Origin of the sequence: Umezawaea tangerina (genome assembly GCF_003002815.1) — a bacterium.
GTDB lineage: Bacteria > Actinomycetota > Actinomycetes > Mycobacteriales > Pseudonocardiaceae > Umezawaea > Umezawaea tangerina.
In genome coordinates, this window is sequence record NZ_PVTF01000003.1 from 165,529 (window position 1) to 391,441 (window position 225,913).

The following is a 225,913-nucleotide window of genomic DNA, read 5'->3' on the forward strand; positions in this document are numbered from 1 at the left end:
AGCCAGCGGGCGTAGGCGGCGCGGACGTCCCAGAGGGGGTCGGTGCCGTGCTTGCGGGCCAGCACGAGGCCTTCGAGGGTGAACAGCGTCATCTGGGTGTCGTCGGTGATGGCGCCGACCTTGCCGTAGGCGTGGGCGAAGTCGGTGAGGCCGTCCGGGCCGAAGCGGGCGCGGATGGCGTCCATGTGCTCGAACTCGATGGCGCCACCCAGGGCGTCGCCGATCGCGCCCGCCAGTAGTGACCCGCGAAACTTGTCCACGGCAGAACAGTGTCCTCGAAGTTATCGTGCGCCGTGACCATTTCCCTTGACCGATGTTGCGGCCGCACCAGGGACTGGGTCCGTGAGGCGGTCAGGATCATCGAGGCCGACGCGAACCGCAGTGCCGACACCCACCTCCTGCACTTCCCGCTCCCCCTGGAGTGGGGGATCGACCTGTACCTGAAGGACGAGTCCACCCACCCGACCGGGTCGCTCAAGCACCGCCTCGCGCGGTCGCTGTTCCTCTACGCCATCTGCAACGGGTGGGTCGTCGGCGGCACGCCGGTCATCGAGGCCTCGTCGGGCTCCACGGCCGTGTCCGAGGCGTACTTCGCCCGCCTGCTCGGCCTGCCGTTCATCGCGGTCATGCCCCGCTCCACCAGCCCCGAGAAGATCGCGCTGATCGAGCGCCAGGACGGCCGCTGCCACTTCGTGGACGAGCCGGGCGCCATCTACGACGAGTCGCGCCGCCTCGCCGCCGAGCTGGACGGCCACTACATGGACCAGTTCACGCACGCCGAGCGCGCCACGGACTGGCGGGGCAACAACAACATCGCCGAGTCGATCTTCCAGCAGATGGAGCTGGAGGCGACGCCGGAACCGGACTGGGTCGTGGTCGGCGCGGGCACCGGCGGCACCAGCGCCACGATCGGCCGGTACATCCACTACCGCAGGCTGAGGACCCGCCTGGCCGTGGTGGACCCGGAGCACTCGGTGTTCTTCGACGCGTGGCGCGACAGCGACCCGACGATGACCGGCACCCGCGGGTCCCGCATCGAGGGCATCGGGCGGCCGCGCGTGGAGCCGTCGTTCGTCGGGCAGGTCATCGACCGGATGTTCAAGGTGCCCGACGCCGCGTCGATCGCCGTCATCCGCCACGTCGAGGGCGTCCTCGGCCGCCGCGTCGGCGGGTCGACCGGCACGAACCTGTGGGGCGCGTTCCAGATCATCGCCGAGATGCGGGCGTCGCGGGTGCGCGGCAGCGTCGTGACGCTGCTCTGCGACGGCGGCGAGCGGTACGCGAACACCTACTACGACGACGACTGGGTGCGGGCCCAGGACATGGACCTCGTGCCGCACCTGGAACGGCTGACGAGGTTCCGCACCACCGGCTCCTGGTCGTAGGGAACGGGACGGACACCTGCTGCGTCGCAGCAGGTGTCCAGGCGGAGGGAGTGGCTCGGTGAGTTCGTGGCGGACCGCGGAGGTGCTGGCGGCTGAGGACGTCCTGGCCAGGTCGATCGCGGACGCCGAGAAGTCCATGCGGGCCGCCGAGAAGCTGCGCGGGGGTGGTCGCGAGCCGTCCGCCGACGACATCCGCCGGGTCATCGCGTTCGCCAAGTCACCGGCGGCGTCGATGGCGCTGCAGGCGTTGCAGCGGCGGATCGCCGGAGGTCACCTCAGCTGGCGGCAGGTCCTCGGCGGCGAGGCCGGGCACGACCCCGGCGTGCGGGCCGCGCTCGACGCCGACCGCGAGAACCTGGCCGCGCTGTGCCGGGGCGAGGCCCCCGCGCCGCCGAAGCCCGTGCGCCGCCGTGACGACGACGAGGACAACCAGGTCGCCATCACCGAGGACGCCTGGTAGGTCAGCTCAGCATCAGGGTGCCGCCGACGGCGACCGCCCACAGCAGCATCGCCAGGCCGGTGTCGCGCAGCACCGGGATCAGCTGCAACCCCGTCTTGCCCTGCACGACCCGCCGCGCGCCCAGCGCCGCCAGCGGCAGCGCGAGCAGACCCAGCAGCGCCAGCGGCACCCGGACGCCGATCACCAGCGTGATCAGGAACGGCGCCACCACCAGCGCCAGGTACAGCCTGCGGGTGTCCTTGTCGCCGAGCAGCACCGCGAGCGTCCGCTTGCCCGCCTGCGTGTCCGTGGGGATGTCCCGCAGGTTGTTCGCCACCAGCACCGCCGTCGAGAAGCACCCGACCGCCACCGCCGCCCCGATGCCGATGCCGGTCACCTCGCCGGTCTGCACGAACAGCGTCCCCAGCACCCCCATGGGCCCGAAGAACAGGAACACGGCGACCTCGCCGAACCCCGAGTACCCGTACGGCTTCGACCCACCGGTGTAGAACCACGCGCCCGCGATGCACAGCACCCCGAACGCCAGCAGCCACCAGTACCCCGACATCGCGATCAGCACCAGCCCGGCCACCGCCGCCACGCCGAACGCCGCGAACGCCGCGTTCCGCACCGCCGTCGGATCAGCCGCCCCCGACCCCACCAGCCGGAACGGCCCGACCCGGTTGTCGTCCGTCCCCCGGATCCCGTCGGAGTAGTCGTTCGCGAAGTTCACCCCCACCTGCAACGCGACCGACACCAGCAGCGCGAGCAACGCCATCGGCAGCGAGAACCCGTCGATGTTCTGCGCCGCGCCCGCGCCCACCAGCACGGGGGCGATCGAGTTGGGCAGCGTACGAGGACGCGTGCCCTCGACCCACTGGGTGACTGTGGCCATGCCGCCCATCTTCGGGCATCACCCCCTGACCACCGCAGACGGGCCCTGGTATGCGGACTTGTGCAGATGCACGGGCTGGAACTGGGCGAGGCCGCCGGACTGGCCAGTGATCGTCGGCATGTCCCCGTTCGTGCCTGCCGAGGTCCTCGTCGCGTTGTGAAGCCCGTTCCTCTGACGTGGCTCAGCAGTACCCCACCTCCGGTGCGCCCGCGACGTGGGCGGCGGCGAGGTACTTGCCGGTGGAGAGGCGGTACCAGGTGGTGGAGGTGCCTTCGGTGCCGGTGGTCTGCTCGCCGTCGGTCCGGCACGCGATGGGGACGCGGGCGTGCGGGGCGGCGAGGCCGACTTCGGCGGCGGTGGTGCGGGGGCCGTTGTGGACGGTGGAGAGGGCGGCGACGGTGCCGGTGGGGGCGGTGCCGGTCCACACGAACAGCACGGTGACCCACGAGTTGTCGTCGAGGTGCAGGCCGTCCCAGAAGGTGCCGTCGGCGAGGTCGACGGCGGCCGGGTTGCCGACGTGGCGGCCGAACTGGTCGGTGCCGCCGTTGTAGCCGTTCTCGTAGGCGGCCTGCGCCTGCGGGGTGCCGGTGGGCAGGTCGCCCCACATCTCGCGGTCGTCGTTCCAGTAGTCGTCCTTGGTGTTCCACGGCCCGACGTCCCACACCGGCGCCCATTCGCAGCGGCCGTTGGTGGCGCACACGCGGACGGTGAGGTCGCCGTTGTCGCGGCCGGACAGGCCGCGGCGGGAGGGGAGGGCGGCGAAGTGGTCGCGGTCGCGGATGACGTGCCCGTTGGCGGTGGTGCCGCCGACGAGCCCTTCCCTGGTGGCGTAGACGCGGAACTGGCGGGCGGTCGGGTCGGCCCGCGCCGGAACGACGACCTGGATCAGGGTGAGCGCCGCCACCACGGCGGTCACCAGCACGCGTCTCGTCATTCGGCAGAGCCAAGCGGGCGGCGGCGGAGCGCGCCGCCGGTGTCACCCGAACGAGCGCGCCACGGCCGTGCGGTCGACCTTGCCGGGCCCGCGGGTCGGCAGCTCCGGCACGAAGACCACCCGCTTGGGCACGGCGGCCCGTCCGACGCCGGTCCGCACCGCCGACCGCACGTCCTCCGCGGACGGCGGTGGCCCCGCGGGCACGACGGCCGCCGCGACGACCTGCCCCCACTCGGCGTCCGGCAGCCCCACGACGCACACCTCGCGCACGCCCGGCAGCGCCGAGATGACCCGCTCGACCAGCGCCGGCGGCACGTTCTCGCCGCCGGTGATGATCACGTCGTCCGCCCGCCCGAGCACCTCCAGCACCCCGTCGTCGCCCAGCCGCCCCAGGTCACCGGTGCGGAACCAGCCGTCGGCGAAGCGCTGCCCCCGGTAGCCGAGCGCGAGCGTCGGCCCGGCCAGCTCGATCCGGCCCGCCGGGAGTCCGCCTTGGGAAAGCCGCACGCGCACGCCGTCCAGCGGCACGCCGTCGTAGACGCACCCGCCCGCGGTCTCGCTCATCCCGTACGTCGTCACCACCCGCACGCCCGCGTCCCGCGCCGCGGCCAGCAGCGTCGGCGGGGTGGCCGCGCCGCCGAGCAGCACGCCGTCGAACCCGCGCAGCACCTCGACGTCCTCGGCCAGCAGCCGGGCCAGCTGGGTCGGCACCAGCGCCGTGTAGTGCCGTCCCGGCGACGCCAGCAGCGGCCCGGCGGCGTCGGCGAACGCGTCCGCCCGGAACCCCGGCGCCAGGTCGAGCACGGCGGGCTCGTGGCCCGCTACCAGCGACCGGACCAGCACCTGCACGCCCGCGATGTGAGTGGCGGGCAGCGCCAGCAGCCACCGGCCGGGCCCGCCGAGCCGGTCGTGCGTCGCCGTGGCGGACGCGCGGAGCGCCGGGGCCGACAGCAGCACGGACTTGGGCTCGCCGGTCGACCCGGAGGTGGTGATCACCAGCGCCGCGCCGCGCTCCCAGCCCTCCAGCGGGAACGGGGCCGCGACCTGCCCGAACGGCACCGGCAACACCGCGGGCCCGGTGCCGTCGAGAGCGGCCCGCAGCGGTTCGAGCAGCTCCAGCGCGCCCAACGAGACCGGGACCGCCTCGACGACGTCGGCCATCAGAAGTAGTACGGGAAGTCGGACCAGTCCGGCGTGCGCTTCTCCAGGAACGCGTCGCGCCCCTCGACGGCCTCGTCGGTCATGTACGCCAGCCGGGTCGTCTCGCCCGCGAAGATCTGCTGCCCGACCAGCCCGTCGTCGATCAGGTTGAACGAGTACTTCAGCATCCGCTGCGCCGTCGGCGACTTGCCGTTGATCTCCCGCGCCCACTGCAGCGCCGTGGTCTCCAGCTCGGCGTGCGGCACGACCTCGTTCACCGCGCCCATCCGCTGCATGTCGGCCGCGCTGTACGCGCGCCCGAGGAAGAAGATCTCCCGCGCGAACTTCTGCCCGACCTGCCGCGCCAGGTACGCCGACCCGTACCCGCCGTCGAAGCTGCCGACGTCGGCGTCGGTCTGCTTGAACCTCGCGTGCTCGGCGCTCGCGATCGTGAGGTCGCACACCACGTGCAGGCTGTGCCCGCCACCCGCGGCCCAGCCGGGCACGACCGCGATGACGACCTTCGGCATGAACCGGATCAGCCGCTGGCACTCCAGGATGTGCAGCCGCCCCGCGCGCGCCGGGTCAACAGAATCGGAGGTCTCCCCGGCTCTGCCCGTTCCTGCCTCCGGCAGGGTGTACTGGTACCCCGAACGCCCCCGGATCCGCTGGTCGCCACCCGAGCAGAAGGCCCACCCGCCGTCGCGCGCGGACGGCCCGTTGCCGGTCAGCAGCACGCAGCCCACGTCCGACGACATCCGCGCGTGGTCCAGCGCCCGGTGCAGCTCGTCCACCGTGTGCGGGCGGAAGGCGTTGCGCACCTCGGGCCGGTTGAACGCGATCCGCACGGTCCCCTGGTCCACCGCGCGGTGGTAGGTGATGTCGGTCAGGTCCTCGAAGCCGGGGATCGGCTTCCACCGCGACGCGTCGAACAGCTCGGAGATTTCGTGATCAGCCACGCAGGCGACAATAAGGGGCCGCTCCGCGGGTCGCGGGGCACAGGTCGGCAATCGGGCCGAACACCGCGCGAAGGGGAATCCGGCCCGCGGGGGCGTAGGGGGAGAATGGCCGGGTGAACCCGTCCACCGCGCAGGCCAGGGTGCTCGTCGACGAGCTCGTCCGCAACGACGTGCGGCACGTCGTGCTGAGCCCTGGATCGCGCAACGCGCCGCTGTCGTTCGCCCTGCACGACGCCGCGGTGGCGGGGCGGCTGGTGCTGCACGTGCGGATCGACGAGCGCAGCGCCGGGTTCCTGGCCTTGGGGCTGGCCAAGGCCGGTGGGGTGACCGCGGTGGTCTGCACGTCGGGCACGGCGGTCGCGAACCTGCACCCGGCCGTGCTGGAGGCCCGGCACTCGGGCACCCCGCTGCTGGTCGTGACCGCGGACCGCCCGGTCGAGCTGTACCGGACCGGCGCGAGCCAGACCGTCGACCAGCACGGGATCTTCGCGGCGGCCACCGACACGCTGCACTTCCCGGTGGCCGAGCGGCGGCCGGGGCAGAACGCGGTGTGGCGGTCGCTGGTGTGCCGGGCGGTGGCGACCGCGCGGTCGGGCAGGCCGCTGCACGTCAACGTGCCGCTGCGCGACCCGCTCGTGCCCGACGTCGACGAGGACTGGCCGGAGCCGCTGGACGGCCGGGACTTCGACGTGCCGTGGACCAGGGCGCTCACCCGCGCCACCGCGGCCACGTCGACCACCGAGCACCTCGGGCCGCGCACGCTGGTGGTCGTGGGCGACGCGACGACGGGGGAGACGGCCGAGCTGGCGTGGCACGCCGGGTGGCCGGTCGTGGCCGAGCCGACCGCCGGGGCGGACGGGCCGGTGCTGCGGCACGGCACGCTGCTGCTGAACTCCGGCGAGCTGCCCAAGGAGCTGTGCCCGGACGCCGTGCTGGTCGTGGGCCGGGCGACGCTGTCGCGCGGGGTGCTGAAGCTGATCGGGCGGACCCCCGTGGTGCACGTCCTGTCGGCCGACCCGGAGTGGCCCGACCCGGCGTTCGCGGCGACGCACACCTCCACCGACCTCGCGGTCGGCGAGGTCGAGGTGGACGCGAGCTGGATGGCCGCGTGGCAGGACGCGGACGCCGCGGCCGCGGCGGTCGTGGACGAGGTGCTGGCGGACGAGCCGTGGCCGACCGGGATGCACGTGGCGCGGGACCTGGTCGCCGCGCTGCCGCCGGGCTCGCTGCTGTTCCTCGGGTCGTCCAACCCGGTGCGCGACGTCGACCTCGTGGCGACCCCGCGCCCGGACCTCGTCGTGCACGCCAACCGCGGTGGCGCGGGCATCGACGGCAGCCTGTCGACCGCGGTGGGCCTCGCGCTCGTCGAGGGGCCTGGGTTCGCGCTCGTCGGCGACCTGACGTTCCTGCACGACCTCAACGGGCTGCTGATCGGACCGGGCGAGCGGCGGCCGGACCTGACGATCGTGGTGCTCAACGACGACGGGGGCGGCATCTTCTCGCTGCTGGAGCAGGGCGCGCCGGAGCACGCGGCGTCGTTCGAGCGGGTTTTCGGCACGCCGCACGGAATGGACCTGGCCGCGCTGTGCGCCGGTTACCGGGTGCCGCACGAACTGGTGGAATCGGCCGCGGAATTCCACGCCGCACTCACAACGCCAAAGGGAACGAAAGTCGTGGAGATTCGGGCGGATCGGTCCGGATTGCGCGATTTGCACGCCAGGTTGAAGGCCGCCGTCTCAACCCGTTCCACTTCGTAGGAGCCTACGTACGGGGGTATTCGGGGCATGGTGGGGTGGCTAGCTTGCCTCCATGTCCATGAGAAGGAAGATCACGGTCGGGGCGGCGACGGCGTGCACCCTCGCGCTGCTCGCGGGCCCGGCCGGCGCCGCCGCGGCACCAGGTGCACCCGGAATCGGTGATCCGTACTACCCCAATTCGGGCAACGGGGGTTACGACGCCCTCCATTACGACATCCGCCTCAACTACCAGCCGTCGAACGACAACCTGTCCGGCACCACGACGATCCTGGCGAAAGCGACCCAGGACCTCTCGCGGTTCAACCTCGACTTCCTGCTGAACGTCCAGTCCGTGCGGGTGAACAACAAGGTCGCCTCCTTCACCCAGCAGGGCGGTGAACTGGTCGTCGACCCGAAGGCGACCCTCGCGAAGGGCAGCGACCTCACCGTCGTCGTCACCTACTCCGACTCCCCGTCGACGAAGTCGGTCGACGGCTACACGGCGTGGAAGAAGACGCCGACCGGTGCGCTGGCGATCGACGAGCCGGACATCGCGCCGTGGTGGTACCCGAGCAACAACCACCCGACGGACAAGGCCACGTTCGACGTGTCGGTGGCGGTGCCGGACGGCGTGGAGGTCATCTCCAACGGCCGGTTGACCGGCACGACCAAGCAGATCAACGGCTGGACGCGCTGGAACTGGCGCAGCACCAAGCCGCAGAACACCTACTCGACGTTCGTGTCGATCGGCCAGTTCGAGATCCGCCAGTCGACCTCGCCCAGCGGTCTCCCGGTGGTCAACGCCTACGCGGAGGGCCTCGGCGAGTTCGAGGGCGCGGCCAAGGCGAGCGTCGAGCGCACGCCGGAGATCCTGGAGTTCGAGTCGGGCTTCTTCGGCCCGTACCCGTTCGAGGCGCAGGGCGGTGTGGTCACCGGCGGCATCGGCTTCGCGCTGGAGAACCAGACCCGCCCCAACTACGACACCGCGTTCTGGCGTCGTGGCGGCAACACCTACGTGGTCGCGCACGAGCTTGCGCACCAGTGGTTCGGCGACTCGGTGTCCGTGCACGGCTGGAAGGACATCTGGCTGAACGAGGGCTTCGCGAGCTACGCGGAGTGGCTGTGGTCCGAGCACGTCGGTGAGGGCACGGCGCAGGAGAACTCCGACTACGTGTACTCGCTCTACCCCGCCGACGACCCGTTCTGGGACGTCCTGCCCGGCGACCCCGGCGCGGCCAACCAGTTCGACGGCGCGGTGTACGACCGCGGCGCCCTGACCCTGCACGCGCTGCGCTCGGCCGTGGGTGACGAGGCGTTCTTCACCACGCTCCAGACGTGGGTGGCGCAGCACCAGTACAGCGACGCGTCCATCGACCAGTTCATCGCGCTCGCCGAGCAGGTGTCCGGCCAGCAGCTGGACGACCTGTTCACGACCTGGCTGTTCACCAAGGGCAAGCCCGCCCAGGCTCCCGGCACGTTCTCGGTGTCCGCCGACTCGGCGTCGGCGAAGACCGCGGTGGCCGAGCCCAAGTCGCGGCAGAAGATCGCGGAGACGCACGAGCTGCTCGCCAAGAGCGAGCGCTGACGAAGAAGGGCGGGTGCCCGTCGCGAGACGGGCACCCGCTCGGTCAGCGCACGAACTCCACGTCCGGGTGCGCGGGGGACTCGTGCCGCAGCAGCGGTTGCGGCGCGCACTTGAGCGACTGGTCGAAGAACGCCCCGAGGTAGGCCCGCTGCGCCGCCACGCTGCGCACCGGGTCCACGGTCCCGATGCGCAGCGCGCGGACCGCCGGGTCGACGTCCAGCCGCTCGTCGAGCTCCGGCAGGAACGCCTGCACGTCGGTGTAGCTGTAGTGCATCGCCCCGGCCATCAGCAGGTCGCGCTTGAAGCCCCGGCCGTTGTCCCAGAACCGCCCCCACGAGGGTGAGGTCAGGTGCGTGCGCGGGGTCCCGTCGCGCGTGCTGCCCGCCGACCCCATCAGCAGGAACGGCCGCGCGGTGCCCTCCGTCGCGGCCCGCGTCGGCCGCGTCCCGTCGACGTCGTAGGCGAGCCACCCGTCGAGGTCCGCCGCCGCGTCCACCCGCTGGTCGGTGACCACCACCTCGGCCGCGGTGTCCCCGCCGAACGAGTGGCCGAACATCCCGACCCGCGAGAGGTCCACCGCCCCGCCGAGCCCGTCCAGCGAGGCCGCGCTGTCGAGCACGAACCGCATGTCCCGCACCCGCGTCTCCAACCCGGCGGGCAGCACGTCGCCGGTCTTGGGCTGCGCGAGCCGCACGTGCCCGTCCGGGAACACCACGTACGGCGCCTCGTCCGTGTGGTCCACCGCCACCACCACGTACCCCCGGCTGGCCAGGTCCTCGGCCGCCGCGGTCGCCAACGTCCGCAGCGACCCCCAGCCGGGCGAGTACAGCACCACCGGCCACCGCCCCTCCGCCCGCGCGCCCACCCGCGAGTGCGTGCTCACCCCGGCCCAGTCGACCTGGCCCGGCGCCATGCCCATGGCGGGCGAGCCCTGGTCGAAGTAGGGCGCCTCGGCGGCCGAGACGTACGGCGCGAACGGCTCGCCGCCCGCCCGTGCCGGGTACCAGACGGTGATCATCAGCTCCCGGTCGCGGGAGGGGTCGACCAGCCGGACCTGGCGGGTGCCGACGTCGTGCGGGCCGGTGGGAGCGGGCAGCTCGAAGGTCACCTTCGGAGCGGCGTGGGCGACGGCGGGCACCGCCAGCAACGCCGTGACGAGCACTGCGGTCAAGGTCTTCTGCATGACACGACAGTGGCGTCGATGACCACCGGTCCACTGCTGCCGTCCGGGAGGTCTTCGACCCGACCTTCGTCAGGTCACCCGTCGAGGCGGCCCGCCCCGGCCCGCGCCAGGAAGGCGGTGAGGCGCCCCTTGGGGAAGACCAGCGCGGGACCGGTGGCGTTCTTCGAGTCCCGGACGCCGTCCGCGTCGGCGCACAACGCGATCTCCACGCACTCGCCACCGCTCTGGCCGCTTCGGCTTGCCTTGCGCCAACTCGCTCCGTGCAGACGAGGGTCCATCGTCGCGCTCCTCCGGTTACGTCACAGTTCCGCTGCGACCTTAGTCAGCAGTTCCAGCGTGACCTCAGGGGAGAGAGCGAGATCGAGCATCTCGGCGAAGGCGGTTTCGTACTGTTCGACCCGCGTCTCGTCGTCGACGAACACGCCGTCGGTGAGGTTCTCCAGGTAGACCACCGCGGACCGCTGCTCAGCGGCGCGGGTCAGGATGGTGAAGCAGTAGCCGCCGCAGGAGTACATCCCCGCGCCGATCGGCACGACCCGCAGGTCGATCACCTCGCGGCTCACGAGGTCGGTCAGGTGCGCCAGTTGACCGCGCATCACATCACCGCCACCGAGCCGCGAGCGCAGTACGGCTTCCGGGACGACTTCGGTCAACCGGGTCGGTCGTCCGTTCTTCAGCCATGCCTGGCGGGCCATCCGGGCTTCGACGAGTCGTTCGACCTCCGCGGGGCGCAACGCCCGGTTGTGCCCGATCACGGCTCGCGCGTAGTCCTCGGTCTGGACAAGGCCGTGCAGCAGGAACGTGTGGTGGTGCCTGATTTCCCGCGCCGTCTCCTCCACGTGGAAGTACTGCTTCAGCCGAGGCGGCACGGTGGAGCCCCATGGGGTGGGCGGACGTCGTTTCCGGGCGTTCAGCGCCAGTGCCTCGATCTCGGCGCGCTGCGGCGCCGGGACGTCGTAGAGCGCGAGCAGGCCGCGCAGCTCCAGCAGGGAGATCGCCGACCTGCCGCGCTCGATGGTGCCGATCTTCGCCTCGGAACAGCCCAGCGCCTCCGCGGCTTCCACGCGGGTCTTGTCCGCGTCCTTGCGTCGAGTGGTCAGCTCCTCCCCGAGTAGCAGCTTGTAGTCGCTCGGGCTCTGCTCCTGCTGGCTCATCCACATCCCTCTTGATCACACCCCTCTTGATCACGCGAAGTCTGCCGGACGGGGCGGGTGGCAGCGGGTCACCCGATCAGGTAGCTAGGCAAGTGTCACGTGACACCTTATCGTCAAGTTCGTTGATCAAACACGACTTAGTGGGATGTGGTGGTGCCGGTGACCAGCGAGAGCAGGCGGACGACGACGGCGCAGAGCCGGGAGCTCGGGGCCGAGCTGAGGGCGATCCGGGTGAGCGCCGGGCTGGGCGCCGCCGAGATGGCGGCGGAGCTGGGCTGGTCCCCCGGCAAGGTCAGCAAGCTGGAGCAGGGGTGGCGCGGGGCGAGCGCGTGGGACATCGGGGCGCTGCTCGGCCGGTGCGGTGCGGACCGCCCGACGCGCGACCGCGTGATGGTCCTGGCGGGCGAGCAGCACGCGGGGTGGTTCGTCCGGCCGCACAGCAGCGTCGTCCTGCACGAGCGGTCCGCGCTGACCATCTCCTGCTACGAGCCGATGGCCGTTCCCGTGCTGCTCCAGACCGAGGACTACGCGCGGGCGTCGTCGACGGGGGTGGACCGCCTGGCCGAGCGGCAGGCCGTGCTGCACGGCGACCGCGCGCCCGACTCGGTGTTCTACGTGCGCGAGGAGGCGTTGCGCCGCCAGGTCGGCGGCCCGTCGACCATGCGGGACCAGCTGATGGGCCTGGTGTTCCTGAGCTGGTGGCCGCACGTGACCGTCCGGCTGGTGCCCTCGTCCGCGGGCACCCCGGCCGAGCTGGACCACGGGTCCACCGTGCTCACCTACGGCCAGGGCGCCGGTCCGCTGGTCCACACGTCCACCGACCTGGTCACGGTCTTCCTGGACGACGAGCGGGTGGTCCGGGCGCACGAGGCCAAGCACGCGGTGCTGGCGCGACTGGCGTGGGACGAGGACCGCTCGCGCGAGGCCTTCGCGCGGCTGGCCGACGCGTTCGACCTGTGACCGGGACTAGCGCCCTTCCAGCGCGTCCCGCATCGGCCGCATCTTCGCGTGCGCCTCGCAGACCTCGCTGTCCGGATCCGACTCCGCCACCAGCCCGCAGCCCGCGAACAGCCGCGCCGCGCGCCCGTCCAGCTGCGCGCACCGCAGCGCGATCCCCAGCTCCCCGTCCCCGTTCCCGTCGATCCACCCGACCGGCCCGGCGTAGCGCCCGCGGTCCATGCCCTCCAGCTCGTCGATGACCGCGATGGCCTCGGCGCGGGGCGTCCCCCCGACCGCGGCCGTCGGGTGCAGCGCCTCGCCGAGCCGCAGCAGCGACGGCGACCCCCGCAGCGTCCCGATCACGTCGCTCGACAGGTGCGACACGTTGGGCAGCCGCAGCACCGACGGACCGTCCACGGACATCGTGGTGCAGAACGGCTTCAACGTGTCGGCCAGCGACCGGATCGCGTAGTCGTGCTCCTCGAGGTTCTTCGGCGACGACAGCAGCGCCGCCTCCAGCTCCTCGTCCGACATCCCGTCGTGCGGCCACGTCGTCCCCGCGAGCACCCGCGAGTCCACGACCTGGCCGGTCCGCCGCAGCAGCAGCTCCGGGGTGGCGCCGAGCAGCCCGTCGACCGCGTACACCCAGCAGTCCGGGTACCGCCTGGCCAGCCCCTCCAGCACGAACCGCTGGTCGATCGGCACGTCGGCGACCGCCAGCAGGTCGTGGGCGAGCACCACCTTGTCCAGCTTCCCCTCGCGCATCCGCGCCACGGCCGCCGCCACCGCGCCGCGGAAGTCCGTCACCGACAGCTGCCCGTCGGCGTAGCGGACCGTGGACGGGCGGCGGATCGGGGTGATCTCGGCCTCCTCGCCCGCGCCGCCGACCGTGGTGACCCAGCTCTGCCCACCGCGCCTGCCGAGCACGACCTCGGGCACCACCAGCACGGAGTGGCCGGGCTCGTCGGAGAACGCCATGCTCACGAACGCGACCGGGCCGGTGCCGGGGGCGTCGACGTCGTCCTGGACGTCGAGCGAGGCGGTGAACTCCTCCCACCACCGCTCGGTGTCGGCGAAGCGGTTCGGACCGGACGCCTCGAACCGCGCTGCCTCACCCCAGCCGACCAGGCCCGATCCGTCCCGGACCCAGGCGAGCGCGCTGTCCGGGCTCGGCAGTCGGCCGAGCAGGTCCTCGTTCCGCGCACGCCCGGTGTGGACGCGCAGACGTTGTCGGGTCCGCGACGCAGGTGCAGAGGTCACCCTTCGAGGGTATGGACTCACCGCTGAGATTCCTCCTCCGACCAGCCCTAGACTCCTCAGCTGTGGTGGACGACGCAGTGCAGACCAGTCCGCGGTCACCGGTCGGTGTCCGCGTCCGGCGGGGCGTCGCCCGTGCGTTGCTGGTGGTCGGGGCGGTGGTGACGCTCGTGGGGGTGCTGCTGCTGGCCGCCGCCTGGCGCGACGACCGGGCCATCGAGTCCCGGCTGGGCAACGCGACCGCCGAGGTGGTGTCGGTCGCGTTCAACCGGACGGTGATCAGGTTCGGCACGCCCGACGGCAAGGTCTACAGCCCGTCGCAGGGCGTGCTCTACCCCGAGGGGCTGGAGGCCGGGCTGCTGGTGCGGGTCGAGTACGACACCGCGAACCCCGAACTGGCCAGGATCGCGGGTCGCACCGCCTCGCTCGGCCTGCTGCCGGTGTCGACGTTCCTGCTGGTCGTGTGGGCCGTGCTGATCCCGCTGATCCTGTTCGTGCGCAGGCGTCCGGGTGGCGGCTCCAGCCGTTTGTGACAGTTTCTCCCGAAATCGTCGTTCAGGTGTAACATCCACTGCATGGTGGATGACCTGGCGGCGCGCTTCGAGCACACGGTGGCCTCCGAGGCGCGGATCGAACCCCGCGACTGGATGCCGGACGGCTACCGCAGGACGCTGATCCGGCAGATCGCCCAGCACGCGCACTCCGAGATCATCGGGATGCAGCCGGAGGGCAACTGGATCAGCCGCGCGCCCTCGTTGCGGCGCAAGGCGATCCTGCTGGCGAAGGTGCAGGACGAGGCGGGCCACGGGCTCTACCTCTACGCCGCGACCGAGACGCTGGGCGCGGACCGGGGCGAGCTGACCGAGAAGCTGGTCGACGGCAAGCAGAAGTACTCCTCGATCTTCAACTACCCGACCCTGACGTTCGCGGACATGGGTGTGATCGGCTGGCTGGTCGACGGCGCCGCGATCTGCAACCAGGTGCCGCTGTGCCGCACCTCGTACGGCCCGTACGCGCGGGCCATGATCCGCATCTGCAAGGAGGAGTCCTTCCACCAGCGGCAGGGCTACGAACTGCTCATGACCATGATGCGCGGAACCCTGGCGCAGCGCGACATGGTGCAGGACGCCGTGAACCGGTGGTGGTGGCCGTCGCTGATGATGTTCGGGCCGCCGGACTCCGAGAGCTCCAACACCGAGCAGTCGATGGCGTGGCGGATCAAGCGCAACACCAACGACGAGCTGCGGCAGAAGTACGTGGACATGTCGGTGCCGCAGGCCGCGAAGCTCGGCGTCACGTTCCCGGACCCGCTGCTCAAGTGGAACGCCGAGCGCGGCCACCACGACTTCGGCCAGCCGGACTGGGACGAGTTCTGGCAGGTCGTCGGCGGGCACGGGCCGTGCAACAGCCAGCGCGTCGCCCACCGCCGCAAGGCCCACGAGGACGGCGCCTGGGTGCGGGAAGCCGCCGAGGCGCACGCCGCCAAGGCCTCCGCGCGCCAGGACGGTGCGGCATGAGCGCGTCGTGGCCGCTGTGGGAGGTCTTCGTGCGCGGCAAGCGCGGGCTCAACCACGTGCACGTCGGGTCGCTGCACGCGCCGGACGCCGAGATGGCGCTCCGCAACGCGCGGGACGTCTACACCCGCCGCAACGAGGGCGTGTCGATCTGGGTGGTGCCCGCCGAGGCGATCACCGCGTCCTCGCCGGACGAGAAGGACCCGTTCTTCGAGCCCAGCGGCGACAAGGTGTACCGGCACCCGACGTTCTACGCCATCCCCGACGACGTGCCGCACCTGTGACCACCGACCTGCCGCGGGGGCTGTGATGAGCTTCGACAACGCCTACGAGGGGCTGATCGACCAGGAGGACTCGCACTGGGCGTTCGGCACCGGTTTCCACTCCGCGCTGGAGGGCGTCGACCGCGAGGTCCCGCCCGGCGTGGACCCGGCCGACCTGGCCGCCTACTGCCTGATGCTCGGCGACGACGCGCTGGTCCTGTCCCAGCGGCTCGCGGAGTGGTGCTCCCGCGCGCCGGAGCTGGAGGAGGACATCGCGCTGGCCAACATCGCGCTGGACCTGCTCGGCCAGGCCCGGCTGCTGCTCACCCGCGCGGGCGAGGTCGAGGGCGCGGGCCGCGACGAGGACGCGTTGGCGTACCTGCGCGACGAGCGGGAGTTCCGCAACGTCCGGCTGTCCGAGATCGACTGCGGGCCCGGCCCCGGCGGCGACTTCGCCACGACGATCGTGCGGCTGCTGGTGTTCTCGTCGTGGAAGGTCGCCCAGTTCTCCCGGCTGCGCGGCAGCGCGGACCCGGTGGTCGCGGCCATCGCGGCCAAGGGGCTCAAGGAGCTGGCCTACCACCGCGACCACGCGGCGCAGTGGGCCGTGCGGCTGGGCGACGGCACCGAGGAGTCGCACCGCCGGATGACCGCCGCCGTCGACCGGGTGTGGCCGTTCGTGGACGAGCTGTTCCGCACCCACCCCGTGGAGGCGCGGCTGGGCGGGGTCGCGGTCGACCCCGCCGAGCTGCGGTCCGAAGTGGACGGTGTGCTGGACGCGGTGTTCACCGCCGCCACCCTCACCAGGCCCGAGCCGGTCCCGACGGCGTTCGTCGCCGGGCAGGCGGGCCGCGACGGCGTGCACACCGAGGCCATGGGCTTCCTGGTCGCCGAGATGCAGCACCTGCACCGGTCGCTGCCCGGAGCGGTGTGGTGACCACGGCGAGGCGGATCGCCGAGCAGGTCCGCGACCCGGAGCTGCCGGTGCTCACGCTGGCCGACCTCGGTGTGCTGCGGGACGTGTCCGAGTCCGGCGGGCGGGTGCTGGTCACGATCACGCCCACCTACTCGGGCTGCCCCGCGATCGACGAGATGGGCGCGGACCTGCGCCGCGCGCTGACGTCCGCCGGGTACGCCGAGGTCGAGGTCCGCACGTCGCTGCACCCGGCGTGGACGACCGACTGGATCAGCGAGGACGGCCGCCGCAAGCTCACCGAGCACGGCATCGCGCCGCCGAGCCGGATCGGGCCGCGGGCGGCGGGTCCGGTCCCGCTCAACCTCACGCCGCCGTCCCAGCGGGTGCCGTGCCCGCGCTGCGGGTCGCCGCGCACCACCGAGCTGTCCCGCTTCGGCTCCACCGCCTGCAAGGCGCTGCGGCGCTGCGAGGACTGCGCGGAGCCCTTCGAGCACCTCAAGGAGATCTAGTGACGGCCCCCGCGACCACCCGCCGCCGCACGACGTTCCACGCGCTCACCGTGGCCGACGTGGACCGGCTGTGCGACGACGCCGTCGCCGTCACCTTCGCCGTGCCGCCGGAGCTGGCCGAGGAGTTCGCGTTCAGCGCGGGGCAGTACCTGACGATCAGGCGCGGCGACGAGCGCCGGTCGTACTCGATCTGCGCCGCCGCGGGCACCGCTCCGCGCATCGGCGTGCGCCGCGTCGAGGGCGGGCTGTTCTCCAGCCACCTCGTCGACGAGCTGCGCGCGGGCGACGTGCTGGAAGTCCTTCCGCCGCAAGGGACCTTCACCCCGGACGGCGGCGCGCACCACGCGTTCGTCGTCGCCGGGTCGGGCATCACGCCCGCGCTGTCGATCGCCGCGACCGTGCTCGCCGAAGGTGCCAGGGTCACGCTGCTCTACGGCAACCGCCGCACGGACACGGTGATGTTCGCCGAGGAGCTCGCCGACCTGAAGGACCGCTACCGGTCGCGGCTCCAGCTCGTCCACGTGCTGTCGCGCGAGCCGCGGGACGTGGAGCTGTTCACCGGCAGGCTCGACGCGGACAAGCTGCGCGCCCTGTTCACCACCGTCGTGCCCGCCGCCGACGTGGACCAGTGGTGGCTGTGCGGCCCGTACGCGATGGTGCAGGACGCGCGCGCGGTGCTGGCCGAACGCGGTGTCGACGCCGACCAGGTGCACCACGAGCTGTTCTACGTCGACGAGCCCCCGCCCGCCCCGCGCCGCGCGGAGGACACCGCCGTCCTGGAGTCCGCCGCCGAGGTGACCGTGGTCCTGGACGGCCGCGAGACCACCCTGCCCGTGCCCGCCGACACGCCGATCCTCGACGCCGCCCAGCGCGTCCGCTCCGACCTGCCGTTCGCCTGCAAGGGCGGCGTGTGCGGCACCTGCCGGGCGCTGGTCGTGCACGGCGAGGTCGAGATGCGCCGCAACTACGCGCTGGAGCCCAAGGAGGTGCTCGCCGGGTTCGTGCTCACCTGCCAGGCGACACCCGTTACAACGGCCGTCACCGTCGATTTCGACGCCTGACCCCCGTCTCACGTGGCAGTATCGGGTGATGGGAGTCATGGGGAGGTCGGTGCTGGGCGGGCTCGTGATCGGTATCGCGCTCGCGTTCACCTTGTTCACGGTCATGCTCCTCACCGACGTGTCGGCGCCCGGCGGCAACGTGGCGGCCTCGCTGTTCGCCTCGCTCATCGTCGCGGTCCCGGTCGGCGGCGTCCCCGGCACCTTCATCGGCCTGGTCGTGGGCGGTATCCGCAAGTCGAACCAGCGCACCCTCCCGCCGCCGATGCCCGCACCGCGCCCGCTCTACGTGCCGACCACCCCCGCTGACCAGTGGTCCGCCGTGGTCGCCCGCTGCGAGGAGTCCGTCCGGCGCGTCGCCGCCGTGGTCGACAGCGTCCCCGCGTCCCCCGCGAAGGAGTGGATGACCCGGATCGCCGCGCAGTTCGAGGGCGAGCTGGAGGACGTCCGCGGCATCGCCAAGCTGGCCAGGGCCATGGGCGCCGTCGACGAGAACCACCCCGCCTCCCAACGCCTCTTCGCCGCCGCCCGCGACTTCTCCGCGTTCGAGGCCGAGGTGGGCCGCGTGGCGCTCAAGATGTTCGACAAGCCCGAACTGGACCGCGCCCGCACCGACCTGGAGTTCCTGGAGCAGCAGCTCCCCAGCCTCGGTGCCTGATTCCACCACCACCGGATCCCTTGTTGTGCCAGGGTTCCCGAATGGGGAAGCGCGGCGGGTGGGTGGCGTCCGGTTCGGTCGTCGGGTGGATCCTGGTGACGACGCTGGGCGTCGCGGACACCTTCGATCCGGCCGCCGCGCTGCCCACGGCGATGGTCGCGGGGGTCTTCCTCGGCGGCCTCGGCGGCGCGTTCCTCGGCTTCATGAGCTGCCTGATCCACGAGTCCCTGACCACCCCGCCGGCCCCGCCACCCCCGCCGAGACCCGCCATCCCGCCCTGGCCGGTGCACGCGGTCACCGGGACCGTCGACCTGTGGGGCGGACTGGTCCTGCGGTGCGAGGCCTCGGCCGGCCGGGTCGCCGCTGCCGTGCAGACCGTGCCCGACTCCCCGGCCAAGGCGTGGATGGCCCGCATCGCCTTCCAGCTCCAGCAGGAGCTCGTGCACGTCCACAACATCGCCAGACTCGCCCGCGCCCTCGGCACCACCGACCGCGACCACCCCGCCCTCCAACGCCTGCTCGCCGCGACCCACGACTTCGCCGCGTTCGAGTCGGAGGTGGGGTTGGTGGCGCTGAAGCTCCTCGACAACCCGGAGCTGGCCAGGTCCCGGACCGATCTGGAATTCCTGGAGAAACAACTTCCGCACCTAAAGGGTTAATCTCAGGTCAAATTGGCCAATGGTCCTAGTGGATCATTGAGACCGTGTATTCCCATGCCTTCCTCGACGAATCCCGACGCGGGGCCACCTATCTGGTGGCAGTGGTGATCGTGCCCCCGAGAGAACTCGACTCGGCGCGATCCGCGATGAGGCGCCTGCCCAAGCCGGGGCAGAAGCGCGTGCACTTCAACGACGAGAGCGACCGGCGCCGCAAGGAGGTGCTGGCGCGGATCGGTGAGCTCGGGCTGCGTGCTCGGGTGTGGTTCTGCAGGCACCACGACGATGCCGCTGCCAGGCAGGTCTGCCTGATGGGAGTGGTCGCGAGGCTGGTGGAGCTCTCGGTCTCGCGGCTGGTGCTGGAGAGCTGCCAGCACCAGGACGTCCGGGACCGGAAGGTGCTGGCGGAGGCGCTGCGGAAGACCCCTGGTCCGTTGGCCTACGAGCACTTCAGGCCGCGGGAGGACCCACTGCTGTGGGCCAGCGATGCGATCGCCTGGTGCTACGGGGCTGGTGGTGACTGGCGCCGACGTGTCGAGCCACTGCTCGACGAGGCCACGGACCTTGATCGGCCCTAGAAAAGCGCGAAACCCGGCAACCGGTCGTCCGGCCGGTGAACCGGGTCCACTTCCGCCGCCTATTGGCAGCGACAAGCAGAACTCTACATTCACACCCGTCCATCCGCAATTCGGTATTCCAAAGCCGACTGCCACCACCGCAGCACCTCGTCGGCCACCGCCGGATCCGCCACCAGCAACCCGTCGACCGGAAGTGGGTCGTCGTCGCCGCGGCGGTCCAGAACAGCGGCGCCGGATTCCACGGCCAATGCGACCGCCCCGGCGACGTCCCATTCGTGGTAGCCGTGCAGGACCGCCGCGGTCGCGTGGCCGAGTGCCACCTGTGCGACGGCGAGCGCCTTGGAGCCGAGCACGCGGACGCCGGTGCCCGCGGCGGCGGCGCGGGTGATGAACTCGCCCATCCCCGGCCACGGGCCGGAGCGGGTCATCTCGGTGCAGACGATGGGGGCGGCGGACTGCTCGCCGAGCCGGACCGGGGCGCCGTTGGCGCGCATGCCGCGACCGCGGGCGGCCGCGTAGATCTGCGCGCGGTACGGGTCGGCGACGACGCCGACGACCGGGCCCCAGCGGTCGACCAGCGCGAGCGAGTAGGCGCACCAGGGGACGCCCGCGACGTAGTTGGCGGTGCCGTCGATGGGGTCGACGACCCAGCGGTACTCGGCGTCGAAGGGCACGTCGACGTTCTCGCAGAACACCGGGATGCCGGGGAACTCGCCGGTCAGGACGCGGCGGGTGTGCCGTTCCAGGGTCTGGTCGGTGTCGGTGACCCAGTCGAACGGCGAGTCGTCGCCGTCGGGTCGGGCGCCGCGCCCGGCGGTGGCCATGATGACGTCGGAGGCGTCGTTGGCCAGGCGCCCGGCGACCTCCAGGGCGATCGACACCAGCGCGGGGTCGACGGGGCGGGCGGGCCGGGACGGCAAGACGGTCATGCCGAGCTAGTGTCGGCCTCCCCGGTGGCCGTCACGCGTCCAGCAGGTGACGCGGCGAGGATGACCTGGTCAACGCTGTCCGCGTAGGCAGACGTTCGGCGGGCGTTCCACGGCGTGTCACGCCGCCGTGGTGTTGACCCGCCACGGTGTGCCCGTGCGCGTCGCGATCGTGACCGAGAGCTTCCTGCCCAGGGTGAACGGGGTCACCAACTCCGTCCTCCGCGTCCTCGAGAACCTGCCCGGCCCGGCGTTGGTGATCGCGCCGGGGGCGGGCGACGACAGCTACCGGGGCACCCCGGTCGTGCGGGTGCCCGCGGTGGACCTGCCGAGGGTCAGCTCGCTGCCGGTGGGCGTGCCGACCAGGAAGGTGCTGACCGCGCTGGCCGACTTCCGCCCCGACGTGGTGCACCTGGCGTCGCCGTTCGTGCTGGGCGCCAGGGGGCTCCAGGCGGCGCGGCGGCTCGGGCTGCCGACGGTCGCGGTCTACCAGACCGACGTGGCCGGGTTCGCGGGCAGCTACGGCCTCGGCCTGACCGCGCGGGCGGCGTGGCGGTGGACGAAGCGGCTGCACTCGATGGCGGACCGCACGCTGGCGCCGTCGACCTGGGCGGTGCGGGCGCTGGAGGAGCACGGGGTGCCGCGGGTGCACCGCTGGGGGCGCGGGGTGGACGTGGACCTGTTCCGCCCGGACCGCCGCGACCACGCGCTGCGCCGGGAGCTCGCGCCGGGCGGCGAGCTGCTGGTCGGGTACGTGGGCAGGCTGTCGCCGGAGAAGCAGGTGGCCAGGCTCGCGGCGCTCAACGGCGTGCCGGGCGTGCGGGTGGTCGTCGTGGGCGGCGGACCCGACGAGCCCCTGCTGCGCAAGGAGCTGCCGGACGCGGTGTTCCTCGGCTTCCGCACCGGGGTCGAGCTGGCCGCGGCGTACGCGAGCCTGGACGTGTTCGTCCACACCGGACCGCACGAGACGTTCTGCCAGGCCGTGCAGGAGGCGCTGGCCAGCGGGCTCCCCGTGCTGGCGCCGGACGCGGGCGGCCCGCGCGACCTGGTCGAGCCGGGCCGCACCGGGTACCTGCTCTCCGACGACCCCGCCGAGCTGCGCGCGGGCGTTGAGGCGCTGCGGGACCCGTTGCGGCGCAAGCAGTTCGGCGAGAACGCCAGGGCGGCCGTCCGGCACCGCACGTGGCCGCGGCTGTGCGCCGAGCTGGTCGACCACTACGCCGCCGTCCAGCACCTCGACCAGCGCCGGGCGGCCTGATGCGGATCGTCCAGCTGGCCAACTTCTACGGCCCGCGCTCCGGCGGCCTGCGCACGGCCCTGCACCACCTCGGCGGCGGCTACGCGGCGCGCGGCCACGAGGTCGTGCTGGTCGTCCCCGGCCCGCGCGCCGCCGACGAGCGCCTGGCAGGCGGGGTCCGCCGCGTCACGCTGCCCGCCCCGCGCATCCCCGGCACCGGCGGGTACCGCGCGGTCGACCCGTGGCGCGTCCGGGCCCTGCTCGACGTCCTGCGCCCGGACCGGCTGGAGGTCTCCGACCGCCTCACCCTGCGCGGCATGGGGCACTGGGCCCGGCGCCGCGGGGTGCCCAGCGTGGTGATCCCGCACGAGCGCCTCGACCGGCTGCTGGAGCAGTTCCTGCTGCCCACCGGTCTGGCCGAGCGCGCGGCGGACTGGGCCAACGCCCGGATGGCGGCCGCCTACGACACCGTCGTGTGCACCACGGAGTTCGCCAGGCTGGAGTTCGACCGGATCGGCGCCCGCAACGTCGCCAGGGTCCCGCTGGGCGTCGACCTGCGCACGTTCACCCCGGCCCGGCACGACCGGTCGCTGCGCCGGGACCTCGCCGACGGCGCCGACGCGCTGCTGGTGCACTGCGGCCGACTGTCGCCGGAGAAGCACGTCGAGCGCAGCATCGACACCGCCGCCGAGCTGCACGCCTCCGGCACCAGGACGCGGCTGGTCATCGCCGGTGACGGCCCCCGGCGGGAGGCGCTGGAACGCCGGGCGCGCGGGCTCCCGGTCACGTTCCTGGGCCACGTGGCCCGCCGCGCCGACGTCGCCGACCTGCTCGCCAGCGCCGACGTCTCGCTGGCGCCCGGCCCGCACGAGACGTTCGGCCTCGCCGCCCTGGAAGCGCTCGCCTCCGGCACCCCGGTCGTCGTCTCGGCCAGGTCCGCGCTGCGCGAGATCGTCCGGCCGGGCTGCGGCGCCGCCGTGCCCGACCGGGCCCCGGCGTTCGCCCGTGCGGTCCACGAGCTGCTCGACACCGCCGAACCCACACGTCGGGGCGCCGCCCGCACCCGTGCGGAGGAGTACCCGTGGCGCAGCGCGGTGGACGGGATGATGGCCGCCCTGCGCGTCACATAGTCTTCGGTCATGTCGCGAGCTGGACTGGACAAGAACCCGCGCGAAGTGGCCGAGATGTTCGACGGCGTGGCCAAGGGCTACGACCGCACCAACTCCGTGATGACACTCGGGTTCGACCGCCGCTGGCGGGAGTGGAGCAGGCGGGTGCTGGACGCCCAGCCGGGCGAGAAGGTCCTCGACCTCGCCGCGGGCACCGCCGTGTCGACCGTGGAGTACGCCTCCTCCGGCGCCTGGTGCGTAGCGGCCGACTTCTCCCTCGGCATGCTCCAGGGCGGCGCGCACCGCGACGTGCCGAAGGTCGCGGCTGACGCGCTGCACCTGCCGTTCGCCGACGGGGCGTTCGACGCCGCCACGGTCTCCTTCGGGCTGCGCAACTTCAACGACACGGTCGCCGCGCTGCGCGAGATGGCGCGCGTCGTGCGCCCCGGCGGCAGGCTCGTGATCTGCGAGGTGTCGACGCCCACGTTCAGGCCGTTCCGGTTCGTCTACATGCGGTACCTGGTGCGCCTGCTGCCGCTCATCGGCCGGGTCGTGTCGTCGAACCCGGCGGCCTACCAGTACCTGGCCGAGTCCATGCGGGCGTGGCCCGACCAGCGCACCCTCGGCGAGCTGATCTCGCAGGCGGGCTGGGAGGACGTGGCCTGGCTCAACCTCACCGGCGGCATGGTCGCCCTGCACAGGGCCACCAAGCCGGAGTGATCGCCGGGCACCTCCCGGCAGGTCGCGGCTAGACTCACAGGAGTTTGTGAACTTATGCACAAGGAGCGCGGATGACTACTCCCAGCCGCCGTCAGGCAGGCGAGGACGCCGAGGTGATCGTGGTGGGCGCGGGGCCGGCGGGCTCCACGGCCGCCACCTACTTGGCACGCGCGGGCCTGGACGTGCTGCTGCTGGAGAAGAGCAGCTTCCCGCGCGAGAAGGTGTGCGGTGACGGCCTCACGCCCCGCGGCGTGAAGCAGCTGATCGACCTCGGGGTCGACACCCGCGAAGAGGCGGGCTGGCTGCACAACAAGGGCCTGCGCGTCGTCGGCGGCGGCATCACGATGGAGCTGGACTGGCCGGACCTGGCCTCGTTCCCGCCCTACGGCGTGGTGCGGCCCCGGCAGGACTTCGACGAGATGCTGGCGAACACGGCCAAGGCCGCGGGCGCCCGGCTCCACGAGCTGACCACGGTCACCGGCGCCGTCACCGACGAGCGCACCGGCCGGATCGTCGGCGTCAAGGCGAAGGTCGGCCCGGAGAAGACCGAGGTCACCTACCGCGCGCCGCTCGTGCTGGCGTGCGACGGCGTGAGCGCGCGGCTGGCGCTGAGCATGGGCATCGACAAGCGCCCCGACCGCCCGATGGGCGTGGCCGTGCGGCGCTACTACGCGAGCCCGCGCACCAAGGACGACTACCTCGAGAGCCACCTGGAGCTGTGGGACCGGTCCGACCCGGCCAACCCGCAGCTGCTGCCCGGCTACGGCTGGATCTTCGGCATGGGCGACGGCAGCGTCAACGTCGGCCTGGGCATCCTGAGCACGTCCAAGGCCTACGGCACGACCGACTACCGGGCGCTGCTGCGCAGCTGGCTGGACGGCACGCCGGAGGAGTGGGGCTTCCGCGAGGAGAACGCCACCAGCAAGATCGGCGGCGCCGCCCTGCCCATGGGCTTCAACCGCAAACCGCACTACAGCAACGGGTTGCTGCTGGTCGGCGACGCGGGCGGCATGGTCAACCCGTTCAACGGCGAGGGCATCGGCTACGCCATGGAGTCGGCCAGGATCGCGGCCGAGACCGTCGTGCAGGCGCTGGCCAGGCCCGCCGGGCTGAGCCGCGAGCACGCGCTGGCGGGCTACCCGGCGCGCATCGAGCAGTCGCTGGGCAGCTACTACCGGCTGGGCAACATCTTCAGCAAGCTGATCGGGAACCCGACGATCATGCGCACGGCGACCAAGTACGGGATGCCGCGCAAGACGCTGATGAAGCTCGTCCTCAAGCTGCTCGCCGGCCTGTACGACCCGAAGGACGGCGACTCGTTCGACCGGATCATCACGGCGGCCACGAAGTTGGCGCCGAGCGCGTAAAAGCGCAGGTAATACCCCCGAATAGCGCGGAGTTAGGTAGACCTAACCCTCAGGTTAGTGCGGCCTAACCAACGAAATGGCGTCGGTCCTGTACCGGCGCCATTTCCCGTGCGTTGCGGCGCTGTTCGCGCACGGGTCTCCGGGAGGTGTTCTGCTGCAGGTCAGCGGGCTGCGAGGGGGTGCGTGTAACACCGCTGTGTGACGTTCTACACTGGCCGACGGCCTTGTGAATCACTTCACAAGACTGCGGGAGAGCTTGTGAACTGTTTCACAAGCTGACCTCGCAATGTTAGGCATGCCTTACCGGTAAGAGGGGCAAGAACACCCCTTAGGGTGCGGATCGGTCAGCGGCTCGCTTGCGCCGCGACAGCGAGGAAAGGACGACGGAGAGTGCTTCAGCCCTACCTCCCCCTCGTATTCATGTTCCTGCTCGCCGGAGCGTTCGCGCTGTTCTCGGTGACGGCCGCGCCGTACATCGGGCCGCGGCGCTACAACCGGGCGAAGCTCGACGCCTACGAGTGCGGCATCGAGCCCTCACCCGCGCCGATCGTGGGCGGTGGCCGCATGCCGGTCGCCTACTACCTGACGGCCATGCTCTTCATCCTGTTCGACATCGAAATGGTGTTCCTCTACCCGTTCGCGGTCTCCGCGGACAAGCTCGGCCTCTTCGGGCTGGTGGAGATCGCCCTGTTCGTCGCGACAGTCGGCTTCGCGTACGCCTACGTGTGGCGTCGCGGCGGCCTCGACTGGAACTAAGCACCGGGGAAGGCGACAGTCATGGGCCTCGAGGAGAAACTCCCGAACGGCATCCTGCTGACCAGCGTGGAGAAGCTGGTCAACTGGACCCGCAAATCCTCGCTGTGGCCTGCCACCTTCGGGCTGGCCTGCTGCGCGATCGAGATGATGACGACGGGCGGGCCGCGCTACGACCTCGCCCGCTTCGGCATGGAGGTCTTCCGCGCCTCGCCGCGCCAGGCCGACCTGATGATCGTGGCGGGTCGCGTCACGAACAAGATGGCGCCCGTGCTGCGGCAGATCTACGACCAGATGCCGGAGCCCCGCTGGGTGCTCGCGATGGGCGTCTGCGCGTCGACCGGCGGCATGTTCAACAACTACGCCGTCGTGCAGGGCGTGGACCACGTGGTCCCGGTCGACATGTACCTGCCGGGCTGCCCGCCGCGGCCGGAGATGCTGATCGACGCGATCCTCAAGATCCACGCCAAGATCATGGACGAGCCGCTCGGCGCGGCCCGTGCCGCCGCGCTCCTGGAGAGCGGCGCCAGCACGGACCTCATGCCGTCGTCCGAGCGTTTCGCGAAGAAGAAGTGAGCAGGCGATGAGGGAGCCAGGGCAAGAGAACTCCAGCGCGCAGCGCCCCGCGGAGGACGGCCTCGAAGCCCGTCCGTCCAACGGCCAGGAGCCCGCGGAGCGCAAGGGGCCGCTGGAGACCGGCAAGGCGCGCAAGGGCATGTTCGGCGTCACGGGGTCCGGCGACACGTCGGGCTTCGGCGGGCTCCGCCTGCCCGCCTACATCGCGGCCCCGGCCGAGCGCCCCTACGGCGGCTGGTTCGACGAGTTCGTCGACGAGCTGCTGGGCGCGCTGCGGGAGAAGGACATCCCGACCGACGTGATCCAGCAGGTCACGATCGACCGCGGCGAGATCACCCTCTACATCCGGCGCGAGGAGCTGGTGGACGTCTGCCGCGTGCTGCGCGACGACCCCGCCCTGCGCTTCGAGCTGTGCAGCTCGGTGTCCGGTGTGGACTACGGCGCGGACGTCGCCGGCCGCCTGCACTCCGTCTACCACCTGACCTCGATGACCTACCGGCGGCGCATCCGCCTGGAGGTCTCCGTCGACGTGGACGACGCGCACGTCCCCAGCGTGGTCGCGGTGTACCCGACCGCGGACTGGCAGGAGCGCGAGGCCTGGGACATGTTCGGGATCGTCTACGACGGCCACCCCGGCCTCACGCGGATCCTCATGCCGGACGACTGGGACGGCCACCCCCAGCGCAAGGACTACCCGCTCGGCGGGATCCCGGTGGAGTACAAGGGCGCGGAGATTCCCCCGCCAGACCAGAGGCGGTCCTACTCGTGAGCAACGAAAACGTGTCGACGGAGTCGGCCGCGGGCGCGGACAAGGCCCGCGAGCAGTCGGTCGGCTCGACCACCGCGACCGGCCCGAACCCGGCGGCCGACCAGTCGATCGCCGACGTGACGACGGGGACCGACACCACCGCCGGGGGCAGCGACAGCCGCGACGCCGACGCCCAGGCCGGTGAGGCCCAGGCCGCCGAGGCCGCGACGATCGCCGCCGGGCCGTCGGTCGACGTCGCCGACTCCCGCCAGACCACCGAGGGCACCGTCTACACGGTGACCGGCGGCGACTGGGACGAGGTGCTCGCGGACGCCGCGGGCGACGAGCGCATCGTCATGAACCTCGGCCCGCAGCACCCGTCGACGCACGGCGTGCTCCGCCTCGTGCTGGAGCTCGAGGGCGAGACGGTCACCCAGGCCCGTTCGGTGATCGGCTACCTGCACACCGGCATCGAGAAGAACCTCGAGTACCGCAACTGGACCCAGGGCGTCACGTTCGTGACGCGCATGGACTACCTGGCGCCGCTGCACAACGAGGCCGCGTACTGCCTCGCCGTGGAGAAGCTGCTCGGCGTCGAGGCGCCGCGGCGGGCCCAGGTCATCCGGGTCCTGCTCATGGAGCTCAACCGGATCAGCTCGCACCTGGTGGCGCTGGCCACCGGCGGCATGGAGCTGGGCGCGCTCACCGGCATGACCGCGGGCTTCCGCGAGCGCGAGGAGGTCCTGCACCTGCTGGAGCACCTCACCGGTCTGCGGATGAACCACGCGTTCATCCGGCCCGGCGGTGTCGCCCAGGACCTGCCCGCCGACGGCGTCGAGAAGATCCGCGCGTTCATCAAGGTCATGGACTCGCGGCTGCCCGACTACGACAAGCTGCTCACCGGCCAGCCGATCTGGCGCAACCGCCTCGCGGGCGTCGGGTACCTGCCGGTCGACGCGTGCCTCGCGCTGGGCATCACCGGCCCGATCCTGCGCTCCGCGGGCCTGCCGTGGGACCTCCGCAAGATCGAGCCGTACTCGGGCTACGAGGGCTACGACTTCGACGTCCCCACGTCGAACGCGGCGGACAGCTACGCGCGCTACCTGATGCGGGTCGAGGAGATCCACCAGTCGCTGCGGATCGTCCGCCAGGCGGTCGACAAGCTCGAGCCCGGCCCGGTCATGGTGGAGGACGCCAAGATCGCCTGGCCCGCGCAGCTCACGATCGGCGCCGACGGCATGGGCAACTCGCTCGAGCACGTCCGCAAGATCATGGGCCAGTCGATGGAGTCCCTGATCCACCACTTCAAGCTGGTGACCGAGGGCTTCCACGTCCCGGCGGGCCAGGTCTACGTGCCGATCGAGTCGCCGCGCGGCGAGCTCGGCTACCACGTGGTCTCCGACGGCGGCACGCGCCCGTTCCGCGTGCACGTGCGCGAACCAAGTTTCGTGAACCTCCAGTCGATGCCCGCGATGTGCGAGGGCGGCATGGTCGCCGACGTCATCGCCTCGGTGGCCTCTATCGACCCGGTGATGGGTGGTTGTGACCGATGACCCAGACTTCTGAACCGTCCACCGTGGACTTGAGCGTCTTCGACGAGGACACGGTCGCGCGGGCGCGGCAGCTCATCTCGCGCTACCCGCTCTCGCGGTCGGCGCTGCTGCCGATGCTGCACCTCGTGCAGTCGGTCGAGGGCTACGTCAGCCAGGCGGGCATCGCGTTCTGCGCGGGCCAGCTCGACCTGAGCAACGCCGAGGTCAGCGCGGTCGCGACCTTCTACACCATGTACAAGCGCAAGCCGTGCGGCGAGCACCTGGTCAGCGTGTGCACGAACACCCTGTGCGCGGCGCTGGGCGGCGACGCCATCTTCGCGAAGCTGCGCGAGCACCTGGGCAGCGAGGGCAAGCCGCTGGGCCAGGAGGAGACCTCCGGCGAGCCGGGTACGCCGGGCTCGATCACGCTGGAGCACGCCGAGTGCCTCGCGGCCTGCGACCTCGGCCCGGTCCTCCAGGTGAACTACGAGTTCTACGACAACCAGACGCCGGACAAGGCGCTGGAGCTCGTGACCGCGTTGCAGGCGGGGGAGAAGCCCGCCCCGACGCGCGGTGCACCGCTCACCGACTTCCGCCAGGCCGAGCTGCAACTGGCCGGGTTCTTCGAGGGTCGCGAGTCCGACCTGGACGGCCCGTCGGCCGCCGCCGAGACCGTGCGGGGCGCCCGCGTCGCCGCGGACAACGGGTGGACCGCACCGTCCATGTCGGACGACGTCGCGTTCCCGCCTGTCCCGGAAAAGAAGTAGGGGGAGTCATGGTCGACAGCCTCACTCCGGTGCTCACGAAGCGCTGGCTCTCGCCGCGCTCGTGGACGATCAAGACCTACGAGCAGCTGGAGGGGTACACCGCGCTGCGCAAGGCGCTCGGCGCGCACCCGGACCAGATCATCCAGCAGTGCAAGGACTCCGGCCTGCGCGGCCGGGGCGGCGCCGGCTTCCCCACGGGCATGAAGTGGGGCTTCATCCCGCAGGGCGACGGCAAGCCGCACTACCTCGTCATCAACGCCGACGAGGGCGAGCCGGGCACCTGCAAGGACATCCCGCTGATGATGGCGGACCCGCACTCCCTCATCGAGGGCATCATCATCACCTCGTACGCGATCCGCGCGAACTTCGCTGCGATCTACGTGCGCGGTGAGGCCCTGCACTGCATCCGCAGGCTCGACGGTGCCGTCAAGGAGGCCTACGCCGCCGGGTACCTGGGCAAGGACATCCTGGGCAGCGGCTTCGACCTCGACGTCGTCGTGCACGCCGGGGCGGGCGCCTACATCTGCGGCGAGGAGACGGCGCTGCTCGACTCGCTGGAGGGCAAGCGCGGCCAGCCGAGGCTGAAGCCGCCGTTCCCCGCGACCGCCGGGCTCTACGCGTCGCCGACCGTGGTGAACAACGTCGAGACCATCGCCAGCGTGCCGTTCATCGTCAACGGCGGCAGCGACTGGTTCCGCACCATGGGGCGCGAGCGCTCGCCCGGCCCGAAGATCTACTCGCTGTCCGGCCACGTCACGCGGCCCGGCCAGTACGAGGCCCCGATGGGCACCACGCTGCGCGAGCTGCTGGAGCTGGCCGGTGGCATGAAGGACGGCATCCCGCTGAAGTTCTGGACGCCCGGTGGCTCGTCCACCCCGCTGTTCACCGCGGACCACCTCGACGTGCCGCTGGACTTCGAGGGCGCGGCCGAGGCCGGTTCCATGCTCGGCACCACGGCGCTGCAGATCTTCAACGAGACCGTGTCGGTCCCGTGGGCGGTCATGAAGTGGACCGAGTTCTACAAGCACGAGTCCTGCGGCAAGTGCACCCCCTGCCGCGAGGGCACGTACTGGCTGGTCCAGATCCTCCAGCGCATGGTGGCGGGCAACGGCACGGCGAGCGACATCGACACGTTGCTCGACGTCTGCGACAACATCCTCGGCCGCTCGTTCTGCGCGCTGGGCGACGGCGCCGTCAGCCCGATCACCAGTGGCATCAAGTACTTCAAGGACGAGTTCCTCGCCTTGTGCGACAAGAACTCCGCTGTGTTGGCAGGAGCCCACTGATGACTCTGGCACCTGAGAAGAGCGAGGTCGAGGTCCCCGAGGGCCACGTCAAGCTCGTGATCGACGGCTTCGAGGTCGTCGCGCCCAAGGGTGAGCTGCTGATCCGCACGGCCGAACGCCTCGGCATCGTCGTGCCCCGGTTCTGCGACCACCCGCTGCTGGAGCCCGCGGGCGCCTGCCGCCAGTGCCTCGTCGAGGTCGAGATGGGCGGTCGGCCGATGCCGAAGCCCCAGGCCTCCTGCACGATGACGGTCGCCGACGGCATGGTCGTGAAGACCCAGCTGACCTCGCCGGTCGCCGACAAGGCGCAGCAGGGCGTGATGGAGCTGCTGCTCATCAACCACCCGCTGGACTGCCCGATCTGCGACAAGGGCGGCGAGTGCCCGTTGCAGAACCAGGCGCTCAAGCACGGCCGTTCGGACTCGCGCTTCCACGAGCACAAGCGGACGTTCCCCAAGCCCCTGCCGATCTCGACGCAGGTGCTGCTGGACCGCGAGCGCTGCGTGCTCTGCCAGCGCTGCACGCGGTTCTCCGCGCAGATCGCGGGCGACCCGTTCATCGAGCTGCTGGAGCGCGGTTCGCAGCAGCAGATCGGCGTGGCCGAGGGCAAGCCGTTCCAGTCGTACTTCTCGGGCAACACGATCCAGATCTGCCCGGTCGGCGCTCTCACGTCGGCGGCCTACCGCTTCCGGGCCCGCCCGTTCGACCTCATCTCCACCCCGAGCGTCTGCGAGCACTGCTCGTCGGGCTGCGCCGAGCGCACCGACTGGCGGCGCGGCAAGGTGCAGCGCAAGCTCGCGGGCGACGACCCCGAGGTCAACGAGGAGTGGATCTGCGACAAGGGCCGCTTCGCGTTCCGCTACGCCACCGCCGGTGACCGCTTCACCCGTCCGCTCGTGCGCGACGCGGAGTCCGGCGAGCTGCGCGAGACGTCGTGGACCGAGGCCCTCCAGGTCGCGGCGACCGGTCTCGCGGCGGCCCGCGACGCCAAGGGCGTCGGCGTGCTCACCGGCGGTCGGCTGACCGTCGAGGACGCCTACGCCTACGCGAAGTTCGCCCGCGTGGCGCTCAAGACCAACGACGTCGACTTCCGGGCCCGTGCGCACTCGGCCGAGGAGCTGGAGTTCCTGACCAGCACGGTCCTCGGCACGACGCCGGACAACGGCGGCGTGACGTTCACGGCGATCGAGGCCGCGCCCGCCGTGCTGTGCGTGGCCTTCGAGCCGGAGGAGGAAGCGCCGATCGTCTTCCTGCGGCTGCGCAAGGCAGCCCGCAAGAAGACCAAGGTGTTCCACCTGGGCCAGTACACCTCGCCCGCGGTGGAGAAGACCTTCGGCACGCTGCTGGCGTGCGTCCCCGGCGGCGAGCCCGCCGCGCTGAACGCGCTGGAGGAGCACGCGGCCGACGTGACGGAAGCGTTGCGCGGCAGCGGTTCCGTCATCCTCGTCGGCGAGCGCGCCGCCGAGGTGCCCGGCCTGTTCTCCGCGGTGGCCAGGCTGGCGGCCTCCACCGGCGCCAAGGTCGCCTGGATCCCGCGCCGCGCCGGTGAGCGCGGTGCGCTGGAGGTCGGCGCGGTGCCGAACCTGCTGCCCGGCGGCAGGCTCGTCAGCGACGCCGCCGCGCGCTCCGAGGTCGAGAACGCCTGGGGCCTGGTGGCGGGCACGCTGCCGACCCGCGCGGGCCGCGACACCAACGGCATCCTGGTCGCCGCCGCGAGCGGTGCCCTGGACGCGCTGGTCGTCGCGGGCGTCGACCCGTTCGACCTGCCCGACCCCGGCCTCGCCCAGCGGGCGCTGGAGTTCGCGGGCTTCGTGGTCTCCCTGGAGCTGCGCCCGAGCGCGGCGACCGCGCACGCGGACGTCGTCCTCCCGATCGCCCCGGCGGTCGAGAAGTCGGGCAGCTACCTGAACTGGGAAGGCCGCCGCCGCGACTTCGGCACCACGCTCGAGGGCACCGGCGCGCTGCCCGACTGCCGGGTGCTCGACACCCTGGCCGTCGAGATGGACGCCGACCTGTTCACCCAGACCCCGGCCGCCGCGGCCGCGGACCTCGACCGGCTCGGCTCGAACGTGGCGGAGGCGTCGGCACCCACGGTGTCCGCCCCGCTGCTCGTGCAGCCGACCGCCGGTCAGGCCGTCCTCGCGACCTGGCGCCGGATGCTGGACAACGGCTCGCTGCAGGACGAGGAGCCGAACCTGGCGGGCACCGCCCGTCCCGTGGTCGCGAAGGTCTCCGCGGCCACCGCGGTCCACCTCGGCCTCGACCTCGGCGCCGACATCACGGTGTCGACCGAGCGCGGGTCGGTGACGTTGCCCGTCGAGGTGGCGGACCTGCCCGACGGCGTGGTCTGGCTGCCCGGCAACTCGGGCCCGGTCACCGTGCGCCGCAACCTGGTCGCGGGCCACGGCTCGCTGGTTGCAGTAGCTGTGTCGGATGGGCCCTCCGCTGAGAAAAGCGCGTCGGACCGTGGAGGCAATGCATGACAACCGCCGAACTTCTCGCGGACGACCCGATCTGGCTGATCCTGATCAAGGTCGTCGGGATCTTCGCGTTCCTCGTGGTCATGACGCTGTTCATGATCAACTGGGAGCGCAAGGTCGTCGCGCGGATGCAGCAGCGCCCCGGCCCCAACCGGGTCGGCCCCAACGGCTGGCTCCAGTCGCTGGCGGACGGCCTGAAGCTGGCGTTCAAGGAGGACATCCGCCCGGTCCTCGCGGACAAGTGGGTGTTCTTCCTCGCGCCGGTGATCTCCTGCATCCCCGCGTTCGTCGCCTTCTCGGTGATCCCGATCGGCGGTGAGGTCAGCATCTTCGGCGAGCGCACCGCGCTCCAGCTGGTCGACCTCCCGGTCGGCGTGCTCGTGGTGCTGGCCTGCTCCTCGGTCGGCGTCTACGGCATCGTGCTCTCCGGTTGGGCCTCCGGCTCGCCGTACCCGCTGCTGGGCGCGCTGCGCTCGGCGGCGCAGGTGATCTCCTACGAGATCGCGATGGGCCTGTCGATCGTCGGCGTCGTGATGTTCTCGCACTCGATGTCCACTTCGGACATCGTGAAGGCGCAGGGGAACCTCTGGTTCGTGGTGCTGCTCTTCCCGAGCTTCGCGATCTACGTGATCTCGATGGTCGGCGAGACCAACCGCGCGCCCTTCGACCTCCCCGAGGCCGAGTCCGAGCTGGTCGGCGGTTTCCACACCGAGTACAGCTCGCTGAAGTTCGCGCTGTTCTTCCTCGCCGAGTACGTGAACATGGTGACGGTGTCGGCGCTGGCCTCGACGCTCTTCCTCGGCGGGTACCAGACGCCGTTCGGGCTCGGGAGCCTGTGGTCCGGCTTCGACAACGGGTGGTTCGGCCTCGTCTGGTTCGTCGCCAAGACGCTGTTCTTCCTGTTCGTCTTCATCTGGCTGCGCGGCACGCTGCCCCGCATGCGCTACGACCAGTTCATGCGGCTGGGCTGGAAGGTCCTCGTCCCGATCAGCCTCGTGTGGATCGTGGCCGTCGCACTGGTGCGCGCGCTGAACAACTCCGGCGAGTTCAGCCAGCAGCAGTTCCTGATCATCCTGGGCGTCGTGCTCGGCGTGCTGGTGCTGCTCTCGCTGCTGCTCCCGGACCGCAAGGTCGAGGAGGACCCGAACGCGGTCCCGATCACCGGTGGCGGGTTCCCGGTGCCGCCGCTCGACCTGGAAGTGCCCAAGGCGCCCACCCGCCGCACCCCAGTTGTCGCGAATCTTCCGAAGGAACCTGTCGCGGTAACCGCATCGAAGGAGGCCAGCGATGGGGATGTTTGATCCCATCAAGGGCTTCGGCGTCACCTTCTCGACGATGTTCAAGAAGGTCGTCACCGAGGAGTACCCCGAGGTCAAGAAGGTCACCGCGCCGAGGTTCCACGGCCGCCACCAGCTCAACCGGCACCCGGACGGGCTGGAGAAGTGCGTCGGCTGCGAGCTGTGCGCGTGGGCCTGCCCGGCGGACGCGATCTTCGTCGAAGGTGGCGACAACACCGACGACGCGCGCTACTCGCCCGGTGAGCGGTTCGGCGCCGACTACCAGATCAACTACCTGCGCTGCATCGGCTGCGGCCTCTGCATCGAGGCGTGCCCGACCCGTTCGCTCACCATGACGAACGAGTACGAGCTGGCCGACGACGACCGCCAGAAGCTGATCTTCACGAAGGAAGACCTGCTCGCCCCGCTGCTGCCCGGCATGGAGCAGCCGCCGCACCCCATGCGGTTGGGCGACAACGAGCAGGACTACTACGTGAACGGGCCGGCGCTTGCCCGAGACCTGCTTGCAGGGTCGAGCCAGGGGCAGAGCAACGCGGAGTCTGCGGTCAAGGGAGCAGGCAAGTGAGCGTTCTCAACCTGGCGCAGGACTTCCTGGTCGCCGCGCAGCCCGCCACCCAGCCCGCGGCGCCGGTCGCCGACACCATCTCCACCGGTGAGGCCGTCGCGTTCTGGATCCTCGGACCGCTGTCGCTCCTGGGCGCGCTCGGCATGCTCTTCGCCCGCAACGCGGTGCACTCCGCGCTGTGGCTGGTGCTGACGATGCTCAGCCTCGGTGTCATCTACATGGTCCAGCAGGCGCCGTTCCTCGGCTTCGTGCAGATCATCGTGTACACCGGCGCGATCATGATGCTGTTCCTCTTCGTGCTGATGCTCGTCGGCAGGGACAGCTCGGACTCGATCGTCGAGGTGCTGCGCGGGCAGCGGCTCGCCGCCGCCGTGCTCGGCGTCGGCTTCGCCGGGCTGGTCGTCGGCTCGCTCGCCCAGGCGTTCACCCGCGTCGACTCCGTCGGCCTGACCGCGGTGAACTCCTCGGGCGGCGGCAACGTGGCCAACATCGGCGCGGCGCTGTTCACCAAGTACCTGTTCGTCTTCGAGCTCACGTCGGCGCTGCTGATCACCGCCGCCGTCGGCGCGATGGTCCTGGCCTACTCCGACCGGCACGGCAAGGGCCTGAAGAAGACCCAGCGCGAGCTGGTCGAGGAGCGCTTCAAGGGCGACCGCCCCGGCTCCCTGCCCGGCCCCGGTGTCTTCGCCACGGCGAACTCGGTGGCCACCCCCGCACTGCTGCCCGACGGCTCGGTCGCCCAGGAGTCGCTGTCCGCGCTCATCGAGGCGACCACCAAGGAACACCTCGCCGACGACGTCGCCGACGTGTCCGGCACCGGCCACCGGGCCGACGCGCGGGCTCTCACCGGTTCCGCGCCGAAGGAGGGGACGGAATGACCCCGACGTACTACCTGCTGCTGTCCGCGCTGCTGTTCAGCCTCGGCGCGGTCGGCGTTCTGGTGCGGCGCAACGCCATCGTCGTGTTCATGTGCGTCGAGCTGATGCTCAACGCGGTGAACCTCACCCTCGTCACGTTCTCCCGCATGCACGGGGAGCTCGACGGCCAGGTGATGGGCTTCTTCGTGATGGTCGTCGCCGCCGCCGAGGTCGTGGTGGGCCTGACGATCATCATGTCGATCTTCCGCACGCGTCGCTCGGCCTCGGTCGACGATTCCAACCTGCTGAAGTACTAGGGGCCACTGGTGACCGAATCTATGCTCGCCCCCGCAAGCGGGGCCACGGATGCAGTTGCCGCCAGCGGGCTCGCGAGTCTCGCCTGGCTGTTGCTCGCCCTGCCGGCGTTCGGCGCGGCCGTGCTGCTGCTGGCGGGCAAGCGGGCCGACAAGTGGGGCCACCTGCTGGGCTGCGCCACGATCATCGCGGCGTTCGCCTACGGGCTCGCGCTGTTCTTCACGACCCTCGGCCAGGGCGCCGAGGAGCGGACCAGCGAGCTCCACCTGTTCGACTGGATCCCGGTCGGCGCGCTGGACGTCGAGTTCGGCCTGCGGCTGGACCCGCTGTCGCTGACGTTCGTGCTGCTGATCACCGGTGTCGGATCCCTGATCCACATCTACTCGATCGGCTACATGGCGCACGAGGAAGGCAGGCGCAAGTTCTTCGCCTACCTGAACCTCTTCGTGTCGGCGATGCTGCTCCTGGTCCTGGGCAACGGCTTCGTGACGCTGTACTTCGGCTGGGAGGGCGTGGGCCTCGCGTCCTACCTGCTCATCGGCTGGTACCAGTACAAGCCGGAAGCGGCCTCCGCGGCCAAGAAGGCGTTCCTGATGAACCGGGTCGGCGACCTGGGTCTCGCGATCGCCATCTTCATCATGTTCAAGGAGCTCGGCACCACCACCTACACCGACGTGTTCGCGCGGGTGGACGAGCTGTCGTCCGGTTCGATCCTGGCGATCACGCTGCTGCTCCTGCTCGGCGCCTGCGGCAAGTCCGGCCAGTTCCCGCTCCAGGCCTGGCTCCCGGACGCCATGGCGGGTCCGACGCCGGTCTCGGCGCTGATCCACGCGGCGACGATGGTGACCGCGGGCGTGTACCTCATCGCCCGCTCGAACCCCATCTACAACCTCAGCGCGGACGGCAGGCTGGTCGTCATGATCATCGGTGGCGTCACGCTGCTGATCGGCTGCATCATCGGCTGCGCCTACGACGACTTCAAGAAGGTCCTGGCGTACTCGACGGTCAGCCAGATCGGCTACATGATCCTCGCCGTCGGCCTCGGCCCGGTGGGCTACGCGCTGGGCATCATGCACCTGCTCACGCACGGCTTCTTCAAGGCCGGGCTGTTCCTCGGTGCCGGGTCGGTCATGCACGGCATGAACGACGAGGGCAACATCCGCCGGATGGGCGGGCTCGCGAAGTACATGCCCGTCACGTTCGCGACCTGGGCCCTGGGCTACCTGGCGCTGATCGGCATCCCGCCGTTCTCCGGCTTCTTCTCCAAGGACGCCATCATCGCGGCCGCCTTCGGCGAGCCGGGCTGGCGCGGGTACGTGTTCGGCGGTGTCGCCCTGCTGGGCGCCGCGCTGACCGCGTTCTACATGACCCGCCTGCTGATCCTGGTCTTCCTGGGCAAGCCGCGCTGGAAGGAGCTCAAGACCTCCGAGGACGGTCGCGAGTACCACCCGCACGAGTCGCCGTGGTCGATGAAGATCCCGATGATCGTCCTGGCCGTCGGCTCGGTCGGCGCGGGCTTCTTCCTGGAGAACGGCGAGCGCCTCGCGGGCTGGCTGGAGCCGACCCTCGGGCCGCTCCAGGAGACGCACGGCGCGCTCGACCACACGATGGTCGCGATCCTGAGCGTCGCGCTCTCGCTGGTCGGCGTCGCGCTCGCGTTCCTGCTCTTCGGCCGCAAGCCGCAGCCGACCACGCGCCCGCTGCGCGTGTCGTTCCCGGTCCGCGCCGCGCGCGCCGACCTGTACGGCAACGCGCTCAACGAGGCGCTCTTCGCGCGGCCGGGCACCTGGCTCTCCCGCGCGCTGGTGTTCGTGGACAACAAGGGCGTCGACGGTCTCGTCAACGGGACCGCCGCGCTGCTCGGCGGTAGCTCCGGCCGGTTGCGCCGTCTCCAGACCGGTTTCGTGCGCTCGTACGCGCTCTCCATGCTCCTGGGCGCGATCTGCGTGCTGGGCGCGCTTCTGATGGTGAGGTTCTCGTGAGCTGGACGCTGATCGCGCTGCTCCTGCTGCCGCTGGTCGGCAGCCTGGTGGTGGCCTTCCTGAAGGGGAACGACCGGACCGCGAAGCTCGTCGCGCTCGGGTTCTCCCTCGTGGAGCTCGCGCTGGCGGTCGTCGCGTGGGTCGCCTACGACCCGTCGTCGGGCGCCCGGCTCCAGCTGACCAGCTCGGTCGACTGGATCCCGACGTTCGGCGTGCACCTGTCGTTCGGCGTCGACGGCATCGCGCTCGTCATGATCGCGCTGATCGCCTTCCTGATGCCCGTCGTCATCGGCGGCGCATGGTCGGACAAGCTGCCGGAGGGCCGCAGCGCGAGCGGGTTCTTCTCGCTCCTGCTGGCCATGCAGACCGGCATGGTCGGCGTGTTCGCCGCGACCGACGTGTTCCTGTTCTACGTGTTCTTCGAGGCCGTCCTCGTCCCGATGTACTTCCTGATCGGCCGCTTCGGCGGCCCGAACCGGCAGTACGCGGCGATGAAGTTCTTCCTCTACTCGCTGCTCGGCGGCCTGATCATGCTCGCCTCGGTGATCGGCCTCTACGTCACCAGCGCGGACAAGCTGGGCCAGGGCACGCTCGACTGGGCCACGCTCGTCACGGTCATGAAGGACGCGCCGACGTCGACCCAGATCTGGCTGTTCCTCGGGTTCTTCATCGCCTTCGCGATCAAGGCCCCGCTGGTCCCGCTGCACACCTGGCTGCCCGACGCCGGTGCCGAGGCCCCGGTCGGCGCCGGCGTGCTGCTCGTCGGCGTCCTGGACAAGATCGGCACGTTCGGCTTCCTGCGCTACTGCCTGCCGCTGTTCCCGGCGGCCAGCAAGCAGCTCGCGCCGCTCGTGCTCGTGCTCGCGGTCGTCGGCATCATCTACGGCTCGCTGCTCGCGGTCGGCCAGACGGACATGAAGCGGTTCGTCGCCTACACCTCGATCGCGCACTTCGGCTTCATCGCGCTCGGCATCTTCGCGTTCAGCAGCCAGGCCGGTGCGGGCTCGGTGCTGTACATGGTCAACCACGGCATCTCGACCGGCATGCTGTTCCTGGTCGTGGGCATGGTGATGTCGCGCGGCGGCTCCCGCCTGATCCAGGACTACGGCGGCATGGCGAAGCTGACCCCGGTGCTGGGCGGCCTGTTCTTCGTGGCGGGCCTGTCGTCGCTGGCGCTGCCGGGCACCAACTCGTTCGTGAGCGAGTTCCTGGTCCTCATCGGCTCGTACCCCAACCAGCCGGTGTTCACCATCATCTCCACGGTCGGCATGGTGCTCGCCGCCCTGTACGTGCTGTGGGTCTACCAGCGGGTCTTCCAGGGCCCCGTGCGCGGAACCGCGCTGCTGAACGTGGCGGCGGGCCCCGGTACCGCGACCGACCCCGAGCGCTCCGGGATCAAGGACCTGAACCGGCGGGAGATCGCCGTGCTGGCGCCGCTGGTGGCGCTGGTCCTCGTGCTCGGGTTCTACCCCAAGCCGGTGTTGGACGTGATCTCCCCGTCGATCGGGGCGACGTTGAGCGAGGTCGGCGTGACCGACCCGGTCGCGCAGGAAGGCAAGTGACGTGACGTTCCTCGCCCAGGTTGAGCTGATCAAGCCGCCGGAGATCGAGTACAGCGCGATCGCGCCAGTGCTGATCGTGCTCGGCGCCGCGTGCGTCAGCGTGTTGTTCGAGGCTTTCCTGCCGAAGCACCAGCGGTGGGCGGCGCAGGTCGTGCTGACCATGCTGACCTTCATCGGCGCCGGTACCGCCCTCGGTCTGTACGCCGGGGCCGAGACCACCACCGCTCAGGGCATCACCACGCTCTCCGGCGCGGTCGCCGTCGACCGCCCGGTGATCTTCCTGTGGGTCACGCTGCTGCTGCTCGGCTTCGGCTCGATCCTGCTGATCGCCGACCGGTCGGTCGAGCCGGGCGGGGCGTTCGTCGCCGACGCCGCGGTCCGCCCCGGCACGGTCCAGGACCGCGCCCAGGCCACCCGCACCGGCATGCAGACCGAGGTCTTCCCGCTGACGCTCTTCGCGCTCGCCGGGATGATGGTGTTCGTCGCGGCGAACGACCTGCTGACGATGTTCATCGCCCTCGAGGTGCTGTCGCTGCCGCTGTACCTGATGTGCGGCCTCGCCCGCCGTCGCCGCCTGCTCTCGCAGGAGGCGGCCGTCAAGTACTTCCTGCTCGGCGCGTTCGCGTCGGCGTTCTTCCTCTACGGCCTCGCGCTGCTCTACGGCTACGCGGGCTCGGTGAAGCTCGCCGACATCGCGACCGCCACGGCGGGCAGCGACAAGTCCGACACGCTGCTGTTCGCGGGCTTCGGCCTGCTGGTGGTGGGCCTGCTGTTCAAGGCCTCCGTCGGCCCGTTCCACGCCTGGACCCCGGACGTCTACCAGGGCGCCCCGACGCCGATCACGGCGTTCATGGCGGCCTGCACGAAGGTCGCTGCCTTCGGCGGCATCCTGCGCGTGCTGACCGTCGCGTTCGAGCGGACCAACTGGGAGTGGCGGGGTGTCCTGTGGGGCGTCGCCGTGGCCTCGATGGTCATCGGCGCGGTCCTCGGCCTCACCCAGACCGACGTGAAGCGCATGGTCGCCTACTCCTCGGTGGCGCACGCGGGCTTCCTGCTGATCGGCTCGATCTCGCTGACCGAGCAGGGCCTGTCCGGCACGCTGTTCTACCTGCTGGCCTACGGCTTCACCACGATCGCCGTGTTCGGCGTGATCAGCCTAGTCCGCAACGCCGACGGCGAGGCGACGCACCTGTCCCAGTGGGCCGGGCTCGCCAAGCGGTCGCCGGTGCTCGCGGGCGTGTTCACGTTCCTGCTGCTGGCACTCGCGGGCATCCCCCTGACGAGTGGTTTCGTCGGCAAGTTCGTGGTGTTCGCGGCGGCCATCCAGGACGGTCTCGCACCGCTCGTGGTGGTCGCGCTGGTGGCCAGCGCGGTGGCGGCGTTCTTCTACCTGAGGGTCATCGTCCTGATGTACTTCAGCGAACCCGCACCTGACGGCCCCACGGTCACCGTGCCCGGCGCGTTCACGACGATCGCGATCACCGTCGGTGCCGCGGTCACCCTCGTCCTGGGTGTCTGGCCGTCCTTCGCCCTCGATTGGGCGGGGGCAGGCGGCTTCATCTTCTAGTGGTACGTAGGCTTCAAGGGTGACCAGTAGCGAGCAGGTGGGGACAGGGTTCCAGTTCGTCGACCCTGTGCTGGCGGAGGTGGTGCAGGCAGGCCTCGCCGAGGTGGAGGAAGTTCTGCGGAAGGTCGTGCAGAGCGACTTCCACCCGGTGATGGAGACGTCGCTGCACCTGGTGGACGCGGGCGGCAAGCGGATTCGCCCGCTGTTCACGCTGCTCGCGGCCCAGTTCACCGGGACCTGGGACCGGGAGAACGTCATCAAGGCGGCCGCGGTCGTCGAGCTGACGCACCTCGCGACCCTGTACCACGACGACGTGATGGACGAGGCGACCATGCGGCGGGGCGCGGTCAGCGCCAACGCCAAGTGGGACAACAGCATCGCCATCCTGACCGGCGACTACCTGTTCGCGCACGCGTCGGCGCTGACCGCCGACCTGGGCGTGGCGGCGGCGCGGATCATCGCCGAGACGTTCAGCGAGCTGGTGACCGGCCAGATGCGCGAGACGATGGGTCCCCGCGAGGGCGAGGACCCCGTCGAGCACTACCTCAAGACGATCAAGGAGAAGACCGGGTCGCTCATCGCGACCGCGGCGCGCTTCGGCGCGATGTTCTCCGACATGTCCGACGAGCAGACCGACGCGCTGCGCGCCTACGGCGACGTGATCGGGGCGGCGTTCCAGATCTCCGACGACGTCATCGACATCGCGTCGCCGACGGAGGAGTCGGGCAAGACGCCCGGCACGGACCTGCGCGAGGGCGTGAAGACGCTCCCGATGCTGTACGCGCTCGCCGAGCCCGGTGCCGAGAGCACCCGGCTGGGCAAGCTGCTGTCCGGGCCGATCTCCGACGACGCCGAGGTCGCCGAGGCCCTCGACCTGCTGCGGTCGTCGTCCGGCCTGGTCAAGGCCCGGCGGACGCTCGACGAGTACGCCGACGAGGCCCGAGCGGCACTGGGCAAGCTGCCCGCGTGCCCGGCGCGGGACGCGATGGAGTCGCTCAGCGAGTACGTGGTGGCCCGCTCGAACTGACGCCGTGGTCGCCGCTGGGGAACGCCCTCAGCGGCACTCGGGCGCGAGCTCGGCGGCGGCCTCCCGGCGGGCCTTGTGGCCGGTGCGGGCGGCGTCGGCGGTGAAGACCGCGAGCGCCACCCAGACCAGGCCGAAGCCGAGCCAGCGCACCGGGGTCATCGCCTCGTGCTTCACGAACACGCCCCAGGCGAACTGCAGGATCGGCGCCAGGTACTGGAGCATCCCCAGCGTGACGAGGGTGACCTTGCGGGCCGCGGCGCCGAACAGCATCAGCGGGACGGCGGTCACCGCGCCCGCCGACGCGAGCAGCAGGGCGTGGCCGACGCCGTGGGTGGTGAACGTGCCCGCGCCGGAGAGCTCCAACCAGACCAGGTAGCCGATGGCGATCGGCGCCAGCACGATGCCCTCGCCGGTCAGGCTCGTGGTCGAGTCCAGCGGCACGGTCTTCTTGATCAGCCCGTACACGCCGAACGAGCAGGCCAGCGTCAGCGAGATCAGCGGCAGCGCGCCGTAGTCGAACGCGAGCACGGCCACCGCCAGCACCGCGATGCCCAGCGCCACGACCTGCGGCAGGTGGATGCGCTCGCGCAGCACCACGACCCCGAGCAGGACGCTGACCAGCGGGTTGATGAAGTAGCCGAGCGAGGCCTCGACGACGTGCGAGCTGTTCACGGCGTAGATGTAGACGCCCCAGTTGACCGCGATCAGCACCGAGGCGCAGGCGACCATCAGCCAGCCCTTGGCCGGCAGGCGGCGCAGCGCGCCCCACTGGCCGAGCGCGAGCGTGATCCCGGCCATCACCACCAGCGACCACGCGATCCGGTGGGCCAGCGTCTCCACGGAGGACGCGGGGAGCAGGAGCGGCCAGTACGCGGGGACCACACCCCACAGCACGTAGGCGCCCACCCCGTAGGCGATTCCCCGATTGGGGCGGTGAACTTCCACCACGGTGTCCGTGGGGTTGGTAAACGGCGGCACCCACCGCACTCTACGCCGCGACGCCGGTCCGTTTGACCTGGTCAGTTGGGCCCGATGACCTACTATCGACAGATCCGTTCGCCAGTGGGCGGCCAACCGCGCCCGACCTCGGGGTCAGGGTAGTTTGGCACCGCTTCCACTACCGGGTGAACGCCCCGCCGTGTGGAGCGCGTCGGGTGTGACAGGACTTGCCAGTTGGAGGAACTTCCAGTGGTGTCGCTCTTCGGGCAGGTCTGGCTGTGGAGCCTGCTGTCCTTCGTGGCCGGTGTGCTGGTCACCTGGCTCGTGCAGGTTCGACCGGCCAGGACGCAGATCGCCGAGCTGGAGGACAGGCTCGGTGGTGCGGCCGGGCAGCCGCGGCCGCAGCAGCCCCCGGCCAGGCCGGGACCGTCGCCGATGGGCGACGACGAGTTCGACAACTGGCACGTCGGTGCGCGCGCGCAGACCGACGACCCGCTGGGCGCCGAGCCGCCGCACGCCCCCGAGCAGCACTGGCCGTCGGGGCCCGCGCCGGAGGCGCCGCGTCCCTACGAGCCGCCGCGCTCCTACGAGCAGCCGCGTCCCGCTGAGCCGCCGCGTCCGGCCGAGCAGGTTCGCCCGGCCGAGCAGGCGCGACCGGCCGAGCCGCCGCGTCCGCTGGAGGCGCCCGCCGCCCGCGCGCCGCAGCAGCGTCCCGCCGAGCCGCCGAGGCCGAACAACGACGTCCCGCCGTTCGTGCCGGTCGGCGCGTTCGCCCAGGCGCCCGAGCCGGACCCGGAGCCCGAGCCCGACCACGACTACGACGAGCTGCCCCCGGCGCTCACCAGGCTCCCCGAGACCGACGAGCCCTTCCGCCTCTCCGAGCCCGTCGAGGTGCCCGAGGAGGAGAAGCCGCGCAGCCTGTTCCAGCGGCTGGAGACCGAGGTCCAGGCCGAGCCGGTGCCGCTGCGCCCGGCCGAGGAGACCACCGTCTTCCGCCGCGAGGACCTCGACCAGCTGCCCGACCTGCCCGAGGTCCCCTCCGGTCGCGCGCGGCAGCCCGCGCCCGCCGAGGTCGCGCCGCCGCGCCCGGAGCCCACCGCGCCTCCCGAGGTGGAGGAGTGGCACCCGCGCGAGGTGTGGCGCGAGGAGGAAGAGGAAGCGGCCGTCGAGGCGGCCCCGGCGCCGGTCGACGAGCGCGAGGAGGACTTCGCCGCCGACGACTGGGTGCAGACCGCCGACGGGGAGAAGGCCCCGGAGCAGGCGTCCGAGGACGAGGCCCCGAAGGCCGCCGACAAGCCCGCCGAGCCGGTCGAGGCCGCCGAAGCTGGTGACACCGTCGAGGCCGTCGAAGCCGCCGAGGTCGTCGAGTCGCAGGACGAGGCCGTCGCGCGGTCCGAGGACGAGCCCCTCGACGCCGAGATCGTCGAGGACGAGCCGGTCGAGGAGCCCGCGGCCGAGAAGCCCGCCGTGGAGAAGCCCGCCGCCGAGAAGCCCGCGGCGGAGGCGGCCCCCGTTCCCCCGGAGGACGCCGCCGAGGAGACCTCGGTCATCCCCGCCGCCGAGATGCGGCAGGCCATCGCCGAGGCCGACGCCCGCAAGGCCGAGAGCGCCCGCCCCGAGGTGCGCGGGCCCGACGTCCAGCAGCCCGAAGTCCGCAGGCCCGAGCCGAGGCAGCCCGAGCCGAGGCAGCCCGAGCCCAGGCAGCCCGAGCCCCGTCAGCCCGAGGTCAAGCAGCCCGAGCCCAGGCAGTCGGAGCCACGTCAGCCGGAGCCCAGGCAGCCCGAGGCCCGTCCCGCCGCCGCGCAGCCCGAGGTCCGCCGTCCCGGCGTGGGCCAGCCGGAGGCCCGTCCGGCGGAGTCCCGTCCGGCCGAGGTGCGTCGCCCGGAGCCCGCACCGCGGGCGAGCACGGGTGACGACGCCCGCCAGCCGTGGCCCGAGCACAGCCTCACCGGCCAGTTCCCGATCATCACCCCGGACGACATCGCGTCCAGCAAGGGCCAGCTCGGCCTCGAGGCGAACGACCCCGACGACGTGCGGGACGACCCGGACGAGCCGGTCGTCGAGCCCGCCGCCGAGGAGGTCGTGGAGCCGCCGGTCGAGGAACCGGCCGCCCCCGCGCCCGCCGCGGTGAAGCCCCCGGCTCCGCCCGCCGCCCCGGCGGCCGCCAAGCCCAGGTCGCTGTTCGAGCCCATCCAGGGCGAGTCGGACGACGACCCGGAGCCCGCCGAGACCGTGCGCCAGCTGCCGCCGTCGGACGACCAGCCGTTCGTGCCGACCCTCGCGCCGAGCCTGTTGGCGCGCGGGTCCAACGGGCTGCCGCAGCGCCCGCAGCGCCCCGCGGGCGGTCCGCCGCCCATGTCGTCCCCGCCGCTGCTGGCGCCCCAGCAGCCCGTTGCCCCTCCGCCGCCCCCGGCGAAGCCGCTGCGGCCCCGTCCGGTCGGTTTCAGCCCCTCCACGGGGGGTCGTCCGGAGACCCCGCCGCCCGCCGCGCCGCGCTACCAGCAGCCCGAGGGCTTCAACCCGCGCTCGCCGTTCGGGCCGGGGTCGGTGCTGCCCAAGTCCGACGGCCACGCGCCCGCACCGGACTTCGCGGTCAAGGCCACCCTGACCGGCCGCCGCTACTACACGCCCGACGCCTCCACCTTCGAGGGCACCAGGGCCGACGTCTGGTTCCGCACCGAGGCCGACGCCCAAAAAGCCGGCTTCCGCCCCGCCCAATAACCCCACACCACGACAAGAGGCCCCCTCCGCACACCGGAGGGGGCCTCTCGTCACTCTTACGCTCTACCACTCTCACGCCGCCGCAGCCGCTCCTACGCTCTCGCGCTCTGCTGCCGCTCCTGCGCTCTCGCGCCGCCGCCGCTCTCGCGCTCTGACCGCTCTCCCGCCGCCGCGACCACCCCGCGCTGCCGCGTCGGTAGGTCGGCCCCCGTTTTTTCCGAAGCCGGCGACGCAGTCCCCGGCTTCGGAAAAAATCGGGGCCGACCTGCCGACTCCCGGCGGCAGCGCCCTGATCTGCGAAGCAGTCAGAAAAGACTCAATCGCTCAGCACGGTCCAGGTGTCCTTGCCGCGCAGCAGTGCCGCGAGGTCCGCGGGCTTCGCCGCCTTGGCCTTCTCGACCTGGTCGCGGGCCGCGTCGTCGTAGGTGGTGCGCTTGACGTTGCGGAACACGCCCGTGACGGTGTGCGAGAGGTCCTGGGCGGACAGCCGGGACAGCGCGAACGCGTAGGACGGGTCTTCCAGCGTGGCGTCGTGCACGACCACGCTCTCCATGCCGACCTCGGAGATCTTCGCGACCTCCAGGCCCGCGAACCCGGACCGGACCACGCCGTACTCGCCGTCGACGCCGAAGGTGATCGGCTTGCCGTGCTCCAGGTTGATGATCCGGCGCTTGGCGTCGTCGGCGTCCTTGAGCACGTCGAACGCGCCGTCGTTGAAGATCGGGCAGTTCTGGTAGATCTCCACCAGCGCCGACCCGCGGTGCTCGGCGGCCTGCCGCAGCACCTCGGTCAGGCCCTTCTTGTCCGAGTCCAGCGCCCGGCCGACGAAGCTGGCTTCCGCGCCCAGTGCCAGCGACACCGGGTTGAACGGGTGGTCCAGCGAGCCCGCGGGCGTCGACTTGGTGATCTTGCCGGTTTCCGACGTGGGGGAGTACTGCCCCTTGGTCAGGCCGTAGATCCGGTTGTTGAACAGCAGGATCTTGAGGTTCACGTTGCGCCGCAACGTGTGGATCAGGTGGTTGCCGCCGATGGACAGCGCGTCGCCGTCACCGGTCACGACCCACACCGACAGGTCCGGCCGCGACACGGCGAGACCGGTCGCGATGGCGGGCGCGCGGCCGTGGATCGAGTGCATCCCGTAGGTGTTCATGTAGTACGGGAAGCGGCTGGAGCAGCCGATGCCCGACACGAACACGATGTTCTCGCGCTTGAGCCCCAGCGAGGGCAGGAACGACTGGACGGCGTTGAGCACGATGTAGTCGCCGCAGCCGGGACACCAGCGGACCTCCTGGTCCGACTTGTAGTCCTTGGCCTTCTGCGGCTCGTCGGTGGTGGGGACCCCGGCGAGCCCGCCCAGCTCGGGCAGCCCCAGGTCGATCGTCGTCACGCTCCAACCCCCTTGATCACATCGGCCAGCACGTCCTGCAGCTCCTCCGCCTTGAACGGCAGGCCCTGGACCTTCGTGTAGCTCATGACGTCCACGAGGTACTTCGCCCTCAGGAGCAACGCGAGCTGCCCCAGGTTCATTTCCGGCGCGATCACCTTGTCGTAGCGCGAGAGCACGTCACCCAGGTTCTTCGGGAACGGGTTGAGGTGCCTCAGGTGCACGTGCGCCACCGGCAGGCCCAGCTTGCGCACGCGGCGGGCCGCGGCACCGATCGGGCCGTAGGAGGAACCCCAGCCGACCACGAGCACCTTGGCGTCACCGGTCGGGTCGTCCACGATCGCGTCCGGCACCTCGATGCCGTCGACCTTGGCCTGGCGCAGCCGCACCATCCGGTCGTGGTTGTCCGGCTCGTAGGAGATGTTGCCGGTGTTGTCGGCCTTCTCCAGCCCGCCGATGCGGTGCTGCAGACCGGGTGTGCCGGGGATCGCCCACGGGCGGGCCAGCGTCTCCGGGTCGCGCACGTACGGCCAGAACTCGCCGGACCCGTCGGTGGCGTTCGGCTCGGTGGCGAACTCCACGGACAGGTCGGGCAGGTCGTCGACGTCCGGGATCAGCCACGGCTCGGAGCCGTTCGCGATCGCGCCGTCGGACAGCAGCAGCACCGGCGTGCGGTAGGTGAGCGCGATCCGGACCGCGTCCATGGCGGCGTCGAAGCAGTCCGAGGGGGACCGCGGCGACACGATCGGCACCGGCGACTCGCCGTTGCGGCCGAACATGGCCTGGAGCAGGTCGGACTGCTCGGTCTTGGTCGGCAGACCCGTGGACGGGCCGCCGCGCTGCACGTCGATGATGAGCAGCGGCAGCTCGGTCATCACCGCGAGGCCGATGGTCTCCGACTTCAGCGCGATACCGGGGCCCGACGTCGACGTCACGCCGAGCGCGCCGCCGTAGGAGGCGCCCAGCGCCGCGCCGATGCCCGCGATCTCGTCCTCGGCCTGCAGCGTCGTGATGCCGAAGTTCTTGTGCTTGCTCAGCTCGTGCAGGATGTCCGACGCCGGCGTGATCGGGTAGGTGCCCAGCACGATCGGCAGCCCGGACTGCTGGCCCGCGGCGACCAGGCCGTACGCCAGCGCCGTGTTGCCGGTGATCTGGCGGTAGGTGCCGGTGTTCAGCTTCGCCGGGGCGACCTCGTAGGTCACCGCGAACGACTCGGTCGTCTCGCCGTAGTAGTAGCCCGCGCGGAACGCCAGCACGTTGGCCTCGGCGATGTCCGGCTTCTTCGAGAACTTCTCGCGCAGGAACCGCTCGGTGCCCTCGGTCGGCCGGTGGTACATCCACGACAGCAGGCCCAGCGCGAACATGTTCTTCGCGCGCTCGGCGTCCTTCTTGCCGAGCCCGGTCTCCTCCAGCGCGCCGATCGTGATGGTCGCCATGGCGACCTCGTGGACCTGGAAGTCGGCGAGCGAGTCGTCCTCGAGCGGGTTGGTCGCGTAGCCGACCTTCACGAGGTTGCGCTTGTTGAACTCGTCGGTGTTGACGATCAGGATCCCGCCCTTGGGCAGGTCCTTGATGTTCGCCTTCAGCGCCGCCGGGTTCATCGCCACGAGCACGTCGGGGCGGTCGCCGGGGGTGAGGATGTCGTAGTCCGCGAAGTGCAGCTGGAACGACGACACACCGGGCAGGGTGCCTTGAGGTGCCCGGATCTCGGCGGGGAAGTTCGGCTGTGTGGCGAGGTCGTTGCCGAAGGCGGCGGCCTCGGAGGTGAATCGGTCACCGGTGAGCTGCATGCCGTCACCGGAGTCCCCGGCGAACCGGATCACCACTCGATCCAGCTTGCGTGTTTCGGGGGCTCCTGGCAGTGAGCCGTTACCCAGGTCGGTAGTCATCTCCTACGCCGATCCCTCTCTTCGTGGACAGGCCGAGCTGTTGTCCCGCATGACTTGTGCAGTTGCGAGGGTAGTCGTTTGTGCTAAAGCAACGGTGTCCCGCGTGCCACCAGGCGGGAACCCCTGTCTCACCGGCCGCGCGGGGCCCTCTCCCGACGGTAGGCACCTCGGTACCCGGCTTCCGGCAAAGGCGGTGCAGGTCACAGCGGGTACGCCCGGTTGGCGTACCAAAAGTAGCCGTTACTTCCGGTAACAGGAAGATTTAGGGGCGCGTGCTGATCCTGGCCTTGAGCGCCGCCAGCTTCGCCGCGAACTCCGGCGAGCCGATCGACGCGACCTGCGGACCGAGCTCGGTGGTCACCGCCTCGGCGTGGTCGGCCAGGTCAGCGGTGGTGCGCATGGTCGCCTTGATCGCGCGCACGAGGTCGCGTGGGCCGTCCGCCGCGGCCCTCACGAGCTCCCGCGCGGCACCGACGACATCATCACCCGTCCGTGTGTGGGCGAGCCCGGTGCGCACGGCCTCGTCGGCGTCCACGACCTGCCCGAACAGCGTCATCGCGGTGGCCGTCTGCGGCCCGACCAGCCGTTGCAGCATCCACGTCATGCCGCCGCCGGGGTGGATGCCGAGCTGCAGGAACCGCGCGTCGAACCGCGCCTTCGGCCCGGCCAGGCGCACGTCGCAGGCCAGGGCCAGGTTCAGCCCGGCGCCCACGGCGGCCCCGTTGACGGCCGCGACCGTCGGCAGCGAGCAGCCCGCGACGGCCAGGAAGCCGGCGTAGATTCGCCGCAGCCCGTCTTCCTCGGCCTCGCCGAGAGCGGTCAGGTCGGCCCCCGCGCAGAACGCGGGTGCCGCGCCGGTCACCACCACCGCGTGGACTTCGGGATCCCGCTCGCACGTCGCGACGGCGTCGACCAGCTGGTCGGACAGCTCCACCGTCAGCGCGTTGCGGCGTTCGGGATCCCGAACCGTGACGACCGCGATGCGGTCCGAACGCTCCAGCGACACCTCGGCCATGCCCCGGACTCTACGGAGCGGGCGGCCGGTCCAGGAGCCGGGACAGCACGACGGTCGACACGGTCCGGTCGATGATCTCCACGGCCCGCAGCCGCTCCAGCGCGGTCTCCAGGTGGTGGATGCTCGCCGCCCGCAGGTGCACGATCGCGTCGGCGGCCCCGGACACCGTGTACGCGGCCATCACCTCCGCCATCGGCTCCAGCCGGTTCTGGATGTCGCTGGGCGACACGTTGCCGCGGCAGTGCACCTCGACGAACGCCTCCGTGCCCCAGCCGAGCTGCTCCGGGTCCACCACCGCCGTGAAACCGCGCAGCACCCCGGTGTCCAGCAGCTTGTCCACCCGCCGCTTCACCGCGGGCGCGGACAGCCCCACCACGTTCCCGATCTCCGCGTAGCTCGATCGGGCGTTGGCCATGAGGCACGAAATGATTCGATGGTCGATGGAGTCCACACGCAACATAGTGCCCTAAAAGACGCAATATTGTGGCGTTGTTCGAGGGTCAGCCGGCCATCTACATTTCGATCCATGACCTCGGTATCCATTCTGGGCCCCGGTGACGAGCCGTTCGTGCTCGACCTCGGCGCACCCGCCGCGCCCGTGCGCGTGCCGACCACCCGCAGGTACCTCATGTGCCCGCCGGAGCACTTCACGGTCGAGTACGCGATCAACCCCTGGATGGACCCGACCCAGCCGATCAGCACCGAGCTGGCCATGGCCCAGTGGACCGCGTTGAAGGACGCCTACGAACGCCTCGGCCACAAGGTCGAGGTCATCGAGCCCCAGCCCGGCCTGCCCGACATGGTCTTCGCCGCCAACTCCGGCACCGTCATCGACGGCCGCGTGCTGGGCTCCAGGTTCCGCGCCGAACAGCGCGCCGCCGAGGCCGACCACTTCCGCCGCTGGTTCCAGACCAACGGCTACCACGGCGTCGTCATGCCGGAGCGCACCAACGAGGCCGAGGGCGACTTCGCCTGGACCGGCACCCTCCTGCTGGCGGGCACCGGCTTCCGCACCGACCCGGCCGCCCACGCCGAAGCCCAGGAGGTCCTCGGCGTCCCCGTCGTCTCCCTCCAGCTCGTCGACCCCCGCTACTACCACCTCGACGTGGCCCTGGTCGTCCTCGACGACCAGTCGCCGAACCCCCTCGTCGCCTACTACCCCGACGCCTTCTCCGCGGGCTCCCAACAGGTCCTCCGCCGCCTCTTCCCGGACGCCGTCATCGCCACCGGAACCGACGCCGCCTGCCTCGGCCTCAACGCCGTCTCCGACGGCCGCCACGTCCTCCTCCCCGTCGAGGCCACCGACCTCGCGGCCCAGCTCACCGCGCGTGGTTTCGAGCCGGTTTTCGTGGACATCTCGGAGCTGCGGAAGTCGGGCGGCGGACCGAAGTGCTGCACGATGGAACTGCGGGGTTGAGAACTCGGTTAAACAGCCACCGAGAGCCATCCGTGCGTGATGACGGATATGCGCACTTCGTTCTTCTGAAGCTCAGAGCAATACTCCGATAACCCACCGTGTTCCCGACCCGAGAAATGCGGATTGGGTCCCCATCGCCCCACTCCACACCGAAGGCCCTGGTAAGAGTCGTTTACGACTCCCCAGGGCCTTCGTTTGTTTCCGGTGTGGATTGGAATGCTTCACTCGATCAGGTGATGCTTGTCCTGGATGAGCGGCGCCTAAGGGTAAGAAGTAACCCCGACGGTCGCTCTTTCGATAAGAGTGAAGTACCCGATTGGGTGTTCAGTTCGGCAGGTACCTCTCTGCAGTTCCGAATCAACACGGAGTGACCCCCTGAGACCCGAAGATCGAGCCGCGTTCGACGTCGTCGCGTCCGCACTGGTGCGGTGCGACGCCGGTCGTGTCACCGGCGCGTTGTGCGTCACCGGCAACGCGGGCGGGGTTTTCCACTTGTGCGACGGCGTGGTGGTCGCGGTGGAAAGTCCTGGCTCGCCGGTGGCCGTCGTGCAGGACGGTGCGTTCGCCGTCGCGGTGGGCGAGGTCGAACGGTGTTTTGTCGACGAGTCGGTCGACCGGGCTCCGCGGACCGCGGACGAGGGGGTCGCGTCGGACCTGCTGCTGTCGGAAACGGCACGTCGACTGGACGTGCTGGCCTCGCTCCCGTTCCCCTTGGCGCCCTACCGGGACCGGGTGGTGGCCGCCCCCGGAACGGAGGCGGCCGCGTTGACCGCGCGACAGCGGGAGATCGTCGCGCACGCCACCGGGAGGCGCACCGCGCGGGACCTGGCGTTCGTGGTCGGGCGGAGCCTCTACTCGGTCACCGTCGAGATCTCCCGGATGCTCGGCGGTGGACTGCTGGAGATCGCCACACCCGCAACGTCGTTCGGCTTCTCGCACTGGGGGCTGACTTCCCTGCGCCCTCGAAAAGCGGCGACGCAGGCTTCCGGTCGTTTTCTCGACCAGTCGACTTCGTTGCCCATTCGCCGCCGGGGTGAGCCAGGCCGGCATTCCGGAATCGTCTGAGGCCTTCGGAGGTGGAATGTTAGTCTTGAGCGGTTCGGCATTTCCAATTCAGGAGTGGAGCGAATTGGACTACGACGCCCTTGGTGCCGAGATCAAGAAGCTCCGGGAGAACGTCACCGGCGTGACCGACACGGTGTTGGCCGCATCGGACGGGATTCCCATACTCGCCGACGTGGCGAAGGACGTCGATCCCGCGCACATCTCCGCGTTGGCCGCCTCCGACCTCGCCATCGCACGCCAGGCGGCCGAGGTCATCGGCCTCGGCGTGCTCAACCAGACCGTGGTTTTCGGCAGCGAGGGCTACATGGCCGTTTACGCGATCGGCAGGTTGTCGCTGCTGGTCGTGCTCGGGGACAAAGGGCTGAACCTCGGTCGTCTGCTGCACGAGTCCCAGCCCGTGATCGAACGAGTCGGCGCGATCCTGGCCCCCTAGCCCATGCCCACGCTCGGCTCGTTGTTCTCGTCGACCTTTTCCTCCGCATGGAGACGTGTCCGCATGCGACCGGGCCCCAGGAGCGCGGCCGCGTCGTCCCAACCGCCAGCTGACCCAGAGAAGTGGAGTTCGATGAACATCGATATCGCGTTGAAAGAGGCCATGGCCATCGCGGGCGCCGTCGGCGTCGCGCTGGTCGACTACGACAGCGGAATGTCGCTCGGCACCAGCGGCGGGGGCGAGTGGCTGAACCTCGAGATCGCGGCGGCCGGGAACACCGAGGTCGTCCGGTCGAAGCTGCGGGTGATGTCGGCGCTCGGGCTCAACGACAGCATCGAGGACATCCTCATCACGCTGCACCGCCAGTACCACCTGATCCGGCTGATGGGGGGTGTGAAGGCGCGGGGGTCGCTCTTCCTCTACCTGGTGCTGGAGAGGGACTCCGCGAACCTCGCGATGGCGCGCCACCAGCTCAGGCGAATCGAGTCCGAGCTGCAGGTCTGAGCCGGCTTTCACGGAATGCTCACGAAAGGGAAAGGCCCCCGGCGGATCGTCGTCGGGGGCCTTTCCCCCGTCTCATCAGGTCGGTCGACTCCGATGTTGTGGGTGATTCGAGTACTGGTCGGAACAGGGTAAAACTCCAGGTCAGAGCATGTCTGCCAGGATTGGAACGGTGAGCGCTGACGATCGGAAGAACTGAAGGTTGTCGCGTGTGACCTGATTCACAAACACGCATCCTTTCGCGTTGTCGAACATCCTTACCTGTGCAAGATGCGAACACGGCAGGACAATTCGAAGGAGTCGGGGAAAATGCGCAACAACAACAGTCGAGTCGTCCGCACCGCCGCCGCGGTCGCCGTCCTGGCCGCGTTCGGCGCGCTCACCGCCTGCTCCACCGGTCAGGCCGGGACGCCCGGTGCCGCCGGTGACGTGAAGCCGTCCACCTCCAGCGCGAAGCAGGCGCAGACCCCCGCCGGGGGCACCAGGGTGACCGGGGGTGCCGACGCGCTGAAGGCGAACGGCAGCAAGCCGTCCGGGGAGCAGTTCTGCGCCACCGCGCAGGTGGGGCTCGGGGTCGACTTCCCGGCGCAGGGCGCGGAGGGGCAGCTGACCGTGCCGATCCTGCTGGCCAACGACTCGTCGGTCCGCTGCACGATCCAGGGCTTCCCCGGTGTCCAGTTCCAGAAGGACAACGGCGAGTCGTGGGACCTCGTCCGCAGCGACGACCCGATCAAGCCGGTCAGCCTCGCGCCCGGTGAGTCGACGAGCGCCACGCTGGTCTTCCTGAGCGCGACCACGCCGGAGGGCACCTCGCACTGGTCGCCCGACTCGATCCTCGTCACGCCGCCGAACACGACCGACACCCAGCGCCTGGCGTGGGACTTCGGCGCGATCGTGCGCCAGGACGCCGCCACCCACCCCGGCACCTACGTCCGTTCGGTCGCGGCCGTCGACTACGGCAACAAGTGACCCCAGGCCCGTGGGGCGACCTGGGTCTTAACGTGCTCGGCGAACGGTGCCGGTGAAGGTGGCTCGACCACCTCCACCGGCACCGTTCGTTTTGTCCGGACAGCCCTGACCGGGGTAGCGGCGCGGAACCCTCTGGACTCGGATAATGGATAGTGCTAAGTTCCATTATGGCGAGTGAAGCTATCCATGATCAGAGGGGTACGGCCGTGAGAGCTCTGTCGGCGTTGATGGCGAAGGTGTCCGGGTGGAACCGGCCGATGCTGGTCGTGGCCGCGGCGATGGTGCCGGTCGCGCTGGTCGCGGTGGTCGGTCTGGTCGTGGACGACCGGGTGCTGGCGGGGTCGCCGATCTGGTTGAAGCCGTTCAAGTTCGCGGTCTCCATCGCGGTCTACGGCGTCACCTGGGCGTGGCTGATCTCGTTGCTGCACGTCGGCAAGCGGCTGGCCCAGCGGATCTCGGTCGGCATGGCGGCGGTGTTCGTCGTGGAGCAGGCCCTGATCGTCATGCAGGTGGTGCGCGGCCGCGGCAGCCACTTCAACGTGATGACGCCGTTCGACTCGACGGTGTTCAGCGTCATGGGGGTCTCGATCGGCCTGCTGTGGACCGGCTCGCTGGTGCTGACGGTGCTGGTGCTGCGGACGCCGTTCGCGGACCCGGCGACGCGGTGGGCGCTGCGGATCGGCTCGGTGGTGTCGCTGGCGGGCGTGGGGATGGGGGCGTTGATGACGTCGCCGACGTCGGCGCAGCTGGACTCGATGAAGGACGGCACGTTCAAGGGGATCGTCGGGGCGCACACGGTGGGCTTCGAGGACTCGGGGCCGACGATGGCCGTGACGGGGTGGAGCACGGTGGGCGGCGACCTGCGCATCCCGCACTTCGTGGGCATGCACGCGCTGCAGGTGCTGCCGCTGCTGGTGCTGGTCCTCGCCTTCCTGGCCACCCGCGTGCCCGCGCTGGCCTCCATCGTGGTCCGCACGCGCCTGGTGGTCGTGGCGGGCGTCGGGTACGCCCTGCTGGTCGCGCTGGTGCTCTGGCAGGCCGAACGCGGTCAGCCGCTGACCGGGCCGGACGCCCTCACGCTGGGTGCGCTCGCGGCCGTGGTCGCGGTGGTCGTGGTCGGGGCCGTCGTCTCGGTGGTCCGACCGGTGGCCGCGGCGCAGGAGGTCGCCGTCGGCTGACGGCCCTGCCGCGCTGCGGGCGGCCGTCCGGAGGGGGACGCTGTGGGCGCGGAACCCCGGCACCTGCGGCGGCGTGGAAACCTACACCGATCCGACACCCCATCTGCTCTCGTCATCTGTCTGGGTTCACCCAGAGGGCTGATCGGTCTAGCGTCGAGCACCCCCTCGATGCTCCGATCGACGGCACCTGTTGTCGACCAGGTAGGGAGCGTGCCGTGAACGACCTCGACGCCCAAGGTCAGTCGCCAGTGCAGGAACCCGCCGAAGAGCAGGTGAAGCCCCAGGTGTCGCCTGCACAGCGGCCGAAGAGCGGCCTGGACTGGCTGGTCAAGCAAGCGGAGCGCAAGCGTCCGAGCCAGGCACAACCCGAGTAGGGATCACCGCGCAAGGGCCGCCCGTCACGACGGGCGGCCCTTGCGGCGTTCCGGGCCCTATTGTGGGCGCGTGTCCCCAGGCGTTCGGACCGCCCGGCCGGTGGAGCTGGGCATCGCGACCGCGGTGCTGATGGCCCTCGGCCTCGCCGCGGCGGTCGCCGGGCTGCTGGTCCCGGACACCGGCCCGCTCGCCGCGACCGCGGCCGTCGGCGGCCTGATGATCGCGGCACTGGCCGCCGCCGCGTGGTTCGGCAGCGCACCGGTGCACCGCACGCTCATCGGCACCGTCGTCGTGGTCGCCGTCGCCCTGCTGGCCCTGCACGCGCCATGGTCGGCCCTCGTGCTCGCCGCGGCGGGCCTGCTGCCCGCCCTGCCCCGCGTGCGCGCCTGGTACCGGCAGCCCACGCCCTAGCCGGCCTCGGCCTCGAACGCCGACCACAGCAGGTTCAACGGGTGGTCCGCGGGGAACCTGGCCCGCTCCTCCTTGCGCGCGAACACGCCCACCAGCCGCTCCAGCACCGGCTGCCGGTCGTTCTTCAGCTCCACCACCCGCAGCCCGGTGCCCTCGCGCAGCTCCTGGTTGGCCGCCACCACGCCCAGGCCGGACGTGACGATCATGCAGCCCTGCACGAGCCCGGAGCGCAGCAGCGACATGCCGTACTGGATCTCGTCGATCTCCGCCGCGATGTCCAGCTCGTTGCGGTAGTCCGGTCCGAACCAGCCGCGCAGGAACTCCGCGATCAGTCCGTCGCCCGGCACGACCAGCGGCAGCCGCGGCAGCTCGCCGACCCCCGCGCTGGCCCCGAGCCGCTTCTCCGGCAGGTTCGTCAGCAGCGCGAGACCGCCGCGCCGCCACTCGATGACGTCGAACTCGTCGAGGTGCCCGGTCTTCCCGGCGTGCGTCACGACGCTGCCGCACACCACGTCGACCTGCTTGCTCTCCAGCTTCGACCAGATGTCCCTGGTCCGGATGTGCACGACCTTCAGCTCCACGTCGCGCTCCTTGAACTCGTCCGCGACGTGGTGCCAGGCCTTGGCCAGCGAGTCCAGCATGAACCGGGTGGTGCCGACGGTGAGCGTCGTACCGAGCTTTCGGCGGCACTCGTGAATAGAGTCCAACCAATCGCCCAGCGTGATGCGCGCCAATTCGACCAACGCCTCGCCGGTTTGCGTGATGAGCACATCTTTTCCGCGCCCCTGCTTGACGACGAGGGGTTCGCCGCACAGCGCGCGGAAGTTCCGGTTCAGGGTGTCGATCTGCTTCTGCACGCTCGACTGCTCGCGGCCGAGCACCCGCGCGGCCCGGAGCGCGGAGCGGGTCTCGTGCACGGCGAGCAACGTCCTGAGCTGGTCCATCGTGGTGTCCAGCAGGGCGTTCGGGGAGTGCAGGAGTCTGCTGAGCTGGTTCCCCGCCGGAAGGAGCAGCTGTGCCGAGCTGGACATGGAGGCCTCTCAGGTCGTCGCGTCGGGCCGCGAGATGTTCTACCGATCAGTTGTACTGAACCTGACCACAGTTCGGCTACAAATAATCCTTAGATTCTGTCCCATTTCCCTGGACACGTATAGGCGTTCCGTAAGAGACTTCCGTTGCAACCAGCAGAGAGTTCGCGGGTTGCAATCCTGTGGGGGGATAAGGGGGGTTGGGGGCTCGCCGGGCGCAAGCTTGGCGGGCCCCCACGTATTAGCCTTCCCCACCGTGACGGTTTCCACGTCCGCCGAGCGCGGACCGCGCCTCGACTGGGGCACCACCTTCCACATCACCGTGCTGGACCTGGGTCTCGCGTGCTGCGGCGTCGAGGTGATGGCCGCGCTCGAGGGCCGCGGCCCCGACGACCTCGCGGCGCTGGGCGTCGAGCCGGTGCACGACGGGGGCGAGGCTCACGTGCTGATCGTCTCCGGCACGGTCACCGACGTGATGCTGCCCGCGGTGATCGCGACCTACGAGGAGATGCCGGAGCCGCGGTACGTGCTGTCCGTCGGCGCGTGCAGCAACACCGGCGGGCCGTACTGGGACTCCTACTGCGTGACCAAGGGGATCGACCAGGTGCTGCCGGTCCACGTCGCCGTGCCCGGCTGCCCGCCGCGTCCCGAGGCGCTCATCGAGGGCCTCGTCGCGCTGCACAAGCTGGTCGCCTCGTGACCGCCGCGTCCGCCGAGCTGGCCGAGCTGGTGCCCGGTGCCGTGGTCAAGACGGCCTTCGGCCAGAGCACCGCGCACGTCGAGCTGGACCAGTGGTCCACGGCAGCCCGGTTCGCCCACGACGACCTCGGCTGCCTGGCGTTCGACTGGCTCGGTGTCGAGGACGCGGGCCGCCCCGGCGCGAGCGGCGTGCGGCACGCCGTCCTCCTGCACGTCCTGCACCCGGACACCAGGGCCGGTCTGCTGCTGCGCACCGAGCTGGCGGCGGGCGAGGTGCTGCCGAGCGTCGCCGGGCTGTGGGCGGGCGCCGCGTGGCACGAGCGCGAGGCCGCCGAGATGTTCGGCGTCGAGCTGGCCGAGCCCACCCCGCACCTGCTGCTGCCCGACACGTTCGCGGGCCACCCGCTGCGCAAGGACTTCGTGCTGGCCTCGCGGGTCGTGCGGCCGTGGCCGGGCAGCCTGGAACCGGGGGAGGACTCCACGTCCTCGCCCAGCCGCCGCCGCACCCTGCCGCCCGGCGTGCCCGACCCCGCGACGTGGGGACCCCGACGTGAGGAGAACCAGCAGTGACCGCCGAGCTGCCGCCCCGGACCCGAGGCGTGATCGCGCTGCTGGAGTCCAACTGCACGGTCTGCATGATCTGCGCCCGCGAGTGCCCCGACTGGTGCATCCACATCGAGTCGCACACGGAGACGGTCGAGACGCCGCGAGATCTGCTTGCAGGGTCGAGCCAGGGGAACAGTCATGCCCGTCCTCGTACCCACAACGTGCTGGATCGCTTCGCGATCGACTACGGCCAGTGCCTCTACTGCGGCATCTGCGTCGAGGTGTGCCCGTTCGACGCCCTGCACTGGGCGCCCGAGTTCGGCTACCCCGGAACGGGTGACGTCCACGGCGACGGCGCGGTCGCCGAGCTCGTGCACGAGCGCGACGTGCTGGCCACGTGGATCACCGAGGTCCCGCCGCCGCCCGCGCTCGACCCCGCCGCCGAACCGGCCCCGGAGACGACCGCCACACGTCCGGTACGGGGCGGTTCAGGAACCGCGCGCAGGCCGGGAGCGTTGAGGGGGAGGACCTGAACCCGGAGGCGAACCAGCGTGCACAAGCACTACAACGGGTTGAAGACCGCGCTGCTGCTCGGCGCGATGAGCGGGCTGATCCTGCTGATCAGCTCGTTCTTCGGGCGAACCGCCCTCTACTTCGGTCTGCTGCTGGCGCTGGGCGTCAACGCGTACGCGTTCTTCAACTCCGACAAGCTGGCCCTGCGCGCGATGAGGGCCCGCCGGGTGTCGGAGGTCGAGCAGCCGTCGATGCACCGGATCGTGCGCGAGCTGTCGATGACCGCCCGGCAGCCCATGCCGCGGCTCTACATCAGCCCCACGCAGGCCCCCAACGCGTTCGCGACCGGCCGCAACCCGCGCAACGCCGCCGTGTGCTGCACGACCGGCATCCTGGAGCTGCTCGACGAGCGTGAGCTGCGCGCCGTCCTCGGCCACGAGCTGTCGCACGTCTACAACCGTGACATCCTGATCTCGTGCGTCGCGGGCGCTCTGGCCACCGTGGTGAGCATGCTCGCCAACATCGCCCTGTTCGCGGGCATCTTCGGCGGTGGTGACGACGACCGCCCGAACCCGTTGGCGCTGCTGCTGATCGCGCTCCTCGGGCCGGTCGCCGCGGGCATCGTGCAGATGGCGGTCAGCCGGTCCCGCGAGTACCAGGCGGACGCCTCCGGTGCCGAGCTGACCGGCGACCCGCTGGCCCTCGCGTCGGCGCTGCGCAAGCTCGACCACGGCACCAGGGCGGCCCCGTTGGCACCGGAGCCCGCCGTGGTGGCGCAGTCGCACCTGATGATCGTCAGCCCGTTCCTGCCCGGCGAGTCGCTCAGCAGGCTGTTCTCCACCCACCCGCCGATGGCCGACCGGATCCGCCGCCTGGAGGAGCTGGCGCACCGCCGTTCCTAGGCGGTGGCGCCCGCCTCGAGTGCGACGTTCATCACGTACTGGCCGTAGCCCGACTTCGCGAGCGCGGCGCCGAGCCGGTAGCACTGGTCGGGCGTGATGAGCCCCATCCGCAGCGCGATCTCCTCCAGGCACGCGATCCGCACGCCCTGCCGGTGCTCCAGCACCTGCACGAACTGGCCCGCCTCCAGCAGCGAGTCGTGCGTCCCGGTGTCCAGCCACGCGAAACCGCGGCCGAGGTCGACCAGGTTCGCCCGCCCCTCGGCCAGGTAGGCCAGGTTGACGTCGGTGATCTCCAGCTCGCCGCGTGCCGACGGCTTGAGCTCGCTCGCGATCGACACGACCCGGTTGTCGTAGAAGTACAGGCCGGTGATGGCCTTGTTCGACTTGGGCCTGGCGGGCTTCTCCTCGATCGAGACCAGCGTCCCGCCCGCGTCGACCTCGCCCACGCCGTAGCGCTCCGGGTCCTTCACCGGGTAGCCGAACAGCACGCACCCGTCGAGCTTGGCCACCTGCTCCTGCAGCATCCGCGAGAAGCCCTGGCCGTAGAAGATGTTGTCGCCCAGCACCAGCGCGACGGTGTCGCCGCCGATGAAGTCCGCGCCGATCACGAACGCCTCGGCCAGCCCGTTCGGCTCGGCCTGCTCGGCGTACTCGATGCGCAGGCCCCACTGCGAGCCGTCACCCAGCAGCCTGCGGAACTGCGGCAGGTCGTTCGGCGTGGAGATCAGCAGGATCTCCCGGATCCCGGCCAGCACCAGCACCGAGATCGGGTAGTACACCATCGGCTTGTCGTAGACGGGTAACAGCTGCTTCGAGACCGCTTGCGTGATCGGGTGCAGCCGCGTTCCGCTGCCACCCGCCAGGACGATGCCCTTCACGCGCTCACCGGTAGTTGGTGAACTGGAGCGCGATCCCGAAGTCGGAGCCCTTCAGCAGCGAGATGATCTCCTGCAGGTGGTCCTTCTTCTTGCCCGAGATCCGCAGCTGGTCGCCCTGGATCTGCGCCTGCACGCCCTTCGGCCCCTCGTCGCGGACCTTCTTCGCGATCTCCTTGGCCTTCTCCGAGGTGATGCCCTGCACCAGCGTGCCGGTCACCTTGTAGACCTTGCCCGAGATCGACGGGTCCCCGATCTCGAACGCCTTCATCGAGATGCCCCGCTTCACGAGCTTCTCCTGGAAGACGTCGATCGCCGCCCGGCACCGCTCCTCGGTCTCGGACTGGAACGCGATCGCCTCCTCACCCGCCCACGACACCTCGGTACCCGTACCCCGGAAGTCGAACCGCGTCCCCAACTCCTTGGACGCCTGGTTGAGCGCGTTGTCGACCTCCTGCCGATCGACCTTGCTCACCACGTCGAATGACGGATCCGCCACGTGCTCGACACCTCCGCGTAGATGGGCCTTTGACGAGCCCCGATGTTACCGGGGTATCCCGGTTGCGAACCCCTCCGCGGGGTTATGTAGTCTCTTGTTCGCACCCGGCACCACCGGGCGCAAGGCGGGTTGCCCGAGCGGCCAATGGGAGCGGACTGTAAATCCGTCGCGAAAGCTACAGAGGTTCGAATCCTCTACCCGCCACACCTGAGAAGACGCCCCCGTGACCTGTGCGAACAGGACGCGGGGGCGTTTTCGCGTTAGTCGTGGGTGGTCGCCCGCGCATGCCCGCTTGCGCGACCTCCCCGCCGTTCCGTGGAATCGGAACACCCCCGCACGCGCAGTCGTCGCGCCACCCGGCCAATGCCGCCGGGGTGGTCCGCCGACGAATGGTCGTCCCGGTTCGTGGGCAGTGCGGGTGCCGTGGTGGTCATTCGCTTCGTGGGCTGAGTCACTTCGTGGTCCACCGGTCCGCGTCCAGCAGTCGACGCATCTCGTCATTCGTCCGTGGGATCGCTGTCCAGGTTGGTACAACTGGTCAACTTCGCGATCGGTGATTCGGGGGACGCGTGCGGGCTTGGTCGTTGTTGTCGTTCGGCGAGGACCGGGACTTCCAGGGCAACACGGGGTACGCGGACGTGCTGGAGTCGCTCTACGTCTACGACTCGTCGGTGCAGAACTCGAAGCAGGTCGCGGTCGGCGACCTGGTGGTCGTCCGCGGCAAGGAGGCGGCGCTCGGGGTGGCGTGGGTGCAGGGCATCGACGTGGACCCGGCCGCGGTGAAGACCCGCATGAGGTGCCCGCGGTGCGGGGTCACCGGGTTCAAGCGGCGGTTCCACCTGTCCCCGCAGTTCCTCTGCACGTCGTGCAGGCACGAGTTCGACGTGCCGGTCGAGGAGGAGATCGGGGTGACCAGGTACGTCGCGCACTACTCCGGGACGTGGCGCACGCTCGAAGGTGCGATCAGCGTGGAGAGCCTGAACGAGGTGGCGCTGAACAGGTCCAAGCAGCAGTCCATCCGCCCGCTCGACCGCGCGAAGGTGGAACGGCTGCTGGCGGGTCTCCGCGTGCCGCTGGCGCCGACGGGCGACCTGCCGAAGCAGAAGGTGGACGGCGGCCGCAGGCAGGCCGTCGTCGAGGTGCGGTTCGGGCAGGACACCTTCCGACGGGCGCTGCTGCGCAGGTACGGCCTGGTCTGCGCGGTCACCGGGCCGTGCCCCGGCGAGGCGCTGCAGGCCGCGCACCTGCGGCCGTTCGCCGAGCACCAGAGCCACGACGTCGAGGAGGGCCTGCCGCTGCGGGCCGACGTCCACCAGTTGTTCGACCGCGGGCTGCTGTCCGTGGACCCCGAAGCGCTCCGCGTGCACATCGCACCCACGCTGCACGACTACCCGCACTACCTGGCCCTGGCCGGTGCGCCGCTGGCGGTGGAGGTGCCACCGCCTGCACGGCTCGCGCTGGCCGATCACTTCGAGGTGTCGACCGCGCGCTGGGGCTAGCGGTCCGAGACGAGTTGGCCGCCGATGGCCCAGTTGGTCGACTCGGTCTCGCGGATCACGACCCACACGCCTTCCGGCTTCACGTCGCACGTGCGGGCGATCGCGTCGGTCAGCTCGCGCACGAGTGCGCGCTTCTGCTCGTCGGTGCGTCCGGGGAACATGTCTACGGTGATCATGGGCATGGACGGACCTTGAACTGGACGGGGCCTGCGCGCAAGGGCTTCCTCTCCCTTGCGTGCAGGCCCCGCGGGGGCAGCATAGCCCATGTCGAACACATGTTCGACTGGTCAGGCTGTGCGAAGTGCGTTCCGGCCCTCTTCGGTCAGCTCGGCGCGCACGCGTTGGCCGTAGCCGGCGGGGGCGCTGGGGCGGAGCAGGCCCGCGCGGACGAGGTCGTGGGTGGCGGACTGGTCGCAGCAGGGGAGGCCGTCGACGTAGAGGTCCGGTTCGCGGCCGCCGGAGAACTCCGCGCGTCCCGCTTCGACCGCGCGGAGCATCGCCCGTGCCCGGCCGGACAGTTCTCGTACCTCGGTGGTGGTCATGGTCCCCGCCTCTTCCCGTCGTGCGCCCTGTCCTCTAGGAGGTAGGACCTGTCCCGCGAATACCCGCCGTTCGGGTTGTCCGGGGAGGGTCCACCTTGCTCCGGTCGGCCGTTCGGATCATGTCGCCACGCCGATCGGCCGCGCTGTTCAGTCGAACCGAAGTTCGTCGACCGGCCGGCGCTCGGTTCGGACCCGTTGTCGCGCGAGGGGGCGGTCGGAGTCGTGCGGCTGCCGATGCACAGGACATGAGCGAAATCCTGGTTGCCCTGGCAGCCCTTGCGGTCGGGGTGCTGTTCGGCCTGTTCCTGCGTCGGCCGCGGCCTCGCTCAGCCGCGTCGGCGCCGAGATCGGTGGCTCCTCTGCAACGCTCTGCCCACAGGGAACTCCTCAACGCTGCAGACGACCTCGAGTACGCCTTGAACACCGTGCGGAACTTCGGTCCGCTGTGCGCCTCGGAGCTGCTCAACGTGGACCTGCCCGCGAAGCTCGACCGGCTGGTGCTGGCGGGGATGTCGTCGGAGGTGTTCACCCGGCTGCGCGCGCGGACCGAGCAGATCGCGCTGCACCCGTTCCCCGAGCAGCGCGAGCTGGTGTCCGCCGTGCGCGCCGACGAGCAGCCGTCGCCGCTGTCCGCGGTGTGGCTGCTGATCCGGGAGGCCTCCGGCAGCGGCGCGGCCCAGCACGTGGCCGCGGGCGCGGCGAAGGACTGCCTCGACGAGCTGCGCGCCGAGCTGGCGCTGCTCGCCCCCCACGACGACGCCGTCCTGGTCTAGCGTCGAAGCACGTGGAGATCTTCGTGGTGGACGCGTTCACCGACCGACCGTTTTCCGGCAACCCGGCCGGAGTTGTCCTGCTCGACGGGCCCGCCGACCCGGCGTGGATGCAGTCCGTCGCGGCCGAGGTGAACCACGCCGAGACGGTGTTCGTCGAGGTCGGCGGGGCGGAGCCGCTGCCGGTCCGCTGGTTCACCCCGACCTCGGAGGTCGACCTGTGCGGCCACGCGACGCTGGCCGCCGCGCTCGTGCTGGGCGGCACGGTCGTGTTCAGCACCCGCAGCGGGTTCCTCACCTGCAAGGCGGGCTCGGACGGCTGGGTGGAGATGGACTTCCCGGCCGACCCGCCCTCGCCCGTCGACCCGACCCCGCTGCTGCTCGCGTCCCTGCCCGGCGTGACGGTCAAGGCCGTCGCCAGGGGCGTGTCGGACGTCCTGGTGGAGGTGGCGTCGGCCGCCGAGGTGCGCTCGCTGCGCCCGGACCTCGTCCTGCTGGCCGACGTGCCGGGGCGCGGGGTCGTCGTGACGGCCCGCGGCGACAAGCCGGGGGTCGACGTCGTCAGCCGCTGCTTCTACCCGTCGTTCGGCGTGCCCGAGGATCCGGTGACCGGATCCGCCCACTGCACGCTGGCCGCGTGGTGGGCACCGCGCCTCGAGCGGAGCGCGCTGATCGGCGAGCAGGCCTCCCCACGCGGCGGACGTGTCCAGATGACCCTGCGTGACGACAGGGTCGGATTGGCGGGCCAGGGTGTCACTGTGTTGCGAGGACAGCTGACCGTGTGACCGGTTTCGTCACTTCACGTGGTATATGCCTCGTCGACCTGCCATTTCATCGCCCAACCGAGGTACATTGATGCTCTTAGAGGGGTCCTGGTAACTGTTCGGGACCCCTCAGTCACGCCGAGTTCGAGGGCCGCCCCCGGCCTGCCGACACGAGGGCCGACGAGGAGGCTGGATGTCCGACAGTGCGTCGGTCACACCGTCGGACTCGGCAGCGCGCGGCGCGGGCAGGTCGGCGAACAGGTCGTTCAACGTCTTCGCCGTCGCCCTGCTGGTACTGGGTGTCGGGTGCGCGATCGCCGTCGGCGGCTGGCTCCCGGACCACCCGGTGGACACCCGCCTGCTGTGGACCGGTCCGCTGCTGGTCGTCGGGTTCCTGCTCGCCGAGCAGCTCGCGATCAACGTCGACGTCCGCAGCGGCGTCGCCTGGACCATCTCGTTCACCGAGATCCCGCTCGTGCTCGGCCTGCTCGTCGCGCCGTTCGAGGTGGTGCTCGCCGCGCACGTCGTCGCGGGCGTCGGCACGCTGCTCGGCCGCCGCGTCCTGAACCGGGTCGCCTACAACGCCGGTCTCATGTTCATGGAGATCTCGGTCGCGTTCGCCGTCGCCCAGGGCGTGAAGGAGCTGGTCGGCCCCGGCGGACCGTTCTGGGCCGGACCGTTCCTCGGCACGATCGCGGTGCCGCTGCTGGCCAGCGTCCTCGGCCTGACCGCGCTGCGGATCATGGGCAAGGGCATGCGGGTCACCGCGAGCCTCCGCCTGGTCGGCCAGACCCTGATCGTGGCCCTGCTGAACACCTCCGCCGGTCTCGTCGCCTACGAGATCGCGTCGACCACCCAGTGGGGCGGCCTGCTCATCGCCCTGGTGTTCGCGGGCATCACGGCCATCTACGTCGCCTACTCCTCCCTGCTGCGCGAGCAGCGCGACCTGGAGGCCCTCAGCGAGGTCTCGCTCCGCGTCGCGCGCTCCGGGCAGAACTCGACCGGTCCGCGCAGCACGACGGGCCAGTACGAGGACGACAACGAGGACGACGAGTGGCAGCTCATCGCCGACCGCATCCGCGAGCAGCTCAACGCCAACCGCGTCGTGCTCCGGCTGCGCACCGACCCGCAGGCGCCGATGCGCACGCTGGTCGCGGGTGAGCCGCTGCCCGACACCATGCGCAAGGCCGACGCCCGCGTCATCCGCGAGGACGCGATGCTCCAGCTGCCCGGCACGCACGTCCGCTACTTCCGGGTCGTCGACTCGAACGAGGACGTCACCGAGGCGCTGGCCCGCCGGGACGCGCAGGAGGCGCTCGTGGTGCCGCTGCGCGGTGCGACGCAGCTGCTCGGCGCCGTCGAGGCGCACGACCGGCTCAGCCGGTGGCGCGGTTTCGGCAAGGCCGACATCCAGCTGCTGCGCACCCTGGCCAGCCACCTCGCCACCGCCGTCGACAACCGCAGGCTGCTCGCCCGGCTGCGCCACGACGCCTACCACGACCCGCTGACCGGCCTCCTCAACCGCGCGGGCTTCCGCGAGGCCGCGGCCGAACCGCTGCGCGAGCACAACCAGGCCGTCGTGCTCCGCATCGACCTCGACGTGCTGTCGACCGTGTCGGACGCCCTCGGCCAGGCCTGGGGCAACCGCATGGTCGTCGCCGCCGGCCGCAGGCTGCGCGACGAGCTCGGCCCGGACATCTCGCTCGCCCGGCTCGAAAGCGGCATGTTCGCCGCCCTCCTGGTCGACCGCAGGGCGGGCCTGGCCATGGAGATCGCCGAACGGCTGCGCTCGGCGCTGTCCGTGCCGTACCCGGTCGACCGGCTGACGGTCGAGGCCAGCGCCGTCGTCGGCTACGTGTCGACCGCCGAGGCGGACGACGACCCGGACGTGGACGTGCTGCTGCAACGCGCGGACGTCGCCGTGCGCGCCACCAGCGAGGGCGAGCCGGTGCGGTCCTACGTGCCGAGCATGGGCCAGATCTTCCTGCGCCGCTTCCAGCTCGTGACCCAGTTCCGGCAGGCGCTGGAGAGCGGCCAGATCTCCGTGCACTACCAGCCGAAGGTGGCGCTGCCCAGCCGCCAGGTCGTCGGCGCCGAGGCGCTGGTGCGCTGGAAGCACCCGGAGTTCGGCCGCGTCGACCCGGACGAGTTCGTGCCCGCCGTCGAGGCCACCGGCCTGATCGACGTGCTCACCGACTTCGTCATGGACAAGGCGCTGGAACGGGTCCGCCGGTGGATGGACCGCGGGCTGCGGATGTCCATCGCGGTCAACCTGTCCGTGCGCACCCTGGCCGACGAGGAGTTCCCGGACCGCGTCGCCAAGGCGCTGCGGCACCACGACGTGCCGCCGCAGCTGCTCACGTTCGAGCTGACCGAGTCCGGCGTGATGGCCGACCCGGAACGCGCCCTGCCGGTGCTGCGCAGGCTGCACGCGCTCGGCGTGGTGCTCGCGGTCGACGACTTCGGCACCGGCTACTCGTCGCTGGCGTACCTGCGCCAGCTGCCGGTGGACGAGGTGAAGATCGACAAGAGCTTCGTGCTCGGCATGGGCACCGACCTCGGCGACATGGCCGTCGTGCGGTCCATCGTCGAGCTGGGGCACTCGCTCGGGCTCACCGTGGTGGCCGAGGGCGTCGAGGACGACGCCGCGCGCGACCAGTTGGTCAGCATGGGCTGCGACATCGCCCAGGGGTACCTGATCTCCCGGCCGCTGTCCGAGGAGCGCTTCGAGGCGTGGCTCGGTGCGCGAACGGTGCAGGTCAGGGGCGCTCGCGATGAGACGGTCCTCACCTTGGTCCACTAAGGCCACCCCCCGATTTCCATCTTGGGGACGGCCTGTGTAAGATTCTTCTTGCCCCGCAAGGAGCAAGTGCCCCAATAGCTCAGTCGGTAGAGCGTTTCCATGGTAAGGAAAAGGTCTACGGTTCGATTCCGTATTGGGGCTCCACAACCCGGCCGCGGTGCAGAGCAGTAAGCACCGCGGCCGAGTCGTGTAAAGCGGTGTAGCTCAGTTGGTAGAGCAAGCGGCTCATAATCGCTGTGTCGCCGGTTCAAGTCCGGCCACCGCTACACAGTTCCTCCCAGCCAGGCCAAGGCCTGGATCCACAGCCGGGCGGCTGGGCGCCCGGACCTCGCCGCAGGGGTAAGCCCTCTGCGGAGTCTTCGAGGGGAACCGAGCTCTAGAAAGGCAAGGCCGTGGCTGCAACCGACGTACGTCCGAAGATCACTCTCGCGTGCGAGGAGTGCAAGCACCGGAACTACATCACCAGGAAGAACCGTCGGAACGACCCCGACCGCCTGGAGATCAAGAAGTTCTGCCCGAACTGCAAGACCCACCGGGCGCACAAGGAAACCCGCTGACACCAGCGGTATCCACCTGAGTTCGCGAAGAGGCCGTCCCCGATCGGGGACGGCCTCTTCGCGTAACCTGCCCCGGTGGCATTGGACCAGTCGTTCATCGGACGCACCTACCCCCCGTCGCCCCCGTACGAGGTGAGCCGCGAGAAGATCCGCGAGTTCGCCGACGCCGTCGGGGAGCCCGGCGAGATCCACCGCGACCCCGAGGCGGCCAAGGCCGCGGGGTACGTCGACGTGATCGCCCCGCCGACGTTCGCGATCCTGATCTCCATGAAGGCCAACGAGGTCCTCGTGATGGACCCCGAGCTGGGCCTGGACTACACCCGCGTCGTGCACGGCGACCAGACGTTCGTCCACCACCGGCCGATCGTGGCCGGCGACCGGCTCGTCGTCACCACGCACGTGGACGCCATCAACTCCCGCATGGGCAACGACATCGTGTCCGTCCGCGCCGAGCTCGCCACCGAGTCCGGCGAACAGGTCACCACCGCCCGATCCACCCTGGTCGCCAGGGGCACCGCCACCGAGGAGCAGGCATGATCCGCGCCGCAGAGGTCACCGCCGGCGACGTCCTGCCCCCGCTGAGCCTGCGCATCACCCGCGCCGACCTCGTCCGCTACGCGGGCGCGTCGCTCGACTTCAACCCGATCCACTGGAACGAGCGCTTCGCCCAGGAGGTCGGCCTCCCCGGCGTCATCGCCCACGGCATGCTCACCATGGGCATGGCCGTCCGCGTCGTCACCGCGTGGACCGGGGACCCCGGTGCCGTCCTCGAGTACGGCGTCCGCTTCGGCAGGCCCGTACCGGTGCCTGACAACGCCGAGGGCGCTCTGGTGGAGGTGTCCGCGAAGGTCGCGAAGGTCCTGGACGACGGGACGTTCAAGATCGCGATCACAGCCGCTTTCGAGGGCAAGTCCGTGCTGGGCGGCGCGACCGCCCGCGTCCGCCTCCCGTAGCCCGTTGCGGAGGCCTCGGCGGCGCCGGTGGTGCCGCCGAGGCCGGAGCCCGTCTCAGAACCCGCCGCACAGCGCGCTGCTGAAGGCGCCGTTGCCGGTGGCGGACTTCTTCTCCACGCCGTCCACGGTGATCTTGCAGCCGACGGACCCGCCGTCCTGGCCGGTCGTCACGGTGAGGCTGCCGCCGCTGAGCAGCCCCTTCACGGTCAGCTCCTTGCGCCACGGCAGCGTGGTCACCGTCTCCTGGCTGCTGGCGCTCGTGCCGTCGCTGAACGTCGAGTAGGTCACCGTGGCGCTGGGGGCGTCGCCGGTGACCTCGTAGACCACGACCTGCTCGCGGTCGGCCTGCTCGTCGAGGTCGCTGGCGGCCTGGCCGAACACGGCGACCCAGAGGACGCAGACGAGCAGGCCGAGCGCGGACAGGACGACACCCGCGATGGCGAGGCCCTTGTTGTTGGCGGTGCCGCGGCTGGTGCGGGAGAGGCCGACCAGGGACAGCACCAGGCCGAGGACGACGAGGGGCCAGGCGATGACGCCGATGAACGGGATGAAGCTGAAGAAGAAGCCGAGGAGACCGAGGACGAAGCCCGCGGTGCCGAGGCCGTTGCGGGGCTGGGTGGGGAGCGGGGGGAGTGTCGGCGTGGTCATGGTCGTCTCCTCGGCGGTGAACGGATACGGCTGAACGGACCATCGAAGTAGTCCATCCGGCGGTTACGCCGTTCACTCGATCGGAGACGCCCCGAAGCCGCCGTGCGGAGGGCACGGCGGCCTCGTGCGGGCGGTGGGGGCTAGCGGATCTCGCCCAGCAGCTCGGCCATCCTGGTCACGCCGGTGACCAGGTCGTCGTCACCGAGCGCGTAGGAAAGCCGCAGGTAGCCGGGGGTTCCGAAGGCCTCGCCGGGGACCACGGCGACCTCGGCGTGCTCCAGGACCGCGGTGGCCAGCTCGGCGGAGCTGCCGATGACCGTCCCGCGCAGCTCCTTCCCGATCAGCGCCTTGACCGACGGGTACGCGTAGAAGGCGCCCCGCGGCGTCGGGCAGTCGACGCCGGGGATGGCCGAGAGCAGGTCGACCATCGTGCGGCGCCTGCGGTCGAACGCGGTGCGCATCGCGTGCACGGCGTCGAGCGACCCGGACACGGCCTCCAGCGCGGCGCGCTGGGACACGTTGGCGACGTTCGACGTCAGGTGCGACTGGAGGTTCGCCGCGGCCTTGACGACGTCGGCGGGGCCGACCAGCCAGCCGACCCGCCAGCCGGTCATCGCGTACGTCTTCGCGACGCCGTTGAGCACGATCGTCCGCTCGGCCGCCGCGGGCACGGCGGCGGGCAGCGAGACGGCCTCGGCGCCGTCGTAGACCAGGTGCTCGTAGATCTCGTCGGTGATGACCCACAGGCCGTGCTCGACGGCCCACTCACCGATCGCGACGACCTGCTCGCGGGAGTAGACCGAGCCCGTCGGGTTCGACGGCGAGCACAGCAGCAGCACCTTCGAGCGGTCGGTGCGCGCGGCCTCCAGCTGCTCGACGGTCACCAGGTAGTCGGTCGACTCGTCCGCCGTGACCTGCACCGGGACGCCGCCCGCGAGGGTGATCGCCTCCGGGTAGGTGGTCCAGTACGGCGCGGGCAGCAGCACCTCGTCGCCGGGGTCGAGGACGGTCGCGAACGCCTGGTAGACGGCCTGCTTGCCACCGTTGGTGACGAGCACCTGGCCCGCGTCGACGCGGTAGCCGGAGTCGCGCAGGGTCTTGGCCGCGATCGCCTCGCGCAGCTCGGGGAGACCGGCGGCGGGCGTGTAGCGGTGGTTGCGGGGGTCGGCGCAGGCGGCCTGCGCGGCGGCGACGATCTTCTCCGGGGTCGGGAAGTCCGGCTCGCCCGCCCCGAAGCCGATCACCGGTCGGCCCGCGGCCTTGAGCGCCTTCGCCTTCGCGTCGACCGCGAGGGTGGCGGACTCGGCGATGCCGCCGATCCTCCTGGAGACCCGTGGGAGCGGAGAAGTGCTGGTGGGCGAGGTCGTCTCGGGCGTGGCCATGGCCGCCATCGTGGCAGACGCCCTCGTTTTCCCTCCCCTCGGGCGCGGCTCCTCCCAGCGTGTGGGAGGCTGTCCGCGACAGTCCGGTCGGTGGTGCTCGCGAGTGCGCTGACCGGGGCGGTTGGAGTGTGCGGGTGTTCGTGCCGTATGCTTCCGAACTTGGAACGCCTGCCAAGTGCCCCGTGGATCGCACGGGGAGGCTGGAAGGCGTCCAGCCAAGGAGTCCCGCGGGAGTAGCGTGGGAGTCCAAAGGGGCGTAGCTCAATTGGCAGAGCAGCGGTCTCCAAAACCGCAGGTTGCAGGTTCAATTCCTGTCGCCCCTGCGTCGAAATGCACGGCGAGTGGAGGACGGCATGAGCGACGACCGCGAGCAGGACCAGCCCGAGGAGCGCGAGAGCGCGGCTCGGCCGGTCACCGCAGCGGCCCGGCGTGAGCGTCGTGCTTCCGCCCGTCCGGCTTCCCGCAAGGACAGCGTCAAGCCGAAGTCCGACGAGGACTCCGACGAGGCGTCGAAGAAGGGCCGCCCCACGCGGGCTCGGGACACCCAGGAGAAGCGCACGTCGCTGATCGGCAAGGGGTTCCGCTACATCCGCGAGGTCGTCAGCGAGCTGCGCAAGGTCATCTGGCCGACGCGCAAGCAGCTGGTCACCTACACCTCGGTCGTGTTGGTCTTCGTGGCCTTCATGGTCGCGCTGGTGTGGGGCCTGGACCTGGGCTTCGGCTGGGGCGTGTTCGAGCTGTTCGGCTGAGCCGACCGGCTGCCGGTCCCCGTCTGAGGTGACCGAACACGTGATGCACGAAAGGAAGCGAGACCCGCAGTGACCTCCGAGAACGGCGTTGACGCCCACGAGCTTGCCGACCTGACCGACGAAGAGGTGTTCGCCGCCGTTCAGGATGGCGACTCCGTGCACGTCGAGCCGGTCGACGAGCCGGAGGACACCGAGGAGTCCGCGACCGACGAGGGCGAGATCGGCGACGCCGAGCCCGAGTCGGGTGGCGACGTCGAGGCCGTCGGGGACGACGAGGTGGCCGCCGAGCTGCCCGACATCCACGCCGAGCCCGTCGACCCGGTGGCCGAGATGCGCGACGCACTGCGTGCGGCGCCCGGCTACTGGTACGTCGTGCACTCGTACGCGGGTTACGAGAACAAGGTCAAGACGAACCTCGAGACGCGCATCCAGACCCTCGACATGGAGGACTACATCTTCCAGGTCGAGGTGCCGACCGAGGAAGTCACCGAGATCAAGAACGGCCAGCGCAAGCAGGTGCAGCGCAAGGTGCTGCCCGGCTACATCCTGGTCCGCATGGAGCTCAACGACTCGTCGTGGAGCGCGGTGCGCAACACGCCCGGCGTGACCGGCTTCGTGGGCGCGACCTCCAAGCCCTCCGCGTTGACCATCGACGAGGTGCTGAAGTTCCTCCTCCCGCAGGTGGAGCCCAAGGCCGCCGAGGGCAAGAAGTCGACGTCCGGCCCGGCCAAGTCCACCATCGAGGTCGACTTCGAGGTCGGCGAGTCGGTCACCGTCATGGACGGCCCGTTCGCGACGCTGCCCGCGACGATCAGCGAGGTCAACGCCGACGGCCAGAAGCTGAAGGTCCTGGTGTCGATCTTCGGTCGCGAGACCCCGGTCGAGCTGTCGTTCAGCCAGGTTTCCAAGATCTGACCGATCCCCACGGGGATCGTCGGCCACGCTGCGGCTGGCAGGGCCGCGCGCGGACACTGCAATAACAGGAAGTATTGAGATGCCTCCCAAGAAGAAGAAGCTGTCAGCGATCATCAAGCTGCAGATCAAGGCCGGCATGGCGAACCCCGCCCCGCCGGTCGGCCCCGCGCTGGGTCAGCACGGCGTCAACATCATGGAGTTCTGCAAGGCCTACAACGCCGCGACCGAGTCGCAGCGCGGCACCGTCGTGCCGGTCGAGATCTCCGTGTACGAGGACCGCACGTTCGACTTCAAGCTCAAGACCCCGCCCGCCGCGAAGCTGCTCCTCAAGGCCGCCGGTGTGGAAAAGGGTTCGGGCGAGCCGCACCGCGTCAAGGTCGCCAAGGTGACCATGGCCCAGGTCCGCGAGATCGCCGAGGGCAAGATGGTCGACCTCAACGCCACCAACGTCGACCAGGCCGCGAAGATCATCGCAGGCACCGCCCGCTCCATGGGCATCACGGTCGAAGGCTGACCCACCACATACACCGCAGTACGTGGGAGAGCTCAGCGCAGCTCGTACCACAACTGATCCACTGAGTTAGGGAACAGACATGAAGCGCAGCAAGGCCTACCGTCAGGCCGCCGAGCTGGTTGACCGGGAGCGGCTGTACTCGCCGCTGGAGGCAGCCAAGCTCGCCAAGGAAACCTCCAAGGTGAAGCTCGACGCGACCGTCGAGGTCGCCATCCGCCTGGGCGTCGACCCGCGCAAGGCCGACCAGATGGTCCGCGGCACCGTGAACCTGCCGCACGGCACCGGCAAGACCGCACGCGTCATCGTCTTCGCGACCGGCGACAAGGCCACCGAGGCCGAAGCCGCGGGCGCGGACGCGGTCGGCTCCGAGGACCTGATCGAACGCATCCAGGGCGGCTGGCTCGACTTCGACGCCGCGATCGCCACCCCCGACCAGATGGCGAAGGTCGGTCGCATCGCCCGCATCCTCGGCCCGCGCGGCCTGATGCCGAACCCGAAGACCGGCACCGTGACGCCCGACGTCACGAAGGCCGTCTCGGACATCAAGGGCGGTAAGATCAACTTCCGCGTGGACAAGCAGGCCAACCTGCACCTGGTCATCGGCAAGGCGTCGTTCGACACCGAGAAGCTGGTGGAGAACTACGCGGCCGCGCTGGACGAGATCCTGCGCGCGAAGCCGTCCGCGGCGAAGGGCCGGTTCCTGAAGAAGGTGACCGTCTCGACGACGATGGGTCCGGGTATCCCGGTGGACCCGAACCGGACGCGGAACCTGCTGGTTGACGAGGCCTGAGTTTTGGGTTGAGGTTTAGCGAGATTTGAGGGAGCCCCCGGCGACTTTGGTCGTCGGGGGTTTTCTTTTGTTTGGGGTGTTGCCGTGCGAAGCCTGGCTTCTGGCCCTTTCACCCCTGGTGAGGCTGGGTTCCGTCCCTCCCACCCCTGGGGAAGCCCGGCCCCCGGCGCGCGATTGTCTCAATGCCCGACCTTCGTTGTCAAGACGATGAAGCTGTCTTGACAACGAAGGTCGGGCAGGAGGGCGCTGTGGATCGGGGGCAGAGGGGGAGTCTGGCTTCGCCAGCATCCGACGCTCCGCGTCGGACCAGGCATCGGACTCCGTCCGACAAGGCATCCTCGGCTTCGCCGTTGGACGGGGCATCCGCGCTTCGCGGCGGACACTGCATCCTCGCTGCGCGTCGGACAAGGCCCCAGGCGCTTCGCGCCGGATGCGCGCTGGCGGGCTGCGCCCAGCGGGGTGGGGTTGGTGGGTGGGGTTGGGTGTGCTTGTTCGGTTTTTGTTCTAGCCGGTGACGCAGTCTGCGGGTTCGGCTTCGTAGTCGGTGATGATCCAGGTGTTGTTGACCTGCTTGGCGAGCACGAATTTGCCGAGGGTGGGGCCGCCGGTGATTTTCAGGTCTTGGCAGGAGGAGACCTGGACGCGGTCGGTGGTCGGGGGTTTGAGCATGGCGTCGGGGAAGTAGGGCTGTTCGTACTGGTCGACGCGGAGGACCTTGCCGTGCAGGGTGTGGATGGCGGATTCGCAGTCGCTAGCTTTGAAAGCGTCGGTGAACTTCTTCTTGGCCGAGCCGTTCTCGGCGAAGAGGTTGCAGGCCTGCTTGGGGGAGTCCTGCGACACGTGCTTGTAGAACAGGCCGATGGTGCCTTGCAGGCCGTACGGCGAGGTGGGGGCGATCAGGTTGCCGGTGCTGCCGCCGCTGTCGCGGGCGACGTCCGCTGCCTCGTCGTCGGAGCCGAAGAACTTGTCGTAGGCCCAGTTCGCGGCGAACATGAAGACCAGCAGGGTGAGGGCCAGCGACACCAGGCGACGCACCAGCCTGCTGCCGAGGATGACCTGCCACATGGGTTTCGGTTCGGGCTTGACGTACACCGTCTGCACCGGTGGTTGGACCGGGGGTGGTGGTACGGCGGGGGGATTGGTGCTTGGACCGGTCTCGCCGGGGGGGAGGGCGAGGGGGCTTTGGCCTTGCTGGGCCTGCTGGAACTTCTGGAACTCCTGGAAGCGCTGGAACTCCTGGAACTGCCGCAGCTGCTCCGGGTCGATGTCGGCAGGCTGCTGGGGCTGCTGCGGTCCGCTTCCGGTGCTGTCGGTCACCCGTACATCATGCCGGGTGGATTTGGAACCGCGACCACCCATCGGCTACCGTTGAGCCGTTCCACCAAAGACCGCCGGTCTTCTCCTGCCTTCGGCAGGGGAACGAAGGCCCCGTTGCAATGGGGGCGGCCCGCGCAGGAGGACGAGGAAGTGTTCCAGGTGCGGTTCGCCGTGCTGAAGATCCACGCCCCGTTGCCCTCGCGCCGGGGCGTTTTTGTTGTTTCGGGACCTCTCAGGCCGCGGTAACACCCAGCCCAGAGAGGAGGCGATCATGGCGAAGCCCAGCAAGGTGTCGGCCGTCGCCGAGATCACGGAGCAGTTCCGTGGCAGCTCGGCAGCAGTCATCACCGAGTACCGCGGCCTCTCCATGGCGCAGCTCACCACGCTGCGTCGCGCTCTCGGCACGGGCGCCACGTACACCGTCTCGAAGAACACGCTGGTCAAGCGTGCCGCTCAGGACGCCGGCGTCGAGGGCATCGAAGCCCTCCTCATCGGCCCGACCGCCATCGCCTTCATCGCTGGCGAGCCGGTCGACGCGGCCAAGACCCTGCGCGACTTCGCGAAGGACAACAAGGCCCTGGTCATCAAGGGCGGCTACATGGATGGCCGCTCCCTCTCGGTCGACGAGGTCACCCGCATCGCGGACCTCGACTCCCGTGAGGTGCTGCTCGCCAAGCTGGCGGGCGCGATGAAGGGCAACCTGTCGAAGGCAGCGGGCCTGTTTGCCGCCCCCGCCTCCCAGGTCGCTCGCCTTGCCCAGGCGCTTGCGGACAAGCGCGCCGCGGAGGGGTCCTCGGACGCCGCCCCGGCCGCCGACGCCGCAGAGCCCGCCGAGAGCTGATCACAACACCCACGCACTCGCGTCCCCGAGCGGGACGTGGTTAACGAAAGGACCGCCATCATGGCGAAGCTCAGCAACGACGAGCTGCTCGACGTCTTCAAGGAGATGACCCTCCTGGAGCTGTCCGCGTTCGTGAAGCAGTTCGAGGAGACCTTCGAGGTCACCGCCGCTGCCCCCGTCGCCGTCGCGGGCCCCGCGGGCCCCGGCGCCGTGGCCGCCGAGGTCGAGGAGCAGGACGAGTTCGACGTCGTCCTCGAGTCGGCTGGCGACAAGAAGATCCAGGTCATCAAGGTCGTCCGCGAGGTCGTCTCCGGTCTGGGCCTGAAGGAGGCCAAGGAGCTGGTCGAGGCCGCTCCCAAGGCCATCCTGGAGAAGGTCGCGAAGGACGCCGCCGAGGCGGCCAAGGAGAAGCTCGAGGGTGCCGGCGCCAAGGTCACCGTCAAGTGATCTAGCTCCACGCAGCTCGAACGGCGGGTGCCCCTTTGCAGGGGTGCCCGCCGTTCGCTTTTCGGCTGTTATCGCTCCGCAACCCCTATTAGGCCAACTGGTGAGTAACCTCGCTGGCTTCGGCTCGTTGCACCTGTGTGATGTGAGCCGCTACAGGAGGTGCGATGGGCGTCGAGGTGGTCGTCGAAGGTCTGACGAAGTCCTTCGGCAAGCAGACCATCTGGCGGGACGTCACGCTCAGCATCCCGCCCGGTGAGGTCAGCGTCATGCTCGGGCCGTCGGGCACCGGCAAGTCGGTGTTCCTGAAGTCCCTGGTGGGCCTGCTGAAGCCGGAACAGGGCAAGATCATCATCAACGGCACGGACCTGGTCCGCTGCCCGGAGAGCAAGCTCTACGAGATCCGGAAGATGTTCGGCGTGCTGTTCCAGGACGGCGCTCTGTTCGGCTCGATGAACCTCTTCGACAACGTGGCCTTCCCGCTGCGCGAGCACACCCGCAAGACCGAGGCCGAGGTCCGGCGGATCGTGCTAGAGAAGATGGAGATGGTCGGCCTCGTCGGCGCGGAGAAGAAGCTCCCCGGCGAGATCTCCGGCGGTATGCGCAAGCGCGCCGGACTGGCCCGCGCGCTGGTGCTGGACCCGGAGATCATCCTGTGCGACGAGCCGGACTCCGGCCTCGACCCGGTCCGCACCGCCTACCTCTCCCAGCTGCTGATCGACCTCAACGCGCAGATCGACGCCACGATCCTGATCGTCACGCACAACATCACCGTCGCGCGCACGGTCCCGGACAACCTCGGCATGCTGTTCCGCCGCGAGCTGGTCATGTTCGGCCCCCGCGAGGTGCTGCTGACCAGCGACGAACCCGTGGTCGAGCAGTTCCTCAACGGCCGCCGCATCGGCCCGATCGGCATGTCGGAGGAGAAGGACCAAGCGACCATGGCCGCCGAGCTGGCGCACCGGGACGCGGGCCACTCCGACGGGTCGCCGGACGAGGACGTGCGCGGGGTCGTGCCGCAGATCGAGCCGACCCCCGGCCTGCCCGCGCGCGACGCCGTGCGCCGCCGCAAGGACCGGGTCATGAGCATCATCCACACGCTCCCGACCGAGGCCCAGCAGGGCATCATCGCGAGCCTCACGCCCGCCGAGCAGAGCAAGTACGGCGTGCTCGCCGGCGCGGGCCAACGGGTTGCCGCGCCGACGCCCACCCCGTACCCGCGCACCCGGGACACCGAGTGGCAGCGCCGGGCGGGTGACCTGTGAGCGCCCCCGTCCCGTTCCCCGGCGCGGGCGCCCTGCGCGAGACCGGCAGGCTGTTCGCGCTCGGCATCGACGTCACCCGCAGCGCGGTCAAGCGGCCGTTCCAGCTCCGCGAGTTCATCCAGCAGAGCTGGTTCATCGTCAGCGTCACGGTGCTGCCGACGGCGCTGGTGTCGATCCCGTTCGGCGCCGTCATCGCGCTCCAGCTCGGCTCGCTGACCAGGCAGATCGGCGCGCAGTCGTTCACCGGCGCGGCGAGCGTGCTGGCGATCATCCAGCAGGCCAGCCCCATCGTGACGGCGCTGCTGATCGCGGGCGCGGGCGGCAGCGCGATCTGCGCGGACATCGGGTCGCGCAAGATCCGCGAGGAGATCGACGCGATGGAGGTGCTCGGCGTCTCGCCGATCCAGCGCCTGGTCGTGCCGAGGGTGCTGGCCGCGATGCTGGTCAGCGTGCTGCTCAACGGCATGGTCAGCGTCGTCGGCGTGATGGGCGGCTACTTCTTCAACGTGGTCCTCCAGGACGGCACGCCCGGCGCGTACCTGGCGAGCTTCTCCGCGCTGGCCCAGCTGCCGGACCTGTGGATCAGCGAGTTCAAGGCGCTGGTCTTCGGGTTCATCGCGGGCATCGTCGCCGCCTACCGCGGCCTCAACCCGGCCGGTGGCCCGAAGGGCGTCGGCGACGCGGTGAACCAGGCCGTGGTCATCACGTTCCTGCTGCTGTTCTTCGTGAACTTCGTGCTGACCACGATCTACCTGACGGTCGTCCCGGCGAAGGGGAGCTGAGATGGCCACCATCGGCGACAACCTCCGCAAGGCCGCGGGCAGGCCGTTGCAGGTCCTCGACGGCTTCGGCGACCAGCTCTCGTTCTACCTGCGCGCCCTCGCCTGGACGCCCCGCGCGCTGCGCCGCTACCTGCGCGAGACGCTGCGGCTGCTGGCCGAGGTCAGCTTCGGCAGCGGCGCGCTGGCCGTCATCGGCGGCACGATCGGCGTGATGGTGGGCCTGTCGGTGTTCACCGGCACGGTCGTGGGCCTGCAGGGCTTCACCGCGCTCAACCAGATCGGCACGTCGGCGTTCGCCGGGTTCGTCAGCGCCTACTTCAACACCCGCGAGATCGCCCCGCTGGTCGCGGGCCTCGCGCTGTCGGCCACGGTCGGCTCCGGCTTCACCGCCCAGCTCGGCGCGATGCGGATCTCCGAGGAGATCGACGCCCTGGAGGTCATGGGCATCCCGTCCATGCCGTTCCTGGTGACGACCCGGATCATCGCCGGGTTCGTCGCGATCATCCCGCTGTACGTGATCGGCCTCCTGACGAGCTACCTGGCCGCGCGGACGATCACCGTGCAGTTCTACGGCCAGTCCGCGGGCACCTACGACCACTACTTCAACCTGTTCCTGCCACCGGTCGACGTCCTCTGGTCGTTCGGCAAGGTCCTGGTCTTCGCGGTCGTGATCATCATGACGCACTGCTACTACGGCTACCGCGCCAGCGGCGGCCCGGCCGGCGTCGGCGTGGCCGTCGGCCGCGCGGTGCGCACCGCCATCGTCACCACGAGCCTGCTCGACTTCTTCCTGAGCCTGGCGATCTGGGGCACCACGACGACGGTGAGGATCGCGGGCTGATGATCAGGCAACGGCTCCTCGGCGTCGCGTTCCTCACGGTCATCGTGGTCTTCCTGGCCCTGAGCGTGGCGCTCTACGACAACGCGTTCACCAAGGTGGTGACCGTGACGCTGAAGACCGACCACGTCGGCAACCAGCTGATGACCTCGTCGGACGTGAAGGTGCGGGGGCTGATCGTCGGCGAGGTGCGGGCGATCCGCAGCACCGGCGACGGCGCCGAGCTGGAGCTGGCGCTGCAACCGGACAAGGTCGACCTGATCCCGAAGGACGTGTCCGCGCGGCTGCTGCCGAAGACGCTGTTCGGCGAGCGGTACGTGAACCTGGTGCTGCCCACGACGCCCGGCGGCGACCACCTCACCGACGGCTCGGTCATCGAGCAGGACCGCTCCAGCAGCGCCATCGAGCTGGAGCAGGTGCTCAACGACCTGATGCCGGTGCTCCAGGCCGTGCAGCCGGAGAAGCTCGCGACCACGTTGACCGCGGTGTCGCAGGCGCTGGAGAACCGGGGCAAGCCGCTGGGGCAGACCCTGGTGCAGCTGGACTCCTACCTCGGCGAGCTCAACCCGCAGCTGCCCGCGCTGAAGGAGGGCATCAGCAGGCTCGCCGACGTGAGCGAGGTCTACGCCGACGCCGCGCCGGACCTGGTGCAGGCGCTGACCGACGCCACGGTGACCAGCAAGACCATCGTCGAGCAGCGCGACAACCTGCTGGCCCTGTACGGCACGCTGACGACGACCTCGCGCGACCTGACCGGCTTCCTGTCGGTGAACAAGAACAACCTCATCCAGCTCGCCTCCACCAGCAGGCCGACGCTGGAGCTGCTGGCCAAGTACGCGCCCGAGTACCCGTGCCTGCTCAAGGGCCTCACCGACTTCGCGCCGGTGATCGACCAGGCGTTCGGCGTCGGCACGGACAAGCCGGGCCTGCACATCACCATGGAGATCACCGCGAACCGCGGCAAGTACCTGCCCAACCAGGACGAGCCGGTGTACGGCGACAAGCGCGGACCGCGCTGCTACGACGTCGAGCCGCGGCCGAACCCGTTCCCGCAGTACCCGCCGGAGGGCCCGCTGGTGGACGGGTCGAAGGCGCCGCCCGCCGCGCGCAGCGCGAACGACGGGATCCTGCCGCCCGCCACCGCCGCCGGGAGCACCACGCCGTCGGCCGTCTCGGCGGCGAGCATCGCGAACTCCCCCGAGGAGCAGCGGGTGCTCGCGGTGCTGCTGGGCAACGAGGTCGGCGTGCCCAGCGACCAGATGCCGAGCTTCACCAGCCTGCTGCTCGGCCCGCTCTACCGCGGGACGGAGGTGACGGTGAAGTGAGGGGACTCGTCGCGCCGCTGGTCAAGCTCGTGGTCTTCGCCGTGGTCACGATCCTGGCGACCGCGCTGCTCGCCGTCACCATCGCCAACGTCAGCCTCAAGAGCGCCACCGGCTACACCGCGCGGTTCACCGACGTGACCGCGCTGAACCAGGGCGACGACGTGCGCATCGCGGGCGTCCGGGTCGGCCAGGTCGAGGACATCCGGGTCGTGGACCGGCGGCTGGCCGAGGTCGAGTTCAGCATCGACGGCGACCGGAGGCTGCCCGCGTCGGCCACCGCGACCATCAAGTACCGCAACCTGGTCGGCCAGCGGTACATCGCGCTGGAGCACGGCGTCGGCGACGCGGACGCCGTGCTCCCCGAGGGCGGCGTGATCCCGTTGGAGCGGACCAAGCCCGCGCTCGACCTGACCGTGCTGTTCAACGGGTTCAAGCCGCTGTTCCAGGCGCTCAACCCGGAGGACGTGAACAAGCTGTCCTACGAGATCATCCAGGTCCTCCAGGGCGAGGGCGGCACGATCGACAGCCTGCTGCGGCACACCGCGTCGCTCACGTCCACGCTGGCGGGCAAGGACAAGGTCATCGGTGAGGTGGTCGACAACCTCAACTCGGTGCTGGACACGGTGAACTCCCGCGGCGAGCAGCTGTCCACGCTGGTCACCACCGCGCAGGGGCTGGTGTCGGGCCTGGCGCAGGACCGCGAGCCGATCGGCGACGCGATCACCGCGCTGGGCGACCTGACCAGCACCACCGCCGGGCTGCTCGACCAGGCCCGCCAGCCGCTCAAGGACGACATCGCCTCGCTCGGCCTGGTGTCGAAGACCCTGGCGGACAACGAGGCCGTCGTCGAGGGCGCCATCCAGAAGATGCCGAGCAAGCTGGAGACGATCACCCGCACCGCGACCTACGGGTCGTGGTTCAACTTCTTCCTGTGCGAGGGCACCGGCCAGGTCGCCGTGCCGCCGGTGATCCCGAACCCCGTCCCGATCACCGCACTGCCCGTGACGCAGCAGAGGTGTCGCCGATGAAGCCCGAGCGCAACCCCGTCACCATCGGCGCCATCAGCCTCACGCTGATCGCGTTGCTGCTGCTCGCCGCGTTCTACTCCGACGACCTGCCGATCATCGGCAGCGGCACCACCTACTCCGCCGAGTTCAGCGAGGCCGCCGGACTGGTGTCGGGCAACGAGGTCCGCGTCGCGGGCGTGAAGGTCGGCAAGGTGACCAAGGTGAAGCTCGACGGCGACCGGGTGCGGGTGTCGTTCAAGGTCAAGGACGCCTGGGTCGGCGACCGCACGACCGCGACGATCCGGATCAAGACGCTGCTGGGCCAGAAGTACGTGGCGCTGGACCCGCAGGGGTCGCTGCCGCTGGATCCGGGCAAGCCCATCCCGAAGGACCGGACGCTGGCGCCCTACGACGTCAACGAGGCGTTCAACGGGCTGGCGACCACGGTCGGGCAGATCGACACCAAGCAGCTCGCGGACAGCTTCGAGGTGCTGTCCCAGACGTTCGAGGGCTCGTCGGACAGCGTGCGCGGCGCGCTGGACGGGCTGTCCGCGCTGTCGAAGACGATCTCCTCGCGCGACGAGCAGCTGGCCAAGCTGCTGGGCAACACCAAGGACATCAGCCGGACCCTGGCCGACCGCAACGAGCAGTTCGAGAAGCTCCTGTCCGACGGCAACCTGCTGCTGGGCGAGCTGCGCAAGCGCAAGGACGCGATCTCGTTGCTGCTCAAGGGGACCCGCGACCTGTCGACCGAGCTGACCGGGCTCGTCGCGGACAACAACGCGCAGCTGCGGCCCGCGCTGGAGCAGCTGGAGCGGGTCACCACGATGCTGCAGCGCAACCAGGACAGCCTGGAGAAGGGCATCGCGCTGATGGCTCCGTTCTACCGGGTCTTCGCGAACACGCTGGGCAGCGGCCGCTGGTTCGACGTCTACATCTGCGGCCTGCTGCCGCCCTCGGTGAACCTCGGCCTGGTCGGGTTCAACGAAGAGGGCTGCCTGCCGCCAGGAGTGCAGAGGTGACGGCCTTGGCGGACACGAAGTCGGGCCGCGACCTCGGCCGCGTGGTGGCGATGGCGTGCGTGCTGGCGCTGCTCGCGTCGGCGGCGTTGTGGTGGGCGTTCTCCGGCGCCGACAGCCGCAAGGTCACCGCGATGTTCGGCGCGGCGGTGGGCCTCTACCAGGGCTCGGACGTGCGGGTGCTGGGCGTGAGGGTCGGCACGATCGAGGAGGTCGTGCCGGAGGGGCAGCTCGTCCGGGTCGTGATGTCGCTGGACCGGGACGTGAAGGTGCCCGCCGACGCGCAGGCCGTCGTCGTCGCGCCGAGCGTGGTCAGCGACCGGTACGTGCAGTTCGCCCCCGTCTACACCGCCGGGCCGACGCTGGGCGAGAACGCGCTGATCCCGCGCGAGCGCACGGCGACCCCGGTGGAGCTCGACGAGCTGTACGCGAGCCTCGACAAGCTCACCACCGCGCTGGGTCCCAACGGCGCCAACAAGGACGGTGCGCTGTCGGACCTGCTCACCAGCGCCGCGGGCACCCTCGACGGCAACGGGCAGGCCCTCAACGACACCATCAAGCAGCTCGGCGACGCCACCCGCACGCTGTCCGGGTCCAAGGAGGACCTGTTCGCCACGGTCGACAACCTGTCGAGGTTCACCGCCATGCTGTCCGCCAACGACAGCCAGGTGCGCGACTTCGACAAGCAGCTCGCCGAGGTCGCCGGGTTCCTCGCCGACGAGCGCGAGAACCTCGGCGCCGCCCTCACCGAGCTGGCCGCGGCGCTGGGCCAGGTGCAGGGCTTCATCAAGGACAACCGCGCGGTGCTCAAGTCCAACGTGGACAAGCTGGCGAGCATCACCGGGGTGCTGGTGCGGCAGCGCGCCGCGCTGGCCGAGACCATCGACGTCGCGCCGCTCGCGCTGGGCAACCTGCAGAACACCTACAACGCCGCGTCCGGGACCCTGGACACCAGGGCGGACATCAACGAGCTCAACCAGCCGCCGCTCGTGCTGGTGTGCAAGCTGATCCAGCAGGTCGAGCCGGGCACCGTGCCGCTGGCGCTGTCCCAGGCGTGCGCGCAGCTCGCGCCGGTGCTGACCGGCGCGCTGCCGCTGCCGACCCCCGCGGAGGCGCTCGGCTCGCTGAGCCAGGGCAAGCTGCCGCTCCCGTTGCCGCTGGGAGGTGTCCCGCAATGAGGTCCCGCACCCCGAAGAGGTCCCGGATCGCGGTCGCCGTGCTGGCGTCCGCCGCGCTGCTCGCGGGCTGCGGCTCCGGCGGGTTCGACGGCGTCTACACGATGCCGCTGCCCGGCGGCGCCGACCTCGGCGACCGGCCGTACCGGGTGAAGGTGCTGTTCAAGGACGTGCTCGACCTCGTCCCGCAGGCGGGCGTGAAGGTCAACGACGTCGCGGTCGGCAAGGTGGAGAGGATCGACCTCGCCCCGGACGGCTGGACGGCCGAGGTGACCGTGGCCGTCAACGGCGACGTCGTGCTGCCCGGCAACTCCGTCGCGAAGCTGCGCCAGTCCGCGCTGCTGGGCGAGAAGTACGTCGAGCTGGCCAAGCCGGCACAGGGCGCGGACGAGGGCAGGCTGGCCGACGGCACCGTGATCCCGGTCGACCGGACCAACCGCAACCCCGAGGTCGAAGAGGTCTTCGGCGCGCTGTCGCTGCTGCTCAACGGCGGCGGCGTCGCCCAGCTGCAGAACATCTCCAAGGAGCTCGACGCCGCCCTGGAGGGCAACGAGCCGGAGATCCGCTCGCTGCTGACCAACGTGAACACGCTGGTCACCGAGCTGGACGGGCACAAGGCCGAGATCACCAGGGCGTTGGACGGCGTGAACCGGCTCGGCGGCACGCTGAACACGCAGAAGGACCAGATCGCCGGGGTGCTCGACGAGCTGGAGCCCGGCCTGAAGGTGCTCAGCGACCAGCGCACGCAGCTCGTGACGCTGCTCCAGTCCCTCGACGAGCTCTCCGGCGTCGCGGTCGACACCGTGGACAAGAGCAAGGCCGACCTGGTCGCGGACCTCAAGGCGCTGTCGCCGACGCTGCAGAAGCTGGCGGAGGCGGGCACCAACCTGCCCAACGCCTTCCAGCTGCTGCTCACCTACCCGTTCCCGGACTCGGCCGTGGACGGCATCAAGGGCGACTACACGAACCTCTACGCGAACATCGACCTGAACCTGGGCAACATCGTCGACAACCTCGGGTCGTCGCGGCAGGGCCTGCTGCCGGGCATCCCCGGTCTGGACGGCAAGCCGCTGCCGTCGCTGCCCCTCCCGCTGCCGAACCTCCCGGTCCCCGGCGTGGGCACCGGCACCGGGCTCGGCGACCTGCTCGGTGGACTGCTGGGAGGTGGTCGCTGATGATCCCCCGCAAGACCAAGCTGCAGATCGGCGCGTTCCTGGTGATCGCGCTGGTCGGCATCAGCTACGTCGGCGCCCGCTACGTGGGCCTCGGCCGCCTGGTCGGCTCGTCCGGCTACGTCGTCACCATGCGGCTCGCCGACTCCGGCGGGATCTTCAGCAACGCCGAGGTCACCTACCGCGGCGTCACGATCGGCCGGGTCGGCGCGCTGCGGCTGGCCTCCGACGGCGTAGAGGTCGACCTGGACATCGAGCCCAGCGCCCCCAGGGTCCCGGCGGACCTGGAGGCCGTGGTCGCGAACCGGTCCGCGGTCGGCGAGCAGTTCGTCGACCTGCGGCCCAAGCGCGACGACGGCCCGTTCCTGGAGGCGGGCGCCGTCATCCCGCGCTCCGCGACCAGGACGCCGCCGCCGGTGGACGACCTGCTCACCAACCTCGACGCGTTCGCCAAGTCCGTGCCGACCGACTCCCTGCGCACCGTCGTGGACGAGCTGGACACCGCGTTCAACGGCACCGGCGGCGACCTCCAGGTGCTGCTGGACAACACCCGGTCGTTCACCCGGACCGCGACCGACCACCTGCCGGAGACCAAGGCGCTGCTCCGGGACGGGCTGACCGTGCTGAACACGCAGGCCCAGCAGGGCAGCGCGATCCGGTCGTTCAGCGTGGACCTGCGGCTGCTCGCCGAGCAGCTCAAGAAGTCCGACGGCGACCTGCGAAACCTCATCGCGGTCAGCCCGCAGGCCGCCGAGCAGGTGTCCGCGCTGCTGGCGGAGAGCGGCCCCGGCCTCGGCGTCGTGTTCGCGAACCTGCTGACCACGGCGAACATCCTGGTCAGCAGGCTGGACGGGCTGGAGCAGATCGCGGTGACCTACCCGATCGTCGTCGGCGGCGGCTTCACCGTCGCGCCCGGCGACGGCACCGCGCACTTCGGCCTCGCGATCAACGTGTTCGACCCGCCGCCGTGCACCGTCGGCTACGAGGGCACCCCGATCAGGCAGGGCACCGACACCACCCCGGTCGCGCTGAACACCCAGGCCTACTGCGCGCTGGCACGGGGGAGCGCCACCACCGTGCGCGGCGCCCAGAACGCCCCGTACGGTGGCCAGCCGACAACACCCCAGGGCAACGAGACCACGCAGCCGGGGCAGGAGCAGACCGGGACCGCGGCCACCCCCGTGCCCGTGCTGACGAGTCTCGGCCAGTTGCTCGGCTTGCCGGGCTAGGAGCGCGCATGGACACCGGAATCCGCCGCTGGGCGCTGCCCCTGGCCGCCGTGCTGGTGGTGCTCGCCGCCGGCTACGCGGTGTGGGCGGGCGTGTCGCTGCTGAACGGGTCGAACAACGACGCCGCGGCGTACTCGAAGGAGCGCGAGGAGGTGCTGCGGGTCGGCCAGGTCGGCATCGCGAACTTCACCACGCTCGACTACCACAAGGTCGACGAGGACCTGGACCGCTGGCTGCAGTCGTCGACCGGCGAGCTGCGCCAGGAGGTCGAGACCGGCAAGGACACCAGGAAGAAGCAGATCCAGGACGCCAAGACGGTCACCACCAGCCGGGTGCTCGACGCGGCGGTCACCGAGCTCGACGACCGGGCCGGTCAGGCGCACGTCATCGCCGTCGTCGAGACCACGGTGACCCCGGACGGCGGCCAAGCGGTGAAGAAGGTCAACCGCTACCAGACCGACCTGAGCCGCACGGACGCCGGTTGGAAGCTCAGCGCGCTCGGCCCCGTCGCGGCCGGCGGCGCCTGATCAGATTGGACTCCCCAGTGCCCCCGCCCCGCCGCCGCCCGGTCCCGTCCACCCCCGCGTACCGCCCGAAGGTCGCCGGTCTGCGCAAGCAGGCCGGCCCCGCGTCCCCGTCACCCGAGCCCGCCGCTCCTGCTGTGCCCGAGGTCGTCGAGCAGGAGCCGGTCGTCGTCCCCGTGGACAGCGCCCCCGCCGACGCAGTCGAGCAGGAGGACGCCGTCGAGCAGGAGGACGCGGGGACGGCCGAGACCGCTGGGACCGCCGTCACCGAGCCGGGGAGCGCCGGGGCCAGGACCGCTGACCCCGACACCGCCGAGCCGGAGGCTCCTGGGTCCGAGACCGCGGAGCCGGACACCGCGGAGCCGGACACCGCCGAAGCCGAGGAGGCCGGGCCCGTCGAGGCCAAGCCGGTCGGCCGGGCCAAGCGGAGGTCGACCAGGGTCCCGTCGCCGTCCCCCAGGAAGGCCGCCGACGTCGTCGCGGCCGACATCGCGGAGTCCGAGGACCCCTCGCCGGAGCTGGTCGAGGGCCGGACCCGGTCCCCGCTGCTGCTCCCGCTGGTCCTGCTCGTGGTCGCCGCCGTGCTCGCGGGCCTCGGGCTGTGGTTCCGGTCGATGGACCGGGGCGCCCCGACCAACGAGGCGCTGGTCGACACCGGTGGCACGACCGAGGTCAGCGGCCAGGCCCGCGAGGCCGTCGAGAAGGCCTTCTCCTACAACTTCGCCGACGTCGCCGCCACCGAGAAGGCCGCCGCCGACCTGCTGGTCGGCAAGGCCAAGTGCCAGTACGACGCGATCTTCGGACCGGTGAGGTCGCTCGCCCCGGAGCAGAAGCTCGTGGTCACGGTCAAGGCCGTGAGCAGCGGCGTGACCTCGCTGACCGGGGACCGGGCCACCGTGCTGCTGTTCCTCGACCAGGTCACCACGCGCACGACCGACAACCAGACCGGCGGCGGCATCGCGATGATGCGGGTCGGCACCCGCAAGGTGGACGGCCGCTGGAAGGTCGACAACATGGAGATGTTCGGCCAGACCGGTGACCAGACCGCCGAGATGCAGAAGTGCGCGGACGTCCAGTAGCGCTCGGGGACATCCCATGAGCAGATCGGGCGACAACGGCTGTCCAGGACCCCGAACATGGACGAAGAAGATCCACTTCAACCCCCTGAACGCGTGATGCCGGCCACACTATTGGGCGCGTTTTTGGACCGTCCGGACACGCCACGGACGGGGCGCGTCGGGCGTGGCAACTGATCGCCGGCGCTGGTCCGCTCGTGTTTGCGCTGGTCAAAGAGGTTACTTCGGGTAAACGTCGTTTGCGCCACCGGAGTGATCGGGGCGTGGCATCTTGACTGTGGGCGCAGGCAGGGTCACTCTGTTTCCGAACACGAGAAAGGTCCTTCCAGGTGCCTCTCGACAGTCGCCGTGTGTGTGGCTAGACTGCTCCTTTGCGCTGCCCTCATCCCGTTTTGCCCCCTTGTTGGGCCCCTCTTCGCCGAGAGGACGCCCTGCGAGACCAGGATGCGCACGGCGGCGCCGCACCCTTGACAGCCGTGCTAGTCCGCTGCTAGCCAGCTAATTAGTCCCTGGAAGGACGCATCTTGGCGATCTCTCGCGCGACCAAGGCCACTGCTGCGACCAACTCCACGTCGGGGATCCCTGGAGCGCCCAAGCGGGTCTCATTTGCGAAGATCCACGAACCGCTCAAGACGCCCAACCTGCTTGACCTGCAGATTCAGTCCTTCGAATGGCTCACCGGTGATGAGGCCTGGTTCCAGCGCCGCATCGACGCCGGTGACGAGGCGCCGACGGGCGGCCTCGAAGAGGTCCTCAACGAGATCTCGCCGATCGAGGACTTCTCGGGCTCGATGTCGCTCTCCTTCTCCGACCCGCGCTTCGACGAGGTCAAGGCCTCGACCGAGGAGTGCAAGGACAAGGACATGACGTACGCCGCCCCGTTGTTCGTCACGGCGGAGTTCACCAACCACACCACTGGCGAGATCAAGAGCCAGACGGTGTTCATGGGTGACTTCCCGATGATGACCGACAAGGGCACGTTCATCATCAACGGCACCGAGCGGGTCGTGGTCTCCCAGCTCGTTCGATCGCCCGGCGTCTACTTCGACACCAATGTCGACAAGACGACGGACAAGGACGTCTTCAGCGTCAAGATCATCCCTTCGCGGGGTGCTTGGCTGGAGTTCGACGTGGACAAGCGCGACACCGTCGGTGTGCGCATCGACCGCAAGCGCCGCCAGCCGGTCACCGTGCTGCTGAAGGCGCTGGGCTGGTCCACCGAGCAGATCCGTGAGCGCTTCTCGTTCAGCGAGACCCTCCTCACGACGCTCGAGAAGGACCACACCGCGGGCACCGACGAGGCTCTGCTCGACATCTACCGGAAGCTGCGCCCCGGCGAGCCCCCCACCAAGGAGAGCGCCCAGGCCCTTCTGGAGAACCTGTTCTTCAAGGAGAAGCGCTACGACCTCGCCAAGGTCGGCCGGTACAAGGTCAACAAGAAGCTGGGCCTGGCCAGCCCGATCAGCACCGGCGTGCTGACCGAGGACGACGTCGTCACGACGATCGAGTACCTCGTGCGCCTGCACGCGGGCGAGACGAACATGCAGCCGGGCGAGACCGAGGTGCCCGTCGAGGTCGACGACATCGACCACTTCGGCAACCGCCGCCTGCGCACCGTCGGCGAGCTGATCCAGAACCAGATCCGCGTGGGCCTGTCCCGCATGGAGCGCGTGGTCCGCGAGCGGATGACGACCCAGGACGTCGAGGCGATCACGCCGCAGACCCTGATCAACATCCGTCCCGTCGTGGCCGCGATCAAGGAGTTCTTCGGGACCTCCCAGCTGTCGCAGTTCATGGACCAGACCAACCCGCTCGCGGGCCTGACCCACAAGCGCCGCCTCTCGGCGCTGGGTCCGGGTGGTCTGTCCCGCGAGCGCGCGGGCATGGAGGTCCGGGACGTCCACCCGTCGCACTACGGCCGCATGTGCCCGATCGAGACGCCGGAAGGCCCGAACATCGGCCTGATCGGCTCGCTGTCCTCCTACGGGCGGGTCAACCCGTTCGGCTTCATCGAGACGCCGTACCGCAAGGTCGTCGACGGCCGGGTCACCGACCAGATCGACTACCTGACGGCGGACGAGGAGGACCGCTACGTCAAGGCGCAGGCGAACGCCCAGATCGACCTCGACGGCAACTTCCTCGAGGAGCGCGTCCTCGTCCGCAAGAAGGGCGGCGAGGTCGAGCTGATCCTCCCCGAGGACGTCGACTACATGGACGTCTCGCCGCGGCAGATGGTGTCCGCCGCGACCGCGATGATCCCGTTCCTCGAGCACGACGACGCGAACCGCGCGCTGATGGGCGCGAACATGCAGCGCCAGGCCGTCCCGCTGCTGCGCAGCGAGGCGCCGCTGGTCGGCACCGGCATGGAGCTGCGCGCCGCGGTCGACGCGGGCGAGGTCGTCGTCGCCAAGAAGACCGGTGTCGTCGAGGAGATCTCCGCCGACTACGTCACGGTGATGGCCGACGACGGTTCCCGCCAGACCTACGGGATGCACAAGTTCCGCCGGTCCAACCAGGGCACCTGCATCAACCAGAAGCCGATCGTCCACGAGGGTGACCGCGTGGAGTCCGGCCAGGTCCTCGCGGACGGGCCGTGCACCGAGAACGGCGAGATGGCGCTGGGCAAGAACCTGCTCGTCGCGATCATGCCGTGGGAGGGTCACAACTACGAGGACGCGATCATCCTGTCGCAGCGCCTCGTGCAGGACGACGTGCTCACCTCGATCCACATCGAGGAGCACGAGATCGACGCCCGCGACACCAAGCTCGGTGCCGAGGAGATCACCAGGGACATCCCGAACGTCTCCGAGGAGGTCCTCGCGGACCTCGACGAGCGCGGCATCATCCGCATCGGTGCCGAGGTCCAGCCCGGTGACATCCTCGTCGGCAAGGTCACGCCCAAGGGCGAGACCGAGCTGACCCCGGAGGAGCGCCTGCTCCGCGCGATCTTCGGCGAGAAGGCGCGCGAGGTGCGCGACACGTCGCTGAAGGTGCCGCACGGCGAGTACGGCAAGGTCATCGGCATCCGCGTGTTCAGCCGCGAGGACGACGACGAGCTGCCCCCCGGCGTGAACGAGCTCGTCCGGGTCTACGTGGCGCAGAAGCGCAAGATCCAGGACGGCGACAAGCTCGCGGGCCGCCACGGCAACAAGGGCGTCATCGGCAAGATCCTCCCCGCGGAGGACATGCCGTTCCTCGAGGACGGCACGCCGGTCGACATCGTCCTGAACACCCACGGCGTGCCGCGTCGTATGAACATCGGCCAGGTGCTGGAGACCCACCTCGGGTGGATCGCCAAGCAGGGCTGGAGCATCGACGGCGAGGCCGACTGGGCGAAGAACCTGCCCGAGGACCTCTACGAGGTGGCGCCGAACACGAACACGGCCACGCCGGTGTTCGACGGTGCCCGCGAGGAGGAGATCACCGGGCTGCTCGGCTCGACCATCCCGAACCGCGACGGCGAGCGGATGGTCAAGCAGAACGGCAAGGCGCAGCTCTTCGACGGTCGCTCCGGCGAGCCGTACCCGCACCCGGTGTCGGTCGGCTACATGTACATCCTGAAGCTGCTGCACCTCGTGGACGACAAGATCCACGCGCGCTCCACCGGCCCGTACTCGATGATCACGCAGCAGCCGCTGGGTGGTAAGGCGCAGTTCGGTGGCCAGCGCTTCGGTGAGATGGAGTGCTGGGCGATGCAGGCGTACGGCGCCGCGTACACCCTGCAGGAACTTCTCACCATCAAGTCCGACGACGTGCTCGGCCGCGTGAAGGTCTACGAGGCCATCGTCAAGGGCGAGAACATCCCGGAGCCGGGTATCCCGGAATCCTTCAAGGTGCTGCTCAAGGAGCTGCAGTCGTTGTGCCTCAACGTCGAGGTGCTGTCTTCGGACGGCGCCGCGATCGAGATGCGCGATGGCGACGACGAGGACCTGGAGAGGGCTGCCGCGAACCTCGGCATCAACCTCTCGCGGTCCGAGTCGCCTTCAGTCGACGACGTCGTCAACTGACTCGCTGGTCACGGGTGGGAGCACGCCTCCCGCGCGCTCCCGCCCGTGACCGACTTCCCCAGCAGCCCGCGCGCCAGCACAACAACCGAAGGGGAGAAGAGAAGACGTGCTCGACGTCAACTTCTTCGATGAGCTCCGCATCGGTCTCGCGTCCGCCGATGACATCCGCCAGTGGTCTTTCGGCGAGGTCAAGAAGCCCGAGACCATCAACTACCGCACGCTCAAGCCCGAGAAGGACGGCTTGTTCTGCGAGAAGATCTTCGGTCCCACCAGGGACTGGGAGTGCTACTGCGGCAAGTACAAGCGCGTCCGCTTCAAGGGCATCATCTGCGAGCGCTGCGGCGTCGAGGTGACCCGCGCCAAGGTGCGCCGTGAGCGGATGGGCCACATCGAACTGGCCGCGCCCGTCACGCACATCTGGTACTTCAAGGGCGTTCCCAGCCGGTTGGGCTACCTGCTCGACCTGGCCCCCAAGGACCTCGAGAAGATCATCTACTTCGCCGCCTACGTCATCGTGGGCGTCAACACCGAGCTGCGCCACAACGACCTGTCCACGCTGGACAGCGAGATGCAGGTCGAGCGCAAGCGCGTCGAGAACAAGCGCGACGCCGACGTGGAAGGCCGCGCGCAGAAGCTCGAGGCCGACCTGGCCGAGCTCGAGGCCGAAGGCGCCAAGAGCGACGTCCGCCGCAAGGTCAAGGAGGGCGGCGAGCGGGAGATGCGCCAGCTCCGCGACCGCGCCCAGCGCGAGCTGGACCGGCTCGACGAGATCTGGTCCACCTTCACCAAGCTCGAGCGCGCCCAGCTGATCGCGGACGAGATGCTCTACCGCGAGCTGTACGACCGCTACGGCGACTACTTCACCGGTGCCATGGGCGCGGAGGCGATCCAGCGACTGCTGGGCGACTACGACGTCGACGCCGAGGCCGACGTGCTGCGCGAGACGATCCGCAGCGGCAAGGGCCAGAAGAAGCTGCGTGCGCTCAAGCGGCTCAAGGTCGTGGCCGCGTTCCAGCAGACGCGCAACAACCCGCAGGGCATGGTCCTCGACTGCGTCCCGGTCATCCCGCCGGACCTGCGCCCGATGGTGCAGCTCGACGGTGGCCGCTTCGCCACGTCGGACCTGAACGACCTGTACCGCCGCGTGATCAACCGGAACAACCGCCTCAAGAGGCTGATCGACCTCGGCGCGCCCGAGATCATCGTCAACAACGAGAAGCGGATGCTCCAGGAGGCCGTCGACGCGCTGTTCGACAACGGCCGCCGCGGCCGCCCGGTGACCGGGCCGGGCAACCGCCCGCTCAAGTCGCTGTCCGACCTGCTGAAGGGCAAGCAGGGCCGGTTCCGCCAGAACCTGCTCGGCAAGCGCGTCGACTACTCCGGCCGTTCGGTCATCGTGGTCGGCCCGCAGCTCAAGCTGCACCAGTGCGGTCTGCCCAAGCAGATGGCGCTGGAGCTGTTCAAGCCGTTCGTGATGAAGCGGCTGGTCGACCTCAACCACGCGCAGAACATCAAGTCCGCCAAGCGGATGGTCGAGCGCGCGCGCCCGGCCGTGTGGGACGTGCTGGAAGAGGTCATCACCGAGCACCCCGTGCTGCTGAACCGCGCACCGACGCTGCACCGCCTGGGCATCCAGGCCTTCGAGCCCCAGCTGGTCGAGGGCAAGGCCATCCAGCTGCACCCGCTCGTCTGCGAAGCGTTCAACGCCGACTTCGACGGTGACCAGATGGCGGTCCACCTGCCGCTGTCCGCCGAGGCCCAGGCCGAGGCGCGCGTGCTGATGCTGTCGTCGAACAACATCCTGTCGCCCGCGTCCGGCAAGCCGCTGGCCATGCCGCGACTCGACATGGTGACCGGTCTCTACCACCTCACCCGGCACAAGGAAGGCGACCTCGGCGAAGGCCACGCCTACTCGTCCCCGGCCGAGGCGCTGATGGCGTACGACCGCAAGGTCCTGGGCCTGCAGGCGATGGTGAAGATCCGCGTCACGGACAAGAACCCGCCGAAGAACGAGACGCCCGAGGACTGGGAGCCCGGCCAGCCGTGGCTGGCCACGACCACCCTCGGCCGTGTCCTCTTCAACGAGGTCCTGCCGCAGGACTACGCGTTCATCAACGAGGTCATGCCGAAGAAGCGGCAGGCCACGATCATCAACGACCTGGCCGAGCGGTACCCGATGGTCACCGTCGCCAGGACGCTGGACAAGCTGAAGGACGCCGGCTTCTACTGGGCCACCCGGTCCGGTGTCACCGTCGCCATCTCGGACGTCCTCGTGCCCGCCGCCAAGCAGGGCATCCTCGAGGAGCACGAGAAGCTCGCGGAAGCGGTCGAGAAGCGCTACCAGCGCGGTCAGCTCTCCTACGTGGAGCGCAACAACGAGCTGGTCAAGGTGTGGACCAAGGCGACGGAAGAGGTCGCCGAGGTCATGGAGGCCAACTTCCCCGACGACAACCCGATCCGCATGATCGTGAAGTCGGGCGCGGCGGGCAACATGACCCAGGTCCGCTCGCTGGCCGGTATGCGCGGTCTGGTGACGAACCCGAAGGGCGAGTACATCCCGCGTCCGATCAAGGCCTCGTTCCGCGAGGGCCTGTCGGTGCTGGAGTACTTCATCGCCACGCACGGTGCCCGCAAGGGTCTCGCCGACACCGCGCTGCGCACCGCCGACTCGGGTTACCTGACCCGTCGTCTGGTGGACGTGTCGCAGGACGTCATCATCCGCGAGGTCGACTGCGGCACCACCCGCGGCGTGACCCTGCCGGTGGGCGAGAAGGCGGGCGACAAGGTGGTGCTGCACGAGTTCGCGCAGACCAGCGTGTACGCCCGCACCCTCGCGGACGACCTGAACGACCTGAACGGCAACCTGCTGCTCAACCGCGGCGACGACCTGGGCGACCCCGCCCTGGCGAAGCTGGTCGAAGCGGGCATCCTCAAGGTGAAGGTCCGCTCGGTCCTGACCTGCGAGACGCCCGTCGGTGTCTGCGCGAGCTGCTACGGCCGCTCGATGGCGACCGGCCAGCTCGTCGACGTCGGCGAGGCCGTGGGCATCGTGGCCGCGCAGTCGATCGGTGAGCCCGGCACGCAGCTGACGATGCGCACCTTCCACCAGGGTGGTGTCGCCGGTGACGACATCACGACCGGTCTGCCCCGTGTGCAGGAGCTCTTCGAAGCCCGTGTGCCCAAGGGCAAGGCGCCCATCGCGGACGTCGACGGCCGGGTGCGCCTGGAGGACGGCGACCGCTTCTGGAAGATCACCCTCATCCCGGACGACGGGTCCGAGGAGATCGTCTTCGAGAAGCTGTCGAAGCGCCAGCGCCTCGCCAACACCCCCACCGGCCCGCTCGCGGACGGCGACCACGTCACCGTCGGCCAGCAGCTGCTGGAGGGCACGCCCGACCCGCACGAGGTCCTCCGCGTGATGGGTCCCCGCGAAGCCCAGCTGCACCTCGTCACCGAGGTCCAGAAGGTGTACCGCGCACAGGGCGTGGCGATCCACGACAAGCACATCGAGGTCATCGTCCGGCAGATGCTCCGCCGGGTCACGATCATCGACTCGGGTGCCGCGGAGTTCCTCCCCGGCTCGCTGGTCGAGCGGTCGGACTTCGAAGCGGGCAACCGCAAGGTCGTCGCCGAAGGCGGCGAGCCCGCCGCTGGCCGACCGGTGCTGATGGGCATCACGAAGGCGTCGCTCGCGACGGACTCGTGGCTGTCCGCGGCCTCCTTCCAGGAGACCACCCGAGTCCTGACCGACGCGGCCATCAACGGCCGCTCGGACAAGCTCATCGGTCTGAAGGAGAACGTGATCATCGGTAAGTTGATCCCGGCGGGCACGGGCATCAACCGGTACCGCAACATCCAGGTCCAGCCGACGGAAGAGGCGCGGGCCGCGGCCTACGCGATTCCGTCCTACGACGACGGGTACTACACGCCTGACGTCTTCGGGACCGGGACGGGTGCGGCGGTGCCGTTGGACGACTACGACTTCGGTAGGGACTACCGGTAGTCGGGTTTGGTTGGCGGAAGGCCCCTGCAGCTTCGGCTGTGGGGGTCTTTTGCTTTTGGGGGTTTGGGGGTGGGGGTTCCGGTGCGGGGGGTCGGCTTCCGGTCTTCTCGCTGTGCGAAGTCCGGATTCCGGCTCTCTCATCCCTGGTGAGCCTGGGCTCCGGCCCTCCCGCCGTGCGAGTTCGGCTCTTGGCCCTCCCACCCCTGGGGGAAGCCCGGCCCCCGGCGCGCGATTGTCTCAATGCCCGATCTTGCTTGTCAAGACGATAGGGCTGTCTTGACAAGCAAGATCGGGCAGGAGGGCGCTGTGGATCGGGGGCAGAGGGGAGGTCTGGCTTCGCCAGCATCGGCTACGCCGACTCAAGCATCGGCTACGCCGACTCAAGCATCGGACTCCGTCCGACAAGGCATCCTCGGCTTCGCCGTTGGACAAGGCATCCGCGCTTCGCGGCGGACAAGGCATCGGCTGGCGCCGACGAGGCCCCAGGCGCTCCGCGCCGGATGCGCGGTGGCGGGCTGCGCCCATCGGGGTGGGGTTGGTGGTGGGTGGGTGGGTGCTGGGTTTTCTCTGGGTCGCGGATGGGTGGGGGCGGCAGGAGACTGGGGTGATGGATGTTGTGACGCGGCAGGGTGAGTTGCAGGTGGCGGCGGATGCGGTTGTTGACTCGTTGGGGTTGAAGCAGTCGTTGGCTGAGTTCGGTGAGCCGGTGCGGGTGGGGAGTTCTGCGCTGGGGCTCATGGTTCGGCGTGATGTGGACATCACGGTTGTCTGCCCTGCTTTGGACATGGCGACTCATGAGGCCGTGGTGAAGCTCGGTGGGGAGCTTGCGCGGCATCAGCGGGTGGGGAAGGTGTTGTTCCGCAACGACACCGGGGACTGGAACGTGGATGCGAAGTACCCCGACGGGTTCTACCTCGGGGTTGGGTGTCGGTCTGCGCACGGGCTCGAGTGGAACGTGGACATCTGGTTCGTGGACGAGCCCGCGCGGCAGCCGGATCTGGAGCACGTGCGGACGTTGCCGGGGCGGCTGACGGACGAGACGCGCGAGGCGATCCTCGGGATCAAGGAAGCCTGGGCGGAGCGGCCGGAGTACGGGAAGTCCGTGAGCAGCTACGACATCTACACCGCGGTGCTGGACAAGGGGGTTCGGACCCCGGAGGAGTTCGAGGGCTGGCGGTCCGTCTAGTCGGGATCGGTGAACTTGGCGACGGCCTTGCCGATGGCGGCGCCGAAGTCGGGGCTGCCGCGGTGGCCGGCGTCGGCGATCAGGTGCAGTTCGGCGCCGGGCCAGGAGCGGGTGAGGTGCCAGGCAGTTTCGGCGGGGCAGCTCATGTCGCGCTGGCCGTGGACGAGGACGGCGGGGATGTCCCTGAGCTTGCCGACGTCCCGGAGCAGTTGGCCCTCCTCGAGCCAGGCGCCGTGGACGCCGTAGTGGGCGCAGATGCGGACCATGGCGATCATGTCGTCGGTCGCGCGGTCGGTGTACATGTTCGGCTTGCCGCTGATCTCCAGCGACAGCACGGCGTCCTCCCAGGTGCCCCAGGCCGTGGCGGCGCGCGCCCGCACGTCCGGGTCGGGGTCGGAGACGCGGTCGAGGTAGCCCTGCAGCAGGTCCTCGTCGGCGGGGACCTCGGAGCGGAAGGCCGCCCATTCGGCGGGGAAGAACTTGGCGGCGCCGCGGTAGAGCCAGTCGGTCTCGGCCCTGGTCGAGGTGGTGATGGAGACGAGGATCAAGCCCGTCACGCGCTCCGGGAACCGCTCGGCGTAGGCGAGGGCGAGGGTGGAGCCCCAGGAGCCGCCGAACACGAGCCAGCGGTCGACGCCGAGGTGCTCGCGGAGCAGCTCGGTGTCGCGGAGCAGGTGGTCGGTGGTGTTGACGGCCATGTCGGTGGCCGGGTCGGCGGCGTGCGGGGTGCTTCTGCCGCAGCCGCGCTGGTCGAACAGCACTATTCGGAACTTCGTGGGGTCGAAGCTGCGTTGCGTGCCCTTCGGGCTGCCCCCGCCGGGGCCGCCGTGCAGGACCACGACCGGTTTGCCCTCGGGGTTGCCGAAGACCTTCCAGTACACGGTGTTGCCGTCACCGACGTCGAGGAAGCCGTCGTCGTAGGGCTCGATCAGGGGGAACGGGTTCTTCATGTGATCGACAGTAATGCGGCGCCCCGGTTCGGACCGGGGCATTTCCGCGTGCGCCGCTAGCGCCGCCGGGCTCTCGTGATGGCCCTCGCCCTGGCGACCAGGTCGTCCACCAGGTCGGCGTCCACGACCGGCGGTGCGCCGGTGTCGTCGTCGCAGCAGCGGGGCTTCGTGCGCTTGTCGCCGCTGCGCGGCCGGACGCCCGCGAGCTCGTACAGGGCGTCGTAGAGGTTGCGGCCGGGGTCGTCGTCGTGCGGGCCGACGAGGAGCACCCAGACGGTCTCGGGGGCCGGGAAGGCCACCACGACCCGGTCGGCGCCGCGCAGGTGCTTCACGCACAGGCGGGGGAGCGGTTCGGGGCCGGTCACGCGGTAGCCGAGGGCGACGCAGCCGCTGTGCGACAGCTCGTCGAGGAACCGGTCGTAGGCGTGCCGGGCGGGCCCGCGCAGGCCGGAGGCCTGGGAGCTGGCGACGGGGGTTTCGACGACCGTGATCAACCGGTGCGGACCACGTGTCCTTCACCCCGGTGCATCTGCTCCAGGCTCGCCGCGAGGTCGGCGCGGTCGCGCAGCGCCAGGTCGCTGAGCCTGCGGTGCACCTCGTCGAGCAGGCCGCGGCTCTTGCCCGCGCGGCGCAGGTCGGACACCAGGTGCAGCACCTCGTGGAGGCGTTCGGCGTCGAGCAGCATCCGCGGCTGCTTCGCGCTGATCGAAAGCACGCCCTCGCGCGCCCACGCCTTCACCGTCTTCTCGGTCAGGTCGAGCAGCTCACCGGCCACGACGGGCCGGATCGGGGGTGCCTGCCGCAGCGCTTTCGCCACGACGCCCGCGAGCTTGTGCCTGCGCACGTCGTCCTCGGACAGCGTCAGCGCCACCTCCTCGATCTCCTCGATCTGCTCGAAGAGATCGCGGATCTGCGCTGCCTCGGTCGCTACGGACATGTCGGCCTCCCCTCAGTTCACTACCAAGTATTGCCTAGTTTCTCGGTAGTCGCAACAGCGGGAAGCGGCCCCGGAGCCGGTGCTCCGGAGCCGTTCCCGCGGAGGTCAGGAGGAGTAGAAGAGACCCGCGAGGCCGCCGTGCTTGCGACGGTGGCCGTGGTGGCCGTAGTGCACCTGCGGCGCGCCCCACGCGGGAGCGGGCTGGGCGTAGCCGGGCGGCGGGTAGGCAGCGGGGGGCGGGGGCGGGGGAGCGGCCATCTGGGTCTCCAGACGGGTGATCGCCTCCAGCTCGCCGTAGTCGAGGAACACGCCGCGGCAGCCATCGCACTGGTCGATGTGCACCCCCATGCGGTCGTAGGTGCGCATGTTCGCGTGACACTTCGGACACTGCATCGTGTGGGCCTCCTGCTCGTACACGCCGCTTCGGCGATTGGTCCGATATTAGCCGCGAGCCATGTGGGGATGTGCCGAGACGATCCGATCGCAGGACTCCACCAGCGCTTCCTGCGCCTCGTCCAGCGGCTTCCCGTCGCGCTGCGAAGCCAACAGGGCACGCGCCGCCATCTGCACGACCAGGGCGCGCGCCGGCACGTCCAGCGCCGCCCACGGGTCGACCGCCGACACCGCCGCCCCGCCCGCCGCGGTGTAGGCGTCCAGGAACCGCCCCCACGTCTCCGCGTCCAGCACCCCGGCTGCGTGCAGCGCCGCGGGCCGGGCCAGGTCCCACGCCGGGTCGCCCACGCCGAGGTCGTCCACGTCGATCAGCCGCCACCCGCCCGCCTCGACCATCTGCCCGAGGTGCCAGTCGCCGTGGCACACCGCGAGGTGCGCGGGCGCGTCGACCGGCGGCAGCGTCGCGAAGGCCCGCAGCACCTTCCGGGCGTCGCCACCGAGCCCGGACGCCCGCAGGTCGGCCACGGTCCGGGCGAACCGGTGCGGCGCCCCCGACGGCGGCTGCACACCGGCGAAGTCCGCGGGCTTGAACTCGTGCAGCGCGGCCAGCAGCCGCGCCGCCTCCTCCAGCGGCGCCGTCTCCGGATCCCGCTCGGGCACCGGCCGCCCCAACGGCCACGTCGTCACCACCCGGCCGTGGACCAGCACGGGGGACACGTCCAACGGCGGCAGCAGCAACCCGCTCAGCCGCGGGTCCCCGGCCAGCCGCATCCGCGCGCCCAGCACCGCCGGGTCCGCGCCGGGCTCGTGCGCCTTGACCACGACCTCCCCGACCCGGATCACCACGACGTCGCCGCGCACCGCGAGCACCACGGGGTCGACGCCGTCCGGCACGAGCGCGGCCATCGCCGCGACGAGGTCATCGGTCACCGCACCAGTGAATCACCTGGTGGGCTGTGGCCATGCCCACCCGCGGAAGTCGGCCGGAGCGGGTGAGGATGGGGCACGTGCACCAACGTGTCGACCCCTTCACGGCAGTAGCGATCGGCGTCGCCCTCGTCGCCGTCTCGTCTTCCGGTCCGCTCATCGCCTTCGCCGCCGCCCCGGCCCTCGCCATGGCGTTCTGGCGCACCGGACTGGCCGTGGGGGTGCTCGGGCCGTTCACGCTGGTGCGGCGCGGAGCCGAGCTGCGGCAGGTGGTGGGGCGGCGGGAAGGGCGCTACAGCGCGCTCGCCGGGGTGGCGCTGGCGGCGCACTTCGCGACGTGGATGCCGAGCACCCAGCTGACGTCGGTGGCCACCGCGACGGCGCTGGTGGCCACCCAGCCGGTGTGGCAGGGGCTGATCGCGCGGTGGCAGGGGCGTCGGCAGCCCGTGGCGACGTGGGTCGGGATCCTGCTCGCGGTCGTCGGGGTGGCCGTGGCCACCGGGGCGGACTTCAGCGTGGCCGGGCCCGCGTTGTGGGGGGACCTGCTGGCGTTGGCCGGTGGGGCGATGGCGGCCGTGTACACGGCGCTGGGGGAGCGGGCGCGGGTATCGGTGACGACCACGACTTACACGCTGGTCTGCTACTCGGTGTGCGCGGTGCTGCTGCTGGTGGGGTGCCTGGTGTTCGGGGTGCCGCTGGTGGGGTTCGACGCGGGGACGTGGGCGGCGATCGCGGGGCTGGCGGTGGGGGCGCAGCTGCTGGGGCACTCGATGTTCAGCTACGCGCTGCAGAAGGTGTCGGCGGGGACGGTGAGCTTGCTGATCCTGTTGGAGGTTCCTGGGGCGGGGGTGATCGCCTGGTTGTGGTTGGGGCAGGTGCCGGGGGTCGGGGCGATGGTGGGGGTGGGGTTGTTGTTGGTGGGGTTGGCGGTTGTGGTGGGGACGGGGGTTTGGGCGGGGAGGAGGGTGGAGGTGGTTGCTTGAGGGGGTGTTTGGTGGGGTCTTGGCCGGTGGGGTTGTGCTCATCTCTGGTGATGCCCGGCTGTCGGTGGGGTTGTGCCCGCCCCTGGAGTAGCCCGGCCCCCGGCGCGCGATTGTCTCAATGCCCTGCCCCGTCTTGTCAAGACGATAAAGCCATCTTGACAAGACGGGGCAGGGCAGGAGGGCGCTGTGTATCGGGGGCGGGAGGGGGCCTGGCTTCGCCAGCAAGGCATCGGGCTCCGCCCGACAAGGCATCCTCGCTGCGCGTCGGACAAGGCCCCAGGCGCTTCGCGCCGGATGCGCGCTGGCGGGCTTCGCCCATCGGGGTGGGGTGGTCGCTCCGTTGTTAGGGCTTGGAGAGGCAGATGGTGGTGGTGGGGTCGGAGTAGTGCAGGGATTTGGTGGGGTCAGGGCAGGTGTGTTTGTCGGTGTGGTCGGTTAGGACGGCGTCGACTTTGAGGTCTGCGGTGGCGCACGGTGTGCGTTTGGTGGTGGTGCCTTTGGTGGTCAGGCAGTCGCCTTTGTGGACCACGAGGGTGTAGCAGGCGAGGCTGCCGCTGTGGTGGCGGCCGCCGCGGCGGGGGATGGGGAGGTAGTCGCCGGGTGGGCAGCCGTGGGTGCGGCGGGCGTGTTTGGCGAGGCGGTAGAGGGCGGTTGGGGAGGTGCAGTCGGTGGTGGTGAGCTCCGCCTGGTCGTTGATGGCGGCGCAGCCGCCGACTTCCGGCTCGCGTGGCCACGACCAGTAGCAGAGGGCGGTGGTGAGGAGCACCGTGGTGATGGTGGCCACTTGCCGGATCCGGCGTGTCAGCCGCTGGGGCACCGAACGTCCTCCGCAGGTCTCTTCGTCGCGAAGTCCCTGTGTACCGGGTCGGACCCCGTGCGACCCCCGTTTTGACCCGGGTAGACGAGGAGAGGTATCTTTGGTACTCGTGCCCGACCCATGTCGGGCCGCTCCGTGTGCCTATGCACCAGCGCCGCAGGTCAGATGCGGTGCCGGTTTGCCTGAAGCACCGGTGTCCTCCACTCGCTGGAACACCTGCGGTGTTACCCGCGGACCTTGGGATCCGGGCGACACGCCCGACCTCGGGTGCAGAGAGGGATCAAGTAAACAGAGCTCGCCAGACCGCTTGACGAGACGCAACAACGGAAGAAGCAGCCGGCGTATGCCAACGATCCAGCAGCTGGTCCGCAAGGGCCGCACTGACAAGGTCGCCAAGCAGAAGACCGCGGCCCTCAAGGGGAGCCCGCAGCGGCGCGGTGTGTGCACCCGCGTCTACACCACGACCCCGAAGAAGCCCAACTCGGCGCTCCGCAAGGTTGCCCGCGTGAAGCTGACCAGCGGCATCGAGGTCACCGCGTACATCCCTGGTGAGGGCCACAACCTGCAGGAGCACTCGATGGTGCTCGTGCGCGGCGGTCGTGTGAAGGACCTGCCGGGTGTTCGCTACAAGATCATCCGCGGTTCCCTGGACACCCAGGGCGTGAAGAACCGCAAGCAGGCTCGCAGCCGTTACGGCGCGAAGAAGGAGAAGAGCTAATGCCCCGCAAGGGACCGGCCCCGAAGCGGCCGCTGATCTCCGACCCGGTCTACAGCTCTCCGCTGGTGACCCAGCTCATCAACAAGGTGCTGGTCGACGGCAAGCGCTCGGTCGCCGAGAAGATCGTCTACGAAGCGCTCGAGGGTGCTCGCGAGAAGACCGGCACCGACCCGGTCGTCACGCTGAAGCGCGCGCTGGACAACGTGAAGCCGACCCTCGAGGTGCGCAGCCGCCGTGTCGGTGGCGCCACCTACCAGGTGCCGGTCGAGGTCCGTCCGTCGCGTTCCACCACGCTGGCGCTCCGCTGGCTGATCACCTTCTCCCGGCAGCGCCGTGAGAAGACGATGGTCGAGCGCCTGATGAACGAGCTGCTCGACGCGAGCAACGGCCTCGGCGCGAGCGTCAAGCGTCGCGAGGACACGCACAAGATGGCCGAGTCCAACAAGGCCTTCGCTCACTACCGCTGGTGATGTGATGCCCGGCCCGCAACGGCGGGTCGGGCTCTCCCAGCCCTAGGCGAGCGCTGCTACCAGCTGCTCAAAGACAGGGGAAGACACCCGTGGCACAGGAAGTGCTCACCGATCTGGCCAAGGTCCGCAACATCGGGATCATGGCGCACATCGACGCGGGCAAGACCACGACGACCGAGCGAATCCTCTTCTACACGGGGAAGAGCTACAAGATCGGCGAAGTGCACGACGGCGCTGCGACGATGGACTGGATGGAGGAGGAGCAGAAGCGCGGCATCACGATCACGTCCGCCGCGACGACCTGCTTCTGGAAAGACCACCAGATCAACATCATCGACACGCCGGGCCACGTGGACTTCACGGTCGAGGTCGAGCGTTCGCTGCGCGTTCTCGATGGCGCCGTTGCCGTGTTCGACGGCAAGGAAGGCGTCGAGCCCCAGTCCGAGCAGGTCTGGCGGCAGGCGACCAAGTACGACGTGCCCCGCATCTGCTTCGTCAACAAGATGGACAAGCTGGGCGCCGACTTCTACTTCACCGTGCGCACCATCCAGGAGCGGCTCGGCGCCAAGCCGCTGCCGATCCAGCTCCCCATCGGCTCGGAGAGCGACTTCATCGGAGTCGTCGACCTGGTCGAGATGCGCGCGCTCACGTGGCGCGGCGAGGTGGAGAAGGGTGAGGACTACACGGTCGAGGAGATCCCGGCCGACCTCGCCGACAAGGTGGCCGAGTTCCGCGAGAAGCTCATCGAGGCCGTCGCCGAGACCGACGACGACCTGATGGAGCTGTACCTCGCGGGCGAGGAGCTGTCCGTCGAGCAGATCAAGACCGGCATCCGCCGGATCGTGACCAACCGCTCGGCGTACCCGGTCCTCTGCGGCTCCGCGTTCAAGAACAAGGGCGTCCAGCCCATGCTCGACGCGGTCATCGACTACCTGCCGTCGCCGCTCGACGTGCCGCCGGTCGAGGGCACCCTGCAGGACGGCGTCACCCCGGCGTCCCGCAAGCCCTCGAAGGAAGAGCCGTTCGCGGCCCTCGCCTTCAAGATCGCCGCGCACCCGTTCTTCGGCAAGCTGACCTACATCCGGGTCTACTCCGGCAAGCTCTCCGCTGGCACCCAGGTCATCAACTCGACCAAGGACCGCAAGGAGCGCATCGGGAAGCTCTTCCAGATGCACGCCAACAAGGAGCAGCCGGTCGACGAGGCCCAGGCAGGCCACATCTACGCCGTGATCGGTCTCAAGGAGACCACCACCGGCGAGACGCTGTCCGACCCGGCCAACCCGATCGTCCTCGAGTCGATGACGTTCCCCGACCCGGTCATCCGGGTGGCGATCGAGCCGAAGACGAAGGCCGACCAGGAGAAGCTGGGCACGGCGATCCAGAAGCTGGCCGAGGAGGACCCGACCTTCCAGGTCCAGCTGGACGAGGAAACGGGTCAGACGATCATCGCGGGCATGGGCGAGCTGCACCTCGAGGTGCTCGTCAACCGCATGAAGTCGGACTACAAGGTCGAAGCCAACATCGGCAAGCCCCAGGTCGCGTACCGGGAGACCATCCGCGGCACCGTGGAGAAGTACTCCTACACGCACAAGAAGCAGACCGGTGGCTCCGGCCAGTTCGCCAAGATCCTCATCACCCTGTCGCCTCTGGAGAGCACCGACGGTGCGCTCTACGAGTTCGACAACAAGGTCACCGGTGGTCGCATCCCCAGGGAGTACATCCCCTCGGTGGACGCGGGCGCCCAGGACGCCATGCAGTACGGCGTGCTGGCGGGTTACCCGCTGGTGGGCATCAAGCTGACCCTGCTCGACGGTGCGTACCACGAGGTCGACTCCTCCGAGATGGCGTTCAAGATCGCGGGATCCATCGCGCTCAAGGAAGCCGCCCGGAAGGCCAACCCCGTGCTCCTCGAGCCGGTTATGGCGGTCGAGGTGACCACGCCCGAGGACTACATGGGCGACGTCATCGGTGACTTGAACTCCCGTCGTGGCCAGATCCAGGCCATGGAGGAGCGCAGCGGCGCCCGCATCGTCAAGGCGCTGGTTCCGCTGTCGGAAATGTTCGGGTACGTCGGCGACCTGCGGTCTCGCACCCAGGGTCGCGCGAACTACTCGATGGTGTTCGACTCCTACGCCGAAGTTCCCACGAACGTCGCGAAGGAAATCATCGCGAAGGCGACGGGCGAGTAACCCAAACCGGAGCACCGCAGTTCTAGCGGGCTCTCCGGGGGTCTCCCTGGGGTCCGCACAATCGACCCTGACGTGTAGTCCGGCGGGTGGGACACCGCCCGCCGGACGAGCAATACGAAGTCCAGGAGGACAATCCAGTGGCGAAGGCGAAGTTCGAGCGGACGAAGCCGCACGTCAACATCGGCACCATCGGTCACATCGACCATGGCAAGACCACGCTGACTGCTGCAATTTCCAAGGTCCTGCACGACAAGTTCCCGGACCTGAACCAGGCTTCCGCGTTCGACCAGATCGACAAGGCGCCGGAAGAGAAGCAGCGCGGCATCACGATCTCGATCGCTCACATCGAGTACCAGACCGAGAAGCGCCACTACGCGCACGTCGACTGCCCCGGTCACGCGGACTACATCAAGAACATGATCACGGGTGCGGCGCAGATGGACGGCGCCATCCTGGTCGTGGCCGCGACCGACGGCCCGATGCCGCAGACCAAGGAGCACGTGCTCCTGGCCCGCCAGGTCGGCGTGCCCTACATCGTCGTCGCGCTGAACAAGGCCGACATGGTGGACGACGAGGAGATCCTGGAGCTCGTCGAGCTCGAGGTCCGCGAGCTGCTCAGCGAGTACGAGTTCCCGGGCGACGACCTCCCCGTGGTCCGCGTCTCCGCGCTGAAGGCCCTCGAGGGCGACGCCGAGTGGGGCGAGAAGCTCATCGGTCTCATGGACGCGGTGGACGAGAGCATCCCCGAGCCCGAGCGCGAGGTCGACCGCCCGTTCCTCATGCCCGTCGAGGACGTCTTCACGATCACCGGCCGCGGCACCGTGGTGACCGGTCGCATCGAGCGGGGCATCCTCAAGGTCAACGAGGAGATCGAGATCGTCGGTATCCGCGAGACCTCGCGCAAGACCACGGTCACCTCGATCGAGATGTTCAAGAAGTTCCTCGACGAGGGCCGCGCGGGCGACAACGCCGCGCTGCTGCTCCGCGGCATCAAGCGCGAGGAGGTGGAGCGCGGCATGGTCATCGTGAAGCCGGGCACCACCACCCCGCACACCGAGTTCGAGGCGCAGGTGTACATCCTCTCGAAGGACGAGGGTGGCCGCCACACGCCGTTCTTCAACAACTACCGTCCGCAGTTCTACTTCCGCACCACGGACGTGACCGGCGTCGTCGACCTCCCCGAGGGCACCGAGATGGTCATGCCGGGTGACACCACCGGTATGTCGGTCAAGCTGATCCAGCCGATCGCCATGGACGAGGGTCTGCGCTTCGCCATCCGCGAGGGTGGCCGCACCGTCGGTGCGGGTTCCGTCACCAAGATCATCAAGTAAGTGATCCTGGTCTAATTCCAGACCCCGATTTGGAGTGCCGCACCCCGGTGTGGCATTCTTAACGGGTTGCTCGTCGGGGCGGCCGCGTTCATCCGAATTCGGCCGCCCCGTCACGAGCGGTCCGCGCCCTGAGTCATTGGACATCGGTTAACCCCGCTGGCTGATCAGGGTGCTGCGGGTCAGGCAAGACCCATCCCACGGAGTCATCTCAGTGGGACCGGCTTATGCATCGGGCGCGACACGCCCGACCGCGTGGACCGGGCACCGTGACATTTGAACAGGGGCGGAGCGCGCCAAGGGTCCCCAGTGACCCCCATTAGGCACCGCACCGCAGCGGTACGAGAAGCAGAGGAACGGCAAGCCACTATGGCGGGACAGAAGATCCGCATCCGGCTCAAGGCCTACGACCACGAGGCGATCGACGCGTCCGCGCGCAAGATCGTCGAGACCGTGACGCGCACCGGCGCTCGGGTCGTCGGGCCTGTGCCGCTGCCCACTGAGAAGAACGTTTACTGCGTCATCCGCTCGCCGCACAAGTACAAGGACTCGCGCGAGCACTTCGAGATGCGCACGCACAAGCGTCTGATCGACATCCTCGACCCGACGCCGAAGACGGTGGACGCGCTCATGCGCATCGACCTGCCGGCGAGCGTCGACGTCAACATTCAGTAAGTGGACGCGGCAGTGTTGATCCCATTTGGGGCGGAGAGTAACGAGACCCATGTCTGACAGGCAGGTTAAGGGGCTCCTGGGCACCAAGCTCGGCATGACTCAGGTCTTCGACGAGAACAACCGGATCGTTCCGGTTACCGTCGTCAGGGCCGAGCCGAACGTGGTCACCCAGGTGCGAACCCAAGAAATCGACGGCTACACGGCTGTGCAGCTGGCCTTTGGCGCTATCGACCCGCGCAAGGTCAACAAGCCCGTGACGGGCCACTTCGCCAAGGCTGGCGCGACGCCACGCCGCCACTTGGCCGAGCTGCGCACCACGGACGCCACCGAGTACCAGGTCGGCCAAGAGCTCACCGCAGAGGTGTTCGAGGCCGGCGCAGTGGTCGACATCAGCGGCACCAGCAAGGGCAAGGGCACCGCGGGCGTCATGAAGCGCCACGGCTTCAAGGGCCTCGGCGCGAGCCACGGCACCCAGCGCAAGCACCGCTCGCCGGGTTCCATCGGCGGCTGCGCCACGCCCGGTCGCGTGTTCAAGGGTGTCCGCATGGCTGGCCGCATGGGCCACGAGCGCGTGACCACTCAGAACCTGACCGTGCACCGCATCGACGCCGAGGCGGGGCTGCTGCTCATCAAGGGCGCGGTTCCCGGTCCCAAGGGCGGTGTGGTGTTCATCAAGAGCGCTGCGAAGGGTGGTGCCTGATGACGAACACCGTTGAGGTGCACACGCCGGACGGCAAGACCGACGGCAGCGTCGAACTGCCCGCCGAGATCTTCGACGCGCAGGCGAACATCTCGCTGCTGCACCAGGTCGTCGTCGCCCAGCGGGCCGCTGCCCGCCAGGGCACGCACAGCACGAAGACCCGCGGCGAGGTCTCCGGTGGCGGCAAGAAGCCGTACCGGCAGAAGGGCACCGGCCGCGCCCGCCAGGGCTCGACCCGTTCGCCCCAGTTCGCCGGTGGCGGTATCTCGCACGGCCCGCAGCCGCGCGACTACACCCAGCGGACGCCCAAGAAGATGAAGGCCGCCGCTCTCCGCGGTGCCCTCTCCGACCGGGCCCGCGCCGGCCAGCTGCACATCGTGAGCGCTCTGGTGAACGGGGACACCCCCTCCACCAAGACCGCCCGCAAGCTGCTGGAGTCGGTTACGGAGGCACGCCGCGTTCTGGTCGTGCTCAACCGCACCGACGAGGTCTCGTGGGTCAGCCTGCGCAACCTCGACCGTGTGCACGTGATCGCGCCCGACCAGCTCAACACCTACGACGTGCTGGTCAACGACGACGTGGTGTTCACCAAGGACGCGTACGACGTGTTCGTCGCCGGACCGGCCCGTGGCCGCTCCGCGAAGGCCGTCGCCCGTTCCTCCGAGGTGTCCGAGGAGGCCGCGAAGTGATCCCCGACCACAGGGACATCCTGCTCGCGCCGGTGATCTCCGAGAAGTCCTACGGGCTGCTCGAGGAGAACAAGTACACCTTCGTGGTGGCACCCGGCTCGAACAAGACTCAGATCAAGATTGCCGTTGAGAAGGTCTTCGGCGTCAAGGTCGTCAGCGTCAACACTCTCAACCGGCAGGGCAAGCGCAAGCGCACCCGGTCCGGCTTTGGCAAGCGCAAGGACACCAAGCGCGCCATCGTGACGCTGTCTGCCGAGAGCAAGCCGATCGAGATCTTCGGCGGCCCGGCCGCCTGATGACGACGAGGACTGCGTAGAGATGGGCATTCGCAAGTACAAGCCGACGACCCCCGGTCGTCGCGGTGCGAGCGTCTCCGACTTCGCCGAGATCACTCGGTCGACGCCGGAGAAGTCGCTGGTCCGTCCGCTGCACGGCAAAGGTGGCCGTAACGCGTCGGGCAAGATCACCACGAGGCACAAGGGTGGCGGTCACAAGCGGGCTTACCGCTTGATCGACTTCCGCCGCACCGACAAGGACGGCGTGCCGGCCAAGGTCGCTCACATCGAGTACGACCCCAACCGCACGGCGCGCATCGCACTGCTGCACTACGCCGACGGCGAGAAGCGCTACATCGTCGCCCCGGAGAAGCTGCACCAGGGCGACACGGTGGAGAACGGGCCCAAGGCTGACATCAAGCCGGGCAACAACCTCCCCCTGCGCAACATCCCGGTCGGTACGGTCATCCACGCGATCGAGCTCCGCCCCGGTGGCGGCGCGAAGATCGCCCGATCCGCGGGCGTGAGCGTTCAGCTCGTGGCCAAGGACGGCCCGTACGCCCAGCTGCGCCTCCCCTCGGGTGAGATCCGCAACGTGGACGTGCGCTGCCGCGCCACCGTTGGTGCGATCGGCAACTCCGATCACAACAACATCAACTGGGGCAAGGCGGGCCGCATGAGGTGGAAGGGCCGCAAGCCCACCGTCCGCGGTGTCGCCATGAACCCGGTCGACCACCCGCACGGTGGTGGTGAGGGCAAGACCTCCGGTGGTCGCCACCCGGTCAACCCGGCTGGTAAGCCCGAAGGCCGCACCCGCCGCCGCAAGCCAAGCGACAAGCTCATCGTCCGGCGTCGTCGCACCGGTAAGAAGCGCTGAGCAGGAAGGGAGTGAAGGATGCCTCGCAGCCTTAAGAAGGGCCCCTTCGTTGACGACCACCTGCTCAAGAAGGTGGACGTTCTCAACGAGTCGGGCAAGAAGACCGTCATCAAGACCTGGTCCCGCCGGTCCACGATCATTCCGGACATGCTGGGGCACACCCTCGCGGTGCACGACGGCCGGAAGCACGTCCCGGTGTTCGTGACCGAGGCCATGGTTGGGCACAAGCTGGGCGAGTTCGCCCCGACGCGCACCTTCAAGGGCCACATCAAGGACGACCGGAAGTCGCGCCGCCGCTAGGCGACGAACTAGGAAGAAGCTAAGGGGAAGCAGCGATGAACGCCCGCAACGATGCCAGTGCGCCGGAGTACCCGCGCGCCGTGGCTCGGGCTCGCTACGTCCGCGACACGCCGATGAAGGTGCGTCGCGTGATCGAGCTCATCAGGGGCCGTAGCGCCAGCGACGCCCTGGCCGTGCTCCAGTTCGCGCCTCAGGCGGCAAGTGAGCCGGTCGCGAAGGTGCTCGCCAGCGCCGTGGCCAACGCCGAGAACAACCTCTCCCTGGACCCGACCACCCTCTGGGTGTCCAAGGTCTACGTGGACGAGGGGCCGACGCTGAAGCGTTTCCGTCCGCGGGCCCAGGGCCGCGCGTACCGGATCCGCAAGCGCACGAGTCACATCACCGTCGAGGTCGAGTCCCGTCCCAAGGCGGAAGCCCGTCCCAAGGCGGTTCGCAAGACCAGCGCGAAGGGAAGTAACCGGTAGTGGGTCAGAAGATCAACCCGCACGGCTTCCGGCTGGGGATCACCACTGACTGGAAGTCCCGCTGGTACGCCGATAAGCAGTACGCCGAGTACGTGGCCGAGGATGTCAAGATCCGCAAGCTGCTCGGCCGTGGCATGGAGCGTGCCGGCATCTCCAAGGTGGAGATCGAGCGCACTCGTGACCGCGTTCGCGTCGACATCTTCACCGCCCGGCCGGGCATCGTCATCGGCCGTCGTGGTGCCGAGGCCGACCGCATCCGCGGTGAGCTGGAGAAGCTCACCAAGAAGCAGGTGCAGCTGAACATCCTCGAGGTCAAGAACCCCGAGTCGGACGCGCAGCTCGTCGCACAGGGTGTGGCCGAGCAGCTGTCCAACCGCGTCGCCTTCCGGCGCGCGATGCGCAAGGCCATCCAGTCGGCCATGCGTTCCCCGCAGGTCAAGGGCATCCGCGTGCAGTGCGGCGGTCGTCTCGGCGGTGCCGAGATGTCCCGTTCCGAGCACTACCGCGATGGCCGGGTGCCGCTGCACACGCTGCGCGCCGACATCGACTACGGCTTCTTCGAGGCCCGCACCACGTTCGGCCGTATCGGCGTGAAGGTGTGGATCTACAAGGGTGACGTCGTCGGTGGTCTGAACGCCAAGCGTGAGCGCGACGCCGCCCCGTCGGCGGACCGCGCGCCTCGTCGTGACCGCGATGCCCGCCCGAACCGGGCCCGTCGTTCGGGTGCCAGCGGCACCACGCCGACGAGCACCGAGGCAGGGCGCGCCGCGGCCGACGCACAGGCCAGCGAGACGCCGGCAGCCCCGGCCGCTGAAGAGAAGACGGAGGGCTGAGTCGTGCTCATCCCGCGGAGGGTTAAGCACCGCAAGCAGCACCACCCCGGTCGGTCGGGTGCTGCCAAGGGCGGCACGAGGGTCACCTTCGGTGAGTTCGGCATCCAGGCTCTGGAGCCGGCCTACGTGACCAACAGGCAGATCGAGTCCGCGCGTATTGCCATCAACAGGCACATCCGTCGTGGTGGCAAGGTCTGGATCAACATCTTCCCGGACCGCCCGCTGACGAAGAAGCCCGCCGAGACCCGCATGGGTTCCGGCAAGGGTTCTCCGGAGTGGTGGGTGGCCAACATCAAGCCGGGTCGGGTGCTCTTCGAGATGAGCTTCCCGAACGAAGCCGTGGCACGTGAGGCACTGCGCCGCGCGATCCACAAGCTCCCGATGAAGTGCCGCATCGTTACGCGTGAGGGTGGTGAGTTCTGATGGCAGCGGGTACCACCGCTTCCGAGCTGCGTGAGCTCACCGAGGAGGAGCTCGTGCTGCGCCTGAAGGAGGCGAAGGAGGAGCTGTTCAACCTCCGCTTCCAGATGGCCACCGGGCAGCTCGACAACAACCGTCGTCTGCGGACGATCCGGCACGAGATCGCCCGGATCTACACCGTGATGCGGGAGCGGGAGCTCGGTCTCTCGGTTTCCCCCGACGCGGTCTCCACTGGTGAGGGTGCGGCATGACCGAAAGCAACGAAGCCACGACCGAGGACCGCAACGACCGCAAGGTCCGCGAGGGTTACGTCGTAGGCGACAAGATGGACAAGACGATCGTGGTCGCGCTCGAGGACCGCAAGAAGCACCCCAGGTACTCCAAGGTCCTGCGCTCCACCACCAAGGTGAAGGTGCACGACGAGGAGAACTCGGCCGGTGTGGGTGACCGCGTTCGCCTCATGGAGACGCGTCCCCTGTCCGCCACCAAGCGCTGGCGGCTCGTCGAGATCCTTGAGAAGGCCAAGTAGTAGTTAGTTGGACCGAGCCTGTCAGGTCGGAAATCTGGCAGGCCAGGAATGGTCAGGAGTTGTAAGTGATCCAGCAGGAGTCGCGGCTGCGCGTCGCCGACAACACCGGTGCGAAGGAAATCCTTTGCATCCGTGTTCTCGGTGGCTCGGGCCGCCGCTACGCGGGTATCGGGGACATCATCGTCGCGACGGTGAAGCAGGCCATCCCCGGTGCCAACGTGAAGAAGGGCGATGTCGTCAAGGCCGTCATCGTTCGGACCGTGAAGGAGCGCCGTCGTCCCGACGGTTCCTACATCCGGTTCGACGAGAACGCCGCCGTGCTCATCAAGCCGGACAACGAGCCGCGGGGTACCCGCATCTTCGGACCGGTCGGCCGTGAGCTGCGCGACAAGAAGTTCATGAAGATCATCTCGCTGGCACCGGAGGTGCTCTAGCCATGAAGGTCAAGAAGGGCGACACGGTCGTCGTCATCGCCGGCAAGGACAAGGGCGCCAAGGGCAAGGTCATCCAGGCCCACCCGGACACCAACAAGGTCCTGGTCGAGGGCGTGGCCAGGGTCAAGAAGCACACCCGGATCTCGCAGACCCAGCGTGGTGCGCAGTCCGGTGGCATCGTGACCCAGGAGGCCTTGATCCACGTCTCCAACGTGATGGTCGTCGACGCGGACGGCAAGCCGTCCCGCATCGGCTACCGGACGAACGACGAGGGCAAGCGCGTCCGCATTTCCCGTCGTAACGGGAAGGACATCTGACATGACCACCGCTGAGAAGATCATCCCGCGGCTGAAGACCCGCTACCGCGAGGAAATCGCCGCCGAGCTGAACAAGCAGTTCGACTACGCCAACGTCATGCAGATCCCCGGCGTGGTGAAGGTTGTCGTCAACATGGGTGTCGGCGACGCCGCCCGTGACGGCAAGCTGATCGAGGGCGCTGTCCGCGACCTCTCGATCATCACCGGCCAGCGTCCCGAGGTCCGGCGCGCCCGCAAGTCCATCGCGCAGTTCAAGCTGCGCGAGGGCATGCCGATCGGCGCCCGCGCCACGCTTCGCGGCGACCGGATGTGGGAGTTCCTGGACCGGCTGCTGACGATCGCGCTGCCGCGCATCCGCGACTTCCGCGGTCTGTCCCCGAAGCAGTTCGACGGCAACGGGAACTACACCTTCGGCCTCAACGAGCAGTCGATGTTCCACGAGATCGACCCCGACGCCATCGACCGCCCGCGCGGCATGGACATCACGGTCGTCACCACCGCGACCACCGACGATGAAGGTCGGGCGCTGCTGAAGCTCCTGGGCTTCCCGTTCAAGGAGAACTGAGTCGATGGCCAAGAAGGCATTGATCAACAAGGCTGCCGCCAAGCCCAAGTTCAAGGTGCGGGGTTACACCCGCTGCCAGCGCTGCGGGCGTCCGCACTCGGTGTTCCGCAAGTTCGGCCTGTGCCGGATCTGCCTCCGGGAGATGGCGCACCGCGGCGAACTGCCGGGTGTCAGCAAGTCCAGCTGGTAAAGAGCGTTTCCACTTCGCTGTAGGCCTGCCCACGACCGTCTCGGACCCTGGGCTGGGGAACCGCAGTGAGAAAGGTTGACTAGGTCACCATGACGATGACCGATCCGATCGCAGACATGTTGACTCGTCTGCGCAACGCGAACTCGGCCTATCACGACAAGGTCGTGATGCCGCACTCGAAGCTCAAGGCGAACATCGCCGAGATCCTCAAGCGCGAGGGCTACATCTCGAGCTACCGCGACGAGGCTGGTGACGTCGCGAAGAACCTGGTGGTCGAGCTGAAGTACGGCCCGAACCGGGAGCGCAGCATCGCGGGCCTCCGCCGGGTGTCCAAGCCCGGTCTCCGCGTGTACGCGAAGTCCACGAACCTCCCCAAGGTGCTCGGTGGCCTTGGTGTTGCCATCATTTCGACCTCTGGTGGTCTGCTGACCGACCGCCAGGCCAACAAGCAGGGTGTAGGCGGAGAAGTTCTCGCCTACGTCTGGTAAGGGAGGGGGACCGCATGTCGCGCATTGGAAAGCTGCCGATCACCGTTCCCTCTGGGGTCGACGTGAACATCGACGGCCAGGACGTGAGCATCAAGGGGCCCAAGGGCACCCTGAGCCTCACGATCGCTGAGCCGATCGTGCTGGAGAAGTCGGAGGACGGCACCCTCGAGGTGAAGCGTCCCGACGACGAGCGCCGCAGCCGTTCGCTGCACGGCCTCTCCCGCACCCTGGTCCACAACATGGTCATCGGTGTGACCCAGGGGTACGAGAAGAAGCTCGAGATCCACGGGGTCGGTTACCGCGTCGCGCTCAAGGGTTCCGACCTGGAGTTCGCGCTCGGCTACAGCCACCCGGTGAAGGTCGAGGCCCCTGAGGGCATCACCTTCATCGTCGAGAACCCCACGCGTTTCTCCGTTCAGGGTATCGACAAGCAGCTGGTGGGCGAGGTTTCCGCCAACATCCGCAAGCTGCGCAAGCCCGACCCGTACAAGGGCAAGGGTGTGCGGTACTCGGGCGAGAAGATCCGCCGCAAGGTCGGAAAGACGGGTAAGTGACATGAGCGAGTCGACTGCTACGAAGCGCAAGCCGGTGGGCAAGGACATCTCGACCACGCGTCGCATCGCCAAGGCCCGTCGTCACTTCCGCCTGCGCAAGAAGGTCAACGGGACCGCCGAGCGTCCGCGCCTGGTCGTGCACCGCTCCTCGAAGCACATCACCGTGCAGATCGTGGACGACCTGAAGGGCCACACCCTCGTCTCGGCCACCTCCCTGGAGGCGGACGTGCGCGCGGTGGACGGCGACAAGAAGGCCCGCGCGGCCAAGGTCGGTCAGCTGGCCGCGGCTCGTGCCAAGGACGCCGGGATCACGGCGGTCGTCTTCGACCGCGGTGGCAACGCGTACCACGGCCGCATCGCCGCTCTGGCGGACGCGGCCCGCGAGGCGGGGCTGGAGTTCTGACAATGCACATCACTGGAATTGAGAGGGACGCCTGATGCCAGGACGCACGCGTCGCGAAGGCGGCGGGGGCGAGCGCGGAGAGCGCCGCGACCGTCGTGATGGCGGCCGCGGCGGCGCGGCCCAGGAGAAGACCCCCCACCTCGAGCGCGTGGTTGCGATCAACCGCGTGTCCAAGGTGGTCAAGGGTGGTCGCCGGTTCAGCTTCACGGCCCTCGTGGTCGTGGGCGACGGCGACGGCATGGTGGGCGTCGGCTACGGCAAGGCCAAGGAAGTTCCCGCGGCCATCGCCAAGGGTGTCGAGGAAGCGAAGAAGAACTTCTTCCGCGTTCCCCGCATCGGCGGCACGATCCCGCACCCGATCACGGGCAAGAAGGCGGCAGGCGAAGTGCTGCTGCGTCCGGCCTCGGCCGGTACCGGCGTCATCGCCGGTGGCGCTGTCCGCGCGGTGCTGGAGTGCGCGGGCATCCACGACGTGCTGAGCAAGTCGCTGGGCAGCGACAACGCCATCAACATCGTGCACGCCACCGTCGCCGGCCTGAAGGGCCTGCAGCGCCCCGAAGAGGTCGCGGCCCGCCGCGGTCTCCCGCTCGAGGACGTCGCACCCGCCGGCATGCTGCGCGCACGCGCACAGCAGGGGGCGTGACACCATGGCACAGCTCAAGATCACCCAGGTGAAGAGCACCATCGGTACCAAGCACAACCACCGCGAATCGATCCGCACCCTCGGGCTGCACAAGATTCGCCAGTCGGTGGTGCGCGATGACACCCCTCAGGTCCGCGGTCTGATCAAGGCCGTCCGCCACCTGGTGGTTGTCGAGGAGGTCAACTCATGACCATCAAGATCCACCACCTGCGTCCCGCCCCTGGTTCGCACACCGCCAAGACCCGCGTCGGCCGCGGTGAGGGCTCCAAGGGCAAGACCGCCGGTCGCGGTACGAAGGGCACGGGCGCTCGCAAGAACACCCCGGCGCGCTTCGAGGGTGGCCAGATGCCGCTGCACATGCGGCTTCCGAAGCTCAAGGGCTTCAAGAACCCGTTCCGCACCGAGTACCAGGTCGTCAACGTCGGTGACATCGCCCGCCTGTTCCCCAAGGGCGGCAGCATCGACGTCGACCAGCTCGTCGAGGCGGGTGCCGTCCGCAAGGGCCAGCTCGTCAAGGTGCTGGGCGACGGTGACATCGCGGGCGTCAAGCTCGACGTCACCGCGCACAAGTTCTCGGGCAGCGCCGTCGAGAAGATCGCCGGTGCCGGTGGGTCCACCACCGTGCTCTGAACGTGATCGCTGAAAGGCCCCCTGGAGCTCCGGCTCCGGGGGGCCTTTCGCCGTTCCGGGCCCCGGTGGACCGATGGTGTCGCCCAGGACGGGGATCCAGGGGCTCTGGAGGGGACTGGGAGGCCCGTCCGCGGTGGCCCGGCCCTCCTGTCGGAACCGGTCGCGGACGCCGTCCAGGGGGCCTCAGGACGGGACTCGCGAACCGGAGCCGCGGCCGTGGCGGAACCCACGTCCCGCAAGCGTTCGCGCAGGGCGTAACCAGCCTTCGCGAACGCCCGCGAACCTGACGAAAAGCGCTTGCGCGACCACGGAACTTGATCCGTTCGGCCCCTTGCGTGCACAGGTGATCAACCGAGTGCAACGTGTGAATGACTACTGGCTACGGAGAACCAGCGGATGGCTGTTAAAGTCGCGGGCTGAACCCGGATGTCCTCCGGGTCGGTGGCGGCTACCTGCCGCGATCGGTCGAAAACCGTCGGCGATTCGCCCGGCGGTAAGCCAGTGCCGGCGGACGGCCGGTACCGCTCGATGTCGGCCCTGGGCCGACAACGCTCAGGAGGTTCGCGTGCTCGGCGCATTCCGCTCGGCTCTCGCGACGCCGGACCTACGGAAAAAGATCCTCTTCACGCTGGGGATCATCGTGGTGTACCGGTTGGGCGCGACTCTGCCCGCGCCGGGCGTGTCCTTCAAGAACGTCAAGGAGTGCGCTGAACAGATCGATCAGCAGGGGATCTACTCCCTGATCAACCTGTTCAGCGGTGGCGCTCTGCTCAACTTGTCGATCTTCGCGCTGGGCATCATGCCCTACATCACCGCGAGCATCATCGTCCAGCTGCTCACCGTGGTCATCCCGCGGTTCGAGCAGCTGAAGAAGGAAGGCCAGGCGGGCCAGGGCAAGCTGACGCAGTACACCCGGTACCTGACGATCGCGCTCGCGATCCTCCAGTCGACCGGCATCGTGGCGCTCGCCGTCCGCGGCCAGCTGTTCCAGAACTGCACGCAGCCCGTCGTCCCGAACGACACGATCTTCACGCTGGTGACCCTGGTCGTCACGATGACCGCCGGTACCAGCGTCATCATGTGGCTGGGCGAGATCATCACCGAGAAGGGCATCGGCAACGGCATGTCGTTGCTGATCTTCACGGGCATCGCCGCGCGCATCCCGGCCGAGGGCAAGAACATCCTGTCCAAGGGCGGTCTGACGTTCTTCCTCGTCTGCGTCGCGGGCCTCGTCATCATCGCCAGCGTCATCTACGTGGAGCAGGCCCAGCGCCGCATCCCGGTCCAGTACGCGAAGCGCATGATCGGTCGCCGCATGTACGGCGGCACCTCGACCTACCTGCCGCTGAAGGTGAACCAGGCCGGTGTCATCCCGGTCATCTTCGCCTCCTCGCTGCTGTACCTGCCCGACCTGATCTCCCGGTTGACGACCTCGACCGACGCGGGCGCGACGCCCGGCTGGTGGCAGACGTTCGTGGCGACGCACCTGGTGAGCCAGTCCAGCCCGGTGCACATCGCCCTGTACTTCCTGCTCATCGTGTTCTTCACGTACTTCTACGTCGGCATCACGTTCAACCCGGACGAGCGTGCCGACGAGATGAAGAAGTTCGGCGGGTTCATCCCCGGTATCCGCCCGGGGCGTCCCACCGCCGAGTACCTGCGCTTCGTTCTGGGGCGCATCACGCTGCCCGGTTCGCTCTACCTCGGCATCGTCGCCATCCTCCCGAACCTGTTCCTGGAGCTGACCGGTCAAGGCCAGAACCAGAACTTCCCGTTCGGCGGCACGGCCGTTCTGATCATGGTGGGCGTCGGCCTCGACACCGTGAAGCAGATCGAGAGCCAGCTCATGCAGCGCAATTACGAAGGGTTCCTCCGCTAGTGCGACTCGTTCTCGTCGGCCCGCCTGGAGCGGGCAAGGGCACCCAGGCCACCGTGTTGAGCGAGAAGCTCGGCGTGCCGCACATCTCCACCGGGGACCTCTTCCGCGCGCACATCAGCAACCAGACCGAGCTCGGCCGGGAGGTCCAGGAGTACCTGGACTCCGGCGAGCTCGTCCCGGATGCCGTGACCAACGAGATGGTCCGCGAGCGCCTGGCCCAGCCGGACGCGCTCGAGGGTTTCCTGCTCGACGGCTTCCCGCGCAACGTGGCGCAGGCCGGTGTCCTGGGCGAGATGCTCGCCGTGGGCGACAACAAGCTCGACGCCGTCCTGGAGTTCCAGGTGGACGAGGACGTCGTGGTCGAGCGCCTGCTCGCCCGCGGCCGCACGGACGACAAGGAAGACGTCATCCGGCACCGCCAGCAGCTCTACCGCACCGAGACCGCCCCGCTGCTCGACTACTACGACAAGATCGTCGTCAGCATCGACGCGGTCGGCGACGTCAACGAGGTCGGCGAGCGCGCTCTGCGTGCCCTGCGCGGCCGTCAGTGAGCGGTGGTGTCCTCGATGCACTCCGTCGTTTCGTCCCCGGTGGCCGTGACCGCATGATCGAGATCAAGTCCCGGACCGAGCTCGAGGCCATGCGCGCCGCGGGCCTCGTCGTCGCCCGCACGCTCGCCCTGGTGTCCTCGCACGCCAAGGCGGGCGTCAGCACGGCCGAGCTCGACGAGCTCGCCGAGCAGAGCATCCGCGACGCGGGCGCCGTGCCGTCCTTCAAGGGCTACCACGGCTTCCCGGCCAGCATCTGCGCGTCGGTCAACGAGCAGGTCGTCCACGGCATCCCCAGCCGCACCCAGGTGCTCGCCGAGGGCGACCTCATCTCCATCGACTGCGGCGCCATCCTCGACGGCTGGCACGGCGACTCGGCCCTCACCATCCCCATCGGCGAGGTGACGCCCGCGGAGCGCCTGCTGTCCGAGGCGACCCGCACGTCGATGCTCGCGGGCATCGAGGCGGCGATCGCGGGCGGCAAGCTCAGCGACATCTCGTTCGCCATCGAGTCGGAGACGATCGCGGCGGGGGAGCGCGACGGCGTCGAGTACGGCATCGTCGACGGCTACGGCGGGCACGGCATCGGGACCAAGATGCACATGGACCCGTTCCTGCCGAACTACGGCAAGCCCGGCAAGGGCCCGCGGCTGAAGCCGGGGATGGCGATCGCGATCGAGCCGATGCTGACGCTGGGGAGCGAGCAGACGGCTGAGCTGGACGACGGGTGGACCGTGGTGACGACGGACAAGTCGCGGGCGGCGCACTGGGAGCACAGCATCGCGATCACGGAGGACGGGCCTTGGGTGCTCACTGCGCTTGAGTGATGTTCTGGGTGGTGCGGGAAGGGTCTTGCCTTCGGGTGGGGCCCTTTTTGCGTTGTGCTGGGGTGTTGGTGTGTGGGGTGTCGGTGGTGTGTCGGCTCGCCCTTCGGGCATTGCGCTTGGGGGGTGTGCGGTGGGTGTGGTCGATTTGACTTGGGGCCCCTTTTTTGGGCTTCGTCGGGCGAAAAAGGGCAGGTGGTGGAGCCTGCCCGCCGACCGATTTTAAGCCCAAAAACCCCAAGTCAAATCGACCACGGTTGCGTGCTTATGGGACGAGCGGTGGCTTCGGCTTGGTTGTGGGTTGGGTGGCTTGGGTGGGCGGGGTGGGGCTGCCTGTGGGCCTTGGTTGGTTGGCCTTGGTGGTGGGTGGGCTGGCGGCCACCTGGGGGATGCGGGACGGGGGCTAGCACCATGTTGTGGGGGTGGGGGGTGCGTCAGGCTTGGGGGGTGACCGACGACACGCCGACGATGAGGGCCGCTGACAACGATCGCGAGGCGGTCGTCGAGCAGCTGGCGCGTGCACAGGCCGAGGGGCGGTTGGATCTCGCGGAGTTCGATGAGCGGGTTCGGCTCGTCTGGGTGGCGCAAACGTATGCGGATCTGGCCGCGCTGACGGCCGACCTGCCGCCGGACCGGCCGATCGTGCCGGTGGCGACGAGGCCGCCGATGCCGGTCCACCAGCATCGGAGCTATCGGCCCGAGGGGTACCAGCACGCGACCTACCAGGTGGAACAGCGGGGGACCGGACGGGCGGGTCGGTTGTTCTTCCAGGCGTGGGTGGCCGCGAGTATGATCAACTTCGTGATCTGGGGACTGGTCTCCATCACGAGCCTGGAGTGGGTCTACCCGTGGTGGATCTGGGTCGTGGGCCCCTGGGGGGCGCTGATCCTGGCGCGGCGGATGACCCGATTTGGGTTGCCGCGCTGAACTGCGTACTATGGGTAGGTGGCGCACACGTCGCGCCGGTTCCGTCATGCCTGTGATGGTGGCCAGCAATGGCCGAACTCCAGGTGATCAGTGGTTCGCAAGGGCCGGTCGGAGTCGGGGTAGCGCGTGTCCACATCCGGGAATACCACCGTCACGAAACGCGGAGGACATGGGCAAGAAGGACGGGGCCATTGAGGTCGAGGGCCGCGTAGTCGAGCCGCTCCCCAACGCGATGTTCCGAGTCGAGTTGGAGAACGGTCACAAGGTCCTGGCACACATCAGCGGCAAGATGCGTCAGCACTACATCCGAATCCTTCCAGAGGACCGGGTTGTCGTGGAGCTCTCGCCCTACGACCTGTCCCGAGGGCGCATCGTCTACCGCTACAAGTGACCTCCACGGTGTCCGGGGCAGACGCCCCGGACACGCGGCAAAGCAGGAGAGCGCAGGCGTGAAGGTCCAGCCGAGCGTCAAGAAGATCTGCGACAAGTGCAAGGTGATCCGCCGCCACGGTCGGGTCATGGTGATCTGCGAGAACCTGCGCCACAAGCAGCGTCAGGGCTGATCAACCCCTAGCACGACGTCGCAGCTCCTCGGAACGACGCGACACATTGAAGCCTCCTCGCACCTGCCGGGCGTCTCGACGCCCGGCGCACCCCCGGACTCCAGGCCGGGGCCGGGACACCACGTGCGAAAGCACGCGGAACGGCACAGCGAGTCAGTCCCGGAACCGGGCGAGGAGCAGACCTGGAGCGACAACCTGTTAGGAGCAAGCGCCGTATGGCACGACTCGCTGGCGTCGACCTCCCCCGCGAAAAGCGGATGGAGATCGCGCTGACCTACATCTTCGGTATCGGTCGCACGCGCTCGAAAGAGCTGCTGACCGCTACCGGGATCAACTTTGACCTCCGGGTCAAGGACCTCGGTGACGATGACCTCGCGAAGCTGCGCGAGTACATCGAAGAGCACTTCAAGGTCGAGGGCGACCTCCGCCGCGAGGTTCAGGCCGACATCCGCCGGAAGATGGAAATCGGCTGCTACGAGGGTCTGCGCCACCGTCGCAACCTGCCCGTCCGCGGGCAGCGCACCAAGACGAACGCGCGCACCCGCAAGGGGCCGAAGAAGACCGTCGCCGGCAAGAAGAAGGCCGGAAAGAAGTAAGACCTCGCGTCTTAGGTAGGAGATCACCGAAGTGCCACCCAAGTCCCGCACGGGCGCCGGGGTCAAGAAAGTCCGGCGCAAGGAAAAGAAGAACATCTCGCACGGCCAGGCCCACATCAAGAGCACGTTCAACAACACGATCGTGTCGATCACCGACCCGACCGGGAACGTCATCGCCTGGGCGTCTGCCGGACACGTCGGCTTCAAGGGCTCTCGCAAGTCCACGCCGTTCGCCGCGCAGATGGCTGCTGAGAGCGCTGCCCGCAAGGCCGCTGAGCACGGCATGCGCAAGGTGGACGTCTTCGTGAAGGGTCCTGGCTCCGGCCGGGAGACCGCGATCCGTTCACTGCAGGCCGCAGGCCTCGAGGTCGGCACCATTCAAGACGTGACCCCGCAGCCCCACAACGGCTGCCGCCCGCCCAAGCGGCGCCGGGTCTGAGGCACGGGGAGGAGTAAGAACTTATGGCTCGCTATACGGGACCAGCAACGCGAATCTCGCGCCGTCTCAAGGTCGACCTCGTCGGCGGGGACCAGGCGTTCGAGCGTCGTCCTTACCCGCCCGGCCAGCACGGCCGCGGTCGGATCAAGGAGTCCGAGTACCTGCTTCAGCTCCAGGAGAAGCAGAAGGCTCGCTACACCTACGGCGTGCTGGAGAAGCAGTTCCGCCGTTACTACGAGGAAGCGGTTCGTCGCCCCGGCAAGACCGGTGAGAACCTGCTGCGCATCCTCGAGACCCGCCTCGACAACGTGGTGTACCGGGCCGGTCTGGCCCGCACCCGCCGGATGGCCCGCCAGCTGGTCGCCCACGGTCACTTCATCGTGAACGGCCAGAAGGTCAACATCCCGAGCTTCCGGGTGTCGAAGTTCGACATCATCGACGTGAAGCCGAAGTCGCTGCCGACGCTGCCCTTCGAGGTCGCCAAGGCCACCTTCGGTGACCGTCCGATCCCCGGTTGGCTGCAGGTCGTCCCCTCGACCCTCCGCATCCTGGTCCACCAGGTTCCGGAGCGGGCGCAGATCGACACGCCGGTGACCGAACAGCTCATCGTCGAGCTCTACTCGAAGTGATCCTCTTCCGGCCGGCCACCACTCCAGGTGGCCGGCCGGAGTCGGGTCCCACGGCGGCGCGAATGGTGTGCCGCACGTGTTTGCCGGTCTCCGCGACCGGTGGCTGTCCCTCGGCGTCAAATAGCGGGCGTCGTTGAGCTGAAAGAAGAACCCAGTGCTTATTTCCCAGCGCCCCTCGCTCGGCGAGGAGTCCGTCAACGAGACCCGCTCCCGGTTCGTGATCGAGCCGCTCGAGCCGGGCTTCGGCTACACCCTCGGCAACTCCATCCGCCGCACCCTGCTCTCCTCGATCCCCGGCGCAGCCGTGACCAGCATCCGCATCGACGGCGTGCTGCACGAGTTCACCACCGTGCCCGGTGTCAAGGAGGACGTCACCGACGTGATCCTGAACCTCAAGGAGCTGGTCGTCAGCTCCGAGGAGGACGAGCCGGTGACCATGTACCTGCGCAAGCAGGGCCCTGGTGCGGTGACCGCAGGCGACATCGTGCCCCCGGCCGGTGTCACCGTGCACAACCCCGACCTGCACATCGCCACCCTGAACGGCAAGGGCAAGCTGGAGATCGAGCTCGTCGTCGAGCGCGGTCGCGGCTACGTCCCCGCCGTCCAGAACAAGCAGGCCGGTGCCGAGATCGGCCGGATCCCGGTTGACTCGATCTACTCGCCCGTCATGAAGGTGACCTACAAGGTCGAGGCCACCCGTGTCGAGCAGCGCACCGACTTCGACAAGCTGATCCTCGACGTGGAGACCAAGCCCTCCATCACGCCGAGGGACGCCGTCGCGTCCGCGGGCAAGACCCTGGTCGAGCTGTTCGGACTCGCCCGCGAGCTGAACATCGACGCCGAGGGCATCGAGATCGGCCCCTCGCCCGCCGAGGCGGACACCATCGCGGCGTTCGCGATGCCGATCGAGGACCTCGACCTCACCGTGCGGTCGTACAACTGCCTCAAGCGCGAAGGCATCCACACGGTCGGCGAACTGGTCTCGCGCAGCGAGGCGGACTTGCTGGACATTCGCAACTTCGGTGCCAAGTCGATCGACGAGGTCAAGATGAAGCTCGTCGGTCTCGGCCTGGCCCTGAAGGACAGCCCCCCTGGGTTCGACCCGTCCGCCGCCGCTGCCGACTACCCGGCAGAGGGCTGGGCGGACGGCGGCGTGGACACCCACGACGACGGTCAGGACTACGCGGAGACCGAGCAGCTCTGAAGGCCGTGACAACGGCTGGGCCGGAGCAGAGGATCAGAAAGTAATCCGAGGAGCAAGCGATGCCCACCCCCACTAAGGGACCCCGTCTCGGCGGGTCGCCGGCCCACGAGCGGCTCATGCTGGCCAACCTGGCCACCGCGCTGTTCACCCACGGCCGGATCACGACCACCGAGGCGAAGGCGAAGCGGCTGCGGCCGTACGCCGAGAAGCTGATCAGCAAGGCCAAGGTCGGCGACCTGCACAACCGTCGCGAGATCCTGAAGGTCATCCGCGACAAGGACGTCGTCCACAAGCTGTTCGCGGAGATCGGCCCGTTCTTCGTCGACCGCAACGGCGGCTACACCCGCATCACGAAGACGCTGGCGCGCAAGGGCGACAACGCCCCCATGGCCGTCATCGAGCTGGTGCAGCAGAAGCTGGTCACCACCGAGGCCGAGGCGGCCCGGAAGACCAAGTTCGCCAAGGACGAGAAGGCAGCGGCCCCGGCCGCCGTCGAATCGGACGCCGAGTCGGACTCTTCGGCGAAGGTCGTGGACCAGGACGCCGAGGCGCCCGAGTCCGCCACCAAGGACGCCGCGAAGGACCCCGCTGAGGGTGCTGACGAGGCCCCGAAGGCCGAGGACAAGAAGGACGAGTCCTGACGGACCCGCTCATCGTGGACGAGCCCGTTGTTCCCCCTGGGGACAGCGGGCTCGTTCGCGTGCGCCTCGACCTGGCCTACGACGGCACCGACTTCTCCGGGTGGGCCCGCCAGCCCGGCCGCCGCACGGTCTGCGGCGTCCTGGAGGACACCCTGTCGATGGTGCTGCGCGAGGACGTCCGGCTCACCGTCGCGGGCCGCACCGACGCCGGTGTGCACGCGACCGGGCAGGTGGCCCACGTCGACCTCCCGTCGACCGCCGACGTCGCCGGGCTGCCGAAGCGGCTGGCCCGCGCGCTGCCCGCGGACGTGCGGGTGTTCCGGACGCGGGTCGTGCCCGCCGAGTTCGACGCCAGGTTCTCCGCCATGCGCAGGCACTACGAGTACCGGGTCACCGACGCCGAGGCGGGCGCGCACCCGCTGCGCAGGCTGGACACCCTGTCCTGGCCGCGGCCGCTGGACCTCGACGCGCTGACCGAGGCGTCCGCGCTGCTGCTGGGCGAACGGGACTTCTGCGCCTTCTGCCGCCGCCGCGAGGGCGCGACCACGATCCGCGAGCTCCAGCGCCTGGACTGGACGCGGGCCCAGGACGGTGTGCTGACCGCCCACGTGTCCGCCGACGCGTTCTGCCACAGCATGGTCCGCAGCCTCGTGGGGGCGCTCCTGGCCGTCGGGGAGGGCCGCAAACCGCCCGCCTGGCCCGCTTCCCTGCTGACCTCCACCGAACGCTCCAGCCAGGTCGCCGTGGCCCCTCCGCACGGGCTCGCGCTCGTGCGCGTGGACTACCCGCCGGACGCCGAGCTGGCCGCCCGCTCCGCGGTCACCCGCAACGTGCGCGTCCTGGGCTGACGCCCGCGCCCGGTACCTCGAAGAGGCGGGCGCGGGCGTCAGGTCCTACTTCAGGTGCCGGGTGAAGAACCGGCTGCTGTCCTCCCCGGCGTAGGACGGGACGCCGATGTGCCCGCCCATGTTGGCGTGCAGCGTCTTCTCCTTGGAGCCGAAGGCGTCGAACAGGTCCAGTGCCATCTGGCGGTCGTTGTGCTCGTCGTCCCACTGGAGCAGGACGTGCAGCGGGATGGTGACCTGCCGGGCCTGCTCGACGATGCCGCGGGGCACGTAGCTCCCGGCGAACAGGCCCGCGGCCGCGATCCGCGGCTCGACCACCGCCAGCCGGACGCCGATCGAGATCACCCCTCCGGAGAACCCGACCGGGCCGCTGATCCCCGGCAGCTCCAGCAGGGCGTCCAGGGTGGCCTGCCACTCCGGCACGGCCTGGTCGACCAGCGGGAGGACGAGCCGGTCGACGACCTCGTCGGGGACGGGCTCGCCGGCCTCCACGGCCCGGCGCAGGTCGGCTCGGGCCTCGTCGGCGGCGGGAGAACGGGGCCGGTCACCGGCTCCGGGGAGCTCGATGGTGGCCGCGGCGAAACCCTGCGCCACGGCGTGCCGGGCACGGGCCGCCAGCCGGGGGTGCATCCTGTCCAGCCCGCCGGGGTGGCCCATCAGGATCACCGGGACCGGTGCGGACGCGGGTTCGGGCGTCCACAGGACGCCGGGGACGCCGTCGAGGGTGAACCGGCGTTCGAGGACGCCGTCGTCGAGGTGCTGTTCCGAGGTGAGTCGCATGGTCGTGCCTTTCGGGAGTGCTCGTGAACGGCGCTCCCGGACGACCTACCGCCCGACCATGACCCCTGAGGGGAGCACCCATGTCGATACTGCGGTCACGGGTACCACCTCCTCGGTCTCCAGCACGGTCGTCGGGAAGGTAGCAGCGGTCGACGTGGGGCACCAACGGGTTTTCCGCACGCCGTGCGGTCGCGACCCCCGGAACGGGGCAAGGCCCCCCACTGCGAGGAAGTGGGGGGCCTTGCCGGTGTCCTGTCCGCTGCGATGAGGACCTAGATGGTGAGCGTCCACGAGTCGATGGACCCGGTGTCCTGGGCGTAGAGGTCCTTGGCCTGGAGCTTCCACTCGCCGTTGGCGGTCTCGGCGGAGAGGTCGAGGGTGTAGGTGGCGTTCACGTCGTCCGCGCTGTCGCTGCCGTTGGACGCCTTCAGCATCCGCGAGGCACCACTGGGCGTGATGAGCGAGAGCTCCACGTCACCGCGGTAGGTGTGCTTGACGTGCACCTCGACCTTGGCGGTCGCGGAGGCCTTGTTCTTGCAGCCCGAGATGGTGATGGAGCTGGTCACACCCGCACCCTTGTCCGGGATCGCGACGTCGGTGTCGTTGACCTGCGGGGTGCAGCCGGTGGGCGGCGGGCCGGTGGTGCCGCCGACCAGGAACAGCAGCTTGTTCGGCGAACCGGTGCCGGGGTCCGGGATGGCGCCGGAGGTGGCCCCGTTCACCAGCGCGTCGCGGACCTCGGCGGGGGTGGCCGCCGGGTTGCTCGCCAGGTAGACCGCGGCGGCGCCGACCACGTGGGGCGTGGCCATCGAGGTGCCGCTGATGGTGTTGCTGGCGTTGTCGTCGGTCAGCCAGGACGACGTGATGTTCGTGCCGGGACCGAAGATGTCCAGGCAGGTGCCGATGTTGGAGTACGACGCCTTGACGTCGGTGATCTCCGTCGCGCCGACGGTGATGGCGTTCGGCGTGCGCGCCGGCGAGGTGTTGCAGGCGTCGGCGCCGAAGCTGTTGCCCGCCGCGAGGCCGTAGGTCACGCCCGCCGCGATGGAGTTCGTCACGGCGAGGTCGACGGTGTCGTTCGCGCCACCGCCGAGGCTCATGTTCGCGACCGCCGGACCGGGGTTGGCCAGGTGGTTCGCGGTGACCCAGTCGATGCCCGCGATGACGCCCTCGTAGGTGCCGGAACCCGCGCAGTTGAGCACGCGGACGCCGACGAGCTTCACGGCCTTGGCGACGCCGTACTTCGTGCCGCCGACCGTGCCGGACACGTGCGTGCCGTGGCCCGCGCAGTCGGTGGCGTCGTTGTCGTTGTCGACGGTGTCGATACCGGAAACGGCACGGCCACCGGCGAACTCGCTGTGGCTGAAGCGGATTCCGGTGTCGATGATGTACGCCGTAACCCCTTCGCCGCTGTTCGGGTACGTGTAGGAGTTGTCAAGCGGAAGCGCGTGCTGGTCGATCCGGTCGATTCCCCACGACGTCGTGGGCGTCTGCGTGTCGGAGGCGGTCACCTCGGAGTCCTGCTCCACGTAGGCGACCGTCGGGTCCGCGGCGAGCTTGCGGGCCTGCTGCTCGGTCATCGACGCGGAGAACCCGCGGACCGCGCTCTGGTAGGTGTGCTTGACCTTCGCGTCGTACTTCGCGCTCAGGCTCGCGGTCGTCGAGCTGACGTCGGCGGCTCCGGCGCCCTTGAGGACCACGATGTAGCTGTCCTTCAACGCCTTCGCGGTGGTGGTCCCGCGAATGTCGCCCTCCGGGGCCGCGCCGGCCGATGCTCCGGTCAGCGCCGCGGTGATCGCCACCGCGGTGGTGGTGGCCAGTCCGAGGACGGCCGCCCTTCTGGCCCAAGATGCCCGAACATCTCCCATATCAGGGTTCTCCCTCATCGCAGGGTGTGCACGGAGCGTGTCGCGGTCGATCCGCTCCGTGCCCTACGGCATTTGATATTCTCCCTCGCCGCGCAATGCAAGAATTTGACGGGACAAACCGGGAGACGGATTGTCCACAGATTTTTCCGGCCTGTGAATGAATTGCTTCGCGGGGTCGATGGACACGCACAAAAAATTGTGCCCCGGTCCTGAATGGTCCGGGGCACAACTCGTATCCGAATAATGGGAAAGTCAGTCCCCCCGGCGCACAGCACCTAGGATCTGCTGCTCTCCGGGCGTGGTCACCAGTCGCAGCGGCCGCCAGAGGTTCTGGCCGAGCGCGATCACCTGGTCGTCCTTCAGGGTCGTCAGCTGGTGGGCCATCTGCGGCGGCAGCCGCCAGATCTGGCTCGCCAGCTGCGCCTGGCCGACCGGCAGCCGCTGCAGCAGCACGAGGTCCGCCGAGCTGGCCGTGCTGGACGCCTGCGGGTGCAGGTACGGCAGCACGTACATCGTCGTCTGCCACGGCGACCGGGGCGGGAACAGCTCCTGCGGCACGTGGCCGCCGTCGTGCACGACCAGCAGCGGGGCGTCCTCGGACGGCCTGGGCAGCTCGACGGGGCTGAGCCTGCGCATCTGCACCAGCGACGACGGTCGTCCGTCCGCGCCGTTGCCCGCGGCCCGCACCACCGGCTGCCACGCCGCGGGCCTGCCGGTGGCGATGGTGATCCACGCGCCGACCGCCATCGCCCGCAGCGCGACCTGGCGGGCCAGGTACAGGCCCCCCACGACGACCATGCGGGTCGGGGCGGACCGCAGCACCGAGATGGTCAGCGGTTCGCCGTTGAGCCCGGAGCCGAGCACCATGCCGCCGCGGTCGCCGCTCGGGCTGACCACGTCGAGCATCGCGGGGGAGACCAGGAACTCGGGCGCGATGCCCTTGCCCCGGCTCTGCGCGTCCAACAGCCGCGAGCTGCTCACGCGACACCTCCGAGCGGGAGCGTCGCCGCGAGACCGGCGACCTGGAGGCCGCGCAGCGGGGTGAGGGTGATGTCGAGCTTGCCGCTGAGCGCCTTGAGCCTGGTGTCGGCCTTGTCCAGCTCGGCCTGCGTCCTGGCGCTGACCCGCACCAGCCCGCGCAGCCCGACCTGGCCCTCCTCGCTGCTCGGCGAGATCGACATGGACAGTGTGGACGACAGGGCGCGCACACCGGTCAGCGAGTTCAGGTTGTCCCGCATGCCCTTCGACGGCCAGCTGGTGATCGCGTAGCTGGCGTGCCCGACGCCGCCCGCGGTCACGCCGGACCACTTCTCGCGCAGCGAGACGCTGCCCGTGCCGCCCGCGACCGCGGTCAGCTCGGCGGCCGAGATGCCCGCGCGGATCAGCTCGTCCGGGTCCAGCGGGCGGATCGTCACACCGGCGGACTCCAGCGCGTTGCGCACGCGCGACAGGGCGCCGATCAGCGCGCGGTGGGCTCCGATCACGCCGCCGCCGCGCTCCCTGATCGCGGCCGCGCAGCGCTTCGGGTCCAGCCGCACGGCGATCCACGTGGTGCGCCTGGCCGCCGCGGGCAGCGGGCCGAGCACCTCCATGTAGGACGCCAGCGCGGGCGAACCGGGCGGCAGCGCGGCGCTGCCGGGGTAGCAGTGCCAGATGACCGAGATGGCGTCGAGCACCACACCGCGGTCCTCCAGGCACGGGGCAAGCGCGCCCAGCGGCAGGCTCGGGGCGCTGCCGACCGGCGAGATCAGGCCCGGAGCGGGGTCGACCAGCAGCACGGCCGTCCACGCGCCCTGGTGCCACGCCAGGCCCAGCGGCCTGCGCTCGTGGTCCTGGCCGTGCGCGACGACGAGGTCCGGGACCGCGAGCCGCAGCAGCGCGACGCGGGGGTCCTCCGGTCCGATGACGGAGGTCTCCTCCTCCGACGGCGGCTTCATCTCGGTGGGACCGTCCCGCTTGGCCGTGCGGCTGTGCGAGCGGAAGTTGTAGCGCAGCGTCAGGCCGACCCACTGGGTCAGCCAGCGGCCGCGCCTGCGGGCGAACGCCACGACCAGCGCGACGAACGCGATCCCGCCCGCCACGTACATCAGGCCGAGGTCGATCGCGAGCAGGACGAGCCCGATCGCGACGCCGACCTCCAGCACGACCAGGTTGGCGACCGGCAGGGAGCCCAGGCTCGCGCCCGCGGCCCGGCGCCGGGCCCTGCCCACCGGGGGACGGGGCGGGGCGGCGGGTGGTGCCGTGGGCTTACCCTGCGGAGGAGGTCCCGAGGGGCGAGCCATGCCGGGGTTGGGCGGGCCCGGATGTGGAGTGGTCACGGACATCCGTTCTGGTCTCTTTCCCCTCGATGTTCGGTGCACCTCGGGCTACGAGGAAGATGTCCCGGAAGGCTGATCACGCCGGGTCTCGTCAACCCGGTCACGGAGCGACCCTCATAGGGATATCCTGCCGAACCGTACCGCGACTGGGAGAGCAGCGAGCCGAGAATGGCATCAACACCCACCACCAAGTCACAGGTCCAGGCATACCGCTTCGTGCTGCGCCGGATGCAATCGGCCCTGGTGCGCAGAGACGCGGTGATGCTCCACGACCCGATGCGGAACCATTCGCGGGCGACGCTCGTGGGTGTGGTCCTCGGCGCCGTCGGCATGATCGGGTTCCTGATCTGGGGCCTGTTCTCGCCGGACCCGCAGCTGGACTCGGAGACCCAGATCGCGATCTCCAAGGAGACCGGCCAGATCTACGTCGTGCGCCAGTCGCCGCGCGTGCTGATCCCGATGACCAACCTCGCGTCCGCGCGGCTCCTCCTGCTGCAGGAGTCGAGCCCGGACAAGGGCCAGTCGGGCAGCGTCAGCGGCGGTGACGCGGCGGCGGGCTCGGCGACCGGCCCGGCGGCGGTCAGCGGCGGGGAGCCCAAGCTGGTCAGCGAGAAGGCGCTCGCGAAGATCCCGAAGGGACGGTTGACCGGCATCCCGGACGGGCCGGACATGATGCCCGCCAACCAGGCCGACCGGATCGGCGCGGAATGGTCGGTCTGCGACCAGCTCACCCTCGACCAGGCCGTGCCCAACCCGGAGACGACGGCCAAGAACAAGACCACGGTCCTCGCGGGCATCTCCGGCGGCGGGAAGCCGTTGGACGGCAACAAGGCCGTGCTCGTGAAGGCGGGCGCCGACGCCAAGAAGGCCTACCTGATCTACAAGCGGCCCGACGACAGCCGCTTCACGTCGACCAGCACGGTGCGGGCCGAGGTCGACCTGGCCGACCAGAAGGTCGTCAACGCGCTGCGCCTGCAGGGCAAGGTCCCCAGGCCCATCAGCACCGGTCTGCTGAACACCATCCAGGAGGTGGGCAAGCTCCAGGCGCCCGCCATCCCCGGACTCGGCTCGCAGATCAACTACATCAGCGGCGGCGTCGTGGTCGGCGACGTGCTGCAGGCCACCCGCACCGGCGAGAAGACGGTCTACTACGTCGCGCTGGAGAAGGGGCTGCAGGAGGTCCCGTTCGCGGTCGGCGACATCATCCGGTTCGCCTACAAGGGCGGCGTGAAGCCGAAGGAGATCGACCTCTCCGCGGTGCGCGACGTCGTGAAGGAGCTCGACCTCGGCGACTTCCCCACCGAGGTGCCCGCCGTCCTGGACGCGAACCCGGACAACGTCGTGATGTGCCTGGGCTGGCGCGCCGACAACGTGGGCGCGGAGAACAGGTCCGAGCACACCGAGGTCACCATCTCGGCCGTCCTGCCCGGACCCAAGGACGCGGTGCCGGTGCAGATCAACCAGGCGGGCGCGACCGGTGAGGTCGTCAGCCAGTTCATCATGGCCGCGGGCAAGGCGGGCGTGGTGCGCAGCTCGACGTCCATCCAGGACTACGGCAGCGGCCCGATCCACCTGATCACCGGCCGCGGCGTGAAGTACGGCATCCCGGACACGCTCACCAGCGGCGCGCTCGGCCTCGGCAAGGACGGCTTCATGCCCGCGCCGGAGTCGATCGTGAGCCTGCTGCCCAACGGTCCGCAGCTCAACCGCAACGACGCCTCGCGCAGCTACGACTCGATCCCCAACGCGGGCGGCGTGCTCCCCGAGGACGCCGCGGCGAAGAAGGCCGCGGGCGGCTGATCCCCGGCGACTCCGACGGAACCGGATCACGTCCGGCGCCGTCGGAGTCGGTGGTGCACAGTTCCTGGGGGAGGTACGGGTGAACGACGTCGCACGCAGGCTGGGAGGCGGACCGCAGGCGCCTTCCGCCGCGGGCCGGATCGAGGTCGACAGCGCCTGGCTGGAGCTCTACGCCAAGCGCGTCGAGGACGCCGCCGAGGAGCTGTCCCTGGCGCGCGGTGAGCTGCACGACAACCCGTTGCGCCCGCAGAGCTTCGGCGAGATCGGCAGGGGTCTGCGCACCGCCGAGGCCTACGGCCGCGCCTCCCGCCTGCTCAACCAGCAGCTGGACCGCGCCTGCGACGTGCTCAAGGCCGCGGGCAAGGGCCTGCACGACGTGGCCGGGCACTACGGCGGCACGGAGGACGAGGCCGTCCGGCTGATCAAGAACGCCGACCGCCGCTAGGGGGCTTCATGCGTGGCAAGGACGGCAGGCAGATCGAGTCCGAGGTCGGTGCCGACCTGGACTACCTGTCCCAGCTCAGCCGCAGGCTCGGTGTCACCGACCTGGTGGAGGAGTACTTCACCCCGGTCGTCGGCGACTGGAACGACCTGCACGACGAGGCCGAGCGCTGGCGCGCGGCCGGACAGGCGGCCGAGGCCGTCACCAAGGACCTGCTGAAGCCGCTGGGCAGGCTCGACTCGGCCTGGCAGGGTGCCTCCGCCGACTCGTTCGTCGACCACATGCAGAAGGTCGGCCTGGCGGGCCACGACATGTCCGACGTCATGGCCGCGATGGGCGAGGCGCTCGACGAGACCGCCGAGGGCATCCGCGGGATCGTCCAGGACATGTCCGAGGTGTTCCGCGACACGGCCGACACCGTCTCCGGCGTCGCCGGGCTGCCGCTGGACGGCGACGCGCGGATCGTGGCGCACCTGGACGACCTGAAGGACCCGGCGAAGGAGATGTACGAGTCGGTCCGCGACGTGCTGGAGGCGTTCGGGCGGCTGTGCGACGGGGTGAGCGGGACGGACCAGGAGTTCGCCGGGCCGACCATGGAGCACCGGTACCCGGAGCGGAACTGGCAGTTCGCCGAGGCGGGCGCCGACGCTCGGGCTTCGCACGGGTCGCCGTCCTCGCGGGGTGCGGAGTCGATGAGCGGGTCGTTGGTCGGGGCCGGTTCGGCCGCCGCCCACGCCGGTGCCCCCAACACCGACGCTGCCCAGGCTGGTTCGGGGAAGCCTGAGGGCGCCGCTGCGGTCGCCGGTGCCGTCGGGGGTGGGTCGGGGTCGGTCGGTGGTGGTTCGTCCGCCGGAGGCGTTCCTGGGGGCTCGGTCGGAGGTTCCGCCGCGCCCGCGCCCAGCGCGCCCGCCGGTCCCACGCAGCCCGGTGGGTACACCGCCGTGCAGGAGCCCCACGCGGTGGAGCAGTCGGCGGCTCGGCCCGCCGCCGCGGCCGCGAGCGGGGGGAGTGCCCAGGGCGGCCAGCCCGCCGGTGGCGGGATGATGGCGCCGATGGGCGGCGGCGCCGGTGGGCAGCAGGGCGGGGACAAGGAGCACAAGTCCAAGGTCCGCCTCGCGGGCTCCACCGAAGAGGTGTTCGGCAAGCCCAAGAAGACCGCCCCTCCCGTCGTCGGGGAGTAGCCCCGCCGACGTGGCGATTTCTCGCCGTCTCACGAGGTCGGACCGACCGGTCCGCCAGCGTCGAGGTGCCCGTTTTGTCGGTTCTCGCCGGTGGCGTTCTGAACCGGGGGCCCTCCCGAACGGGGGACGCCCGAGTCCGGCTGCGCGCCCCGGTCCGCCGCTGTCCCGCACCCGGTTTTGTCGGTGGTCGCCAGTAGCGTTCTGGTCCGGGGGCCTCTCGGACGGGGGACCTCCGAGTCCGGCTGCCCACCGCGGGCCGCTGCTTTCCTGCCACCGGTTTTGTCGGTGCCCGCCGGTACCGTCGTGGTTCGGGGGCCCTCCGGAACGGAGTACCCCAGCGCCGCCGTGAAAAGGGGCGGTGCCGTCACGAAAAAGGTCGGCCGCCTCGGAGGACCACCGACACGACCGACCCCTGCGAAACCTTGAGCCAAGCCTTGAGACCCAGCCCAGCCCGGATCAGATCCGGCGGATGACCGACCGGTTGCGGTTGCGGTTCACGGTGTGGACCACGAACAGGGTGAGCAGCAGCAGGCCGACGCCGATCCCCGTGCCCGACAGGGCGACGATGAGCGGGGTCATGTCCTTCTCGTTGCCCAGGCCGAGGTCGGTGGTGATGGGCTTGATCTCGGGGGCGACGGCGCCCGCGCGCTCCGACGGCAGCTCGGCGGTGAGGGCGGCGATGGGGTTGATCATGCCCGCGCCGACCTTGTGGTCCTTGCCGTTGGGGTTGCCGGGGTGCTGGGCGGTCATCGTGAGCCGGTCCATGACCTGGCGGGCGGTGAGGTCGGGGAAGCGCTCGCGCACGAGCGCGGCGATGCCCGCGACGTAGGGCGAGGCGAAGCTGGTGCCCTGGATGGTGGTGAGGGCGCCGCGCTCGTCGGCGTTGGCGTTGGTCAGGCCTTGGCCCTTGGGGTCGAGGGTGGTGATGTCCTCGCCCGGCGCGGCGATGCTGACCCACGGGCCCCAGACGCTGAACGTGGACGGCTCGCCGCGGTCGCTGATGGACGCGACGGACAGCACGTCCTTGCTGTACCAGGGCGGTGAGGCGATGACCTTGACCGTGTCGGTGTTCTGGTTGTCGTTCTGCTCGGGGCAGCCCGTGCCGTCGGTGCCGATGTTGCCCGCGGCGGTCACGATGACGACGTTCCGCTCGTTCACCGCCCAGTCGATCGCGGCCTGGAGCTTGCGCTCGCCGGTGCTCGGCTCCTTGGGGGTGTCGCACGAGGTCAGCGAGATGTTGATGACGTCGGCGCCCCGGTCGACGGCGCGGACGATCGCCTGGGCCAGCGTGGTGACCTTGCCCGCGGACTTGCGCGGGTCGGCCGGGTCCTTGGACTCGTACCGGTCGCTGGTCTGCCGGATGGCCAGGATCTGGGCGTCGGGGGCCGCGCCGACGAACCCGGTCGAGTCGTCCTTGCTGGCCGCGGCCACGCCCGCCACCTCGGTGCCGTGGCCGTCGCAGTCGACGACGCCCTTCTCCGCCGCGACGACGTAGTCGCCGCCCGCCTCGACCCGGCCCTTGAGCCGGGGGTGCTCCTCGACGCCGGTGTCGATGATCGCGATCTTCACGCCCTTGCCGGTGGCGAACCGGTGCGCGTCGTCCAGCCGCAGCACCATCTGCGCGTGCGGCTTCGGCACCACCGGGCGGTTGCCGGTGTTGGACGCGATGCAGCCCTTGCTGTTCCTCTGGTACGTGCTCACGTCCGGCTTCGGCTCCGCGGGCTGGTCCAGCAGGCTCCGGTCGACGGGCGGCGGCACCGAGTTGGGGCGGGTCGGCTGCGCCGCGGGCTGGGCGGCGGCCACGGCCGGGGCGAGCGACAGCGGGCCGGTCACGAGCAGCAGCGCGGTGGCCGCCGTGGCGGCCGCCTTCTTGACGGTGCGGGAAACACGCATGGTGGTAGGCGTCCTCGCGGGGGTCAGGGCGCGATGAGTTGGCGCATCACGACGTAGAGGTCCATCACGGCCAGCGCGAGCGGCAGCACGGACGCGATCAGCACGCCCTCCAGCACGTCCACGGTCCGGCGCAGCACCGGCGAGAACTTCTGGTTCGGGAAGATCACGCCCAGCACGAGCGCGGCGATCGCCACGACGACGAACGCGCCGAAGGTGTAGAGCAGGCGGGTGGTGGGCGAGGCCTCCATCATCCAGCCGAGCAGCAGGCCCGCGCCGGCGAGCATGCCGCAGCCGAGCAGCGCCACGGCCTGCGCGCCGTTCGCGTAGGCCCGGCCGCGCAGCAGCAGCACGAGGGTCACGGCGCCGCCGAGCAGCGGGCCGAACACCGTGCCGTCGGAGGCGGCGATGACGGCGGAGATGGCCGCGACCACGCCGCTGCCGACGATCATGCCGGTCATGTACTCGTGGGCGATGGCGGTGCGCCGCTCGATGACCGCGTACTCCGGGAAGCCGGTGTCCTCCTTGAGGTCCTCGGCACTGCCCGGCACGGTCGGCAGCGGCAGCTTCGCCAGCTGGATCGTGATCCGCGGCAGCACCGAGAGCGCGGCCAGCGAGACCGCGGCCGCGGCCGCCGCGATGCCCTGCGACGGGTGCGCGATCAGGGTGGCGACCAGGAACGCGATGGCGCCGAGGCCCGCGGCCGTCGCCGCCGCCACGAACACCGTGATGCCCTGGCCGATCAGCATGATGGCGGCCGAGGCGAAGATCAGCACGAGCACGCTGGCCAGCAGCAGGTTCGGCCTGCCGAGCTGGCCGGGGACGATGTAGAGGCCGGACACGAAGCTCATCGGCAGCGCGCCCGCCGCGGCGACGAGCACGCCCGTGTCGACCGAGTTGTACGACCGGGCCACCACCGCGCCCGCGGCGATCGCCACGACGGCCGTGACACCGGCGGTGATCGCGACGGCCAGGCTGCTGCCACCCGAGACACCGCCCGCGAGGAACAGGGCCACCGAGGAGGCGATCAGCGCGAGCGCGCCCGCGAGGTGGCCGTACCGCCGCGCGGTCTCCTTCGTCCACGGCCGGAAGCTGTCCGGGTTGGACTCCGCGATGGCGTCGACCACGTCGTCGTACAGCGGGGGCGGCGGGTTCTCGTTGCGCCGCCGCAGCTGGAGCAGGTCGCCGTCCACCACGCCCAGCGACGCGAGCGTGCGGCCGGGGTCGAGCGGGCTGTCGCCCAGCTTGGCCAGGCACCACCCGCCGTGCCGCACGCCGCCGTCCGGAGTGGCCTCCTTGGCCATGTCCAGCAGCATCGGCAGCAGGTCGGCCACCGCCACGTCGGCCGGCAGCGCGACGTCGATGCGCGTTCGCGGCGCCACCACCGTCACCCGGCTGAACACCGTCGTACCGGTCGCCACCAGTGCCCCCTAAGTCCGTTTCGCCTGTTCCGCCGAACAGGTCCACCCGCTTGGCGGGGACCTTAGTATGGCCGTACCGCTCCGGTGCGCACCGGCGGTTCCGGGGAACACGTCGGTCGGGCTTTTTCGTCGACCCGAGTCCACTCCGCCCGCGGGTGCGCCATAGTGTCGGTGAAGTGCTGGTCGCGCGCGCCCGCTACGCGGAGCGGGAATGCGCCGAGGGGTTGTTCGACTAACGACTTGAAGAGGTGCCTGTTAGGTGAGCACGCTGCAGTTCAAGCGAACGCCACGCCTTGCTGCTCCACGGCCACCAGGCGGGGAAGTCCACCTCGAACCACCACCCGAGGTGCCCAGGGTCATCCCCGGCAACATCATGATGAAGGCGCTGCCCGTCGTCATGATCGCGTCGTCCGTGGGGATGATGGTGCTGATGTTCAGCACCGGCTCGAGGGCGCCCGCCGCCATGATCATGCCGGGCATGATGATGATCTCGACCGTCGGCATGATGGCCGGCGGGATGGGTGGCGGCAAGGGCCAGAAGAAGGCCGAGATGAACGAGGACCGCAAGGACTACCTGCGGTACCTCGGCCAGATGCGGGACCGCGCCCGTGAGGCGGCCGACGAGCAGCGCGCCGAGCGCGAGTGGGTCCACCCCGACCCGCAGATGCTGTGGTCGCTGGCCACCACCCGCCGGATGTGGGAGCGCAGGCAGAACGACCCCGACTTCTGCCACCTGCGCGCGGGCCGCGGCTCGCAGCGGCTGGCCACCCGGCTGGTGCCGCCGCAGACCGGCCCCGTCGAGGAGCTCGAGCCGATCGCCACGCTGGCGCTGCGCCGCTTCGTGCGCGCCCACTCGCTCGTGCCCGAGCTGCCGATCTCCATCGCGCTGCGCGGGTTCGCCGCGGTCGGCCTGATCGGCGACACCGAGATCAAGCGCGGCCTCGCCAGGGCCCTGCTGGCCCAGCTGGCCACGTTCCACTGCCCGGACGACCTGCTGATCGCCGTGGTCACCACCGGTCGCACCAAGTCCCAGTGGGAATGGGCGAAGTGGCTGCCGCACGTCCAGCACCCGGCGATCGTCGACGGCATCGGCCAGATGCGGATGATGGCGGGCTCGCTGGCCGAGGTCGAGCAGATGCTCGACGAGCAGCTCCGCGAGCGACAGCGGTTCACCCGCAACGCCCCGCCGCCCGCCGACCAGCCGCACATCGTGATCGTGATCGACGACGGCGACGTGACCCGCGAGGAGCAGATCCTGCTCGAGGAGGGCCTGGTCGGCGTCACGCTGCTCGACCTGTCGGAGTCGCTGGGCAACCTGACCGCCCGCCGCGGTCTGCGGCTGGTGATCGAGGACGACAAGCTCGGCGCCCGCAGCGCCAGCGGCGTCGAGTGGTTCGGCCGTCCCGACTGGCTGAGCCTGGTCGAGGCCGAGGCGCTGGCCCGCCGCCTCTCGCCCTACCGGGTCGGCGGCGTCGACACCGGTGGCAGCGAGGAGGACCCGCTGTCGATGAACAACAACCCGCCGCTGCTGGAGTTCCTCTCCATCCCCGGCGACCCGATGACCTTCGACGTGCAGCAGGCGTGGCGGCCCCGGCCGGTGCGCGACCGCTACCGGGTGCCGTTCGGCATCGGCGAGTTCGGTCAGCAGGTCGAGCTGGACATCAAGGAATCGGCGATGGAGGGCATGGGCCCGCACGGCCTGTGCATCGGCGCCACCGGTTCCGGCAAGTCGGAGTTCCTGCGCACCCTGGTGCTGGGCATGCTGGCCACGCACTCGTCGACCTCGCTCAACATGATCCTGGTCGACTTCAAGGGTGGTGCCACGTTCCTCGGTCTGGACAAGGCGCCGCACGTCGCCGCGACGATCACCAACCTCGCGGGCGACCTGACGCTGGTCGACCGCATGAAGGACGCCATCGCGGGCGAGGTGTCCCGCCGCCAGGAGGTGCTGGCGAAGGGCAACTACAAGAACGTCTGGGACTACGAGAAGGCCCGTGAGAACGGTGCCGACCTCGACCCGCTGCCCGCGCTGTTCATCTGCATCGACGAGTTCTCCGAGATGCTGACGGCCAAGCCGGACTTCATCGACATCTTCCTGCAGATCGGTCGAGTCGGCCGCTCGCTGCAGATCCACATGCTGCTCGCCTCGCAGCGCCTGGAAGAGGGCAAGCTGCGCGGTCTGGACACGTTCCTGTCCTACCGGATCGGTCTGAAGACGTTCTCCGCCGCCGAGTCGCGCGCCGCGATCGGCGTGCCGGACGCCTACGAGCTGCCGCCCATCCCCGGCTCCGGCTACCTGGGCATCCAGGGCTCGCCGCTGGTCCGGTTCAAGGCGCTCTACGTGTCCGGCCCGTACCGGCCCGCGGGCATGCAGGTCGCGGGCCCGTCGGCCGCGGTCAGCGGCGACAAGCGGCCGCGCTACTTCGTGCCGGACTACATCGAGATCCCCAAGGAACCGGTCAAGCCGGTCGTGGTCGTGGAGGAGAAGAAGGAGGACAGCAACGAGCCGAGCCAGCTCGAGGTCATCGTGAACAAGCTCGTCGGCCAGGGTCCTCCCGCCCACGAGGTGTGGCTGCCCCCGCTGAACGAGCCGCCGTCGCTGGACACGATGCTGCCCCCGTTGCAGCCCACCGAGGACCGCGGTCTCACCGCTCCCGGCTTCGTCACCAACGGCAAGCTCCAGGTCGCGATCGGCGTCGTGGACAAGCCGTTCGAGCAGCGCCGCGACCTGCTGTGGGCGGACTTCTCCGGTGCGGCCGGTCACGGCGCGATCGTCGGCGGCCCGCAGTCGGGCAAGTCGATGATGCTGCGCACGCTGATCACGTCGATGGCGTTGACGCACACCGCGCAGGAGGTCCAGTTCTACTGCCTCGACCTCGGTGGTGGCACGCTCGCCGCACTGGAGCGGCTGCCGCACGTCGGTGGCTTCGCCAGCAGGCTCGACGTCGACAAGGCCCGCCGCATGATCGCCGAGCTCGCGGGCCTGATCTCCGAGCGGGAGCAGCGGTTCCGGGCGCAGGGCATCGACTCGATGGTCGAGTTCCGCAACCGCAAGCGCCGGGGCGAGATCAAGGACGACCAGTTCGGCGACGCGTTCCTGCTCGTCGACGGCTGGATGAACTTCCGGCAGGAGTTCGAGACGCTCGAACCGCAGGTGCAGGCGCTCGCCGCGCAGGGCCTGTCCTACGGCGTGCACGTCGTGATCGCGGCGAACAGGTGGGCGGAGATCCGCCCGGCCATGAAGGACCTGCTGGGCACGAGGTTCGAGCTGCGGCTGGGTGACCCGTCGGAGTCCGATGTGGACCGCAAGGTCGCCGTCAACATCCCGCCGGGCAGGCCGGGCCGCGGTCTTTCCCCGCAGAAGCTGCACTTCCTCACCGCGCTGCCGCGCATCGACGCCTCCTCGGACGCGTCGACCGTGGCCTCGGGCATCCAGGACCTGATCACGAAGGTCACCCAGTCCTGGCGCGGGCCGCACGCGCCCGCCGTCCGACTGCTGCCGGACCTGTTGCCCTACAAGCAGTTCATGGCCCAGGTCGAGCAGGTCCGCCCCAACCGCGGCCACCTGGTCCCGATCGGCGTGGACGAGGACGAGCTGGCCCCGGTCTACCTGGACTTCGACAACGACCCGCACTTCATGTCGCTGGCCGACGGCGAGTCCGGCAAGACCGGCATGCTCCGCGCGATCGTGCGCGGCATCATGACGCACTACACGTCGAACGAGGCGCTGATCCTGCTCGTCGACTACCGCCGCACCATGCTCGGGTTCATCGACACCGACCACCTGCTCAGCTACGCGGTGTCCTCGGCGCAGCTGACCGACATGATCAAGGACGTCCGGGGCTCGATGCTCGGCCGCCTGCCCGGTCCCGACGTCACCCAGGACCAGCTGCGCAACCGGTCCTGGTGGAAGGGGCCCGAGCTGTTCATCGTCGTCGACGACTACGACCTCGTCGCGCCGCAGGGCGGCCAGAACCCGCTCCAGCCGCTGGCGGAGTTCATCCCGCAGGCGAAGGACGTCGGTCTGCACGTCGTCGTGGTGCGCCGCATGGGTGGCGCGTCCCGCGCGATGTTCGACCCGATCATCGGCAAGCTCAAGGAGATCGCGTCGCCGTTCATGATCGGTAGCGGTAGCAAGGAGGAGGGCAACCTCGTCGGCAACCTGAAGCCCTCGCCCCAGCCTCCGGGCCGCGGCACGCTGGTCACCCGCAAGAACGGCCAGCAGCGCGTCCAGTTCGCCTGGGTCGACCCGGAGTAGCCGATCGGGAGCACGAGTGGAACGGGCCCGCGACACACGTGTCGCGGGCCCGTTCTGCCTTGACCGGTCGGTCCACGCGGCCCCTCCCAGTGCCGTGGCGGAAGTGACTCCTGTCACGTCCGGACTGGTCACGGCGGTGCGCGGGGGCGTCGGCACCGCGAACCGGCCGGGTTGCGCCACGGCCGTCGGTGGCATCGGGTATGCATGTGCTGCCCGGCTGTCCCGCCGGATGAGGGGATTCGGATGAGTTTGCACGTGGCGGTCGACTTCGGCACGTCCAGCACCTGCGTAGCGCTGTCGGTGCACGGGCGGGAGCCGCAGGTCGTCGTGATCGACGGTCAGCCGCTGGTGCCCTCCGCCGTGTTCGCCGCCCCGGACGGCACCCTGTTCGTCGGCCACGAGGCCGAGCGGCAGGCCGCCGTCGACCCCTCCCGGTACGAGCCGAACCCGAAGCGCCGCATCGACGAGGGCGAGCTGCTGCTCGGCACCAGCGTGCTGCGGGTGTCGGACGTGGTGCGCGCGGTGCTCACGAGGGCCGTGAACGAGGCGCGGCGGGTCGCGGGCGGGATGCCGGTGGACCTGCTCGTGCTCACGCACCCGGCCGACTGGGGCGCCATCCGGACCCGCGTGCTCCTCCAGGCCGCGAACAAGCTCGCCAACGAGATCAGGCTGGTCCCCGAGCCGGTGGCGGCCGCGGTGTTCCACTCGGCCGGGCACGCGATGGCCGAGGGCGCCACGCTCGCCGTGCTCGACCTCGGCGCGGGCACGGTGGACGCCACCGTCATCAGCCGCCAGGGCGGTGCCTTCCGGGTGCTGGCCACCAAGGGCGACCCCAGCTTCGGCGGCGCGGACGTCGACCAGCTGCTCCTGGAGCACCTCGGCTCGCAGGTGCCGCCGCCCGACCGGGACGCCTGGCGGCAGCTCGTCGAGGGCCAGGCGATGGCAGACCGGCGCCGTCGGCGGATGCTCCGCCAGGACGTGCGGGGCGCCAAGGAGACGCTGTCGCGGCACGCCTACACCGACGTCCCGATGCCGCCGCCGTTCCGGGACGCCCACGTCACCCGCAGTGACCTGGAACGGCTCATCAGCGCCCCGCTCAACCGGGCCGTGGCGCTGGTGCTGGGCGCGGTGCGCAACACCGGGCTGAACCCGCGGCAGCTCGCGGGCATCTTCCTGGTCGGCGGGTCCAGCCGGATCCCGATGGTCGCGCGGCTCGTGATGGAGCAGTCCGGGGTCGTGCCGACGAGCATCGACCAGCCCGAGACCGTGGTCGCCCGCGGCGCCCTGCGGGCCGTCGCCGTCGAGCAGGCCGCACCGCCCAAGGCGGCGGTCCCGGAGGAGGGCACCCGCAAGATCACCAGGAAGATCGGCGCCCCCGAGACCTACCGGACGGCCTTTCCCGCGACACCCGCCCCCGGTTTCGCGAGGCCCCCGCAATTCCCCGTCGTGGCGCCTCCGGTGAAAAAGCGTTCACGCGTTCCGCTACTGGTCGGCGGAGCCGTTCTGCTGGTCGCGGTAATCGGCGCGTCGGTCGCCTACGCGATCTCGTCGAATGGCAAGACCGAGGGCGGGGAAACGGGCCCGTCGAAAAGCGCGGACCCCGGCAAGCAGATCTCCGTGTACGACTACAGCTTCTCCGCACCGCTCGACTGGGAGCAGAGCGGAGGCGATCCGACGACCCGCAAGGTGCAGGTCAGACCGGCGGGCGCGGATTCCACCAAAGACCTCATCGCGGTGCAGGAACAACCGCTCACCTACGACGCGTCCGCGGACCGCGACCGGGCCGTGCGGGAACTCCGCTCGGAGTACGACGTGGCGAAGAACCTTTCCGATTTCACCCCGCAGACGAGCTACGCGGGCAAGGATGTCGTGTACTACCGGGAACGGCCCGAGGGCCTGACGATCGACTGGTACGTGCTGCTCAAGGGCGGTGCGCAGGTCAGCGTCGGGTGCCAGTACACGCAGGCGGGCGAACAGCGGGTCCGCTCCGCCTGCGAACAGGTCGTCCGGACCTTGACCGTCACGAGTTGACCAGGAGGGTCGGCATGACCTCGGAAGCGTTCGCCAGGTTCCGCGCGGACCTGTCGGCGGCCGTCACCAGGGGTCGGCGGGCCGCCGCGGCCGCGGGCGCGCGCAACGCGGAGGCCCGCGACCGCAGCCGTGAGCTGGCCGAGCGGTTGCGCGCGCGGCAGGCCGCGCCGGGGCAGCAGCCCACCTCGCCGGACGTCCGGAGGGTGGCCAACGGGTTCCGCGAGGAGCGCGGCCTGCCCGTCGAGCGGCTGCCGGACGGTGCTCCGCAGGAGGCGCCGGCTGAGACGGAAAAGCCGGTCGACGCAAAAGCAAATTCGGAGACGCCGACCACTCTCGGTTCACGTCCGGTGGCCGGTCCGCGGGGTCAACTTCCCCGTGCGGGTGACGATGACGAGGACTTTTCGCAAGGGCAAATCCTCTACTGACCGTAACGGCCTCACCCGGTGACGTTCACTAGAGCAACTGTTTCCGGCGAAGGCGCGACAAGACGGAACCGGCATGGCACTGTGTCCGTCGTAGGGGCAGTACAGGCTGAGAACGTGCGGCCCGATCCCATCTATCAAGGGGGCTTTTCCCAATGGCACTATTCGCAACTGGCAGCCAGGAGCTCTTGACCGCGGGTCAGGACATCGTCAGCACCGGCGAAGAGATCGACGGCATTCTCAAGAACCTGAACAACATCATCGACGCGATCAACGGCACCTGGTCCGGTGCCGCCAAGGACGCGTTCACGGTGCTGAACACCCGGTTCGACGAGGACGCCAGGAAGCTGAACGAGGCGCTGAAGGAAATCGCCGAGCAGGTCACCGGCAGCGCGAACCTGTACGTGCAGCAGCAGGAAGAGCAGGCGCAGCAGATGAGCTCCATCACCTCGCGCCTCGGCTGAGTACCGCAGCTCCACCTGTTTCACCTCCTTCGGCTTTTTCTGATTAGGACTTGGGGAATTTCATGGACATCAAGGTTGATTTCGGTTCGTTGGACGGTCTCGCGGGCGACATCGCCTCGCAGGCCTCCACCCTGCAGAGCACGCTCGAGAACCTGAAGAGCCGCCTCGCGCCCGCCATCGCCCAGTGGGAGGGTGGTTCGGGTGGCGCGTACCAGGCCTCGCAGCAGAAGTGGGACCAGGCCGCCGAGGACCTGCAGCAGGTGCTCGCGCAGATCGGCACCGCCGTCCGCGCCGCGAACGAGTCCTTCCAGCAGGGCGAGCAGCAGAACACCTCTCGCTGGGGCTAGATCTTCAGTCACGCAGCGTGACCACGCGGGCCCTGGAACCGTTCGGTTCCGGGGCCCGCGCACGTTCCGACCACTGGTTGGCGGGGGCCGTTTTGACCCGGCCACGACCCAACCGGTATCTTCCTACGTTGTTGTGCGGTATCCGGTGCGACATTGCGCGCCGCGTGTGTTCTGGTCCACTTGCCCAGCTCGTTCTCGAGGGGCAATCCGGCCTGGAGCAGCCGCCGCAATGTCCACCAGACGCAAGTGACGACGAGGTAGATCCGTGCGCACGTACAGCCCGAAGGCCGGCGAGGTGACCCGCGCCTGGCATGTGATCGACGCCCAGGACGTGGTGCTCGGTCGGCTCGCCACCCAGGCCGCGACGCTGCTGCGCGGCAAGCACAAGCCGACTTATGCCCCGCATGTCGACACTGGCGACTTCGTCGTCATCATCAATGCTGACAAGGTTGCCCTGACCGGCAACAAGCGGGACCAGGAGTTCGTGTACCGCCACAGCGGTCACCCCGGTGGTCTGCGCAAGCAGTCCTTCGGCGAGGCGCTTGACACGCGCGCCGACCGGCTCGTCGAGAAGGCGATCAAGGGCATGCTGCCCAAGAACCGCCTCGGCAGCGTCATCGGCAGCAAGCTGAAGGTCTACAGCGGCCCGACGCACCCGCACGCCGCGCAGCAGCCGCAGCCTTTCGAGATCACCAAGATCGCCCAGTGACCGGCGACGAGCACACCGAGGAAGTCACTGTGACCACCCCTGAGTCCGAAGTCGAGGCCGTCGAGACCGACGCCGTCGACGCCGTTGAGGCCGACGCCACCGAGGTCGACGCCGTCGAGGCCGAGGCCACCGAGATCGACGCCGATGAGGCCGAGGTCGAGGCCGCACCCGTGGTCAAGCACTCGCTCAACGGTGCCCACCACCTCGCGCAGACCGTCGGTCGGCGCAAGGAAGCCATCGTTCGCGTCCGCCTGGTGCCCGGCACCGGCAAGTTCACGCTGAACGGCAAGAGCCTCGAGCAGTACTTCCCCAACAAGGTGCACCAGCAGCTCATCCGCGAGCCCCTGGTCACCACGGAGAAGCCCGAGACGTTCGACGTGCTCGCCACGCTGCGCGGCGGCGGCACCACCGGCCAGGCCGGTGCGCTCCGCCTCGCCATCGCGCGTGCGCTGATCGCGATCGACATCGAGGACCGCCCGGTCCTCAAGAAGGCCGGCTTCCTCACCCGTGACCCGCGGGTCAAGGAGCGCAAGAAGTACGGTCTGAAGAAGGCCCGCAAGGCGCCGCAGTACAGCAAGCGCTGATCGGACTTCCAGCTTTACCCTGCGGGAGCAGCCAGTTCTTCATCGAACTGCTGCTCCCGCAGTGCTTTCCGGCCCCTTTCGCTGTGCGGTTGATCACGGAGGATCCTCGGATCATGGCTCGCCTGTTCGGCACCGACGGAGTACGCGGTCTCGCCAATGCGGACCTCACCCCCGAACTGGCACTGTCCGTGGCCGCCGCCGCGGCACGGGTGCTCGCCGAGCACGACCGGACGCACCGCCCGGTGGCGCTGGTCGGCCGGGACCCGAGGGCCAGCGGCGAGATGCTGGAGGCCGCGGTCGTCGCGGGCCTGAGCTCCGCGGGTGCCGACGTGCTCCGCGTCGGCGTGCTGCCCACGCCCGCCGTCGCGTTCCTGGTCGCCGCGCTCGGCGCCGACGTCGGCGTGATGATCTCCGCCTCGCACAACGCCATGCCGGACAACGGCATCAAGCTGTTCGCCGCGGGCGGCCACAAGCTCCCGGACTCGGTCGAGGACGAGATCGAGGAGAAGATGCTCACCCACGACGGCCGCCCCACGGGCGCGGCCATCGGCCGGGTCCGCGACGTCGAGGACGCCGAGGGCCAGTACGTCGAGCACCTCCTCAAGATCACCCCGCACCGCCTCGAAGGCATCAAGGTCGTCGTGGACTGCGCGAACGGCGCCGCCTCGATCGCCGCGCCGGACGCCTACCGCCGCGCGGGCGCCGAGGTGGTCGAGATCAACTCGTCCCCGGACGGCCTGAACATCAACGACAACTGCGGCTCGACGCACCTCGACGTCGTGCGCGCCGCGGTCCTCGAGCACGGCGCCGACCTGGGCATCGCGCACGACGGCGACGCCGACCGGTGCCTCGCGGTCGACGCGCGGGGCAACGAGGTCGACGGCGACCAGATCATGGCCGTCATCGCCGTGGCCATGCGCGACGCCGGTGAGCTGACCGACAACACGCTGGTCGCGACCGTGATGAGCAACCTCGGCCTGCACATCGCCATGCGCGAGCAGGGCATCGCGCTGCGCACGACCGGGGTGGGCGACCGGTACGTGCTGGAGGAGCTGCGCGCCGGCGGTCTCGCCCTGGGCGGCGAGCAGTCCGGCCACGTCGTGCTCCCCGCGCACGCCACCACCGGCGACGGCCTGCTGACCGCGCTGCGGCTGATGGCGCGGATGGCCGAGACCGGCAAGACGCTGGCCGAGCTGGCCGCCGTGATGAGCAGGCTGCCGCAGGTCCTGATCAACGTCCGGGTGTCGGACAAGGCTCTGGTGGCGAAGGACGCGTCGGTGAACGACGCCGTGGCGCGGGTCACCACCGAGCTCGCCGACTCCGGTCGCGTGCTGCTGCGCCCGTCGGGCACCGAGCAGCTCGTCCGCGTGATGGTCGAGGCGACCAGCCACGAGGTCGCCGAGTCGGCCGCCCGCAGGCTCGCCGATGTGGTTTCCTCGGTGCACTAGCGCGGTGACCGCAGCCCCCCGCCGCCGGGGAGTTCCGTCGTCCAGGTGAGCGGCGGGGCCCGGCGCGGGTCGTGGTGACCGCGTCCAGGTCGAGATTCGGGGGGCGGGCGTGGTCAACCTGCTGTTGGGATTCGTCGTCGGTGCGCTGGTCGGCGGCGGGGTCGCGGTCGCGGTCCTGAAGGCGAAGCGGCAGCAGCCGTTCCCGCCCAACCAGGGCTACCCGCCCCAGCAGCACGGCTACCCGCAGCCGCCTCCTCCCCAGGGGCCGCAGCCGCCCCAGCAGCCGCCTCGCCAGTGGTGATCCGCTGCCGGCCGCGCCCGGTGGCTGTTTACTAAGGCAACCGACTGTCCCAACCGGCCTCCGCACGGCCGTTGGGCTGGGAGTCTTGGGCGGAACCCGGAGCGACATGGCCGCGTCTCACCGGGGACAAAGGGGAGGCAGGAGCACATGGCGGGTTACCAGGCCAATGCGGGCGAGATGATGTCGTCGGCGACCACCATCCAGGGGGTCGCCTCCGACGTCGAGGAGTACAAGGCGAAGGTCTCGGCGAGCGCGGTGTCGGCCGCCGACTTCGGTCGCGCGCACACCGCGGGCGGTTCGCGCTACCTCGCCGGGCTGCCGAAGATCGCCGAGGCGGTCGGCGCCCACTCCGCCGCGTTGAAGGGCCTCTCCGACAAGCTCCGCAACTCCGCCAACGGGTACGACTGGTCCGACACGGCGAACGCGCAGAACCTCGCCAACACCGGGGGCAAGTGATGGCTACTCCGTCCTGGGAAGACGTGAAGAAGGTCGTCGACAACCCCGCGGTGTCCACGGAGGACAAGAAGGCCCTCCTGCTGGCGTACTACACCAACGACGTCAAGGACGACATCACCGGTACGCACAACGACGAGCTCGAGGAGTACCTCGACGACTACGACATCTCGTGGGGCGACGGCCAGTGGCAGGCGACCAAGGACGCGATGCCGTGGGCGGACAGCTCGGAAGACCGGCTGAACAGCGCCTACGACAAGGGCAAGAAGGCCGCGGACGAGGGTGACGCGCGCAACGCCCAGCACGAGAAGGACAAGAAGGCCGGGCAGGACGTCCTGGACGGCTCCGCGCAGCGGGCGTCCGACGGCGGCGCCGGTGTCGCGAACTCCAACCAGCTGCTGGACGCGGGCAAGCCGGGCCTGAAGTACTTCGAGAACTTCCTGCCGGTGTACCAGTCCGCGCTGTCGGTCATCGACGGCGGCAAGGTCGACACGTCGGTCGACAACATGCACCGCCGCTACGACGAGCAGCGCGACATCGACTTCCACAAGATCGACATCGACATCGTCGAGCTGCACCAGGTCGCCCAGGACTCCCGCGACCGGCAGGGCGACGCCGAGAAGTCGATGAGCAAGCTCTGGTCCGGCTGGACGGGCAAGGCCGCCGACGCGTCGCGGAAGTTCGTGACCGACATGTCGAGCCGGGCCGCCACGCACGCCGAGGCCGTCGACCACATCGCCGAGGTCACCAGGGCCGCCTGCCACACCGTGTCCGGACTGGTGAACACCAAGGCCAGGACCATCCTCGAGGGCGTCCGGAACGTCAACGACATCGCGGGCCTGAGCCCCGACCAGATCAAGCAGGTCATCGACGGCGTGTTCTCCGAGGACGAGGCGCTGCTGCGGCGGGTCGCGGGCTTCGTGAAGTTCACGATCGACGACGGCGCCTGCGACGGCGACGTGTGGAAGGAGCAGGTCCGCAAGGAGTCCATGAAGTGGCTCAAGGGGACCTTCAAGCCCGACGTCGACGGCAAGTACGAGCAGTTCGACGCGATCTGCAAGTCCACCAAGGAGTCGGTCGACAAGGCGTGGGAAGAGGTCGGCAAGCAGGTCGACGCCTTCAACACCAAGCCGTTCGACCCGCCGAAGCAGGACGCGCCGCCGAAGCAGGACAACCCGCCCGCCAAGGACCACAGCGGCACCGGGAGCACCGGGACGAGCGGCACCGGCGGCACCGGGACCGGTGGCGGTGGCACCGGTGGCGGCGGCACGGGCGGTGGAGGTACCGGCGGTGGCGGCGGTGGGACCCCGCCGAGCACGCCGTCCATCCCGGAGATGCCGAAGCCGGAGAACCCGCTCGACAAGAACGGCGACGGGATCCCCGACGACGCCAACGGCGACGGCAAACCGGACGACCCGTCGGGCAGCGGCGGTGGTGGCGGTGGTGACGGCAAGGGCGAGGAGAAGAAGCCCGAGAGCGTCACGATCACCAGCGGTGCCAACGAGATCAAGGTCACGGAGCCGGACTCGCGCGGCCACGTGAAGATCACCGTCGACACGCCGAACTCGCCGCCGAAGACCTACGACCTCGACTTCAGCAAGAACCCCGAGGCGGCCAAGGCGCTGATGGGCGCGAACGGGGCGGCGGCGATCTCCCAGGCCCTCTCCGGCCAGGGCGGCGCCGGTGCCGGAGCGGGTGCGGGCACCACGCCCGGCAGCGCCCCGTCGGCCGGTGGCGCGACGCCGGTCGAGGCGGGCGCCGACGGCAAGGCCGTGATCGAGCTCGACGGCCTGACCATCACGACCGAGATCGACCCGCTGACCGGCGAGGTCAACATCTCGGTCGACGACGGCACGGGCGAGCCGCAGCAGTACGGCCTGGAGTTCGGCGACGACGACGGGTCCTCCGACCCCGAGGGCACCGACAAGTCCGGCGCCGACCGGGGACGGCCGGACTTCAGCACGATGCCCGCGTACGACAGCGGGCCGGGCTCCACCGACCCCGCGTTCGCCCAGGACGGCGGGCAGAGCCTCGGCGACCGCGTCTTCGAGCGCGAGTTCGGTGGCGGCCAGAGCTTCGGCGAGCCCGCGTTCGAGCGCGAGTTCGGTGGCCAGAGCTTCGCCGACCAGGGTTTCGGCGGGCAGGGTTTCGCCGACCAGGGCGGCCAGAGCTTCGCGGAACCGGCGCAGGCCCAGCAGTACGGCGGTCAGGGCTTCACCGACTCGGCGTTCGCGCAGAGCTTCAGCGAGCAGGGCTTCACCGATCCCGGGTTCGCGCAGCCGACGCCCGCGGCCGGGTTCAGCGAGCCCTTCGCGGGCGGGTTCTCCTCGTCCGACGGCGGCACGACGTCCACGGCGGGCGCCTCGGCGTTGGGGGACAGCAGCTTCGACCGCGCGGACTCCATGATCGGCCCGCAGGTCCCGCCGGCGGCCGCGGGCCCCGACCCGATGTGGGGTCCGCCGACGCCGAGCGGTGACGCGAGCCTCGCCGACACCACCGCGGCGCAGGCGGGTCAGCCCGGCTCGGCCACGCTGCCGTCCATCGGGGACGGTGCGGGCCAGGGTCAGGCCGTGCCTCCCGCGGGCGGCATGATGGGCGGCGGGATGATGGGCGGCGGCCAGCCCGGCGGAGGGCAGCAGGGCGGCAGCGGTGACTCCGAGCGCGGCGCGAGCCAGTGGCGCACCACGGGGTCGCTGTTCGACGACGAGGCCGGCCTCGGTCGGCTCCAGGGCGTGCTCGGGGAGGACAACGCGAGATGACCGGTTTCGAGTCGCTGGAGAGCGTCAAGCGCAAGCTCGCGGGGATCACGTCGGAGCACTCGGCGCGGATGGAGCTCGCCACCCGCAAGCTCGCCGAGACCGACAAGGCGACCGCCGAGAGCCACAAGGAGTTCGTCGACAAGCAGAAGCGCGTCGTCGAACGCCTGCGCGAGATGGCGAAGGCCCAGCGCGAGGGCGCGGCCAAGAAGCCCGACAGCGAGCTCAACTTCGTGGTCGACGACGAGTCCGGGCCGGACGAGCTGGCGGAGGAGATCGCCGCGCTGGAGCGCGCCCGGATCGCCCGCGCCTCGCGGACCGAGGAGGGCTCGTTCCTCCAGGCCGCCCCGTCCGCGGGCCCGAGCCGCTGGGGCCGCGAGCACCCGGCGCCCGAACCCGTCGCGCAGGCCCCGGTCCGGCCGCTCCCGCCGGTCCGCCAGCCGCCGCCGCGCCGCCCGGTGACCGATGACGACGACGACTTCGGCAACGAGAGCTACCTCACCTGAGCCGGTGAACAGCAAGGGCCTCCCCGCCACGGCGGGGAGGCCCTTGTCACGTCTACTGCCGCGGTGGCCCGTACCCCTGCTGGGGTGGGCCCTGGCCGGTGGGCGGGGGTCCGTAGCCCGCCGGTGGCCCGTAACCGGGAGGCGGGCCCTGTCCTTGCGGGGGGCCGTATCCGGGCTGCGGAGGGCCGTAACCCGGTGCGGGCGGCCCGTACCCCGTCCCCGGTCGCGCGGGACCCGGCTGCTGGGGCGTTCCGCGCAGCGCGCCCATGACGGGCGGCAGCACCGCGAGGATCGCGACGGCCACCCCGAGCACGAGCGCGGTCACCTGGACGCCGTCGACGCCCACCCCGGTGAAGCCCCAGTAGTTCAGGTACACGACGTTCAGCACGAGCGGCGCGACCCCGAGCAGTGCCGCGAGGCCGACCACCAGCACGCCCGCGACCTTCTTCGAGAGCAGCAGGACCGCTCCCGCCAGGAAGGCCGCGAACGGCAGGAAACGGGCCCACTCCTGGAGGTTCGCGAGCAGCGACAGCGTGCCGGGGTCACCGCCGGTCTGCCGCATCATCACGTCGACCAGCTCCGGCGCGGTGTCCGGCTCGTTCTCGTGCAGCAGGCCGATCAGGCCGAGCACGCCCCAGAAGATCCCGACCCCGGCCGCGCCGACCGCCGCGATCACGACGAACGCCGTGTTCCCGCCGCGCGGCGGGGCGGGCGGCGGTTGCTGCGGCCACCCCGGTTGTTGCTGTCCTGGCATCACGCGCTCGACGGTAGCGGGTCGTCCGGCCCGCGAGTGCCGTGTCGGCGCAGGTCCACCCGGTTGGTCAGTGCCTCGCCCGCGCCAGCGCCGCGCGCTGGTAGGACAGGACCGCGCCCTTGACGTCGTTGTCCAGCAACGCGTCGAAGCGCTTGTCGTCGGTCAGGGTGCGCAGCAGGAAGGCCGTCGTGAACGCCTTCGCCATCTTGTTCGCCGCGCGCTCGCCCTTGCCGTCCAGCAGGAGCTCGCTCCAGTGCCTGCCCTCGGCGAACCCGAGGTGGCCGACCTTGGGCAGCGTCCGCACCTGCACCGGGCCGAGCCACGCCTCCGCGATGGCCTCGCTGTGCCCGACCGGCGGCGCGATCCGGTCCTCGCCCGCCGCGAGGTGCAGCCCTGGCACGGTGACCCGGCGCGCGGCGTCCAAAGCGGACGGTCGGGTCTCGGTGGCCGCCAACGTGATCACGGCCTTGACCCGCTCGTCGTCGGCCGCGGCCAGCACGGCGGCGCCACCGCCGAGCGAGTGGCCCGCGACCGCGAGCTTGGCCGGGTCGACGCTGATGCCGCCGTCGCCGAGCCGCACGCCCGCGCAGACGTCGAGGGTGGTGCTGAGGTTCGCGGCGTGCAGCCGGGCGGACAGCAGCGGCCCGCGCTGGGTGTTCGGCGCGGCCGCGACGAAACCCCACGACGCGAGGTGGCGCAGCAGGCCGAGGTAGCGGCCGACGGGCTGGAGCCAGCCGTGGCCGAACGCGACGGCGGGCAGCCCGAGCCCGGAGGCGGGGGTGAACACCTCGCCGGGCAGCCCGACGAGAGCCAGGTCGCCCCGCAGCACCTCGTGCCCGCCGGGCTTGCTGAGCTGGTCCAACGCCTGCTTCGCCGAGTAGCCGCTCACCCCTGGAACCGTAGTCGATCGGCGGGTTTCCCGAGACTCGCGCCACACCTCGACATTGGTCTACACCAAATGTGCGCGTGACCTGGGCAAATCCGAGCTGCTCACACTTTCAGGTTACGGCCGTGGTCTAGCTACGCTGTCCCCCGTGTGCGGAATCGTGGGATACGTGGGTCACCGGTCAGCGCTGGACGTCGTGCTCGACGGGCTGAGGCGGATGGAGTACCGGGGGTACGACTCGGCGGGCGTCGCCGTGCTCGACGGCGACGGCGGTCTGACCGTCGAGCGCAAGGCCGGACGGCTGGCCAACCTGGAGGCCCGGCTCGACGAGGTCGGCCGGGACGCCTTCGCGGGCACCTCCGGCATGGGCCACACCCGCTGGGCCACGCACGGCGCCCCGGTCGACCGGAACTCCCACCCGCACCGGGACGGGACCGGCAAGGTCGCCGTCGTCCACAACGGCATCATCGAGAACTTCATCGCGCTGCGCACCGAGCTCGAGGGCTTCGGCGTCGAGATGGCCAGCGACACCGACTCCGAGACCGCCGCGCACCTCGTCGCGCGGGCCTACGCCGAGGGCGGCACCGCCGGTGACCTGACCGAGAGCGTCCGCGCCGTGGTCCGCAGGCTCGAAGGCGCGTTCACGCTGGTCGTGACGCACGCCGACGTGCCGGACCAGGTCGTCGCGGCCCGCCGCTCCTCGCCGCTCGTGGTCGGCGTCGGCGAGGGCGAGCACTTCGTCGCCTCGGACGTGTCCGCGTTCATCGAGCACACCCGCCAGGCCGTCGAGCTGGGCCAGGACCAGGTCGTCGTGATCACCGCCGACGGCTACGAGGTCACCGACTTCCACGGCGAGCCCGCCACCGCGAAGCCGTTCACCGTGGACTGGGACCTGTCGGCCGCCGAGAAGGGCGGCCACGACTACTTCATGCTCAAGGAGATCGAGGAGCAGCCGGAGGCGCTCGCCAACACGCTGCGCGGGCACTTCGACGGCGGCCGGATCATCCTCGACGAGCAGCGGCTGTCCGACCAGGACCTGCGCGACGTCGACAAGGTGATCGTCGTGGCCTGCGGCTCGGCCTACCACTCCGGCCTGATCGCCAAGTACGCCATCGAGCACTGGACCCGGCTCCCCGTGGAGGTCGAGCTGGCCAGCGAGTTCCGCTACCGCGACCCGGTGCTCGACCGCGACACGCTCGTCGTCGCCGTCTCGCAGTCCGGTGAGACCGCGGACACCCTCGAGGCCGTCCGGCACGCCCGCGAGCAGAAGGCCCGCGTGCTGGCGGTGTGCAACACCAACGGCGCGCAGATCCCGCGCGAGTCCGACGCCGTGCTCTACACCCACGCCGGGCCCGAGATCGGGGTGGCGTCGACCAAGGCGTTCCTCGCCCAGATCGCGGCGAACTACCTGGTCGGCCTGGCCCTGGCGCAGGCCCGCGGCACCAAGTACCCGGACGAGGTCGCCCGCGAGTTCCGCGAGCTGGAGGCCATGCCCGACGCCGTCGCGCGGGTCCTCGGCACGACCGAGCAGGTCCGCGCGCTCGGCCGCGAGCTGGCCGACTCGAAGGCGGTGCTGTTCCTCGGCCGCCACGTCGGCTACCCGGTGGCCCTCGAAGGCGCGCTGAAGCTCAAGGAACTGGCGTACATGCACGCCGAGGGCTTCGCTGCCGGTGAGCTCAAGCACGGCCCGATCGCGCTGATCGAGGAGGGCCTGCCGGTCGTCGTGGTCATGCCCTCGCCCAAGGGCCGCGCGGTGCTGCACTCGAAGATGGTGTCCAACATCAGCGAGATCCAGGCCCGCGGCGCCCGCACGATCGTGATCGCCGAGGAGGGCGACGAGACGGTCCGGCCGTTCGCCGACCACCTCATCGAGATCCCGGCCGTGCCGACGCTGCTCCAGCCGCTCATCTCCACGGTGCCGCTCCAGGTGCTCGCCGCCGAGATCGCCCGCAGCCGCGGCTACGACGTCGACAAGCCCCGCAACCTCGCGAAGTCCGTCACCGTCGAGTAGGCCCTTCCCGGCTGTGCGGCGCGTCACGTGTCGCACAGCCGGGGGGTGGCAAGGTATGTGGGCATGCGCGGTCTGTGGAACACCGAACACGTGAAGGCGGCCGAGGCCCGGCTGCTGGCCAGGACCCCGGAGGGCTCGCTCATGCGGCGGGCCGCCTTCGGGGTGGCCACGGTGGCCCTGGAGCTGCTGGCGGGCCGCAGGCGGGTGGGTCTGCTGGTCGGCTCGGGCGACAACGGCGGCGACGCGCTGTGGGCCGGGTACTACCTGCGCCGCCGGGGTGTCGCCGTGTTCGCCGTCCTGCTGAGCCCGGAGCGCGCGCACGCCGAGGGGCTGGCCGCGTTCCGCAAGGCGGGCGGGCGGGTCGTCGACAAGCTGCCCGAGGTGGACCTCGCCGTCGACGGCGTCGTGGGCCTGTCCGCGCGCGGCCCGCTGCGCCCCGAGGCCGCCGAGCACGTCGCGGGCGTGACGGCGCCGTTCCTGGCGGTCGACCTGCCCAGCGGCGTCGACCCGGACACCGGTGTCACCGGCGGCCCGTTCGTCGAGGCGGCCACCACCGTCACGTTCGGCTGCCTCAAGCCGGTGCACGCCCTGGCCGACTGCGGTGACGTGCGGCTGGTCGAGTTCGGCCTGCGGCCCGAGCTGCCCGGCCCGGACCTGATGGAGCTGGAGCGCGAGGACATCGCGTTCGCCTGGCCCGTGCCCGGTGCGGGCGACGACAAGTACACCCAGGGCGTCACGGGCATCGCCGCTGGCTCGGCGACCTACCCCGGCGCGGCCGTGCTGGCGACCGGCGCCTCGGTGCTGGCCACCTCCGGCATGGTCCGCTACGCCGGGCAGGCCGCCGACGCCGTGCGGGCCCGCTGGCCCGAGTCCATCTGCACCGGCTCGATCACCGACGCGGGCCGCGTGCAGGCCTGGTCCGTCGGGCCGGGTCTCGGCACCGGCCTGAGCGCGGAGAACGTGCTCAAGTACGTCCTGGAGGCCGGTGTCCCGGTGTGCGCGGACGCCGACGCGATCACGATGTTCGCCAACAACCCGGACCTGTGGGACGCCCGCGACCCGGACACCGCGGTGGTGCTCACGCCGCACGACCGCGAGTACGCCCGGCTGATGGGCGAGGACGTCGGCGACGACCGGGTGGCCGCCGCCCGGCGGGCCGCCGCGCGCTTCAACGCCGTTGTGCTGCTCAAGGGCAACACGACGATCATCGCCGACCCCGGCGGCGCGGTCGCGGTCAACCGGTCCCGGTCGTCGTGGCCCGCGACGGCGGGCTCCGGCGACGTGCTGTCCGGCGTGATCGGCTCGCTGCTCGCGGCGGGCGTGTACCCGCTGCTCGCCGCGGCCAGCGCGGCCCACGTGCACTCGCTGGCCGGTGAGCTGGCCGCGAACGGCGCGCCGATCCCGGCGTCGTCGCTGATGGCCGCCATTCCGGACGCGATTCGGTCCGTGCGGGCTGTGACACCATGATTGGTGCCATGGTTGCCCCCACCCCCCGCGCCGAGGTCGTAGTCGACCTCGCCGCCTTCCGCCGCAACGTCGCCGTGCTGGCCGGTCTGGCCGACCGCACGGGCGCGGCGACCATGGTCGTGGTCAAGGCCGACGGCTACGGCCACGGCGCCGTCGACGTGGGGCGCGCCGCGCTCACCGCGGGCGCCACGTGGCTCGGCGCTTGCTCGCTGGCCGAGGCCCTGGTGCTGCGCGAGGCGGGCATCACCGCGCGCGTGCTGTCGTGGCTGGACCTGCCCGGTGAGGACTTCGCCGCCGGGGTGGCCGCCGACGTGGACATCTCGGTCGCCTCGACCCGGATGCTGCGCGTCGTCGCCGAGGCCGCCCGCCGGGTCGGCAGGCGCGCCCGTGTGCACCTCAAGATCGACACCGGGCTGTCCCGCAACGGCTGCCAGCCCGCGGACTGGCCCGCGCTCGTCGCGGAGGCCGCCGGCACCCCGGACGTCGAGGTCGTCGCGATCTGGTCGCACCTCGCGTGCGCCGACGAGATCGGCCACCCGTCGATCAGCCTCCAGGCCGAGCGGTTCGACGCGGCCTACCGGCAGTCCCTCGCGGCGGGCCTGCGGCCGATGCGGCACATCGCCAACTCGGCCGCCCTGATCACCCGCCCCGACCTGCACTTCGACCTCGTGCGGCCCGGCATCGCCGCGTACGGGCTGAACCCCGTCCACGTCCCGCTCGACCTGCGCCCGGTGATGACGTTCCGCGCGGGCGTCGCGCTGACCAAGCGCCTCCCGGCGGGCGAGTCCGTGTCGTACGGCCTGACCTGGACGACCCCGGTCGACACCACGATCGCCCTGGTCCCCGCCGGTTACGCCGACGGCGTCCCGCGCAGCCTCTCGGGTCGGATGGAGGTGCTGCTGCACGGCAGGCGGCTGCCGGTCGTCGGCCGGGTCTGCATGGACCAGATCATGGTCGACTGCGGCGACCTGCCGGTCCGGGAGGGCGACGAGGTCGTCCTGTTCGGCCCCGGCGACCGCGGCGAGCCGACCGCGCGCGAGTGGGCCGACGCGATCGGCACCATCGACTACGAGATCGTCACCGGCATGCACCGGCCGCGCCTGCGCCGCACGTACGCGGGCGTCCCCGAGCTGGTCGAGACATGAGCGCCCTCTGGAAGACCGTCGGCTGGGCGGGCGGTGTCCTCGGCGCGGCCGCGACGGGTGTCGCGGTCGGCGCGGCCGCGCACCGCAAGAAGGTGTCGCAGGAGCGCCGCAAGACCGACGACCCGCTGGCGGGCGAACCGCTCGGCGAGCTCCGGCCGGACCACGAGTCCACCGTGGCCGCCGACGACGGCGTGCCGCTGTCGGTGGAGGAGGTCCTGCCGGAGAGCGGCGCGGACCCGGAGCTGACCGTCGTCCTCGTGCACGGCTTCGCCCTCGACCGGCGCTGCTGGCACTTCCAGCGCCGCGACCTCGCGAAGCTGGAGGACCCGCCGGTCCGCCAGGTCCTCTACGACCAGCGCAGCCACGGCCGTTCGGGCCGGTCGACGGCCGAGGGCAGCACCATCGAGCAGCTGGCCCACGACCTCGACGCGGTGATCCGCGCCGTCGTGCCCGACGGCCCGCTCGTCCTGGTCGGCCACTCCATGGGCGGCATGACGATCATGGCCCTCGCCGAGTCCCGCCCCGAGCTGTTCGCCGACCGCGTCCGCGGCGTCGCCCTCGTCGGCACGGCCGCCGGCGCCGTCGGCGGCGCGGGCCTGTCCAAGTCCGTGCTGTCCCGGTACAACCCCGTCACGCTGGGCGTCGGCCGCCTGGCCGGCATCCAGCCGGGGTTCGTCGAGTGGGCGCGGCGGCGGGCCGACAAGGTCACCTGGGGCGGCATCAGGCTGCTGGCGTTCGGCGACCGCAAGGTCAGCCCGCTGCTGGTGGACCTGATGGAGAAGATGATCAACCAGACCTCGGTGAAGGTGCTGACGGAGTTCCTGGAGACCCTGGGCACCCACAACCGGTACCGGGCGCTCGCGGGCCTGCGGCACTGCGAGGTGCTGGTGATCAGCGGCGACGCGGACCGGCTCACGCCGTTCTCGCACGCCGAGCGGATGGCCGAGGAGATGCCCGACGGCGAGCTCGTCCGAGCACCCGGCGCGGGCCACATGGTGATGCTGGAACAGCCCGGTCTCGTGACCGGGCACCTGATCGGGTTGATTCGGCGGTCCGCCGTCGAGCAGGACGGAAGTCGACGGCGATGGTGGCGACGGGCGTGAGCACGACGGTGGAGCTTCCCCTGGTGGAGGACACCGAGGACTTCGGACGCAGGCTGGGGGAGGTGCTGCACGGCGGCGACCTCCTGCTGCTCGCCGGCCCGCTCGGCGCGGGCAAGACCGCCTTCGTCCGCGGCCTCGCCGACGGCCTCGGCGTGCTCGGCCGGGTCAGCTCACCGACCTTCGTGATCGCCCGCGTGCACGAGGCGGGCGAACGCGGCGTGGCCCTGGTCCACGTCGACGCCTACCGCCTGGGCGGCGAACTGGCCGAGCTCGACGACCTCGACCTCGACACCGACCTGCTCGACGCCGTGGTCGCCGTCGAATGGGGCGAGGGGTTGGCGGAGCGGCTGTCCGAGGACCACCTGCTGATCAGGCTGGAACGACAGGAGGACGACGTCCGCGTCGCCCACCTGGAACCGCACGGGTCCTGGGTGGGACGGGAGCTGCCGGTCCGGGGGCCAGGTCGGGGTTGATCGCGGGGTTGATCGCGGTTGCCGAGCTTGATTGGCCGTGTGGGGGTCAAGACCCGTGGTGGTGTGGCCGATTTGACTTGGGGCCCCTTTTTTGGGCTTCGTCGGGCGAAAAAGGGCAGGTGGTAGAGCCTGCCCGCCGACTAATTGTAAGCCCAAAAACCCCAAGTCAAATCGACCACGGTTCGTGTTCGTCCTGCTTTCCAGCGGCTTGGGCGGGTCGGCCTTCGGGCTGGTCGCCTTCCAGCGGCTACGCCCCGGCCACCCCCCGAACCACCCCCAGCTCCACCAGGTCCTGCGGGCGCAGCTTCAACTGGTCCGCGGTGGCCGCCACCTGGTCGTCCCCCCGCTTCAGGATCGCCACGGCCAACTCCGGGGCGATCACCGAGAAGTAGGCGTCCGGGGCGATCCACGTCTGGTCCGGTGAGGACAGCGCCAGCGCGCCGCCGGACCCGCCTTCCCCGATGACCAGCGTCGTGATCGGCACGCGTGCCGAGGCCACCGTCCCGAACAGCTCCGCGATCGCGGGTCCGATGCCCGCGCGTTCGGCGGCCGCGTCGTTGGCCGCGCCGGGGGTGTCCACGAGCGTGAGCACCGGTAGTCCCAGGCGTTCCGCCAAGCGGATCACGCGGCTGGCGGTGCGGAAGCCCGCGGGGGTGTTGGCGGTGCCGGTCTGGGCGGCGTAGACGACCGCGCGGCCCTCGTGCAGGCCGATGCCGCACAGCATGCCCGGATCGACGCCGCCCGCGCGGTCGCCGCTGAACGGGACGCGGGCGGAGAAGAAGTCGTCCAGGTAGGCGGGGGCGCGGGGGCGTTCGGGGGCGCGGGCGCGGGTGACGGCGTCCCAGCCGTCGGCGGGCAGGTCGGTCCGGCCCAGTGCCCTGGGGACCGAGGCGGGGCGCAGGTCGCCGCCCATCAGCAGGGGCAGCAGGGTGCCGAGCACGCCGCCGAGCTCCTCCGGTGGCACGACCAGGTCGACGGCGCCCGCGGCGAACTGGCCCTCGCTGGTGTAGGCGGGGTCGGGGCCGGGGCGGACGCGGCTGCCCGCGAAGCCGACCTGGGCGCCGGGGACGGCGAGCACCACGTCGGCGCTCGCACCGAGGGACGCCCAGATGCCGCCGGTGGTGGGGTCGCAGAGCACGGACACGTGCGGCAGGCCCGCGTCGGCGTGCTGGGCGCACAGGTAGGCGATGCGCTGGAGCTGGCGCAGGGAGGCCATGCCCTCCTGCATGCGGCTGCCGCCGGTGGCGATCACCGAGACGACGGGCAGGCCCTCCTCGCGGGCGTCGGTGAAGGCCTCCTCGACGAGGTCGCCGGTGGCGGTGCCGACGGAGCCGCCGAGGAAGCGGAAGTCGAAGGAGAGGGCGACCGCGTCGGTCCGCCGCTCCCACGAGACCGACTCGTCGTGGCCGGTCCTGGACCGGGCCCGGCCGAGCTGCGCGCCGTAGCCCGCCCAGCCCAGCGGGTTCATGCGCCGAGCGAACGCTTGAGGACCTTGCCCATGTCGTTGCGCGGCAACGCCTCCAGGAAGCGCACCACCCGAGGTCGTTTGTGCGGCGACAGCAGCCGGGCGACGTGGTCGCTCAGCTCGGCCTCGGCCGGGAAAGCGCCCGCGGCCGGGACGACCCAGGCCACGATCCGCTCGCCGAGGTCGTCGTCCGGTTCGCCGGTGACCGCGACCTCGGCGACGTCGGGGTGCTCCAGCAGGGCGTTCTCGATCTCGCCCGCGCCGATCTTGTAACCGCCGCTCTTGATCAGGTCCGTCGCGCGCCTGCCGACGATCCGCAGGTAGCCGTCGGGGTCGCGGACCGCCATGTCGCCGGTGCGGAACCAGCCGTCGTGCAGCGCGGCGGCGGTGGCGTCGGGGCGGTTGAGGTACTCCAGGAACAGGTTGGGGCCGCGGACCTCGATCTCGCCGATCTCGCCGCCCTCGTCGACCAGCCGCACGTCCACGCCGTCCAGCGGCGGCCCGACGGTGCCCGGACGGCGGTCGCCGGAGGCGCGCACGCTGGTGTTCATCAGGGTCTCGGTCATCCCGTACCGCTCGACCACCTGCTGGCCGGTCACCGCGGTGATGCGCCCGTGCACGGTCGCCGGGAGCGCGGCCGACCCGGACACCAGCAGCCGGGCGGCGCGGAAGCCCGCGGCCAGCGACGGGTCGGCCTCGACCTCGGTGGCCACGCGGGAGTACATCGTCGGCACGCCGAACATCACGCCGCCGCCGCTCAGCGCCTCGGAGGCCGCGGCGACGGAGAACCGGCCGAGGTGGTGGACGGTCCCGCCGCGCCGCAGCGGGCCGAGCACGCCGAGGCCGAGGCCGTGCACGTGGAACAGCGGCAGCGCGTGCACGACCACGTCGTCGGCGGTCCACTCCCACGCGGCGGCCAGCGCGTCGAGGTTGCTGGCCAGCGCCCGGTGCGGCAGCACGACGCCCTTGGGCGGCCCGGTGGTCCCCGAGGTGTAGACGACCAGCGCGGGCGTCTCGCCGTCGAGCTCCCGCACCTCGGCGGGCGGGCCGGAGGGCAGCGTCCCGTCCAGCACCAGGTCGGGGGAGCTGTCGGACATGATGTGCGCCAGCTCGCGCTCGCCGATCTTCGGGTTGATCGGCACGACCGGCACCCCGGCGAGCAGGGCGCCGACGACGGCGACGCACGTCTGCACCGTCGGGTGCGCCCACACGGCCACCCGGCCGACGCCCTCCAGGCCGCCCGCCACCTCGCGGGCCGCGTCGGCCAGCTCCCGGTAGGTCAGCGACCTCTCCGGGAAGCGCAGGGCGGCTGTGTCGTCGGGTGCGGCGAGCGCGGGGAACAACATCCGTCAACGATGCCGCACCCCGAGCCCGCCGTGCATCACAAGTGTGGTTCGAGCCACGCCAGCAGGTGGATCTTCGGCTTGGCGCCCACCAGCTGGGCCACCAGCACGCCGTCCTTGTACAGCTGCAGCGTCGGCGCGGACATCACCCGGAGGTCGCGGGCCGTGCGCGGGCTGGCGTCGAGGTCGACCTTCGCCACGGTCAGCGCGTCCGGCATCTCGGCCGCGATCTGCTCCAGCACGGGCTCGACCATCCGGCACGGGCCGCACCAGTCGGCGCCGAACTCGACGAGGACGGTGCCCCGGCTCACGGCCTCGGTGAACGTGTCATCGGTCAGGGTCTTCAGCGTTGTCGCCGTGGTCAAGGTCGCTCCCAGCGCTCGTCGGGCAAACCGGTGTGGTGAAGGGCAGCTCGGCCAGCGCCAGCTGGTCGCGCAGGCGCTCGCGCACCGCGCTCATCCGGCCGATCAGCTCGTCGAGCTCGGCGAGCTTGCGCCGGTAGACCGCGACCGAGGCCGGGCACGAGTCCCCGGTGGGGTGCCCCGTGCGCAGGCAGTCCAGGAACGGCCTGGTCTCCTCCAGCGCGAACCCGATGCCGGTCAGCGACCGGATCTCGGAGACCAGCCGCAGGTCCGACTGGTCGTACTCGCGGTGCCCGTTGGCGCCGCGCCGCGCGGGCAGGAGCCCCTGCGCCTCGTAGTAGCGCAGCGCCCTGGTCGTCGTCCCGGCCAGCTCCGCCAGTTCCCCGATGCGCATCCCGACCCCGTCCGTGCCCGGCCCGGCCGTCGAGCCGCGCCCTTCGAAAGCGATGCTCCACCTTGACGCCGACGTCAAGGCAAGGACCGTTCGCGAACACCCGTACCCTTGACAACCGTGCTCGTGCTCGCCATCGATACCGCCACACCCGCGGTCACCGCCGGTGTGGTCGACCTGACGGCTGATTCGCCGCCCCGACTCCTCGCCCAGCGGGTGACGCTCGACGCGAAGGCCCACGGCGAGCTGCTCACCCCCCACCTCACCGACGCCCTCGCCGAGGCGGGCCGGACGTTCGCCGACGTCGACGCGATCGTCGTCGGAGCCGGTCCCGGCCCGTTCACCGGGCTGCGGGTCGGCCTGGTCACGGCCGCCGCGCTGGGCCAGGCCCTCGGGAAGCCGGTGTACCCGGTGCCCACCCCCGACGCCGTCGCGCTCGCCGCCGCGACCGGTGAGCCGCTGCTCGTCGCCACGGACGCGCGCCGCCGCGAGGTCTACTGGGCCGTCTACGACGCGGCGGGCGTCCGGGTCGACGGGCCCGGTGTCGACCGCCCCGCCGACCTGGCCGAACGCGGCCTGGACGTGCGCGCCGCCGTGGGGGAGGGGGCCGTGCTCTACGCCGACGTCCTCGGCTTCCCGGTCGTCGGCCCGCACCACCCGACACCGGTCGCGCTGGTCGCGGTCGCCGCCGCCGACGTGCTCGCCGGTGCCGAGCCCGGCCCGCTGACCCCGCTGTACCTGCGCAGGCCCGACGCCGTGGAGCCGGTCGGCCGCAAGAGGGTGACGCGGGCATGAGCGGCGCGAGCCTGGTGACGATCTCGCCGCTGCGCCGCGAGGACGTGCCGCGCTGCGTGGAGATCGAGCACGAGCTGTTCCCCGGCGACGACCCGTGGAGCGCGACGTCGTTCCTGTCCGAGATGGCGGTGGGCAACCACTACCTCGGCGCCTACCTGCCCGACGGCACCCTGATCGGCTACGGCGGCCTCGCCGTCGTCGGTCGGAGGCCGGACTTCGAGGCGAGCGTCCACACCCTGGCCGTGGACCTCGGCCACCACCACTCCGGCATCGGCAAGCGGCTGCTGCGGGCACTGCTGGAGCGCGCCGACGAGGTGCGCGCCCCGGTGTTCCTGGAGGTGCGCACGGACAACGCGCCCGCCATCGCCCTCTACGTCGCGCACGGCTTCGAGAAGATCGGCCTGCGCCGCCGCTACTACCAGCCGTCCGGTGCCGACGCGTACACGATGGCCCGGCCCGCCGTGAGGGAAAACCCGTGACCGACAGGCTCATCCTCGGCATCGAGAGCTCGTGCGACGAGACCGGTGTCGGCATCGTCCGGCTCGGCCCCGACGGCGCGCTGGAGCTGCTCTCCGACGAGGTCGCGTCCAGCGTCGAGCAGCACGCCCGGTTCGGCGGCGTCGTGCCCGAGGTCGCGAGCCGCGCCCACCTGGAGGCCATGGTCCCGACCATGCGCCGCTCGCTGGAGATCGCGGGCGTCGAGCTGTCCGACGTGGACGCGATCGCCGTGACCGCCGGTCCCGGTCTCGCGGGCGCGCTGCTGGTGGGGGTCTCCGCCGCGAAGGCGTACGCCGCCGCGCTGGGCAAGCCGCTCTACGGCGTCAACCACCTGGCGGGCCACGTCGCCGCCGACACCCTGGAGCACGGCCCGCTGCCCGACCGCTGCCTCGCGCTGCTGGTCTCCGGCGGCCACTCCCAGCTGCTGCTGGTCGAGGGGCTGGCGCACAAGATCACCGAGCTGGGGTCGACCGTCGACGACGCCGCGGGCGAGGCCTACGACAAGGTCGCCCGCCTGCTCGACCTGCCCTACCCCGGCGGCCCGCCGATCGACAGGCTGGCCAAGACCGGCAACGGCTGCGCGATCGCGTTCCCGCGCGGCCTCACCGGCCCCCGCGACAACCGCTACGACTTCTCGTTCTCCGGTCTGAAGACGGCCGTGGCCCGCTGGGTCGAGCGCAGCGAGAAGGCCGGTGACGAGCTCCCGCTCGCCGACGTGGCCGCGTCGTTCCAGGAGGCCGTCGCCGACGTCCTCACCATGAAGGCCGTCCGGGCCTGCAAGGACCTGGGCATCGACACCCTCGTCGTCGCGGGCGGCGTCGCCGCCAACTCCCGCATCTCCGGCCTCGCCGCCGAGCGCTGCGCGGAGGCGGGCATCGACCTGCGGGTACCCCGCCCGAAGCTGTGCGGCGACAACGGTGCCATGATCGCGGCCATCGGCGCGCACCTCGTCGCGGCGGGCGCCGAGCCGTCCCCGGTCGACCTGTCGACGACCCCCGGTCTGCCGGTGGGCACGATCCAGGTCCGCTGATTTCGGGGCTGCTCCGAACAGCCGACCACGGCCCTCGTTGAAGCATTGGCACTCAAGTGGGTAGAGTGCTAATCACACGGCGCCAGCACCGCCCCGACCCCCGCGACGGCGGGGTGGCAGGAGCCGTACCAACCTGCCAACGCTTTCAATGACCGTGGAGGTCAGCCCGGTGAGCGTGAACATCAAGCCGCTCGAGGACAAGATCGTCGTCCAGGCCAGTGAGGCCGAGACCACGACCGCTTCCGGCCTCGTGATCCCGGACACCGCGAAGGAGAAGCCCCAGGAGGGCAAGGTCATCGCGGTGGGCCTCGGACGTATCGACGACAAGGGCAACCGCGTCCCCGTGGACGTGGCTGTCGGCGACGTCGTCATCTACTCGAAGTACGGCGGCACCGAGGTCAAGTACAACGGCGAGGAGTACCTCATCCTCTCCGCCCGCGACGTGCTGGCCGTCATCAACTAGTCGTTCGGCTGACACGCAAGCGCCCCGGCGACCCCTACCCGGGGCTACCGGGGCGTTTCGCACAAGAGAGGCTAGGCAATGCCCAAGCAGATCAGCTTCGACGAGGACGCTCGTCGGGCACTTGAGCGCGGCGTGAACAAGCTGGCCGACACGGTCAAGGTCACCCTTGGACCGGCAGGCCGCCACGTCGTCCTCGACAAGAAGTTCGGTGGCCCCACGGTCACCAACGACGGTGTCACCATCGCTCGCGAGATCGAGCTGGACGACCCGTTCGAGAACCTCGGCGCGCAGCTCGCGAAGGCCGTCGCGACCAAGACCAACGACGTCGCCGGTGACGGCACGACGACCGCCACGGTGCTCGCCCAGGCCATGGTGCGCGTCGGCCTCCGCAACGTCGCCGCGGGTGCGAACCCGACCGCGCTCGGCCTCGGCATCCAGGCCGCCGCCGACGCCGTCGTGGACGCGCTCAAGGCGAAGGCCACCCCGGTCAAGGGCCGCGACAACATCGCCCAGGTCGGCACCGTGTCCTCCCGCGACGAGTCCATCGGCGCCCTCCTCGGCGAAGCCATCGAGAAGGTCGGCGAGGACGGCGTGATCACCGTCGAGGAAGCCTCGACGATGCTCACCGAGCTGCAGATCACCGAGGGCGTCCAGTTCGACAAGGGCTACATCTCGGCGCACTTCGCGACGGACCTCGAGGCCCAGGAGGCCGTCTTCGAGGACGCCTACATCCTCCTGCACCGCGAGAAGATCTCGGCGCTCGCCGACTTCCTCCCGCTGCTGGAGAAGGTCGCCGAGTCCGGCAAGTCCCTCGTCGTGATCGCCGAGGACGTCGAGGGCGAGGCGCTGTCCACCCTGGTGGTCAACGCCCTGCGCAAGACCCTCAAGGTCGTCGCGGTCAAGGCGCCGTTCTTCGGCGACCGCCGCAAGGCGTTCCTGGACGACCTCGCGGTCGTCACCGGCGGCAGCGTCATCGCCGCCGAGGTGGGCCTGAAGCTGTCCGAGGTCGGCCTCGACGTGCTGGGCTCCGCCCGCCGCATCGTCGTCTCCAAGGACAACACGACCATCGTCGACGGTGGCGGCGCCAAGGCCGACATCGCCGGTCGCGCGGAGCAGCTGCGCCGCGAGATCGAGGCCACAGACTCCGACTGGGACCGCGAGAAGCTGCAGGAGCGGCTCGCGAAGCTCTCCGGCGGGATCGCGGTCATCAAGGTCGGTGCCGCGACCGAGACCGAGCTGAAGGAGCGCAAGCACCGCATCGAGGACGCGGTCGCCGCCACCAAGGCCGCGGTCGAGGAAGGCATCGTCCCCGGCGGCGGCTCGGCCCTCGTCCACGCCGCCAAGGTGCTGGACGGCGGCCTCGACCGCACGGGTGACGAGGCGACCGGTGTCGCGATCGTCCGCGAAGCACTCGCCTCCGCCCTCTTCTGGATCGCCACGAACGCCGGGCTCGAAGGCGCCGTCGTGGTGAACAAGGTCCGCGAAGGCGACTGGGGCTTCGGGTTCAACGCGGCCACGCTGGTCTACGGCGACCTGCTCGACTGGGGCATCATCGACCCGGTCAAGGTGACCCGGTCCGCGGTGACCAACGCGGCCTCGATCGCCCGGATGGTGCTGACGACCGAGAGCGCGATCGTGGAGAAGCGGGAGCAGGAGCCCGCGGCTGCTGCGGGGCACGGGCATGGGCACGGGCACTAGGTAGTCGGTTGGGTTTGTGGTTTTACGGCTGGGTTCTGCGGCTGGGTATTACGGCTGGGGTTCGTGGCTGGAGGAGGGGCGGTGCCGGGGTTCCCGGTGCCGCCCCTCTGGCGTTTCGGGGTGGCGGGATGTGTGCCGTCGTTCCCACCCGTGCGAAGCCCGGCCCCCGGCGCGCGATTGTCTCAATGCCCTGCCCTGCTTTGTCAAGACGATAAAGCTGTCTTGACAAAGCAGGGCAGGGCAGGAGGGCGCTGTGTATCGGGGGCAGGGGTAGGTCTGGCTTCGCCAGCATCGGCTGCGCCGACAAGGCATCCTCGGCTTCGCCGTCGGACAGGGCATCCGCGCTTCGCGGCGGACAGAGCATCCTTGCTGCGCGGCGGACAAGGCCCCAGGCGCTTCGCGCCGGATGCGCGCTGGCGGGCTGCGCCCATCGTGGGGGCCGTGTGCGCTGGGTTTGGATGCGTGCTGGTGGCTGCGTCCATCGGGGTGGGGTTGGTCGTGTTGGTGGTGTCCTGGAAAGCCGAAAGGGCAGGCCTCGTTGGGAGGCCCACCCCTGTGGCGTCTGGCTGGTGGTGTTGGTGGTGTTGTTGTTCAGGTGAGTGCGAGTTGGCGTTTGCGGGACTTGATGATGTTGTCGCGTTCCGACTCGGACAGGCCGCCCCAGATGCCGTAGGGCTCTTGGACGGAGAGGGCGTGGCGCCTGCACATCTCCAGGACCGGGCAGGCCAGGCAGACTGCTTTGGCTCGTGCTTCGCGCCTGGCCCGTGCGGGGCCGCGTTCGCCGTCGGGGTGGAAGAAGAACGCGCTGTCCATCCCGCGACAAGACCCGGTCATCTGCCAGTCCCAGACGTCGGCGTTGGGACCGGGGAGCCTTCGGGTGTCCGCCATGTCGAGACCGCCTCCTTGGTCCACTTCAGTAGTGGACTGCTCCATTCGGCTTAATGTTGATCCACCGTAGAACCGCGCCAAAACTTGTTCAAGGGGTCTGGCACCAGAAAGCCGGATGTTCAACCGATGGGTGATCGGCCGGTGTTCAAACCTTCACAGCCCGGAGTTGCCGCGCGGGCCCGAGGACCGGACCATGGCCGCGTGATGACGCATCCGGAGAAACCCGCCGCGCCGACCGGCGGTGAGCGGGAAACCGGCGCGGCAGAAGAAGATCCGGTCACCGAGCTGCTGTTGTCGGTGGCCGCGGTGGCGCGTCGGCTGGGGGTCGCGCCCGCCACGTTGAGGACCTGGGACCGGCGTTACGGGCTCGGGCCCAGTGATCACACGACCGGGCGACACCGCAGGTACGCGCCGCGCGACATCGCCAGACTGGAGCTCATGCAGCGGGCACTGCTGCGGGGGGCGTCGTCGGCGGAAGCCGCGAAGTACGCGCTCACCGCGAGCGTTCCCGCACCTCGAGCGCAGGCGCCGACGGCACCGGCGCCGGTCCCGGTGCTCACCGGTGGCGAGTTCGAGGCGGGAGCGGCTGTCGCGGGCGGCCGGGGCCTGAGGATGCCGGGAGCGAGCCGCCGGGCGCGGGGGCTCGGTCGGGCGGTCCTCGCGATGGACTCGGCCGCCGCGCAGCAGATCCTGGCCGACTCGCTCGGCGAGGACGGCGTGGTCGCGACCTGGGACCAGGTGGTGCGGCCGCTGCTCGGGGCGATGGCCGCGAGGTGGGAGCACTCCGGCGCGGGCGTCGAGGTGTCGCACCTCCTCAACGAGTGCGTGCTCGCCTCGATGATCAGGGTGACGCCGCTGGTGACCACTCCCCGCAACCACCGGCCGGTGCTGCTGGCGTGCATGCCGGACGAGCGGCACAACATCCCGCTCTACCCGTTGGCGGCGGTCCTGGCGCAGCGCGGGGTGGGGATTCGTCAGCTCGGCGCGGCGCTGCCCGCCGAGGCGCTGCGCTCCGCCGTGCGCCGCATCGCGCCCGCCGCCGTGGTGCTCTGGGCGCAGCTCCCGCGCTACGCCGATCCGGGGGCGCTCGCGGCTCTGCCGCGAACGAGGCAGCAGGTGCGCCTGTTCGTCGGTGGACCCGGTTGGGAACGCGGTGTCGTACCCCCGACCGCCGAGCGGATCGACGACCTGGGGACGGCTGTCGCGGCGATCGAGACGGCCGTCTGCTGACTCTGTCGTCCGAACCCGGCACGATGTTGCTGTGGACGACCAGTTGAGACGAGCGGCTTTCGGCGACGCGCCCGAGACACCCGTCTGGAGCACGCTCCGGGGCGGCTCGGCGCGCGACCGGTGGCTCGCGGCGGTCGTGCTGGGAGGGCAGGGCCACTACGCGGCCGCCGCCACGGCCCTGACGGCGCTGCTGGCGGACCGGGACCGCGTCATCGCCTCGTTGGCCGCCTCGACGCTCGCGTCGCACCGCCGCCAACTGGGGGGCCACGCCGCCGCCAGGGCGCTGGACGGCCGCGCGCTGGCGACCGCGCCAGGGGCAGGGCCCTCGGACCCGGACGGCGTGGACGCGGCCGGTGCCCGCGCGGACGCGCTGCTCGGGCTGGCTGCGGACGCCATCGGCGCTGGTCGCACGGGTGAGGCCCGGCTGCTGCACGGGCGGGTGGAGGCGCGCTCCTGGCGGTCGGAGGTGCGCCGGGGGTGGGTGGCGGCCGAGGTCGAGCTGGCCGAGGGGCGGGCCGACCGGGCCGTCGCGCCCGCCGAGGCCGCGGTGGCGGTCGCCCGCGACGCGGGAGCGGTGCGCCACGAGCTCAAGTCCGAGGTCGTCCTGGGGACCTCTTTGGTGGTGTGGGGGACCGCCGACGGGGTGGCTCGAGGGGTTGAGCTACTAGAGTGTGACCTAAATCACATCACCAAACGAGACCTCTGGTCGTTGATCTGGCCGACGGCACTCGTGCTGCTCGACCATGACCCATCCGGGGCGGGTAATCCTCCCGTACGGGCTACCGAGGCTCTGAGCTGCGTGTTGCGCAGGGCCGACCCGATCGGTCGACGGCTCGCCCTCGCCTCCCCGTGGGTGCCGACGGCGCTGCTCCGTTCCGGGGAACCCCCGAACGCAGACCCCCGGTCGAAGTTCTTGACGGATTAAGCACCGGATCGTGTCAAGGTTGGGCTCCAAGCGTCCGATAGGGGAGATGAAACGTCACTCGGCTGCAGGAAGGAGTCCCCGTGACTACGGTCCTTATTTGCGACGACCGGCGCAGCGTGCGGGAGGGCCTCACCCGTGTCATGTCGGCCGTCCCCGGGGTTAGTCGCATCGACTGCGTAGCGCACGGTGACGAGTTGTTGGCTCGCTTTTCGAGGCAGCCAGTCGACGTCGTGCTGGTAGGTACCCAGCGCGCCGTCCCGACCGGGGTGGAAGCAACCCGGCGACTCGTCTCGGCCAACCCGCAGGCCAACGTCATCGTGTTCGGTGCCCCGGACGACGCGGGCAGCATCGCCGCCGCGATCGCGGGTGGCGCCCGTGGTTACCTCCGCTGGGACGCCTCGCGCCCCGAGCTGGTGGCCGCGCTGGCCCACACCCTCGCGAGCACGTCGGTGCCTGCTCCTCGTCAACCCTCGGACCCCGGCGTCCAGCTCACCGAGCGCGAGCTCCAGGTGCTGCGCGGCATGAGCCAGGGCAAGAGCAACGGGCAGATCGGGCGCGAGCTCTACCTGTCCGAGGACACCGTGAAGACCCACGCGCGGAGGCTCTTCCGCAAGCTGGGTGTGCGCGACCGGGCTCAGGCGGTCGCCCACGGCTTCCGCCGCGGTCTCGTGTCCTAGATCACGACTGTTGGTATCCACGTCCAGCCCGGTGACTTTCGCCGGGCTGGATTCGGTGCGCGTGTTGGCTGGTCAGAGGGGCCCGTGGGCCCCTTCTGCCGCCATTCGGCCTCAGGCCCGGTACGGTGTGGGTCACCGGTACGGGTGACTTAGAGGGTCTCGTGCTGTTTGTTGTCGATACGCCTAGGCGTAACACCGGGGCTGCTGTCTGCGATGACCAACTTGGGGGACGGACTGGACGCCGAAGTAGGCGCGGCCGTCGAAGGTGACAGGGCCGCCATCGAGCGCCTGTTGGCTTCGATCCGTCCCTTGGTGGTGCGGTACTGCCGCGCCCGAGTCGGAAGGCAGGAGAGGTCTTTCGCTTCGGCGGACGACGTGGCCCAGGAGGTGTGTCTCGCGGTGTTGACGGCCCTGCCCAGCTACCGCGACCAAGGTCGGCCCTTCCTCGCGTTCGTGTACGGCATCGCGGCGCACAAGGTGGCCGACTCCCACCGCTCCGCCTCGAGGAACCGCTCCGAGCCCGTGTCGGAGGTGCCGGACGGGCCCGAGACCGAAGCGGGCCCCGAGCAGCGCGCCATGCAGGGCGAGCTCACCGGGCAGATGGCCCAGCTCTTGCGCGTCCTGCCCGAGAAGCAGCGGGAGATCCTGCTGCTCAGGGTGGTCGTCGGTCTGTCGGCCGAGGAGACCGCGGACGCGGTCGGGTCGACTCCGGGAGCGGTCAGGGTGGCGCAGCACCGCGCGCTGTCCAGGCTCCGCAAGACGTTGGCAGCCGAGGAGGTGGTCTGAGTGGCCGACCAGCACGAGAAGGACAACGGAGAAGTCGTGCGCGGACAACGAAGGAGAGCCCAGCTCCCTTCAGATGAACCAGTGGACTTTGGCGGCGACCCGTCCTCGGGCGACCTGTCCGGCATCCAGGCCGACGACGCGCTGCTCGACGCGCTCGGCGGCAAGGACCCCGACCGCGTCGGCGACCTCGTCCAGGACGACCTGAACGCACTGCTCCTCGCCTGGCGCCACGACGTGGACAGCCAGGCCATCGGCGCCCTCGTCGACACCGACACCGCCATCGCGACCATCGCGGCCGCCCGCCCGGTGCCCCGCTCCCGACACCGCTTCCTCATCCCGCTCGCCAGCGCCGCCGCCGTGCTCGCCATCGCGTTCACCGGCGTCAGCCTGGTGGCCCGCGACGCCCAGCCGGGCGACGCGCTCTGGGGCCTCACCCGCGTCCTCTACTCCGACCACGCCCGGTCGGTCGAGGCGGCGGTGGCCGTGAAGACCGACCTCGACGCCGCCCGCGCCGCACTGCGCGAAGGCCGGGTCAACGAGGCCAAGGACGCGCTGGACAAGGCCGGGGTCGCCCTGCCGAAGGTGTCCACCGACGACGGCCACATCACCCTGTCGCAGACCCACGAGCAGCTGCTGGTCGAGCTGACGAGCACCACGACCAACCCGGCCGCGACCTCGGACAGCAAGACCAAGACGAAGGACCCGAAGCCGCCGAAGTCGAGCTCGACGAGCCCGTCCTCGGACCCGACGGACACGTCCACGTCGCAGTCCACGCCCACGACCAGCACGACCGAGCCGTCGGTCAGCAGCTCCAGCCAGGCGACGGTCCCACCGCCGCCGCCCCCGCCGGAGGAGACGACCGACGCGACGACGAGCGGCTTCTCCCCGAAGTCGGAGCCAGACCCGGCCCCGTCGTCCTAGATCGGACCAGACCCCGCCGCCCCCGTGCCCCTCGTGGACACGGGGGCGGCGGCGTGAAGGGCGCGTGCCGGTGCTCACCGGTCCCGGATGTGACGAAGCCCGCCCCGGAATCCGGGGCGGGCTTCGTCACACCTCAGCGGGCTTCCTCGCTCGCGGTGACGCCGTCGGCGTAGCCCCGGCAGTACTCCCACGTGACGTAGGAGGACGGGTCCGGGTCGTACGCGGGCTCGTGCGGGCGCATCCGGCCGTCGTGCAGGAGCTGCTCGAGGCTGGCCCGCAGCAGCGCCCAGTCGTGGAAGTGCGGCTCCTCGCACTCGCCGCAGTCGACCACTATCCCCCGCACACCACCGGGTTCCAGCAGCGCCTGGTACACGGCGAGGTCGCTGAGGTCGCCCACGAGCTCGGCGCGCTCCTCGTCGCCGAGCTCGGGGTGCTCGTGGTCTTCTTCTGGCTCGGCCATGGCCTTCGCCGGATCCTCCGGATCCTCGGCGAACGGGTCTGGCGGCAAGGCGTCGTGCGGCACGACCCCGCACGGTACCGGGCGGAGGGCGGAAGGCCTGCGGATACCATGGCGTGAACGCCCCAGACCTGTCGGCAGGGTCGAGAATCAGATGCTGCCCCCAAGCGGAACCCCGATCCGCTCGCGGTGGGACCGCAGCACGACGGAAGGCTTGTCACCCGCTATGACCAGCGAGCTCAACGTTGACGGAGTCCCGAGCAAGTTCGCGATGCTGGGACTGACCTTCGATGACGTCCTGTTGCAGCCTGCGGAGTCGGACGTCGTACCCAGCAACGTCGACACCAGCACCAGGATCTCCCGGAACATCACCCTGAGGATCCCGCTGGCCTCCGCCGCGATGGACACGGTGACCGAGGCGCGGATGGCCATCTCGATGGCCCGCCAGGGCGGCATCGGCGTGCTGCACCGCAACCTGTCGATCGAGGACCAGGCCAGCCAGGCGGAGACGGTGAAGCGCTCCGAGGCGGGCATGGTGACCGACCCGGTCACCTGCACCCCGGACGACACCATCGCCCACGTGGACGACCTGTGCGCCCGGTACCGGATCTCCGGCGTTCCCGTGACGGACCCGGCGGGCAAGCTCGTCGGCATCATCACCAACCGCGACATGCGCTTCGAGGTCGACCACAAGCGCAAGGTCAGCGAGGTCATGACCAAGGGGCCGCTGGTCACCGCGCAGGTCGGCGTGTCCGCCGAGGCCGCGCTCGGCCTGCTGCGCCGCCACAAGATCGAGAAGCTGCCGATCGTGGACGGCGACGGCAAGCTCCAGGGCCTGATCACGGTCAAGGACTTCGTCAAGACCGAGCAGTACCCGCTGGCCAGCAAGGACCCCGACGGCAGGCTGCTGTGCGCCGCCGCGGTCGGCGTCGGCGACGACGCGTTCGCCCGCTCGATGGCGCTGGCCGACGCGGGCATCGACGTGCTGATGGTCGACACCGCGCACGGCCACTCGCGCGCCGTGCTGGAGATGGTGGCCAAGCTCAAGAAGGAGCTCGGCGACACGGTCGACGTGGTCGGCGGCAACGTCGCCACCCGCACCGGTGCCCAGGCCATGGTCGACGCGGGCGCGGACGGCGTGAAGGTCGGCGTCGGCCCCGGCTCGATCTGCACGACCCGCGTGGTCGCCGGTGTCGGCGTCCCGCAGATCACCGCGATCCACGAGGCGTACCTGGCCTGCTACCCGGCCGGTGTGCCGGTGATCGGCGACGGCGGCATCCAGTACTCCGGCGACATCGCGAAGGCGATCGCCGCGGGTGCCAGCGCGGTCATGGTCGGCAGCCTGGTCGCGGGCACCGCCGAGGCGCCCGGCGACCTGATCCTGGTCAACGGCAAGCAGTTCAAGACCTACCGCGGCATGGGCTCGCTCGCCGCGATGTCGAGCCGCGGCGACACCAAGTCGTACTCGAAGGACCGCTACTTCCAGGACGACGTGCTGTCCGAGGACAAGCTCGTGCCCGAGGGCATCGAGGGGCGCACGCCGTTCCGCGGCCCGCTGGCGCAGGTGGCCTACCAGCTCATCGGCGGTCTGCGGATGGCCATGGGGTACACCGGGTCGAGCACGATCGCCGAGCTGCAGAACGCGCAGCTCGTGCGGATCACCGCGGCCGGCCTCAAGGAGAGCCACCCGCACGACATCACGATGACCGTCGAAGCCCCGAACTACACCACCCGCTGACGCACCGCGCGTCGGACGTCCACACCACCCGCTGAGAGGAAGACAAGTGCGCGATCTGGTCGAGATCGGCATGGGCCGGACCGCGAGGCGGGCCTACGAGCTGGACGACATCGAGATCATCCCCTCGCGGCGGACCCGTTCGTCGAAGGACGTCTCGACGGCGTGGCAGATCGACGCCTACCGGTTCGACATCCCGCTGATCACCCACCCGACCGACGCCATCGTGTCGCCGGGCACGGCGGTCGCGGTCGGCGAGCTCGGTGGCCTCGGCGTGCTGAACGCGGAAGGCCTGTGGGCCCGGCACGCCAACGTCGACGAGGCGCTGTTCCGCCTGGTCGAGGCGACCGAGGACACCGACGACCCCGGCGCGCCGGTGCGGATCCTCCAGGAGCTGCACTCGGCGCCCGTCCGCCTCGACCTGGTCGCGGCGGCCGTCAAGGAGGTCCGCGACTCCGGCGTGACCGTCGCGGTGCGGGTCAGCCCGCAGCGCGCGGCCGAGCTGACGCCGGACCTGCTGGCGGCGGGCGTGGAGATCCTGGTCGTCCAGGGCACGATCATCTCCGCGGAGCACGTGCTCCGCGACGGTGAGCCGCTGAACCTGAAGTCGTTCATCGCCGACCTCGAGGTCCCGGTCATCGCGGGTGGTGTCGGCGACTACCGCACCGCCATGCACCTCATGCGCACCGGTGCCGCGGGCGTCATCGTCGGCTACGGCTACACGCCCGGCGTCACCACGACCGACTCCGTGCTCGGCATCGGCGTCCCGATGGCCACCGCCATCGCCGACGCCGCGGCCGCCCGGCGCGACTACCTCGACGAGACCGGTGGCCGCTACGTCCACGTCATCGCCGACGGTGGTGCCCTGACCAGCGGTGACATCGCCAAGTCCATCGCGTGCGGCGCGGACGCGGTGATGCTCGGCGAACCGCTGGCCTCCGCCACCGAGGCGCCGGGCCAGGGCCTCTACTGGACCGCCGCCTCCGCCCACCCGTCCGTGCCGCGCAGCTTCGTGTCGCCCGGTGTGGACCAGGAGGTCGACCTCCGGACGCTGCTGTTCGGGCCGTCGGTCGACCCGCGCGGCGTGACCAACCTGTTCGGCTCGCTGCGCCGCGCCATGGCCAAGACCGGCTACTCGGACCTCAAGGAGTTCCAGAAGGTCGGCCTGACCATCCGCGGCTAGTCCTGAGACCACGATGGGCGTCTCCCACGCCGGGAGGCGCCCATCGCCGTGTCCTAGTTGATCTTGTTGTGCGCCCTCTCGCTACAGTGGTCCCGCATAACGAACCGATGACGAGGAAGGGCCCCGTGGACGACCTGGTCGAACTGGGACTGGCCGATGACGACAACGACACCGAGGTCGAGGGGGCGGAGGTCGAGCAGGCGCCCTCGACGCCGTTGAACAGCCGCGCGGGCTTCGCCGGGTCGGTGGTCGCCCTGGTGCTGGCCTCCGTGGCCGGTGTCGCCCTGTTCGCGTGGATCATCCTGTTCTGGCTCGCCCCGCCGTTCCTGGCCTGGCTGGACAGCCTCGGGTTCTGAACCGGTTCGGAATAGGCGTTACCGGAAGTAACCCCTAATCTCGGACCCATGGGTGAACTCGCCAGTAGCAACGTGGACTTCGACGTCGTCGTGGTCGGGTCCGGCTTCGGCGGCAGCGTCGCCGCGTTGCGGCTGACCGAGAAGGGCTACCGCGTCGCCGTCGTGGAGGCCGGTCGGCGGTTCGCCGACGACGAGTTCGCCGAGACGTCGTGGGACCTGCGGAAGTACCTGTGGGCGCCCAAGCTCGGCTGCTTCGGCATCCAGCGGATCCACCTGCTGCGCAACGTCATGGTGCTCGCGGGCTCGGGGGTCGGCGGCGGGTCGCTGGTGTACGCGAACACGCTGTACCGGCCGCTCAAGCCGTTCTTCGCCGACCGGCAGTGGGCGCACATCACCGACTGGGAAGCCGAGCTGTCGCCGTTCTACGACCAGGCGTCCCGGATGCTCGGCGTGGTCACCAACCCGACCACGACACCGGCCGACGTGGTGATGCAGCAGGTCGCCGGGGACATGGGCGTGGCCGACAGCTACCACCCGACACCCGTGGGCGTGTACTTCGGCGAGCCGGGCGTCGAGGTCGCCGACCCGTACTTCGGCGGCGCGGGCCCGGCCCGGACCGGGTGCACGGAGTGCGGCAGCTGCATGTCCGGCTGCCGGGTCGGGGCGAAGAACACGCTGGTCAAGAACTACCTGCACCTCGCGGAACGCGGTGGCGCGCGGGTGCTCCCGCTGACGACGGTCACCGGCCTGCGCCAGACCGGCGTGACGTGGGAGGTCGACACCGAGCGCACCGGCGCGAAGCTGCGCAAGGGCCGCCGCACGATCACCGCGACCAAGGTCGTGCTGGCGGCGGGCACCTGGGGCACCCAGCAGCTGCTGCACCGGATGCGCGCCGAGGGCGTGCTGCCCGAGCTGTCGCCGAGGCTGGGCGAGCTGACCCGCACGAACTCCGAGTCGATCGTCGGCGCGGCCCGGCAGACCGTCGACCCGGACCGCGACTTCACCAGCGGCGTGGCGATCACCTCGTCGTTCCACCCCGACGAGACCACCCACATCGAGCCGTGCCGCTACGGCAAGGGCAGCAACGTCATGGGGATGCTCCAGACCCTGGCCACCGACGGCGCGTCCAGCACCCCGCGCGTCCTGCAGTTCCTCCGCCAGGCCGTGCGGCACCCCCGGCGGCTGCTCCGGCTGCTGTCGGTGCGCCAGTGGAGCGAGCGGACGCTGATCCTGCTGGTCATGCAGAGCCTGGACAACTCCATCACCACGTTCGCCAAGCGCGGCCTGTTCGGGCGGCACAAGCTCAGCTCGCGCCAGGGCCACGGCGAGCCGAACCCGACGTTCATCCCGGCCGGGCACCGGGCGAACGAGCTGACCGCCAAGCACATCGGCGGCATCGCGGGCGGCACCTGGGGCGAGCTGGCGGGCATCCCGCTGACCGCGCACTTCATCGGCGGCTGCCCGATCGGCGAGGACGCCGAGCACGGCGTCATCGACCCCTACCACCGCGTCCACCACTACCCCGGCCTGTCGGTCGTCGACGGGGCGGCCATCTCCGCGAACCTGGGCGTCAACCCGTCGCTGACCATCACCGCCCAGGCCGAGCGCGCGTTCTCGTTGTGGCCCAACAAGGGCGAGGCCGACCCGCGTCCCGAGCCGGGTGCCGGCTACCAGCGCGTGGCACCGGTCGCGCCGACCACCCCGGCGGTGCCCGCCAGTGCGCCCGGCGCGCTGCGGCTGCCGATCGTGGCGATCACCAGGCCGGTGCGGTCGACCCCCGCGTAGGAGCCGGCAACGGTGATGGGCCGGTCGGGGGTGATCCCGTGATCGGCCCACCGGGGCGCCGATTCGGTGGCAAAGTGGACTTATGGCAACGAAATCGTCCGCGAACGGTGCCGACCCGGAGTACAGGGAGGAGTCGTTCGTCCAGCTCGTGGACGGCGTCTACGCGCTGACCAGCGACAGCGAACCGAACGTCGGCGCGGTGGAGGCGGAGGACTTCCTCGTCTGCTTCGAGGCCAGGTCCACCCCGGCGGCCGCCCGGCGCTGGCTGCTCCGGCTGCGGGAGCGCACCGCGAAACCCGTGCGCTACCTCGTGCTCAGCCACTTCCACGCCGTCCGCACGCTGGGCGCCAGCGCGTTCGACGCGGACGTGGTCATCGCGCACGAGCGCACCAGGACGCTCATCGCCGAACGCGGCCGCCAGGACTGGGCGGGCGAACTGGCCCGCACACCGGAGGCGTTCCCCGAAGCGGAGGGCATTCCCGGCCTGACGTGGCCGACCCTGACGTTCTCGCACCGCCTCACCATCCCGCTCGGCGGCGAGCGCGGCGACCTCGAACTGCGCCACCCCGGCCGCGGCCACACGGCGGGTGACGTCGTCGGATGGCTTCCGCAGCAACGGATCCTGTTCGCGGGTGACCTCGTCGAGTCGCGGGCCGCACCGCACTGCGGCGACGCGTTCCACGACGAGTGGGCGACGTCCACTTTGGACAACGTCGAGGCGCTCGGCGCCGAGCTCCTCATCGGCGGCTGCGGCCCGGTGGCGCGCAACCGGGCCGAGGTCGACGCCGCCATCGCCCAGAGCAGGCACTTCCTCGACGAGCTCCGCCGCACCGTCACCGACGTCCGCGACCGCGCGGGCACCCCGGCCGAGGCCTACCGCGCCGCGCACGACGCACTCGCCCCGCGCTTCCGCGACCGCCCGTCCTTCGACACCCTGCCGCTGGCCGTGCGGCGCTGCTGGGACGAGTGCGACGGCGTCACGTGGCCGCGGATCTGGACCGCGCAACGGGAGTCCGAGGTGCGGGAGGCGTTGGCACCGAGTCGATAGCGCTTCGGACCGCGCGGCGAATCGGAATGTCTTGGAATAGCACGGAAGCGCAACAGCGGTAACGAGCTGTACCCCGTTCACGACGACCTTGTGACGTCGTGAACGGAGGTGCCCATGCCCGTCGACGCGGAATACTGCCCCTACGACCTGGACCGGGATCCCGGAGCCCACGGCCTGGTCGAGCAGTGGTCGAGAACGGACTTCGGCCTGCTGCACCTGGTGCGCAGCCCGGAGAGGACCGGCGACCGCGCCACGCTCTTCGTCCACGGCGTGGCGAACACCTGGACCACGTGGACGCCGCTGCTGCGGGTGGCCCGTGAGCTCGGTGAGGAGTTCCAGGACGTCGTCCTGGTCGACCTCCCCGGTTTCGGCGCGTCCAGGAACCGGCTGGACCACCTGCGGTCCAAGGACGTCGGGAAGGCGCTCTTCGACGTGGTCGCCGGTCTCGGCTACACGAGCGTCCGGATCGTCGGGCACTCCATGGGCGGTTTCCTCACCTTGGACATGGCGAGTGAACCGGCTTTCCCGATCGAGTCGGTGCACCTGGTCTCCGGCGCCTACTTCTCGGTGGTGAAAGCGGTCCAGGAACCGGTGAGCACCCTTTTCTCGAGTCCCGCGCTGTCGATCGCCTACTGGTCGCAGGGCCTGCTCGCGCACACCGGCGGAGCCGGCGTCCAGGTGGTGAAGCTGGCTCAGAAGATCGGCCTCTTCCCGTTGTTCCTCAACGGGTTCGCGGCGCGTCCGTGGGCGGTCAGGTCGTCGTTCACCAAGTCGCTCGCCCACGACATGCGCCCCAAGTACTTCCTGCTGGCCGCGGCGAACGGCGACCACTACGACGCGATCGACCGCTGGTCGCGGATCGAGTGCCCCGTCCACGCGGTCTTCGGCGCCCAGGACAAGCTGGTGCCACCGCGGGACATGACCGATCTGCGCAGGGTGCGCAAGGACGTCCACGCCCACCTCGTCGAGCGCTGCGGCCACTTCGCGCACGTCGAGCGTCCGAAGGAGACCTACCGGCTGCTGTTCCCCGGAGGAAGTCGTGCGTGACAGGGCGAGGAGGCAGTTCCTCACGCAGGTGACGGCGATCGTCGCGGCCCCGGTGCTGCTGCTCGGCGCGCTCGCCCTCGTGTGCCTGCACCGGGGTGTGCTGGGCGCCGCGGGGTGCGGGCCGCTGCGGATCGCGGGGCTCGCGGTGTTCGGCGTGGAGGAGCCGGAGGTCGTCTGCACCTCCATCCCCTTCGGCGCGGACATCCCCAGCTGGACGCTCGGGCTGACCTCGTCGGTCGCCGTCGCGCTCTACCTCGTGCTCGCGAGCAGGCTGCGCAACATCGAGGGCGACCTGGTGGCCACGGGACTCCTCGACTCGGACGAGCTGTCGAAGGAGCCCCTGCGCGGGCACATGGCGAAGATGCGCAAGGGGCTGAGCGTCTCCATCGCGACGCAGCTGCTCTTCTTCCTCCCGGTGCTGCTGCTCGGCGTGCTGTTCTACGTCTTCGTGAACGGCCACAACCACATGTTCGCGGACCTGCCGCTGATCCAGGGGGCCGGGCACGTCACGCAGGCCACCGAGAGCGCCTACCGCGAGAGCTGGTGGGCGAACTGGGACCGGCACCCGGTCCTGGGGGTCGCCTGGATCCTCATCGGTTCCGTCGGCGCGTACTTCGCCGTCAAGCAGGGCTACCTGTACTGGCGCCTGTCCAAGCTGTTCGTCAAGGGTGCGGAGCTGGCCGTGCTGAACTACATCCCGGCCCGGCTGAACCGCGACCACGGGTGGCGCCCGGTGGGGCGGGTGATCAGCCTGTCCTACGTGGCGGCGCTGAACTTCCTCACGTCGCTGATCGCCCTGCTCTACATGCTCAAGGACCCGGACGCCGGTCTCTTCCGCAACCTGGTGCTGGCGGGCTTCGCGATCCTGGGCACCGGGCTGAACATCCGGTTCGTGTACTCGATGATCAGCTGCGTCCGGCAGGCGCACGGGAAGACGGTGGACATCGAGCTGAACGAGCTCAACCACAGCATCGAGAGGGCCGGCGCGGTGGACGCCGCGGTCCCGCTGGAGATCCGCGGCGAGCAGCTGGCGTCCGCGCCGCCCTACCCGATCAAGGGCAGGATCCTGCGGTCGCTGTCGTTCGCACCGGGCCTGGTCGCGGCGACCAAGCTGGTGCACGACGCGTTCGGGCTGATCGTCACCTGACCTACAGCTGGATGCCCGTCAGCACGGTCGTCCGCTCCTCGGTGAAGTCCTCCATCGCCGAGCGCACCCCTTCGCGCCCGGTCCCGGAGCCCTTCACGCCGCCGTAGGGCATCTGGTCGGCGCGGTAGGACGGCACGTCGCCGATGATCACGCCGCCGACCTCCAGCTCCGCCGCCGCGTCGAAGGCGACCTTCAGGTCGCGCGTGAACACGCCGGCCTGCAACCCGTACTCGGTCGCGTTGGCCTGGTCGAAGGCCTCCTCGACGCTGTCCACGACGGACACCGCGAGCACCGGGCCGAAGGCTTCCTGGTGCCACACCTTGGCTTCGGCGGGGACGTCCTCCAGGACGGTCGGTTCGACGGAGGTCCCGGAGCGGCCGCCGCCGACGTGCAGCCTGGCGCCGAGCGACACCGCCTCGTCGATCCACTCCTTGACCCGCACCGCGTTGTCCTCGTCGATCAGCGGGCCCACCTCGACCTCGGGGTCGTGCGGGTCGCCGGTCTTCAACGCGCCGACGGCGGCGACGAGCTTCGGCACGAACTCGGCGGCGACCGACCGGTGCACGATCACGCGCTGGACGGCGATGCACGACTGGCCGGCCTGGTAGTTGCCGAACGTGGCGATGCGGGAGGCCGCGTGGTCGAGGTCGGGCCAGTCCGCGCAGACGATGGCGGCGCTGTTGCTGCCCAGCTCCATCACCACGTGCTTGCGCGGGGCGTCGTCCATCAGCGACCAGCCGACACCGGTGGAGCCGGTGAACGAGATGACGGGCAGCCGTTCGTCGGTCACCAGCGCCTTCATGTCGCCGCCGCGCACCGGCAGCACCGAGAACACGCCGTCGGGCAGGTCGGTCTCGGCGAGCAGCTCACCCAGCAGCAGCGCGGACAACGGGGTCGCGGACGCGGGCTTGACGACCACCGGGGCGCCGACGGCGAGTGCGGGCGCGACCTTGTGCGCGACCAGGTTCAGCGGGAAGTTGAACGGTGCCACGGCGAGCACGGGTCCGCGCGGCACCCGGCGGACCAGCGCCATCCGGCCGACGCCGTTGGGGTCGGTGTCCAGCCGCTGGAGGTCGCCGGTGAACCGGCGGGCCTCCTCGGCGGCGAACTTGAAAGTGCTCACCGCGCGGGTGACCTCGATCTCGGCCCACTTGAGCGGCTTGCCGTTCTCGGCGGTGATCGTCTCCGCGATCTCCTCGGCCCGCTCGGCCAGCGCCCTGGACACGTGCTCCAGCGCCGCCGCCCGCACGTGCGCGGGCGTGCGCCGGAACTCCTTGGCCACCGCGGCCGCGGCCGCTACCGCCCGTTCCACCTGCTCCGGTCCGGGCACGGCGACCGAGGCCACCTCGGTCCCGTCGTACGGGTGGTGCACGGTGATCTCCTGCGCACCCTGTTCGGGGTGGCCGGCGATCCAGCAGGGCCGGGGCTGCGGGGTGATCGCGTCCATGGCGTCAACGGTATGCCAGTCCGGCGAGACTGGCGCGGATGTAGTCGACGTGGGAGAGGTAGTGCTCGTCGTGCTCCTCGGCCCGCTGGACGTGGAACGCCGGATCCTCCCTGATGGCGCGCACCATGTCGGCGAGCCGCGCCAGGACCCGGTCCACCAGGCCGTCACCCGGACAGCCGTACTCCGCGCAGAACAGCCGGGCCCTGCGCCACTGCTCCTCGGGGGTGCCGAACGCCGGTGAGAACGGTGCCAGGCAGTACACCGCGTAGGCCACGTCCCACCACCGCGGCGCAGGGTGGGCGGTGTCGAAGTCGATCACGCCCACCGGCAGGCCGTCGGCGAACACGACGTTGTAGGGCGCCAGGTCGCCGTGGCAGACGACCTCGGCGGGCTCGCGCGCCGGGAACTGCCAGCCGGACGTGCCCACCAGGTCGACCGACGCGTCGTGCAGCCGCCGCACCATCCGGGCGTAGGCGACGAGCGTGTCGTCCCCCCCGCAACGCCGGGGGGATCGGCGGGTGGCCAACCTCACCCGGCAGGTACGACAGCACCTCGCGCCCCTGGTCGTCGATGCCGTGCACCCGCGGCACGAACCCCGTGGGAGCCAAGAGCCGCAACAGCTCGTGCACGCGGGGAGCCCACGGACCGGCCGGGCGGCGCACCGTCGCGCCCACCCTCACCACCTCGTTCAGACCGCCTCCGGTCAGCGCTTCTTCGTCCACGTCTGACATCCTTGCCGCGTGTCCGAAACCAGCAACCGACCGGTACTCGTCGTCGACTTCGGCGCCCAGTACGCGCAGTTGATCGCCCGTCGCGTCCGCGAGGCCCAGGTGTACTCCGAGGTCGTGCCGCACACCGCGAGCGTGGCGGAGCTGCTCGAGCGCGACCCGCTCGCGATCGTCCTGTCCGGCGGCCCCTCCAGCATCTACGAGGAGGGCGCTCCGCAGGTCGACCCGAAGCTGTTCGACGCGGGCGTGCCCGTGTTCGGCATCTGCTACGGCTTCCAGGCGATGGCCGTGGCGCTGGGCGGCACGGCCGAGCACACCGGCACCCGCGAGTACGGCCGCACCGAGCTGGGCGTGACCGAGGGCGGCGGCAAGCTGCACGACGACCTGCCCGGCCACCACCCGGTGTGGATGAGCCACGGCGACTGCGTGACGAAGGCCCCCGAGGGCTTCACCGTCACCGCCACCAGCGACGGCGCTCCCGTCGCCGCGTTCGAGGACACCGCGCGGAAGTTCGCGGGCGTCCAGTACCACCCGGAGGTCGGCCACTCGCCGCACGGCCAGGAGGTGCTGCGCCGGTTCCTGCACGAGATCGCGGGCGTCAAGCCGCAGTGGACGACCTCGTCGATCGTGGACGAGCAGGTCGAGCGGATCCGCGAGCAGATCGGCGGCGGCAAGGCCATCTGCGGCCTGTCCGGCGGCGTCGACTCCGCGGTCGCGGCGGCCATGGTGCAGCGCGCCATCGGCGACCGGCTGACCTGCGTGTTCGTCGACCACGGCCTGCTGCGCGCGGGTGAGCGCACCCAGGTCGAGCGCGACTTCGTGGCGGCGACCGGCGTGAAGCTGGTGACCGTGGACGAGCGCGAGCGGTTCCTGGAGGCGCTCAAGGGCGTCACGGACCCGGAGCAGAAGCGCAAGATCATCGGCCGCGAGTTCATCCGCGCGTTCGAGCAGGCCGCGCGGGACCTGCAGGCCGACGGCGACTACGACTTCCTGGTGCAGGGCACGCTCTACCCGGACGTCGTCGAGTCCGGCGGCGGCACCGGCGCGGCGAACATCAAGAGCCACCACAACGTCGGCGGCCTGCCGGACGACCTCCAGTTCAAGCTGGTCGAGCCGCTGCGCGCGCTGTTCAAGGACGAGGTCCGCCGGGTCGGCACGGAGCTGGGCCTGCCCGAGGTCATCGTGCAGCGCCAGCCGTTCCCCGGCCCCGGCCTCGGCATCCGGATCATCGGCGAGGTGACCGGCCCGCGCCTGGAGATCCTGCGCCAGGCCGACGCCATCGCCCGCGAGGAGCTGACCTCCGCGGGGCTGGACCGGACGATCTGGCAGTGCCCGGTCGTGCTGCTCGCGGACGTGCGCAGCGTCGGCGTCCAGGGCGACGGCCGCACCTACGGCCACCCGATCGTCCTGCGGCCGGTGTCCAGCGAGGACGCCATGACCGCGGACTGGACGCGCCTGCCGTACGAGGTGCTGGAGCGCATCTCCACCCGCATCACCAACGAGGTGGCCGACGTCAACCGGGTCGTCCTCGACGTGACCAGCAAGCCGCCGGGCACCATCGAGTGGGAGTGACCTCCTGACACGGCGAGAAGGCCGTGACCCCGAGGTGGGGGTCACGGCCTTCTCGCGTGAGTGGGGAAGGTGGTTACCGGCGTTGGCGGAGCACGGACCCGGCCAGCAGGCCGAGGCCGATCACGATCGCCCCGCCCGCGACCACCCAGCGCAGGTCGAGGAAGTCCGGCCAGTAGTCCCCGCCGGTGAGCACGAACCCGGCGGCCAGCAGGGCCCCCACCCCGAACACGAAAGCCACGATGTCGAAGCCGCCCCGCGGCTCGATCTCCTGGTCAGCCACGCTTCACCTCCACGTCCCCCACGCCGTTGCGCACGTGCAGCAGGATCTTCAGCCCACCCGGACCGTCGGTGCCGACGTCCTTCGTCTCGACCTGCGCGTCGGTCCCGTTGCTCTCCTGGCCGAGGCACTGCACGGAACCGAGGTCGGCCTCGCAGCGCACCTCGACGTCGGCGGTCCTCGGCACGGTCACCTGGAGGGTGCCGACGACCGACCGGACCTCGGTCTCCACCTGGCCGGCGTTCGGCAGCCCGGTCAGGTCCAGCTGGATGCTGCCCGCCTTGAGGACGTACTCGCTGTCCACCTCCGCGATCGAGGTCGGCCGCGGGTTGAGGTCGCCGACGCGCCCGTTCCCGTTGAGGTCGGCCAGGTTCACCACGGTGCCCAGCACGCCGACCAGGCTCAGCGGGACGACCAGGCCGATCAGCCCGCGCCCGCCCCTGGTGAACGCGCCCACCAGCAGGCCGACGCCCATGACGCCCAGGACCGCGCCCAGGGTGTGCAGAGGGGTGAACCAGGTTTCGCCGCGACCGGTGATCACCGCGGTCGCCACCACCATCAGCGACAGGCCGAGGGTGATGCCGGTGACCGGCGACTTGCGCTTGCGGTACCGGCGCACCGGTGCGGGCGGCGGTGCGGGTGCCACGGCCTGGCCCGGTTCGGGCAGGTCCCAGGCGAACGGCGCCGCGCCCAGCGGGTCCCACGCCGGAGGGGTGTCGGTCTTCTCCTGGCCCATCTCGGTCACCTGCTCCGCGCTGGAGGTCGTCGTGATCGGCGCCGGTCGGTTGACCGCGCCGCGGTTGAGGTGCAGCAGGTAGACGGCGCCGACGGAGAGCAGCACGCCCGCCACCATCGTGAAGCCGCCGTCGAAGAAGAACCCGGTCGCCGGGAACAGCGCCAGGCAGAGCAGCACCGTCAGCGGGATCGGCGTCGAGCTGCGGCCCTGGCCGATCAGCGCCTCGACGGGCGAGACCTCGTCGTCCTCCTGGGGCAGCCCGAGCCAGCCCAGCAGGTAGATGAACACACCGGCACCGTTGCACAACGCCATCGCGACGAAAGCGACCCGCACGATCACCGGGTCGATCCGGTACCGCTCCGCGATGCCCTCGGCCACACCGGCGATCTTGCGCCCGCGGTGCGGCCGTCTGGGCCTGCTGGCCCAGAAGTCCTTCAGCGTCTCCTCGACGCCGGCAGCTGTCACGTTCCCACTCACGTCGTCGAGTCTGCTGCGCCGACCCGCCGCGCACATCGGGGGAGCACCCTGAACCCCGACTCGGGTGGAACCCTGATGACCCGCATCCGGGCACGTGTGACGATCGTGGGGTGAGTTCGCAGGTGGAGACGGCAGCGGCGGCGGGCGTGGAGGTCGCGGTCCGCAGGCGCCGCAACGGGCGCGTGGTCGCCGGGGTGGCGGGCGGTGTCGCCGACCACCTCGGCGTCGAGGTGTTCTGGGTGCGCGCGGTGTTCGCGGCGCTGACGGCCCTCAACGGCGTCGGCGTGATCGCGTACGGGCTGCTGTGGGTCTTCGTGCCGCAGCGGCCCGTGGACTCGCCGGGGGAGGCGCCGACCAAGCCGAAGGAACGCCAGCAGGCCATCGGTCTGCTGGCGCTCGGCCTCGGCGCGGCGGTGCTGGTCACGCTGCTCACGGGGGCGGTCAGCGGCTGGGTCGTCGGCCCGCTGGCGGTGGCGCTGGTGGGCGCGGCCGTGGTGTGGCGCGAGGCGGACGAGGCGCAGCGCCGCCGTTGGCGGGACGGGGCCCGCAGCGGGGTGCTCGGCCGGAGCGGCCGGTCGGCGCTGATCCGGATCGCGTCCGGCGTCTGCCTGGTCGCGCTCGGCATCGGGGTGCTGCTGTTCAGCACCTACCAGCTCGACCAGATCCAGTTCGCGCTCGTCGCGGTGCTCGCCACGCTGGCGGGCGTCGCGCTGCTCACCGTGCCGCTGTGGATCAAGCTGGTGAACGACCTCGACGAGGAGCGCCGGGCCCGCATCCGCACCGAGGAGAAGGCCGAGATCGCCGCGCACCTGCACGACTCCGTGCTCCAGACGCTGGCCCTGATCCAGAAGCAGGCCGAGGCGCCGCGCGAGGTCCGCAGGCTCGCCCGCGGCCAGGAGCGGCAGCTGCGGGACTGGCTCTACGGCCGCGACTTCGGCGAGAACGCCCGTCCCACCACGGTGTCCGCCGCCATCGCGCTGGCCTCGGGGGAGGTCGAGGACACGTTCGCGATCTCGGTGCAGCAGGTCGTCGTCGGCGACTGCGACCTCGACCACAACCTGCTGGCCATGGTGCAGGCCGCGCGCGAGGCGATGGTCAACGCCGCCAAGCACGCCGGGGTCGCCGAGATCAGCGTCTACGGCGAGGTGGAGGCCGACAGCGTCACCGTGTTCGTGCGGGACCGGGGCCAGGGTTTCGACCCTGGGGCGGTTCCGGAGGACCGGCATGGCCTCGCCGACTCGATCCGGGGGAGAATGGCCCGGCACGGTGGGGAGGCCAAGGTGCGCACGAGCCCCGGAGAGGGGACCGAGGTGCACTTGGAGATGCCGAGGAAGCAGGAGGCCAGGTCATGACCGAGGGCAAGAGGGTCAGGGTGTTCCTGGTCGACGACCACGCGCTGTTCCGCGCGGGGGTCAGGGCCGAGCTGGACTCGATCAGCGACGAGATCGAGGTGGTCGGCGAGGCGGGCTCCGTCGGCGAGGCGGTGGCCGGGATCGGCCACCACAAGCCGGACGTGGTGCTGCTCGACGTCCACATGCCCGACGGCGGTGGCGCCGCGGTGCTCGCCCAGGTGCGGACCGCCCTGCCGGACGTGGTGTTCCTCGCCCTGTCGGTCTCCGACGCCGCCGAGGACGTCATCGCGGTCATCCGCGCGGGCGCCCGCGGGTACGTGACGAAGACGATCTCCAGCCAGGAGCTGGTGCGCGCGGTCGTGCGGGTGTCCGACGGCGACGCGGTGTTCTCGCCGCGGCTCGCGGGCTTCGTGCTGGACGCGTTCGCCGACCGGCCCGGCGCGGCCCCGATCCGGGACCCCGAGCTGGACCTGCTGACCCCGCGCGAGCGGGACGTGCTGCGGCTGCTGGCCCGCGGCTACGCGTACAAGGAGATCGCCTCCGAGCTGTTCATCTCGGTGAAGACGGTCGAGACCCACGTGTCGAGCGTGCTGCGCAAGACGCAGCTGTCGAACCGGTACGAGCTGTCCCGCTGGGCGTCCGACCGCAGGCTGGTCTGAGCTCCGTCCGAAGAGGACACGACGTTTCCCGGAAGAGGACATGACAGCGCACGTCTCGTCCACCGCCGTGCACCGCTCCGCCCGGTTCGCCACGGAGGTGCTGGCACCGTGGGTGTGGGTGCTCACGCTGCCGTTCGCCGTGGCTGCCGCCGCGACGCGGTCGCTGTGGCCCACCGTGCTGTGGGGTCTCGTCGTCGCGGTCACCGCCTCGGTCATCCCGATGGTGGTGATCGTGCGCGGCGCCCGCGGCGGGCGCTGGGACGGCCACCACGTCACCAACCGCGAGGGCAGGCTGGTCCCGCTGGTCGTGGCGGGCGGCTCGCTGGCCGTCGGCATCGCCGTGCTGCTGCTCGGGCGCGCGCCGCACGAGATGCTCGCGTTGGCGGGCAGCATGTTCGCGTCGCTGGTCGTGAGCATGGCGATCACGTTCGGCCTGAAGTGGAAGGTGTCGCTGCACGCGGCCGTGGCGTTCGCCGCCGTGGTGGTGGGAGCGGTGGTCCACGGACCGTGGCTGCTGCTGCTCGCCGTGCCCGCGGTGTTCGTGGCGTGGTCGCGGGTCGAGCTGGGCGACCACACGACGGCGCAGGTGTTGGTGGGCTCGGTGATGGGCGTCGTCGTGGGCGGTGGCGGGTACGCGCTGCTCGAGGTGCTGCTCAGAGCTTCGCCGAACTGATGATCTTCGGCTTCCCGTCGAACTCCTGCACGCCGACCCGGTAGGTCTCGGTGCTCGTGGCGCCCTTCTCGGTGAACTGGACCTCGATGTCCACCACGAAGCCGTTCTCCGCGGTCACCACGTCGACCAGGTTGCCGGTGACCTTCTCCCACTGGCCCCAGAACGCCTGGTACTGCTCGATCGGCGGCCGGTAGTCCGGGGCGAGGTTCTCCCACGCCTTGCGCGGGTCGGCGCCCACCGACCGGTAGTGGTCGCGCACGAAGTTGGCGGCCTTGGCCGCGGTGAGCCCGGCCTGGGCGGGTCCGGTGGTCGACGGGCCCTGGCCGTCGCCGGGCCTGCCGTCGTCCACCGGGGTGGTCGTGGTCGCGCCGCCCTGGTTCGCCGCGCTGTCGTTGCGGGTGTCGTTCGCGGGCGGCAGGTAGATCAGCACGCCCGCCACGGAGGCGGCCAGGACCACGGCGGCGACGGCGGGCGCGAGCCACTTCTGCCGGGTCTTCGCCTTGGTGGGCTCCGGTTCGGGCTCGGGAGCGGCCGCCACGGCGACCGCGCTCCGGGGAGCGGAGGTGGTGCCCGCGAGCAGCTTGACCAGCTCGGCGGCGGTCGGCCGCAGAGCCGGGTCGGTGGCCAGCAGCCGGGTCATCGGCCCGGTCAACGGGCCCGAGCGCATCGGCCGGTCGATCTGGCCGGTCGCCGCCCGGTAGATCAGGCCGAGGTTGTTGTCCGTCGGCCCGTAGGGCGAGCGGTCCTCGGTCATCGCGTAGAGGGTCGCGCCGAGGGAGAACATGTCCGACCTGGCGTCCGGCGTCTCGCCGCGGGCCACCTCGGGCGGCAGGTAGGCGGGGGTGCCGGAGATCATCCCGGCCTCGGTGAGCGTGCCGTCGCCGACCGCCTTGGAGATGCCGAAGTCGGTGAGCTTCACGGTGCCCTCGTGGCCGATCAGCACGTTGCCGGGCTTCACGTCCCGGTGCACGATGCCCGCCCGGTGCGCCGCGGCCAGCGCGGCCGCGACCCGGCCGCCGATCCGCGCGGCCTCCGCCGGGTTCATCGGGCCGTGCTCGGCCAGCACGGCGGCGAGGCTGCGGGACGGCAGGTACTCCATCACCAGCCAGGGCAGGCCGTCCTCGACGACGACGTCGTACACGCCGACCGCGTTCGGGTGCTGGAGCCGGGCGGCGATGCGCGCCTCGCGCATGGCGCGGGTGCGGGCGAGCTCCCTGGCCGCGGGGTCGCCGTCGGGGAGCTTGAGCTGCTTGACCGCGACCTCGCGGTGCAGCAGCTCGTCGCGGGCCCGCCAGACGACGCCCATCGCCCCGGCGCCGATCTCGCCGAGGAGGAGGTATCGACCGCCGACCGCGTTCACTCGATCAGGCTAGCTGGCGGTCCGGCCGCGAGCGACGCGCCCGGCGTCTCAAATGCCCCGGCTACCCGTGGTACTCGGCGATCTTGAGCTGGCCGTCGACCATCTTCACGAGGACCTGGTAGTCCTTGACGTTCGACCGGCCGCCCTGGGTGAGCGTGACGGTCCCGGTCACCAGGTAGTCGTCGCCCTTGGCGGCCACCTCGGGGTTCGCGGAGGGGACGATCTCGTCGTACTGCCCCATGTCCTTGGCGTACTCGTCGTAGCTGGGCCGGGAGGCCGGGTCCATCTTGTCCCACGAGGACTGCGTCTCGGTCTTGGCGGAGCGCAGCCACCCGAGCACGAAGTTCCCCGCCACGGTCGGGGTGAGCTCGACCGCCTTCGCCGTGCCCGACACGGACTCCTGGTAGCGCTCGTCGTAGGAGCCGGGGTCCGTCCGGTAGTCGTCCTCGGAGTTGAGCAGCGTGCCCAGCGCGATCATGGTCCCCACCAGCAGCGCGACGGCGACGATGACCGGCACCAGCCACTTGGGGCGGGAGCCCGCCTTCCCGGCCCGACCGCTGTCCTGCTGGATGTGGACCGGGCTGATCCCGCGGATCCCGGTGGCGGGGTGGGCGAACGCGCTGGAGGGCTGCGGGGTCGTCGGCTGCGAGGCGGGCGGTCGCGGGGTGGGGTGCTGCGGGGACTGGGGCTGCTGGGACGGCGGCTGCGGCGTCGGGGGCTGCGGCGTCGGCGGCTGCGCGGGACCGGGCTTGGGCGGGCCGGTCGTGACGGGGATGCCCATGGGGGTCGGCACGGCGTCGGAGGGCAGCGCGGCCAGCATGTCGGCGGCCTCGGCGGCGGTCGGGCGCAGCGCCGGGTCGACGGCGAGCAGCCGTTCCATCGGGCCGATCAGCGCGCCCGCGCGCATCGGGCGGTCCATCTTGCCGATCGCGGCGCGGTACAGCAGGCCGAGGCTGTTCTCGTTGGAGCCGTAGGGGGAGTGCGCCTCGGTGGCCGCGTAGAGGGTCGCGCCGAGCGAGAACACGTCCGACCTGGTGTCGGGCGAGTCGCCGCGCGCCACCTCGGGCGCCAGGTACGCGGGTGTGCCGGAGAGCGCGCCCGCCTCGGTGATCGTGGTGTCGCCGGTGGCGCGGGAGATGCCGAAGTCGGTGAGCTTCACGGCGCCACCGCGGCCGATCAGCACGTTGCCGGGTTTCACGTCCCGGTGCACGATGCCCGCCGCGTGCGCCGCGGCCAGTGCCATCGCGACCTTGCCGCCGATCCTGGCCGCCTCGGCCGGGGACAGCGGGCCTGTCTCCTCGAGCACCGCCGCGAGGCTGAGCGAGGGCAGGTACTCCATCACGATCCAGGGCAGCTCGTCCTCGACGACCACGTCGTAGACCGCGATCGCGTTGGGGTGCTGCAACCGGGCGGCGATCCTGGCCTCGCGCATGGCCCTGGTGCGCGCCGCCTTGGACGCCACCGGTGCCATGTCAGGCAGCTTGAGCTGCTTCACGGCGACCTCGCGGTGCAGCAGCTCGTCGTGCGCGAGCCACACCACGCCCATACCGCCGCTGCCGATCTGCTCCTTGAGGAGGTACCGACCGCCGACCGCGTTCACTCGAGCAGGCTAGCGTTCCGATCAGCTGCTGGCGACGAGCTTCGCCAACTCGCGGTCGAAGTCGATCCACTGGTCCTCTTCACCGGGCTGCACGACGTCGTAGGTGAGGTCGAGGAACTCGGCGATGTGCTCGGCCTCGGCCGAGAGGATCGCGAAACCGGTGGGGGCGTTCAGCTCCAGCAGGACGCGCTCCGGGTCGTCGGCCGCGGGCCGGACCATGATGTCGCCCTCGCCGGAGGGGGTCAGCAGGCCGTCCGCGAGCAGGTCGCGGGCGAACATCCACTCGACTTTCCCCTGGCCCGTGTGGAACAGCACGGCGACCGCGTACGGGTCCTCGGGGTTGTACTGCAGCTCCGCTTCGACGGGTGCCGGAGCGATGCCGGGGACCAGCAGCTGGAACGTGGTGCCAGCGGTGATGATCGTGTTCTCGGCCATGGTGGCTCATCCCTTCCCTACCTGCGTTGTTCACGCTCTCATGGGAGGAGACGTCCGAGACAGCGCTCCGAGACGCGATTCGCCTGGGAACCACGCTATCGGGGGAGACGTGGATCTCACTTGGTCGTATATGCCCAGGTCGCTTGTCTCAACTGGTGAAACGGACATCGCACGCTGCGTGACCGCCCGTCACTTCAGGGTAGTCGACACTACCGGTCGGGTGTCCACGGGCGCCACCGCCGTGACCGGACGGCGGCGGGTCAGGGCGATCCCGAACAGCACGACCACCATGCCCGCGACGACCCGGACGGTCAGCGCCTCGTGCAGGAACGCCGCACCCAGCAGCACCGACACGACCGGCAGCAGGTAGCCCACGGTGGTCGCGTTGGTCGGACCCTCGTCCTCGATGAGCCGGTAGTTGATGATGAACGCGACACCGGTGCCGAGGACACCCAGGATGCCCAGCGCCAGCAGCGCGCTCAGGCTCAGGTGCACCTCCTGGAGACCGCCGACCGGCACGATGAACGCGGTCAGACCGGAGCCGACCACGAGCTGGCCCGAGGACAGCTGCAGCGACGACAGGCCCTGGCCGGACAGCGTGCGGCTGATGTAGACGTAGGCCACGGCGTAGCTCGCGGCGGCCGCGAGGCAGGCCAGCGCGCCCCAGCTCGCCAGCCCGGCCCGCTGCCACGGCGCGAAGATCAGCAGGGTGCCCGCGAAGCCCAGCGCCAGCCCCGCCGTCCGCGCGGCGCCGCCCTGCTTCTCGAAGCCGAGCAGCAGGCCCAGTCCGAGCGTCCACAGCGGCGTGGTCGAGTTGATCACGCCCGCCACCCCCGAGTCGACGGTCCGCTCGCCGACCGCGAACAGCACGAACGGGATCACGTTGCCGAAGAGCGCCGCGACCGCCAGGTGCCCCCACGTGCGCGGGGCGCGCGGCAGCCGGTGGCCGCGGGCGTAGACCAGCACGACGATCACGGCGGCGCCGAGCGCGGTGCGGCCCATCGCGATCTGGACGGGGGAGAAGCCGGTCAGCGCGACCTTGATCCACAAGAAGCTCGAGCCCCAGATGAGCGCGAGGACACCGAACCTGACCAGCGTGCCGGGTTTGTTCACGGTTCCACGATGGGGTGAGCGAAGCACAAGCACAAGTGAAAAGAACTGCACGACCTTGTAGCTCAGCTGTAAGGTCGTGCCATGTTGGACGTGCGCAGGATGCAGGTGCTCAGGGCCGTCGTGACCAGCGGTTCCATCACGGCAGCGGCCACCAACCTCGGCTACACGCCGTCGGCGATCAGCCAGCAGGTGGCCGCCCTGGAGAAGCAGGCGGGCATGGCCCTGCTGGAGCGGGTCGGCCGCGGCGTCCGAGCCACCCAGGCGGGCAGGCTGCTCACCGACCACGCCGCGGGCATCACCGACCGCCTCGTCGAGGCCGAGGCGGCGCTGGCCGACCTCCGCGCGGGCCGCACCGGCAGGCTCCGCGTCCGCTACTTCGCCACCGCGGGCGCCGCCCTCGTCCCGCCCGCCGTCGCCCGCTTCCGCGCCGAGCACCCGTCGGTGAAGCTCGACCTCAAGCTCACCGAGCCGGTCGACCCGATGCTGGAGATCGTCGCGGGCCGCGCGGACGTCGCGATCGTCGTCCACCAGCACGGCGCCGACACCGCCCCCGGCATCCGGCTGGTCCACCTGCTCGACGACCCGTACCTGGCCGTCCTGCCCCGCGGCCACGACCTCTGCCGCAAGCGGGTCCTGGACCTGTCCGACCTCGCCGACCAGCCGTGGGTCGACTCCGCGCTCCCGGTCGGCGCCTGCCGCGACATCGTCCTGGACGCCTGCGCGGGCGCTGGGTTCGCCCCGAACTTCGTCGTCGAGTCCGACGACTACCCGACCGCGCAGGGGTTCGTCTCGGCGGGACTGGGCGTCACCATCGTCCCGAAGCTCGGCCTCGGGGTCGTCCACCCCGGCGTCGTCGTCCGCCGCCTGCGCAACCCCGAGCCGCTCCGTGAGATCCACGTCGCCTTCCGCGAGGAAGGCACCACCAACCCGGCCGCCGCGAGCCTCCTGGAGGCCCTCAAGGCCGCGGCGGCGGCCACCGCCTAGGGCGGCGCGGGCGCTCAGTAGTTCCCGAGCGCCGTCTCCTTGTCGATCAGCAGCTGGTTGCCCGACCACTCCAGGGCGATGAGCTTGCGCTCCTTGCTGACCGTGTTGTTCTTCAGCGTGTAGGTCACGTCGACCTCGAACGCGTACGGCGAGTTCAGCTTCACGTCGTCGACCTTCACCGACTTCACCGACTGCCAGAACTGCAGGTAGCCCGCCTTGCCCTTGCTGGCGCCCTTCATCTTGTCGGTGAGCCAGTTGAACGCCGAGTTCGGGTCGGACGGCAGGAGCGCGAAGTAGTCGCGGATCATCTTCTCCTGGGTCGCCTGGTCGGGGTCGCCGGTGACCTGGGGCGGGAGCTTGGAGCCGTCGCCCGCGGGGGGCGGGTCCTCCTTGCCGCTCTCCTGCGGCGGCTGGGAGACGCTGGCGGACGTGCCGGGCTCGGCGACCTTGTCGTTCTTCTTGTCGTCGCCGGACAGGAAGCTGGCCAGCATGATGCCGACGACCGCGGCGGCCACGATGGCGAGCGCGGTGATCATCGTGGAGCGCTTGCTCGCGACGTCCTTGGCCGACGACGACGACCGAGGGGGCGCGGTGCGGTGCGGGGCGGCGGCCGGACGGGGCTGCTGCTGGTAGGGCTGCTGGTACTGCGGCTGTTGCTGCTGCTGGGGCGGCGGACCCGGTCGGACGTCGATGCGGGTACCGGGCGGCGGTGTCGACACGGCGGCCTGCGGGGACATCGCGCGGGTCGCGGAGTCGGTCGAGAGCGGGGCCCCGCGCCACGACGGCGGGCTGACCTGCTGGACGGCCATCGGGAACTCGGGGGCGGCCCGGCCCGCGGCCACGGCGGCCAGCGCTTCGCGCGCCTCGGCCATCGTGGGGCGGTCCTCGGGCTCCGGGCGGAGCAGGCGCATCAGCAGCGCCGTCAGCGGCCCGGCCTGCTTCGGCGGGTTCACGTTGCCGGAGGCGACCTGGTGCAGCAGCGCGATGGTGTTCTCGTTCAGCCCGAACGGCGGGGCGCCCTCGATCGCGGCGTACAGCGTGGAGCCGAGCGAGAACACGTCCGACGGCGAACCGGGGTCGTAGCCCTTCGCCACCTCGGGCGCCAGGTACGCCGGGGTGCCCGCGAGCATCCCGGTCGCGGTGACGGTGACGTCGCCGGTGGCCCGCGAGATGCCGAAGTCCGTGATCTTCACGACGCCTTCGTCGCCGAGCAGGATGTTGCCGGGCTTGATGTCGCGGTGCACGATGCCCGCGTTGTGCGCCGCGGTCAGCGCCGAGGCGACCTGCTGGCCGATCGCGGCGACCTCGCGCGGCGGGAGCGTGCCGCGCTCGGACAGCACCGTGGACAGGCTCTTCGACGGCAGGTACTCCATGACCAGCCACGGCTGGCCGTCGTCCTCGGCGACGTCGTACACGGCGATGGCGTGCGGGTGCTGCAACCGGGCGGCGATCCGCCCCTCGCGCATGGCCCTGCGCTTCGCCTCGTCGGTGTCGGAGGCGGCCAGTCCGGGCTGGAGCAAGAGCTGCTTGACCGCGACGATGCGGTGCAGGCGCTGGTCGTGCGCCTGCCACACGATGCCCATCGCACCGCTACCGATTCGGTTGCCCAATCGGTAGCGGCCTGCGACCAGGCGACCATCGTCGGTCACGGCTGCTCCCATGAGTGATTGCGGTGTGTCTGTCTTCTGCGGCGTTCGACGGCCACTACGGCACAAACGTAGCGACACCCGGTGCGGTTCGAACTAACCCGTCCGTGTGCGTGTCCACCTTACGAGTTAACTCAACCGCCGGGCGCCGGGTTGGTGGTTGTCGTCGTCGTGGTGGTCGTGGTAGTGGTCGTCGTCGTCGTGGTCGGTGGGGGCTTGGTGGTCGTGGTGGTCGTCGGCGGCGGCGCCTTGGTGGTCGTCGTCGGCTGCTCGGTGGTGGTGGGCTGCTCCTCGGTCGTCTGCTCCTCCGTCGTCGGCTCGGCCGACGTGGTGGCGGCCTTCGACGTCGTGGTCACGGGGACGACCTTCGAGGAGCTGGTGTCGCCACCCGGCACGAGCGCCGGGTCCTTCGACTCGTCCTTGCCCTTGAACGCGCCCAGCGCGACCAGCAGGCCACCCACCGCGAGCAGCAGCACGAGCACGGCGGCGATGATCGCCAGCGTCCGGTTGTTCGACGGCTCCGGGGAGGCGACGGACCTGGTCGGGCCCACGGTCCGCGGGTGCTGGCCGGTGCGGTAGCCGGACCCGGCGTTGCCGCGGTACCCGGTGCCCGAGGAGACCACGCGGGTCCGGTTCGGGTCCAGCACGGCCGTCGGACCGGGCACCGGCAGCACGCCCGGCGTGCTCGCGGCCCGCAGCCCGGTCAGGCTGGGGTTGCGGCCCGAGGCGACCGCGGCGAGCAGTTCGCGCGCCTGGCCCATGGTCGGCCGGTCGGCCGGGTCGACGTTGAGCAGCCGCAGCAGCACCTCGGTGAGCGGCCCGTCCTGCGACGGCGGGTTGATGCGGCCCGCGGCGACCGCGTGCAGCACACCCAGGGTGTTCTCGCTGAGCCCGAACGGGGGTTCGCCCTCGGCCGCCGCGTACAGCGTCGAGCCCAGGGAGAACACGTCGGAGGCGGGCGTCGGGTCCGAGCCCCTGGCGATCTCCGGCGCCAGGTAGGCGGGGGTGCCCGCGATCAGGCCGGTCTTGGTGACCGTGATGTCGTCGGTGGCGCGCGAGATGCCGAAGTCGGTGATCTTCACTACGCCGTTGTCCGCGATCAGCACGTTGCCGGGCTTCACGTCGCGGTGCACGATGCCCGCCGCGTGCGCCGCGGCCAGCGCCGACGCGGCCTGCGCGCCGATCTGGGCGACCTGCAGCGGCTCCAGCGCGCCGTACTCGGACAGCGTGTCCGCGAGGCTGTAGGACGGCAGGTACTCCATGACGAGGCAGGGCGCGCCCTGCTCCTCGACCACGTCGTAGACGGCGATGGCGTTCGGGTGGTGCAGCTTCGCGGCGATGCGGCCCTCGCGCATGGCGCGCTGGATCGCCTCGTCGTGCTCCCTGGTGTCCATCCCGGCCTGCAGCAGCAGCTGCTTGACCGCGACGATCCGACCGAGCCGCTCGTCCTGGGCGCGCCACACGATGCCCATGGCGCCGCTGCCGATGCGGTCGAGGAAGCGGTAACGGTCGGCGATCAGCTGGCCCTCGGTGCTCACCGGGCCACCTCGCGCGGGTGCTGCGGGACCGCGGCGGGTGCAGCAGGTCTCACGCTGGGGCTCCTCGTTGTGCGCTCCGGTTGGCGGATCAGGGTAGGCCACCGCTCTTCATCTCGGGCTGTCCTGCCCGCAGAGCCTACCCCGGCACCGAAGACGGGTTTCCGGCCGTTGCGCAGGTCACGGCCTGTCGGGCCGTCGATCGCGCAGGGATACCCGATACCTGTCCGCAACGTCACCGGTTCACGAGAAAGTCGTCGGAAATGGGGCCGAACGGCCTAGCGCCGAGCGCTCACAGCTCCGCGAAGAAGTCGAACCCGCCGAGCCCGAGGCCGATCCGGATGCCACCGGGGTCCTCGGACGGCTTGGTCGACGAGGGCGGCGTGGTCGAGTTCGAGGACGACGACGGCGTCGACGAGGACGTCGGCGGGGTCGTGCTGCTCGAGGGCGAGGTCGACGTGGGGTTGCTGCTGCTCGGGGGCGTGCCCTTGTCCGTGGTCGGCTGCGTGCTCGACTGCGAGGTCGACGTGACCGGGGCCTGCGTCTGGGTCTGCGTCTGCGTCGTCTGCGTCACCGGGGCCTGGGTGTCCTGCACCGGGACCACCTGCTGCTGCTGGGCCGCCTGCTGCGCGACCCGCTCCTCCTGCGTGGAGGTGGTGGTGCTGGTGGTCTGCGAGGTCGTGCCGGGCTTCTGGCCGGGCATGGCGACGCCGCCGAGGTTGCCGGTGTTGCTGGAGTTGCGCGCCGCGGGGCGGGTGTCGAACCGCACGTCGGCGAGGGGGCGCTCGTCGGGGGAGCCCAGCCACTGCGAGGCGCCGAAGGCGACCGAACCGCAGAGGACGACACCGCCGCTGGCGATGGCGACGAGCTTGCTGAGCGACATGCCGCCGCGCTCCTCGTCGGCCGGACGGCCTTCGCGGCGCAGCAGCTCGGCGACGTGCAGCTCGCGGCCGGACAGCGACGCGCGGGCGGACAGCGCGGTCGGGGCCGACGTGGCGGCGGGGGGCGTGACCGCCTTGAAGCGGACCGTCTCCTCCTCGTCGTCCCGGTACACCGGGATCGGCTGTGTCTCGGCTTCACGCCGGGCGAGCAGCTCCGCTACCGAAAGCTGAGCGGTCGAGCCATCCCGCCGACGACGATTGTCCTCGTTCGACACCGCGGTCTCACACCTTCCCGGAAACTGCACTGCGTTCACTAGCCGGGAACATGGATACCGAATCGTGACCCCAGTTGTAACCCCTTTGGGGGATTTTCTCGGGTTAAACCTTATTTAAGGCAACTCTACGTGAGCATTTAGGGGGTGCTCGCTACGCGGCGTCAGCTTCGCTGGGCCGAGAGCAGCTCGGTGCCGACGATCTTCGGGACCGACGTGTCGCCGAACCAGAAGAGCTGCTCGACCCGCAGCCACCGCCCGTCGAGCTCCTGCATCGACACCTCGGCCAGGACGCTGCCGTCGGGCCGCTGGGTGGTGCTGTCGACCGTGATGGCCTTGATCGTGCTCCACGAGCGCACGAAGCCGAGCGCGTCGCCGCCCACCAGGTCGCTCGTCAGCAGCAGCGCCGCCGCGGCGGGCTGGGCGGGCAGCAGGCTGTAGAACTCGCGGACGACGTCGATCCTCGGCTGGGAGCCGATCGCCACCGACGGCGGTGCCGCGGCGCTGCCGGTCGGCGGCGCGGACGACGGGGTCTCGGTCCTCGGGTCCGCCGCGATCGGCGCGTTGGACGCGGAGGGGGTCGTCTCGGCCGTGGGGGCCGCCGCGGGCTCGTCGCCCAGCCTGGCGCTGAGCAGGTCGGGGCGCAGCGCCGTGGAGCCGCTCAGCTCGATCGCGGCCGCCGTGCGCGGGGCGCTGGTGGACTCGGGGCGGTTGCCCGCCAGGATCGACGCCGCCGCGACCGAGGCGAACAGGACGAGGGCGCCCGCCACCAGCCCGGCCGCCTTGGCCGCCCGGTTGGAACGCCGCTGGTCGGTCTCCTCCATGCCGAGCACGTCCTCCACGAGGTCCTCGGTGTCGGCCTCCTCGCGGGAAGGGATGCGGACGGGGCTGGGCTGGTTCCTGATCAGCTCGGCCACGGTGATCGAACCGGCCCGGTTGTGCCGTCTGCCGGTCGTCGTAGGGCGCTGCACTGGCAACTCCTCCGTACCTTCTGCGTCGCCAGAACTCGTACCGTGGATGCCCTGGTCAAAGCCAGGACGACGCGCGCATTCACCTTTTCGTGGCGGTCAGCGGTAGACGCTTGTCGCTCTAATGGAGTAGTGGTTACAGACCGATGTCCCCCTGTGCGTTCGCGAATGACCGTTAGGCGATTCCAGTGAGCCGTTCGGCGTTGATCAAGGGCTCACCACTCAAGGTGAAGGTCAGCTCGCGCTGCTCGGTGCTGGCGGTGCCGTCCTTCTTCGTGATCTGCAGCGTGCTGACCGTGACGCCCCTGGTCGGGTCGACGCTGATCTCCTTGACCCGCACCAGCGACACGTCGGCGAACCGCTGCTCCAGCACCGCCTCGATGGTCGGCCGGGAGTCCTCGGTCGTCAGGGCCAGCGCGGTCGCGGTGTTGGCCGAGACCTCCTCGTAGAACTTCTCGGTGCGGGACGCGATGGCCGAGGCGTCGACGAGCGGCTTGTCCTGGTTCGGCACGGTGGTCACGGTCGGCGACGTGGTGTCCGGCGCGCTGCCGGGTTCGGTGGTGCCCGCGGGCGTGGTCGCCGTCGTCGCGCCCGCACCGCCCGACGTGCTGCCGGGGTCGCTGCCGCGCGGTGCGGCCGTGGACGTCCCGCCCGCCCGCGCGGTGTCCTGCGGCCTCGTGTCGGCGCTCTGGCCGCTCGTGGGGGCCTTGGTGGACGTCCTGGTGCCGAAGTCGGTCACGATCGGGACGTTGGCGGGGTACTCGGGCATGCCGATGCGCTCGACCGGGCCGCTGTTGCCGACGAGCTTGGCCGCCGCGATGGCGAGGCCGACCAGGACGCCCGCCGAGGACACGACGGCGAACCAGGCGGCGCGCTTCCAGGTGCGGGGAGGGGTGACCGACGCGGGGACCAGGCCGATGTTGAACTTGCGCAGACCGGCGGCGTCGGTGTCCACCAGGGGGTCCGGTGCGGGCCTGCCGCGCTGCGCGGGCACCTGGCCCGGTCCGACCGCCGGGCGCGCGTGCGCCGGTCGCTCGTGGTCCGGTCGTCCGTGGTCCGGACCGGAGGCCGCGGGTGGCCACCCGTCGGTCCGGTCGTGCAGCCGGTGCTTGCCCGACCCCGCTGGTCCCGCCCCGTTGTCCATAGCTCCGCAGACCTCTCCCGCCCCCTGGTCCGGCGCGGTCCCCGACCCCTCGGGTCGGTTGCGCCACCGGGACCACGTCGGCCCGCCGTCCGGCCGTGCGGCCGTGGCGCTCCGCTGACCCGGCGCGGGGCCGGGGCCGCGACGCCGGTCGGACCGGATCCGGGAGGACCGGCCAGGCCGGCGGGGCGACCACGGTCACCCGCACCTACCTGAGGGTAGGTGCAAGGCGGGGCGGTAGCTGTGCGGGGTCACCCGGTCACGGCGGGTGACACACGGAAGTGTGAACTTGCTGGACTTCCGGCGAGTTCTGGTCAGCTACCGCTGTTCAGGCGCTTGCGGCTGCTCTGCAACGCGCTCGTGGCGGCCAGCCCGCTGCCGCCCGCGACCAGCGCGCCGATGATGTCGGACGCGGTGCTGTCGCCCGTCGTGATCAGCAGGCCGATCAGCGCGGCGGCGGTCGTGACGCCCGCGACGGTCCAGCGGCTCCGGACGTACTGCGCGATCGGCGCGCCCGCGGCCCGCTTGTTCTTCGCGGCGGATCCGAGCATGGCGAGATAGCCGTCGTGCGCCAGCGCGGCTAGCACCCCGACGATGGCGATGATGCCTGCGATGAGGCCGATGACAGTTCCCATGGCTCCAGTGTGCCTGCCGATATCCGCTGGACCATCGGTGATCCCCCTGATATCCGGTTGCGGGTGGACATCTTCTGGCACGACGCCTGCCTGGAGCACGACGCGGGCACGGGCCTGTGGGAGCTGCCGGGCGACTGGGACTGGCTCGACGTCCCCGAGCCGCACCCGGAGGGCGCGGCCAGGCTGCGCACGTTCCGGCACGCCCTGCGGCGCGGACCGGTCGCACCGCACCTGACGTGGCGCACCGGCAGGCTCGCCACCGACGACGAGCTGGCGCGCGTGCACACCGCCGACTACCTGGCGGCGCTGCGGAAGGCGTGCGAGGGCCCGGACCGGGTCGCGCTGGAGGTCAACACGGTCGTCGGCCCCGGCACCTGGGACTCGGTCCTGGCCGCCGCGGGCACCTCGCTGGCCGCCCTGGAGTCCGTCCGCTCCGGCCGCGCGCGGACCGCCTACGCCCTGGTCCGCCCGCCCGGCCACCACGCCCAGCCCGCGATGGCCGACGGGTACTGCCTGGTCAACAACGCCGCCCTCGTCGCCGAGACGGCCAGGCGCGAGGGCCTGCGGGTGGCCGTCCTCGACTGGGACGTGCACCACGGCAACGGCACCCAGGAGATCTTCGCCGGCACCCCCGACGTGCTCACGGTCTCGTTGCACATGCGGCACGGCGCCTGGGGCACCAACCACCCGCAGACCGGCGCCCCCGACGAGCTCGGGGTGGACGGCCGCAACATCAACGTCGAGCTGTCCCTCGGCGCGGGCGACGAGGCGTACCTGCGCGCCCTGGACGAGATCGCCCTCCCCGCCCTGCGCGAGTTCGCCCCCGACCTCCTGGTGTGCGCGTCCGGCTTCGACGGCTCCGCCTTCGACCCCAACGGCAGGCACAACCTGACCGCCGCCGGGTACCGCGCGATCGGACGGCGGGTCGCCGACCTCGGGCTCCCGCTCGTGCTCACCCAGGAGGGCGGCTACCTCCGCGGCTACGCCGCCCTGTGCCTGCACTCGCTCGTCGAGGGCCTGCTCCGCCTCCCCGACCCGCTCCTGCACGACCCCCTCGCCTACGTCCCCGACGACTCCCGCCCCACCACCGCTGACCTCGCCGCCGTCCGCGCGGCCCTGGCCCCGCACTGGCACTTCGCCCGCGACACCCCGCCGCCGGCGGACCTGGCACCGGGGCGGCCGACGTAGTCCGGCCTCTTCTCGCCACAGGGTCGGCTGCCCGGACGACCAGCCCTGGTCCGCGCCAAGCCCGCCACCAGGGCCGCCCACCTCGTTCAAGATCGACTGTCGGCACCCGCTCGTACTCTGGAACTCGGGGGGCCCACCCGACCGGGGGACTCCCGGTCACCGCTGCGACGAACCACCCGCCGCGACGAGCCGAACTCCTGCCGCGACGAGCCGAACCGTTCGCCGCGACGAGACGAACCACCCGCCGCGAGGGACCGACGAGCCGACGAACGAACGGGGCGAAGCGAGGGACCGGCGAGCCGACGAACGGGCGAGCGGGCGAACCGACGAGCGGGCGAACCGACGAGCGGGCGAACCGACGAGCGGGCGAACCGGCGAGCGGGCGAACCGGCGAACGGGCGAACCGACGAGCGGGCGAACCCCGGCCCCCGATCAGCGCCCCAGCGCCCCGCGACCCAACCTCAGCAGGATCATCGCGAGGTCCTTGCCCTCCGGGCCGAGCTCCTTGTAGCGCGCCAGCACGTCGATCTCGCGGTTGTGCACGATCCGCGTGCCGCCGGCGGCCATCCGCGCCGCGCCGATGGTCTTGGACACCTCGGCGCGCCGTTTGACGAGGCGCAGCAGTTCCTTGTCCAGGTGGTCGATCTCCTGGCGCAGCGCGTCGATGTCCGGAGCGGTGGCGGGGGATTCGGTGGTGCTCATGGTGGGGCCTCTCGACTCTCTTCTGCTGAGTCCCGGCCCCGGAAGCGGCGAAGCCCCGGGTCCGAGGACTCCGGGGCTCTGTGGATGCTGTGCGCTAGGCGACCACGGGAGCCGGAGTCCGGTTCCCGTAGAAAAACTCGAAGTGGGTCGAGCGCACGCCGCAACTGTGCCACACGCCCGTCCTCTTCGGCTACCCGAAGTTCGAGGAGTGGGACGCGCCGTCGTTCCGGCGGCCGACGCGGGCTCCGCACTCCGGTTTGGTCACGATCCGTCATCGCAGGCGGCGTGGGTGAAACGACTCTGGCCTGCTCATCGATCTAGTGTGCCAAGGGGTGCGACGACACAGAGGGTGGCGACATGCGTGGTTTGACGGTGACCAGGCGCACGGTGTTCGGGATGGCCGTGGTGACGGCCGCGGTGGGGGTGGCGGGCAGTACGGCCGGGATCGCCAACGCGCAGACCGCGCAGCAGCCCGCTGACCTGCCGGGGGTGGACCTCGATCCCGGCAAGGGCGTCATCAAGGCCAACGACGACTGGTGGTACGTGCACGGCGGCACCTTCGAGTTCGCGGTGACGCTGGGCGCGCGCACGCAGGGCCGGAAGCGGACGGTGCGGCTGGCCGTGCCGAAGGGCCTGAACATCGTGTCGATCAACGGCGACAAGTGGAAGGTCGAGAAGGTCGACGACACCGACGTCGAGGCCACCCACCCGGAGCTGGAGAAGCCGGGCCTGAAGCTGCCGAAGCTCGTGATCGCGGCCAAGGCGAGGAACTTCGGCGCGAGCACGCTGGACGCGTCGGTGCGCGAGCAGGCCGTGAACTACAAGCGCCGGGGCGTCAAGCTGATGGTGGACACGAGCGTCTGAGATTCCACTCTTCGGTGTACCGGGGTTCACCCGACAGGGGGATGGCCGTCGTGCGATCGTTGGAGATCGACACATCTCGGGCGAAGGTGATTCCCATGCGGATGAGCAGGGTGGCCGCCGGACTGGTCGGGGTGGGCGCCGTCCTGGCCCTCGCGGTCGGTTCGGCCGCGGTGGCGGTCGGCTCCCAGCCGGCCTCCGACACGCCGAGGCCGGCCGCCGCGCCGACCAAGGACGATCCGGGCGCCGTGGAGCTGGAGCACGGCAAGGGCGTCGTCCTCGCGAACGACGACTGGTGGTACGTCCACGGAGGGCCGTTCGAGTTCTCCGTGACGGCCACCGCGGCCCGTGACGGGCAGGCGGGACAGGCCGCGCTGTTCGTCTCGTGGCCGTCCGAGTTCTCCCTCGTGGAGACGGCGGGCGAACGCTGGACCTGCGGTGCCGTCGAGGGCGGAGTGGAGTGCACGAACCCCGCTCCCGCGGTGCCCGGCGAGGCGTGGCCCGCGTTGACGCTCGCGGTGAGCGGGTCTGGCGCGGTGCAGGACTCGATCGACGTCTACCTGCGCGGCGCGGACGGTTCGGAGGCCCACGCGGGCGCGCCGATCGTGTTCGACACGAGCAGCTGAAACCGGTTCCGCTCACCGCCTCGGCGGTGAGCGGAACCGAGCGTCGTACGGGGCGGGTAACGTGACCCCACGATGAGCGCCTTGTTCGACTTGCCCGCGAGTCCCCCGTCCCCTCGGCCGTCCAGGTTGCTCGACGACCTGAACCCCGCCCAGCGGCGGGCGGTGGAGCACGCCGGGTCACCGCTGCTGGTGGTGGCGGGTGCGGGCTCCGGCAAAACGAGGGTCCTGACCCGCCGCATCGCCTACCTGCTGGCCGAACGCCGGGTCCACCCCGGCGAGGTCATGGCGATCACCTTCACCAACAAGGCCGCGGCCGAGATGAAGGAGCGCGTCTCCGAGCTCGTCGGCCCGCGCGCCCGGTCGATGTGGGTGTCGACGTTCCACTCCATGTGCGTGCGGGTGCTGCGCCGCGAGGCCAAGACGCTCGGCATGTCGTCGAACTTCTCGATCTACGACTCCGACGACTCGCGCAGGCTGATCACGCTGGTCGCGCGCGACCTCGACCTCGACCCGAAGCGCTACCCGGCGCGGACGCTGTCCATCCACATCTCGAACCTCAAGAACGAGCTGGTGGACGCGGAGACCGCGGCGGCGCAGGCGACGAACGACCTGGAACGCCGGGTGGCCGAGGTCTACTCGTCCTACCAGCGCAGGCTCGGCGAGTCGAACTCCATGGACTTCGACGACCTGATCATGCGGACCGTCGAGCTGCTGCAGGGCTTCCCGGCCGTGGCCGAGCACTACCGGCGGCGCTTCCGGCACGTGCTGGTCGACGAGTACCAGGACACGAACCACGCGCAGTACACGCTGGTGCGCGAGTTCGTGGGCACCGGCGCCGACGGCATCCCGCCCGGCGAGCTGTGCGTGGTGGGCGACGCCGACCAGTCCATCTACGCGTTCCGCGGCGCGACGATCCGCAACATCGTGGAGTTCGAGCGGGACTACCCGCAGGCCACCACGATCATGCTGGAGCAGAACTACCGGTCGACGCAGAACATCCTGAGCGCCGCCAACGCGGTCATCTCGCGCAACCCGGACCGCCGCGAGAAGCGGCTGTGGAGCGACCTCGGCGAGGGCGAGAAGATCGTCGGATACGTCGCCGACAACGAGCACGACGAGGCCGCGTTCGTCGCGGGCGAGATCGACAAGCTCGTCGACGGCGGTGACGCGACCAACGGCGAGATCGCCGTCTTCTACCGCACGAACAACCAGTCGCGCGTGTTCGAGGAGATCTTCATCCGCCTCGGCCTGCCGTACCGGGTCGTCGGCGGTGTCCGGTTCTACGAGCGCCGCGAGGTGCGCGACGCGCTGGCGTACCTGCGCGCGCTGGCGAACCCGGACGACACGGTGTCCATGCGGCGCATCATGAACGTGCCCAAGCGGGGCATCGGCGATCGGGCCGAGGTGTGCGTCTCCAACCACGCCGAGAAGTACCGGATGAGCTTCCACGCCGCCCTGCGCGACGCGGTGGCGGGCAAGGTCGCGTTCCTCAACCCGCGGTCGCAGCGCTCCATCGCCGGGTTCATGGACCTGATGGACGAGCTGGGCAAGCTGGTCGAGCGCGGCGACGACGTGGCGGACATCCTCGAGGCCGTGCTGGAGAAGACGGCCTACCGGGCCGAGCTGGAGGCCAGCGAGGACCCGCAGGACCACACCCGCGTCGAGAACCTCAACGAGCTCGTCACGGTCGCCCGCGAGTTCGGCGACCTGACCGCCCTCGCCCCGGTGTCCTCCGACGCGGAGGCCGTCGAGGTCGTCGAGGTGCCCGCCGAGGACGAGGGGCTGCCCACCGAGAGCTCGCTGGCCGCGTTCCTGGAGCGCGTCTCGCTCGTCGCGGACGCCGACTCCATCCCGGACGCCGACTCCGACGGCATGGTCACCCTGATGACCCTGCACACCGCCAAGGGCCTGGAGTACCCGGTCGTGTTCAGCACGGGCTGGGAGGACGGGATCTTCCCGCACATGCGCGCCCTGGGCGACCCGCAGGAGCTGGCCGAGGAACGCCGTCTCGCCTACGTCGGCATCACCCGCGCCCAGCAGCGCCTCTACCTCTCCCGCGCCCTCGTGCGCTCCGCCTGGGGTCAGCCGTCCGCCAACCCGGCGTCCCGCTTCCTCGACGAGATCCCCACCGACCTGCTGGACTGGCGCCGCGTCGAACCCGAACGCTCCGGTCCGGCCGCCGCCACGACCTGGCGCCGCGGCGGTGGCGACTCGGCCCAGGCGGGCCTGGCCGCGCGCGGCATGCGCACCTCGCAGTTCAAGGGCTGGAACGAGGCTCCGGCCATCACCCTCGAGGTCGGCGACCGCGTCACCCACGACAAGTACGGGCTCGGCAGGGTCGTCGCGGTCGACGGCTCCGGCCCCAGGGCCACCGCCACCATCGACTTCGGCGGTGCGGGCACCATCCGCCTCATGCTCATCGGCGGCGTCCCCATCACCAAGCTCTGACCACGACCCTGCTCCGGGCTCAAGCCCTCCCGGTGCCGCCCCGCTCGTCCTCGCGACCGCCTGAATAGGCCTCGTGGTTCCCGCAGTCCGCGGTGATCGCGGCTGTCGCCCGAGCCGCGGCGAGGAAGTCGTCGGCCAGCGTCGAGGTGCGGGACGCCGCCATGGCGAAGCACACCTGGTCGGGCGGGAGCTCCGGGATGGCGACGTAGCTGATGTCCGGACGCGAGTAGAACACCGTCTCCGAGCGCCCCACGAACGAGATGCCTCGGCCCGCCGCGACGTGCTCCAGCTTCTCCTCCACGCCGCGCACCCGGAGCCCGGAGTCGGGGTGCGGGCGCCTGGTGGGGTGCGTGCTCGGGTCGGCGTGCCAGACCAGCGGCTCACCGGCCAGGTCGGCCTCGGTGACCTCCTCCTTGCCCGCCAGCCGGTGGTCCGCGGGCAGCACCACCATCAGCGGCTCGGTGTACAGCGGGGTCACGCGCAGGCCGGTCTCGTCGATGGGCAGCCGCACGTAGCCGACGTCGATTCGGCCGTCGAGCAGCATCGGGGCCTGGTCGTCCCACTCGACCCGCTGCACGTCCACGACCACGTCCGGGTGCCGGGCCTGGAACGCCTTGGCCGCCGGGATGACCGGGATGCCGGTCCGGAAGCCGACCGCCAGCCGACGGCCGCCACGGGCGGCGACGGTCACCCGGCGGCGGACCGCGTCCGCGGAGGCGAGCAGCGGGCCGGTGTCGGTCAGCAGCTGGCGGCCCGCGTCGGTCAGCGCCACGCCGTGGCGGTCCCTGGTGAACAGCGGGGCGCCGAGGTCCTGCTCCAGCGCGCGGATCTGCCTGCTGAGCACGGGCTGCGCGATGTGCAGCTCCTCGGCGGCGCGACCGAAGTGCAGCCTGTCGGCGACGGCGCGGAAGTAGCGCAGTTTGCGCAGGTCCAGATCCACGGAACCTCCCGAGCCGGTGATGTCCCCAAGGTATCACCACGACCGGAAGAAGTCTTGGACACCCGTTCGGGGAAATGACAACCTTGTGAGGTAACCGATGACGTCAGGTGAATTCGGTATCGGGCCTTGAGGATTTCATTCTGGGCTCGGAATGCGCACACCAGGAATCGAATGCCGCCCATTGCGTCATTCGACGACATCGTGGCGTCCTCTTCAGCTCGAGAAAGCGGAAAAGCAATGAGCAGCGTCAGCATCATCGGCTTGGGGAACATGGCGGGCGCCCTGGCGGGCCGGGCGCTCGCGGGCGGCAACACCGTCGAGATCATCGGTCGCGACCCGGCCAAGGCCGCGGACCTCGCCGCCGCGCTCGGCGGCGGTGCCACCGCCGGGACGTTCGGCACCGCCCCCGCGGGCGACATCGTCGTGCTCGCCGTGCCGAACGCCGCCGCCGTGCCGATCGTCACGCAGTACGGGAAAGCGTTGGCGGGCAAGGTCGTCATCGACATCACCAACCCCTTGAACGCCGACGCCACCGGGGTGGTCACCCCCGACGGCACCTCGGCCGCGCAGGAGATCGCCAAGGCCGCACCGGCGAGCGCGCACGTCGTGAAGGCGTTCAACACCGTCTTCGGCCACGTCCTGACCCCCGACCGCACGCTGGACGTGCTCCTCGCGGGCGACGACGCAGGGGCCAAGGCGAGCGTGTCGGAATTCGTCGAGAGCATGGGTTTGCGCCCGCTGGACACCGGAGGCCTGGAAATGGCGCGCTGGCTGGAGGGCACGGGTCTGCTGATGATCAGCCTGGCCCGCCACGGCGCGGGGACCTTCGACTTCTCCCTCGGCGTGAACATCCTCCGCTGAGCGCGTCCGCACCACCACACCATTCACGAGGAGCACGAGCGTGCGCGTTTTCGTCACCGGTGGGACCGGCCATTCCGGTTCGCACATCATTCCCGAGCTCGTCGCCGCCGGGCACGAGGTCACCGGCCTCGCCCGGTCGGACGCGGGCGCCGCGGCGTTGTCCGCGCTCGGCGCGAAGGTGCGCCGCGGCGACCTCCAGGACCTCGACGGGCTCAAGGAGGCGGCCGCGGACTCCGACGGCGTCGTCCACGTCGCGCACCGGCAGGACCTGCTGCCGTCCGGCGGGCTCGACGCCGTGGCCGCCGCGGAGGTCCCGATCATGCTCGCGTACGGCGAGGCGCTCGCGGGAACCGGGAAGCCGCTGGTCGCGGCGGGGAGCATCGGCTCGCCGGGGAACCTGGGCCGTCCGGCCACCGAGGAGGACCCCGCTCTGCCCAGCGGCGACGAGCACAAGGGGACCCTGCGGGTCCGCAACGTCGTGGAGACCACCGTGGTCGGCCTCGCCGAGCGGGGAGTGCGCTCCTCGGTCGTGCGGATCGCCAACATCGCGCACAGCACGACCGACCGCGCGGGCTTCCTCGTGCGGCTGATCGCGCTCGCGCGGGAGAAGGGCGTCGTCGGCTACCCCGGCGACGGCGCGAACGTGTGGAACGCCGTGCACGCCCGCGACCTCGCCGTCCTGTTCCGCCTGGCGCTGGAGAAGGGGCCGGCGGGCAGCTACTGGCACGGCGTCGGGGACGGGGCCATCCCGTTCCGCGACATCGCCGAGGCCATCGGCGGCCGCCTGGGCCTGCCCGTGGTGAGCGTTCCCGTGGACGCGCTGATGGTGCCGGGCCACTTCGGGTTCCTCGCGAACGTGGTCACGCAGAGCTACCCGGCGTCCACCCTCGTCACCCGCCGGGTCCTCGGCTGGGAACCCGCCCAGCCCGGCCTGCTCGCCGACCTGGACAACGGCCACTACTTCCCCGCCGGCTGACGGCGGGACCGGATGACGAGGAGGACACCGAGAACATGACGACCGTGGGGTTCATCGGGAGCGGGCACATCGGCGGCAGCGTCGCGCGGCTCGCCGTCGAGGCCGGGCACCGGGTCGTGCTCAGCAACTCGCGTGGTCCGGAGGCGCTCGCGGACCTGGTCGCGGAACTGGGGCCGTCGGCGTCCGCGGCGACGAGCGGGGAGGCCGCGGCGGCGGGCGACCTCGTCGTGGTCGCGGTGCCGGTCAAGGCGTTCCCCGACCTGTCCGCCCTGCCGCTGGCCGGGAAGGTGGTCGTCGACACGGGCAACTACGGCCCCGAGCGCGACGGGCACGTCCCCGAGCTCGACGGCAAGTCGCTCACGTCGAGCGAGCTGCTGCTGCGGTACGCCCCGGACGCCTTGGTGGTGAAGGCGTTCAACAACATCTTCTCCAAGCACCTGGTGTCGCTCGCCCGTCCGGAGGGGGCGGCCGACCGCTCGTACCTGCCGATCGCCGGGGACTCCGCCGGGGCGAAGGCGGTGGTGACCGGGTTCATCGAGTCCATCGGGTACGGCGTCGTGGACGCGGGAGCGCTGGCCGACAGCTGGCGGCAGGCGACGGGCACGCCGGTGTGGGGGACCCCGTACGGGCCGTTCTCGGACGAGGAGGGCCGGCCGGTCGACGAGGACGCCATCCGCGCGGCACTGGCCGCCGCGACGCGGTGACCGCGCGCCTGCTCGCCGAAGGTCGCGGCTCTTCCGGGGTCAGCTCCCCCTCGGATGTCGCCGGGCTGGACCCAGGCCGCGGTCCGGTGGAGCCCGTCGCCGTCCGGGAACATCTGTGCGCCCCGTCGAACCACCTCCCCACCCCGTCCGTGTACCGGGTGGACGCGGCAGTGCCGACCGGCTCTCCACATCGGATTCGGACGGGGTGCAACCTGTGCCCCCGCTGTGCGTCTTAGAGGGTGTCGGAAGCGATCTGGTCCACGCGTTCGGGGCGCACGGGCCAGGGGGAAGTCGCCGAAGGCGCAAGGGGAGCGGGAGTACCGCGCGGGGGCGGTGTTCTTGCGAAGGGGAGGGTTCTACCGGGGGCTGGCCGGGCCGCGCGAGCGGCCCGGCCTTTTATTTCCGCAGCTCACACCACGTGCCGCCGAAAATTGTCGGTGCCGTCCTGTTCCATGACACCCAACGCGGACACGGGCCAGCGGGGCCCGGAAGTGGGGGTGCTCGGTGTGGACGAGGTCTTGGCGCGGTTGCTCCACGAGCGCGTGGTCGGCTATCTCGAGGCTGTCGACCGCCTGGCGGCGCTTGAGGAGTCGCGGACGACAGCTTTCGAAGCCCGGAGACTGGCCGCCGCCTGGCGGGCCGTCCTGCGCCTGCACGACATCAGCGCGCGCGGCGGCTGTCCGGCCTGCGGGCGAGGCCGTCGGATGTGCTCGGTCTGGCGGGTGGCGTGCGCCTACTTCGTCCACCGGCTCCCGTGGGAGCGCCGCCGGTTCAGGTGGTGACGCCGGATCCGCCGTGCGCGGAGAGCTGCGCACGGCGGATCGGGGGTTCGTCCTAGAGGGTGACGCCGCGCTCGTTGAGCCACGGCAGCGGGTTGATCTTCATCCCGCTCGGGTTCCACACCTCGAAGTGCAGGTGGGGGCCGGTGGAGAAGCCGCGGTTGCCGACTCGGGCGATCTGCTCGCCCGCGGTGACCTGCTGGCCCTTCTGCACCGAGAAGGTGTCCATGTGGCCGTAGACGGTCACGGTGCCGTCGGCGTGCTCGATCTTGACCCAGAGCCCGAACCCGCTGGCGGGCCCCGCCTCGATCACGACGCCGTCGGCGGCCGCGTAGATCGGGTCGCCGATCGGGCCCGCGATGTCGATGCCGTAGTGCATCTCGCCCCAGCGGCCGCCGTAGCCGGAGGTGAACACGCCGGGTGCGGGGCGGACGACCTTGGGCCGCTTCGCCTCGGCCTCGGCGGCCTCGCGCTTCTCGGTGATCCGCTGGCTCTTGGCGAGCTTGCTGGCCTCCGCGGAGGGGTCGACGAGCTTCGCGACCGGGAGCACCTGGGGTGCGGCGGGGCCCGCGTTGTTGCCGCCCACGCCGAACGCGGCGGCACCGTCGGAGGTGTTCGCCAGCGGTGTGACCTCGTCGGCCTCGGTCGAGGAACCGGCACCGACGGCTTGCAGCGTCTGCCCGGCGCCTGCGGCGGCGAACGCGCCGACCGCGACAGCGGCGATCACGATCCGCCCGCGCAGGGCGGACGGTGGCGGCGGCAGGCGGTGCGTGCTCACGGGTCGGACCGAGGCACGGGTAACCGCCTCGTCGAGCACAGTGCCACCTGCTGGGCCGCCGGGGGAGCGGTGTTGGGACAAAGCCGGGCCTTCCGTGTTCCGGGGAGTCCAGTCGGACACCGGGCGGGGGATCCCGGGAGAGCCGGTCGGGGTTCCGACTCTGCGTCCTTGCATGTGACCAGACCGTGACAACGGACTCCGGGAACATAACGGGGTTGACACCTAGGGGCAATCCCCGAGGCCGATGTCTACCGAATAGCGGTTAGCGCGAGGCCTGCGGACGTGAGCCGTGACGCTCCGTCATGCCAGAACCGGAAAACCCCTCACGTCCAGGCGTGACGTGGTGCAACGTGCTGTCATCCGATCGAGTGATAGCCGCGACGACCGCATGCAGAGTGCGCGTATCGACCGGGAGGGACAGGTGACCTGAATCACGTATCTCGTGTTCTTCGACGAGCAACCCCGGATGCGACAGGCGTGCGTTGCGCTGCGGCACGATGACCTGGTCCATCGCGCTCCACACCACCACGAACCGCGTCCGGCACGGCCTGCCCGGCTCGGCCAGTTCGGTCAACAGGTCGGATCCGGGGCGCAGCTGCCGGGTCAGCGGGGTGGGGAGGAGGTAGGCGGCCAACGTGCCGCCGTGCGGCGTGCCCAACGTGACCAGGGTGCGCACCCGCGCGTCCCCGTGCAGCCGCTGCACGTAGTACCGCGCGATCAACCCGCCCAGCGAGTGCCCGACCACGTGCACCCGGTCCGCTCCGGTCTGCTCGCAGATCCGCTCGATGTGCTCGCCGAGCAGCGCTGCCGATCGTCGGACGTCGCCGGTCAACGCGGTCAGCACGCTGTAGTTCACCGCGTGCACCACTCCGAAGCCCCGCCTCCGCAGTGCCCCCGACAGCACTGCGAAGGCGGACCTGTTGTCCCCGATCCCGTGCACGAGCACGATGGGGGTACCCGCCGCGTCCATCGCGGAAACCACCAGCCCGCGCTGCCGCGGCGGCAGGTGGTCCGTCCGGTAGTGCCGGAACTGCTCCTCGGGTCGCAACTGCTGCGCCACCGCTCCCCACGGGTACAGCACCGCGTGCGCCGCCAACCACGCCGCTTCCACAGCGACCCCGCGCACCCCACCAACGGTCGCCACCGTCCGCAGCACGTCCGCCGCCTGCCCCGACACGTCCTTCGCCACCCGCACCCCGGAGCCCGCACGCCGCAACAGCACGTCCGTCAGCCGCCGCAACCCACCACTCCCCATAAGGGTGAAGGTAAGTCATCCACCCAACAACAAACGAGAGCCCACTTCGCCTATTCCCGAACGAACACTCCATCCACTTGGCAACACCCCCGCTCACCCGCCCTCCCTTCCCGGCCGGTTGGGTCACCGTCCCTGCGGGGTGCGGGGTGCGGGGTGCGGGGTGCGGGGTGCGGGGTGCGGGGTGCGGGGTGCGGGGTGCGGTGATGGGCTGCGGTGATGGGCTGCGGTGATGGGCTGCGGTGATGGGCTGCGGTGATGGGCTGCGGTGATGGGCTGCGGTGATGGGCTGCGGTGCCTTGAACCCGGCTAAGCAACTGCGGGTCACCGCACAGTTCGCGGCCAAGAAGAGCGCTCGCCCACCGCGCTTGACGCCTGCTCCGGTTCGAAGCCGGATGCCCTGTCCATCGCGGAGCGTCGGACAGCCGCCGCAACCAGACACCCGCCCGACGAAGCCGACGCTTGGTCCGGCGAAGCTCGGATCCCCGCCCCGGTGCGAAGCGCCCCAGCCTCTTTGTCGGCGACAGCCGATGCCTGGTCAGGCGAAGCCTGATGCCTGGTCCGTCGCGGAGCGTCGGATGCTGGCGTAGCCAGTCCCCACCCTGCACCCCGATCCGAAGCCCGCTCTGTGCCGCACTGTCTTGTCAAGACATCTTTCCCGTCTTGACAAGACAGTGCGGCATTGAGACAATCGGCGACCGGGGTGGAGGCATGTTCACTAAAACTCAACCCCGATACTCCATCCAGCCCAACACCCCCACCCCCGCACCACGTGCCCACACCCCCACCCACACGACTTGTTAGCGTTCATCCGGTGACGCGAACCGCCCGTGACTCCGTCGTGGCCGGCGCCGAACCGGCGTCCTCGACCCCCGCCCGGCTCCGTGCGGCGTTCGGCCTGGCCGCCGTCGGTGCCCTCCTGGCCGCGACCGCCCCTCTGCTCGGCGTCGTCTCCGGCGGCACTTCTCCCGCGTACACGGCCTGGCCCCTGCTGGTGCTGCTGGCTCTCCTACCTGCGGTTCTCGCGGGTGCGTTCCTCTTCCGCGACCACCCCGCGGCGGCGGCGGGCGTCCTGGCGGCGACGGCTTTCTTCGCCCCCGGTCGCCTCCTGGTCGACCTCCAGATCCTCGCCGACACGACCTACACCACCCGCCCGGAGCTGTTCCGCCCCACCAGCCTCACCCCGCTGACGCCCGGCGTCGGCCTGTGGCTCCTGGTGGCGGGGCACGTGCTCGTGCTGGCCGCGGGTCTGCTGGCCGCTGTCGGCACGGATGCCGGGGACGTCGAGGACACCGACCAGGCGAGCACCCGCAAGTTCCTCGGTCTGGTGGTGGTCGCGGGCGCGGTCGCGGCGATCGGTCTGTTCATGGCGCCGATCACGTCGTCGGACCCCCTCGTCCCCACCGGCGGCCCCTTCGACGCCCCCGCGCTGGCGATGATCGGCGGCCTGCTGCTCGCCCTCGCCGCCCCGGCCGCGGGTGTGCTGGCCGCCAGCAACCCCGCCGCCGAGAACCGCCGCGGTGGACTGCTGGCAATCGCCGCCGCCTTGGCCGCCATCGCCCTGCCGCCGTTCGCCGCCGGCCTGTTCGCCGACCGGCTGGGCGTGTCGATCGGTTCCGTGCTCCTCCTGCTGGCCGCCGCCGCCCACGCCGTCCTGGCCCGCTTCCTCGGCCGCGACACCACCCCGGAGGACACGGCCGAGCCGCACGCCGTCGAGCTCCCCGGTCTGCGCCGCCTCAACGTCACCGCGGGTGTCCTGGGCCTGGTCGCGGCCGCCTCCGCGCTCGGCGGGGTCCTCGTGCCGCAGCTGGTCGTCCCGGACGGCCTGGCGCTGCCGGTCGGTTACGGCGAACGGCTGCTCTGGCCCGCGCTGGTCGTGGTCGCGGTCCTGGCGGCGGTGCTGGTCGCCAACGTCGGCGCCGTCCGCCCCGCCTTCACGGTCGCCCTGGCCGCACTCCCGCTGGCCGCGGGCGCGGCGCTGGACTCCGTCTACGCCGCCACCCAGGTCGGCTCGGTCAAGCCCGGCAACGGGGTGTGGTTCACCGTGCTGGCCGTGGTCCTGGCCATCGCCGCCGCCGTGACCGCGGCGCTGGCCGGTGCGCTGGAACGCGAGGACGTCGAGCCCGCGAAGACGCAGGCGCCGCTGCCGATGGTGGCGTTCGTGCTGATCGGAGGCCTGCTGGCCCTCGGCGGCTTCGCGCTGCCGGTGCTGCGCGGCCCGGACTTCCACGCCGTCGGGCTGCTGGACTTCAAGGTCGGCTCGTGGGGGCTGCTGGCCGGTCTGCTGGCGGTCGTGGCCGCCGCCGGTCTGGCGCTGCTCGCCCGCCCGTCGCGCGCGGGTGGGCTGCTGCTCGGGGCGGCGCTCGTGACGGCGGTCCGCGCGGTCGAGTACCCGCTCACCTCGGCGCGCGTCACGGGCGCGACGCCGGGGCCGGGGCTGTGGCTGGCGGTGGCCGGCGCGATCGCCCTGCTCGCGGGCGCGGCGGTGTCGGCTTCCCGACGCTGACCCGCCGGCCTAGTCTGCGGTCGCAGGCGATCCCTGCGCCGAGAACGGGAACAGGAGACACCGATGAGCGGTCGGATCCGCGTGGTCGTGGCCAAACCAGGGCTCGACGGCCACGACCGGGGAGCCAAGGTCGTGGCGCGCGCGCTGCGCGACGCGGGCATGGAGGTCGTCTACACCGGACTCCACCAGACACCCGAACAGGTGGTGGAGACCGCTCTCCAGGAGGACGCCGACGCGGTCGGCCTCTCCGTTCTCTCCGGCGCGCACATGACGCTGTTCGCGCGGGTCATCGAGCTGCTCAAGGAGAAGGGCGCCGAGGACGTCGTGGTGTTCGGCGGCGGGATCGTGCCCGAGGAGGACATGCCCGCGCTCACCCGGATGGGGGTGGCGAAGATCTTCACCCCCGGCGCGACCACGACGGAGATCGTCGACTGGGTCCGCGAGCACGTCGCGCAGCCGGTCTGACGACGTTGTCGTGATCGACCTCACCGCCGTTATGACGGACCTCACCGGGTACGGCGTGCGGACGGTCCGGGCAGGTCGATAATGTCTTGCGCAGCCGCGTCCAGCCGGTCCTCTTACTGCTCCGCCGGCGTTCCAGGTGGTACCTGGTGCGTGTGAGCGCCTGAAGACCGTGCCCTGGGTTCCACCTGGAGCGCCGGACCTTTGAGGACCAACCCCCCAAGGACGCGGTGTCCGACACCGACGTCGCAGGAGACCCGAGTGGACCTGTACGAGTACCAGGCGAAGGATCTCTTCGCCGCCCACAACGTTCCGGTACTGCCGGGCGATGTGGCCAGCACCCCTGCCGAGGCCAAGGCGCTCGCCGAGAAGTACGGCACGACCGTCGTGGTGAAGGCCCAGGTCAAGACGGGCGGCCGCGGCAAGGCCGGTGGCGTGAAGCTCGCCGAGACCCCGGACGAGGCGCAGACCAAGGCCGAGGCCATCCTCGGTCTGGACATCAAGGGGCACATCGTCCACCGCGTGCTGGTGACGACCGCCTCGGACATCGCGGAGGAGTACTACTTCTCCTTCCTGCTCGACCGCTCCAACCGCACCTTCCTGGCCATGGCGTCGGTCGAGGGCGGCATGGAGATCGAAGAGGTCGCGGCCACCAACCCCGACGCGCTGGCCAAGATCGCCATCGACGCCATCAAGGGCGTCGACCTGGCGAAGGCCCAGGAGATCGTCGCGGCCGCGAAGTTCCCGGCCGAGGTCGCCGACCAGGTCGCCGACGTCATCGTGAAGCTCTGGGAGACGTTCGTCTCCGAGGACGCCACGCTGGTCGAGGTCAACCCGCTCGTGCGCGACCCCGAAGGCAAGATCGTCGCCCTCGACGGCAAGGTCACCATCGACGAGAACGCCGCGTTCCGGCACCCGGAGCACGCCGCGCTGGTCGACGAGAAGACCGAGGACCCGCTCGAGGCGAAGGCCAAGGCCAAGGGCCTCAACTACGTGAAGCTCGACGGCCAGGTCGGCATCATCGGCAACGGCGCCGGTCTCGTGATGTCCACTCTGGACGTCGTCGCCTACGCCGGTGAGAAGCACAAGGGCGTCAAGCCCGCGAACTTCCTCGACATCGGCGGCGGCGCGTCCGCCGAGGTGATGTCGAACGGCCTCGACATCATCCTGAACGACCCGGACGTGCGCAGCGTCTTCGTGAACGTCTTCGGCGGCATCACCGCCTGCGACGCGGTCGCGAACGGCATCGTGCAGGCGCTGGAGATCATCGGCGACGCGGCGACCAAGCCGCTCGTCGTCCGCCTCGACGGCAACAACGTGGAGGAAGGCAGGCGGATCCTCGCCGAGGCCAACCACCCGCTCATCACCGTCGTCGACACTATGGACAACGCGGCCGACAAGGCCGCCGAGCTCGCAGCAGCGGGGGTCTGACCGATGGCCATCTTCATCAACAAGGACAGCAAGGTCATCGTCCAGGGCATGACCGGTGCCGAGGGCACGAAGCACACCAAGCGCATGCTCGCGTCCGGCACGAACATCGTCGGTGGCGTGAACCCGCGCAAGGCGGGCGAGAAGGTCGACTTCGACGGCACCGTGCTCCCGGTCTTCGCGACCGTGGCCGAGGCCATCGAGGCGACCGGCGCCAACGTCACGGTGATCTTCGTTCCCCCGAAGTTCGCCAAGGACGCCGTCATCGAGGCGATCGACTCGGGCATCGGCCTCGCCGTCGTGATCACCGAGGGCATCCCGGTGCACGACACCGCGAAGTTCTGGGCGCACGCCGTCGCGACCGGCAACAAGACCCGGATCATCGGCCCGAACTGCCCCGGCCTCATCAGCCCCGGCCTGTCGAACGCGGGCATCATCCCCGCGAACATCTCCGGCGCCGGCAAGGTCGGCCTGGTGTCCAAGTCGGGCACCCTGACCTACCAGATGATGTACGAGCTGCGCGACTTCGGCTTCTCCACCGCCATCGGCATCGGCGGCGACCCGATCATCGGCACCACGCACATCGACGCCCTGGAGGCCTTCGAGGCCGACCCGGACACCGTCGCCATCGTGATGATCGGCGAGATCGGCGGCGACGCCGAAGAGCGCGCCGCGGCCTTCATCAAGGACAACGTCACCAAGCCCGTCGTGGGCTACGTGGCGGGCTTCACCGCTCCCGAGGGCAAGACCATGGGCCACGCCGGCGCCATCGTCTCCGGCTCCGCGGGCACCGCGCAGGCGAAGAAGGAGGCCCTCGAGGCCGCCGGTGTCAAGGTCGGCAAGACGCCGTCCGAGACCGCCGCCCTGATGCGGGAGATCATGCAGTCGATCGGCTGATCCCGTTCCACCACGCCTGAGGCCGGACCCGCCACCACGGGGGTCCGGCCTTTCGCGTGCCGGGGTGATGCGTTTCCGACGTGGAATGCGATGTCCGGTTCATGGCCGCAAAACCTCCACCCCCGCCACCGCGCCGCCCCGCACCGCCTCGGCGGGTCGCCGGGGTCGTCCTGCTGACCGCCGGTGCGGCGATCGTGCTGTGGTGGGCGGGCATCACCGGCCTCGGCCTGCGCGTCGGGCTGGGGGTGGGTGTCGGCGGGGTGTTCGCCCTGCAGCTCGCGTGGCACCGCCGACGACCCGCCGGCGCGCGACCCCCTGAACCCGCCCACGTCGTGACCGTGTCCCGCCCGCCCTCCAGACCCGTGCTGCCCGTACAGCGGAGCTGCATGCCCCACCGCCGCCACGGATCGACCCGACCAGGGCTCGGCGCTTGGCGGTCCTCGACCACACCGTGGAACACGCCGCCTCGAACGCACGTGAGCGGCAGGCCTTAGAAGCCGTTGATCTGGCTGTCCGGTGTTCGTCCGTGGACGACCCACCTGCCTGTGGACAACCACGCCCCATCGACCCCGTCGTCCCGACAACGCGTGGTTGGTTGCGTTCCGTGATGTACTGGCATCCCCGAGTGGGGGAACCAACTCGATCCGGTCATCGTCCGAGTGGGCGGATCGGCTAGCGTTTTGCTGCCGCTCGTAGTCCCTCGGTGGAGGAGGAACCTCACCATGTCCGTCCCGTACGGCGCCCCTCAGCAACAACCGGGTGCTCCCGGTCCGGCGCAGCCGGCGATGGGCCTGAACCTGGGCTTCTTGCTCCCGCTGGTCGCGGCCGGCCTGGCGTTGATCTCGTTCCTGCTCGCGTTCGCGGACGACGTGGCGTTCTCGGGTGTCATCGAGTTCATCTACGCCGCCGGTGTGCTCGCCGGTCTTTCCGTGCTGCCCAAGGCGCCTCGGCTGCTGTGGGCGGCGGCGCCGTTGAGCGTGGTGCCGACGTTGGCCATCCTGCAGGGGATGATCAAGACCTCCGCGTCGATCCAGGGCATGCAGATCGTGCTGTTCATCGTGTCGCTGCTGCAGTCCGCGGCGATCGTGGCGAGCCTGCTGGTCGAGGTCGGCATCCTGAAGCTGGAGCCGAAGCCCGCGAACCCGTACGGCCAGCCGGGTGGCTGGAACCCGCCGACCGGTGGTTTCCCGCCCCAGGGCCAGCACCCGCAGCAGGCCCAGCAGTACGGCCAGCAGCCGCAGCAGGCCCAGCAGCCGCAGCAGCCGCCGACCGGTGGCTTCGGCACGCCGGTGCAGCCGCAGCAGCCCGGCGCGCAGGGCCCCGGTCCGACGACGTACCTGTCGCAGCCCGGCCAGTTCGGCGGGCAGCAGGCCCCGAACACGCCGCCCGGCGGCTTCGGCGGTCCGCCGCAGCAGAGCTGAGCAAGCGTTCGACGGAGGGGCGGTACCGGTATCCGGTGCCGCCCCTCCCGCCGTGTCCGGCGTGCCTCACCATGGTGGCCGACGTCGACTGACACAGTGGGAAGGTGCCGGTGCTGCAACCCTCCACGCACGGCGGAACCGACGTGCGGCCCCCCGAGTTCTCCCGTTCGGAACGAGCGCGGGTCCTGGTGATGACCGCCGCGGGTTCCGTGGTGATCGGGTACGCCGCCGTCGCCGCCCTGCTCGCCCTGATCGCCGCGACGGCCACGCACGCCGCGTTCTCCACGACCGGTGTCCTCGCGGCGGCCGCGCCCGGCTGGCTGGTGGCCCACCACGTGCCGCTGCGGTTCGAGGGATCGGCCCAGCTCGGTGTGCTGCCGCTGCTGCCGACGGCGCTGCTGATGCTGCTGGCGGGCCGCGCCGCGGCCGGTGCGGCGGACCGGCTGGGGCTGTACGAGCCGCTCCAGGCGCGGGGCGTGGTGCTCTGCATCGCGGGCGCGCACGCCATCACGGGCGGGACGATCGCGTTGCTGATGGGGGACGGGCCGGTGCGGGCGACGCCCGCCGTGGCGTTCTTCGGCTGCGCGGCGGTGTCCGGGGTGGCGGCCACGATCGGGGTCGCGCAGCGGTGCGGGCTGGTCGAGGTGCTGATCGACCGGATCGACCCGGTGGCGCGCCGCGGGATGCGGGCCGGGCTGCTGGCGCTGTTCGTGCTGACCGGTCTGGGCGCGCTGCTGGTGGCGCTGGGCCTGGCGTTCTCCTGGTCGACGACGAGCAGCCTGTTCGCCGGGGCGAGCCCGACGTTCGGTGTCGGCCTCGGCATGTGGCTGCTGTGCCTCGGCTACCTGCCGAACGCGGTGGTCGGCGCCATGTCCTACGTCGTCGGCGCGGGCTTCTCGATCGGCGACGTGTCGATGACGCCGACGCGGTTCTCCGGCGGACCGGTCCCGGCGGTGCCGCTGCTGGCCGCGCTGCCCGAGAAGCAGATGCCCTTCCTGCCCGCGCTGCTCCTGGTGCCGCTGCTGCTGGGCGGCCTGGTGGGCTGGTACTGCCGCAAGGCGTCCGACCGCCCGGCGACGAGGCTGCGCGCGGTGCTCGTCGCCGGGGTGACGGTCGCGGTCGTCGCGCTGGTGCTCGCCGCGACGGCGGGCGGTGCCCTGGGCGCGGGCGTGTTCAACCCGGTCACGGTGCCCGCGGGCCTGCTCGCCGTGCTCGTGCTGGGCTGGCTGGTGCTGCCGGGGTCGTTCGTCGCCTGGTTCGCCGGTGCCCGCCCGAAGCGCGTGCCCGCCGCCGAGGCCCCCGCCATCGAGCAGATCCCGGCCGAGGACGGCGCGGACGACGCGGACGCCGAGTACGACGACGACGTGGAGTACGAGGACGAGGTCGACGACGAGTACGACGAGGACTACGAGGACGTCGACGAGGAGCTGGCGCTCGAGGACGAGCTGGCGGAGGAGTTCGAGGAGGACGAGTACGACGACCTCCCCGACGACACCGGCGAGCCGGCCGACGAGTCCGGAACCGACGACGAGCCCGAGGCCGACGACAGCACTGACGACGACACCGACGACACCGGCACCGACGTCGCTGATGACGACCTCGACGCGGAGGCCGAGGCCCAGCTGGAGGCCGAGGCCGACGAGGTCCCGGCGCACGACGGGTCCCCGGAACCGGACCTGAAGGGCAAGGCCGACTAGGCAGCGCCTAGGCTGGTGCTTGAGCTGCGGTGATGGTTCGGACCACGCCCGGCTGACGTTCCCGCACCGGCCCGCCAGGAGACCACGCTGAACGCCGCAGAACCCAGCACCCCCACGCTGTCCGTCCCCGCGAGGGTGGTCGTGCTCGTCTCGGGCTCCGGCACCCTGCTGCAGGCGCTGCTGGACGCCGCCGAGGGCCCGGACTACCCCGTCGAGGTGGTCGCCGTCGGCGCCGACCGCGACGGCATCGAGGGCCTCGCCCGTGCCGAACGCGCGGGCGTGCCGGGGTTCGTGGTGAAGCTGCGCGACCACGCCGACCGCGCGGCGTGGGACGTCGCGCTGACCAAGGCGGTCGCCGAGCACGAGCCGGACCTGGTGGTCTCGGCCGGGTTCATGAAGATCATCGGGGACGGTTTCCTGGCCCGCTTCGGCGGCCGGATGCTGAACACGCACCCCGCACTGCTCCCCGCCTTCCCCGGCGCGCACCCCGTGCGCGACGCGGTGGACTACGGCGTCCACGTCACCGGCGCGACCGTGCACCTGGTCGACGCGGGCGTGGACACCGGGCCGATCCTGGCCCAGGAGGCGGTCGTGGTCGAACCCGGCGACGACGCCGACAGCCTGCACGAGCGCATCAAGGTGGTGGAGCGGCGACTGCTCGTCGACGTGGTCGCCCGCCTGGCCCGCGAGGGCTGCACCGTGAACGGACGAAAGGTGAGCATTCCGTGACCACTCCTGCCGAGAGGCGACCGGTTCGCCGGGCCCTGATCGGGGTGTCCGACAAGTCGGGGCTGCTGGAACTGGCCGCCGGCCTGCACGCGGCCGGAGTCGAGATCGTCTCGACCGGCGGCACCGCCAAGGCGCTGGCCGACGCGGGCGTCCCGGTCGTCCCGGTCGAGCAGGTGACCGGGTTCCCGGAGAGCCTGGACGGCCGCGTCAAGACGCTGCACCCCGGCGTGCACGCGGGCCTGCTCGCCGACACGCGGCGGCCCGAGCACGTGGCGCAGCTCGACGAGCTGGGCATCAAGGCGTTCGACCTGCTCGTGGTGAACCTCTACCCGTTCACCCGGACCGTCGCGTCCGGTGCCTCGGTGGACGAGTGCGTCGAGCAGATCGACATCGGCGGGCCCGCGATGGTCCGCGCGTCGGCGAAGAACCACGCCAGCGTGGCCGTCGTCGTCGACCCGAGCCGCTACGAGTGGGTGCTGGAGCAGGTCGCCGCGGGTGGTTTCACCCTGGCCGACCGGCAGCTGCTGGCGCTGAACGCCTTCCGCCACACCGCTTCCTACGACGTCGCCGTCGCCTCCTGGATGGGCGCCGCGCTCACCTCGGACGACGAGGGCACCGGGTTCCCCGGCTGGGTCGGCGCGACCTGGGACCGCTCGAACGTGCTGCGCTACGGCGAGAACCCGCACCAGAAGGCCGCGCTGTACACGCAGGGCGACGGCCGCACGGGCCTCGCGACGGCGAAGCAGCTGCACGGCAAGGAGATGTCCTACAACAACTACCTCGACGGCGACGCCGCGTGGCGCGCCGCCTGGGACCACGAGCTGCCCTGCGTCGCGATCATCAAGCACGCCAACCCGTGCGGCATCGCGGTGTCCTCGCTGGAGGGTGCCGCGGCCATCGCCGAGGCGCACCGCAAGGCGCACGCGTGCGACCCGACGAGCGCGTTCGGCGGGATCATCGCGGCGAACCGCGAGGTCACCGTGGACATGGCGGAGCAGGTCGCGGAGATCTTCACCGAGGTCGTGATCGCCCCGTCCTACGCCGACGGCGCGGTGGACGTGCTGGCGCGCAAGAAGAACGTGCGCATCCTCGTCGCCGAGCCGCCGGTGCGGCAGGGCGTGGAGCTGCGGCCGGTGACCGGTGGCCTGCTGCTGCAGGGCAAGGACGCGGTCGACGCCGAGGGCGACGACCCGGCCAAGTGGACGCTCGCCTGCGGCACGCCGCTGGACGACCAGGGCCTGGCCGACCTGGCGTTCGCGTGGCGCTCCTGCCGCGCGGTCAAGTCGAACGCGATCCTGCTCGCCAAGGACGGCGCCACGGTCGGCGTCGGCATGGGGCAGGTCAACCGGGTCGACGCCGCGCAGCTCGCGGTGACCCGCGCGGGCGATCGGGTCAAGGGCGCGATGGCGGCCTCCGACGCGTTCTTCCCGTTCCCGGAC

231 protein-coding genes and 4 tRNA genes (2 of these 235 running past the window's edge) are annotated in these 225,913 nt (G+C 70.6%); 174 read left to right on the top strand and 61 right to left on the bottom strand.

Features of this window, described 5'->3' with window-relative positions; translation table 11 throughout:
* Window positions 1-260, bottom strand: the beginning of a protein-coding gene (locus CLV43_RS11055; RefSeq protein ID WP_106187020.1) for an ADP-ribosylglycohydrolase family protein. The gene continues 715 nt to the left of window position 1, outside the view; only the first 260 of its 975 coding nucleotides appear in the window; its start codon is at window positions 258-260; its stop codon lies off the left edge, out of view.
* A 33-nt stretch (window positions 261-293) separates the two neighbouring features.
* On the opposite strand from CLV43_RS11055, the gene cds1 reads away from it, so the two are divergent.
* A complete protein-coding gene (gene cds1, locus CLV43_RS11060; protein ID WP_106187021.1) occupies window positions 294-1,385 on the top strand; it encodes an L-cysteine desulfhydrase Cds1 in 1,092 nt (363 codons plus the stop codon).
* Between the two features lie 58 nt (window positions 1,386-1,443).
* Complete coding sequence (locus CLV43_RS11065; RefSeq protein WP_106187022.1) at window positions 1,444-1,845, top strand: hypothetical protein; 402 nt, start codon at window positions 1,444-1,446, stop codon at window positions 1,843-1,845.
* A gap of 1 nt (window position 1,846) precedes the next feature.
* Here CLV43_RS11065 and CLV43_RS11070 read toward each other — a convergent pair whose 3' ends face one another.
* The 4 genes from CLV43_RS11070 to CLV43_RS11085 form a co-directional block, all read right to left on the bottom strand.
* Window positions 1,847-2,719: a 1,4-dihydroxy-2-naphthoate polyprenyltransferase gene (locus tag CLV43_RS11070; RefSeq protein ID WP_106187538.1), complete on the bottom strand. Its 873-nt coding sequence runs from the start codon at window positions 2,717-2,719 to the stop codon at window positions 1,847-1,849.
* Window positions 2,720-2,900: 181 nt separating this feature from the next.
* Window positions 2,901-3,653: a hypothetical protein gene (locus tag CLV43_RS11075; protein WP_106187023.1), complete on the bottom strand. Its 753-nt coding sequence runs from the start codon at window positions 3,651-3,653 to the stop codon at window positions 2,901-2,903.
* Between the two features lie 42 nt (window positions 3,654-3,695).
* Window positions 3,696-4,814: an o-succinylbenzoate--CoA ligase gene (gene menE, locus CLV43_RS11080; protein ID WP_106187024.1), complete on the bottom strand. Its 1,119-nt coding sequence runs from the start codon at window positions 4,812-4,814 to the stop codon at window positions 3,696-3,698.
* A complete protein-coding gene (locus CLV43_RS11085) occupies window positions 4,814-5,752 on the bottom strand; it encodes a 1,4-dihydroxy-2-naphthoyl-CoA synthase (protein WP_106187025.1) in 939 nt (312 codons plus the stop codon). The genes menE and CLV43_RS11085 overlap by 1 nt, the downstream gene beginning before the upstream one ends.
* A gap of 113 nt (window positions 5,753-5,865) precedes the next feature.
* Between CLV43_RS11085 and menD the strand changes: the two genes are divergently transcribed.
* Window positions 5,866-7,509, top strand: a complete 1,644-nt coding sequence (gene menD / locus CLV43_RS11090; RefSeq protein ID WP_106187026.1) for a 2-succinyl-5-enolpyruvyl-6-hydroxy-3-cyclohexene-1-carboxylic-acid synthase — start codon at window positions 5,866-5,868, stop codon at window positions 7,507-7,509.
* Window positions 7,510-7,561: 52 nt separating this feature from the next.
* A complete protein-coding gene (locus CLV43_RS11095; protein ID WP_106187027.1) occupies window positions 7,562-9,073 on the top strand; it encodes a M1 family metallopeptidase in 1,512 nt (503 codons plus the stop codon).
* A gap of 43 nt (window positions 9,074-9,116) precedes the next feature.
* On the opposite strand, the gene CLV43_RS11100 is transcribed toward CLV43_RS11095, so the two are convergent.
* The 3 genes from CLV43_RS11100 to CLV43_RS11110 all read right to left on the bottom strand — a co-directional run bounded on the left by CLV43_RS11100 (window position 9,117) and on the right by CLV43_RS11110 (window position 11,410).
* Window positions 9,117-10,256 (bottom strand): alpha/beta hydrolase family protein, encoded by a 1,140-nt coding sequence (locus tag CLV43_RS11100; protein WP_106187028.1) that lies wholly within the window; start codon window positions 10,254-10,256, stop codon window positions 9,117-9,119.
* 74 nt (window positions 10,257-10,330) lie between these two features.
* A complete protein-coding gene (locus CLV43_RS11105) occupies window positions 10,331-10,534 on the bottom strand; it encodes a DUF397 domain-containing protein (protein WP_106187029.1) in 204 nt (67 codons plus the stop codon).
* 21 nt (window positions 10,535-10,555) lie between these two features.
* Window positions 10,556-11,410, bottom strand: a complete 855-nt coding sequence (locus CLV43_RS11110) for a helix-turn-helix domain-containing protein (protein ID WP_170155800.1) — start codon at window positions 11,408-11,410, stop codon at window positions 10,556-10,558.
* Window positions 11,411-11,569: 159 nt separating this feature from the next.
* Here CLV43_RS11110 and CLV43_RS11115 point away from each other — a divergent pair, with 159 nt between their 5' ends.
* The gene (locus CLV43_RS11115; RefSeq protein WP_170155801.1) at window positions 11,570-12,370 is read left to right on the top strand and encodes a helix-turn-helix domain-containing protein; all 801 of its coding nucleotides are present in this window, start codon (window positions 11,570-11,572) and stop codon (window positions 12,368-12,370) included.
* A gap of 6 nt (window positions 12,371-12,376) precedes the next feature.
* Here CLV43_RS11115 and CLV43_RS11120 read toward each other — a convergent pair whose 3' ends face one another.
* Entirely contained in the window at window positions 12,377-13,609 is a 1,233-nt protein-coding gene (locus tag CLV43_RS11120; protein WP_106187032.1) for an isochorismate synthase, read from the bottom strand.
* 62 nt (window positions 13,610-13,671) lie between these two features.
* Here CLV43_RS11120 and CLV43_RS11125 point away from each other — a divergent pair, with 62 nt between their 5' ends.
* From CLV43_RS11125 to CLV43_RS11165, 9 genes are all read left to right on the top strand, one after another.
* Window positions 13,672-14,139, top strand: a complete 468-nt coding sequence (locus CLV43_RS11125) for a DUF3592 domain-containing protein (protein WP_245886285.1) — start codon at window positions 13,672-13,674, stop codon at window positions 14,137-14,139.
* A 42-nt stretch (window positions 14,140-14,181) separates the two neighbouring features.
* Window positions 14,182-15,123, top strand: coding sequence for a 1,2-phenylacetyl-CoA epoxidase subunit PaaA (gene paaA / locus CLV43_RS11130; RefSeq protein ID WP_106187034.1), 942 nt, complete (start codon window positions 14,182-14,184; stop codon window positions 15,121-15,123).
* Window positions 15,120-15,404, top strand: coding sequence for a 1,2-phenylacetyl-CoA epoxidase subunit PaaB (paaB, locus tag CLV43_RS11135; RefSeq protein WP_106187035.1), 285 nt, complete (start codon window positions 15,120-15,122; stop codon window positions 15,402-15,404). Before paaA ends, paaB begins: the two co-directional genes overlap by 4 nt.
* Before the next feature lie 25 nt (window positions 15,405-15,429).
* Window positions 15,430-16,320 (top strand): 1,2-phenylacetyl-CoA epoxidase subunit PaaC, encoded by an 891-nt coding sequence (gene paaC, locus CLV43_RS11140; protein ID WP_106187036.1) that lies wholly within the window; start codon window positions 15,430-15,432, stop codon window positions 16,318-16,320.
* Window positions 16,317-16,808 (top strand): 1,2-phenylacetyl-CoA epoxidase subunit PaaD, encoded by a 492-nt coding sequence (paaD, locus tag CLV43_RS11145; protein ID WP_211304325.1) that lies wholly within the window; start codon window positions 16,317-16,319, stop codon window positions 16,806-16,808. Before paaC ends, paaD begins: the two co-directional genes overlap by 4 nt.
* A complete protein-coding gene (gene paaE, locus CLV43_RS11150; RefSeq protein WP_106187038.1) occupies window positions 16,808-17,869 on the top strand; it encodes a 1,2-phenylacetyl-CoA epoxidase subunit PaaE in 1,062 nt (353 codons plus the stop codon). Before paaD ends, paaE begins: the two co-directional genes overlap by 1 nt.
* 28 nt (window positions 17,870-17,897) lie before the next feature.
* Window positions 17,898-18,524 carry a hypothetical protein gene (locus tag CLV43_RS11155; RefSeq protein ID WP_146174731.1) on the top strand — a complete coding sequence of 209 codons (627 nt, stop codon included), beginning with the start codon at window positions 17,898-17,900 and terminating at the stop codon, window positions 18,522-18,524.
* A 41-nt stretch (window positions 18,525-18,565) separates the two neighbouring features.
* Window positions 18,566-19,183: a hypothetical protein gene (locus tag CLV43_RS11160; protein ID WP_106187040.1), complete on the top strand. Its 618-nt coding sequence runs from the start codon at window positions 18,566-18,568 to the stop codon at window positions 19,181-19,183.
* A gap of 146 nt (window positions 19,184-19,329) precedes the next feature.
* A complete protein-coding gene (locus CLV43_RS11165) occupies window positions 19,330-19,758 on the top strand; it encodes a hypothetical protein (RefSeq protein WP_146174732.1) in 429 nt (142 codons plus the stop codon).
* Between the two features lie 89 nt (window positions 19,759-19,847).
* On the opposite strand, the gene CLV43_RS11170 is transcribed toward CLV43_RS11165, so the two are convergent.
* Window positions 19,848-20,687, bottom strand: a complete 840-nt coding sequence (locus CLV43_RS11170; RefSeq protein WP_106187042.1) for an inositol monophosphatase family protein — start codon at window positions 20,685-20,687, stop codon at window positions 19,848-19,850.
* Between the two features lie 130 nt (window positions 20,688-20,817).
* Here CLV43_RS11170 and CLV43_RS50440 point away from each other — a divergent pair, with 130 nt between their 5' ends.
* The 19 genes from CLV43_RS50440 (at window position 20,818) to CLV43_RS11265 (ending at window position 42,432) form a co-directional block, all read left to right on the top strand.
* Window positions 20,818-21,942, top strand: a complete 1,125-nt coding sequence (locus tag CLV43_RS50440) for a glycosyltransferase family 4 protein (RefSeq protein WP_425445741.1) — start codon at window positions 20,818-20,820, stop codon at window positions 21,940-21,942.
* Entirely contained in the window at window positions 21,942-23,051 is a 1,110-nt protein-coding gene (locus CLV43_RS11180; protein ID WP_106187044.1) for a glycosyltransferase, read from the top strand. Before CLV43_RS50440 ends, CLV43_RS11180 begins: the two co-directional genes overlap by 1 nt.
* A gap of 9 nt (window positions 23,052-23,060) precedes the next feature.
* Window positions 23,061-23,750, top strand: coding sequence for a demethylmenaquinone methyltransferase (locus tag CLV43_RS11185; protein WP_106187045.1), 690 nt, complete (start codon window positions 23,061-23,063; stop codon window positions 23,748-23,750).
* Between the two features lie 71 nt (window positions 23,751-23,821).
* Window positions 23,822-25,117 carry a geranylgeranyl reductase family protein gene (locus CLV43_RS11190; RefSeq protein WP_106187046.1) on the top strand — a complete coding sequence of 432 codons (1,296 nt, stop codon included), beginning with the start codon at window positions 23,822-23,824 and terminating at the stop codon, window positions 25,115-25,117.
* A gap of 390 nt (window positions 25,118-25,507) precedes the next feature.
* Window positions 25,508-25,873, top strand: coding sequence for an NADH-quinone oxidoreductase subunit A (locus tag CLV43_RS11195; RefSeq protein WP_106187047.1), 366 nt, complete (start codon window positions 25,508-25,510; stop codon window positions 25,871-25,873).
* A 21-nt stretch (window positions 25,874-25,894) separates the two neighbouring features.
* Window positions 25,895-26,446, top strand: a complete 552-nt coding sequence (locus CLV43_RS11200; RefSeq protein ID WP_106187048.1) for a NuoB/complex I 20 kDa subunit family protein — start codon at window positions 25,895-25,897, stop codon at window positions 26,444-26,446.
* 7 nt (window positions 26,447-26,453) lie between these two features.
* Window positions 26,454-27,215, top strand: a complete 762-nt coding sequence (locus CLV43_RS11205; protein WP_106187049.1) for an NADH-quinone oxidoreductase subunit C — start codon at window positions 26,454-26,456, stop codon at window positions 27,213-27,215.
* Between the two features lie 209 nt (window positions 27,216-27,424).
* Window positions 27,425-28,747: an NADH-quinone oxidoreductase subunit D gene (locus CLV43_RS11210; RefSeq protein ID WP_425445747.1), complete on the top strand. Its 1,323-nt coding sequence runs from the start codon at window positions 27,425-27,427 to the stop codon at window positions 28,745-28,747.
* Window positions 28,744-29,493, top strand: coding sequence for an NADH-quinone oxidoreductase subunit NuoE (gene nuoE, locus CLV43_RS11215; protein ID WP_106187050.1), 750 nt, complete (start codon window positions 28,744-28,746; stop codon window positions 29,491-29,493). Before CLV43_RS11210 ends, nuoE begins: the two co-directional genes overlap by 4 nt.
* 8 nt (window positions 29,494-29,501) lie before the next feature.
* The gene (gene nuoF, locus CLV43_RS11220) at window positions 29,502-30,779 is read left to right on the top strand and encodes an NADH-quinone oxidoreductase subunit NuoF (RefSeq protein ID WP_106187051.1); all 1,278 of its coding nucleotides are present in this window, start codon (window positions 29,502-29,504) and stop codon (window positions 30,777-30,779) included.
* The gene (locus CLV43_RS11225) at window positions 30,779-33,262 is read left to right on the top strand and encodes an NADH-quinone oxidoreductase subunit G (protein ID WP_106187052.1); all 2,484 of its coding nucleotides are present in this window, start codon (window positions 30,779-30,781) and stop codon (window positions 33,260-33,262) included. Before nuoF ends, CLV43_RS11225 begins: the two co-directional genes overlap by 1 nt.
* Window positions 33,259-34,560: an NADH-quinone oxidoreductase subunit NuoH gene (gene nuoH, locus CLV43_RS11230; protein ID WP_106187053.1), complete on the top strand. Its 1,302-nt coding sequence runs from the start codon at window positions 33,259-33,261 to the stop codon at window positions 34,558-34,560. Before CLV43_RS11225 ends, nuoH begins: the two co-directional genes overlap by 4 nt.
* Window positions 34,547-35,122, top strand: a complete 576-nt coding sequence (nuoI, locus tag CLV43_RS11235; protein WP_106187054.1) for an NADH-quinone oxidoreductase subunit NuoI — start codon at window positions 34,547-34,549, stop codon at window positions 35,120-35,122. Before nuoH ends, nuoI begins: the two co-directional genes overlap by 14 nt.
* 26 nt (window positions 35,123-35,148) lie before the next feature.
* Window positions 35,149-36,000: an NADH-quinone oxidoreductase subunit J gene (locus tag CLV43_RS11240; protein ID WP_106187540.1), complete on the top strand. Its 852-nt coding sequence runs from the start codon at window positions 35,149-35,151 to the stop codon at window positions 35,998-36,000.
* The gene (gene nuoK / locus CLV43_RS11245) at window positions 35,997-36,296 is read left to right on the top strand and encodes an NADH-quinone oxidoreductase subunit NuoK (RefSeq protein WP_106187055.1); all 300 of its coding nucleotides are present in this window, start codon (window positions 35,997-35,999) and stop codon (window positions 36,294-36,296) included. Before CLV43_RS11240 ends, nuoK begins: the two co-directional genes overlap by 4 nt.
* A 21-nt stretch (window positions 36,297-36,317) precedes the next feature.
* On the top strand, window positions 36,318-38,276 hold the full coding sequence (nuoL, locus tag CLV43_RS11250; protein ID WP_106187056.1) for an NADH-quinone oxidoreductase subunit L: 1,959 nt from the start codon (window positions 36,318-36,320) through the stop codon (window positions 38,274-38,276).
* Window positions 38,273-39,838 (top strand): NADH-quinone oxidoreductase subunit M, encoded by a 1,566-nt coding sequence (locus CLV43_RS11255; protein WP_106187057.1) that lies wholly within the window; start codon window positions 38,273-38,275, stop codon window positions 39,836-39,838. Before nuoL ends, CLV43_RS11255 begins: the two co-directional genes overlap by 4 nt.
* A 1-nt stretch (window position 39,839) precedes the next feature.
* Window positions 39,840-41,405 carry an NADH-quinone oxidoreductase subunit NuoN gene (gene nuoN, locus CLV43_RS11260; protein WP_106187058.1) on the top strand — a complete coding sequence of 522 codons (1,566 nt, stop codon included), beginning with the start codon at window positions 39,840-39,842 and terminating at the stop codon, window positions 41,403-41,405.
* Between the two features lie 19 nt (window positions 41,406-41,424).
* A complete protein-coding gene (locus CLV43_RS11265) occupies window positions 41,425-42,432 on the top strand; it encodes a polyprenyl synthetase family protein (protein ID WP_106187059.1) in 1,008 nt (335 codons plus the stop codon).
* 27 nt (window positions 42,433-42,459) lie between these two features.
* Here CLV43_RS11265 and rarD read toward each other — a convergent pair whose 3' ends face one another.
* A complete protein-coding gene (gene rarD, locus CLV43_RS11270) occupies window positions 42,460-43,410 on the bottom strand; it encodes an EamA family transporter RarD (RefSeq protein ID WP_211304326.1) in 951 nt (316 codons plus the stop codon).
* A gap of 210 nt (window positions 43,411-43,620) precedes the next feature.
* On the opposite strand from rarD, the gene CLV43_RS11275 reads away from it, so the two are divergent.
* Window positions 43,621-46,092 carry a sunset domain-containing protein gene (locus CLV43_RS11275; protein WP_106187060.1) on the top strand — a complete coding sequence of 824 codons (2,472 nt, stop codon included), beginning with the start codon at window positions 43,621-43,623 and terminating at the stop codon, window positions 46,090-46,092.
* Window positions 46,093-46,408: 316 nt separating this feature from the next.
* Here CLV43_RS11275 and CLV43_RS11280 read toward each other — a convergent pair whose 3' ends face one another.
* The 4 genes from CLV43_RS11280 to CLV43_RS11295 all read right to left on the bottom strand — a co-directional run bounded on the left by CLV43_RS11280 (window position 46,409) and on the right by CLV43_RS11295 (window position 50,840).
* A complete protein-coding gene (locus CLV43_RS11280; protein ID WP_106187061.1) occupies window positions 46,409-47,479 on the bottom strand; it encodes a 2-oxoacid:ferredoxin oxidoreductase subunit beta in 1,071 nt (356 codons plus the stop codon).
* The gene (locus CLV43_RS11285; protein ID WP_106187062.1) at window positions 47,476-49,365 is read right to left on the bottom strand and encodes a 2-oxoacid:acceptor oxidoreductase subunit alpha; all 1,890 of its coding nucleotides are present in this window, start codon (window positions 49,363-49,365) and stop codon (window positions 47,476-47,478) included. Before CLV43_RS11285 ends, CLV43_RS11280 begins: the two co-directional genes overlap by 4 nt.
* A 262-nt stretch (window positions 49,366-49,627) precedes the next feature.
* Window positions 49,628-50,380, bottom strand: a complete 753-nt coding sequence (locus CLV43_RS11290; RefSeq protein WP_106187063.1) for an enoyl-CoA hydratase — start codon at window positions 50,378-50,380, stop codon at window positions 49,628-49,630.
* Window positions 50,381-50,390: 10 nt separating this feature from the next.
* Window positions 50,391-50,840: an Lrp/AsnC family transcriptional regulator gene (locus tag CLV43_RS11295; RefSeq protein ID WP_390377627.1), complete on the bottom strand. Its 450-nt coding sequence runs from the start codon at window positions 50,838-50,840 to the stop codon at window positions 50,391-50,393.
* Between the two features lie 66 nt (window positions 50,841-50,906).
* On the opposite strand from CLV43_RS11295, the gene ddaH reads away from it, so the two are divergent.
* From ddaH to CLV43_RS11330, 8 genes are all read left to right on the top strand, one after another.
* Window positions 50,907-51,797, top strand: a complete 891-nt coding sequence (gene ddaH, locus CLV43_RS11300) for a dimethylargininase (protein ID WP_106187064.1) — start codon at window positions 50,907-50,909, stop codon at window positions 51,795-51,797.
* 423 nt (window positions 51,798-52,220) lie between these two features.
* Window positions 52,221-52,862 carry a hypothetical protein gene (locus CLV43_RS11305; protein WP_106187065.1) on the top strand — a complete coding sequence of 214 codons (642 nt, stop codon included), beginning with the start codon at window positions 52,221-52,223 and terminating at the stop codon, window positions 52,860-52,862.
* A gap of 64 nt (window positions 52,863-52,926) precedes the next feature.
* Entirely contained in the window at window positions 52,927-53,295 is a 369-nt protein-coding gene (locus CLV43_RS11310; protein WP_106187066.1) for a roadblock/LC7 domain-containing protein, read from the top strand.
* Between the two features lie 132 nt (window positions 53,296-53,427).
* Window positions 53,428-53,799 carry a hypothetical protein gene (locus tag CLV43_RS11315; RefSeq protein ID WP_106187067.1) on the top strand — a complete coding sequence of 124 codons (372 nt, stop codon included), beginning with the start codon at window positions 53,428-53,430 and terminating at the stop codon, window positions 53,797-53,799.
* Between the two features lie 306 nt (window positions 53,800-54,105).
* On the top strand, window positions 54,106-54,765 hold the full coding sequence (locus tag CLV43_RS11320) for a DUF4232 domain-containing protein (RefSeq protein ID WP_170155802.1): 660 nt from the start codon (window positions 54,106-54,108) through the stop codon (window positions 54,763-54,765).
* A 206-nt stretch (window positions 54,766-54,971) separates the two neighbouring features.
* Entirely contained in the window at window positions 54,972-55,943 is a 972-nt protein-coding gene (locus tag CLV43_RS11325) for a hypothetical protein (RefSeq protein ID WP_170155803.1), read from the top strand.
* Between the two features lie 215 nt (window positions 55,944-56,158).
* On the top strand, window positions 56,159-56,317 hold the full coding sequence (locus CLV43_RS47735; RefSeq protein ID WP_170155804.1) for a hypothetical protein: 159 nt from the start codon (window positions 56,159-56,161) through the stop codon (window positions 56,315-56,317).
* 70 nt (window positions 56,318-56,387) lie between these two features.
* Window positions 56,388-56,729 (top strand): hypothetical protein, encoded by a 342-nt coding sequence (locus CLV43_RS11330; RefSeq protein WP_146174733.1) that lies wholly within the window; start codon window positions 56,388-56,390, stop codon window positions 56,727-56,729.
* Here the strand turns inward: CLV43_RS11330 and CLV43_RS11335 are convergent.
* A complete protein-coding gene (locus CLV43_RS11335) occupies window positions 56,726-57,760 on the bottom strand; it encodes a LysR family transcriptional regulator (protein WP_106187070.1) in 1,035 nt (344 codons plus the stop codon). The genes CLV43_RS11330 and CLV43_RS11335 overlap by 4 nt on opposite strands.
* Before the next feature lie 253 nt (window positions 57,761-58,013).
* Between CLV43_RS11335 and CLV43_RS11340 the strand changes: the two genes are divergently transcribed.
* The 4 genes from CLV43_RS11340 to htpX are packed head-to-tail and all read left to right on the top strand — an operon-like array spanning window position 58,014 to window position 60,417.
* Complete coding sequence (locus CLV43_RS11340; protein WP_106187071.1) at window positions 58,014-58,457, top strand: NADH-quinone oxidoreductase subunit B; 444 nt, start codon at window positions 58,014-58,016, stop codon at window positions 58,455-58,457.
* Window positions 58,454-59,026, top strand: a complete 573-nt coding sequence (locus CLV43_RS11345) for an NADH-quinone oxidoreductase subunit C (protein WP_106187072.1) — start codon at window positions 58,454-58,456, stop codon at window positions 59,024-59,026. Before CLV43_RS11340 ends, CLV43_RS11345 begins: the two co-directional genes overlap by 4 nt.
* Entirely contained in the window at window positions 59,023-59,535 is a 513-nt protein-coding gene (locus tag CLV43_RS11350; RefSeq protein ID WP_170155805.1) for a 4Fe-4S binding protein, read from the top strand. The genes CLV43_RS11345 and CLV43_RS11350 overlap by 4 nt, the downstream gene beginning before the upstream one ends.
* An 18-nt stretch (window positions 59,536-59,553) precedes the next feature.
* On the top strand, window positions 59,554-60,417 hold the full coding sequence (gene htpX / locus CLV43_RS11355) for a zinc metalloprotease HtpX (RefSeq protein WP_106187073.1): 864 nt from the start codon (window positions 59,554-59,556) through the stop codon (window positions 60,415-60,417).
* On the opposite strand, the gene rfbA is transcribed toward htpX, so the two are convergent.
* Both rfbA and CLV43_RS11365 read right to left on the bottom strand, forming a co-directional pair.
* Window positions 60,414-61,295: a glucose-1-phosphate thymidylyltransferase RfbA gene (rfbA, locus tag CLV43_RS11360; RefSeq protein WP_106187074.1), complete on the bottom strand. Its 882-nt coding sequence runs from the start codon at window positions 61,293-61,295 to the stop codon at window positions 60,414-60,416. The genes htpX and rfbA overlap by 4 nt on opposite strands.
* A gap of 4 nt (window positions 61,296-61,299) precedes the next feature.
* Entirely contained in the window at window positions 61,300-61,791 is a 492-nt protein-coding gene (locus tag CLV43_RS11365; RefSeq protein ID WP_106187075.1) for a YajQ family cyclic di-GMP-binding protein, read from the bottom strand.
* Between the two features lie 123 nt (window positions 61,792-61,914).
* Here CLV43_RS11365 and CLV43_RS11370 point away from each other — a divergent pair.
* Together CLV43_RS11370 and CLV43_RS11375 are read left to right on the top strand one after the other, a co-directional pair.
* Window positions 61,915-61,995, top strand: a tRNA-Tyr gene (locus CLV43_RS11370).
* Between the two features lie 365 nt (window positions 61,996-62,360).
* Window positions 62,361-63,290: an HNH endonuclease gene (locus CLV43_RS11375; RefSeq protein ID WP_106187076.1), complete on the top strand. Its 930-nt coding sequence runs from the start codon at window positions 62,361-62,363 to the stop codon at window positions 63,288-63,290.
* On the opposite strand, the gene CLV43_RS11380 is transcribed toward CLV43_RS11375, so the two are convergent.
* On the bottom strand, window positions 63,287-63,466 hold the full coding sequence (locus CLV43_RS11380) for a tautomerase family protein (RefSeq protein ID WP_245886289.1): 180 nt from the start codon (window positions 63,464-63,466) through the stop codon (window positions 63,287-63,289). The two genes, CLV43_RS11375 and CLV43_RS11380, sit on opposite strands and share 4 nt — an antisense overlap.
* 111 nt (window positions 63,467-63,577) lie before the next feature.
* The gene (locus CLV43_RS11385) at window positions 63,578-63,832 is read right to left on the bottom strand and encodes a hypothetical protein (protein ID WP_106187078.1); all 255 of its coding nucleotides are present in this window, start codon (window positions 63,830-63,832) and stop codon (window positions 63,578-63,580) included.
* A gap of 416 nt (window positions 63,833-64,248) precedes the next feature.
* Here CLV43_RS11385 and CLV43_RS11390 point away from each other — a divergent pair, with 416 nt between their 5' ends.
* The 8 genes from CLV43_RS11390 to CLV43_RS11425 all read left to right on the top strand — a co-directional run bounded on the left by CLV43_RS11390 (window position 64,249) and on the right by CLV43_RS11425 (window position 69,679).
* The gene (locus CLV43_RS11390) at window positions 64,249-64,605 is read left to right on the top strand and encodes a hypothetical protein (RefSeq protein ID WP_106187079.1); all 357 of its coding nucleotides are present in this window, start codon (window positions 64,249-64,251) and stop codon (window positions 64,603-64,605) included.
* Window positions 64,606-64,616: 11 nt separating this feature from the next.
* Window positions 64,617-65,387 (top strand): PhzF family phenazine biosynthesis protein, encoded by a 771-nt coding sequence (locus CLV43_RS11395; RefSeq protein WP_106187080.1) that lies wholly within the window; start codon window positions 64,617-64,619, stop codon window positions 65,385-65,387.
* 172 nt (window positions 65,388-65,559) lie between these two features.
* Window positions 65,560-68,169 carry a putative bifunctional diguanylate cyclase/phosphodiesterase gene (locus CLV43_RS11400; RefSeq protein WP_106187081.1) on the top strand — a complete coding sequence of 870 codons (2,610 nt, stop codon included), beginning with the start codon at window positions 65,560-65,562 and terminating at the stop codon, window positions 68,167-68,169.
* A gap of 68 nt (window positions 68,170-68,237) precedes the next feature.
* Window positions 68,238-68,313, top strand: a tRNA-Thr gene (locus CLV43_RS11405).
* 49 nt (window positions 68,314-68,362) lie between these two features.
* Window positions 68,363-68,435: transfer RNA gene (locus CLV43_RS11410), tRNA-Met, on the top strand.
* Window positions 68,436-68,561: 126 nt separating this feature from the next.
* The gene (gene rpmG, locus CLV43_RS11415) at window positions 68,562-68,726 is read left to right on the top strand and encodes a 50S ribosomal protein L33 (protein ID WP_015105301.1); all 165 of its coding nucleotides are present in this window, start codon (window positions 68,562-68,564) and stop codon (window positions 68,724-68,726) included.
* A 75-nt stretch (window positions 68,727-68,801) separates the two neighbouring features.
* On the top strand, window positions 68,802-69,263 hold the full coding sequence (locus tag CLV43_RS11420) for a MaoC family dehydratase N-terminal domain-containing protein (RefSeq protein WP_106187082.1): 462 nt from the start codon (window positions 68,802-68,804) through the stop codon (window positions 69,261-69,263).
* Entirely contained in the window at window positions 69,260-69,679 is a 420-nt protein-coding gene (locus CLV43_RS11425; protein ID WP_106187083.1) for a MaoC family dehydratase, read from the top strand. The genes CLV43_RS11420 and CLV43_RS11425 overlap by 4 nt, the downstream gene beginning before the upstream one ends.
* Before the next feature lie 54 nt (window positions 69,680-69,733).
* Here CLV43_RS11425 and CLV43_RS11430 read toward each other — a convergent pair whose 3' ends face one another.
* The gene (locus tag CLV43_RS11430; protein ID WP_106187084.1) at window positions 69,734-70,327 is read right to left on the bottom strand and encodes an MmpS family transport accessory protein; all 594 of its coding nucleotides are present in this window, start codon (window positions 70,325-70,327) and stop codon (window positions 69,734-69,736) included.
* A 140-nt stretch (window positions 70,328-70,467) separates the two neighbouring features.
* Window positions 70,468-71,709, bottom strand: a complete 1,242-nt coding sequence (locus CLV43_RS11435) for a pyridoxal phosphate-dependent aminotransferase (RefSeq protein ID WP_106187545.1) — start codon at window positions 71,707-71,709, stop codon at window positions 70,468-70,470.
* A 250-nt stretch (window positions 71,710-71,959) separates the two neighbouring features.
* On the opposite strand from CLV43_RS11435, the gene CLV43_RS11440 reads away from it, so the two are divergent.
* The 5 genes from CLV43_RS11440 (at window position 71,960) to rplA (ending at window position 74,677) form a co-directional block, all read left to right on the top strand.
* A tRNA-Trp gene (locus CLV43_RS11440) sits at window positions 71,960-72,032 on the top strand.
* Window positions 72,033-72,062: 30 nt separating this feature from the next.
* A complete protein-coding gene (gene secE / locus CLV43_RS11445; protein ID WP_106187546.1) occupies window positions 72,063-72,458 on the top strand; it encodes a preprotein translocase subunit SecE in 396 nt (131 codons plus the stop codon).
* Window positions 72,459-72,527: 69 nt separating this feature from the next.
* Window positions 72,528-73,373, top strand: a complete 846-nt coding sequence (gene nusG / locus CLV43_RS11450) for a transcription termination/antitermination protein NusG (RefSeq protein ID WP_106187085.1) — start codon at window positions 72,528-72,530, stop codon at window positions 73,371-73,373.
* A 79-nt stretch (window positions 73,374-73,452) separates the two neighbouring features.
* Complete coding sequence (gene rplK / locus CLV43_RS11455; protein ID WP_106187086.1) at window positions 73,453-73,887, top strand: 50S ribosomal protein L11; 435 nt, start codon at window positions 73,453-73,455, stop codon at window positions 73,885-73,887.
* 79 nt (window positions 73,888-73,966) lie between these two features.
* A complete protein-coding gene (rplA, locus tag CLV43_RS11460; RefSeq protein WP_106187087.1) occupies window positions 73,967-74,677 on the top strand; it encodes a 50S ribosomal protein L1 in 711 nt (236 codons plus the stop codon).
* A gap of 504 nt (window positions 74,678-75,181) precedes the next feature.
* Here the strand turns inward: rplA and CLV43_RS11465 are convergent.
* Window positions 75,182-75,994 carry a hypothetical protein gene (locus CLV43_RS11465; RefSeq protein WP_146174734.1) on the bottom strand — a complete coding sequence of 271 codons (813 nt, stop codon included), beginning with the start codon at window positions 75,992-75,994 and terminating at the stop codon, window positions 75,182-75,184.
* Between the two features lie 271 nt (window positions 75,995-76,265).
* Here CLV43_RS11465 and rplJ point away from each other — a divergent pair, with 271 nt between their 5' ends.
* The 16 genes from rplJ (at window position 76,266) to CLV43_RS11550 (ending at window position 97,887) form a co-directional block, all read left to right on the top strand.
* Window positions 76,266-76,835, top strand: coding sequence for a 50S ribosomal protein L10 (gene rplJ, locus CLV43_RS11475; RefSeq protein WP_106187090.1), 570 nt, complete (start codon window positions 76,266-76,268; stop codon window positions 76,833-76,835).
* A 60-nt stretch (window positions 76,836-76,895) separates the two neighbouring features.
* Entirely contained in the window at window positions 76,896-77,282 is a 387-nt protein-coding gene (gene rplL, locus CLV43_RS11480; RefSeq protein WP_106187091.1) for a 50S ribosomal protein L7/L12, read from the top strand.
* 164 nt (window positions 77,283-77,446) lie between these two features.
* Window positions 77,447-78,544 carry an ABC transporter ATP-binding protein gene (locus CLV43_RS11485; RefSeq protein WP_106187092.1) on the top strand — a complete coding sequence of 366 codons (1,098 nt, stop codon included), beginning with the start codon at window positions 77,447-77,449 and terminating at the stop codon, window positions 78,542-78,544.
* On the top strand, window positions 78,541-79,326 hold the full coding sequence (locus CLV43_RS11490) for an MlaE family ABC transporter permease (protein WP_106187093.1): 786 nt from the start codon (window positions 78,541-78,543) through the stop codon (window positions 79,324-79,326). The genes CLV43_RS11485 and CLV43_RS11490 overlap by 4 nt, the downstream gene beginning before the upstream one ends.
* 1 nt (window position 79,327) lies before the next feature.
* A complete protein-coding gene (locus CLV43_RS11495) occupies window positions 79,328-80,167 on the top strand; it encodes an MlaE family ABC transporter permease (RefSeq protein WP_106187094.1) in 840 nt (279 codons plus the stop codon).
* Window positions 80,167-81,489: an MCE family protein gene (locus CLV43_RS11500; RefSeq protein ID WP_106187095.1), complete on the top strand. Its 1,323-nt coding sequence runs from the start codon at window positions 80,167-80,169 to the stop codon at window positions 81,487-81,489. The genes CLV43_RS11495 and CLV43_RS11500 overlap by 1 nt, the downstream gene beginning before the upstream one ends.
* Window positions 81,486-82,517 carry an MCE family protein gene (locus CLV43_RS11505; RefSeq protein WP_106187096.1) on the top strand — a complete coding sequence of 344 codons (1,032 nt, stop codon included), beginning with the start codon at window positions 81,486-81,488 and terminating at the stop codon, window positions 82,515-82,517. Before CLV43_RS11500 ends, CLV43_RS11505 begins: the two co-directional genes overlap by 4 nt.
* A complete protein-coding gene (locus CLV43_RS11510; protein WP_106187097.1) occupies window positions 82,514-83,518 on the top strand; it encodes an MCE family protein in 1,005 nt (334 codons plus the stop codon). The genes CLV43_RS11505 and CLV43_RS11510 overlap by 4 nt, the downstream gene beginning before the upstream one ends.
* Before the next feature lie 5 nt (window positions 83,519-83,523).
* A complete protein-coding gene (locus tag CLV43_RS11515) occupies window positions 83,524-84,693 on the top strand; it encodes an MCE family protein (RefSeq protein ID WP_170155806.1) in 1,170 nt (389 codons plus the stop codon).
* Entirely contained in the window at window positions 84,690-85,865 is a 1,176-nt protein-coding gene (locus CLV43_RS11520; RefSeq protein WP_106187098.1) for an MCE family protein, read from the top strand. Before CLV43_RS11515 ends, CLV43_RS11520 begins: the two co-directional genes overlap by 4 nt.
* The gene (locus CLV43_RS11525; protein WP_106187099.1) at window positions 85,865-87,091 is read left to right on the top strand and encodes an MCE family protein; all 1,227 of its coding nucleotides are present in this window, start codon (window positions 85,865-85,867) and stop codon (window positions 87,089-87,091) included. The genes CLV43_RS11520 and CLV43_RS11525 overlap by 1 nt, the downstream gene beginning before the upstream one ends.
* A gap of 8 nt (window positions 87,092-87,099) precedes the next feature.
* Window positions 87,100-87,618 carry a nuclear transport factor 2 family protein gene (locus CLV43_RS11530; protein ID WP_106187100.1) on the top strand — a complete coding sequence of 173 codons (519 nt, stop codon included), beginning with the start codon at window positions 87,100-87,102 and terminating at the stop codon, window positions 87,616-87,618.
* A 17-nt stretch (window positions 87,619-87,635) separates the two neighbouring features.
* Window positions 87,636-88,694, top strand: a complete 1,059-nt coding sequence (locus CLV43_RS11535) for a prolipoprotein diacylglyceryl transferase (protein ID WP_146174735.1) — start codon at window positions 87,636-87,638, stop codon at window positions 88,692-88,694.
* Between the two features lie 521 nt (window positions 88,695-89,215).
* Entirely contained in the window at window positions 89,216-92,698 is a 3,483-nt protein-coding gene (rpoB, locus tag CLV43_RS11540; protein ID WP_106187102.1) for a DNA-directed RNA polymerase subunit beta, read from the top strand.
* 106 nt (window positions 92,699-92,804) lie between these two features.
* Window positions 92,805-96,701: a DNA-directed RNA polymerase subunit beta' gene (locus CLV43_RS11545; protein ID WP_106187103.1), complete on the top strand. Its 3,897-nt coding sequence runs from the start codon at window positions 92,805-92,807 to the stop codon at window positions 96,699-96,701.
* Window positions 96,702-97,254: 553 nt separating this feature from the next.
* Window positions 97,255-97,887 carry a hypothetical protein gene (locus tag CLV43_RS11550; protein ID WP_211304327.1) on the top strand — a complete coding sequence of 211 codons (633 nt, stop codon included), beginning with the start codon at window positions 97,255-97,257 and terminating at the stop codon, window positions 97,885-97,887.
* Here the strand turns inward: CLV43_RS11550 and pip are convergent.
* From pip to CLV43_RS11575, 5 genes are all read right to left on the bottom strand, one after another.
* A complete protein-coding gene (gene pip / locus CLV43_RS11555; RefSeq protein WP_106187104.1) occupies window positions 97,884-98,837 on the bottom strand; it encodes a prolyl aminopeptidase in 954 nt (317 codons plus the stop codon). The genes CLV43_RS11550 and pip overlap by 4 nt on opposite strands.
* Window positions 98,838-98,893: 56 nt before the next feature.
* Complete coding sequence (locus CLV43_RS11560) at window positions 98,894-99,331, bottom strand: hypothetical protein (RefSeq protein ID WP_106187105.1); 438 nt, start codon at window positions 99,329-99,331, stop codon at window positions 98,894-98,896.
* The gene (locus CLV43_RS11565) at window positions 99,328-99,774 is read right to left on the bottom strand and encodes a hypothetical protein (protein ID WP_106187106.1); all 447 of its coding nucleotides are present in this window, start codon (window positions 99,772-99,774) and stop codon (window positions 99,328-99,330) included. The genes CLV43_RS11560 and CLV43_RS11565 overlap by 4 nt, the downstream gene beginning before the upstream one ends.
* A 105-nt stretch (window positions 99,775-99,879) precedes the next feature.
* A complete protein-coding gene (locus CLV43_RS11570; protein ID WP_106187549.1) occupies window positions 99,880-100,167 on the bottom strand; it encodes a TFIIB-type zinc ribbon-containing protein in 288 nt (95 codons plus the stop codon).
* A gap of 48 nt (window positions 100,168-100,215) precedes the next feature.
* Window positions 100,216-101,097: a phosphotransferase family protein gene (locus CLV43_RS11575; RefSeq protein WP_211304328.1), complete on the bottom strand. Its 882-nt coding sequence runs from the start codon at window positions 101,095-101,097 to the stop codon at window positions 100,216-100,218.
* A 77-nt stretch (window positions 101,098-101,174) separates the two neighbouring features.
* On the opposite strand from CLV43_RS11575, the gene CLV43_RS11580 reads away from it, so the two are divergent.
* Window positions 101,175-102,077: a DMT family transporter gene (locus tag CLV43_RS11580; protein ID WP_211304329.1), complete on the top strand. Its 903-nt coding sequence runs from the start codon at window positions 101,175-101,177 to the stop codon at window positions 102,075-102,077.
* A gap of 343 nt (window positions 102,078-102,420) precedes the next feature.
* Here CLV43_RS11580 and CLV43_RS11585 read toward each other — a convergent pair whose 3' ends face one another.
* Complete coding sequence (locus CLV43_RS11585; protein ID WP_170155807.1) at window positions 102,421-102,861, bottom strand: LppU/SCO3897 family protein; 441 nt, start codon at window positions 102,859-102,861, stop codon at window positions 102,421-102,423.
* Window positions 102,862-103,237: 376 nt separating this feature from the next.
* Here CLV43_RS11585 and rpsL point away from each other — a divergent pair, with 376 nt between their 5' ends.
* From rpsL to truA, 37 genes are all read left to right on the top strand, one after another.
* Window positions 103,238-103,612 (top strand): 30S ribosomal protein S12, encoded by a 375-nt coding sequence (gene rpsL / locus CLV43_RS11590; protein WP_090015396.1) that lies wholly within the window; start codon window positions 103,238-103,240, stop codon window positions 103,610-103,612.
* Window positions 103,612-104,082, top strand: coding sequence for a 30S ribosomal protein S7 (gene rpsG, locus CLV43_RS11595; RefSeq protein ID WP_106187108.1), 471 nt, complete (start codon window positions 103,612-103,614; stop codon window positions 104,080-104,082). Before rpsL ends, rpsG begins: the two co-directional genes overlap by 1 nt.
* An 89-nt stretch (window positions 104,083-104,171) precedes the next feature.
* A complete protein-coding gene (gene fusA, locus CLV43_RS11600; RefSeq protein ID WP_106187109.1) occupies window positions 104,172-106,271 on the top strand; it encodes an elongation factor G in 2,100 nt (699 codons plus the stop codon).
* A 137-nt stretch (window positions 106,272-106,408) separates the two neighbouring features.
* Window positions 106,409-107,602, top strand: a complete 1,194-nt coding sequence (tuf, locus tag CLV43_RS11605) for an elongation factor Tu (protein ID WP_106187110.1) — start codon at window positions 106,409-106,411, stop codon at window positions 107,600-107,602.
* 366 nt (window positions 107,603-107,968) lie between these two features.
* Entirely contained in the window at window positions 107,969-108,274 is a 306-nt protein-coding gene (rpsJ, locus tag CLV43_RS11610; protein WP_003938093.1) for a 30S ribosomal protein S10, read from the top strand.
* 49 nt (window positions 108,275-108,323) lie between these two features.
* The gene (gene rplC / locus CLV43_RS11615) at window positions 108,324-108,974 is read left to right on the top strand and encodes a 50S ribosomal protein L3 (protein ID WP_106187111.1); all 651 of its coding nucleotides are present in this window, start codon (window positions 108,324-108,326) and stop codon (window positions 108,972-108,974) included.
* Entirely contained in the window at window positions 108,974-109,663 is a 690-nt protein-coding gene (gene rplD, locus CLV43_RS11620; RefSeq protein ID WP_106187112.1) for a 50S ribosomal protein L4, read from the top strand. Before rplC ends, rplD begins: the two co-directional genes overlap by 1 nt.
* The gene (gene rplW / locus CLV43_RS11625; RefSeq protein WP_106187113.1) at window positions 109,660-109,959 is read left to right on the top strand and encodes a 50S ribosomal protein L23; all 300 of its coding nucleotides are present in this window, start codon (window positions 109,660-109,662) and stop codon (window positions 109,957-109,959) included. Before rplD ends, rplW begins: the two co-directional genes overlap by 4 nt.
* Window positions 109,960-109,981: 22 nt before the next feature.
* Window positions 109,982-110,815: a 50S ribosomal protein L2 gene (rplB, locus tag CLV43_RS11630; RefSeq protein WP_106187114.1), complete on the top strand. Its 834-nt coding sequence runs from the start codon at window positions 109,982-109,984 to the stop codon at window positions 110,813-110,815.
* An 18-nt stretch (window positions 110,816-110,833) separates the two neighbouring features.
* Window positions 110,834-111,115, top strand: coding sequence for a 30S ribosomal protein S19 (rpsS, locus tag CLV43_RS11635; RefSeq protein ID WP_086669030.1), 282 nt, complete (start codon window positions 110,834-110,836; stop codon window positions 111,113-111,115).
* A gap of 35 nt (window positions 111,116-111,150) precedes the next feature.
* The gene (gene rplV / locus CLV43_RS11640) at window positions 111,151-111,579 is read left to right on the top strand and encodes a 50S ribosomal protein L22 (protein WP_106187115.1); all 429 of its coding nucleotides are present in this window, start codon (window positions 111,151-111,153) and stop codon (window positions 111,577-111,579) included.
* The gene (gene rpsC / locus CLV43_RS11645; RefSeq protein WP_106187116.1) at window positions 111,579-112,412 is read left to right on the top strand and encodes a 30S ribosomal protein S3; all 834 of its coding nucleotides are present in this window, start codon (window positions 111,579-111,581) and stop codon (window positions 112,410-112,412) included. The genes rplV and rpsC overlap by 1 nt, the downstream gene beginning before the upstream one ends.
* Before the next feature lie 3 nt (window positions 112,413-112,415).
* Window positions 112,416-112,835 (top strand): 50S ribosomal protein L16, encoded by a 420-nt coding sequence (gene rplP, locus CLV43_RS11650; protein WP_106187117.1) that lies wholly within the window; start codon window positions 112,416-112,418, stop codon window positions 112,833-112,835.
* Window positions 112,835-113,083 (top strand): 50S ribosomal protein L29, encoded by a 249-nt coding sequence (rpmC, locus tag CLV43_RS11655; RefSeq protein WP_106187118.1) that lies wholly within the window; start codon window positions 112,835-112,837, stop codon window positions 113,081-113,083. Before rplP ends, rpmC begins: the two co-directional genes overlap by 1 nt.
* Window positions 113,080-113,361: a 30S ribosomal protein S17 gene (rpsQ, locus tag CLV43_RS11660; protein WP_106187119.1), complete on the top strand. Its 282-nt coding sequence runs from the start codon at window positions 113,080-113,082 to the stop codon at window positions 113,359-113,361. Before rpmC ends, rpsQ begins: the two co-directional genes overlap by 4 nt.
* A 65-nt stretch (window positions 113,362-113,426) precedes the next feature.
* On the top strand, window positions 113,427-113,795 hold the full coding sequence (gene rplN / locus CLV43_RS11665; RefSeq protein WP_106187120.1) for a 50S ribosomal protein L14: 369 nt from the start codon (window positions 113,427-113,429) through the stop codon (window positions 113,793-113,795).
* A 2-nt stretch (window positions 113,796-113,797) separates the two neighbouring features.
* Window positions 113,798-114,112: a 50S ribosomal protein L24 gene (gene rplX, locus CLV43_RS11670; protein ID WP_106187121.1), complete on the top strand. Its 315-nt coding sequence runs from the start codon at window positions 113,798-113,800 to the stop codon at window positions 114,110-114,112.
* Window position 114,113: 1 nt separating this feature from the next.
* Window positions 114,114-114,677 carry a 50S ribosomal protein L5 gene (gene rplE, locus CLV43_RS11675; protein WP_106187122.1) on the top strand — a complete coding sequence of 188 codons (564 nt, stop codon included), beginning with the start codon at window positions 114,114-114,116 and terminating at the stop codon, window positions 114,675-114,677.
* 4 nt (window positions 114,678-114,681) lie between these two features.
* Window positions 114,682-114,867 carry a type Z 30S ribosomal protein S14 gene (locus CLV43_RS11680; protein ID WP_053715226.1) on the top strand — a complete coding sequence of 62 codons (186 nt, stop codon included), beginning with the start codon at window positions 114,682-114,684 and terminating at the stop codon, window positions 114,865-114,867.
* 89 nt (window positions 114,868-114,956) lie between these two features.
* Window positions 114,957-115,355 carry a 30S ribosomal protein S8 gene (gene rpsH / locus CLV43_RS11685; RefSeq protein ID WP_106187123.1) on the top strand — a complete coding sequence of 133 codons (399 nt, stop codon included), beginning with the start codon at window positions 114,957-114,959 and terminating at the stop codon, window positions 115,353-115,355.
* A gap of 14 nt (window positions 115,356-115,369) precedes the next feature.
* Window positions 115,370-115,909: a 50S ribosomal protein L6 gene (gene rplF, locus CLV43_RS11690; protein WP_106187124.1), complete on the top strand. Its 540-nt coding sequence runs from the start codon at window positions 115,370-115,372 to the stop codon at window positions 115,907-115,909.
* 1 nt (window position 115,910) lies between these two features.
* On the top strand, window positions 115,911-116,312 hold the full coding sequence (gene rplR / locus CLV43_RS11695) for a 50S ribosomal protein L18 (protein ID WP_106187125.1): 402 nt from the start codon (window positions 115,911-115,913) through the stop codon (window positions 116,310-116,312).
* Between the two features lie 34 nt (window positions 116,313-116,346).
* On the top strand, window positions 116,347-116,955 hold the full coding sequence (rpsE, locus tag CLV43_RS11700; RefSeq protein ID WP_106187126.1) for a 30S ribosomal protein S5: 609 nt from the start codon (window positions 116,347-116,349) through the stop codon (window positions 116,953-116,955).
* 4 nt (window positions 116,956-116,959) lie between these two features.
* Entirely contained in the window at window positions 116,960-117,145 is a 186-nt protein-coding gene (gene rpmD, locus CLV43_RS11705; RefSeq protein ID WP_106187127.1) for a 50S ribosomal protein L30, read from the top strand.
* Entirely contained in the window at window positions 117,142-117,585 is a 444-nt protein-coding gene (rplO, locus tag CLV43_RS11710) for a 50S ribosomal protein L15 (RefSeq protein ID WP_106187128.1), read from the top strand. The genes rpmD and rplO overlap by 4 nt, the downstream gene beginning before the upstream one ends.
* A 565-nt stretch (window positions 117,586-118,150) precedes the next feature.
* Window positions 118,151-119,464 (top strand): preprotein translocase subunit SecY, encoded by a 1,314-nt coding sequence (secY, locus tag CLV43_RS11715; RefSeq protein ID WP_106187129.1) that lies wholly within the window; start codon window positions 118,151-118,153, stop codon window positions 119,462-119,464.
* Window positions 119,464-120,015 (top strand): adenylate kinase, encoded by a 552-nt coding sequence (locus CLV43_RS11720; protein ID WP_106187130.1) that lies wholly within the window; start codon window positions 119,464-119,466, stop codon window positions 120,013-120,015. The genes secY and CLV43_RS11720 overlap by 1 nt, the downstream gene beginning before the upstream one ends.
* 53 nt (window positions 120,016-120,068) lie before the next feature.
* Complete coding sequence (gene map / locus CLV43_RS11725) at window positions 120,069-120,839, top strand: type I methionyl aminopeptidase (protein WP_106187131.1); 771 nt, start codon at window positions 120,069-120,071, stop codon at window positions 120,837-120,839.
* A gap of 444 nt (window positions 120,840-121,283) precedes the next feature.
* Window positions 121,284-121,763, top strand: coding sequence for a DUF1707 SHOCT-like domain-containing protein (locus tag CLV43_RS11730; protein WP_170155808.1), 480 nt, complete (start codon window positions 121,284-121,286; stop codon window positions 121,761-121,763).
* 169 nt (window positions 121,764-121,932) lie between these two features.
* Window positions 121,933-122,154 (top strand): translation initiation factor IF-1, encoded by a 222-nt coding sequence (infA, locus tag CLV43_RS11735; protein WP_005166804.1) that lies wholly within the window; start codon window positions 121,933-121,935, stop codon window positions 122,152-122,154.
* Window positions 122,155-122,212: 58 nt separating this feature from the next.
* On the top strand, window positions 122,213-122,326 hold the full coding sequence (gene rpmJ / locus CLV43_RS11740; RefSeq protein ID WP_010148647.1) for a 50S ribosomal protein L36: 114 nt from the start codon (window positions 122,213-122,215) through the stop codon (window positions 122,324-122,326).
* Window positions 122,327-122,541: 215 nt separating this feature from the next.
* Complete coding sequence (gene rpsM, locus CLV43_RS11745; RefSeq protein ID WP_106187133.1) at window positions 122,542-122,922, top strand: 30S ribosomal protein S13; 381 nt, start codon at window positions 122,542-122,544, stop codon at window positions 122,920-122,922.
* Window positions 122,923-122,953: 31 nt separating this feature from the next.
* A complete protein-coding gene (gene rpsK / locus CLV43_RS11750) occupies window positions 122,954-123,361 on the top strand; it encodes a 30S ribosomal protein S11 (RefSeq protein WP_106187134.1) in 408 nt (135 codons plus the stop codon).
* 23 nt (window positions 123,362-123,384) lie between these two features.
* The gene (rpsD, locus tag CLV43_RS11755; protein WP_106187135.1) at window positions 123,385-123,990 is read left to right on the top strand and encodes a 30S ribosomal protein S4; all 606 of its coding nucleotides are present in this window, start codon (window positions 123,385-123,387) and stop codon (window positions 123,988-123,990) included.
* A 154-nt stretch (window positions 123,991-124,144) separates the two neighbouring features.
* The gene (locus CLV43_RS11760) at window positions 124,145-125,194 is read left to right on the top strand and encodes a DNA-directed RNA polymerase subunit alpha (RefSeq protein ID WP_106187136.1); all 1,050 of its coding nucleotides are present in this window, start codon (window positions 124,145-124,147) and stop codon (window positions 125,192-125,194) included.
* Between the two features lie 59 nt (window positions 125,195-125,253).
* Window positions 125,254-125,835: a 50S ribosomal protein L17 gene (rplQ, locus tag CLV43_RS11765; RefSeq protein ID WP_106187137.1), complete on the top strand. Its 582-nt coding sequence runs from the start codon at window positions 125,254-125,256 to the stop codon at window positions 125,833-125,835.
* A 59-nt stretch (window positions 125,836-125,894) separates the two neighbouring features.
* Window positions 125,895-126,683, top strand: coding sequence for a tRNA pseudouridine(38-40) synthase TruA (gene truA / locus CLV43_RS11770; RefSeq protein ID WP_211304330.1), 789 nt, complete (start codon window positions 125,895-125,897; stop codon window positions 126,681-126,683).
* A 45-nt stretch (window positions 126,684-126,728) separates the two neighbouring features.
* Here truA and CLV43_RS11775 read toward each other — a convergent pair whose 3' ends face one another.
* From CLV43_RS11775 to eccE, 4 genes are all read right to left on the bottom strand, one after another.
* On the bottom strand, window positions 126,729-127,460 hold the full coding sequence (locus CLV43_RS11775; protein WP_106187139.1) for a dienelactone hydrolase family protein: 732 nt from the start codon (window positions 127,458-127,460) through the stop codon (window positions 126,729-126,731).
* Between the two features lie 272 nt (window positions 127,461-127,732).
* A complete protein-coding gene (locus CLV43_RS11780; RefSeq protein WP_106187140.1) occupies window positions 127,733-129,328 on the bottom strand; it encodes a S8 family peptidase in 1,596 nt (531 codons plus the stop codon).
* 252 nt (window positions 129,329-129,580) lie between these two features.
* Window positions 129,581-130,234: a polyadenylate binding domain-containing protein gene (locus CLV43_RS11785; RefSeq protein WP_425445748.1), complete on the bottom strand. Its 654-nt coding sequence runs from the start codon at window positions 130,232-130,234 to the stop codon at window positions 129,581-129,583.
* Between the two features lie 71 nt (window positions 130,235-130,305).
* A complete protein-coding gene (gene eccE, locus CLV43_RS11790) occupies window positions 130,306-131,610 on the bottom strand; it encodes a type VII secretion protein EccE (protein ID WP_170155836.1) in 1,305 nt (434 codons plus the stop codon).
* A 204-nt stretch (window positions 131,611-131,814) separates the two neighbouring features.
* On the opposite strand from eccE, the gene eccB reads away from it, so the two are divergent.
* From eccB to CLV43_RS11805, 3 genes are all read left to right on the top strand, one after another.
* Window positions 131,815-133,446 carry a type VII secretion protein EccB gene (gene eccB, locus CLV43_RS11795; RefSeq protein WP_106187143.1) on the top strand — a complete coding sequence of 544 codons (1,632 nt, stop codon included), beginning with the start codon at window positions 131,815-131,817 and terminating at the stop codon, window positions 133,444-133,446.
* Window positions 133,447-133,525: 79 nt separating this feature from the next.
* Entirely contained in the window at window positions 133,526-133,891 is a 366-nt protein-coding gene (locus tag CLV43_RS11800) for a hypothetical protein (RefSeq protein WP_245886297.1), read from the top strand.
* 8 nt (window positions 133,892-133,899) lie between these two features.
* Complete coding sequence (locus tag CLV43_RS11805) at window positions 133,900-135,069, top strand: WXG100 family type VII secretion target (protein ID WP_106187144.1); 1,170 nt, start codon at window positions 133,900-133,902, stop codon at window positions 135,067-135,069.
* A 456-nt stretch (window positions 135,070-135,525) separates the two neighbouring features.
* On the opposite strand, the gene mycP is transcribed toward CLV43_RS11805, so the two are convergent.
* A complete protein-coding gene (gene mycP / locus CLV43_RS11810) occupies window positions 135,526-136,962 on the bottom strand; it encodes a type VII secretion-associated serine protease mycosin (protein ID WP_106187145.1) in 1,437 nt (478 codons plus the stop codon).
* 23 nt (window positions 136,963-136,985) lie between these two features.
* Window positions 136,986-138,380: a type VII secretion integral membrane protein EccD gene (eccD, locus tag CLV43_RS11815; protein WP_106187146.1), complete on the bottom strand. Its 1,395-nt coding sequence runs from the start codon at window positions 138,378-138,380 to the stop codon at window positions 136,986-136,988.
* Window positions 138,381-138,639: 259 nt separating this feature from the next.
* Between eccD and eccCa the strand changes: the two genes are divergently transcribed.
* The 12 genes from eccCa to CLV43_RS11875 all read left to right on the top strand — a co-directional run bounded on the left by eccCa (window position 138,640) and on the right by CLV43_RS11875 (window position 152,659).
* Window positions 138,640-142,638 (top strand): type VII secretion protein EccCa, encoded by a 3,999-nt coding sequence (eccCa, locus tag CLV43_RS11820; RefSeq protein ID WP_106187147.1) that lies wholly within the window; start codon window positions 138,640-138,642, stop codon window positions 142,636-142,638.
* 243 nt (window positions 142,639-142,881) lie between these two features.
* Window positions 142,882-144,669, top strand: a complete 1,788-nt coding sequence (locus CLV43_RS11825; protein WP_106187148.1) for a type VII secretion-associated protein — start codon at window positions 142,882-142,884, stop codon at window positions 144,667-144,669.
* A gap of 14 nt (window positions 144,670-144,683) precedes the next feature.
* The gene (locus CLV43_RS11830) at window positions 144,684-145,094 is read left to right on the top strand and encodes a hypothetical protein (protein WP_106187149.1); all 411 of its coding nucleotides are present in this window, start codon (window positions 144,684-144,686) and stop codon (window positions 145,092-145,094) included.
* A 185-nt stretch (window positions 145,095-145,279) separates the two neighbouring features.
* The gene (locus CLV43_RS11835; RefSeq protein WP_245886300.1) at window positions 145,280-145,555 is read left to right on the top strand and encodes a WXG100 family type VII secretion target; all 276 of its coding nucleotides are present in this window, start codon (window positions 145,280-145,282) and stop codon (window positions 145,553-145,555) included.
* 62 nt (window positions 145,556-145,617) lie between these two features.
* Window positions 145,618-145,902, top strand: coding sequence for a WXG100 family type VII secretion target (locus CLV43_RS11840; RefSeq protein ID WP_106187151.1), 285 nt, complete (start codon window positions 145,618-145,620; stop codon window positions 145,900-145,902).
* A gap of 265 nt (window positions 145,903-146,167) precedes the next feature.
* Window positions 146,168-146,611 carry a 50S ribosomal protein L13 gene (gene rplM / locus CLV43_RS11845; RefSeq protein WP_106187152.1) on the top strand — a complete coding sequence of 148 codons (444 nt, stop codon included), beginning with the start codon at window positions 146,168-146,170 and terminating at the stop codon, window positions 146,609-146,611.
* A gap of 29 nt (window positions 146,612-146,640) precedes the next feature.
* Window positions 146,641-147,195, top strand: coding sequence for a 30S ribosomal protein S9 (gene rpsI, locus CLV43_RS11850; protein ID WP_245886304.1), 555 nt, complete (start codon window positions 146,641-146,643; stop codon window positions 147,193-147,195).
* Between the two features lie 113 nt (window positions 147,196-147,308).
* A complete protein-coding gene (gene glmM / locus CLV43_RS11855; RefSeq protein ID WP_106187153.1) occupies window positions 147,309-148,643 on the top strand; it encodes a phosphoglucosamine mutase in 1,335 nt (444 codons plus the stop codon).
* A gap of 109 nt (window positions 148,644-148,752) precedes the next feature.
* A complete protein-coding gene (locus CLV43_RS11860) occupies window positions 148,753-148,944 on the top strand; it encodes a hypothetical protein (RefSeq protein WP_106187154.1) in 192 nt (63 codons plus the stop codon).
* A 147-nt stretch (window positions 148,945-149,091) separates the two neighbouring features.
* Window positions 149,092-149,400 (top strand): type VII secretion target, encoded by a 309-nt coding sequence (locus CLV43_RS11865; protein ID WP_106187155.1) that lies wholly within the window; start codon window positions 149,092-149,094, stop codon window positions 149,398-149,400.
* A complete protein-coding gene (locus tag CLV43_RS47740; RefSeq protein WP_170155809.1) occupies window positions 149,400-152,156 on the top strand; it encodes a hypothetical protein in 2,757 nt (918 codons plus the stop codon). The genes CLV43_RS11865 and CLV43_RS47740 overlap by 1 nt, the downstream gene beginning before the upstream one ends.
* Window positions 152,153-152,659 (top strand): hypothetical protein, encoded by a 507-nt coding sequence (locus CLV43_RS11875; protein WP_106187156.1) that lies wholly within the window; start codon window positions 152,153-152,155, stop codon window positions 152,657-152,659. The genes CLV43_RS47740 and CLV43_RS11875 overlap by 4 nt, the downstream gene beginning before the upstream one ends.
* A gap of 52 nt (window positions 152,660-152,711) precedes the next feature.
* Here CLV43_RS11875 and CLV43_RS48440 read toward each other — a convergent pair whose 3' ends face one another.
* Both CLV43_RS48440 and CLV43_RS11885 read right to left on the bottom strand, forming a co-directional pair.
* Window positions 152,712-153,416, bottom strand: coding sequence for a hypothetical protein (locus tag CLV43_RS48440; protein ID WP_211304331.1), 705 nt, complete (start codon window positions 153,414-153,416; stop codon window positions 152,712-152,714).
* A 64-nt stretch (window positions 153,417-153,480) separates the two neighbouring features.
* On the bottom strand, window positions 153,481-154,302 hold the full coding sequence (locus CLV43_RS11885) for a dienelactone hydrolase family protein (RefSeq protein ID WP_106187157.1): 822 nt from the start codon (window positions 154,300-154,302) through the stop codon (window positions 153,481-153,483).
* A 145-nt stretch (window positions 154,303-154,447) separates the two neighbouring features.
* On the opposite strand from CLV43_RS11885, the gene glmS reads away from it, so the two are divergent.
* The 5 genes from glmS (at window position 154,448) to tsaE (ending at window position 160,498) form a co-directional block, all read left to right on the top strand.
* Window positions 154,448-156,310: a glutamine--fructose-6-phosphate transaminase (isomerizing) gene (gene glmS / locus CLV43_RS11890; RefSeq protein WP_106187158.1), complete on the top strand. Its 1,863-nt coding sequence runs from the start codon at window positions 154,448-154,450 to the stop codon at window positions 156,308-156,310.
* Window positions 156,311-156,373: 63 nt separating this feature from the next.
* Window positions 156,374-157,777 (top strand): NAD(P)H-hydrate dehydratase, encoded by a 1,404-nt coding sequence (locus tag CLV43_RS11895; RefSeq protein ID WP_106187159.1) that lies wholly within the window; start codon window positions 156,374-156,376, stop codon window positions 157,775-157,777.
* Window positions 157,778-157,785: 8 nt separating this feature from the next.
* Window positions 157,786-158,922, top strand: a complete 1,137-nt coding sequence (gene alr / locus CLV43_RS11900) for an alanine racemase (protein WP_106187160.1) — start codon at window positions 157,786-157,788, stop codon at window positions 158,920-158,922.
* Window positions 158,919-160,025, top strand: coding sequence for an alpha/beta fold hydrolase (locus CLV43_RS11905; protein WP_106187161.1), 1,107 nt, complete (start codon window positions 158,919-158,921; stop codon window positions 160,023-160,025). Before alr ends, CLV43_RS11905 begins: the two co-directional genes overlap by 4 nt.
* Complete coding sequence (tsaE, locus tag CLV43_RS11910; protein WP_425445742.1) at window positions 160,022-160,498, top strand: tRNA (adenosine(37)-N6)-threonylcarbamoyltransferase complex ATPase subunit type 1 TsaE; 477 nt, start codon at window positions 160,022-160,024, stop codon at window positions 160,496-160,498. The genes CLV43_RS11905 and tsaE overlap by 4 nt, the downstream gene beginning before the upstream one ends.
* Window positions 160,499-160,745: 247 nt before the next feature.
* Here tsaE and CLV43_RS11915 read toward each other — a convergent pair whose 3' ends face one another.
* From CLV43_RS11915 to CLV43_RS11930, 4 genes are read right to left on the bottom strand one after another with little or no spacing between them, the layout of a single operon-like run.
* Entirely contained in the window at window positions 160,746-161,966 is a 1,221-nt protein-coding gene (locus CLV43_RS11915) for a carboxyl transferase domain-containing protein (protein WP_106187163.1), read from the bottom strand.
* Entirely contained in the window at window positions 161,963-163,309 is a 1,347-nt protein-coding gene (locus CLV43_RS11920; RefSeq protein WP_106187164.1) for an acyl-CoA synthetase, read from the bottom strand. Before CLV43_RS11920 ends, CLV43_RS11915 begins: the two co-directional genes overlap by 4 nt.
* 35 nt (window positions 163,310-163,344) lie before the next feature.
* The gene (locus tag CLV43_RS11925; protein ID WP_170155810.1) at window positions 163,345-163,671 is read right to left on the bottom strand and encodes a thioredoxin family protein; all 327 of its coding nucleotides are present in this window, start codon (window positions 163,669-163,671) and stop codon (window positions 163,345-163,347) included.
* Window positions 163,634-164,062, bottom strand: a complete 429-nt coding sequence (locus tag CLV43_RS11930; RefSeq protein WP_106187165.1) for a MerR family transcriptional regulator — start codon at window positions 164,060-164,062, stop codon at window positions 163,634-163,636. The genes CLV43_RS11925 and CLV43_RS11930 overlap by 38 nt, the downstream gene beginning before the upstream one ends.
* Window positions 164,063-164,179: 117 nt before the next feature.
* Between CLV43_RS11930 and tsaB the strand changes: the two genes are divergently transcribed.
* The 5 genes from tsaB (at window position 164,180) to groL (ending at window position 168,543) form a co-directional block, all read left to right on the top strand.
* Window positions 164,180-164,854, top strand: coding sequence for a tRNA (adenosine(37)-N6)-threonylcarbamoyltransferase complex dimerization subunit type 1 TsaB (gene tsaB / locus CLV43_RS11935; RefSeq protein WP_106187166.1), 675 nt, complete (start codon window positions 164,180-164,182; stop codon window positions 164,852-164,854).
* Window positions 164,851-165,333 (top strand): ribosomal protein S18-alanine N-acetyltransferase, encoded by a 483-nt coding sequence (rimI, locus tag CLV43_RS11940; protein ID WP_425445743.1) that lies wholly within the window; start codon window positions 164,851-164,853, stop codon window positions 165,331-165,333. The genes tsaB and rimI overlap by 4 nt, the downstream gene beginning before the upstream one ends.
* Window positions 165,330-166,382: a tRNA (adenosine(37)-N6)-threonylcarbamoyltransferase complex transferase subunit TsaD gene (gene tsaD, locus CLV43_RS11945; protein ID WP_106187167.1), complete on the top strand. Its 1,053-nt coding sequence runs from the start codon at window positions 165,330-165,332 to the stop codon at window positions 166,380-166,382. Before rimI ends, tsaD begins: the two co-directional genes overlap by 4 nt.
* A 169-nt stretch (window positions 166,383-166,551) precedes the next feature.
* The gene (gene groES / locus CLV43_RS11950; RefSeq protein ID WP_106187556.1) at window positions 166,552-166,845 is read left to right on the top strand and encodes a co-chaperone GroES; all 294 of its coding nucleotides are present in this window, start codon (window positions 166,552-166,554) and stop codon (window positions 166,843-166,845) included.
* A 78-nt stretch (window positions 166,846-166,923) separates the two neighbouring features.
* Window positions 166,924-168,543 (top strand): chaperonin GroEL, encoded by a 1,620-nt coding sequence (gene groL, locus CLV43_RS11955; protein ID WP_106187168.1) that lies wholly within the window; start codon window positions 166,924-166,926, stop codon window positions 168,541-168,543.
* A 591-nt stretch (window positions 168,544-169,134) separates the two neighbouring features.
* On the opposite strand, the gene CLV43_RS11960 is transcribed toward groL, so the two are convergent.
* The gene (locus CLV43_RS11960) at window positions 169,135-169,431 is read right to left on the bottom strand and encodes a WhiB family transcriptional regulator (protein ID WP_106187557.1); all 297 of its coding nucleotides are present in this window, start codon (window positions 169,429-169,431) and stop codon (window positions 169,135-169,137) included.
* Window positions 169,432-169,635: 204 nt separating this feature from the next.
* Here CLV43_RS11960 and CLV43_RS11965 point away from each other — a divergent pair, with 204 nt between their 5' ends.
* The 5 genes from CLV43_RS11965 (at window position 169,636) to CLV43_RS11985 (ending at window position 173,970) form a co-directional block, all read left to right on the top strand.
* Window positions 169,636-170,661: a MerR family transcriptional regulator gene (locus CLV43_RS11965; protein WP_106187169.1), complete on the top strand. Its 1,026-nt coding sequence runs from the start codon at window positions 169,636-169,638 to the stop codon at window positions 170,659-170,661.
* Window positions 170,662-170,692: 31 nt separating this feature from the next.
* Entirely contained in the window at window positions 170,693-171,586 is an 894-nt protein-coding gene (locus CLV43_RS11970; RefSeq protein WP_211304332.1) for a hypothetical protein, read from the top strand.
* Between the two features lie 80 nt (window positions 171,587-171,666).
* Window positions 171,667-172,263 (top strand): response regulator transcription factor, encoded by a 597-nt coding sequence (locus CLV43_RS11975; RefSeq protein ID WP_015805222.1) that lies wholly within the window; start codon window positions 171,667-171,669, stop codon window positions 172,261-172,263.
* A gap of 213 nt (window positions 172,264-172,476) precedes the next feature.
* Window positions 172,477-173,049 carry a sigma-70 family RNA polymerase sigma factor gene (locus CLV43_RS11980; RefSeq protein WP_106187170.1) on the top strand — a complete coding sequence of 191 codons (573 nt, stop codon included), beginning with the start codon at window positions 172,477-172,479 and terminating at the stop codon, window positions 173,047-173,049.
* 81 nt (window positions 173,050-173,130) lie between these two features.
* Window positions 173,131-173,970 carry an anti-sigma-D factor RsdA gene (locus tag CLV43_RS11985; protein ID WP_245886310.1) on the top strand — a complete coding sequence of 280 codons (840 nt, stop codon included), beginning with the start codon at window positions 173,131-173,133 and terminating at the stop codon, window positions 173,968-173,970.
* 133 nt (window positions 173,971-174,103) lie between these two features.
* Here CLV43_RS11985 and CLV43_RS11990 read toward each other — a convergent pair whose 3' ends face one another.
* Window positions 174,104-174,493, bottom strand: a complete 390-nt coding sequence (locus CLV43_RS11990) for a DUF5319 domain-containing protein (RefSeq protein WP_170155811.1) — start codon at window positions 174,491-174,493, stop codon at window positions 174,104-174,106.
* A gap of 160 nt (window positions 174,494-174,653) precedes the next feature.
* Here CLV43_RS11990 and guaB point away from each other — a divergent pair, with 160 nt between their 5' ends.
* From guaB to CLV43_RS47745, 7 genes are all read left to right on the top strand, one after another.
* On the top strand, window positions 174,654-176,165 hold the full coding sequence (gene guaB, locus CLV43_RS11995) for an IMP dehydrogenase (protein WP_106187173.1): 1,512 nt from the start codon (window positions 174,654-174,656) through the stop codon (window positions 176,163-176,165).
* A 46-nt stretch (window positions 176,166-176,211) separates the two neighbouring features.
* Window positions 176,212-177,345: a GuaB3 family IMP dehydrogenase-related protein gene (locus tag CLV43_RS12000; protein WP_106187174.1), complete on the top strand. Its 1,134-nt coding sequence runs from the start codon at window positions 176,212-176,214 to the stop codon at window positions 177,343-177,345.
* Window positions 177,346-177,452: 107 nt separating this feature from the next.
* Complete coding sequence (locus CLV43_RS12005) at window positions 177,453-177,701, top strand: hypothetical protein (protein ID WP_146174737.1); 249 nt, start codon at window positions 177,453-177,455, stop codon at window positions 177,699-177,701.
* Between the two features lie 48 nt (window positions 177,702-177,749).
* Window positions 177,750-179,486 carry a GMC family oxidoreductase gene (locus CLV43_RS12010; RefSeq protein WP_106187176.1) on the top strand — a complete coding sequence of 579 codons (1,737 nt, stop codon included), beginning with the start codon at window positions 177,750-177,752 and terminating at the stop codon, window positions 179,484-179,486.
* Between the two features lie 82 nt (window positions 179,487-179,568).
* Entirely contained in the window at window positions 179,569-180,534 is a 966-nt protein-coding gene (locus CLV43_RS12015) for an MBL fold metallo-hydrolase (RefSeq protein ID WP_106187177.1), read from the top strand.
* 114 nt (window positions 180,535-180,648) lie between these two features.
* A complete protein-coding gene (locus CLV43_RS12020; RefSeq protein ID WP_106187178.1) occupies window positions 180,649-181,581 on the top strand; it encodes an alpha/beta fold hydrolase in 933 nt (310 codons plus the stop codon).
* Window positions 181,574-182,728: a hypothetical protein gene (locus CLV43_RS47745; RefSeq protein ID WP_106187179.1), complete on the top strand. Its 1,155-nt coding sequence runs from the start codon at window positions 181,574-181,576 to the stop codon at window positions 182,726-182,728. Before CLV43_RS12020 ends, CLV43_RS47745 begins: the two co-directional genes overlap by 8 nt.
* A gap of 1 nt (window position 182,729) precedes the next feature.
* Here the strand turns inward: CLV43_RS47745 and CLV43_RS12030 are convergent, their stop codons facing one another.
* Window positions 182,730-184,175 carry an aldehyde dehydrogenase family protein gene (locus CLV43_RS12030; RefSeq protein ID WP_106187180.1) on the bottom strand — a complete coding sequence of 482 codons (1,446 nt, stop codon included), beginning with the start codon at window positions 184,173-184,175 and terminating at the stop codon, window positions 182,730-182,732.
* Window positions 184,176-184,179: 4 nt separating this feature from the next.
* Entirely contained in the window at window positions 184,180-184,635 is a 456-nt protein-coding gene (locus CLV43_RS48445) for a phosphotransferase family protein (protein ID WP_211304333.1), read from the bottom strand.
* A gap of 280 nt (window positions 184,636-184,915) precedes the next feature.
* Here CLV43_RS48445 and guaA point away from each other — a divergent pair, with 280 nt between their 5' ends.
* Window positions 184,916-186,475 (top strand): glutamine-hydrolyzing GMP synthase, encoded by a 1,560-nt coding sequence (guaA, locus tag CLV43_RS12040; RefSeq protein ID WP_106187181.1) that lies wholly within the window; start codon window positions 184,916-184,918, stop codon window positions 186,473-186,475.
* A gap of 73 nt (window positions 186,476-186,548) precedes the next feature.
* On the opposite strand, the gene CLV43_RS12045 is transcribed toward guaA, so the two are convergent.
* Together CLV43_RS12045 and CLV43_RS12050 are read right to left on the bottom strand one after the other, a co-directional pair.
* Window positions 186,549-186,755, bottom strand: coding sequence for a hypothetical protein (locus CLV43_RS12045; protein ID WP_106187182.1), 207 nt, complete (start codon window positions 186,753-186,755; stop codon window positions 186,549-186,551).
* Complete coding sequence (locus tag CLV43_RS12050; protein WP_245886314.1) at window positions 186,748-187,965, bottom strand: PspC domain-containing protein; 1,218 nt, start codon at window positions 187,963-187,965, stop codon at window positions 186,748-186,750. Before CLV43_RS12050 ends, CLV43_RS12045 begins: the two co-directional genes overlap by 8 nt.
* 110 nt (window positions 187,966-188,075) lie before the next feature.
* On the opposite strand from CLV43_RS12050, the gene CLV43_RS12055 reads away from it, so the two are divergent.
* From CLV43_RS12055 to CLV43_RS12065, 3 genes are read left to right on the top strand one after another with little or no spacing between them, the layout of a single operon-like run.
* The gene (locus CLV43_RS12055; RefSeq protein WP_106187184.1) at window positions 188,076-189,317 is read left to right on the top strand and encodes an ATP-binding protein; all 1,242 of its coding nucleotides are present in this window, start codon (window positions 188,076-188,078) and stop codon (window positions 189,315-189,317) included.
* Complete coding sequence (locus CLV43_RS12060; RefSeq protein WP_106187185.1) at window positions 189,314-189,976, top strand: response regulator; 663 nt, start codon at window positions 189,314-189,316, stop codon at window positions 189,974-189,976. The genes CLV43_RS12055 and CLV43_RS12060 overlap by 4 nt, the downstream gene beginning before the upstream one ends.
* Window positions 189,977-190,016: 40 nt before the next feature.
* Window positions 190,017-190,649, top strand: a complete 633-nt coding sequence (locus CLV43_RS12065) for a hypothetical protein (protein ID WP_106187186.1) — start codon at window positions 190,017-190,019, stop codon at window positions 190,647-190,649.
* Here the strand turns inward: CLV43_RS12065 and CLV43_RS47070 are convergent.
* The 4 genes from CLV43_RS47070 to CLV43_RS12085 form a co-directional block, all read right to left on the bottom strand.
* Window positions 190,630-192,009, bottom strand: coding sequence for a serine/threonine-protein kinase (locus CLV43_RS47070; RefSeq protein WP_146174738.1), 1,380 nt, complete (start codon window positions 192,007-192,009; stop codon window positions 190,630-190,632). The two genes, CLV43_RS12065 and CLV43_RS47070, sit on opposite strands and share 20 nt — an antisense overlap.
* Before the next feature lie 61 nt (window positions 192,010-192,070).
* The gene (locus CLV43_RS48450) at window positions 192,071-193,609 is read right to left on the bottom strand and encodes a serine/threonine-protein kinase (RefSeq protein WP_245886318.1); all 1,539 of its coding nucleotides are present in this window, start codon (window positions 193,607-193,609) and stop codon (window positions 192,071-192,073) included.
* A 21-nt stretch (window positions 193,610-193,630) separates the two neighbouring features.
* Window positions 193,631-194,044: an SsgA family sporulation/cell division regulator gene (locus CLV43_RS12080; RefSeq protein WP_106187187.1), complete on the bottom strand. Its 414-nt coding sequence runs from the start codon at window positions 194,042-194,044 to the stop codon at window positions 193,631-193,633.
* 189 nt (window positions 194,045-194,233) lie between these two features.
* Window positions 194,234-195,157 (bottom strand): DMT family transporter, encoded by a 924-nt coding sequence (locus CLV43_RS12085; RefSeq protein ID WP_106187188.1) that lies wholly within the window; start codon window positions 195,155-195,157, stop codon window positions 194,234-194,236.
* A gap of 81 nt (window positions 195,158-195,238) precedes the next feature.
* Between CLV43_RS12085 and CLV43_RS12090 the strand changes: the two genes are divergently transcribed.
* A complete protein-coding gene (locus tag CLV43_RS12090; RefSeq protein WP_106187189.1) occupies window positions 195,239-196,141 on the top strand; it encodes a LysR family transcriptional regulator in 903 nt (300 codons plus the stop codon).
* 14 nt (window positions 196,142-196,155) lie between these two features.
* On the opposite strand, the gene CLV43_RS12095 is transcribed toward CLV43_RS12090, so the two are convergent.
* The 6 genes from CLV43_RS12095 to CLV43_RS12120 all read right to left on the bottom strand — a co-directional run bounded on the left by CLV43_RS12095 (window position 196,156) and on the right by CLV43_RS12120 (window position 203,219).
* Window positions 196,156-197,790, bottom strand: coding sequence for a serine/threonine-protein kinase (locus tag CLV43_RS12095; protein WP_106187558.1), 1,635 nt, complete (start codon window positions 197,788-197,790; stop codon window positions 196,156-196,158).
* A gap of 131 nt (window positions 197,791-197,921) precedes the next feature.
* The gene (locus CLV43_RS12100; RefSeq protein ID WP_106187190.1) at window positions 197,922-199,325 is read right to left on the bottom strand and encodes a serine/threonine-protein kinase; all 1,404 of its coding nucleotides are present in this window, start codon (window positions 199,323-199,325) and stop codon (window positions 197,922-197,924) included.
* Window positions 199,326-199,614: 289 nt separating this feature from the next.
* Window positions 199,615-200,376, bottom strand: coding sequence for a hypothetical protein (locus CLV43_RS12105; protein ID WP_106187191.1), 762 nt, complete (start codon window positions 200,374-200,376; stop codon window positions 199,615-199,617).
* A gap of 263 nt (window positions 200,377-200,639) precedes the next feature.
* Window positions 200,640-201,446: a hypothetical protein gene (locus tag CLV43_RS47750; RefSeq protein WP_170155812.1), complete on the bottom strand. Its 807-nt coding sequence runs from the start codon at window positions 201,444-201,446 to the stop codon at window positions 200,640-200,642.
* Between the two features lie 172 nt (window positions 201,447-201,618).
* A complete protein-coding gene (locus CLV43_RS12115) occupies window positions 201,619-202,587 on the bottom strand; it encodes a hypothetical protein (RefSeq protein WP_106187192.1) in 969 nt (322 codons plus the stop codon).
* A 311-nt stretch (window positions 202,588-202,898) separates the two neighbouring features.
* Window positions 202,899-203,219, bottom strand: a complete 321-nt coding sequence (locus CLV43_RS12120) for a hypothetical protein (protein WP_106187193.1) — start codon at window positions 203,217-203,219, stop codon at window positions 202,899-202,901.
* Between the two features lie 63 nt (window positions 203,220-203,282).
* Between CLV43_RS12120 and CLV43_RS12125 the strand changes: the two genes are divergently transcribed.
* Entirely contained in the window at window positions 203,283-204,407 is a 1,125-nt protein-coding gene (locus tag CLV43_RS12125; RefSeq protein ID WP_245886321.1) for an arginase family protein, read from the top strand.
* 432 nt (window positions 204,408-204,839) lie between these two features.
* On the opposite strand, the gene CLV43_RS12130 is transcribed toward CLV43_RS12125, so the two are convergent.
* Window positions 204,840-205,109, bottom strand: a complete 270-nt coding sequence (locus CLV43_RS12130; protein ID WP_106187194.1) for a chorismate mutase — start codon at window positions 205,107-205,109, stop codon at window positions 204,840-204,842.
* A 357-nt stretch (window positions 205,110-205,466) separates the two neighbouring features.
* Here CLV43_RS12130 and CLV43_RS12135 point away from each other — a divergent pair, with 357 nt between their 5' ends.
* The 3 genes from CLV43_RS12135 (at window position 205,467) to pcrA (ending at window position 209,044) form a co-directional block, all read left to right on the top strand.
* Entirely contained in the window at window positions 205,467-205,973 is a 507-nt protein-coding gene (locus CLV43_RS12135) for a hypothetical protein (protein WP_146174739.1), read from the top strand.
* Between the two features lie 95 nt (window positions 205,974-206,068).
* Window positions 206,069-206,596: a hypothetical protein gene (locus tag CLV43_RS12140; RefSeq protein WP_106187196.1), complete on the top strand. Its 528-nt coding sequence runs from the start codon at window positions 206,069-206,071 to the stop codon at window positions 206,594-206,596.
* Window positions 206,597-206,668: 72 nt separating this feature from the next.
* Window positions 206,669-209,044: a DNA helicase PcrA gene (pcrA, locus tag CLV43_RS12145; RefSeq protein ID WP_106187197.1), complete on the top strand. Its 2,376-nt coding sequence runs from the start codon at window positions 206,669-206,671 to the stop codon at window positions 209,042-209,044.
* A 19-nt stretch (window positions 209,045-209,063) separates the two neighbouring features.
* Here pcrA and CLV43_RS12150 read toward each other — a convergent pair whose 3' ends face one another.
* The gene (locus tag CLV43_RS12150) at window positions 209,064-209,984 is read right to left on the bottom strand and encodes a LysR family transcriptional regulator (RefSeq protein ID WP_106187198.1); all 921 of its coding nucleotides are present in this window, start codon (window positions 209,982-209,984) and stop codon (window positions 209,064-209,066) included.
* 237 nt (window positions 209,985-210,221) lie between these two features.
* Between CLV43_RS12150 and CLV43_RS12155 the strand changes: the two genes are divergently transcribed.
* From CLV43_RS12155 to CLV43_RS12170, 4 genes are all read left to right on the top strand, one after another.
* A complete protein-coding gene (locus CLV43_RS12155) occupies window positions 210,222-210,845 on the top strand; it encodes an NADPH-dependent F420 reductase (RefSeq protein WP_106187199.1) in 624 nt (207 codons plus the stop codon).
* A gap of 40 nt (window positions 210,846-210,885) precedes the next feature.
* Window positions 210,886-211,821, top strand: a complete 936-nt coding sequence (locus tag CLV43_RS12160) for an SDR family oxidoreductase (protein ID WP_106187200.1) — start codon at window positions 210,886-210,888, stop codon at window positions 211,819-211,821.
* Between the two features lie 35 nt (window positions 211,822-211,856).
* Window positions 211,857-212,525, top strand: a complete 669-nt coding sequence (locus tag CLV43_RS12165; protein ID WP_245886324.1) for an NADPH-dependent F420 reductase — start codon at window positions 211,857-211,859, stop codon at window positions 212,523-212,525.
* A gap of 452 nt (window positions 212,526-212,977) precedes the next feature.
* A complete protein-coding gene (locus CLV43_RS12170; protein WP_146174740.1) occupies window positions 212,978-213,307 on the top strand; it encodes a hypothetical protein in 330 nt (109 codons plus the stop codon).
* Window positions 213,308-213,359: 52 nt separating this feature from the next.
* Here CLV43_RS12170 and CLV43_RS12175 read toward each other — a convergent pair whose 3' ends face one another.
* Together CLV43_RS12175 and CLV43_RS12180 are read right to left on the bottom strand one after the other, a co-directional pair.
* Window positions 213,360-214,082 carry a M23 family metallopeptidase gene (locus CLV43_RS12175; RefSeq protein ID WP_245886327.1) on the bottom strand — a complete coding sequence of 241 codons (723 nt, stop codon included), beginning with the start codon at window positions 214,080-214,082 and terminating at the stop codon, window positions 213,360-213,362.
* 262 nt (window positions 214,083-214,344) lie between these two features.
* Window positions 214,345-215,322, bottom strand: coding sequence for an esterase/lipase family protein (locus tag CLV43_RS12180; protein WP_245886330.1), 978 nt, complete (start codon window positions 215,320-215,322; stop codon window positions 214,345-214,347).
* A gap of 826 nt (window positions 215,323-216,148) precedes the next feature.
* On the opposite strand from CLV43_RS12180, the gene CLV43_RS12185 reads away from it, so the two are divergent.
* The 9 genes from CLV43_RS12185 to purH form a co-directional block, all read left to right on the top strand.
* Window positions 216,149-217,840, top strand: coding sequence for a hypothetical protein (locus tag CLV43_RS12185; RefSeq protein WP_106187204.1), 1,692 nt, complete (start codon window positions 216,149-216,151; stop codon window positions 217,838-217,840).
* Between the two features lie 63 nt (window positions 217,841-217,903).
* Window positions 217,904-218,305, top strand: a complete 402-nt coding sequence (gene icmB, locus CLV43_RS12190; protein ID WP_106187205.1) for a coenzyme B12-dependent isobutyryl CoA mutase small subunit — start codon at window positions 217,904-217,906, stop codon at window positions 218,303-218,305.
* Between the two features lie 258 nt (window positions 218,306-218,563).
* On the top strand, window positions 218,564-219,733 hold the full coding sequence (gene sucC, locus CLV43_RS12195) for an ADP-forming succinate--CoA ligase subunit beta (protein ID WP_106187206.1): 1,170 nt from the start codon (window positions 218,564-218,566) through the stop codon (window positions 219,731-219,733).
* A gap of 3 nt (window positions 219,734-219,736) precedes the next feature.
* Complete coding sequence (sucD, locus tag CLV43_RS12200) at window positions 219,737-220,627, top strand: succinate--CoA ligase subunit alpha (RefSeq protein ID WP_106187207.1); 891 nt, start codon at window positions 219,737-219,739, stop codon at window positions 220,625-220,627.
* Between the two features lie 101 nt (window positions 220,628-220,728).
* Window positions 220,729-221,121 carry a hypothetical protein gene (locus CLV43_RS47075; protein WP_146174741.1) on the top strand — a complete coding sequence of 131 codons (393 nt, stop codon included), beginning with the start codon at window positions 220,729-220,731 and terminating at the stop codon, window positions 221,119-221,121.
* A gap of 228 nt (window positions 221,122-221,349) precedes the next feature.
* Window positions 221,350-222,048: a DUF5336 domain-containing protein gene (locus tag CLV43_RS12205; RefSeq protein WP_106187208.1), complete on the top strand. Its 699-nt coding sequence runs from the start codon at window positions 221,350-221,352 to the stop codon at window positions 222,046-222,048.
* Between the two features lie 104 nt (window positions 222,049-222,152).
* On the top strand, window positions 222,153-223,745 hold the full coding sequence (locus CLV43_RS12210) for a cell division protein PerM (RefSeq protein ID WP_106187209.1): 1,593 nt from the start codon (window positions 222,153-222,155) through the stop codon (window positions 223,743-223,745).
* A gap of 117 nt (window positions 223,746-223,862) precedes the next feature.
* Window positions 223,863-224,474 carry a phosphoribosylglycinamide formyltransferase gene (purN, locus tag CLV43_RS12215; protein ID WP_425445749.1) on the top strand — a complete coding sequence of 204 codons (612 nt, stop codon included), beginning with the start codon at window positions 223,863-223,865 and terminating at the stop codon, window positions 224,472-224,474.
* Window positions 224,471-225,913, top strand: the 5' portion of a protein-coding gene (gene purH / locus CLV43_RS12220) for a bifunctional phosphoribosylaminoimidazolecarboxamide formyltransferase/IMP cyclohydrolase (RefSeq protein WP_106187211.1). Its footprint extends 141 nt past the window's final position; 1,443 of the gene's 1,584 nt are visible here — the first part of the coding sequence; the start codon lies at window positions 224,471-224,473; its stop codon lies beyond the right edge, outside the window. The genes purN and purH overlap by 4 nt, the downstream gene beginning before the upstream one ends.

Excerpts from the sequence above, each read along its gene's own strand:
- CLV43_RS12020 (WP_106187178.1), top strand. The coding sequence starts at position 180,649 with ATGCCCGTCGACGCGGAATACTGCCCCTACGACCTGGACCGGGATCCC.
- CLV43_RS11425 (WP_106187083.1), top strand. The coding sequence starts at position 69,260 with ATGATCCGCGCCGCAGAGGTCACCGCCGGCGACGTCCTGCCCCCGCTG.
- CLV43_RS11290 (WP_106187063.1), bottom strand. The coding sequence starts at position 50,380 with ATGGCCGAGGTGTCGCTGGAGCGTTCGGACCGCATCGCGGTCGTCACG.
- nuoI (WP_106187054.1), top strand. The coding sequence starts at position 34,547 with ATGGGGATGTTTGATCCCATCAAGGGCTTCGGCGTCACCTTCTCGACG.
- CLV43_RS11930 (WP_106187165.1), bottom strand. The coding sequence starts at position 164,062 with ATGCGCATCGGGGAACTGGCGGAGCTGGCCGGGACGACGACCAGGGCG.
- rpsH (WP_106187123.1), top strand. The coding sequence starts at position 114,957 with ATGACGATGACCGATCCGATCGCAGACATGTTGACTCGTCTGCGCAAC.
- CLV43_RS11920 (WP_106187164.1), bottom strand. The coding sequence starts at position 163,309 with ATGTTGTTCCCCGCGCTCGCCGCACCCGACGACACAGCCGCCCTGCGC.
- rplC (WP_106187111.1), top strand. The coding sequence starts at position 108,324 with ATGTCTGACAGGCAGGTTAAGGGGCTCCTGGGCACCAAGCTCGGCATG.
- rplR (WP_106187125.1), top strand. The coding sequence starts at position 115,911 with ATGAGCGAGTCGACTGCTACGAAGCGCAAGCCGGTGGGCAAGGACATC.
- CLV43_RS11520 (WP_106187098.1), top strand. The coding sequence starts at position 84,690 with ATGAGGTCCCGCACCCCGAAGAGGTCCCGGATCGCGGTCGCCGTGCTG.
- CLV43_RS11070 (WP_106187538.1), bottom strand. The coding sequence starts at position 2,719 with ATGGCCACAGTCACCCAGTGGGTCGAGGGCACGCGTCCTCGTACGCTG.
- ddaH (WP_106187064.1), top strand. The coding sequence starts at position 50,907 with ATGACCTCGGTATCCATTCTGGGCCCCGGTGACGAGCCGTTCGTGCTC.
- CLV43_RS11400 (WP_106187081.1), top strand. The coding sequence starts at position 65,560 with ATGTCCGACAGTGCGTCGGTCACACCGTCGGACTCGGCAGCGCGCGGC.
- CLV43_RS12155 (WP_106187199.1), top strand. The coding sequence starts at position 210,222 with ATGAGCAGCGTCAGCATCATCGGCTTGGGGAACATGGCGGGCGCCCTG.
- CLV43_RS11895 (WP_106187159.1), top strand. The coding sequence starts at position 156,374 with ATGCGCGGTCTGTGGAACACCGAACACGTGAAGGCGGCCGAGGCCCGG.
- CLV43_RS11680 (WP_053715226.1), top strand. The coding sequence starts at position 114,682 with ATGGCCAAGAAGGCATTGATCAACAAGGCTGCCGCCAAGCCCAAGTTC.
- CLV43_RS11170 (WP_106187042.1), bottom strand. The coding sequence starts at position 20,687 with ATGACCGTCTTGCCGTCCCGGCCCGCCCGCCCCGTCGACCCCGCGCTG.
- rpsS (WP_086669030.1), top strand. The coding sequence starts at position 110,834 with ATGCCTCGCAGCCTTAAGAAGGGCCCCTTCGTTGACGACCACCTGCTC.
- nuoL (WP_106187056.1), top strand. The coding sequence starts at position 36,318 with ATGCTCGCCCCCGCAAGCGGGGCCACGGATGCAGTTGCCGCCAGCGGG.
- infA (WP_005166804.1), top strand. The coding sequence starts at position 121,933 with ATGGGCAAGAAGGACGGGGCCATTGAGGTCGAGGGCCGCGTAGTCGAG.
- CLV43_RS11875 (WP_106187156.1), top strand. The coding sequence starts at position 152,153 with ATGACCGGTTTCGAGTCGCTGGAGAGCGTCAAGCGCAAGCTCGCGGGG.
- CLV43_RS11825 (WP_106187148.1), top strand. The coding sequence starts at position 142,882 with ATGAGTTTGCACGTGGCGGTCGACTTCGGCACGTCCAGCACCTGCGTA.
- rplJ (WP_106187090.1), top strand. The coding sequence starts at position 76,266 with ATGGCGAAGCCCAGCAAGGTGTCGGCCGTCGCCGAGATCACGGAGCAG.
- CLV43_RS11190 (WP_106187046.1), top strand. The coding sequence starts at position 23,822 with ATGACTACTCCCAGCCGCCGTCAGGCAGGCGAGGACGCCGAGGTGATC.
- rplX (WP_106187121.1), top strand. The coding sequence starts at position 113,798 with ATGAAGGTCAAGAAGGGCGACACGGTCGTCGTCATCGCCGGCAAGGAC.
- CLV43_RS11570 (WP_106187549.1), bottom strand. The coding sequence starts at position 100,167 with ATGCAGTGTCCGAAGTGTCACGCGAACATGCGCACCTACGACCGCATG.
- CLV43_RS12140 (WP_106187196.1), top strand. The coding sequence starts at position 206,069 with ATGCGGATGAGCAGGGTGGCCGCCGGACTGGTCGGGGTGGGCGCCGTC.
- rpsG (WP_106187108.1), top strand. The coding sequence starts at position 103,612 with ATGCCCCGCAAGGGACCGGCCCCGAAGCGGCCGCTGATCTCCGACCCG.
- CLV43_RS11100 (WP_106187028.1), bottom strand. The coding sequence starts at position 10,256 with ATGCAGAAGACCTTGACCGCAGTGCTCGTCACGGCGTTGCTGGCGGTG.
- icmB (WP_106187205.1), top strand. The coding sequence starts at position 217,904 with ATGAGCGGTCGGATCCGCGTGGTCGTGGCCAAACCAGGGCTCGACGGC.
- rplQ (WP_106187137.1), top strand. The coding sequence starts at position 125,254 with ATGCCCACCCCCACTAAGGGACCCCGTCTCGGCGGGTCGCCGGCCCAC.
- CLV43_RS11095 (WP_106187027.1), top strand. The coding sequence starts at position 7,562 with ATGTCCATGAGAAGGAAGATCACGGTCGGGGCGGCGACGGCGTGCACC.
- CLV43_RS11110 (WP_170155800.1), bottom strand. The coding sequence starts at position 11,410 with ATGAGCCAGCAGGAGCAGAGCCCGAGCGACTACAAGCTGCTACTCGGG.
- CLV43_RS11225 (WP_106187052.1), top strand. The coding sequence starts at position 30,779 with ATGACTCTGGCACCTGAGAAGAGCGAGGTCGAGGTCCCCGAGGGCCAC.
- paaA (WP_106187034.1), top strand. The coding sequence starts at position 14,182 with ATGGTGGATGACCTGGCGGCGCGCTTCGAGCACACGGTGGCCTCCGAG.
- nuoF (WP_106187051.1), top strand. The coding sequence starts at position 29,502 with ATGGTCGACAGCCTCACTCCGGTGCTCACGAAGCGCTGGCTCTCGCCG.
- CLV43_RS11915 (WP_106187163.1), bottom strand. The coding sequence starts at position 161,966 with ATGAACCCGCTGGGCTGGGCGGGCTACGGCGCGCAGCTCGGCCGGGCC.
- pcrA (WP_106187197.1), top strand. The coding sequence starts at position 206,669 with ATGAGCGCCTTGTTCGACTTGCCCGCGAGTCCCCCGTCCCCTCGGCCG.
- alr (WP_106187160.1), top strand. The coding sequence starts at position 157,786 with ATGGTTGCCCCCACCCCCCGCGCCGAGGTCGTAGTCGACCTCGCCGCC.
- menE (WP_106187024.1), bottom strand. The coding sequence starts at position 4,814 with ATGGCCGACGTCGTCGAGGCGGTCCCGGTCTCGTTGGGCGCGCTGGAG.
- rplK (WP_106187086.1), top strand. The coding sequence starts at position 73,453 with ATGCCTCCCAAGAAGAAGAAGCTGTCAGCGATCATCAAGCTGCAGATC.
- rplF (WP_106187124.1), top strand. The coding sequence starts at position 115,370 with ATGTCGCGCATTGGAAAGCTGCCGATCACCGTTCCCTCTGGGGTCGAC.
- CLV43_RS11495 (WP_106187094.1), top strand. The coding sequence starts at position 79,328 with ATGGCCACCATCGGCGACAACCTCCGCAAGGCCGCGGGCAGGCCGTTG.
- CLV43_RS11105 (WP_106187029.1), bottom strand. The coding sequence starts at position 10,534 with ATGGACCCTCGTCTGCACGGAGCGAGTTGGCGCAAGGCAAGCCGAAGC.
- CLV43_RS11320 (WP_170155802.1), top strand. The coding sequence starts at position 54,106 with ATGCGCAACAACAACAGTCGAGTCGTCCGCACCGCCGCCGCGGTCGCC.
- glmM (WP_106187153.1), top strand. The coding sequence starts at position 147,309 with ATGGCTCGCCTGTTCGGCACCGACGGAGTACGCGGTCTCGCCAATGCG.
- CLV43_RS12120 (WP_106187193.1), bottom strand. The coding sequence starts at position 203,219 with ATGGGAACTGTCATCGGCCTCATCGCAGGCATCATCGCCATCGTCGGG.
- CLV43_RS11530 (WP_106187100.1), top strand. The coding sequence starts at position 87,100 with ATGGACACCGGAATCCGCCGCTGGGCGCTGCCCCTGGCCGCCGTGCTG.
- rplL (WP_106187091.1), top strand. The coding sequence starts at position 76,896 with ATGGCGAAGCTCAGCAACGACGAGCTGCTCGACGTCTTCAAGGAGATG.
- CLV43_RS12090 (WP_106187189.1), top strand. The coding sequence starts at position 195,239 with ATGTTGGACGTGCGCAGGATGCAGGTGCTCAGGGCCGTCGTGACCAGC.
- CLV43_RS12065 (WP_106187186.1), top strand. The coding sequence starts at position 190,017 with ATGACAGCGCACGTCTCGTCCACCGCCGTGCACCGCTCCGCCCGGTTC.
- groL (WP_106187168.1), top strand. The coding sequence starts at position 166,924 with ATGCCCAAGCAGATCAGCTTCGACGAGGACGCTCGTCGGGCACTTGAG.
- CLV43_RS11180 (WP_106187044.1), top strand. The coding sequence starts at position 21,942 with ATGCGGATCGTCCAGCTGGCCAACTTCTACGGCCCGCGCTCCGGCGGC.
- CLV43_RS12205 (WP_106187208.1), top strand. The coding sequence starts at position 221,350 with ATGTCCGTCCCGTACGGCGCCCCTCAGCAACAACCGGGTGCTCCCGGT.
- CLV43_RS12060 (WP_106187185.1), top strand. The coding sequence starts at position 189,314 with ATGACCGAGGGCAAGAGGGTCAGGGTGTTCCTGGTCGACGACCACGCG.
- mycP (WP_106187145.1), bottom strand. The coding sequence starts at position 136,962 with ATGCGTGTTTCCCGCACCGTCAAGAAGGCGGCCGCCACGGCGGCCACC.
- rplV (WP_106187115.1), top strand. The coding sequence starts at position 111,151 with ATGAACGCCCGCAACGATGCCAGTGCGCCGGAGTACCCGCGCGCCGTG.
- map (WP_106187131.1), top strand. The coding sequence starts at position 120,069 with ATGATCGAGATCAAGTCCCGGACCGAGCTCGAGGCCATGCGCGCCGCG.
- guaB (WP_106187173.1), top strand. The coding sequence starts at position 174,654 with ATGACCAGCGAGCTCAACGTTGACGGAGTCCCGAGCAAGTTCGCGATG.
- rplD (WP_106187112.1), top strand. The coding sequence starts at position 108,974 with ATGACGAACACCGTTGAGGTGCACACGCCGGACGGCAAGACCGACGGC.
- rpmC (WP_106187118.1), top strand. The coding sequence starts at position 112,835 with ATGGCAGCGGGTACCACCGCTTCCGAGCTGCGTGAGCTCACCGAGGAG.
- CLV43_RS47075 (WP_146174741.1), top strand. The coding sequence starts at position 220,729 with ATGGCCGCAAAACCTCCACCCCCGCCACCGCGCCGCCCCGCACCGCCT.
- CLV43_RS11960 (WP_106187557.1), bottom strand. The coding sequence starts at position 169,431 with ATGGCGGACACCCGAAGGCTCCCCGGTCCCAACGCCGACGTCTGGGAC.
- CLV43_RS12015 (WP_106187177.1), top strand. The coding sequence starts at position 179,569 with ATGGCAACGAAATCGTCCGCGAACGGTGCCGACCCGGAGTACAGGGAG.
- CLV43_RS12005 (WP_146174737.1), top strand. The coding sequence starts at position 177,453 with ATGACGAGGAAGGGCCCCGTGGACGACCTGGTCGAACTGGGACTGGCC.
- paaB (WP_106187035.1), top strand. The coding sequence starts at position 15,120 with ATGAGCGCGTCGTGGCCGCTGTGGGAGGTCTTCGTGCGCGGCAAGCGC.
- CLV43_RS11160 (WP_106187040.1), top strand. The coding sequence starts at position 18,566 with ATGGGGAAGCGCGGCGGGTGGGTGGCGTCCGGTTCGGTCGTCGGGTGG.
- CLV43_RS12115 (WP_106187192.1), bottom strand. The coding sequence starts at position 202,587 with ATGGACAACGGGGCGGGACCAGCGGGGTCGGGCAAGCACCGGCTGCAC.
- CLV43_RS11965 (WP_106187169.1), top strand. The coding sequence starts at position 169,636 with ATGACGCATCCGGAGAAACCCGCCGCGCCGACCGGCGGTGAGCGGGAA.
- CLV43_RS11205 (WP_106187049.1), top strand. The coding sequence starts at position 26,454 with ATGAGGGAGCCAGGGCAAGAGAACTCCAGCGCGCAGCGCCCCGCGGAG.
- rpsE (WP_106187126.1), top strand. The coding sequence starts at position 116,347 with ATGCCAGGACGCACGCGTCGCGAAGGCGGCGGGGGCGAGCGCGGAGAG.
- CLV43_RS11430 (WP_106187084.1), bottom strand. The coding sequence starts at position 70,327 with ATGACCACGCCGACACTCCCCCCGCTCCCCACCCAGCCCCGCAACGGC.
- CLV43_RS11830 (WP_106187149.1), top strand. The coding sequence starts at position 144,684 with ATGACCTCGGAAGCGTTCGCCAGGTTCCGCGCGGACCTGTCGGCGGCC.
- CLV43_RS11315 (WP_106187067.1), top strand. The coding sequence starts at position 53,428 with ATGAACATCGATATCGCGTTGAAAGAGGCCATGGCCATCGCGGGCGCC.
- CLV43_RS11865 (WP_106187155.1), top strand. The coding sequence starts at position 149,092 with ATGGCGGGTTACCAGGCCAATGCGGGCGAGATGATGTCGTCGGCGACC.
- CLV43_RS11385 (WP_106187078.1), bottom strand. The coding sequence starts at position 63,832 with ATGACCACCACCGAGGTACGAGAACTGTCCGGCCGGGCACGGGCGATG.
- CLV43_RS11980 (WP_106187170.1), top strand. The coding sequence starts at position 172,477 with ATGACCAACTTGGGGGACGGACTGGACGCCGAAGTAGGCGCGGCCGTC.
- nuoH (WP_106187053.1), top strand. The coding sequence starts at position 33,259 with ATGACAACCGCCGAACTTCTCGCGGACGACCCGATCTGGCTGATCCTG.
- secE (WP_106187546.1), top strand. The coding sequence starts at position 72,063 with ATGAGCGACGACCGCGAGCAGGACCAGCCCGAGGAGCGCGAGAGCGCG.
- nuoE (WP_106187050.1), top strand. The coding sequence starts at position 28,744 with ATGACCCAGACTTCTGAACCGTCCACCGTGGACTTGAGCGTCTTCGAC.
- CLV43_RS11485 (WP_106187092.1), top strand. The coding sequence starts at position 77,447 with ATGGGCGTCGAGGTGGTCGTCGAAGGTCTGACGAAGTCCTTCGGCAAG.
- CLV43_RS11775 (WP_106187139.1), bottom strand. The coding sequence starts at position 127,460 with ATGCGACTCACCTCGGAACAGCACCTCGACGACGGCGTCCTCGAACGC.
- CLV43_RS11840 (WP_106187151.1), top strand. The coding sequence starts at position 145,618 with ATGGACATCAAGGTTGATTTCGGTTCGTTGGACGGTCTCGCGGGCGAC.
- eccB (WP_106187143.1), top strand. The coding sequence starts at position 131,815 with ATGGCATCAACACCCACCACCAAGTCACAGGTCCAGGCATACCGCTTC.
- CLV43_RS12170 (WP_146174740.1), top strand. The coding sequence starts at position 212,978 with ATGACACCCAACGCGGACACGGGCCAGCGGGGCCCGGAAGTGGGGGTG.
- CLV43_RS11435 (WP_106187545.1), bottom strand. The coding sequence starts at position 71,709 with ATGGCCACGCCCGAGACGACCTCGCCCACCAGCACTTCTCCGCTCCCA.
- CLV43_RS11075 (WP_106187023.1), bottom strand. The coding sequence starts at position 3,653 with ATGACGAGACGCGTGCTGGTGACCGCCGTGGTGGCGGCGCTCACCCTG.
- CLV43_RS12080 (WP_106187187.1), bottom strand. The coding sequence starts at position 194,044 with ATGGCCGAGAACACGATCATCACCGCTGGCACCACGTTCCAGCTGCTG.
- rpsQ (WP_106187119.1), top strand. The coding sequence starts at position 113,080 with ATGACCGAAAGCAACGAAGCCACGACCGAGGACCGCAACGACCGCAAG.
- rpsM (WP_106187133.1), top strand. The coding sequence starts at position 122,542 with ATGGCACGACTCGCTGGCGTCGACCTCCCCCGCGAAAAGCGGATGGAG.
- CLV43_RS11525 (WP_106187099.1), top strand. The coding sequence starts at position 85,865 with ATGATCCCCCGCAAGACCAAGCTGCAGATCGGCGCGTTCCTGGTGATC.
- CLV43_RS11285 (WP_106187062.1), bottom strand. The coding sequence starts at position 49,365 with ATGACTACCGACCTGGGTAACGGCTCACTGCCAGGAGCCCCCGAAACA.
- eccE (WP_170155836.1), bottom strand. The coding sequence starts at position 131,610 with ATGGCTCGCCCCTCGGGACCTCCTCCGCAGGGTAAGCCCACGGCACCA.
- rimI (WP_425445743.1), top strand. The coding sequence starts at position 164,851 with ATGAGCGGCGCGAGCCTGGTGACGATCTCGCCGCTGCGCCGCGAGGAC.
- rplA (WP_106187087.1), top strand. The coding sequence starts at position 73,967 with ATGAAGCGCAGCAAGGCCTACCGTCAGGCCGCCGAGCTGGTTGACCGG.
- rplE (WP_106187122.1), top strand. The coding sequence starts at position 114,114 with ATGACCACCGCTGAGAAGATCATCCCGCGGCTGAAGACCCGCTACCGC.
- CLV43_RS12010 (WP_106187176.1), top strand. The coding sequence starts at position 177,750 with ATGGGTGAACTCGCCAGTAGCAACGTGGACTTCGACGTCGTCGTGGTC.
- CLV43_RS11380 (WP_245886289.1), bottom strand. The coding sequence starts at position 63,466 with ATGATCACCGTAGACATGTTCCCCGGACGCACCGACGAGCAGAAGCGC.
- CLV43_RS11565 (WP_106187106.1), bottom strand. The coding sequence starts at position 99,774 with ATGTCCGTAGCGACCGAGGCAGCGCAGATCCGCGATCTCTTCGAGCAG.
- pip (WP_106187104.1), bottom strand. The coding sequence starts at position 98,837 with ATGAAGAACCCGTTCCCCCTGATCGAGCCCTACGACGACGGCTTCCTC.
- CLV43_RS11295 (WP_390377627.1), bottom strand. The coding sequence starts at position 50,840 with ATGTTGCGTGTGGACTCCATCGACCATCGAATCATTTCGTGCCTCATG.
- CLV43_RS11155 (WP_146174731.1), top strand. The coding sequence starts at position 17,898 with ATGGGAGTCATGGGGAGGTCGGTGCTGGGCGGGCTCGTGATCGGTATC.
- CLV43_RS11785 (WP_425445748.1), bottom strand. The coding sequence starts at position 130,234 with ATGCTCGACGTGGTCAGCCCGAGCGGCGACCGCGGCGGCATGGTGCTC.
- CLV43_RS11780 (WP_106187140.1), bottom strand. The coding sequence starts at position 129,328 with ATGGGAGATGTTCGGGCATCTTGGGCCAGAAGGGCGGCCGTCCTCGGA.
- CLV43_RS11335 (WP_106187070.1), bottom strand. The coding sequence starts at position 57,760 with ATGTCCAGCTCGGCACAGCTGCTCCTTCCGGCGGGGAACCAGCTCAGC.
- rpmD (WP_106187127.1), top strand. The coding sequence starts at position 116,960 with ATGGCACAGCTCAAGATCACCCAGGTGAAGAGCACCATCGGTACCAAG.
- CLV43_RS12130 (WP_106187194.1), bottom strand. The coding sequence starts at position 205,109 with ATGAGCACCACCGAATCCCCCGCCACCGCTCCGGACATCGACGCGCTG.
- rpsJ (WP_003938093.1), top strand. The coding sequence starts at position 107,969 with ATGGCGGGACAGAAGATCCGCATCCGGCTCAAGGCCTACGACCACGAG.
- CLV43_RS11165 (WP_146174732.1), top strand. The coding sequence starts at position 19,330 with ATGAGGCGCCTGCCCAAGCCGGGGCAGAAGCGCGTGCACTTCAACGAC.
- CLV43_RS11185 (WP_106187045.1), top strand. The coding sequence starts at position 23,061 with ATGTCGCGAGCTGGACTGGACAAGAACCCGCGCGAAGTGGCCGAGATG.
- rplB (WP_106187114.1), top strand. The coding sequence starts at position 109,982 with ATGGGCATTCGCAAGTACAAGCCGACGACCCCCGGTCGTCGCGGTGCG.
- rplO (WP_106187128.1), top strand. The coding sequence starts at position 117,142 with ATGACCATCAAGATCCACCACCTGCGTCCCGCCCCTGGTTCGCACACC.
- sucD (WP_106187207.1), top strand. The coding sequence starts at position 219,737 with ATGGCCATCTTCATCAACAAGGACAGCAAGGTCATCGTCCAGGGCATG.
- nuoK (WP_106187055.1), top strand. The coding sequence starts at position 35,997 with ATGACCCCGACGTACTACCTGCTGCTGTCCGCGCTGCTGTTCAGCCTC.
- CLV43_RS12165 (WP_245886324.1), top strand. The coding sequence starts at position 211,857 with ATGACGACCGTGGGGTTCATCGGGAGCGGGCACATCGGCGGCAGCGTC.
- paaC (WP_106187036.1), top strand. The coding sequence starts at position 15,430 with ATGAGCTTCGACAACGCCTACGAGGGGCTGATCGACCAGGAGGACTCG.
- CLV43_RS12030 (WP_106187180.1), bottom strand. The coding sequence starts at position 184,175 with ATGGACGCGATCACCCCGCAGCCCCGGCCCTGCTGGATCGCCGGCCAC.
- CLV43_RS11500 (WP_106187095.1), top strand. The coding sequence starts at position 80,167 with ATGATCAGGCAACGGCTCCTCGGCGTCGCGTTCCTCACGGTCATCGTG.
- CLV43_RS11200 (WP_106187048.1), top strand. The coding sequence starts at position 25,895 with ATGGGCCTCGAGGAGAAACTCCCGAACGGCATCCTGCTGACCAGCGTG.
- CLV43_RS12135 (WP_146174739.1), top strand. The coding sequence starts at position 205,467 with ATGCGTGGTTTGACGGTGACCAGGCGCACGGTGTTCGGGATGGCCGTG.
- rpsL (WP_090015396.1), top strand. The coding sequence starts at position 103,238 with ATGCCAACGATCCAGCAGCTGGTCCGCAAGGGCCGCACTGACAAGGTC.
- CLV43_RS47740 (WP_170155809.1), top strand. The coding sequence starts at position 149,400 with ATGGCTACTCCGTCCTGGGAAGACGTGAAGAAGGTCGTCGACAACCCC.
- rpsD (WP_106187135.1), top strand. The coding sequence starts at position 123,385 with ATGGCTCGCTATACGGGACCAGCAACGCGAATCTCGCGCCGTCTCAAG.
- CLV43_RS11805 (WP_106187144.1), top strand. The coding sequence starts at position 133,900 with ATGCGTGGCAAGGACGGCAGGCAGATCGAGTCCGAGGTCGGTGCCGAC.
- CLV43_RS11510 (WP_106187097.1), top strand. The coding sequence starts at position 82,514 with ATGAAGCCCGAGCGCAACCCCGTCACCATCGGCGCCATCAGCCTCACG.
- CLV43_RS11905 (WP_106187161.1), top strand. The coding sequence starts at position 158,919 with ATGAGCGCCCTCTGGAAGACCGTCGGCTGGGCGGGCGGTGTCCTCGGC.